The following is a 230,686-nucleotide window of genomic DNA, read 5'->3' as shown; positions in this document are numbered from 1 at the left end:
GCAACCATGATAAATAAGGGACTTGAAGTCATTGAAGCAAAATGGCTGTTTGATGTAAATGCAGACCAGATTCAGGTTGTAGTACAACCACAGAGTATCATACATTCTATGGTAGAGTATGAAGACGGTGCAGTCATTGCACAGCTTGGAACGGCAGATATGCGGCTTCCAATCCAGTATGCCCTGTATTATCCGAAACGGTTACACTTAAGTGGAGACCGGCTTGATTTCTGGAAAATGAAGGCAATTACATTGGAAGAGCCGGATATGGAGACTTTTTACGGATTGAAACTGGCTTATGAAGCCTGTAGAAAGGGCGGTAACATTCCGACTGCTTTTAATGCAGCAAATGAGAGAGCGGTAGCAATGTTCTTAGACGGAAAGATCCGTTTCTTGGAGATTCCGGAAATTGCACAGGCGTGTATGGAGCAGTGTACCTATATTGCCAGTCCGTCCGTAGAAGAAATCCTTGCAACAGAGCAGGCTGCGTATGAGTATATAGAGAGCAGGTGGTAGATTGAAAATAATCATTGCAATCTTAATGTTCAGTTTTATTATTATTTTTCATGAACTGGGACATTTTTTGCTGGCAAAGAAAAATAAAATCAAAGTAAATGAATTTTGCCTGGGACTTGGACCAACGCTATTTGGAATTACAAAGGGAGAGACAAAATATTCCATAAAACTGCTGCCTTTTGGTGGAGCATGTATGATGGAAGGCGAAGACGGAGAGTCGGAAAGTGAAGGCTCCTTTAACAGCAAGTCCGTATGGGCGAGAATAGCAGTTGTAGCGGCAGGACCGGTTTTTAACTTTATTCTGGCATTCTTTCTGGCACTGATTGTTATCGGGACAGCCGGATTTGACCGGCCGGAGGTAAAAGGTGTTATGGAAGGATATCCGGCAGAGGAAGCAGGACTTCAGGCTGGAGATATCATTAAAGAAATCAATGGAAAGAACATTCATATTTATCGTGAAGTAAGTGTTTACACGCTGTTTCATTCCAATGAGAATCTGGAAGTGACCTATGAAAGAGATGGAGAGGAATATACCTGTACTATCAGCCCGAAATATAATGAAGAAGCAGGAAGAAATCTCTTTGGAATCTATGGAAATACCATGCGTGAGCGGGGTAATATTTTTGAGACCATAAAATATAGCGTATATGAAGTGAAATACTGGATAGAAGTTACCATGGACAGCTTGAAGATGTTAGTGACCGGAAGAGTCAGTGTCAATGAACTTTCGGGACCGGTAGGTATTGTAAAGAATATTGGTGATACTTATGACGAGAGCAAGTCAGCGGGAACGCTATCGGTGGTATTGACATTAATTAATTATTCCATAATGCTGACTGCCAATCTTGGAATTATGAACCTGCTTCCATTACCGGCATTAGACGGAGGAAGACTGGTATTTCTGATTATAGAAGCCGTCAGAAAGAAACGAGTGGATCCGGACAAAGAGGGCATGGTTCATTTTGTCGGACTGATGCTGCTTCTGGCATTGATGGTGCTTGTTATGTTTAACGATATTCGAAAATTATTTTAAATAATCCTGCACAGGAGGAAAAGCAATCATGGAACGAAAAGATACGAAAGTGGTAAAAATAGGAGACCGTATCATCGGTGGAAAAAATCCAATCCTGATACAGTCAATGACCAATACAAAGACAGAGGATGTAAAAGCAACCGTAGAGCAGATTAACCGTCTGGCAGCGGCAGGCTGTGATATCATCCGCTGTGCGGTGCCGACAATGGAAGCCGCAGAAGCATTGACTGAGATTAAGAAGCAGATAGCAATACCACTGGTTGCAGATATTCATTTTGATTACCGGCTGGCTATTGCTGCCATGGAGCATGGTGCAGATAAAATCAGAATCAATCCGGGCAACATCGGAAGCGAAGAGCGTGTGCAGGCTGTGGTAGACGTAGCAAAGGAAAGAAATATTCCAATCCGTGTGGGAGTCAACAGCGGTTCACTGGAAAAGGATTTAGTAGAAAAATATCATGGTGTTACCGCAGAAGGCATTGTAGAAAGTGCTTTGGATAAAGTGCATCTTATTGAAGATATGGGATATGACAATCTCGTTATCAGTATCAAATCTTCAGATGTTATGATGTGTGTAAAAGCCCATGAACTGATTGCTGAGCAAACCGATCATCCACTGCATGTGGGAATTACAGAGGCAGGAACGATTATCAGCGGAAATATTAAATCCTCCATTGGACTGGGACTGATTTTAAATCAGGGGATTGGAGATACCATTCGTGTTTCATTAACCGGAGATCCGTTAGAAGAAATCAAATCAGCAAAACTGATTTTAAGAACTTTAGGGCTTCGTAAAGGTGGTATAGAAGTCGTATCCTGTCCGACCTGTGGAAGAACAAGAATCAACTTAATCGAACTGGCAAATCAGGTAGAGAATATGGTAGCGGATATTCCTTTAGACATCAAGGTTGCTGTTATGGGCTGTGTAGTCAACGGACCGGGAGAAGCCAAGGAAGCCGATATCGGAATTGCCGGTGGTGTGGGAGAAGGACTAATTATAAAGCATGGTCAGATAGACCGTAAAGTACCGGAGAATCAGCTCTTAAGTGAATTAAGAAAGGAACTTTTGAACTGGAATAAGGAGTAGGAAAAATTATGGCAAAACTGTTTTTTGAAGTTTTTCCGACATTAAAGATTACCGGAGAGATGAGTGCACTTTTGAAAGAAACAGAGATTACAAAAGTGGCATCGAATTCCGCACAGAATGCACTGCGGATTTATTTAGAGAGTACAAGGCTAATTCCCAAACCGGAAATCTATCATATTGAACAAGAAATCAGACAACAGCTATTTCCGCACAAGGAGATAGCTGTTAAAATCATAGAAAAATTTAATTTATCCAGCCAGTATACACCGGAAAAACTGATGGCGGTATACCGGGAGAGTATTTTAGAAGAGATTCGCAATTACAGCGTACTGCTCTATAATCTGATGCGCTGCAGCAAAATGGAATTTGACCGGGAAGACCATATGATTCTTACCTTAGAGGATACCATTGTTGCCACAGAGCGGAGCAATGAACTGATTGATATCTTAGAAAAAATCATCTGCGAACGTTGTGGATTAAAATTAATGATTGAGCCACAGTATGAGAAGCCGGCAGAAAATGATTATTTAAAGAGCGCAGACAGCCAGATTGAAACAGAGGTTGCCCATATCGTGGCACGAACCGCTGCTGCAAGAACGCAGAATGCGGATGGCATGGAACAGCCTGCTGCCAATGAAGCAAACGCACAGCCGGATGCTAGAGCGTCAGAAAAGGAAAAAACACCTGCTGCCCCGGAGAAAAAACAGACTACCGGCACAGAAGGTGCAGGAGCAGCACCTGCTGCTGGAAAGAATAACTTTTCCGGCGGAAAGGATTTTAAGGGAAAATCTTCCTTCCAGAGAAGAGATTTTGTTAAAAAATCAGACAATCCGGATGTTATTTATGGCCGTGATTTTGAAGAGGATGCAATTCCGATTGAGACCATCGTAGGTGAAATGGGAGAAGTTGTCATCCGTGGACAGATAATGACATTAGATACAAGAGAAATCCGTGGTGAAAAGACAATTATCATTATGTCGGTAACGGATTTTACGGATTCCATTGTGCTTAAAATCTTTACAAAAAATGAGAATCTACCGGAACTGATGGGAGATTTGAAAAAGGGAGCATTTCTTAAAATTAAAGGTGTAACGACCATTGATAAATTTGACAGTGAGCTGACCATCGGCTCCATTGTCGGAATTAAGAAAATCCCTGATTTTACTACAATAAGAATGGACAACAGCCCGTTAAAGAGAGTAGAGCTTCATTGCCATACCAAGATGAGTGACATGGATGGTGTTACTGATGTAGGAGATCTGGTAAAAAGGGCATATAAGTGGGGACATAAGGCACTGGCGATTACCGATCATGGAAATGTCCAGGCATTCCCGATTGCAAACCATGCACTGCCGGATGACCCGGACTTTAAGATTATCTATGGTGTGGAAGCTTATCTTGTGGATGACTTGAAGGACATTGTAGAAAATTCAAAGAATCAGTCTCTGCAGGATACCTATGTGGTATTCGATATAGAGACCACCGGATTTTCACCGCTGGTAAATAAAATTATTGAAATTGGTGCGGTAAAAGTAGAAAAAGGGAATATAACCGAGCGCTTTTCCACTTTTGTTAATCCGGAAGTGCCGATTCCGTTCCACATTGAAAATCTGACCGGAATCAAAGATGATATGGTAATTACGGCACCGGTGATTGCAGAAGTTATGCCGGAGTTCTTAGCCTTCTGTGATGGTGCTGTTATGGTAGCACACAATGCTGATTTTGATATGAGCTTTATCAAATATAACTGTGACCGTTTAAGCATTCCTTATGATTTTACCATTGCAGATACTGTTGCCATGGCACGAATGCTGTTGCCGAATCTGAACCGTTTTAAGCTGGATACCGTAGCAAGGGCATTAAATATTTCGCTGGAGAATCATCACCGTGCGGTAGACGATGCAGCATGTACCGCTGAAATATTTGAAAAGTTTGTAAAAATGCTTGCTGACCGTGGCATCAATACACTGGATGAATTAAATGCCGAGGGACATGTCAGCAAAGAGACCGTTATGAAGATGCCGACCCATCATGCTATTATTCTTGCAACGAATGATCTGGGTCGTGTGAATCTCTATAAGCTGATATCCTTATCCCACCTTGATTATTTCCATCAGAGGGCGAGAATTCCAAAGAGCGAATACTTAAAACACAAGGAAGGCTTACTGATTGGTTCTGCCTGTGAGGCGGGAGAACTTTATCAGGCAATTTTACAGGGACGGCCGCAGGAAGAGATTATCCGTCTGGTGAAGTTTTATGATTACCTTGAAATCCAGCCTCTTGGAAATAATGCATTTATGATAAAAGATGAAAAAGCACCGATTTCCACCATGGATGAATTAAAGGACATTAACCGCCGGATTGTAAAATTAGGAGAAGAATTCCATAAGCCGGTTGTGGCAACCTGTGATGTGCATTTTATGGACCCGGAGGATGAAGTATACCGTCGTATTATTCTGGCGGGTAAAGGCTTTAAGGATGCCGATGAGCAGGCTCCGCTATATCTTCGTACCACAGAAGAAATGTTGGAGGAATTCAGCTATTTAGGCAGTGAGAAAGCGAAAGAAGTTGTTATCGATAATACCAATAAGATCGCAGATATGTGCGAGCGCATTTCTCCGGTTCGCCCGGATAAGTGTCCGCCGGTAATTGAAAATTCCGATCAGATGCTGCGTGATATCTGCTATAACAAGGCACATGAGATGTATGGAGAGGATTTGCCGGAAATCGTATCGGAGCGGTTGGAGCGGGAGTTAAAATCCATTATCGGAAACGGTTATGCGGTAATGTATATCATTGCCCAGAAGCTGGTTTGGAAATCAAATGAGGATGGTTATCTGGTAGGTTCCCGTGGATCCGTAGGTTCTTCTTTTGCGGCAACCATGTCCGGAATCACGGAGGTAAATCCGCTGGCACCGCATTATTACTGTGCCCACTGTCATTACAGTGATTTTGATTCGCCGGAAGTAAAGAAATATGGCGGACAGTCCGGTTGTGACATGCCGGATAAGCGGTGTCCGAACTGTGGCAAGCCGTTAGTGAAAGCCGGTTTTGATATTCCGTTTGAAACATTCCTTGGATTTAAGGGGAATAAAGAGCCGGATATTGATCTTAACTTTTCCGGTGATTACCAGAGTAAATCCCATAAGTATACAGAAGTAATTTTCGGCGCGGGACAGACCTTCCGTGCCGGAACCATTGGTACGCTGGCAGATAAAACCGCATTCGGTTATGTAAAGAATTATTATGAAGAGCATGGTGTGCATAAGAGAAATTGTGAGATAGACCGGATTGTGCAGGGCTGCGTGGGAATCCACCGGACCACCGGACAGCATCCGGGAGGTATCGTAGTATTGCCGGTGGGGGAAGAGATTTATTCCTTTACACCGATTCAGCATCCTGCTAACGATATGACAACCGATATTATTACGACGCATTTTGAGTACCATTCCATTGATCACAACTTATTAAAGCTTGATATTCTCGGACACGACGATCCGACCATGATCCGTATGCTTGAGGACTTAACCGGAATTGATGCACAGAAGATTCCGTTGGATGATAAGTCCGTCATGTCCTTATTTAAGAATACCAGTGCACTGAGTATTACACCGGATATGTTGACAAACTGTACACTTGGAGCACTTGGAATTCCAGAGTTTGGAACAGACTTTGCGATGCAGATGTTAATTGACGCAGATCCGCAGTCCTTTTCCCATCTGATTCGAATTGCAGGTCTTTCACACGGTACGGATGTATGGTTAGGAAATGCCCAGACATTGATTGAAGAGGGAAAAGCAACCATTTCTACGGCAATCTGTACCCGTGATGATATTATGATTTATCTTATCAGTATGGGACTTGACAGTGAGGAATCCTTTACCATTATGGAGTCTGTCCGTAAGGGAAAGGGCTTAAAACCAGAGTGGGAGGAAGAAATGACTGCCCACGGCGTACCGGACTGGTATATCTGGTCCTGTAAGAAGATTAAGTATATGTTCCCGAAAGCCCATGCGGCGGCATACGTTATGATGGCATGGCGTATTGCTTACTGCAAGGTGTTTTATCCGCTGGCATATTATGCAGCATACTTTTCCATCCGTGCAACCGGATTCAGTTATGAGCTTATGTGTCAGGGAAAAGACAAGCTGAATTATTTCATGCGTGATTATGAGAAACGAAAGGATTCACTATCGAAGAAGGAGCAGGATACCTATAAGGATATGCGTATTGTGCAGGAAATGTATGCAAGAGGCTATGAGTTCTGGACCATTGATTTATATAAAGCCCAGGCATCCCGTTTCCAGATTATTGATGGCAAACTGATGCCTGCCTTAAGTACCATAGATGGTCTTGGCGAGAAGGCGGCAGAGGCAGTGGTAGAGGCTGCCAAGGATGGTCCGTTCCTTTCCAAGGATGATTTCAGACAGCGGACCAAAGTTAGTAAGACCGTAATTGATCTGATGGGAGACCTTGGATTATTTGGGGACTTGCCGGAATCAAACCAGCTTTCTTTATTTGATTTTTAATACATAGGAAGGTATAATTGTTAAAAGGAGTGAAGAGCATGAACGAAGTATATGAAAAGCTTTTAAAATGTTATGCGTGTTTTGAAGATAAGATTGATTTTAAACCACAGGCAGCATTGATTTTAGGCTCCGGATTAGGAGATTATGCTGACACGAATATGAAGGTGGAAGCAGTGCTTGATTATCACGATATTGAAGGGTTTCCGATATCAACGGTACCGGGGCATAAGGGGCGCTTCGTATTCGGTTATGTAGGGGATGTGCCGGTAGTATGTATGCAGGGACGTGTGCATTATTACGAAGGTTATTCCATGCAGGATGTTGTGCTACCAACAAGATTAATGAAAATGATGGGAGCAAAGGTACTCTTTCTTACCAATGCTGCAGGGGGAATACAGCAGGGAATGAAAGCCGGAGATCTGATGATGATTACCGGGCAGATTGGCTGCTTTGTACCATCTCCTTTAATCGGGGCAAATATCGATGAACTGGGGGAAAGGTTCCCGGATATGAGCCATATCTATGATGAGGATTTACAGAAAATAATCCGAAAAGCTGCCATTGAAGCAGATATTCCGCTTCGGGAAGGCACTTACCTGCAGTTATCAGGACCGAATTTTGAAACACCACAGGAGATTTCCATGTGCCGTGTACTGGGGGCAGATGCGGTAGGCATGAGTACAGCCTGTGAAGCCATTGCAGCAAATCATATGGGGATGAAAATCTGCGGTATTTCCTGTATTTCAAATCTTGCGGCAGGAATTTCACCATTTTCCCTGACACACCGTGAAGTTCAGGAGACAGCAGATCGTGTTGCACCATTGTTTAAAAAGCTGGTGACCGATTCTATTACCGGTATGAAAACACATCTGTAAGAAAAGAAAACGGTATAGCAGGAAGCAGCTATAGAAATTAAATGTAAGAGGCAGCCATCTATCAGGAGAAGGTAGAAGATAAGGAGGGGATTGCGTATGAATATACGTTTTTACAATGCCAGAATCTTAGTGTCGTCAGAGGGACATTCTTTTCAGGTGATAACCGGAGAATTGTGGGTAAAGAAAAATGAGATTATCTATATCGGGGATGGTCTTGATACGGAACGTGTTTTTGAAAAAGAGCCGGCAGGAATGATTCTTTGGGACAGAGAAATTGATGCAGAGAAAAACCTGCTGCTGCCAGGCTTTAAAAATGCCCATACCCATACAGCAATGACGTTTTTGCGTTCCTATGCAGATGACCTGCCATTACAGGACTGGCTGACAAAGCAGGTATTTCCGAAAGAGGCACTGCTTACGGCAGATGATATATACTGGCTCAGTATTCTTGGAATCATGGAATATCTGACCAGTGGCATCACTTCAAATTTTGATATGTATTTCTTTCCGGAGACAATTGCAAAGGCTTCCATAGACTGTGGATTCCGGACCATGCAGGTCAGCAGCTTCAATGATTTCACAAGCTCCATTGAAGAGATGGAAGAAATTTATCATAAAGTCAATGAAATGAGTGACTTAACCGGTTATGTGCCGGGATTTCATGCGGAATATACCACCTCAAAAGAGCACTTAAAACAGGTGGCAGCATTATCCGAAAAGCTGCATGCACCGGTATATTTCCATAATTCCGAGACTGCACTTGAAGTAGAACAGTGTAAGGAGCGTTATGGAATGACACCGACCCGGCTGATGGAAGAGCTTGGAATGTTTCAATATGGCGGCGGTGGTTATCACTGTGTATATTTTGAAGATGAGGATTTTGAAATTTTTCGAAAGAGAAATCTTACGGCAGTAACGAATCCTGCATCGAATCTGAAGCTGGCAAGCGGAATCGCACCGATTGACCGCTTTATAAAAGAGGAAATTAATCTTGCTATCGGAACAGATGGCCCGGCAAGTAATAACTGCCTTGATATGTTCCGGGAAATGTTTTTAACTACCGGTCTGGCAAAGGTCAGAGAAAAGGATGCAGCCTGTGTTGGCGCGGAAGAAGTACTTTATATGGCAACGACAGGAGGAGCTGTAGCCATGGGATTAAATGAATGCGATAGTCTGGCAGAAGGAAAGAAAGCAGATTTAATCATGCTTGATTTAAAACAGCCGAATATGCAGCCGGAAAATAATCTCGTCAGGAATATTGTATACAGCGGAAGCAAACAGAATGTAAAGCTTACTATGGTAAATGGACAAATTCTTTATGAAGATAACACATTTCAGATTGGATTTGAACCGGAAGAAATATACCGGAAAGCAAATGAAATTATTGGCAGAATGAAATGAGAGGAACGATATGAAAGTAATATTTGTACATCATAGCTGTTTTGTGGTGGAAATGGAAGATGTGGTTTTGATATTTGATTATTTTGAAGGAAACCGTGTAACCGGTTATACTTTTACCGGAGTGCTTCCGGTATTTGACAAAGACAAATCCATTTATTTCTTTGCAAGCCATAAGCATCAGGACCACTTTGATATGAATATTTTAAAACTGGCAGAGGATTATGAAGACATTCATTTTATTTTGTCAAAAGATACCAAAATGAGCCCGAATTTTATGAAAAAACACGGTATTCCGGAGCGGGCAAAGAAATGTATCGAATATGTCATTCCGGATAAGAAATATGAAATCGGAAAAGTGAAGGTAAGAACCCTTCGTTCCACGGATGCCGGTGTGGCGTTTTTGGTAAAGACCTGTGGCAAGACCATTTATCATGCAGGAGACCTTCATAACTGGAAGATGGAGCATGTGGGAGAGCTGATTAATGGCAAGATGGAGCGGGACTATAGACACCAGATACGCAAGTTAGAAGGTGAGCATATCAATGTGGCATTTGTGGTTTTAGACCCGAGACTTGGTGAGTATACTGACCTTGGTTTGGCTTATTTCATGAAAAATGTGGAAGCTGATTATGTATTCCCGATGCATATGTGGCAGGATTATTCTGCCATTGAAAAATACAAGCAAAAATGTGATAATCATTTGTATACGGACCGAATCATGGATATCGAAAAAGAAAATCAGGTATTTGATATGGACAATCTCAAATGAAATTCTTGAATTATGCCATTAATTGGTCTATACTTAATACGTTTCCTGCTTAGGGGAAGGAAACTATTTCGTTACACGGGAAATCGGTAAAAAGTGGTTCCCGTAGTTAAAAACAGGAGGAAGAATGTATGGATAATTTTCTCGCATTTGGAGGCAGTTTTTTACAGTATGTAGTTATTTTTGTGATTCTGGTTGCAATTGCAGTTCTCGGTGTGTTTACAGGTATTGCACTGCGGAAACGGAAAGATGCAAAGGAACTGGCATTACATGAAGATAAAAAGGAAGAAAAATAGTTTTTTGGAGGAATTATTGTGAAGAAATACGGAGTAAATGACTTAAGAAGAATGTATCTTGAATTCTTTGAGAGCAAAGGACATCTGGCAATGAAGAGCTTTTCTTTAGTACCACATAATGATAACAGTCTTCTGCTTATCAATGCTGGTATGGCTCCATTAAAGCCATATTTTACAGGACAGGAGATTCCGCCGAGAAGAAGAGTGACAACCTGTCAGAAATGTATTCGTACCGGAGACATTGAAAATGTAGGTAAGACAGCAAGACATCTTACCTTCTTTGAGATGCTTGGAAACTTCTCTTTTGGTGATTATTTCAAACATGAAGCAATTGCATGGTCATGGGAATTCCTGACAAAAGTGTTAGAGCTTGACCCGGAGCGCCTGTATCCGTCTATTTATGGAGAAGACGAAGAAGCATTTGAAATCTGGACCAAAGAAGTCGGTGTTCCGGCAGAGAAAATTACCAGATTCTATCGTGACCCGGAAACCGGAGAATGTGATAACTTCTGGGAGCATGGTGCAGGACCTTGCGGACCATGTTCTGAAATCTATTATGACCGTGGAGAAAAATATGGCTGTGGAAGTCCTGACTGTAAAGTAGGATGTGAGTGTGACCGTTTCATGGAAGTATGGAACAACGTATTTACACAGTTTGAAGGAGATGGCAAAGGTGGTTATACCGAGCTTTCCCAGAAAAATATTGATACCGGAATGGGATTAGAGCGTCTGGCAGTTGTTATGCAGGATGTAGACTCCGTATTTGATATTGATACTATGAAAGCAATCCGTGATAAGATTTGTGAATTATCAGGAAAGACTTATCAGCAGGATGCATTAGATGACGTTTCTATCCGTCTGATTACAGACCATATCCGCTCTGTAACCTTTATGGTATCCGACGGAATTATGCCAAGTAACGAAGGAAGAGGTTATGTTTTAAGAAGACTGATTCGTCGTGCTGCAAGACATGGCAGATTACTTGGAATTGATGGACTGTTTCTGGCAAAACTCAGTGATACTGTTATTCGTGAGAGCAAGGATGGTTATCCGGAATTAGAGGAGAAGAAAGATTTCATCTTCAAGGTATTATCCCAGGAAGAAGAAAAATTCAATAAAACAATTGACCAGGGACTTGCTATCTTAGCAGAGATGCAGGACAAGCTGGAAAAAGAAGGAAAGAAAGAATTATCCGGAGAGGATGCTTTCAAGCTTTATGATACTTATGGATTCCCTCTTGACCTGACACAGGAAATCTTAGAAGAAAAAGGATTTACCATTGATGAAGCCGGATTTAAGGCTGCAATGGAAGAGCAGAGAGAAAAAGCAAGAAAAGCAAGAAAAGTAACCAACTACATGGGTGCAGATGTTACCGTATATGAATCCATCGACCCAAGTATTACGACAGAATTTGTAGGATATGTGAACAATACTTATGCCTCTAAGATTACAGTAATGACTACCGAGACTGAAATCACAGAAGCTTTATCCGATGGCGAGATTGGAACTATTTTCGTAGAGAGAACTCCATTCTATGCAACCATGGGTGGACAGGTAGCAGATACCGGTGTTATCAGCAGCAAGGACGGAAGCTTTGTCTTTGAAGTAGAAGATACCGTAAAGATGCTTGGCGGCAAAGTCGGACATATTGGTAAAGTTACCAAGGGAATGATTAAGACCGGTGATGAAGTAGAACTTTCCATTGATGTAGACAGAAGACTTGCAATCGGAAAGAACCACAGTGCAACACATCTTCTTCAGGAAGCCTTAAGAGAAGTACTTGGTACCCATGTACAGCAGTCCGGTTCTTATGTAGACGAGCACAGATTAAGATTTGACTTTACACATTTCTCAGCAATGACAGCAGATGAGATTACCAAAGTGGAAGACATTGTAAACCAGAAAATTGCAGAAGCTCTTCCTGTTATAACAGAAGTAATGTCTTTAGAGGATGCAAAGAAGACCGGTGCAATGGCATTATTTGGTGAGAAATACGGTGATAACGTCCGTGTTGTAAAAATGGGAGATTTTTCTACCGAGCTTTGCGGTGGTACCCATGTAAGCAATACAAGTGCAGTCCAGGCATTTAAGATTATTTCCGAGGCTGGAATTCAGGCTGGAGTCAGAAGAATTGAAGCCCTGACATCCAAAGGTGTATTTGAATATTATGACCAGTTAGAAGAAACCTTAAAAGAGGCTGCAAAATTATTAAAAGCGACACCTGCAAATCTTGTTGAGCGTGTAAATCATGTATTAGGCGAAGTAAAAGCATTACAGTCTGAAAATGAATCCTTAAAGAGCAAAGTGGCAAAGGATGCATTAGGTGATGTTATGAATCAGGTGGAGGAAGTAGCTGGTGTGAAACTTTTAGCAACCAGCGTTTCCGGTGTAGATATGAATGGTTTAAGAGACTTAGGAGACCAGCTCAAAGAGAAGCTTGGCGAAGGTGTTATCGTATTAGCTTCTGATTGTGATGGCAAAGTAAATCTTGTTGCAATGGCAACTGAGGAAGCAATGGGCAAGGGTGCACATGCCGGTAACCTCATCAAGGGAATTGCTGCGAAGGTTGGCGGAGGCGGCGGTGGCCGTCCAAATATGGCTCAGGCCGGTGGTAAGAATCCGGCTGGCATCAAAGATGCTTTGACAGAAGCAAAGACTGTTCTTGCACAGCAGTTAGCATAAAATATACTGAATTAAAAATATTTTCCGGAAAATTGGAAAAACAGCAAAAAAACGGTTGACGTACGGGAAAATTATGCTATAATCTTTGGTAGTGCAATAAAATTACCCAAACAGTTGAATATGCACAATACGCAACTGGAGGGAGGTTAGGTGTGAGACAATGTCAAATGTAATCGTAAAAGAAAACGAGACGTTAGATAGCGCTTTACGCAGATTCAAAAGAAACTGTGCGAAAGCTGGTATCCAGCAGGAAATCCGTAAAAGAGAGCATTACGAGAAACCAAGTGTTAAACGTAAGAAAAAATCGGAAGCTGCAAGAAAACGTAAGTACAACTAATAAGATAGAAAGCTGTCACATTTGTGGCAGCTTTCACTTTTTTACTTTACAGGAAATTGCTTTCCTGTAAAGTAAAAAACGCTCCGCGAGGATGCACACTGCGGCGTATAAGGTAGATGTCGCAAGCGACCGCCGCAGGCGCGAGAATGTGCCAAGGCACATTCTCTGTTCTATTGCCAAGCTTATGGGTTGCCAAGCATTCGTAAGAAACTGCCGGTGGCAGGTTTTGTAGGAGGGAAACAAATTTTAGAGCATATTTTATAAGACAAGTCATATATTAGTCGTGAGGAGAAATCCTTGCGACTTTTTTACTTTACAGGAAATTGCTTTCCTGTAAAGTAAAAAATGCTCCGCGAGGATGCGCACTGCGGCGTATAAGGTAGATGTCGCAAGCGACCGCTGCAGGTGCGAGAATGTGCCAAGGCACATTCTTTTTTACGCATGTTTCTCGTAGTTACGCAAGTAGACTAGAAAGAATATATTGATAGACCGAAAGAAAGGAGTGACCCCGGAAACAATGTTAGAACAGGTACTTCAGATTTTCCCGGCAGAGCTTCGGAAAATGCTGCTTGCAAATAAAGATAAATTAAAGGAGACAGAGGAAATACGCATTCGTATAAACCAGCCGATGATTCTCTGGGATGGGAGAAAGGAATATTTTTTAGATAAGCTAAGTGGCAGATTAAGTGTGGAGGCGGAAGGAAGTTATTACATAAAGGAAAGTGATATTTCTGCGATGCTGACTTTTTTAAGCAGGTATTCCATTTATGCCTATGAAGAAGAGTTAAAGAGTGGATTCCTGACCTTAGAAGGTGGACACCGGGTAGGAGTAACCGGACAGATCCGGATGGAGGGAGAAAAGGTGGAACAGCTTGCTTATGTCGGATCATTGAACATAAGAATTGCACATCAGAAGATTGGATGTGCAAAGGAAATTCTGCCCTTTATCAGAACAGAACAGAGTGTGAGAAATACGCTTTTCGTATCTTCCGTTGGGATTGGAAAGACAACCCTGCTCCGGGACAGTATTCGTCTGATTTCCGGAGATGAGACAAGCAGAATACACTTTAAAGTAGGGGTGGTAGATGAACGTTCTGAGATAGCAGCCTGCTGCCATGGAATACCGCAGAATAATCTTGGCATACGTACAGATGTGATAGACCGGTGTAAAAAGGCTGTGGGAATGCGGATGCTTCTTCGTTCCATGTCGCCGGATGTAATTGCAGTGGATGAACTTGGTTCCATGGAAGATTTTCAGGCAGTGGATGAAGTATTGCATTGTGGCTGCAGTATTCTTGGAACCATTCACGCGGCTGATATGTTGGAGTTACAACAAAAGGAACAACTTCAAAAATGGCTAGAACAAAAGATTTTTGAGCGGTATGTCATCTTAAAAAAGGATGATGGTGGAAGAAGACATTTTATGATTTATGATGGGGCATGGGAAAAAATATGGTCCGATTGATAGGAGTTGTGCTGATACTTTTGGGGACAGTTGGGATTGGTTATGACAGGATGCAGCAGATAAAGCGGCATTATAAAGGGCTTTTAGACTGGCGGGAATGTATGCTGAAAATACAGGGAGATATGCAGAGCTTAAAGAAGCCGCTGCCGGATATTATTGCAGAATTGGGGCATCATGCACCGGAAGGCTTTCAGTCCTTTTTTATGCAGGTTCATAAGGAACTGATGCAGTATGAGAACAGCAGTCCGAAAAGCTGTTGGAAGGAGGCATGGAAGTCATGGGAGAACCGGGAAATATTTACGAAAGAGGAAGGACAGCTGTTTTTGGAGTGCGGAAGGCTTTTGGAACAGGGAAGCGGAGGGCTGTTTGAAAAAGAAGCAGAGATACTGATAGAGAGAATCAATATTTTGATTCAAAGGGAACAGACAGAGATGCGAGAGAGGATAAAAGTCAGCATGTACCTGTGTGCTACTGCAGGAATATTTCTGGTGCTGATTCTGGTTTAATGGAGGAGAAGATGAGCGTAAACCTGATATTTAAAATTGCGGCAGTCGGTATTTTGGTGACGGTAATCAGCCAGGTGCTAAAGCACAGTGGGCGAGAAGAACATGCATTTTTAACCAGTCTGGCAGGACTTTTGATTGTGCTGTTCTGGATTGTTCCATACATATATGATTTGTTTGAAACGATGAAGTCACTATTTTCGTTGTAGAGGAGAAATATGGATATTATTCAGGTTGGATTACTGGGAATCACTGCGGTTTTCCTTGCTCTTTTTATCAAAAATTACAAAAGCGAATACAGCATTTTAATCAGCATTGTGGCATGTATTTGCATCTTTATCTTTCTGATAGGAAAATTGGAGCTTGTATTGTCTTACATCAATAGTGTGGTGGAGCTGATTCCTGTAGATGGAAGGTATCTTGCCATGATTTTAAAAATGATTGGAATTACTTATGTAGCAGAATTTGCAACAGATATCTGCAGAGAATCCGGGTATCAGGCAATTGCCGGACAAATTGAAATCTTTGCCAAGCTGTCGATTCTTTTAATCAGTATGCCGGTGCTGATGGGATTTATTGAAACGTTAGGGGCTTTTTTATGAAGAAACAACCATTAAAAAATGCGTTTAAGATGTTTGTAAGAACGGCAGGATGTTTCATTATATTTTTCATGTTCTGGCTCATGCCAGAAGGACTTGTACAGGCATCTTCCGTATCAGCAGCATCAGATAACAGCAGGACAGGGACGGATAAGGATTATACGGATGATTTTATGGAACAGCTGGATTTATCAGAGATTGAGCAGTATTTAAAGGAACAGGATGCTACAGAAGAGATTAGTTTCTATGAACTGATTAAAGAGCTGGCAACCGGAAACTTTTCCTGTGACGGACAAAAGCTGACGCAGGCAGTGGGAAGGATTCTGTGGGGAGAATTGCAGGATAATAAGGCAATACTGGTAACCGTTCTTTTACTGGCAATCAGCTGTGCATTTCTTAAAAATTTCTCCGATATTTTTCATAATACTTATATATCGGAGGTCTGCTTTTTCCTGATTTATATGGAGATGATAGTCCTGCTGCTGCAGTCCTATCAGATGATGAGTGATATTGTGGTAACGGCAATGAATCAGATTGTAGATTTTATGAATATGCTGATTCCAGTATTTGGTATGTCTCTGGCATTTTCCATGGCAAATTTTACAGCGGCAGGATTTTACCAGATTGCTTTTATCGTGGTTTATATTGTTCAGTGGGGAATGCTTGCCTGTCTGGTGCCAATGACGAAAATCTTTATCATGATGGAATTTATGAATTATATGATAGAAGGGGAACGTTTTAGCAGAATGTGTGAACTGATGGAAGAAATAATCCGCTGGTGCTTAAAATGTGCGATTGCAGCAACCATTGGTCTGAATGTGGTACAGACCATGGTGGTTCCGGCCATTGACCGCTTGAAAATGAGTACCGTTACAAAGACACTTGGAATGATACCGGGAATGGGAAATATAACAGGAGCAGTCAGTGAACTGATGCTTGGAGCGGGTATGGTCATTAAGAACAGTGTTGGAACAGCCGGGGTATTGATTTTACTTTTGCTGGTGATGTTTCCACTATGCAAAATGTTTTTGCTGAGTCTTATGTATAAAGTGACAGCGGCAGTAACCGAACCGGTATCGGATAAGAGGATCGCAGGAAGCATGAACGGCATTTGTCTGGGCTGCCAGCTGCTTACAAGGATTTTACTTACTTCGCTTGTACTTTTCCTTGTGACGATTGCCATGATTACTGCAGTATCCGGATTCCTTATGGGATAGAGGAAAGAAGAGAAATAAGAAGGGGAAGAGAGAGCAATATAAAATGGATGCAATTTTAAACTGGATGAAGGGAATTCTGATCCTTTTTCTGATTGGACATGTGATGCTGTATCTGGTACAGAATAAAACTTATGAAAAATATGTGCATTTCTTTCTTAGGATTCTGATTCTGCTGGCGGTAATGGCACCCATTGCTTCTAGGTTAATTGATGAGGATACGCTGATACAGAATATGGAACAGGCACAGTTCTTTCAGGAACTTGAAAATGTACAAAATATAAATGCCATAAGCAGTGCGGAGACTGCAGATTATCGTTTACAATATGAAGAAGCCTGTGGCGGGCAGGTAGAGGATACCCTAAGGCAGAAAGGCTATGCGGTGGCATACAGCAGGGTAACATTAACTGAGACTTATGAAATAGAACGTATTACAATCGGGATTGAAAAGTCTGGGGATAACATTGAAAAAAATAGTTCCGTCCATGTTTCGGATATTGAGATACCGGCAATTGAGATAAAAGAAACAGAAGAGAAAAAGGAGCATACAAGTCAGGAATATGCAGAATTAGAAAAATTTGTATGTGAAAATTATCTGGTTGATAAGACGCAGATTCAGATAGAAGAGGTGAGAAGATGAAAATGCAGGATTTTATGCAAAAGATAAAAGAAAAGAAACTAAAACGGTCAGATTGGATGATTTTAGTCCTGGCAGGCATATTGATTCTGATTATCGCATTGCCCACAGATACAAAAGAAAAAAAACAGGCAGAGGAAGCAAAAGAAAATATTTCAAAGGAAAATAATACCATGGAGGCATCTAAGGATGAAATAGAGCGGAAATTAGAAGATATTTTAGAAAAAATCGACGGAGCCGGAGATGTAAAGGTGATGATTACTTATCAGGACAGTGGGACGCAGGTGGTGGAAAAGGATAAAAATACTTCTGAAAATTCTTTAGAGGAAAGTGACAGCACTGGTGGAGTAAGAAGCACAAAGGAACAGCAGCTACAGGAAAGTACGGTATATGAGGAAGCAGATGCCGGAAATACCCCCTTTGTTTCTAAGGAACTTCTTCCCAAAGTGGAGGGAATTTTAATTGTGGCATCCGGTGGTGATAACCAGAAGGTGAAACAGAATATTTCCGAGGCGGTTTTGGCATTATTTCAGGTAGAAGCACATAGAATAAAAATAGTAAAAATGAGCGGACTGGAGGACAGTAAATGAAGAAAGTATTTAAGAAAAATCAACTCATTATAACCGCATTGGCATTGATGATAGCAGTGGCTGGTTACTTAAGTTTTACCGACAAGAATGGCAAAGATGAAAAGGTGGCAATGGAGGCTTCTGCGGATACGGCAGATTTATCTTATGAGATATCGGCAGAGGATGACTTAGCGGAAGCAGATATTTTTACCGATACGGAAGATAACAGTAGTGAAGCTGTATCAGCGGCAGACAGTGTGGTTGAAGAGAGCCTTGAGAACCCGGGCGAAGCCGTCATGGCAAGCAGCAGCATGGATTATGCGTCAGAAATGAAACTGGGCCGGGAACAGGTACGTTCTAAAAACAAAGAGACTTTGCTGGAAATTATCAATAATACAAATATAGATGAAGCTGCAAAGCAGGATGCCTTAAATCAGATGGTGGCAATGACGGATATTGCAGAACGGGAAAATGCAGCCGAGATGTTGTTAGAGGCAAAAGGATTTACGGATGTAGTTGTCAGCATTACTGATAATACAGCGGATGTGGTACTTGATATGGGAGAAGTAACAGATGCCAAACGTGCCCAAATAGAGGATATTGTAAAGAGAAAAGCCGGCATTGAGGCAGAAAATATCATTATCACACCAATTCAGAAAAATACTGCACAGGAGAATACGGCAACAGAAACTACCGGAAATTCAGACACAACAGAACAGACAAATTAAAGGAAGCAGCCCCGCTCTTAGATACTTGAAAACGGGGCTGAAATTAGTATAATAATAGCATAAGAAAAAGAACCGACAGAACCATGAGAAGAGAGGGAATGCCTATGAAGAGAGTATTTTTAATTGTATTAGACAGCGTTGGGATCGGAGAAATGCCGGATGCGGCAGAGTATCATGATGAAGGAAGCAATACCTTACTTGCAGCCTCACGAAGTCCATATTTTTCCATGCCAAATATGCGCTCACTGGGCTATTTTAATATTGACGGAGTCCACATTGGAGGAAAAGAAGCAAATCCGAAAGGTGCATTTGCCAGACTGACAGAGGTGTCCAAAGGAAAAGATACCACCATCGGACACTGGGAGATTGCAGGCGTGATATCCAGTCATCCTCTGCCAACATTTCCAAATGGATTTCCACAGGAAATCATAGAAGAATTTGAGCAGAAAACCGGACGAGGGGTACTTTGCAACCGTCCATATTCCGGCACGGAGGTTATCCGGGATTATGGAAAAGAGCATATGGAAACTGGAAAACTGATTGTATACACATCAGCAGATTCTGTTTTCCAGGTGGCAGCTCATGAAGAGGTAGTGCCAATTGAAGAACTGTACCGGGATTGCCAGATTGCAAGAAATATGCTGACTGGGAAAAACGGAGTGGGAAGAGTCATCGCAAGACCGTTTATCGGAGAACCGGGGAATTTTACCCGTACTGCAGGAAGACATGACTTTTCCTTAGAACCGCCGGCAGTTACCATGTTAGATCAGCTGACGGAAAGTGGGAAAACAGTATTGTCTGTTGGAAAAATCATAGACATTTTTGCAGAGCGTGGAATTACAGATTTTGTACGAACAAACGGAAATGATGATGGAATTGACAAAACATCAGCCTATATGGACAAAGATTTTACTGGATTATGTTTTACAAATTTGGTAGACTATGATATGTTGTATGGACATAGGAATGATGTAGATGGTTATGCAAAAGCACTGACACACTTTGATGAGCGGCTGCCGGAGCTTTTGGAAAAGTTACGAGAGGATGATATTTTAATGATTACAGCCGACCATGGATGTGATCCGAGTACACCTTCTACTGACCATTCCAGAGAGTATACACCACTTCTTATGTATGGAGCACATATTACTCCGGGTAAGAACTATGGCACAAGAAGCAGCTTTGCAGACATTGCTGCAACCATATTATCTTACTTCGACATAAAGCAAAAATGTGCGGGTGAGCCGCTGGAATTATAGGAGGTCCCATTTTGGCTGATTTTAGAAAAGAGATAGAGAAACGAAGAACATTTGCGATTATTTCCCATCCGGATGCCGGTAAGACAACCCTGACAGAGAAATTTCTTCTGTATGGAGGAGCTATTAACCTGGCAGGTTCTGTAAAAGGAAAAGCAACTGCAAGACATGCAGTTTCCGACTGGATGGAAATAGAGAAGGAGAGAGGTATTTCCGTTACTTCTTCTGTATTGCAGTTTAATTATGGTGGATATTGCATCAATATTCTGGATACACCGGGACATCAGGACTTCTCGGAAGATACCTATCGTACCCTGATGGCTGCTGATTCTGCAGTTATGGTAATCGATGGTTCAAAAGGTGTAGAGGCACAGACCAGAAAACTGTTTAAAGTCTGTGTAATGCGTCACATTCCGATTTTTACATTTATCAATAAAATGGATCGTGATGCTAATGATACCTTTGATTTATTAGATGAAATCGAAAAAGAACTTGGCATTGCTACCTGTCCGGTTAACTGGCCGATTGGCTCCGGAAAGAATTTTAAGGGAGTTTATGACCGGAATACGAAAAAAGTCATGCTGTTCTCTGATACCTTGAAGGGAACCAAGGAAGGTGAAGAAAAAGATTTTGATATTAATGATCCGGCATTGACAACAGAAATCGGGCAGGAATACCGGGATAAATTGGATGAAGAAATTGAATTGTTAGATGGTGCAAGTGCAGAATTCGATATGGATCTTGTGTCCAGGGGAGAACTGTCACCGGTATTCTTTGGTTCTGCTTTAACGAACTTTGGTGTAGAAACTTTCTTAAAGCATTTCCTTTCCATGACTACATCACCGCTTCCGAGAAATTCGGACAAAGGGCTGATTGATCCGTTTGGTTCCGATTTCTCTGCTTTTGTCTTTAAAATTCAGGCAAATATGAATAAGAATCATCGTGACCGTATTGCATTTATGCGAATCTGTTCCGGAAAGTTTGAAGCCGGCATGGAAGTAAAACATATCCAGGGTGGAAAAACAATCCGTCTTTCCCAGCCGCAGCAGTTGATGGCACAGGAGAGAAAGATTATAGATGAAGCATATGCCGGAGATATTATCGGAGTCTTTGACCCGGGTATCTTTTCAATCGGTGATACTTTAACCACTGCGAAAGACAACTTCGAATTCGAAGGAATACCGACTTTTGCACCGGAGCATTTTGCAAGGGTACGTCAGGTAGATACCATGAAGAGAAAACAGTTCGTCAAAGGTGTCATGCAGATCGCACAGGAGGGCGCAATCCAGATTTTCCAGGAATATCAGGGTGGTATGGAAGAGATTATCGTAGGCGTAGTAGGTGTACTGCAGTTTGATGTATTAAAATACCGTCTGGAAAATGAATACAATGTGGAAATCCGCTTGGAGAAGCTTCCATATGAGCATATCCGCTGGATTGAAAATAAAGATATTGATATGGACAAGCTTACCGGAACTTCCGATATGAAGAAAATCCGTGACCTTAAGGGCAATCCATTGCTGTTATTTGTCAATGCATGGAGTGTCGGCATGACTCTTGACCGGAATGATGGTCTGGTATTATCGGAATTTGGTAAAAATTAAGCGGGTATAAACAAAATTAAGAAGAGACATACTTAAAAAAGAAAAAATAGAAGCTTTTCTATAAAAGTAAAGGAGGATAACGAAATGGTAGTAAAGATTACAAATGACAATTTTGAAGAAGAAGTATTAAAGTCAGATAAACCGGTACTTTTGGATTTCTGGGCAGACTGGTGCGGTCCGTGTAAAATGATGTCTCCGGTTGTAGAAGAACTGGCGGATGAATTAGAGGGACAGGTAAAGGTTGGAAAAGTGAATGTGGATGAAGAAGCAGCACTGGCTTTAAAATATCAGATTATGAGTATTCCGACCCTGGTTGTAATGAAAAAAGGTGTTTTTGAGGGAAAGAGCATCGGTGTGCAGGATAAAGACGAAGTATTAAGGCTTTTAGCTTTATGATTGCAGCTGATAAGAAAATCCGGATGGTATATCTTAATATACTGTCCGGATTTTATCATACAATTTTTATAGATGCGTAATAAATGCCTGATTCATATTGCTATAAAAATATATCATTGCATATAAAAAAATATAGAAGTTATTTTTCAGCAAGTTTCTGCTCTAACTGACCGATGATGCGTCCTTTGTCCATCGGAGAAAGTTTATGGAAAAGCTGGAGCAGTAAATGTTCATCCGGGTCGGATGGGAAAGCATGATATTCTGATTCTTCTGCAATCTGAAGGTTGGAAGCCGGCTGGTATTCACCGGTCAGAAGATAGCATACATCAACATCTAAAAATTCACTTATTTTTACAATTTTATCAGAAGAAGGATTTGTACCCTTGGATTTCCAGCTGCTGATAGCAGCGGGAGAGATTCCGGTGTATTCCGATAATTCTTTTTGTGAAAGCTTCTTTTCCCGTAATAATGCAAAGATACGTTGGCTGATTGTCATAGTGTACTCCTTTATCAGGTATTAAATAATATTGTATAGAAAATAAAAAATAAAAATAAAATACGCAAATATGAATTGACAAATTCATATTTATGAATTATAATGTAATTTGTGAAATTATTTTCATATTATACATCATTTTTTATATAAACACAAATGATAAAGAAGAAAAGGGGAGACTTTTATGGCAAAGACAAAACGGCAGATTACTCCAATGGGGAAAGAAATAAAGCGCAGGCTGGTAGAACTTGAGATGAGTCAGGAAGAACTTGCAACATCGGTTGGGTGCAGTCCGCAGTATATTAATCATATCATTTATGGAGAACGGTCTGGTGAGAAGTACTTAGAACAGATTTTCCTGATTCTTGGTATGGATCAATATCATGATTAAAAAGATGGAACGATTGCCAGAGGTTTCCATTGTTTATAGAAAATTAATTTGTAACCGGAATCTTATTATGTTAAGATAAGGATACCTTTCCATGAGAGACTTCAGAAAGAAGTCTTTTTTCTTTACATGAGAATATTTACAGTCTATAAAATATTTGGCTATTCTGCCGGGTATACCCACTTTACAGAATGTATAGGGACAGAAAAAAATATTTTCTAAAAATGCAGTTGACATTTGGAAGAAAGTATACTACTATAATATCAGAAAACGAACATAAGTTCGCATGAAGGAGAATTGACATGGCGAGAGATGTAAAAGATACGAGAAGAGACAGCAGTAAAGAAGATAAATTAAAGGCACTGGATGCTGCTATATCCCAGATTGAGAAACAGTACGGAAAAGGTTCTGTTATGAAACTGGGGGATGAGAGCAACCGGATGAATGTGGAGACTGTTCCGACAGGAGCATTAAGTCTTGATATTGCTTTGGGATTAGGCGGACTTCCTAAGGGAAGAATTATTGAGATATATGGACCGGAGTCCAGTGGTAAGACGACCGTTGCCCTGCATGCAGTCGCTGAGGTACAGAAGCGTGGAGGAATTGCCGGATTTATTGATGCTGAGCATGCATTAGACCCGGCATATGCGAAGAATATCGGAGTAGATATTGATAATCTTTATATTTCACAACCGGATAACGGAGAACAGGCACTTGAGATTACAGAGACTATGGTCAGATCCGGTGCAGTAGATATTGTAATCGTAGACTCTGTTGCAGCACTGGTGCCAAAGGCAGAGATTGATGGTGATATGGGAGATTCCCATGTGGGCTTACAGGCAAGACTAATGTCACAGGCACTTCGTAAGCTGACTGCAGCAATCAACCGTTCTAACTGTATTGTAATCTTTATTAACCAGTTGCGTGAAAAGGTTGGAGTTATGTTTGGTAATCCGGAGACAACAACCGGTGGCCGTGCATTGAAATTCTATTCTTCCGTACGTCTTGATGTACGTCGAATTGAATCCTTAAAACAGGGTGGAGAAATTGTCGGTAACCGTACCCGTATTAAAGTAGTGAAGAATAAAGTGGCACCGCCATTTAAAGAGGCTGAATTTGATATTATGTTCGGAGAAGGAATTTCAAAAGAAGGAGATATCCTTGATCTGGCTTCTGAACTTGGTATTGTAAATAAGTCCGGTGCATGGTATGCATATAATGGAGATAAGATTGGCCAGGGTCGTGAAAATGCCAAGACTTATCTGAAAGAGAATCCACAGGTCTGCCAGGAAATCGAAGAAAAAGTAAGAGCTCATTATGCAGTGGATAAGAGTGAAGAAGAAACAGAGACTTCAGCTGCAAATGGACCGGAAGTTCTTGATGCAGAGTAATGGACAGAATTGTTTCAGGGATAACAGAATATAAGAAAAACAAATATAAGGTGTGTATGGATGATGGTACACACCTTGTATTATATAAAGGTGAGGTGCACCGCTACAGATTACAGGAAGGGCAGACCGTAGACGAGGCACTGTATCAGGAACTCTTTTATGAAGTAGTAGGTAAGCGGGTGAAAAAACGGGCACTTGCACTTTTAGAGAAGATGGACCGGACAGAACAGGGGCTTTACCGGAAACTGGCTGAGAGTGAATATCCGGAAGAACTGATTCTTGATGCCATAGAGTATGTGAAGAAATATCATTATATTGATGACATGCGCTATGCAAGAAATTATATCAGTTACCGACAGGGCAGTAAGAGCCGCCGCCGGCTACAGCAGGAACTGATGCAGAAGGGAGTTCCCAAAGAAATTACAGAGCAGGCCTTAGAAGAAATCTATGAAAATAATGATACAGAAAAAATTGCTGAAATATTAAAAAAGAGACATTATAATCCGGAGCAGCCGGATGCAAAGGAAATGCAGAAACAGTATGGATATCTGATGCGGAGAGGATATAAAAGTGAAGACATTTTACGTGTAATGAAATGTCCGGACTACTTGACATAATATTAGAAAAAGTATAAAATTTATTTATTGTTATTTATGACAGATGAATGAATATTTATGTTATATGAACAATGAAAATTGAATAAAGGAGGTGCTCCTGTGCAGGCAGTAATTATAGCTGTTGTAATTACATTTATTGTCACATGTGCTATCACCTGGTTTGTTGCAAATGCATACCAGAAAAAGCAGACTGCTTCAAAGATTGGCAGTGCAGAAGATAAAGCCCGTGAGATAATAGATGAAGCTGTGAAGACCGCTGAGACGAAGAAGAGAGAATCTTTGCTTGAGATTAAAGAAGAGTCGATTCGTACGAAGAACGAATTGGACAAGGAAATCAAGGAAAGAAGAAACGAAATTCAGAGAAACGAGCGCAGAGTGGAACAGAAGGAATCCAATCTGGATAAGAAACTGGAAGCCATTGAGAAGCGCGAAGCAGGTTTTGCAGCAAAAGAAGAAGAGCTGAACAAACAGAAAGCTGAAATTACAAAGCTTCATGAAGAGCGTGTACGGGAACTAGAAAGAATCTCAGGACTTACCTCCGACCAGGCAAAAGAATATCTATTAAAAACTGTTGAAGAAGATGTAAAGCTTGATACTGCAAAATTAATCAAAGAGATGGAGCATCAGGCAAAAGAAGAAGCTGGAAAGAAGGCAAAAGAATATGTGGTTACTGCAATTCAGAAATGTGCTGCAGACCATGTGTCAGAGACAACCATCTCTGTAGTACAGCTTCCGAATGATGAGATGAAGGGAAGAATTATCGGACGTGAAGGAAGAAATATCCGTACGTTAGAGACGCTGACTGGTGTAGATTTAATTATCGATGATACACCGGAAGCAGTTATCCTTTCCGGATTTGATCCAATACGAAGAGAAGTTGCTCGTATTGCATTAGAGAAATTGATTGTAGACGGACGAATTCATCCGGCTAGAATTGAAGAAATGGTAGAGAAAGCGCAAAAAGAAGTTGAAACCATGATTCGTGAAGAGGGTGAAGCTGCTACTTTAGAAGTAGGTGTACATGGCATTCATCCGGAACTTGTGAAATTGTTAGGCCGAATGAAATTCAGAACCAGTTATGGTCAGAATGCATTAAAGCATTCTATAGAAGTAGCACAGCTTTGTGGCTTACTTGCGGCTGAAGTTGGTGTAGACGTAAGATTGGCAAAACGTGCAGGACTCCTGCATGATATTGGTAAATCAGTAGACCACGAAGTAGAAGGCTCACATATTCAGATTGGTGTGGATTTATGTAGAAAATACAAAGAATCTCCGCTTATTATCAATGCGGTAGAGGCACACCATGGCGACGTAGAGCCAGAGTCATTGATTGCTTGTCTGGTACAGGCAGCCGATACAATTAGCGCAGCAAGACCAGGTGCAAGACGCGAGACAATGGAAACATATTCCAACAGATTAAAGCAGTTAGAAGATATTACAAATGAATTTAAAGGTGTAGATAAATCTTTTGCAATTCAGGCGGGTAGAGAGATTCGTGTAATGGTAGTTCCTGAACAGATAAGTGATGCTGAAATGGTATTGCTTGCCCGTGATATTTCAAAGCAGATTGAATCTGAATTAGAATATCCAGGTCAGATTAAGGTAAACGTAATTCGTGAATCACGTGTAGTTGATTACGCAAAATAAGCAGGAAATAAGTGTCCGAAGAGTGAAAGCTTTTTGGACACTTATTTTTTTACTTTACAGGAAATTGCTTTCCTGCAAAGTAAAAAAGCTCTACGAGAAAAAACAAGTAATGAGGAATAATCTGTAAGAAAAAAGGAGAATACAATGGAACAGGATCATCAGGAAGAAAAAAGAATCAGAAGAGTTAACAGGGAGTTAAAATATCAGGGCGCAATCGTGGATGTTTATTCAGACACCATCGAGACACCGGATGGAAATATTGCATACTGGGATTATGTGGAACACAGAAAAGGAGCTGCGGCAGTTGTGCCGGTTACACCGGAGGGCAGAATCTTAATGGTACGCCAGTATCGGAATGCATTAGACCGTTATACTATTGAATTGCCGGCAGGATGCAGAGATTCCCTGACAGAGGATACGAAAATAAGTGCCATGCGGGAATTAGAGGAAGAGACGGGCTTTCAGTGCGGTCATATCGAAAAGATGCTTTCTTTAAAGACGACCGTAGCTTTCTGTAATGAGTTTATTGATGTATATCTGGCAACGGATTTAAAACCGGGAAAACAGCATCTTGATCCGGAAGAATTTATTGAAGTAAGAGCATATGACCCGGAAGAATTATTGGAAAAAATTTATGCCGGAATAATCCAGGACAGTAAAACCGTAGCTGGTATCTTGGCATATTGTTACCGTTACCGGAATAATATGAAATAAGAAAATTAAGACAAGTGAATACATGGAAAGAGTATCGGGGATAAGAAGAGAAAAGCATCTTCATCTGTTAGAGGTGTTATTTTTAGGCTGTTTTGTGATTGGCATTATAGCTGCTAATTTGTATGGAAGAAGCCGTCTGCAACAATATGGCATATTAAATGATTATTTCATACAGCAGTTAAAATATATTACGATAGAAAAACATGATTATTTTATTTATGTACTATCAGCAAGAGTGCCGGTTGTCCTTACATTAATCTTCTTTGGAATGACACCGTGGTACCGGGTTGTGAATAGTATATTTCTGATATGGAGCGGCTTTTCTTTTGGTTTCCTGTGCGTGATGGCAATCAGCAATATTGGCGCAGGTGCCATCTGGCTTATGATGATTGCGTTATGCCCACAATTTATTTTCTATGTGTCCGGATACCTGCTGTTATTAAAGTTAGAAGAAAAGTACCAGTGCGGAAAGGAACATGGAAAGCTTGGGGAATGGATCCTTTTGTGGGGGATTATATTATTATTGTTCTTTATCGGATTCTTAACAGAGGCATATCTGAATCCAGGTATGGTGCACTTCGTGTTGAAAAAAATATAAAAAATTTTACAAAATTTTTACAACATATTGTGGGTAGAAAAATAGAAATAAGATACATGTGGTAGATTTATGTAAATCAGCAAAAAACAGGCGAAAATATGAATTGCTTTTCCAAATTAGAATCATTATAATAGGGATTGTACTTGCCTTTTGGAAAAGAATAGAAGGGCATAAGAGAAAAAGAGTTAGGTGGTTACAGTTATGACACAGGAAATAGATGCTTTTATGAAGTATCTTCAGGAAGTAAAGAAAATATCGAAAAATACAGCGGTTTCTTATGAGACGGATTTGCGCAAAATGAAGGAATTTCTGTATTCTGAAGGTGTGCTTTCTGTTGAGGATGTCAGACAGGAACACTTAAAAATATATATGGAAAAGCAGGAGCAGGAAGGAAAGAAACCGGCAACGATTTCCAGAGGACTTGCATCCATGAAAGCCTTTTTTCAGTATCTTGTGGTACGGAATTATGTAAACCAAAATGTGACGGATGGATTAAAGGCACCCAAGATAGAGAAGAAAGCTCCGGTTATTCTTTCTATGGAAGAAACCAGCCGGCTTTTAGACCAGCCAAACGGAAATACACCGAAGGAATTAAGGGACCATGCGATGTTAGAATTGCTTTATGCGACGGGAATCCGTGTCTCTGAATTGATTTCTTTGAAGTTAAGCGATATGAATTTGAAACTGGAATATATTACCTGCAAAGATGCTCATAAAGAAAGAATTATTCCCTTTGGAGAAGTAGCAAAAGAGGCTCTGCAGCATTATCTGGAAGAGGGAAGATCATATCTTGTCAGTGAAGAGGGCAGTGAATATCTTTTCACCAACTGTTCCGGCAAAGAAATGAGCCGTCAGGGTTTCTGGAAATTAATTAAAGCCTATGGAAAGAAAGCCGGAATTGAGACAGAAATAACACCGCATATGCTGCGTCATTCTTTTGCAGCTCATCTGGTAAGCAATGGGGCAGATTTGAAAGCGGTTCAGGAAATGTTAGGACATGCAGATATTTCTACCACGCAAATCTATGCACAGATGAAACAGAGCAGAATCCGTGAAGTATATGCCAAGGCACATCCGAGAGGATAAAGAAGAAACTACGGGAAACACGCTTTGCGAGTTTCTTACTACTTGCATAAATAGAAAAAGGGGGCAGTCATTTCTTAAAAAATGGCTGCCTCCTTTTTTTACTTTACAGGAAATTGCTTTCCTGTAAAGTAAAAAAAGCTCCTGTAGATGAAATTATTATTTATTCATTTCTGCAATGTCATAGATAAGACGAGCGGAATCTTCCCAGCCTAAGCATGGGTCAGTAATGGATTTACCATAGATGTGTTCGCCGATTTTCTGATTGCCCGGTTCAATGTAGCTTTCAATCATAACACCCTTAATCATCTTGTGAATTTCAGGGGAGAGCAGGCGGTTATGCATCACTTCTTTGACGATACGAATCTGCTCGAAGTATTTTTTATTGGAGTTAGAGTGGTTTGCATCTACGATAGCAGCTGGATTCTTAAGGTCACGTTCATTATACATTTCAATCAGACGCATAATATCTTCATAGTGGTAGTTCTGTGTGCTGTTACCATGTTTGCTTACAGCACCACGGAGAACAACGTGAGTTAAGTCGTTACCAGGAGTCTCTACTTCATATCCGCGATATACGAAATGATGTGGATGCTGGGCAGCATATACGGAATTGAGCATAACGGAGAAGTCACCACTGGTCGGGTTCTTCATTCCGGATGCAACATCAAACCCACTGACTACAAGACGATGCTGCTGGTCTTCTACAGAACGTGCACCGATAGCAACGTAGGAGAGCAGGTCGTCAATGTAACTCCAGTTTTCCGGATAAAGCATTTCGTCGGCAGGGGTCAGACCACTTTCTTCAATGGTACGGATGTGCAGTTTACGCATTGCAATCAGTCCGGCAACCATATCAGGAGCTTTCTCAGGGTCAGGCTGGGTAGCAATACCTTTATAGCCTTCGCCGGTTGTTCTTGGCTTATTGGTGTAGACACGAGGGATAATAATCAGACGGTCTTTGACATCTTCTGCAATTTTGGTCAGGCGGCTGACGTAGTCGCAGACAGGTTCTTCGCTGTCAGCGGAACAAGGTCCGATGATAACTAAGAAACGGTCATCTTCGCCGGTTAAGACTTTACGAATTGCAGCATCCCGTTCTTTTTTTATCTGTGCCAGTTTCTCCGGAAGAGGATACTCTTTTTTGATTTCTTCCGGACTTGGTAATTGGTTTAAAAAATTAAAACTCATATTTTTAGTCTCCTTTAGTAAAAAAAACTTGCTTTTTTTATATTATAAGATTCGTTTTTAACTGTCAATGATATGATTTAATAATAATTTTATACTTTTTTAATTGACCTATTTTAATCATGGTGCTATTATTGTTTTCACATGTTAATAGTTAACAATGTTAAACAAATAGAAAATATAAAATGTAAAGAAAGGGAGGTGAAAATGATGCAGGGTTGTGGAAATGAAATATTTTCCATATTTAATCGTTTTCATCGTTTGAAAATCTCATCAATTCTGCCGGGGGTCTCATCCGTGGAAATGGGAACCTTAAAGACCATCGAGCATTGCCGCAAAGAAAAAGAGATGGCTGCCAAAACAGCAGATGCCAAAGAGCCGGATAGCAAATCGATAGATGCAAAGGTTACGGTATCGGAAGTGGCACGTTATATGCGTGTGGCAGCACCGGCGGTGTCCCGGACACTTCGTTCCCTGGAAGAGAAAAATTATGTCGAACGTATGGTGTGTGAGGGTGACCGGCGGAATGTTTATGTGAGAGTAACTGAGGAAGGAAAAGAGGTTTTAAATGAATGCAACCGGATTTTGAGTGAATTATTAAAGTCGGTTACGGAGAAAATGGGAGAAGAAGATATGAACCGGCTGATTGGCTATCTGAATAAATTAGAGCAGACAGCAGAGCTTGAGATTGAAAAGAGAAGACAGTTGAAACAGCAATTAAAATAGAAATATTTTATAAATAATATAGAAAAGGAAGGAACAGGAAAGATGCGGAAACTATTTAAAAATATGCTCCCGTACTGGCATATCATCGTGGTAATATTTCTCCTCCTTGGAGTGCAGGCTTATTGCGATTTGTCGTTGCCACAATATACATCCGATATCATCGATGTAGGAATCCAGAATAAGGGAATCAAACATATTTTGCCGGAAAAGATGCCGGAGGAAGAATATCAGCTGGCAGAACTTTTTATGACAGAGGATGAAAAGGATACTTTTGAAGCGGTCTATGAAAAAAAGGATGATACTTATGTATGTACTGCGGATAAAGAGACATTAGAAACATTGGATGATGAACTACTGACACCAATCGTACTGACTTACCGTATGGCAAATATGAGTGAAACGGATTTTAAGAATACGATTGCGGAAGCATTGGAACAGAATCCGCAGAACCAGATTACCAAAGAAAGCTTAGATGAGATGTCCATTGAAGAAATCGGACAGATGATGCAGATGGAACTGACCACATATGAAGCGGAAAATGATGATGGCGAAATGGTAACTTATGTGGATATGCGTCCGATGATGAAGCAGCTGATTGCAAGCGGTGCAATGACGCAGGATGGTATAGCACAGTCCAGAGAATATATGGAAAATATGATAGATTCTGTGGGAAGCAGTACCTTACATGCCATGGGAACAGCATATGCAGCATCCTGTGACGAAAAGGCAGGACTTGATGTGGAGCATATCCAGAAGAATTATCTCTGGTCAGAGGGTGGAAAGATGGCAGCTATGTCATTACTCATGCTGGCAGTTGCAGTGGTAGTCGGATATCTTGCATCCAGAGTCGGCGCAGGAGTCGGAAGAGACTTAAGAGAGAAAATCTTTGGTAAGGTAGTAGGCTTTTCCAATACTGAGATGGATAAATTCTCTACCGCTTCCTTAATTACAAGAAGCACCAATGATATTCAGCAGATTCAGTTTGTAACAGCAATTATGCTTCGAATGCTTTTATATGCACCAATCATCGGAATTGGTGGAATTTATAAAGTATTAAAGACCGGAGCACATATGGAATGGATTATCGTAATGGCAGTACTGGTAATTTCCGGACTGGTTATGGTGTTGATGTCCATTACACTTCCGAAGTTCAAAATAATGCAGAAGTTAGTGGATGCCCTGAACTTAGTATCCAGAGAGATTCTTACGGGACTTTCCGTAATCCGTGCTTTTGGAAGAGAAAAAAAGGAAGAAGAGCGGTTTGATGAAGCAAACCGGAATCTTACCAGAACACAGTTATTTACCAACCGTGTCATGACTTTTATGATGCCGGGCATGATGTTTATTATGTATGGAGTAACCATACTGATTGTCTGGGTATCGGCACATCGTATTGATGCCGGACAGCTTCAGGTAGGAGCAATGACCGCATTTATTACTTATACCATGCAGATTGTTATGGCATTCCTGATGCTTACCATGATGTCTATTATGCTGCCGCGTGCCGGTGTTGCAGCAGACCGGATTGATGAAGTTATTACTACAAATTCTTCTATTATAGAAAAGGCAGAAAAAGAAACAATTGAAAAACATACCGGAAAAGTGGAATTCCATCATGTAAACTTCCGTTATCCGGGTGCAGATGAAGATGTATTGGAAGATATTGATTTTACAGCAGAACCGGGAAAGACAACAGCGATTATCGGAAGTACCGGCTGTGGAAAGTCAACGCTGGTTAATCTGATTCCGAGATTCTATGATGTAACAGCCGGTAAGATTACCTTAGATGGTGTGGATATCCGGAATTTAAGCTTAGCTGAATTAAGAGATGAAATCGGATTCGTACCACAGAAGGGAATTCTATTTTCAGGAACCATTGCATCCAATCTGAAATTTGGCAGACCGGAAGCTACGGAAGCAGAAATGACAGAGGCTGCAGAGATTGCACAGGCAACAGAATTTATTAATGAAAAGCCGGAAAAATATGACAGCGGGATTGCACAGGGTGGAACGAATGTTTCCGGTGGACAGAAACAGAGATTATCCATCGCCAGAGCAATCGCAAAGAATCCGAATGTTTATATCTTTGATGACAGTTTCTCTGCACTTGATATGAAGACCGATGCGGCACTGCGTAAAGCATTGGAGTCAAAAACAAAAGAAAGCAGTGTAATTATCGTGGCACAGCGAATCAGTACCATTTTACATGCCGACCAGATTCTTGTATTGGATGAAGGTAAGATTGTCGGAAAAGGTACTCATGAAGAATTATTACGGGATTGTGAAGTATATCAGCAGATTGCACAGTCACAGTTATCCGCAAAGGAATTGGGATTAGAAGAGGGAAAGGAGGAAAAATAACATGAGTAATGAGCAAAGTTATCGTGCACCACGTCGTAGAGGTCCGAGAGGACCAATGGGCGGTGGAATGATGCCGGGTGAAAAAGCAAAAGATTTTAAGGGCTCTTTCCGGAAACTTCTTTCTTATATTGGAAAATATAAAATTGGAATTGTTGCAGTTATGATACTTGCAATCTGTTCTACCGTATTTTCTGTATTAGGACCAAAGGTAATGGGTAAAGCTACTACGGCATTGGCAGACGGTCTGATGAATAAAGTAGCAGGAACCGGCGGAATTGATTTTACACTGATTGGAAAGATATTATTATTTACTCTTGGCTTATATATTATCAGTGCGGTATTCAGCTTTTTTCAGGGGTTTATTATGACTGGAATCACACAGAAAATCTGCTATCGTATGCGTAAAGAGATTTCTGAAAAAATCAACCGTATGCCGATGAAATATTTTGAAAGCAGAACTTATGGGGAAGTTCTTTCCCGTATTACCAATGATGTGGATACTTTGGGACAGAGCTTAAACCAGAGTGTGACACAGATTATTACCAGCGTGGCAACCATTATCGGAGTGCTTGTGATGATGCTTTCTATTTCACCACTGATGACACTGATTGCATTAGTAATTCTTCCGATTTCAGCGTTGATGGTTTCGGCAATTGCAAAATTTTCACAGAAATATTTCCGTACCCAGCAGGAGTACTTGGGACATATTAATGGACAGGTGGAAGAGACTTATTCCGGACATTTAGTTATCCAGGCATTTAATAAAGAAAAGGAAACCATAAAACGGTTTAATGATACAAACCATGTATTATATGAGTCTGCCTGGAAATCCCAGTTTTTATCCGGAATGATGCAGCCGGTTATGGTATTTGTCGGTAACCTTGGCTATGCAGGCGTGGCAATTTCCGGTGGAATGCTTGCAATTAACGGAACAATCGGAATTGGTGATATTCAGGCATTTATCCAGTATGTAAAGAGCTTCACCCAGCCAATCCAGCAGATTGCACAGGTCATTAACCAGGTACAGTCCATGACCGCAGCTTCGGAACGTGTTTTTGAATTCTTAGGTGAAGAGGAAGAAGACCAGACCACAGAAAATGCAGTGGAATTAAAGGATGTTCGTGGAGAAGTAGAATTCTCCCATGTGCATTTCGGATACAATCCGGATCAGATTATCATTAATGATTTCTCAGCAAAGGTAGAACCGGGACAGAAGATTGCCATTGTAGGACCAACCGGAGCCGGTAAGACTACCATGGTGAAGCTGCTGATGCGTTTTTATGATGTCAACAGTGGAAGCATCAGATTAGATGGTAACGATATCAGAAACTATAACCGCCGGGAGCTAAGAGATGCCTTCGGCATGGTACTTCAGGATACCTGGTTATTTAAAGGTACTATTATGGAAAATATCCGTTACGGAAGACTGGATGCCACGGACGAAGAAGTTATTGCAGCAGCAAAAGCAGCCCATGCCCATCATTTCATCCAGACACTGCCGGGTGGTTATAATATGGAATTAAATGAGGACGCCAGCAATGTATCCCAGGGACAGAAACAGTTGCTTACCATAGCCCGTGCCATTTTAGCAGACAACCGGGTATTGATTTTAGATGAAGCAACTTCTTCTGTTGATACCAGAACAGAGCACAGAATCCAGAAGGCTATGGATAACCTGATGAAAGGAAGAACAAGTTTTATTATTGCCCATCGTCTGTCTACCATTCGTGATGCTGATCTGATTCTTGTTATGAAAGATGGTGATATTATTGAACAGGGAAATCATGAAGAACTGTTACAGAAGAATGGTTTCTATGCACAGCTTTATAATTCCCAGTTTGAAGAAGCTTCTTAAATAAAACCTTTGATTTTTTTATATAGATGTGTTAGTATAAATAAGCTGCAACCGTAGTCTAATGGATAGAACGTCAGACTCCGACTCTGATAATGCGGGTTCGATTCCCGCCGGGTGCATTTTATAATTTATATTAACACATTTTTTTGCGGGATTTATGTCCCGCAAAACTTATAAGAAACGTTTTTCATTATTTACACGGGCAGCTCACAAAGCATACTTTTTTGGGGGTTATGGGTAAGGTTAGGAGGACAGATATGAAAGCGTCAGAAATCAAAGAAAAAATGAGTAAGATATCAAAGAATGATATAAGTAGTTTCTTTCAGAAGAACTGGAAATATTTTACTGCAGTAATATTATTTGTTGTATTGGCAGTAGTAATGATAAAATTCAGCAGTGGAAATAAAGATAAAGATAATGGACTTTCTACGGAACAGGGTACCGAATCAGAGAGCTTTCAGGTAGATGCCGTTCCGGAAATCAATACCCTGATGCAGAATTATTACAATGCATATGCGGCAGGTGATCTGGCAACATTACAGACCTATGCAACACCTGTTTCCGAGAATGAACAGAGCCTGATTACCATGATGTCACAGTATGCAGAGAGTTATCAGAATATCAAATGTTATACTAAGTCAGGATTAGAAGCAGATTCTTATCTTGTCTGTGTAACGCTGGATTTGAAATTCGCAGGAGTAGATACTACAGCACCTGGTATGGAGTTCTTCTATGTAAAGAAGAATGAGCAGGGAGCACTTTATATTGATAACTTATACAGCAGCTTTAACCGTCATTATAAAGAACAGCCGACCGATAATAATGTGGAAAACTTAATCAGTAGTTTTGAAACACAGGAAGATGTCATTGCATTACAGGCAGAAGTACAGGCAAATTATGAAAAAGCAATTGCTTCAGATGAAAATCTTTCTAATATGGTAACGGTTACAATTGCTGATGCATATAATGCATGGGCAACAGCAATCGCACAGGCACAGGCACAGCAGCAGCCGGCAACAGAGGAGACACCGGCGGAACCAGAGACACCGGCGGAACCAGAGACACCGGCGGAACCAGAGGCACCGGTGGAACCAGAGACACCAGCTGAGCCGGAAGTGACAACGGAGACGGTATATACACTGGATAAAGTAAATGTCAGACAGGAACCGAATGAGTCCGGAGCATTGCTTGGAACAGTTGAAAAGGGAACTGCACTGACAAGAACCGGTACGACAGAAGATGGATGGAGCAGCATTGATTACAATGGCACACCGGCATATGTAAAGAGTGACTATGTTTCAACAGAAGCACCGGCACAGGAGCCGGCGGCAGACACCAGCGGAATCGCAGCTGGCACTAAGATTACATTAACCAATACGGTTAATATCCGTTCCTCTATGAGTGAGACCGCATCCAAGGTTGGAGTTGCTTATGCAGGAGATTCTGTTACTGTTCAGATGAGCTATGCAGAAGGGTGGACAAAAGTTACCTGGAAAGATAAAGAAGGATATGTTAAGACAGAGTTCTTAAAATAATAAATAGATGGAGGTCTTAGGACCTCCGTTATTTTTACTTTACAGGAAATTGCTTTCCTGTAAAGTAAAAAACGCTCCGCGAGGATGTACCAAGACACATTCTTTGTTCCGCGGGCAGCGAGAAAATTTACACAGGGTGAAAATATTGATGGAAGAAAACGGAATCAGAATCAATAAATTTTTAAGTGAAGCAGGATATTGTTCCAGGAGAGAAGCGGACCGTCTGATTGAGCAGGGACGTATTACGGTAGATGGAAAAGTTCTTTCTGTCGGCTGTAAGGTGATGCCGGGACAGCGGGTGTGTGTAGATGGAAAAACAATAAAAAAAGAAGAGGAAATGATTCTTCTTGCATTTAATAAGCCGGTGGGCATTGTCTGCACTGCTGCAAAAGACGAAAAAGACAATATTGTTGATTATATTCATTATCCGAAACGTATTTATCCGGTAGGAAGACTGGATAAAGATTCCCAGGGACTTATATTATTGACAAATAATGGGGATATTGTAAATAAGATGATGCGTGCCGGGAATATGCATGAAAAGGAATATGAAGTTACCGTAAATCATGACATAACGGAGACATTTTTAAAGAAAATGTCCGGGGGAGTTCCACTGGAAGAACTTGGTGTGGTTACAAGACCATGTGCAGTAGAAAAACTGGATGTGCGTAAATTCCGAATCATATTAACCCAGGGGTATAACCGGCAGATCCGCCGGATGTGTGAGTATTGCGGATATAAAGTAGTAAAATTAAAGAGAGTTCGCATTATGAATATAGAACTGGGCAGTCTCAAAAAAGGAAAGTACCGCAGAGTAACGGCGGAAGAGTGGACTGAGCTGAACCGGCGCATTTTAAATTCCAGCAATACAACAGTAATGCCAAAATAGATTGAGGGTAAGGAGCATATCCATGGATGAGAAGAAGAGAATCGAGGAACTGGTAAAAACGTTAAATGAGGCGTCCGAAGCATATTACAATGGACAGGATGAAATTATGTCAAACTATGAATGGGATGGCATGTTTGACGAACTGACCCGGTTAGAAGAAAAAACAGGATATATTCTGCCGGAAAGTCCGACACAGAATGCCGGATTTGAGGAAAGCAATGGTGAACGGGAAGCGCATGAATATCCGGCACTTTCCCTTGCCAAGACGAAACGGATTTCTGATTTACAGGTGTGGGCGGGAGAAAGACCGGTCTGGTTATCCTGGAAACTGGATGGATTAACATTGGTAGTAACTTATGATAACGGAAAACTTGTTAAGATTTTAACAAGAGGAAATGGAACCGTCGGCAGCAATATCACATTTATGAAGGATGCCATTGAAGGGATTCCAAAGACTGTAAAATATAAGGGACATCTGGTAGTCCGTGGCGAAGCGGCTATTACCTATACAGATTTTGAATTAATCAATGATACCATTGAAGATGATGATGAAAAATATGCCAACCCGAGAAATCTTGCATCCGGCACTTTAGGTCTGGATAAGAGCAATCTTGATAAAGTAAAGGAACGCCATATTCATTTTTATGCATTTACACTGGTGCATCTGGATGAAACAATGTCATCCTGGGGAGAACGGATGGATTATCTTGAGAAGCTTGGATTTACGACAGTAGCACATGAATTGACCGATGCGAAAGGGTTGGAGGAAGTTGTAGAACGCTGGACAAAGAAGGTAGAAGATGGTGAAATGGATATTCCGGTAGATGGACTGGTTATCTGTTATGAAGATAATGATTATGCCCAGACCGGTAATGTTACCGGACATCATGCGTCTAGAGCCGGTTATGCGTTTAAATGGCAGGATGTCTCTGCGGAGACCACATTAAAATATGTAGAGTGGTCCTGTGCGGCATCTACCATTTCTCCGGTAGCAGTATTTGAGCCGGTTGCACTGGAGGGAACCACCGTAAGCCGCGCCTCCCTTTGTAATATCAGTGAAATGGAACGTCTTGGAATCGGAGAAGATGGGAAGACAACACTTGATATTATTAAAGCAAATAAGATTATTCCAAAATGTATCGGCGTAAAGAAAAAGGAAGGAACTTTTACGATTCCGGAATTCTGTCCGGTATGCCATGCCAGAACGGAAATCAGAATCAGTGAACACAGCGGAACAAAGACTTTACATTGTACGAATCCGGACTGTACCGCAAAGCATGTAAAAAAATTCAGCCGCTTTGTCAGCAAGCCTGGCATGGACATTGACGGATTGTCCATACAGACCATGCTAAAGTTTATGAACTTAGGATATATCCATTATTTTGAAGATATTTATACTCTTAAAAATCATGCGGATGAAATCCGCTCTTTAGACGGATTTGGCGAGAAATCCTGTAACAATATGCTGCAGGCAATTGAAAAGAGCAAAAACGTTGATCCGGTACATTTTATTTATGCACTATGCATTCCGCAGATTGGCACCGATGCAGGAAAGAAAATGATTGCTGCCCTTGGCACAGGAGGTTTCTTTCAGAAACTGCATGCAGGGGAAGGATTTGAGGATATTGACGGAATCGGACCGGAGCGTTCGACTTCCATGCTGGACTGGTACAGACAGAATCAAAACCGTCATACGGTAGCTGCATTAGAAGAAATATTAAACATTGCGGAAGTAGAGCCGAAGGTGACAGAGGGAGGAACCTGTGAAGGACTTACCTTTGTCATTACCGGTGATGTCCATCAGTTTAAAAACCGTACCGAATTTAAAGAGTATGTGGAGAGCCAGAACGGCTCTGTTACCGGCAGTGTTTCTAAGAAAACAGATTATCTTGTGAATAATGATATTGAATCCACATCATCAAAGAATCAGAAAGCAAAGAGTCTTGGCATTCCGATTATTTCTGAAGATATGTTTGTGGAACGTTTCGGAAAGTGAATTGCATATTGAAGTATTCGTAAAATTAAGGTATTATGAAATGAGATATGTGTATATGATGAAAAGAGGTTAGATAATATGCCGATTAAGATAATGAGCGATTTACCGTCCAGAGAGATTCTGGAAAGGGAAAATGTGTTTGTTATGGATGAGGGAAGAGCAGAACATCAGGATATCCGCCCAATCCGGATTGGAATACTGAATCTGATGCCATTAAAAGAAGAAACGGAACTGCAGTTGCTGCGTTCACTTGCAAATACACCATTACAGGTTGATGTTACCTTTTTAACGGTATCATCCCATGAATCAAAGAATACATCCATGAGTCATCTGAATCATTTTTATCAGACAATGGATGAAATCTGGGATGAGAATCTGGACGGACTGATTATAACCGGTGCACCGGTAGAAACCATGGAATACGAAGAGGTGGATTACTGGAAGGAAGTCTGTGATATTATGGAGTGGTCTAAGACCCACGTAACATCAACCCTGCATTTATGCTGGGGCGCACAGGCTGCTCTCTATTATCACTATGGTATCCCAAAATATATGCTGGATGAGAAAATGTTTGGAATTTTCGAACATCAGGTAAAGAACCGCAAAGTACCACTGGTAAGGGGATTTGATGACCGCTTTATGGCACCGCATTCGAGACATTCCGGAATCCGTAAAGAGGATATTGAGAAGGTAAAGGATATTACCATTCTTGCAGAATCAGAAAAAGCAGGTGTATTTCTGGCAATTGCCAATGAGGGACGCAAAATTTTTGTGATGGGACATCCGGAATATGACCGTTATACATTGGATGAGGAATATAAGCGTGATCTGCAGAAAGGGATGGATATTGCCATGCCGGAGAATTATTATCCGGACAATGATATCAATGCAAAACCATTACTGCAGTGGCGTTCACACGGTAATATGTTATATGCAAACTGGCTGAATTATTATGTGTATCAGCAGACACCATATGATTATATCAATACCAGAAAAATTGTGGGAAAATAAGTAGATTTCTTTTTGGAAAAAGGCTTAAGAAAATACAGGGGGCACAATGAAAACGGAGAAAAAAGGTGTAGAGGGACAACTTGATATTTTCGAAGCAATGAATCGTGCAGCAGATGCCATAGACCGGATGGTGGAAGAAGACCAGAAGAAAAAGAAGGCATCCGGAAATAAAACGGAATCCGGAGAGAAGTCTGCAAAAGCTGTAACCGGGCAGAAGAAAAACAAAGGGGATAAAATCATCCGTGGCTGTGATATGCATGCATCCATGCAGAAGACATTTCTAAACCCCGAAGACGGCGATTTTGCCATGATTGCTTATATTGACTACAACAAGGTTTATATCAGGGAATGGAATTCCCCGGCAGCGTTATATACTTTCGAAGAGTCAAAGAAGGCTGTGGATTTTTATATCGACAAACTGACGAAGATAAAGGCGGCAGGAATGGCAGAAGAAACAACAGAGCAGGAACCGTTCAGTGATGTAAAATATCTTTCAGATAATATTTATGCAGAGTGTGAGGGATAAGAATGGAGCATTTAGTATACTACGATATTGCGGCTGCATTTGTTCTTCTGACTGCATTAGTTGCTTATCATTTAAGAAAATACAGTGACAATTTTCAAAGCAGGGTATACCGCGTAATGTTGTATGCTCTGCTTGTTGTGTCTACCAGCGACTTTTTACTGTTCTGGGAGGGAATTACTTTTGGAAAAACAGGAACTACAGTCCTGCTCTATATCTGTATTTTAGGACAGGTTGTGGCAGCGGCAGCTTATCTTTTGTATATTCTGTGCCTGACAGGAAGAGTGGAACGCTTTATCCGGAAGGAAAAGGGATGGTTGTTTGTACCAGCCTGGATTGTAATCGCATTGCTGGTAGTACAGTTATTTATACCATATCTTTTTAAAGTGGGAACGGATGGCAGCTATCAGAGACAGAATGGAATTATGTTATTCTACCTTTGTATGATTTATTTTTATCTGATGGGGGAAGTGTTTCTGGTTCGTTTCCGGAAAAGGCTCAGCTTTGAATTATTATTCTCTACGACTGTATTTGCAGTTGTAAGTGTATTTACACTGGTGCTTCATATTGCATTTCCGGGTTTCCGGTTTCAGTTTTTTGGAATGGCAATGTGTGTACTTTTATATCTGATTTCTTCGGAAAGACCACAGGAATATACGGTGCCGGAGCTTGAAATTATGAACCGGAGGGCATTTTTAAAAGAGTCAGAGGAACGCCTGTTAGGAAGTGAGCGTTTTCCGATGCTTGTCATTAAAGTGCATAATTTAAAGGTGATGCGGCAGACATTGGGAAATGATTCCGTCAATGAATTCCTGAAGGAAATGGCGGCATTTTTTCGTAAGCTTATCGACAATTCACGTATTTACCAGTTTTCACAGAGCGTATATGTGCTGGCGTTAGACCGGAAGAAGAAGGATATTGATTCTTCCTTACTGATCCGGCAGATTCTGAACCGGTTTGAACAGCCATGGCATTCCGGCAGTGTAGAGACAAAATTCCGGATTCATATCAGCAGTATTGTGTGTCCGCGTGATACGAATAATCTGAATGGATTAATTGACTATATCCAGTATATGCGTTCAATATCATCTGAAAATGGAAATGTAGTATTAAAGACTGCTGAGATGGATATTGACCGGCCAAAGAGGGAACTTCGTATCCGGAAACTTTTGAATGATGCAGTAGACCATAAAGGTTTCGAAGTCTTTTACCAGCCGATTTATTCGGTGACAGAAAACAGAATCGTATCTGCGGAAGCACTGGTCCGGCTGAAAGATCAGAGTATGGGCTACATTTCTCCGGAAGAATTTATTCCAATTGCAGAAAAGAGCGGAATGATTATGCAGATTGGAGAATTTGTATTTGAGACAGTCTGTCGTTTTATCCGGGAAAAGCAGCTTACAGACTATGGCTTACAGTATATAGAAATAAATCTGTCTGTGGTGCAGTGTATGCAGGAAAATCTTGCCGAGAGGTTGACGGAAATAATGAAGAAGTATCATGTAGCACCAGCCCAGATCAATCTTGAGATTACTGAGACAGCGGCAGCCCATAGTGATATGTTGGAAAACAATATCAAGATACTGCATAAGCAGGGCATTGAGTTTTCTTTGGATGATTATGGCTCGGGATATTCCAATACGGATTATCTGTTCCGGTTTCCATTCCGTATCGTAAAAATTGATAAAACCATTCTGTGGGAAGCATTTAAAAATGAAAAGGCAATGATTGCATTGCGTAATACTATCCGCATGATTAAAGAACTTGGGCTTGAGATTGTGGTAGAAGGAGTAGAAAACCAGGAATATGTAGATTATCTGACAGAACAGCACTGTGATTATCTGCAGGGATATTTTTATTCCAAGCCGATTCCGGACAGAGATTTCTTAGAACTTTTACGCAGGGAAAATGCACAATATTATGCGGAAAGGTTTTCAAAAAATGAATTATCTGATATAATAACCACATAATATTTTTGTAGGAGGCAAAACGATGGCAGATAATAGAAAAGTTGTTAAAATAAAAGAAGATAACCTTGGGGAAGTACATGTGGCAGATGAGGTCGTTGCTATTATTGCAGGACTTGCAGCAACAGAAGTAGAAGGAGTTGCATCCATGGCTGGCAATATTACCAATGAACTGGTGAGCAAACTTGGAATGAAGAATTTATCTAAGGGTGTTAAGGTAGAAGTGGCAGAGAAAACGGTCAGCGTAGAAGTAGCTTTAAATATTTCTTATGGTTATTCTATTCCGGAAGTATCTGAGAAGGTACAGGAGAAAGTAAAATCTGCAATTGAGACTATGACAGGATTATCCGTAGCAATTGTTAACGTCAGAATTGCAACGGTTGACATGAAAAATACGAAATAAAACTTTTGTGATAACCGCAGATGTAGTATAATAAAGAATGCTGTTAAAGCATTCTTTTTTATAGTTACATGGAAGACCAATAATGAAAGGATACAACATGAGCAGGAGAGAAATCAGAGAACAGATATTTAAAATGTTATTCCGTGTGGAATTTCATAGTGAGAAGGAATACGAAGAGCAGATGAATCTGTTTATCGAAGAGAATGAACCGATTGAGAAGCCGGATGAGAGTTATATTGAAGACAAATTTAATAAGATTATTGCTGTTTTAGAGGAAATCGATAAGATTATCAATGAATCATCCAAAGGCTGGAAAACAACCCGTATGGGCAAAGTTGATCTGACCCTGATTCGTCTTGCTGTATATGAGATGAAATATGAAGAGGATATTCCAACCGGAGTAGCCATCAATGAAGCAGTAGAACTGGCAAAAAAATATGGAACAGATGATTCACCGGCATTTATCAACGGAGTATTGGCAAAAATCGCATGATAAAGAAAGTATATGGGGTAACCCAGATTAACCGATACATCAGAAATATGTTTGCCCAGGATTTTGTCCTGCATCAGGTATGTGTGAAGGGTGAGGTATCGAATTGTAAATATCATTCCTCCGGTCATATTTATTTTACTTTAAAGGAAAATAACAGTGCCATCAGTGCAATTATGTTTGCCGGTAACCGGGGTGGTTTATCCTTTCGTATGAAGGATGGCGACAAAGTCGAGGTAACAGGTTCTATTGAAGTATTTGAACGTGATGGCAGATATCAGATATATGCAAAAGAAATTACACTTGCCGGTGCAGGGGATTTATATGCCAGATTTCTTCAATTGAAACAGGAACTTGAGGAAATGGGCATGTTTGCGGAAGAGTATAAAAAACCGATTCCGCAGTATGCCGGACGTATTGGAATTGTTACAGCACCTACCGGGGCTGCAATACAGGATATCCGTAATATTGCTGCACGAAGAAATCCTTATGTGCAGCTTATTCTATATCCGGCACTGGTACAGGGTGAGGGTGCCAAAGAAAGCATTGTAAATGGGATTCATGCATTGGATGCCATGCATTTGGACATTATCATTGTGGGGCGTGGTGGTGGCTCCATAGAGGATTTATGGGCATTCAACGAAGAAATTGTTGCAAGGGCAATTTTTGAATGTGAAACACCGGTTATTTCTGCAGTGGGACATGAAGTGGATTACACCATTGCGGATTATGTGGCAGACTTGCGGGCACCGACTCCGTCTGCAGCGGCAGAACTTGCGGTATATGACAGGAATCAGATGTTACAGCGGATACAGACTGACCGGGTACATCTGATGCGCAGCATGAAGAGTAAAATTGCTGTGATACAGGGACGCATGGAGACACTGAAGGCAAGATTAATGCAACAGAGTCCTGTATATCGTCTGAACAGTCAGAAACAGTATCTGGGGGAATTACAGCTTCGCTTAGAGCATGGCATGACACAGCAGTTAGATAAGAATAAGGCAAGACTTCGGATGTTAGCCCAGCATTTCGATGATATTTCGCCATTGAAACGATTGGGACAGGGATATGCATATGTTTCTGACAGCCGGCAGAATGGTTTAAAAAGTGTTTCACAGGTTTCAAAAGGAGAACAATTGCAGATCAGTGTAAAAGACGGAACCGTTAAGGCAAGAGTAGAAGAAATCATATGCCAGGAGGAAATCGGAAGATGACAGATTATACAATCAATGAAAATGAGACAGATAATATAACGGAAAAAAAAGAAAATGAGAATTTAGAGGATTTATTTGCAGAAGTGGAACAGCTGATTGCACATATGGAGGAAGACATTTCTCTGGATGAATCCTTTGTCTGCTATGAGCAGGGCATGAAGAAGCTGAAACACTGCAGTGAGCGGATAGATTCGATTGAAAAGAAAATGTTAGTGTTGAATGAACAGGGAATGCTGGAGGAATTTTAATGGATATGACAGCAGAGCTTACAAAGCGGACAGAACAGATTGAAAACATCATAAAAAAATATCTTCCGGAGGAAGAAGGCTATCAGAAGCAGGTAATTGAAGCCATGAATTATAGTTTTCTTGCAGGAGGAAAGCGGTTAAGACCAATGCTGATGTTGGAAACTTACCGCATGTTTGGTGGAAAATCAGAGGTAATTGAGCCATTCATGGCAGCCATTGAGATGATTCATACTTATTCTTTAATTCATGATGATCTGCCGGCAATGGATAATGATGAATACCGCCGCGGACGAAAGACAACGCATATTGTCTATGGAGAAGCTATGGCAATTCTTGCCGGGGATGGTCTTTTGAATTTTGCCTATGAGACAGCATTGACAGCATTACAGACGGAACAGACGCCTAATGTGGCAAAGTCATTGCTTGTATTATCACAGAAAGCCGGAATTTATGGTATGGTAGGGGGACAGACCGTAGATGTGGAAACGGATCAAACACAGTCTGTCACCAGAGACCAGTTAGATTTTATTTATAAATTAAAGACCAGTGCTTTGATTGAAGCGTCTATGTTAATCGGTGCAATTCTTGCAGGTGCCACGAAAAGCGAGCAGAAGATTATCGAAGAGGCGGCATCAGAGATTGGTCTGGCATTCCAGATACAGGATGATATTTTAGATGTTACCGGTAATCAGGAAGTGCTTGGAAAATCGGTTGGCAGTGATGCCAAAAACGAAAAGGCAACTTATGTTACATATGAGGGATTGAAAAAAGCACAGGAAGATGTGAAACGATATTCAAAACATGCAGTGAATTTATTAGAATCACTGGTGGTAAAAAATGAATTTCTGATTCATCTGGTAGAATATCTGATTCATAGGGAAAAATAAGAACTTCAGAAACCAAAGGAGTAAAGATACATGGTGCTGGAAAAGATTGAGCATGAAAATGATATAAAAAGGATAAATAAAAACGAACTTCCGATTCTGGCAGAGGAAATCCGCTCTTTTTTGATTGATAAAATATCAAAAACCGGTGGGCACCTTGCCTCCAATCTTGGCGTGGTAGAGCTTACCATGGCACTGCATCTTGCTTTTGATTTACCAGAGGATAAAATTATCTGGGATGTAGGACATCAGTCTTATACCCATAAATTACTGACAGGAAGAAAAGCCGGTTTTGATGAACTGAGAAAATACGGCGGCATGAGTGGATTCCCCAAACGTCATGAAAGTGATTGCGACTGCTTTGATACGGGACACAGTTCGACTTCCATATCCGCAGGATTAGGCTATGCTATGGCAAGGGAGATTACCGGAGAAAAGTACAAAGTCATCTCTGTTATCGGAGATGGTGCATTGACCGGCGGAATGGCTTATGAGGCATTGAATAATGCATCAAAATTAAAGTCAAATCTGATTATTGTTTTAAATGACAATAAGATGTCTATATCGGAAAATGTCGGCGGTGTATCCAGATATTTAAGCGGACTTCGTACCGCAGAATCTTATCAGGGATTAAAGAATGGTATTACGAATTCCCTGAACAGCATTCCGAAATATGGAGAACGTATTGTTGAGAAAATCCGTAAGACCAAAAATGGAATCAAGCAGCTTGTGATTCCGGGCATGCTCTTTGAAAATATGGGAATCCTTTATTTAGGACCGGTAGATGGTCATAATATTCCTGCCATGGTGAAATTATTCAAAGAAGCCTCTAAGGTGGAAGGACCGGTTCTGGTACATGTGATTACGGAAAAAGGAAAAGGATACCTTCCGGCAGAACGCCATCCGGCACGTTTTCATGGAACGGAAGCCTTTGATGTTGAGACAGGACTGCCTCTTGTGAAACGGGTAAAAGCCAATTATACCGATATTTTTTCTACGGTTATGCGTAAATTGGGCGACCGGGATGAAAAAGTGGTTGCCATTACAGCGGCAATGGCAGATGGAACCGGACTAAAAAGATTCCGGAATATGTTCCCGGAACGTTTCTTTGATGTGGGAATTGCAGAAGAACATGCAGTGACTTTTGCTGCAGGATTGGCAGCAGCCGGTTTAAAACCGATTGTAGCGGTTTATTCTTCTTTCCTGCAAAGAGCATATGACCAGATTCTGCATGATGTCTGTATACAGGAATTGCATGTAGTATTTGCCATTGACCGTGCAGGACTTGTGGGCAGTGATGGAGAGACTCATCAGGGAATCTTTGATTTATCTTATCTTTCCTGTCTGCCGAATATGACAATTTTAGCACCTAAGAATAAGTGGGAATTATCAGATATGATAAAATATGCGGTAGATTTTTCCGGACCGATTGCAGTACGATATCCGAGAGGCGAAGCCTTTGATGAATTAAAGGAATACCGGGCACCGTTAGAATATGGTAAGGCAGAAGTTCTTTTTGAAGAAAGTGAAATTTTACTTTTGGCAGTAGGAAGCATGGTAAAGACAGCACTTACCGTAAGGGAACAATTAAAAGAAAAAGGTTATTCCTGTTCTCTTGTCAATGCAAGATTTGTGAAGCCTTTTGATGAAGAACTGCTTCTTAAGCTGCAGAAGAATCATAAGCTTCTGGTTACGCTGGAAGAAAATGTGCAATCCGGAGGCTTTGGAGAGCATGTATTGGAATTTATGAATACAAATGGAGATGGTTCCATGGAGGTTTTAAATATTGCAATACCGGATGTTTATGTAGAGCATGGAAATGTAGAACTTCTCCGCAAAGAAACAGGAATTGATGCAGATGGAATTATCGGTAAGATTATAGACAGAAAGGCACAGTAAGAACGATGAAAGAAAGATTGGATGTTCTTTTGGTACAGAAGGGACTGGCAGAATCCAGGGAAAAAGCAAAGACTATGATTATGGAAGGAAATGTCTTTGTGGATGGACAGAGAGAGGATAAAGCAGGAACAAATTTTGATACAGAGGCAGAAATTGAAGTCCGGGGAAATACATTAAAATATGTCAGCCGTGGTGGACTGAAGTTAGAGAAAGCAATGAAGGAATTTGATATTTCTTTAGAGGGAATGGTCTGCATGGATATCGGCGCATCCACCGGCGGATTTACTGACTGTATGTTGCAAAATGGTGCAGTGAAGGTATATTCTGTAGATGTAGGATATGGACAGTTTGCCTGGAAATTAAGAAATGACCCAAGGGTTGTCTGCATGGAGAAAACCAATATCCGTTATGTGACGCCGGAAGATATTGCAGATGTCCTTGATTTTGCATCTGTTGATGTATCTTTTATTTCTCTTACCAAGGTACTGGTACCGGCAAGGGAGCTGCTGCGGGACGGCGGAAGAATGGTCTGCCTGATTAAGCCACAGTTTGAGGCCGGAAGGGAAAAGGTAGGAAAAAAAGGTGTTGTCCGTGACCCAAAGGTACATGAGGAAGTCATCCATAAGGTAATTGATTTTGCGTTGAAAAATGGATTTTCCGTTCATAATCTTTCCTATTCACCGATTAAGGGTCCGGAGGGAAATATTGAATATCTGGTATATATTGAGAAAAACAGCGAGAGCAAGAAGGAGGAGACCATTGATGTGGATGCCATCGTAGAGGAGGCACATACATCATTGTCCTAGATATATGAAGCATTTTTTCATAATTGTAAACGCACAAAAAGACAGTGAACTTATTTTTACCAATCAGATTATAGATTACATCAGGCGTAAGGGAGGAACCTGTGATTATTTTGCCAGCTTTGAGGAAGAAAAAGCGGAATCAGTGGAAAAAGAAATTCCAACAGAAACCGAGGCAGTGCTTGTTATTGGTGGAGATGGAACATTAATTCGTGCGGCACGCAATCTGGTAAAGAAAAATATTCCGCTGCTGGGAATTAATTTAGGAAAGCTTGGATATCTGTGTGAGGTAGAAGAGAATACGATATTCCCGGCAATTGATGAATTGATGGCTGACCGTTATACCATAGAGCAGAGAATGCTTTTAGATGGCTATACCGTACAAAGTGGCGGAGAGAAGATTCAGAGGGTTGCGTTAAATGATGTGGTCATCCATCGTACGGGAGCACTTCAGATTGTGAATCTGAATGTTTATGTAAATGGAGAGTATCTCTATAATTTTAAGGCGGATGGAATCATTGTGGCAACACCAACCGGTTCCACCGGTTACAGTATGTCGGCAGGTGGCCCTATTGTGGACCCGAAAGCCAACCTTTTGCTGTTGACACCGATCAATGCACATACGTTGAATTCCAAGAGCATTGTAATCGGACCGGAAGATGAAATTACCATTGAAGTAGGCATGCGGAGAAGCCAGCGGGATGAGCAGGTGGAAGTGAGCTTCGATGGAGATTCCGGAGTGGAACTTAAGGTTGGAGACAAAATTATAGTGCATAAGGCAGAAGAATCCGTAGGGATTATTCGTTTGAGTAAGATTAGTTTCCTTGAAATTTTGCGGAAAAAGATGCAGAATTATACATAACAGGAGGGACTGTAATGAAGATAGGACGACATGCAAAGATTCTGGAATTAATTCAGAAGAATGAGATAGGCACACAGGAAGAATTATCAGCAAAGTTGGAGCAGGAAGGATATCATGTGACACAGGCAACGGTTTCACGGGATATCAGAGAGTTAAAACTGACTAAGGTAGCATTGAGCAATGGCCGTCAGAAATATGTAGCTTTATCTGAAAATAAGGAAGACATGACAGAAAAGTATGTCCGTGTATTCCGGGATGGTTTTGTATCTATGGATATGGCACAGAATATTCTTGTGATTAAGACGGTATCCGGAATGGCAATGGCAGTTGCGGCAGCATTGGATGCCATGGATTGCCATGAAATAGTAGGAAGCATTGCTGGAGATGATACAATTATGTGCGCTGTCCGTACCGTAGAGGATACCACAGCGTTAATGGGACGTCTTCGCCGGATTATGGAAGATTAGAACGGAAGACGAGAGAGAGTAGAAGGAGAAAATATGTTAAGAAACCTGCATGTTAAGAACCTGGCACTCATTGATGAGGCGGAAGTTGATTTTGAAAAAGGGTTAAATATCCTGACCGGAGAGACGGGAGCCGGAAAATCAATTATTATTGGTTCCATTAATCTGGCTCTGGGAGAAAAGGTATCCAAAGAGATGTTAAGGGATAATGAGGAGAATGCCTTTGTGGAGCTGATTTTTGATGTAGAATCAGATGCTTTAAAGAAAGCACTTTCCGGGCTTGATGTTTATCCGGAGGATGATATGCTGATTTTAAGCAGAAAGATTTCCGGAGGAAGAAGCATCGCCAAAATCAATGGGGAAAGTGTTCCGGCATCAAAGATGAAAGCAGTTTCTGCGTTGCTGATTGATATTCATGGACAGCATGAACACCAGTCGCTGCTTAAGAAACAGAAGCATTTAGAAATCCTTGATGATTATGCAAGAAATGAACTGTCGGACATCAAAAGTGAGTTGAAAGAAACTTATAAAAAGTACCGTGAAGTTACGAAAGAGTTAGAAGAAGCTTCTCTGGATGAAGAGAGCCGGATGCGGGAATTATCTCTTTTAGAATATGAAATCCATGAAATTGAAGAAGCTGCATTAACAGCTGGCGAAGATGAAGTTTTAGAAACAAAATACCGGAAGCTTCTGAACGGAAAGAAAATCATGGAAGCAATTCATGCAGCCCATGGATTACTCAGCATGGAAGACGGCAGTGCATCGGAGCTGACCGGAAGAGCTCATAGAGAATTGTCATCTGTGGCAGATTATGATGATGCAATTCGTGGGATGGCAGATGAACTTTTGGAAATTGATAATCTTTTGAATGATTTGAACCGGGAAATTGCAGACTATATGGATGAGGCTGAATTTGATGATGAGACTTTTGCCGGGACAGAACAGCGTCTGGATGAAATCAATCATCTGAAGGCAAAATATGGTCATACGATAGATGAAATTTTAGCATCTTTAGAGGAAAAGCAGGAAAAGGCAGAAAAATTACAAAATTTTGATATGTATCATAAGAAGCTGCTGCAACAGGAAAATGCATTAAAAGAAACATTGCAGAAGCAGTCAGAAAAAGCATCTGCAATCCGCAAAAAATATGCGAAGGAACTGGCAGAAAAAATCAGGGAGCAGTTAGTAGATTTGAACTTCTTAGATGTTCGTTTTGAAATGAAATTTGAACAGAAAGAGACTTTTGGAGCAGATGGCTTTGATGAAGTGGAATTTGTCATTGCAACCAACCCGGGAGAGCCATTAAAACCACTTGGCAGCGTAGCATCCGGTGGAGAATTATCAAGAATTATGCTGGCATTAAAAACAGTGCTTGCTAAAAATGATGAAATAGAAACCTTGATTTTTGACGAAATTGATACAGGAATCAGCGGAAGGACGGCGCAGATGGTATCTGAAAAAATGCATATGATTGCAGAACATCATCAGGTAATCTGCATCACACATCTGCCGCAGATTGCTGCAATGGCAGATGCCCATTTCAGTATTGAAAAATCCGTAGAAAAAGAGACAACCATTTCTACCATACGAAGACTCACCGAGGATGAGCAGGTAACGGAATTAGCAAGAATGCTTGGTGGAGTGAGGATTACAGACACCGTATTGGAAAGTGCAAGAGAAATGCTTAACCTGGCACAAAATGCTAAAAAATAAACGATTGAATCAAACAATAATACACATAATAAAAACAGGATATTCAATGAATATCCTGTTTTTATTTTACGCGGGAAAGCTGTAAAGAGAGTTTCCTGTAGTTATTATGCCTGTAGTGAGGAAAATATAATGCGGATGAGATTAATAAGAAAAAGCATAAAAAATATATGGCAGATTATAGTGATTGTCTGGCTGGTATTTGCTTACCAGCTTATGTTAAATATGGTTCCGGATGAAGTAAAACTTATCGATGGTGATTTAAGTAAACTGGACATTTCCATGCCGGTGACCTTCGAATGCCGGGATTCCGGAAAGAGATTTATCGATACATCTGTAATGGAAAATCAGCATCTGCAAAGCAGCATGGACAAGGCTGGTGCCGAAAGAAATGAAATAGATATGGCTTCAGATACGGTTGTTTTACGAGCAAAGCTCTTTGGAATTATTCCCATAAAGGATGTGCAGGCAGATATTGTAGCGGAACAGGAGGTCTATGCCAGCGGGGAAAATATTGGTATTTATGTGCAGACGGATGGCATCTTTGTCATCGGAACGGGAAATTTTGAAGGGATGGATGGAGTGCTGTATGCACCGGCACAGAATGTTTTAAAGAGTGGAGATTATATCTGTGCAGTAGATGGTGTAGAACTTGAAAATAAGGAGGCGTTAATGGATGCTGTCGATAAATGTGAAGGAAAATCTTTAGTGCTTCGGATACGTCGAAATGGAGAAACATTAGAATTATATATACAGCCGAAATTGTCAAAAGAAGAAACGTATAAATTAGGAGTCTGGGTAAGGGATGATCTGGCAGGAATCGGAACACTTACCTATATCAGCCAGGATGGAAGCTATGGGGCACTGGGACATGCGGTAACAGACATGGATACCGGAAGTATGCTGGAAGTGGGGACGGGAAAACTTTATAACAGCAGGCTGGTGGGAATCGTAAAAGGAGAATCCGGTAAACCGGGTGAATTATCAGGAGTCATTAATTATGAAGAAAAATATTGTATGGGAGATATTGAGGAGAACTGCGAACGAGGAATCTATGGAATATTACATGAAAAAAATAATTTGCTGGAAAATGCCGTAGCTTATCCGGTTGGTTATAAGCAGGATATTGAACCTGGAGAAGCAGAAATTATCAGTGATATCGACGGAACGATAGCGCATTATAAGATAAGAATTACGGAAGTTAATTATCGGAAGAATAAGGAAAACAAAAGCATTTTATTTGAAGTAGAGGATGCGGCACTGTTAGAGAGCACCGGAGGTATTGTACAGGGAATGAGCGGCAGCCCGGTGATTCAGAACGGAAGGCTGATAGGTGCAGTTACCCATGTGTTCGTCGATGATGCGAAGAAGGGGTATGGTATTTTTATTGAGGATATGTTAGAAGTGGGGAAAACGTCGAATCCATAAGAAAAAACAGTTTATAATTTAACGACATGTTTCGACATAATTTATATCAGGATATAATTATGATACAAAATGTATAAGGGGAAGAAGGCAGCCGTTGTCTTCCGGGCAATATTGATGTCGAAATAAGATGAACGCTTTAGCTTGAAACGACAGAAAAGTTGTGTTTAAATACAAGTAGTTTCATCTTTGTACAAAAGAGTGGAAACGGCAGGAGGTTTGACATGGAAAAATTAAATGTAGCAATTGCAGATGATAACGAGAGAATGGTACAGCTTTTAGATGAAATCGTAGCCAGCGATAAGGATTTGCAGGTGGTTGGTACGGCAAAGAACGGGGTCGAAGCATATGAGATTATCAAACATAAACAGCCGGATGTTGTTTTATTGGATATAGTTATGCCAAAACTTGACGGACTTGCACTGTTAGAAAAAGTAAAAAAAGATAAATCCATAAGAAAATGTCCTAGTTTTATTATTATCAGTGCGGTAGGACAGGACCGGATTACAGAAGATGCATTTAATCTGGGGGCGGATTATTACATTATGAAGCCCTTCGATAATGATATGATTATCAATCGGATAAAAAGTACAAGAGTGCTCCGGGGAATGAATGCTGCGGAATCAAAAAAAGTCGGAGCATATGAGAAAAAGCCTTCGGCAAAACCGGAGGATCTGGAAAGTAAGGTGACAAATATTATACATGAAATAGGAGTTCCGGCACATATCAAAGGATATCAGTATTTGCGTGAAGCAATTATTATGTCGGTAAATGATATTGAAATGCTTAATTCCATTACAAAAATACTTTATCCGACAATCGCAAAAAAATATCAGACAACAGCCAGCCGCGTAGAACGTGCTATCCGACACGCAATAGAGGTGGCATGGAGCCGTGGCAAAATGGACACGATTGATGAGCTGTTTGGGTATACGATAAACAATGGAAAAGGTAAACCGACGAATTCAGAATTTATAGCACTGATTGCAGACAGAATCCGCCTGGAATATAAAGCGTATTAAAAGGGTGGTTTCTACAAAAACGGCAGCAAAATATGGTGTCTGAATCAGACATTTTAGGTATTTTCTGCTCCCCCATAACGTGGTATAATGAGCGTAAGCAATGAGCAGTGCAGCTGACAGAAATGCGCGATACTGTGCTTGCACAAAGTATCGCGTATTTCTGTCGGCTGATAGGGCGAATGCCCGTACATCGAGAAAACCAATGGTTTTCGAGATGCACTGCGAAAGAAAGCACAGCGTATTTGCGAGTGTGAGCGTAAATAGGGCGAATGCCCGTACATCGAGAAAGCTGTAGGCTTTCGAAGATGCACTGCGAAAGAAAGCGCAGCGGATTTGCGAGTGTGAGCGTAGATAGGGCGAATGCCCGTACATCGAGAAAGCCGTAGGCTTTCGAAGATGCGCAGCGTATTTGTAAAAAGGGTATCAGATTTGGGGGTAACAGAAATGAAGCGGGTATTATTTGTTACATCAGAGGCAGTTCCATTTATCAAAACAGGCGGCCTTGCAGACGTAGCAGGTTCACTGCCAAAATATTTTTCAAAAAATGAATATGAAGTCAGCGTCATGCTGCCGAAGTATATGTGTATCCGTGAGGATATGCGTAAGAAAATGCATCATATATTGCATTTTTATGTAGATTTGGGCTGGCGAAAACAATATGTAGGAATACTGGAGGCAAAGGAAGATGGAATCCAGTATTATTTTATTGATAATGAATTCTATTTTGCGGGAGACAGACCGTATAATAATATTTACGAAGATGTAGAAAAATTTGCATTTTTCTCAAAGGCAGTATTAGAAGCATTGCCGCATATGAATTACCAGCCGGATATTATTCATTGCCATGACTGGCAGACGGGACTGGTTCCGGTATATCTGGAGAATATCTATAAGAAAAATGTTTTTTACCAGAATATGAAAACGGTATTTACGATACACAATCTACAGTTCCAGGGGCGCTGGAATCTAAAAGCAGTAAAAGATATTACCGGATTGCCGGATGCTCTTTTTACACCGGATAAATTAGAATCCTATGGAGAGGGCAATTATCTGAAGGGTGGTATTGTATATGCAGATGCTGTAACAACGGTAAGTCCTACATATGCTTATGAGATAACAACTCCGGATGGTGGCGAAGGCTTGGATGGTCTCATTCGCAGTAACAGCTATAAATTAAGCGGTATTATTAATGGAATCGATTATAATGAATATAATCCGAAAGCGGATCCAAAGATTGCTTATTTATATGATGCCAATGATTTAGAAGAGGGCAAGCGGAAAAATAAGCAGGCACTTTTAAAGGATATGAATCTTCCGTATTCGGATGATGTGATGTTAGTTGGAATTGTTTCAAGAATGACAGAGCAGAAGGGATTTGCACTGGTAGATTATATGATGGATGAACTGCTTTCTTCCGGTAAATTTGAGATTGTTGCCTTAGGAACCGGAGAGGAACGTTATGAGAATATGTTCCGTTATTATGAGAGCAGGTATCCGGACAGACTGAAGGCAAATATTATGTATTCCGAAGAAGCAGCACATAGAATTTATGCAGCATCAGATGCTTTTTTGATGCCATCTTTATTTGAACCCTGTGGTCTGAGCCAGTTGATGTGCCTTCGTTATGGAACAGTACCGGTGGTTCGCGAGACCGGTGGCTTAAAGGATACCGTAGAGCCATATAATGAGTATCAGCATACCGGAACAGGTTTTACTTTTTCAAATTATAATGCTCATGAAATGCGTGACAGTCTTCTTTATGCATATCAGGTATTCCATGAGAACCGGACCGGGTGGCTGGATATCGCAAGACGTGGCATGGAGCAGAATTTCTCCTGGTCCAGTTCTGCAAAGGAATATGAAAAATTATATGCTAGATTGTAGTCCTTTCTTCTGGCATAGAAGTAAGAAGCTTTTCAGAGCGGGAATAGAAATAAGCGTGATCGGATAAGATTTCTTCTTCCTCAACCTGAGTGGAATTTACTTCATGAATCATAGCATTTAAATCCTGTATACAGGTTCCGGGCAGAACAGGAAGAATCAGAAATTCATGGATACTGCTTGGAATCAGATAGAAGTCACATGTGAGCTTATCTGCAATGGAATCTAAAAGATTTGGATAGAGAATGCAGGAAGCACCATAGAGTCTGGCTTTATTGGTTAATACATAAAGCGGTGTTTCGGATTCTTCTTCCATGCTATCTGCAGGAAAGGGCATTGGCATAAGCTTATTGAGTAATGGCATTAATGGTTCAAAATCAGCAGGAAGCTGTGCCGGCGTATTCTCTAAGGCATAAGAATATAACGCATCTGCGGAGACGTTCCAGTAGGAAAGATGAGTGGAACGAATCAGAATAGTGGCGTTTCCCTGACTTGAACTAGATAAAAGACAATAAAAAACAACTGCAAAATCAAGATAACGAAAATGAGGAATTTCTTTGAGGAGTTCCTCATTTTTCTGATAGTGAATCAGTTTAAAGAGGATGCGGTGCCGTACATTTTCAAAATTAGTAAAGAATGCTACATCGACAGAGCTGCTGGGACGGTAAGCCCGGTAAATTTCCCGGATATGTAAAATAATGTTATGTATGCTTTTTCCTGCCTGATATTCTTTGTAATAATCATTGAGATAAATAGTGGGAGAAATGTTGCAGCCCTTTTGCAGAATAGTGAGTCCATCCAAAGTAACGCCATTATTTTTTTGGATTTTATGCAGCTGAATCGTAACATCTGTATCAAACAGAGAATGAATTTGTAACTGGATTTCAGTAAGAAATTGTTGATATGTCATAAAGACCTCCTGGTTAGAAATGGTAAAAATGAATAAATAGAAAAGAAAGTCCATGGATTATTCCAATGGACTTTCAATATATCATCTTGTGTCTTGAATAACAAGAAACGTAATATGAAATTTTTCTAAAAAATTTCTAATCTTTTAGAGACCAGAATATTTTAGTAAGATTTTAATTTCTTCCAGAGATAGTCATAAGTTTCTGTAGCCGGGACATCAAGACTGTTAAAAATTTCACAGTTTTCTAAAGTTTCCTGATCAGAAAAAATAGTAGTACTTTCCTGAACCTCTTCATCCAGTTCGTCATAAACAGCGGTGTTTGGTGTAGCATACCAGACATAGTCAAAGTTTTCCATACCGATATCTTCACGACAGAGATAATTTAAAAACTGTTCTGCAGCATCCTTATGCTGGCAGGTTTTGGGAATGAACCAGGAGTCCATCCACATATTGGAACCTTCTTTCGGAACCACATAATCAAGATCATCATTATAATCCTGTGCATAGGCAGCCTCTCCGGAATAAATAAGAGCCATGGCAGCATTTCCGGCAATCATTTCATCGGCAGAAGAATCTACCAGATAGGAGTAGACTAAATCTTTCTGGTCACAAAGCATGGAAAGTGCTTCGTTTAATTCATCTTCATCCGTAGTATTGATGGAATAGTCCAAAAGCCGGAGTGCAGGAACGAAGGTATCGCGGACGGAATTTTCCATGATAATCTGTCCCTTATATTTCGGATTCCAGAGAACATTCCAGCTGTCCATATCAGCTTCATCTACCATGGTTTTATTGTAGAGAATACCCAGTGTGCCGAAGAAATAAGGTAGTGTGTATTTCGTTTCCGGGTCAAAGGCCTTGGAAAATTCCACATAGGTCGGGTCAATGTTTTCGTAAAGTGGAATATTATCATAATCCATTTCTAAGACTTCACCTTCATTGATAAGCTTCTGGATCATATAGTCGGAGGTACAGATTAAATCGTATTTGATGGAACCCGCTTTGTATTTGGTATACATTTCCTCCGGACTTTCATATTCTTCGTATTTGATGGTAATACCGGTTTCTTTTTCAAATTGCTGGATAACATCCGGCTCTATATATTTTCCATAATTTAAAATAACAAGTGCATTTTCATCCTCTTTCTGTCCACAGCCGGAAAGAGTAAGGAGACCAGCAATAAGCATAAATGAAAATAAGAATTTCTTCATTTCCTAAGACCTTCCTTTCGCATCCTTGACACTGCGGTAATTCATAATCAGAAGAAGTACCAGTGCAAGGAAGAATAAAATCGTAGACAGTGCATACATTTCCGGAATAATACCTTTACGCAGCTGGGTATAAATCATGGTGGACAATGTATTGACACCGGCACCCTTGGTAAAATAGGTGATGGAGAAATCGTCTAGGGACATTGTCACGGCCATCAGAAAACCGGAGAATACACCAGGCTTGATATCCGGCCATACAATTTTGAAAAATGCATAAAGTGGTGTTGCACCTAAGTCTCTGGCAGCCTCATAGGTATGGGAGGAGGTGTTGGAAAGCTTAGGCAGTACATTTAAAATGACATATGGAATGTCAAAGGTAATATGTGCAATCAATACGGTTGATGTTCCAAGCTCTGTAAAGCGGACAAAAAGCAGCATCAGGGAGATACCAGTAACAATATCTGCATTCAGAAGTGGAATGTTAGTTGCACCAAGCATAATCTGACGGTTCCTTTTCCGCATGGCACTGATTCCGATTGCTGCCATGGTTCCGATTATTGTAGCAATCACAGAAGATGCAACGGTAATCAGAATCGTGGTATAAAAGGCATTCATAATAGTCGGGTCAGAAACAAGATTACGATACCATTCTGTCGTAAATCCACCCCATTTTACACGGGAGAGGGAGTTGTTGAAGGAAAGTACAATCAGAACTCCAATCGGAAGATACAGAAACAGGAAAATAATTGCAAGATAAATTCTTGATAAACTTTTCTTTACCATACTGCATGCCCTCCTGATTCACCGGCACGATTCATGAATGCCATACTGATTAAAACAAAAATCATAAGTACAATGGAAAGTCCGGAACCTAAATTCCAGTAGGAACCCTGCATGAAGGACTGCTCAATAACATTTCCAATGAGAAGTACTTTACCTCCACCTAAAAGGTCTGAAATAACAAAGGAGGTAAGTGCCGGCACGAATACCATAATAATTCCGCTGACAATTCCAGGCAAAGTAAGCGGCAGAATGATACGGAAGAAGGTGATAAAACTGTTGGCACCTAAATCCCTTGCCGCATCTATGGTTTCTTTGCGGATACGTACTATGGAATTGTAAATCGGCATAATCATAAATGGAAGAAAATCATAAATCATGCCAAATACAACGGCTCCCTGAGTATTTAACATATGAAGCTTCGGAATGCCGAAAATGGAAAGAAATCCATTGATAATTCCATTATTGGAAAGTAACATCTGCCATGCTAAAATACGCAGCATAAAATTCATCCACATTGGCAGGACGAAGATAAATACCACAAAGCTCTGATGCTTGATATGAAGACTATTTAATATCATGGCAAGCGGGTAGGAGAGCAGGAGACAGACAATTGTACATAAGATACCAAGCTTTAAGGAAAGCAGGAGTGCTTTTATATGTACCGGGTCTGCAATTGCAGCAATATTTGCCCAGGTAAAACCACCGTCACTGTTGGTGAATGCGTAATATAATATCATCAGAATCGGAAGTACAGTAAATCCAATAATCCAGACCAGATAAGGTCCGGCTAAAAGTCTTTTTCTGGCATTATGCATCGAGTTCCACCGCCTTTTCGTCACTGGATTCCGGTTTATGCATAATCTGGATATTGAAAGGAATTACCTTCATTCCCACATGGCTTCCGGTTTCGAAATATTTGGTGGTATGAACAAGCCATTCATATCCGCCAGCCATAATTTCGATTTCGTAGTGGACACCCTTGAAGATAACAGAAGTAATATCACCATCCATAAAACCGGTGCCGGCTTCTACAATCTCAATATCTTCCGGGCGGATGACTACGTCTACCGGTTTATTATTACCAAAACCGGTGTCGACACATTCGTGTTTGATGCCTAAGAAGCTGACTAATTTATCCTCAATCATGATACCGTCAATGATATTGCTGTCTCCGATAAAGTCGGCAACGAATGCATTTTCCGGCTCATTATAAATATCTTCCGGAGTACCAATCTGCTGGATATAGCCCTGATTCATGACAGCAATGGTGTCTGACATGGTAAGGGCTTCTTCCTGGTCGTGGGTAACATAGATAAAAGTAATGCCAAGTTCATTTTTCAGACGAATCAGTTCGTACTGCATGTCCTGACGCATTTTTAAATCCAGTGCACCCAAAGGCTCGTCTAAAAGGAGCACCTTTGGTTCATTTACAATGGCACGGGCAATGGCAATACGCTGCTGCTGGCCACCGCTTAAGGAATCAATGCTGCGGTTTTCATAACCGTCTAAGTTTACAAGCTTTAAGGCATATTTGATTTTATCCTGAATATAAGCCTTGCTTTTCTTGCTGATTTTTAAACCAAAAGCAATATTTTCTGCAATGCTCATATGGGTAAAAAGTGCGTATTTCTGGAATACGGTATTTAATTTACGCTCATTTGGCGGAAGAGAAGTAATATCTTTTCCATCAAAAATAATACGTCCGGTGTCCGGTGTCTCAAAACCACCGATAAGACGCAGGGTAGTAGTCTTTCCACAGCCGGAAGGTCCCAGCAGTGTTAAGAATTCGTTTTCCTTTACATAAAGATTTAAGTCATCCAAAATCATATTTCCGTCATAAGTTTTGGTAATATTTTCTAATTGTATTAATTTCTTGCCCATCATAACCTCCTAAAAACTTGGCGGGTTTGTAACCCAGATAAGAACGGCATCTTTCCTGCCGGTATTTTCGATATGGTGCTTTTTATTGGACTTAAGATAAAAAGACTCCCCCTGTCTTGCAGTATAAGTACGGGTACCATATATGATTTTAATGGAGCCCTTAAGTACATAGCCGAATTCTTCTCCCTCATGTGGAAGATAGATGTCTGATGTGCCGCCGGGCTTCAGCGTCAGACGTACCGGTTCCATCATATCTTTCTGGGCACCGGGAACCATCCATTCGATTAAGCTCCTGTGTTCCGCATCTTCTTTTTCAAAATAATCTTCATTTTTAAAGACAAGCTGTGCAGGTTCATCATCTGCAAAAAATTCTGCCGGCGTAGTGCCGAGACACTGGATAATATCTAAAAGTGTACCCACGGAAGGAGATGTAAGATTACGCTCTAACTGGGAGATAAATCCTTTGGATAATTCCAGACGGTCAGCCAGTTCCTGCTGGGTGAGACCGTAGAGAATCCGCAGCTCCTTGATTTTATTTCCAATATCCATTTTGTACTTCCTTTCCATGAAAAGTGATTTTACATAGTTTTTACAAAATGAAGCTAATAATGTATTTGAAGTTTAATAATAATAAACTCACTAAGGAGTATTATGAGAAATTGAAAGAGAAATGTCAATACTATTTTTAGATTATTTTTAGACAACAAAAAAAGCTCCCGAGGGGACTCGAACCCCTGACCTACGCATTACGAATGCGCCGCTCTACCAACTGAGCCACGGAAGCAGAATAATCTGGTTATATGCGAAATAAAATATTTTCCTCAGACAACCCTTTATTTATTAAAATCATACTATAATATTATATATAGAAAAAAATAAATTTGCAATGTTTTTTTGAAAAAAGTTGTTCTTTCAAAGGTTACTTGGTATAATGGGCGTAGATGTGTAAGAACCGGAGAAAGATGAACCGGCTTATGAAAAGGGAAATCATTACAAGGAGGAAGTTTTTTTCATGGAAGTGAAGGAATTTGTTTCAGGGGGAAAGAAAACTGAGGACAGTAAGAAGAATATGAAGAAGAAAATCAACAGCGCAAAGAAAAATTATGCAAAGAAGAACAGTCAGTTTACGATTGCAGAATTAAAGGAAAACAGCGCGCTGATTATGTTATGTGTATTTGTGGTTTTTGCCGTATTGGAAATTGTACTGGGTATACTGGTATGGAAGATTCCGGTAGTGAGCGTATGTATTGTGGTGTTGATTGAAGCGGGACTTGCTGCATGTCTGCATAACCTTCCTGTCTGGCTGCATGGAATTGTTGCAGCAGCAGAGATTGTCGTTGGAATAATTTCCGGTAAAGTAATATTTATGCTGATTGGAATTTTATGCTATGGGGCAGCTTTGTTTGCCTTAAAATTCCAGAAGGAAAATAATCCGCTTTCTATATTAAAATAAGAAGAAATCATACCAGGAGATAAAACATGGATCCCTTACAATTAGTAGAGTTATTAAGAGGACACAGAACTTATATTCAGACACATAATTTTCCAGATCCGGATGCGATTGCCAGTGCCTTTGGCTTACAGCATTTTTTAAATTACCATGGGATTAATGCAGATATCTGTTATGATGGCAAGATTGAACGCCTGAGTACAAGAAAGATGTTTGACACATTTCAGATTGATATTTTGTCTAAAGAAGATTTGGATGATATGAAGAAAGAGGACTATATTGTTACCGTAGACTCCCAGAAATATAATGCGAATCTGACCGATTTTATCGGGGATGAGGTGGCATGTATTGACCATCATCCGACAGTAATTGCCTGTGAATATGCTTATAAAGATGTGCGCCGTGTAGGAGCCTGTGCCACAATGATTGCAGAGTATTTTTATCTTACCAATACACCAATGAGCCGGGATGTGGCGGCAGCACTGGCATATGGCATCAAGATGGATACGGATGACTTTGTCCGTGGTACAACAAAGCTTGATGTGGATATGTTTGCATACATCTATCCAATGGCAGATGTGGAAGAGTTAAAATCCATGTATGTAAATGTAATGGAGTTTTCTGATTTAAAGGCATATGGTGCGGCAATCGATAATATCCACATTTATGATGATGTGGGATTTGCATCGATTCCGTTTGATTGTCCGGATGCGCTGATTGCAATTATTTCAGATTTTATTTTATCTCTTGATGTAGTTAATATTTCCGTGATTTATGCAATCCGTTCTGACGGCATTAAGTTTTCTGTCCGTAGTGCATTAAATCATGTAGATGCCGGAAGAGTTGTAGCAAAGGCATTAGCAGATTATGGAAATGGTGGCGGACATCCGGCAATGGCTGGCGGTTTCATTCCAACGAAGAATATGGAAAAGTTGGAACCGGACCGGGATTATAAATTAGAAATGCTGTTCTTAGAGCAGATCAAGGCAGAAGAAGGAAGGTAAGATACCATGGCAGAAAATCAGGTGAAGATAACCTATCATATTTATCTTGAGGCAGAGGATGTATCCCAGTCGAGAATTTTATCCAGTACCTCTTATGTAAAGAACTTATTTAAAAATTGCGGCAATCATTATTTTCAGGGTGTAGACTTTGATGATGAAAGTGATTTGGATGATTTTACCCTGCGTCTCTTTGTGGAGCAGGAAATCTTAGAAGAAGAGTGCAGCGTAGAGGCAGATGCAAAAGACTTTCCGGCAGATATGGCAGAATTCTTGGATAATATAGCCCAGGCACATTCTTTCCTTGATATGGAAGGTGATTTTACCGTGGAATATCAGGGCGAGAAAGTAAGTTTTAAGTTTGCTTCTGAAGCAGGAGCAGATTACTGTGACTTTGAAGAAATCGAAGAAGCATAAAAATTCATAAGCAATTTCCTGTAAAGTAAGAAAGAGAAAGGCAGTATGAAGAGCAGGTGCAATTCATACCGCCTTTCTTTATTTCCTCTTTAAGCAGAGCTTCTCAAAACTTCCAATCAGCTGATAGAGCAGCATGGCAATGAGACAGAGAATCAGAATCGATAAGATGACCCAGTCTAATTTAAAAACCTGGCTGCCATAAATAATAAGATAGCCTAAGCCTTTTTTCGCTGCAATAAATTCACCGATGATAACACCAACCAGACAAAGACCAATGTTGACTTTCATAATAGAAAGCAGGGTGGGAATACAGCCCGGCAGCATAATTTTAAACATGACATCATTACGGGTGCCGCCTAATGTCTTTATCAGAAGAATCTTTTCTTTATCCATATCACAAAAAGCAGTGTAAAGACTCAGAATAGAGCCAAAGATAGCTACGGACATACCGGTGATGATAATGGTCTTGTAATTGCCGCCCAGCCATACAATCAGCAGTGGAGCCAGCGCGGATTTGGGCAGGGAATTTAAAACCACAAGATAAGGCTCTAAGGTTTCGGATAAGGTTTTGGAAAACCAGAGGATTGCAGCAATCAGTAATGTTAAAATAATAACAAAGAAAAAGCTGCTTAAGGTTTCAAACAGGGTGATTCCAATGTGATAAAGGAGCTTCTGACCGGTAATCATCTGGTAAAAGCAGATGATAAGTCTGGTGGGACTGCTGAAAATAAAGGGGTCGATTTTTCCATATTTCGCACAGAGTTCCCATTGCAATAAAAAGACAACAAGAATCAGAATGCGAAAGATTTTTATTTTAAGCTGATGCCTGCGGCATTGCCGTAAGTACATAAGCTGTGCAGAGGATGGGTTATTCATTTTGATTAAATTCCTTCCATATTAAGTTAAAATAGGATTTAAAATGGCTGTCATTCCGTTTCTCTAAAGGCGTAAGATCTGACTCAAAGGAAACGGGTATAATGGAGCGGATTGTGCCCGGCCGGTGGCTTAAGACAATGACACGGTCTCCCATGGAAATTGCTTCGGATAAATCATGGGTTACAAGAATGGCGGTTTTATGTTCCTGCCGCAGAATGGTACCGATGTCATTGCTGACATTAAGGCGGGTCTGATAATCTAATGCCGAGAAGGGTTCATCTAAGAGAAGCAGCTCCGGGCGAAGTACCAGGGTCCGAATCAGGGCAGCCCGCTGCCGCATGCCGCCGGAAAGCTCAGAAGGACGTTTTGCAGCAAAATCGGCAAGTCCATAAGTTTCTAACAGCCGGCTGGCATAAGCAAGATTTTCTGGTGTCATTTTGTGCTGGATTTCCAGCCCTAATTGGATATTGGATGCGATGGTACGCCACTCTAAGAGATGGTCTTTCTGGAGCATGTATCCCATATTTAAAATATCCTTTGACTGCAGGGGGTGACCCATGAAGGAAATGCTGCCGCCGGATGGGACAAGGAGACCGCAGATAAGGGATAAAAGTGTTGATTTGCCACATCCACTGGGACCTACAATAGCAACAAATTCTCCGTTGGATAAACTAAAACTGATATTGGACAGAGCCTTGGTTTCGCCGTCTTTCGTATGATAAATATAATCTATATTGGACAATTCAAGGATGGAGCACATGGTATTCACCTGATAGAAGTTTATAGGATAATATATGTGAAAAAATGAGATTGGTCACCCGGATTGACAGAAGAAAAGGATAGATTATAATAGGAACAGAATCGACAGAAATTTTGAATGGGAAAGGTAAATGCGATGAAAGAAAATTACCAGAAAATATTAGATGAAACGATTGCCGGATTAGAAGAAAGAGGAGAAGTTCCGAAACTTTTACTTCATAGCTGCTGTGCACCCTGCAGTTCTTATGTATTAGAGTATCTTTCCAACTATTTTTATATTACGGTGTTGTACTATAATCCCAATATTTATCCTGAGGATGAATACTATCACAGAGCAGCGGAGCAGAAACGCTTTATTAAAGAATTTCCAACGAAATATGCGGTCTCCTTTGTGGAAGGAAACTTTGAACCGGAGCGTTTTTATGAAACAGTAAAAGGTTATGAAAATATCCGGGAGGGTGGCGAACGGTGTTTCCGCTGTTATGAATTAAGACTGCGGGAAGCGGCAGAGTATGCGAAAAAATTAAATTGTGATTATTTTACGACAACGCTGTCTATCAGTCCCATGAAGAATGCTGTAAAGTTAAATGAGATTGGAGGAAGGCTGGCTGAAGAATATGGCATTCCCTATTTATATTCGGATTTTAAGAAACGGGATGGCTATAAGCGTTCTACCGTAATTTCGGCAGAGTATGGCATGTACCGGCAGGATTATTGTGGCTGTGTATTTTCGAAGCGGGAGCGGGAAGAACAGAAAAGAGAACGTGCGGCACAGGAAAGTGAGCAAGCAGTACAGGAGTGATTTCTTCTGGTTGTCATTTTATGAAAAATAAGGTATACTTTCAGAAGTTAGTTATGGATTTTTGTTTAGAATAAGTACGGACATCCGTATGGAAAGAGAGGATAAAAGAGTGGCACAGTTATGGGGCGGACGCTTTACCAAAGAGACAGACAAGCTCGTTTACAATTTTAATGCGTCTATATCATTTGATCAGAAATTCTATAAACAGGATATGGAAGGCAGCATTGCACATGTGAAAATGCTTGGAAAACAGGGCATTTTAACAGAGAAAGAAATGCAGGATATTGTAGACTGTTTAAAAGAAATCTTAAAAGAAGTAGAAGAAGGAAAGCTTATTATTACCGATGAATACGAAGACATTCACAGCTTTGTAGAGGCAAAGCTCATTGACCGTCTGGGAGATACCGGTAAGAAATTACATACCGGACGAAGCAGAAATGATCAGGTTGCACTGGACATGCGTCTTTATACCAGACAGGAAGTATTGCATACTGACAAGCTGGTAAAAGAACTTCTTGAGACCATTCTTAAGATTATGGAAGAAAATACCGAAACGATTATGCCGGGATTTACCCATCTTCAGAAAGCACAGCCGATTACACTGGCACATCATATGGGAGCTTATTTTGAGATGTTCCGCCGTGACAGACTACGCCTGCAGGATATTTTTAAGAGAATGAATTACTGTCCGTTAGGTTCCGGTGCCCTGGCAGGAACTACTTATCCATTAGACCGTGAATATACTGCAGAATTACTTGGTTTCTATGGACCAACCTTAAACAGTATGGATGGCGTATCAGACCGTGACTACTTAATCGAATTTTTATCTGCATTATCAACGATTATGATGCATTTAAGCCGTTTCTCAGAAGAAGTTATCATCTGGAATTCTAATGAATATCAGTTTGTAGAGATTGACGATGCATACAGCACCGGAAGCAGCATTATGCCACAGAAGAAAAATCCGGATATTGCAGAATTGGTACGTGGAAAGACCGGAAGAGTGTATGGTGCACTGATGTCATTGCTTACTACAATGAAGGGAATTCCCCTTGCGTATAATAAAGATATGCAGGAAGACAAGGAGCTTTCCTTTGATGCCATGGATACTGCAAAAGGCTGTCTGGCACTCTTTAACGGTATGCTCGCAACTATGAAATTCAATAAAGAAAAAATGCATGACAGTGCCAACAAGGGATTTACCAATGCGACAGATGCAGCAGATTATCTGGTAAATCATGGCGTTCCTTTCCGTGATGCCCACGGTATTGTAGGAAGAATCGTGCTTTATTGTCTGGATAAGAAGATTGCCATTGATGATATGTCATTGGATGAGTTAAAGGCAATCTGTCCGGTATTTGAAGAAGATATCTATGAAGCAATTTCCATGGAAACCTGTGTTAATAAACGTCTGACTGTTGGTGCGCCTGGTAAAGACGCAATGGAAAAAGTCATTGCATTGCATAAGGAATATCTGTCAAAGGACTGGCAGGATGAGTTGAATCTGCCGGAAGAGGCGTAGAAAATAAGTAGCTTATTTAAAAAAATTGGTACATATGTATAAGAAAAATGCAATTCACTTAGTAATTTTTGATAAATTGTGAATTGCATTTTTTGTATAAATAGGATAGTATATTTATCAGAAAGACAACTGTTCGCGATAGACGAACATAAAAACGTGAGGAGAAAAAGAAATGAGCAGCAAATTAAAAGTCGGTATTTTAGGTGGAACAGGAATGGTAGGTCAGAGATTTATCTCTCTTCTGGAGAATCATCCATGGTTTGAGGTAACTACAATTGCAGCAAGCCCAAGAAGTGCAGGAAAGACCTATGCAGAAGCAGTTGGAGATCGTTGGAAAATGGATACTCCAATGCCGGAAGCCGTTAAAAATATTGTAGTAAAGAATGTTAATGAAGTAGAAAATGTTGCAGCAGAAGTTGATTTCGTATTCAGTGCTGTAGATATGACTAAAGATGAAATCAAAGCAATTGAAGAAGCATATGCTAAGACAGAGACTCCTGTTGTTTCGAACAACAGTGCACACAGATGGACACCGGATGTTCCTATGGTAGTACCTGAAATCAATCCGGAACATATGAAAGTAATCGAATTCCAGCGTAAGAGACTGGGAACCAAGAGAGGATTTGTTGCAGTAAAACCAAACTGCTCCATCCAGAGTTATGCTCCTGTTCTTACAGCATGGAAAGAGTTTGAACCATATGAAGTTGTAGCAACTACCTATCAGGCAATTTCCGGTGCCGGAAAAACCTTTAAGGACTGGCCGGAAATGGTTGGAAATATTATCCCATACATCGGTGGAGAGGAAGAAAAATCCGAAAAAGAGCCACTTCGTATCTGGGGTGAAATCAAAGATGGTGTCATTGTACCTGCTACATCACCGGTTATTACCTGCCAGTGTATCCGTGTTCCGGTATTAAACGGACATACAGCAGCTGTATTTGTTAAGTTCAAAAAGAACCCTACAAAAGAGCAGTTAATCGAAAAATTAGTAAACTTCAAGGGAGTACCACAGGAATTAAATCTTCCAAGTGCACCAAAGCAGTTTATCCAGTACTTGGAAGAAGACAACAGACCACAGGTTTCTATGGATGTTAACTATGAAAACGGTATGGGAATCAGTGTTGGACGTCTTCGTGAGGACACCGTATATGATTGGAAATTCGTAGGATTATCCCACAATACCGTACGTGGTGCGGCTGGTGGAGCTGTTCTTTGTGCAGAACTTTTAAAAGCACAGGGTTACATTACCGCAAAATAAGCAGTAAAATATGTAACAAAATGAAGATAGAAAAGTCATATTGCAGGAAAGCAGTATGGCTTTTTTATCGTTTTGGCGTTGATAGAAAAATTAAAATGTGATATTATTTCTGTTAGAGTGACTTCTTAGAATTAGAAATTTTGGAGGATATTACCAATGATGATTCAGACATCCGAATTAAAAAAATTAGAAGAGGTATATGGACAGTCCGGCAATCAGATTGTTCTTTTATATGGAAGAGATAACTGCCAGAAAGAGCAGTTGATAAAAGAATTCTGTAAGGAGAAAAAGTTTTTTTACTATCGCGCCAGACAGGCATCCGAAAGGGAACAGGTTTTGCAGATGGGGCAGGAAGTGGAAACAAAATACGGAATTCGTCTGACACGCTATAGTTATGATGAATTCTTTAACCGCATCAAGAGTGGAGACCCGACCAAGCTTGTGGTTGTTATTGATGAATTCCAGTATATTGCCAGAAAAGATGTCGGCTTTATGAACAGCATTCTTAAACTGAAAGCAAAGAAATTATATCCGGGTCCTGTTATGATTATTCTGACCAGCTCTTCACTGGTATGGGTAGAGGAAGACTGCAGAGAAAAATATGGTGAATACTTAAAGAAGGTAGACGCAGCCATCCGCATGGAGGATGCGACATTTCTTGATGTGGTTCGACATTTCCCGGAATATGGAACCAGTCAGGCTGTGCAGGTCTATGGAATTATTGGAGGTGTGCCGGGTTATCTTACACGCTGGAACTCCCAAAAGAGTATTAAGGAAAATGTCTGTCGGCATATTTTGTCTCCGGATGGCTTCTTGTTCCATGAGGCAGAAAATTATATCAGCATTGAATTAAGAGAACTTTCTGTATATAATACAATACTTGCAGCATTGGCTTCGGGAAATAATAAGCTGAATGACCTTTTTTTAAAGACAGGCTTCTCCAGAGCAAAAATCAGTGTCTACATGAAGAATCTGATGGCATTTGATGTGGTAGAAAAGGTGGTTTCCTTTGATACCGGTGGCTGGGAGAATACGAAAAAGGGTGTTTACCGCATTGCCAATACTTATGTGAATTTCTGGTTCCGTTTTGTCTATCCACATTTATCGGACTTATATATGATGGCACCGGAAGAATTTTATGATACTTATATTGAAAAAGATTTAGATGACTATATGAACCGTTATTTTGTCAAGGTCTGCCGGGAATATCTGACTTTATTAAATCGTATTGGTAAACTTCCGATTGACATTCACCGGATTGGAACCTGGGTTGGAAAGAAGGGCAATATCGATATTGTCGCCCAGAACAGTGTCCGTGAGAGCATTGTCGGAATCTGTAACTGGTCAGAGCCTTATATGACCCGCTCGGCAGGAGAAGCATTGCTTGATAATCTGAAACAGGCAAAAATTTCCGCAAAATATCTTTATATGTTTTCCGCACAGGAATTTGCAGAGGATTTAAAACAGATGGCAGAAGAAGATAAAAGATTTGTCCTGATCGATATGAAGGAATTATAAAGTGCCGGAAAGCTAAAAATGACAGTAAAGTCAAATGATTGAAAAAGACAAAATAATAGAAATGGCACAGAAATTGGAGGAAATAACGGTTGGGTAAGTCGTTAATTATCACGGAGAAACCAAGTGTTGCCCGGGAATTTGCACGAATTCTTGGCGTATCCGGCAGAAATGACGGATATATCGAAGACAGTCACTATGCTATTACCTGGTGTGTTGGCCATCTGGTGGAAATGGTATATCCGGAAGAATATGATATAAAATATAAGAAGTGGAAGTTAGAAGATCTTCCATTTCTTCCAAAAGATTATAAATATAATGTTATACCATCTGTAAGCAAACAGTATGACATCGTACATAAGCTCTTACACAGGGAAGATATTGATACCGTTTACTGGGCAGGCGATGCCGGAAAAGAAGGGCAGACCATTGAAGAGAATATCCGGCGGTTCGGTGGAGTCCGTGAAGGTATGAAAGAGCTGCGGGTATGGATAGATTCGCAGACGGAGGAAGAAATTAAAAGAGGAATTGCTGAAGCAAGACCAATGGCGGATTATGATAATCTTGCTAATTCCGGGATTATGCGTACCATTGAAGACTATGCCATGGGAATTAATTTTTCCCGTGTCATGTCTGTAAAATATGGAAATCTTTTAAATGATGCTGCAGGAACCAAGTCCTATACTGCAATTGCAGTTGGCCGTGTCATGACCTGTGTACTTGGCATGGTTGTAATCCGGGAGCGGGAAATCCGTAATTTTGTAGAGACACCATTTTACCGGGTAGTGGGGAATTTTTTTGATGCAGAGATAGAAGGCGAATGGAAAGCAGTAGAAGGTTCTTCTTATTATGCGTCTCCGTTGCTCTATAAAGAGAATGGATTCAAAGAAAAAACACATGCAGAAAAGTTAATTGAAGATTTAACTAATAAAACAGCGGTTGTAAAAACAGTAGATAAAGGAATTACAAAGAAACGTGCACCACTGTTGTTTAACCTGGCGGAGCTGCAGGCAGAGTGCTCGAAAAGGTTTAAAATCAGCCCGGACGAGACGCTGCAGGTAGCACAGGACTTATATGAAAGAAAGCTGACTACTTATCCGAGAACAGATGCAAGAGTATTATCTTCTGCCGTTGCAAAAGAAATCAGTAAGAATATCAGAGGACTCCATTCCTTTGAGCCGGTTGCGCCTTTTGTACAAAGTATTATGGAGCATGGTTTATATAAAAATATCGGAAAGAGCAGTTATACCGATGACAGTAAGATTACAGACCATTATGCTATTATTCCAACCGGACAGGTCAATGAATATAAGTCGCTGACGGAATTGCAGAAGCGGGTCTATGAACTGATCGTGCGGCGTTTCTTAAGTATTTTCTATCCGCCGGCACAGTATCAGACGGTAAAGCTGACCATCGGAATTGAAAAGGAATCTTTCTTTGCCGGAGCAAAAGTATTAAAGGTTCCCGGATATCTTGAAATTGCCGGAAGACCGGATACCAAAGAAAAACGGGAAAAGGAAGATGGCGACGGAGAAGAAAACAATCCGAAGAACAGCGCAGCATTACTAAAACTTGCAGATAGTCTCAAAGAAGGAGATACCGCAGAAGTAAAAGAATTTCTGGTAAAAGAGGGAAAGACTTCTCCACCAAAGCGTTATACTTCAGGTTCCATGGTGCTTGCCATGGAAAATGCGGGACAGTTAATCGAGGAAGAGGAATTAAGAGAACAGATTAAAGGCTCCGGAATTGGAACCTCTGCTACAAGGGCAGAAATCATCAAGAAGCTGGTGCGTATCGGCTACCTTGCTTTGAATAAGAAAACACAGGTGCTGACGCCGGAAGCCTTAGGCGAGATGGTTTATGAAGTGGTGAATATGACTGTTCCGGCACTTTTGAATCCGAAGATGACCGCTTCCTGGGAAAAGGGCTTGGATGGCATTACCCAGGGAACGGTTCCGATGGAAGATTATCGGGAGAAGTTAGAGGAATTTATCCGGAAAGAAACAGTTTCCATGATAAATGAAAATCTCACCAGCCAGATTGCCGGTCAGATTCGTCCATTGGCTGGCAGCAATGCCAAAGATATGAAGGCAAGGGTTAAAATCGGAGCAACCTGTCCGGTCTGTGGCGGCGAGATTGAGACTACACCTTTTGGTTATGGTTGCTCAAATTATAATAAAGATGGCAGTGGATGCCGTTTTGCTATTGGTTCCATCGCCGGAAGAGAGCTTAACGATGAAGAAGTAAAGCAGTTATTAAGCGAAGGCAGAACCGGAGTCTTAAAGGGATTTACTTCGAAGAATAAGAAGAAGTTTTCTGCCTGCCTTGTGATGGCAAAGGATGAAGAAGGAAAACCGAATATAACCTTTGATTTTTCACAGAATGAGCCGGAGACCATAGAGGGCGTAAGTTGTCCGTTGTGTGGCGGAGCAATAGAAATAAAGCCATTTGGTTATGGCTGTGCCAATTATAAAGCGGAAGATGAGGCTGGCTGCCGGTTTGCCATTGGCAAAATAGCCGGGAAAGATTTAAACATTGCCCAGGTGAAGGAGCTTCTGACCAATGGAAGAACCGGAACGATTCGTGGATTTACTTCAAAGAATAAGAAGAAATTTGATGCCTGCCTGATGCTTGGAGAAGATGAGAATGGAAAGAAAGTCCTGAAATTTGATTTTGAGCATGTGGAAGCAAAGAAGGTAAAAGATGTAAAATGTCCACTGTGTCAGGGTGATATTGTGCAGACGCCATTTGGCTATGGCTGTGCCAATTATGACAGAAACAAAGAGGACAGCTGCCGTTTCTCAATCGGTAAAATAGCCGGAGTAAAATTAAAGGAAACTCAGGTAAAAGCACTTTTACTGACAGGAAAGACAGAAATTATAACAGGATTTAAATCTAAGAATGGCAAGAAATTTGATGCACCATTGAAGCTTACCGAGGATGGACGCATTGAATTTGACTTTCCGGAGCGTCCGAAACCGGAAGAGACAAAAGTAAAATGTCCAAAGTGTGGGGCATTGTTAAAGAAAAGCCAGTGGTACTATGAATGTGACTGCGGATTCCGGGTGAACCGTTATGTAGCAAAGGTGGAACTGGCTGAAGAAGTATTAGAAGAGCTTTTTGCAAAAGGATATACCGCTAAAAAAATAACCGGATTTACTTCGAAAGCAGGAAATGTATTTGATACCTGTCTGAAGTTTGAAGAGGATGAAATCCGTTTTGATTTTGACCGGAAACCGGAAGAAGAAAGAGAGGAAGAGAAAGATGGAACAGTGCAAAATCAGTAATATGTATACATTAGAGGAGACAATCGCAAAGGATTATCTTGCACAATTTACTTATCCGTGGGAGGCACTTGCCGGAATCGGAGATTATATCAAAGAACTGGGAAAAACATTGAATCCGGATGTTTATGAACAGAAGGGTGAGGATATCTGGGTGGCAAAATCCGCTGTCGTGGCACCGACAGCATGTTTAAATGGTCCTTTAATTATTGATGAAAATGCTGAAATACGACACTGCGCATTCATTCGTGGAAATGCAATTGTCGGAAAAGGAACGGTGGTAGGCAATTCTACCGAGTTAAAGAATGTCATTCTTTTTAATTCCGTGCAGGTACCACACTATAATTATGTGGGAGATTCTATTTTAGGATATAAGTCACACATGGGAGCAGGTTCCATCACATCCAATGTAAAATCCGATAAGACACTGGTGGTAGTAAAATCTGCTGATGAGAAGATGGAAACCGGACGTAAGAAATTTGGTGCCATGTTAGGAGATTTTGTAGAGGTCGGCTGTAATTCCGTATTGAATCCGGGAACGGTCATCGGACCACATACCAATATTTATCCGCTTTCCCCGGTACGTGGAGTAGTTCCGGCGCATTCTATTTATAAGAATAAGAATGAAATTGTAAGTAAAGCAGAAGACTAAACGGATGGAAATTTACCCGCAGAAGTTACCTGCGGTAGCTGCTTGCAGAAAAATGACAATAGAAAATTAAGAAATGAATGGTTGACAAAAACAGCTGTATGCATTACTGTATTAATTAAGTAATACATACGGCTGCTTTTTAGTTGGACAAGAACTTTAAAAAGAGTGTTTCTCGCAGTATATACGGGAAGCTTACAAAGAGTGTTTCTCGTGAATTTTGGAGGGTGAAAATGTTAGAAGTACAAGAGCTTACTAAGAAATATGGAAAGAATGTGGCAGTAGACCATGTCAGCTTTATGGTGCAGGATGGTCAGGTCGGTATCCTGCTTGGACCAAATGGTGCCGGAAAATCAACCATTATAAAGAGTATTGCAGGACTCCTTCGCTATGAAGGCGGTGTTGGTATTAATGGAATGAAGGCAAGAAGCCTGGAAGCAAAGAAAATATTTGGCTATGTACCGGAGATTCCGGCAATGTTTGAAGCGCTGACGGTGCGGGAGCATATCGAATATGTGAAGCGGGCATATAACAGTGACATTACAGAGGAAGAAATAGATGCACTGCTGACACGTTTTGAACTTCTGGATAAACAGGAGAAGCTGGGAAATGAATTATCCAAAGGAATGATGCAGAAGGTCAGTATCTGTTGTGCACTTGCTATTCATCCAAAGGTTGTGATGTTGGATGAGCCAATGGTTGGACTTGACCCGGCAGCCATAAAAGAACTGAAAGAAGTTGTGCTGGAGTTAAAAGAGAAAGGCTGTACCATTCTTATCAGTACCCATATGCTTGAAATGGTAAAAGATTTGTGGGATGTGATGTTTGTAATGGAACAAGGGAAAATTATAGCAACATTTAACAAAAATGAAATTGCGGATAAAGACATAGAAGAACTGTTCTTTGAAGTGACAGAACCAAAGACTGGTGGTGAAGAACATGAGTAGTCTTTCCTTTGTTTTTTTCCAGACCATTAAGAATAAAGTGAAGCGGAACCTGAAACGGCCACAGACTTTTCTTGCACTGGTATTTGTTGTTTTATATGCAGCATTGGTATTGTATGGACTTGGTTCCATGTCTGTCGATTTCGGATTAAACAGCCCGGAAGGAATTGCAACTGTTTTATCCGTACTGATGGTTATGATTGTTCCGGCAAATCTGATTTCCTATATCAAGAGAAAAGGACTGTTGTTCCGCCCGTCAGAAGTACATTTTGTATTTGCTGCACCGGAAGAACCGAAGAAAGTTATTCTTCATGCCGGAATGAAGCAGTTCTTAACCAATTTTATTGTTGAACTATTTGTACTGGTACTTGGAATTGGAGTATTTGGTGTTACACCATATAAGATGATTTTATATTTCCTTTATGCTGGTGTACTGGAAAATATTTTAGAGGGAGCGTTAATGATTATCTGCTATGGAAATGAAACACTTCCTAAACAGTTCTTTACCGTACTTACTTATATTATGTATGGAGTAATGGCAGCTTTTGCACTGGTGGCAATCTACTTTGTTTCGGTGAAAGGTATGCAGTTATCTGTGTTTGTGGACTTAATCCAGCTTCCGGTGGTACAGCTGATTCCGATTATAGGCTGGGAAATTGCATTGATTCAGCTTATTATCATAGGTCCTGCAGGAATCAATGTGGTGGCAACCGTACTTCTTTTAATCAGTACTGTTTTGCTGGTACTTTATGCGAAAAAGATGAAGTGTACCGGAGAATTCTATGAAGATGCTGCAAAATTTGCAGAAGATTATGATGACCGGATGAAACGCTCGAAAAAGGGCGAGGTTGTAGTGGGAAATGGCAAGAAAAAGTATTTACGGAATGTAAAGATGGCTTATAAGGGAACTTACGCTAAAGCAATTTTCTACCGGCAGGTATTAGAATACCGTAAAAACCGTTTCTTTATCTTTGGCTGGAATTCGGTGCTGTTTCTGGTTATAGGTGTGGCAATTGCGGTTGTCTCTTATTATAATAAAATTTCCAGCCAGCCTTTTAAAATGTTTGTAATTCCGGGCGTCATTGCCTATGTTATCTTTATTTTCAGCGGTTATAAGACGAAGTGGTCGAAGGAATTGGCAAATCCATACACCTATCTGATTCCGGACAGTAATTTTAAGAAAATGTGGTATGCCACCAAAATGGAGCATATCCGTGCGCTGATTGACGGACTTCTGATTACGCTGCCGGGCAGTATCGTAATGGGACTTCCGGTGTCTTACATGATTTTGACCGTCATTTTATATATGTGCCTGAATGCTAATAAGCTTTATATGAATATGCTGGCAGATGTCGTGATAGGGAAAATGTTTGGAGAACTGGGCAGAACGATTCTTCGGATGCTGTTCCAGGGACTGGTATTATGTGTCGGAATCATTGTGGCAGTAGCAACGGGAGCGTTCATTTCCGTGACTGCAGGATTTATTATGATGATAGTCGTTATATTCCTGCTGACACTGGTTGGAGCAATCGGAGCATCCTTTGCATTTGAGCGGATGGAGGCATTAGATTAACAAATTGAGAAAATTAAGGGGCATTTCCTGTAAAAAAGACTGGACTAATGTAAAAAAATGTGAGAAAATGAGGGCGGTGTGTTAAATGTATAACAAAGTTTAACATGATATATATTTCATATCGAAAGGAGTCTTATAATGATTTACACGAAGGAAGTCGAAAACATGTGTCCTGTTGCCAAGGGCGCAAAACATGAGCCAGCTCCAATTCCAGAAGAAGGAAAATGGGTTCATTCCAAAAAAATTGAAGATATTTCAGGATTTACACACGGTGTAGGCTGGTGTGCACCACAGCAGGGTGCCTGCAAGCTTTCATTAAATGTAAAAAATGGTGTGATTGAAGAAGCACTGGTTGAGACAATCGGATGCTCAGGTATGACACATTCAGCAGCAATGGCAGCAGAGGTTCTTCAGGGAAAAACAATTCTTGAAGCATTAAATACTGACCTTGTTTGTGACGCAATCAATACAGCAATGAGAGAGTTATTCTTACAGATCGTTTACGGACGTACTCAGAGTGCATTCTCTGATGACGGACTTGCAGTAGGTGCTGGTCTGGAAGATTTAGGAAAAGGACTTCGTTCCCAGGTTGGTACTATGTACGCAACAAAGGAGAAAGGTGTTCGTTACTTAGAGATGGCTGAAGGTTATGTAACAGGCATCGCTCTTGACGAGAACAACGAAGTTATCGGATATCAGTTCGTTTCTCTTGGAAAAATGACAGACTTTATCAAAAAAGGTGATGACCCTAACACTGCATGGGAAAAAGCAAAAGGCCAGTATGGTCGTGTAGCTGATGCTGTTAAGATCATTGACCCAAGAGAAGAGTAAGAAAGGAGAGACGAAGATAATGGCATTATTTGAAGGATATGAAAGAAGAATTGACCAGATTAACGCTGTATTAAACAGCTATGGTATCAGCTCTATTGAAGAAGCTGAAAAAATTACAAAAGCTGCTGGACTTGATGTATATGATCAGGTAAAGAAAATCCAGCCTATCTGTTTCGAGAACGCTTGCTGGGCTTACACTGTAGGTGCTGCAATCGCAATCAAAAAAGGATGCAAAAGAGCTGCTGATGCTGCCGCAGCAATCGGTGAAGGTCTTCAGGCATTCTGTATTCCAGGTTCTGTTGCTGACCACAGAAAAGTAGGTCTTGGACATGGTAACCTTGGAAAAATGTTATTAGAGGAAGAGACAGAGTGCTTCTGTTTCTTAGCTGGACACGAGTCTTTTGCAGCTGCTGAAGGTGCAATCGGAATCGCTGAGAAAGCAAACAAAGTACGTCAGAAACCACTTCGTGTTATCTTAAACGGACTTGGAAAAGACGCTGCACAGATTATCTCCCGTATCAACGGATTTACATTTGTTGAGACACAGTATGATTACAAAGCAGCTAAACTTAACGTTGTATATGAAAAAGCATATTCTAACGGACTTCGTGCAACTGTAAAATGTTACGGTGCTGATGATGTTCAGGAAGGTGTTGCAATCATGCATCATGAGAACGTAGGTGTTTCCATTACCGGTAACTCTACCAACCCAACACGTTTCCAGCATCCAGTAGCAGGTACATACAAGAAAGAATGTATCGAGCAGGGTAAGAAATACTTCTCCGTAGCATCCGGCGGTGGTACAGGACGTACACTTCACCCAGATAACATGGCTGCAGGTCCTGCATCTTATGGTATGACAGATACTATGGGACGTATGCATTCTGATGCACAGTTTGCAGGTTCTTCTTCCGTACCAGCTCACGTTGAGATGATGGGCTTAATCGGAATGGGTAATAACCCAATGGTTGGTGCTACAGTAGCAGTTGCCGTTTCCGTCGAGGAAGCAGCAAAAGCTGGTAAATTCTAAATAGAAAGCTTGATTTTATAGGCTTTTTGGAGAGTCTTTGGAGAAATCCGAAGACTCTCTTATTTTTTATAAAAGTACATGTGGACGAAAATAATATTGAAATGTCCACATCTCGTCCATGTAAATTTAAAATGTGGACGAGGTATGTTATACTCCTAATAAGAGGAACATCTGTTCTTGAAAGGAGTATGACTATGGGTGATGTATTGATTAAAGCAAGAACTCGTAACAGTGGTAAAGTAGTATATGAATATCGGTTTGAAGTTGCTTCTATAGATGGCAAACGTCAATGGAAATCTAAATCTGGCTTTGCTACAAAGAGAGAAGCCAAAGAAGCTGGCAAGATAGCACAGCAAGCATATGAACATGTGGGACAAGTCATTGAACCTTCAGATATGTCATATGCTGATTTCCTAGATATGTGGTTAGAAAAAGATTGTAAGCTCACTTGTAAACCTTCTACACTTGTAGGATATGAGAAAAAAATTAGATTATATATCAAACCTGAAATCGGCTCATATAAGCTAAAAACTATCACCAAAGATACTCTGCAAGATTTCATAACCAAAATGTACGATGAAGGCTACTCAATCAATACAGTAAACTCGGTTAAAGGATTATTAACAAAATCATTTACTTATGCTTTGGATAGACATTATATCATATCAACTCCTGCAATAAATTTAGTAGTTCCAACAAAGAAACAACCAAAGAAAGCAACGAGAAGTAAGAAACATGTATATATTCCTCAAGAAGTCATGCAAAAAATATTTGAAAGATTCCCAGAAGGTTCGTCGGCTTATATCCCTATTATGATTGGCTATCATACAGGATTACGCTTGGGAGAGATATATGGACTTGTATGGGAAGACATTGATTTCGAGAATAAAACACTCTCAGTTAATAGGCAAGTTCAATGGGAAGCTGGCGAAACAAGATCGGAAGAAGAGAAAAAGAAAGCTAATGGCACATCTAAATCTAATGGATACTGGTATTTCTCTAAGCCTAAATATAATTCTTTTAGAACGATAGAACTTGATGAAGTAATATTAAAAGCTTTGAAAAAAGAACACGATAAGCAGCTAAAAGCAAGAGAATATTTTGACAAATACTATAATCGTTATTATAGTGAAAATGAAATGACATATGCTAAAACTGATGACATATTACCAATGAATAAAGTATCTCAAGAAAAGTCACATTATGAAGTTGATTTTATTTGTAGACGAGAAGATGGCTCATATATTAGTGCAAGAACAACACAACATACGTCCTCTATAATTCATAAACAATTGCATTTTCCACAGTACGATACACATAGTTTAAGACATACTCATGGAACAATATTATATGAAAATGGAGCTAGTTTTATGTATATTAAGGAGAGGTTAGGACATAAAAATCTACAGACAACAATTGAGATATACACAAATCATTATACAGATACAATAAATAAAAATGGTAATATTGTTTTAAATAATGCTTTTAGTAAGGAGAATGTATGATATATTTAATTAATAATATTCGACAACATGAAAGACATTTTTGGAATTGCCTGCATAGTATTGCTTCACAAGAGCAAATTAAAAGAATATTAGAGGGATATAAGGTTATTATTAATGAATCTGAATATCAAATAATAGAAAAGGAAAAATCGTAAAAAATAGGGTATGTAGATTAATTTCTACATACCCTATAATTTTATTTCTATTTCTACTTGTGGTACAACAATATAGTTATGTTTTATATTGGATTCAATTGCAAGCCATTTTAATATATCAATAAGACTTTCAGCATCATCCATTGTATTAAGTGTTACATCTGATAAATTTTTTGTTATTCCATCGTATACTTTATATTTCATTGTAGCAAGATTCTTGATTTGTTCTTGATTCATGACAGCTTCGCCCTGTTTTAAGATTGCTGGTACTTCATATTTCTTAAGACCATATTTCTGAACAAGGTCAAAGTTGGAATCTTTCTTACTAAAATCAACAAGACCATTTTCAAGACCATCATGATAGTATTTTACTAAAAATTTTCCGGTAGGACTTAAATGTTTCTTGATATAATCGTCTGCCTCTGATTTGCTACCAAAGCTCAGATTTGAATAATCTTCTTCTTTGTAAACATACCATTTTCCATCTTTATACTTATAAACACCTTTACCATTAAAACTACTTATTTTCTGTTGATAATACTAGAAAAACATTAGCTTTATTTAATAAGGATTGGAACACTTATAAAACAAATTGGCAACAGGGATTTTCTCAAAATGGTGTTGCTGGTGGAATAAAATCTATATTCCAATCAAGTAATTCTAATTCCGTTATTTCAAAAGATCAACTTCAGATTTTAAGAAATTGGAACAATGCGGTAGCACATGGTTGCACAAATCAGGAAACCTTTAATAGAATAATTAAAGATGCTGACAGTAATACAAAACTGTATTTTTCTGGTTTAAATAAGGGTAAGGGTTCTGTTGAAGGACTAAAAAATGCTCAAAATGTTGCAAAACAATCTACTATTGGATTAACACTTGCTCAAACAGCATTAAATGCTGCTATATCTCTTGGATTTACAGCCGCCTTAATGTTAGCAGTTAAAGGACTAGACAAACTTATAAACTCTGCAAAACGAGCCTCGGAAGCCGCTGACGAAGCATTTTCTGATACAACCGAAAAAGTACAGAAAAATGAAGAAGAAGCAAAATCGTTAGATGAACTTATTTCTAAATATAAGGAATTAAAAGAGTCTGAAAATTTAGATGTTGATAGTAGAAAAGAAATAAAAGAAATTCAAAATGACATTGCTGATTTAGTTGGTGTACAAGCATCAAACCTTGATTTGGTAAATGGTAAGTTGGATGACGAAATCGCCAAATTAGATGAAATATCAGCAAAAGAAGCCAAAAATGCATATGAAACTGCAACGGCTAATTATAATAATTCTAAAAAAGCGACAGATAAAGCAGCAGGCGATGATTCATTTCTACTACAGCACAAAATTATCATGTTGTCCATTTGGTAAGTCCAGGTTATTCTACAAGTGGAGAAGCATCAAGTAACTGTCTATTGTTTTAAATATCATACTATTGTTAGCAAAGGTATTGTTTGAGGATACCATATCAATCATTTGTTTGAAGAATGATTGTTGCTTGTTTTAAAATTATGTGATAAAATAAAAAACACTAGATTATATAAATAGGAGAGTAGACCTATGAACAAAAAGAGAATAATAATTCATATTGTAGTACCAATTTTGCTTACAATATTATCATACTTCGCTTCGATTTCATTCATATTTAAGATACCAGATCCAAGTGGTATTGGATATACACCTGAAACATACTATTTCGCATTTAAGTTAGCATTTGGAGTATGCGCTGTTTCATCCATTATATCTGCAATATTATATGTTGGTAACAAAAAGAAATAAAAATATTAAACTAAACCAGTTTAATCACATCCTTTCTAAAATATGTGCATATTTTCATACACACAGAAAAGACCTGCTATATATAAAACAGGTCTTTTTTATATGTACGAAAACTATTTATGTATTAAATTTTAATGACTTTATACTTCGATGAAACACCGAACTTATCTACAATTGCTGAATACTCAGATTCTTTACAGTAGATTTCATCGAAAATCTGTGCGTAAACGCCAGATACATCAAGTGATGAAGTTCTCTCCATATTAGTCATCAGCTAAAAATGTTTAAAACTACTATGCTACAATAAAATCAGCATAAAGCACTAACTAGCTGATATTGGACTGTACACATCCAGTTATTCACTAATTAATCCATTTATAAAAATCAGAAAAGACAATTTGCCATTTCTTGCAAAACTCCGTGGATAGTTTTACTCATTTTGATGCCCTGTAGGCGCAGTTTTTGCAAGTGCTTTTCTTTCACGTTTTTCGCTACACTGTTTTAGGGTTAAGCATACCTCTGAAATACTCGAATAAACACTGGTAACAGTACAGCGTTTATTATCAACATATACTTACAACTCATGGATGTAAATGCGTATCACTTATCTTGCGTTGGTGATACTGATTTTAGACCACAGTCTTGAAAGACACTGTAGTACAAACTTGAAATAAAGATAAGCACTTCAATTCATAGGTTTCGCAAGTTTCTATGAGTAACAGTATGCTTTTTCATATCTCGCAAGATATTACTTACTGGTTAGCACGTCTGCTGACGGTTATATTATTCTCTGTTTGATCAAACCGCTATGGGTAAGAGTGATAGTAGTTTTTGATTGAATTCTATCAAAACCTGTATTATAACACTCGTTTTATTAGTCGGATAGACTAAATAACCGACACCACTTTGTTTGATTTTGATATATTATTCTTTATCTCGGAATATTTTGACATGAATTGTCATGATATGATATAATGTCTAAAAGATGCTACTAAAACAGTAGAATGGTTCTCTCCAATCTGGGAGTATAAGCCCGGCTTATATAGATGGTAAATTGTGCCGTAATCAGAAGGGAGAATTTATAGATGATAACTTTATCATATGAAGCATTAATTACACTTGTTGCATTGTGTGGTGGAGCAGGATATATACTCGGTCGAGATATACAGAAAGCAAAAAAGTAATCATCCAAGTCAAGAGAATAATAATTATTTTTGCTAAATCAAAATATTTTTATTAATTTCAGAGTAACCATTTTACTTTATGGTAGCATCTTTTACTAATAAAAATAATTCCACCTCACCACAATAGTGCAACATATACTTATTACATAATATATTGTAACATAGAAAATTTATGATTTCAAGCATTTTGTTACAATTAAAAATGATAGTTTCGATACTAGATATCAGTTAAAGAGCTTTGCTTGGCTTCCTTAACACCATCTTTATCAAAATATTTCCCAAATTCATCTTCAGCAGTTAAGTCATTATAGATACTAAGCATCTCTGCACTAGACCATGCGAAAAATTCCTGAATTACGTGAGCTGGTAAATTTAATCTATGTAAGCGTGTACATGTATAATGTCTAAACATATGGCAATACGCATCAACACCTAAAATGTCTTCCATCATTTGAATCCATGAACTTACATCTCTTCGCTGATGATATATTCTTTCTTTTGTTTCTTTATCAATAGAAACTGTCACAAATAACCATTCGCTTTCAATTCCCAATCTTTCACGTTCTTTTAACCATAAATCCAAATATGGTTTTGCACTATATAATATAAATTTATTAATTTGCTTACCGTTTTTTCCGAAGCCTTTTGCTCTTACTTTATCTGTCTTCCACATAGAATCATAAACAAAATGATCGTCATTAAAATATTCAACTTTCATTTGTAATAACTCTGCATGTCTCATTCCAGAAAAAGCAAGTACAGCTACTGCACAAGCTGCTTCATATTCTTTCCTTTCAACAAGTGTATTTAATAACAGTTCTACTTGTTCATCAGACAGTATTGTTTTTTCTCTTACAACTTCCTTAGCTGGATTTGCAATTTTTCTAATAATGGGTTTGTAGTTTTCAAATTCAGGTTCATCATCAAGAATATCTCTTATATAATTTGATAAAGAAGAGAGTGTTGATTTTACTCGTCTAATTCTATTTGAACTCCATCCCCATGTATTCAACGCATGATTTTGAAACTTTGCAACTTCACGCTTGGTTAAATCAGGAAAGAATTTGTTCCCATTGAACTCAAGATTCCATGTAAAGAATACCTTTAAGTCGTTTCGATAAGCGTGGAGCGTCTGGGGTGCTCTATCAATTGATTGCAAATATTCTATCCAATCATCCATTAAATCAATGCATACTATCATGGAGAATATAAGGACTATGCGAATCTGTTAGAACTCTCGGAAAAAGATGCAAAGAAAGAAATCGAAGAGGATTTTAATGAGAGCATCCAAAAGCAATTTGATGATTCCGATAACATTACGGATAAAGGAATTGCTGATTATACGGAAAAACTGACAGAAGTAAAGAAACTGGCAAAATACAAAGTACAGGATGTGAAAGAAGAGGATGGAGTTTATACAGTAAGTGTACAAGTTGAACCATCCAATGTATTTCAGACATTGCAACAAAGCTCTACAGAGGTAAACAATGAAAAAATAAAGCAGGGATTGGATGGAAATGATCCGGAAGTCTTTGCAGCCGTATTAACAGAAAGTGTCCAGAAGAGTCTTGAAAAGAACAGTTATGGAAAAACTGTTACTGTAAAAGTATCCGTGGAAAAAGATAATTCAGGAAAATATGGTCTTTCGGATACAGAGATGAATAAGCTGGAAGCAGCGATGTTCCCAACAGAACAAGAATGAATGGAAAGCTATCAGAGGAAAAACTGGTAGCTTTCTTTTATCTTCAAGACGAGAAAAGTTCTGGCGATAGTAACGTTTAATCATCGATATTCTTATTTTATTTTCTATTTTACCAACTAATCTGGCGATGCATTTTACGATATTGTCCGGGAGTTATACCAGTGTATCTCTTAAAAATAGAAATAAAATAACTTTGAGATGAAAAATTCAAGTAAGTACTGATTTCACCCAGACTATAGTCGGAATGTGCCAGTAAATTCTGTGCCTTTTCAATAAGAACTTTATGGATAAAAACAGTAAGCGTCTGTCCGGTTTCTTTATGGAACAGGGCAGACAGATATTTAGGTGTTAAATTAACTAAAGATGCCAGTTGATTTAAGGTTAAAGTTTTATTTTTACCATGATAGATATAATCAATGACGCGAGAAATAGCTGGTGAATAGTAGTTTTTTGGAGTCTTTTTTGCTTCAGCAACACGAAGCGTAAATTCAATAGCCATCTGTTCATTTAATTTCATTAAAGCGTCAACATCGGTACATTGTTCCATTTTTCGTATATATACATCACTTAAGGAAAAAGCAGTTTCCTCATTAAGTCCTCCTTCGATGGCATATCTGGTAACTAAAGTTGTATTAGCAATACTTGCATAAAAAAGTAATTTTAATTTGGAATTGGAAGAGGTCATCTTTCCGTAAACAGTTGTTGGGAGTGAATAATAGGTATTCTCCAATGCGTGAATATCTCCGTTTGAAACACATTCGAGAATTGCTTTTTCCTGTGCATAAGATGTATGTATCCGTTCATTTTCTGCATTTTCCAACATTTCATGTGTGAGTGAAAAATTGATGTCTGACTTCATTTTATACATAGGTAATTCCTCCTGTCAAAAACACGATAAATTGATATAAAACACGATAAATCAATATAATTATATGCCGGAAATAGATAAAATACAATTAAGAGATTAAGAGAGAGGAAAAGAGATGAACATTGATAAAATATGCGAACAGTTAACAATAGATGAAAAAATCCGGCTTTTAGGCGGTGTTGGTGACTGGCATACTTATGACTGTAATGGGAAAATCCCCTCTATTATGATGACAGACGGACCACATGGGATTCGAAAACTGGAACAGGAAAAGATTGGGGATATTGAAACCAGTAAGCCAGCAACCTGTTTTCCAACTGCAAGTGCAATAGCCTGCAGTTGGAATCCTGCTATTGTTAAAAAGATGGGTGAAGCGATTGCGAAAGAAGCAAAAAAAGAGCAGATATCTATTGTGCTAGGCTGCGGAATCAATATCAAGCGTTCTCCTTTATGCGGAAGAAATTTTGAATATTTCAGTGAAGATCCGTATTTGACAGGAAAGCTGGCAACGGGATATATCGAAGGTGTACAGAGCCTTGGAATAGGTACGAGTTTAAAGCATTATGCTGTTAATTCACAGGAAACAAGACGAATGACATCCAATAGCCAGATTGATGAAAGAACTCTTAGGGAAATATATCTGTCGGCTTTTGAAGAAGTTGTGAAAAAAGCAAAACCGACTTCTGTAATGGCTTCATACAACAGGATTAATGGCGAATTTGGAGCAAGAAATAAATACTTACTGACAGATGTTCTGAGAAAAGAATGGAAATATCAAGGTGGTGTGGTGTCGGATTGGGGAGCAGCAAATGATATTGTAAGCTGTATGAAAAATGGTCTGACACTGGAAATGCCAGATCCGAAAGGCTTCCACACAGATGTGTTAAAAGAAGCGTATAAGGATGGCCGGATTACGGATCAGGAACTGGATAACTGGACTAAGAATGTTCTGCAGAATTTTGTATCACTTCATAAAAATATAGAAGAAAATTATGAGGTAGATATGGAAGAACAGAATCAGGTGGCACGTAAACTGGAAAATGAAAGTGCAGTACTTTTGAAAAATAATAGTGTTTTGCCAATTGGAAAAGAGAAGAAGGTAATCATTATTGGAGAGCTTGCCAGGCAGATGCGGTTTCAGGGAGGTGGGAGCAGTCATATCCAGCCGACGAAGATGACAAATGCGATTGAAGCAATACGTGAAAAAGGATATCAGGTAACTTATATACAGGGATATCAGAATGAAACGGAGGAATTAGGAGAAAAGCAACTACAGGATACGATAGAAAAACTGAAACAGGAATATAGAAAAAAGGATTGTGTGATTCTATATTTTATCGGTCTTACAGAATCTTATGAAGGAGAAGGATACGACAGGAAAAATCTTAAAATCCCTCAAAATCAGGAAGAGCTGTTGGCTGAAATTGCAGAAACTGTCGGAAAAAATCATATTGCAGCAATTAGTTTCGGTGGTGCGCCTATGGATTTTAGTTTTGAAAAGAATGTAGGAGCAATTCTTCACATGTACCTCGGAGGACAGGCTGTAGGGGAATCTGTTGCTGACTTAATCAGTGGAGAGGTGAATCCATCCGGTAAATTGGCAGAGACAATTCCGCTTTCAGAAAAAGATACTCCGGCATGGAGATATTTTGCACCTCCGAATGATGATGTAGAATACAGGGAAAGCATTTTTGTAGGTTATCGTTACTATGAGACATTCCATGTTCCGGTAAAATATCCGTTTGGTTATGGACTTTCCTATACTTCTTTTTCCTATTCGGAATTGAATGTACCGGAAGTATATAGTGGTGGAAAGATACAAATTCGTTTTAAAATTAAAAATATCGGAAAAGTGAGTGGAGCAGAAATAGCACAGTTATATATCTGCCCGATTGAATCAGATGTTATCAGAAGCCATATAGAACTAAAGGGATTTCAAAAAATATATCTGCATCCGGGTGAAGAAAAAGAAGTTATACTAGAGCTGGATGAAAGAAGTTTTTCCGTCTATGATGTAGAGAAAAAAGCCTTTTCCATGTTAAGCGGCAAATATCAGATCTGTATCGGAGCATCGGTACATGATTTGCAATTAAAGGCGAATATGGAAGTAGTAGGAAATAGTTATTTTAGAAATGAAAGAGAACTGTTTCCGGATTATTTTAGAGAGCAGCCACATGGAATGGAAATCAGTGCAGAACAATTTTATCAGCTATTAGGCGGTGAACCGAAACATGACAAAGAAAAAAAGCGTGGAGAGTATACGGTTTACGATTCCTATCAGGATGTGGTAAATGTCTCAATGTTTGGAAAAATTGTTCGTGGAGTCGTACATATTGGACTTAAGATTATACTTCGGGGAAAATCAGAGCGGGACCCGGCCTTTAAAATGGTAAAAATGGGAGTCGAAGAAGGAAATCTGGAAGGACTGATTGCAACCAGTGGTGGAATTGCAACTCCGAAGTTAATCGATATGTTAGTTTACAATGCAAATAAAAAATATCTGCAGGCTTTAAAAAGACTGCTGAAGAAATAGAGAGAGGGGGAAGTCGTATATGGAAAACAATAAATTGGATAAACGCACAAAATGGAGCTATTGTATAGGAGCAACCGGAAGAGATATGGCGTATGCACTTGTCTCTATGTTTCTTCTTACATATATTCAATATACGATGAAACTGACAGTTGCCCAATATGCAGTAATATCAGCAATTATGGTAGTGTGTCTGCTGTGGGATGCCATTAATGATCCAATGATGGGAATTATTATTGAAAATTCGCATTTGAAAGCCGGAAAATTTAAACCTTGGATTTTTATAGGAGTAATTTTAAACAGCCTGATAATTATCTGCTTGTTTACAGTAAGGCCGGAAGGATGGGGATTTGTTGCATTTTTTGGAGTGGGATATCTTTTATGGGGAATGACTTACACAATGAATGATATTGCCTATTGGGGAATGCTGCCGAGTCTTACATCAGATCCGGGAGAACGGAACTGGCTGGTAACCGTACAGGGAATTTTTATCTGTATCGGACAGTTTTCTGTTGCAGGTCTGCTCCCTGATATGGTAGCTGGAAATGCGATTATGGCATATCGGACGGCTGCGATTGTGATTGCTTTTTGTTTTATTGGTTTCCAGCTACTTACAGTGTTTGGAGTAAAAGAGAGAAAACGACCGGAAAAGAAGAGAACACTGTCATTAAAAGATATGTTTCATATATTCCTGAGAAATGATCAGTTGATAGTGATTGGAATTGCATGTTTATTATTCCAAATCGGAAATGGTCTTCTGATTATGATTGGAATGAATTTCTTTTATTTTGAATTTGGATATTCTGTAGGTGGCAGTCTTGTATTTTGGTTTACAATTATGTATGGATTAGGAACGCTGATATCAGAGGCATCTTTTGCGTGGCTTTCCTCAAAATTCACACGAAATCAGATTATAACTGCAGCTACCAGCATTACAGTCATTGGGTATATGCTTTTTATGAGTGTAGGCTACATTGTACCAAAAAGTGTTGTTTTACTGAATATCATCGGTTTTCTAATCTTCTTTTCGCAGGGGGCATTCAATATGACGATGATTGTCATGTTAAATAATACCATAGAGTATGATGAAGTCCGGTTTCATGAACGACATGACAGTATTATCTCAGCAGTAAGATCTTTTGCAACAAAGCTGGCAAGTGCAGTTGATCAGGCGGTTGTTGCGTTAATACTGATTATAAGCAATATTTATGCAATCAGTCAGAAAATATCCGGATTAGAAATAAAAGCTGGTACAGGAGAACTTACTTCGGAAAATGTAATTGTACAGGCAGATAAATTTATTCAGACAGCAGATGCCGGACAAAGATTTATATTGCGTCTTGGAATTGTAGCTGTTCCGGTAATTTCTATAGGAGCTGCTTATATACTGATTAAACGGAAATATATTATTGACGAACGTAAGTATGAAGAACTGGTAGCGGAAATAAAAAGCACAAATAAAAAATGATTCAATTAGTTGTGATGACCTTATAATTGATGAGTTTAGAAAAAAGTGATATGAATGACAATTGATGATTTTATATATGAAAATAGTATTGTACGTGATAATGTTTCTGAATATACAGCAGATCATATAGATAGGGTGATAGAATCTGTTTGTAATAATTATGGATTAACTATAAAAATGATTTCTACAAATTATGTTTTTCCACGTATTATAAAAGCGAGTGAAGAAAAGGCTTTGATTTGGGATCAAACATATTGGGAATTGTTCAGTCTGTATTTAGCGTATTTCACAGATTTAAATGCTATTCAAAAGAAGATAATTGTGTATGATGAGAGTTCTGTACAGCCGAAAATATTGATTCCATTTGCATATTATTTAGCATTAATTGTTGAAGATAAAAAACTTGCTTTAAATTTCGCAAATTATTATAACTACAGAATACATCGTTGTCTTGTGTGTGATGAACACCAGTATAAAGAAAAATGAATGTAAGGAGCAAATAAAAAGAAATTGATACAGAATAGAACGAATAAACCTATTTATTTGACAATGCAGAATATTGATGAAATATTGGAACATGATATTATTGCTTGGACTTTTGCTCATCCTGGAGCAATGGGGAGCCCAGGTGAGATTACGATTATAACGATTCATGGGAACACTATGTGGCTATATAGATTCAGTTATATACAGAATGAAAACTTAGGGGTAGGTGTTGATTAATTCTTTCTGACATAGGTATCACCTCATTGAGAAAATAATATACAGAGAGGAAAAGTATGAATGCATGGCATGTGATAATCTTTTCCTGGTACATAATTTATCAAAAGAGTTTCAGAAAACAGATGAACATATTGAAAATATTCATCAGGATTTGAAGAAAACAATTGAAAATATCAATCTGACTGCTGCTGTTGCCAGAGGAAGTGGAAGAGATGGTCTGGATAACCGTTATAAAAATGCCATGACATTACTAAATCAGGGAAACATTTCGGCTGCAAAAGCAGAATTTACAGGAATCCGTAATGATTTTATGTGGAGCTGTAAGGGCTATTATGGACTGATTTTATGTGAAAAAAAGAAGAAACATATAAATTGGGGGGAGATAGGAGATTATATTCAGCAAATATATCACTGTGAGGATGTTACTCCAGAGATTCTTCAGGAGATGGAAGGCATTTTAAATGACGGCACATCTATACCGATGAGGAACTTTACAAAGTATTTAACTTACCACAAAAATACATAGCCATTATAGAAGCAGTCATCAAAGAACGAAAATAATCGAACATAATATAAGCAAATCATTCACAATCCTCTTGTCATGTGATAAAATATTATAAGATTTGCATAATGAGAATATTGGAGGTACAAACGAATGTACTCAGTAACCAAACGAATTAGCATGATAAAACAACCCCGTGGTGGATACATAAACAAAAAAGAACTTATGATAACCCAACTTGATGATGGAATTACATTGAATGAAAATGAGAATATGCATGCAAGTTTAGTTGGTCTTGCAGTTGATTATATGACCCGATTTATGATGGGTGCCCAAAAAGAGGAAGCCTTTTCAATATCATTAAAAGGTGCTATGGCGTTGGATTTATTTACAGGGAATAAAAAGCAATCGTCAATGAAAAATGCTACAAGTCTATTGGCAGATATAAAAGGACTTGATAAAAAATCCATAACAAATGCATGCAAATTGGTAGGATACGATGTTTGTTTTAGAGTTGGCGTAATAGGGTATAAGCCGGTAGAAGAAATTAACCCTGATAAAGATACAATTGAAAACATTGTAACAATGATTAATCGTAGTTTGTCTTTTTGGAAAGAATATGGACCTATAACAAAAGATGGATTTACATTTGAAGGCGGATACACAGACACTATCTCTACTGGTGATGGAGACTATTTAACAAAAGATACATTATGGGATTTTAAAGTGTCAAAGGATGAACCAAAGCCAAAATATACTTTGCAGTTGTTGGTATATTATATCATGGGTATGCACTCAATTCATAAAGAGTTTAAGAGCGTAAAGAATCTAGGTATATATAATCCTCGTATGAACAAAGTGTATACAGTAAGTATTGATATGATACCTCAATCAGTAATTAATGAAATATCAAAAGAAGTAATTGGTTATTAATAATACAGGGACAAATTGAAAAGGCTACCTCACCATCCAAGTGAAGTAGCCTTTCAAAAATTCCATTCTAATAAATCGCACGACAACTTATAAAAAAATAAGCTCCCCATTAGCAAAAAATGAATAGAAAATGTATAAAAGTGGTAAAAGCGAATAATTATAAGGGTTTATGCATTAGACACATTTTTGTAAAAAGGGAGTTTGGAAATAAGGGAGTACAGCAGGAGATACCGGAATATAGAATTGTAATTACAGATGTTGGTCCTAACCCGGTACAGATTATATCAATTATTCAAAAATATCTGCAGTCAGATTATACGGAGTTAAGCAATTTAATTAATGGCAATATTTTAGATGAACAGTCAACCGTGTGTACATTAGAGTCTTTAGAATTATTACAGCAGATGCAACAGGAATTGGATGAGGCAGGTGCATTTACCTATATTCAAAAGAATTGGCAAGATGAAGATGATGCAGAAATGAATACATCTATTGCAATTTTTTCATTAGGAGATCAGGGAGAAAAAGTAATCGAAGCATATCATCAGATACTTGGATTAGATAGAAAAGATTTGGAATTAAAACTTTTAAATGATTTGTCAGAAAATAATGGATTTCAAATTTCAGCCAGAAATGAAAGAGTAGAAGAGTTAATAAAAGTTTTGGATAATCTTGGAGCAGATTATGAAATGGATATGAATGAAAATGATTCAGATGTGGATGAAGATGATATGTATGTAGAAATGGACACAGAAGCAGCATTGATTATTACATCTACAGGAGACAAGAGGGTTCAGCTGATTAAATTGATTCGAGAATATACAGGATCAGATCTTAGGGAAGCAAAAGAATGTATTGATGAAATTGAAGCTGGAAATGGTTTCTTTATAAAAGGTTCTTTGGAAGTATTAGAAGAAATGAAACAGGAACTTGATGCAATTGGTGCAACAAGTAAAATGAAGTATAGAGATAAACAGGAACAAGGTGGTTGTTATTGCAATAATTGTGGTGCCGAACTTGCATCCGGCACAAAATTCTGTCCGAAATGCGGCACCAAAGTTGAGGAAGTTCAGAAGATGTTCTGCCCACAGTGTGGAAATGAAATTATGCCGGGTGCAAAATTCTGCACAAAGTGCGGAGCAAGATGCATGTAACAGATACAAAAATAGAAGTTGAAAGAAATTGAGATGGAAAACATCTGCTTATCCGATTAAGGGAGGGCAGATGCTTTCTTTTTTTACTGACATTTTCATTTCATCATGTTATAATGCAATCAAAGCTTGATATTTCTATATACATTTCAATGGCACATAGCCTGTCAGAAGTATACCGGTATTCTATCATTTCGCCGGGTTCACCACATAACCTGATATGATAACAGGAATTTTCAAAGCTTTTATTTCACATTAAATGAAGCGGAGAGAATTCTTTCAGACAAAGGTTGTTGCGGTTAAGTGACATTGCAAAAGTATACTCTCCAAGACAAAAGAAAGGAGAAGAAATGTCAGGAAAAGCAGAAAAATTACAATGGCATCCGGCGTTTTGTGCAGCAACAGAACTGGAACTGCGACAAGATCTGGATGTACTGGAATTAATTCCGGAGTATAATTTAAGTAAGAAACCACTTCAGATTGATCTTGTGATTATTAAAAAGATGGATTGGAAGCGGACGTTACAAAATGAAATTGGTCATATTATGAGGGGACACAATATTTTAGAGTATAAGGGACCGGGAGATGAATTGACGATAGATTCCTTCTTTAAGGTAATTGGATACGCCAGCTTATATAAGGCGCAGGGGATAGCAGTCAATAAAATTCCAGCATCTGAGGTGACCGTATCCTTTTTTCGGAATGCTTATCCGAAGGCACTTTTTCAGGAACTGAAAAAAGAAGGATATATCCTGAAAAAAATGTATCCTGGAATTTATTATGTAAGAGGAAAAGTTCCGTTCCCAGTACAAGTTGTAGTAACAAGTCAGTTGGAAAGAAAAGCTCATTGCAGCCTGCGGGTATTGACTACACAGGTAGAGATGCAGGATGCAGAACTATTTTTGGAACAGATACATTATTTGGAAAGTAAGAATGAACGGAGCAATATTGATTCGGTACTTCAAGTAAGTGTAAATGCAAATAAGCAGGTATATAGTCTGTTAAGGAGGCAAAATGAGATGTGTGAAGCATTGCGTGAATTAATGAAAGATGAAATTGAAAAAGAACTGGAAAATAAATTGGAGCAGGGTCGAAAACAAGGTCTGGAACAGGGTTTGGAAGAAGGCTTGGAGCAGGGTTTGGAGCAGGGCGAAAAACTGCAACTAATTCGTCAGGTAATCAAGAAACTGCAAAAAGGCAACTCCGTAGAAGAAACAGCTGATATGCTGGAAGAAGAGCCGGAAAATATCAGGAAGATATATGAAATTGCAGCAACTATGGCACCGGACTATGACGTAGAAAAAATATATAAAAAACTGTAGAAATTCAAATGGAAATAAACCCAAGTAAGACCCAAGTAAGTCCCTAAGAAAAATTGTAGGGAAACACTTGACAAACATATTTTTATAAGATATAGTATAAAAGTACTAGCTATTAAGCTAATATAATTTTTCATAACTCATGCCTCTCGGGCTCTTCGGAGTTCGGGAGGTACTCCCCGAAAATATAGTCAGGATTTTATCCTGGCTTTTTTGTTTTACAGGAAATTGCTTTCCTGCAAAATGTGTTTTCTATAGTTCCAAAATGCTTGTAAGAAGCTAGTTATGGTATGCCTGACAGGTTATGCAGCAAGGAGGATGTTTTTATGAAGTTACTCTATGCAGAAGACGAAGAAAGCATGGCAGAAGCTGTTACAGATATTCTTGTATTTCATAAGTACCAGGTTGATACGGTATATGATGGAGAAGAGGCATTGGAATATGCAAGAAAAGAAATAACCAGGACACTTATTATGCTCTCGGAAGGACAACAAAGTGTAAAGCAACAGAATGAACCGCCGGTGCAGCCGGATGGAAACACCAGACAATAAGGAAGAATTGCTTGAAAAAGAAAAAACGGTGGTGTACTATAATGCTATGAGAAAATCAACAGAAAGGGAATATGAGTATGGATTTAGAGCAATGCTACAAGGAACTGGAGGGAGATTATGCAGAGGTCATGCGCAGACTCCGGAAGGAAGAGCTGGTACACCGTTTTTTGATAAAATTCTTAGAAAGCGATGAAGTACAGCGGATTGATGAAGCTTTACAGGAAAGGGATTATGAGAAAGCCTTTGATCTGGTACATACCTTAAAGGGAGAGACCATGACGCTCGGGTTGGGACGGCTGAGCAAATCAAGTATAATTCTGTGCGAACAGCTCCGCTATAAAATATACGGAGAAGAGATGCTGCAGCAATTTAGGAAAGTCAGAATGGATTATCAGAAGACAATTGATATTATCCGGAAATACAGGGATTCACAGCCGTAATTTATGCAGGCAGCCTGCCAGATTGCAAAATGTGTTTCTTGTAGTTTTATGTTATTGTTATCAATGATATAACCATAGGTTATTGAATAAAAAAATATTATTACTTTAAGCCATTTTAGTATTGACAAACAGAACTGATATGCTAGAATAACTGTAATGTGAATGAAAGAAAAAGGATGGTTTTCGCATGAGAAAACAGGCATTATCTATTTTAGTAGAGAATACTTCTGGTGTATTAAGTCATATTTCAGGACTTTTCAGCCGGAGAGGATACAATATCGATAGTTTTTCTTCTGGTGTAACTGCAGATCCAAGATATACCAGAATTACGATAGTAGCAAGTGGTGACGAACAGATTTTAGAGCAGATTGAGAAGCAGTTGGCAAAGTTAGAAGATGTGCGCAATATTAAGAAATTAGAGCCGGGTACATCCGTTACAAGAGAACTGATTCTGGTTAAGATTAAAGCAAAGGATACAGAACGTCAGGCAATCTTAAGCGTTACCAATATTTTCCATGGCAAGGTGGTTGATGTCACCAACGATTCCATGGTAATTGAACTGACAGGGCATCAGGATAAATTAGATGCATTTATGGATCTGTTACAGGGCTATGAGATATTAGAGCTCGCTAGAACCGGTATCACAGGTTTGACCAGAGGGTCTGCCGATGTTACATATTTAGATTAATCATTAAAACAGGAGGCTGAAAAAATGGCAGCAAAAATTTATTATCAGGAAGATTGTAACCTTTCCTTACTGGATGGTAAGAAAATCGCCATCATTGGTTACGGTAGCCAGGGACATGCACATGCATTAAATTTAAAGGAATCAGGCTGTGATGTCATTATTGGACTTTACAATGGTAGCAAATCCTGGGCAAAAGCAGAAAAACAGGGATTCAAAGTATATACAGCAGCAGAAGCTGCAAAACAGGCTGATATTATTATGATTCTTATCAATGACGAGTTACAGGCAGATATGTATAAGAACGATATTGAGCCAAACCTTGAGCCAGGAAACATGTTAATGTTCGCTCACGGATTTAACATTCATTTCGGATGTATCAAACCTCCAAAGGATGTTGACGTAACAATGATCGCTCCTAAGGCACCAGGACATACTGTACGTTCTGAGTATCAGGCTGGAAAAGGAACTCCTTGTCTGGTAGCAGTAGAGCAGGATGCAACCGGTAAAGCACTTGACCTGGCATTAGCATATGGTCTTGGAATTGGTGGAGCAAGAGCAGGACTTCTTGAGACAACCTTCCGTACAGAGACAGAGACAGACCTCTTCGGTGAGCAGGCAGTTCTTTGTGGCGGTGTTTGTGCGCTTATGCAGGCTGGTTTCGAAACACTTTGCGAAGCTGGTTATGACCCAAGAAATGCATACTTCGAGTGTATCCATGAGATGAAACTGATTGTTGACTTAATCTACCAGTCAGGATTCGCTGGAATGAGATATTCTATCTCTAACACTGCTGAGTATGGTGATTATATCACAGGACCTAAGATTGTTACTGCTGAGACAAAGAAAGCAATGAAACAGATTTTAACAGATATTCAGGATGGTACTTTTGCAAAAGAATTCTTACTTGATATGTCACCGGCAGGACGCCAGGTACACTTCAAAGCTATGAGAAAGCTTGCTTCTGAGCATCCATCAGAGAAAGTCGGCGAAGAAATTCGTAAGCTGTATAGCTGGAACAACGAAGAAGATAAGCTGGTTAACAACTAATCTGATACTTCAAAAAGATGATAAAAAAGCTGTCGCGATTGCGGCAGCTTTTTTTGACGTGAGAAACGCTCAAAGTATGTTTCTCGTAGCTGACAGGCATTTGTAAGAAGCTGGCAGTGAGGCATCTTATTCGCCCGGATGAAAATTCTGGTAGAAATCAATAAATAATTCCAAGGATTTCGAAGGCTTTAGGGTGTTTTTATAAGCGAAGCCAATTTCACGCTTGTGAATTGGAAAACCAAGTGGAATCTCTAATAACTCTTTATTTGCAAGTTCGTTCTGGACAAATTGGCGGATGACGCAGGCAACACCCAGGTTGGTTTTTGCAAAGTCAATTAAGAGGTCCATCGTAGAGACTTCGATTAAATCTCTGGTCTCAATTTTATTTTCCTGTAAATAATCATCAATATACTGACGGGTCATGTTATGCTTATCGAGAAGCATCAGCGTAGAATTCTGTAAGATTTCATCGGAAGAAATGCCCCTTGCATTCAATACGTTTAAGTAAGCTTCCGTTGCAACAAAAATATCTTCAATTTCAGCCACATTGCTGAAATTTAAAGTTTTCTGGTTTTCCGGCCTTGCAATCAGACCGATATCAATTTTGTTTTCTTCTAACATCTGTAAGGATTCGTTGGTAGACTGGCATACGATAGAAATATTAATATGCGGATAGCGTTTTGTGAAATCCTTTAAATAAGGCAGAAGCATGTATTTGCAGAGTGTGGAACTGACACCGATTTTTAAGTGGCCAACACCAAGCTCTAAGGAGTTCTTTAATTTATCTTCCCCTAAAGTCAGGGTTTCGAAAGCGGAACTGACATGAGTAAAAAGAAGTTCGCCTTCTTCGGTCAGCAATACGCCGCGGGAACTTCGGCGGAATAGTTCGCAGCCCAGGCTTTCCTCTAGTTTCTGTATGGATTTACTGATGGCAGGCTGGCTGATATAAAGCTCTTTGGCTGCCTTTGATATATTCTGTGTTTTTGCTACGGTATAGAAAATACGGTAACTGGATAAACTCTGCAACATTTATAGATCCCTCCGTGTTTATAACTAAAAATCATAATAAATATGTTTAATATGTATTTCCATTATACCACTAGCTGTGCTATAATAGCAACAGTATAGAAAAAATGATTTAATTTCAGGAGGAATTTCAAATGGGAATGACAATGACACAGAAGATTCTTGCGGCACATGCGGGACTTGATTCTGTTCAGGCTGGCCAGTTGATTGAAGCAGATTTAGACTTGGTATTGGGAAATGATATCACTTCACCGGTGGCTATCCATGAGATAGAGAAAATGAAAGTAGACGGAGTGTTCCATAAGGATAAAATCGCACTGGTTATGGACCACTTTGTACCAAATAAAGACATCAAATCTGCACAGCATTGTAAATGTGTCAGAGAGTTTGCATGCAAAAACGAAATCACCAACTACTTTGATGTAGGAGAAATGGGTATCGAACATGCACTTCTTCCGGAAAAAGGACTGACTGTTGCAGGAGATGTTATTATCGGAGCAGATTCACATACCTGTACATATGGAGCATTGGGAGCATTTTCCACCGGTGTTGGAAGTACTGATATGGCGGCAGGAATGGCAACCGGAAAAGCATGGTTTAAAGTACCATCCGCGATTAAATTCAATATCACAGGAAAACCAGCACCATGGATTAGCGGTAAAGATGTTATTTTACATATCATCGGAATGATTGGTGTGGATGGAGCATTATATAAGTCTATGGAATTCGTAGGTGATGGTATCCGGTATCTTTCCATGGATGACCGTTTTACCATTGCAAATATGGCAATTGAAGCCGGCGGAAAGAACGGAATCTTCCCGGTAGACGAGAAAGCAGAATCATATATGAAAGAGCATTCCAAACGTCCTTATAAAGTATATGAAGCAGATGAGGATGCCGTATATGATGAGGAGTATACCATTGACCTTAGTACACTTCGTCCAACTGTAGCATTTCCTCATCTTCCGGAAAATACAAAGACCATTGATGAAGTAGGAGATATTGCTATTGATCAGGTAGTAATCGGTTCCTGTACGAATGGAAGATTAGATGACCTTAAGATTGCAGCTTCTATCCTGAAAGGAAAGAAAGTAAAGAAAGGTTTACGTGTCATCGTAATTCCTGCAACCCAGCAGATTTATCTGGATGCTATGGAAGCCGGATATATCAGAACCTTTATTGAAGCAGGTGCTATTGTCAGCACACCGACCTGCGGACCTTGCCTTGGTGGCTATATGGGAATTCTTGCTGAGAATGAAAGATGCGTATCTACAACCAACCGTAACTTTGTAGGACGTATGGGACATGTGGATTCAGAAATTTATCTGGCAAGCCCGGCAGTTGCAGCAGCAAGTGCAATTACAGGAAAGATTTCCAGCCCGGAAGAAGTATAGGAGGATTAGAACATGAAAGCAGCAGAAGGAAAAGTATTTAAATTCGGTGACAACGTAGACACGGATGTTATTATACCGGCAAGATATCTGAATTCTTCCGACCCTAAGGAACTTGCCTTACATTGTATGGAAGATATTGATAAGGAATTCGTAAATAAAGTATCTGCAGGAGATATTATTGTAGCGGAGAAGAACTTTGGATGCGGTTCATCCAGAGAGCATGCACCAATTGCAATTAAAGCCGCTGGTGTAAGCTGCGTCATAGCAGAGACTTTTGCACGTATTTTCTATCGTAATGCAATCAATATCGGACTTCCGATTATTGAATGTAAGGAAGCAGCTTTGGAAATCAAAGCAGGAGATGAGGTAGAGGTAAATTTTGATACTGGTGTCATTACCGACAAGACCACAGGAAAGAGTTTCCAGGGTCAGGCATTCCCACCATTTATGCAGAAGATTATCGATTGCGAGGGACTCGTAAATTACATCAATCAGAAATAGCAGAAAGTGTAGAAAGATAATTGATATATTTTGGAGAGATTTTAAGATTAGTATAAATTTCTGCATATTCTCTAGCGGATAGCTCTGTAATATAGTTTTCTTCAAAATTCTTATGAATACCGGCTGCCTTTGCCAGATCAACAGCTTTGTTGTAGGCAATGGCAGCTTTTTCTTCGGAAGAATAAGTGCCAATGGAATAATTGCCATTGATATGGATAAAAGCCTGATAACGGAGGAGTCCGTTGTATTCTGTTTGGGCAACTCCACGGTAGCGGTTAATGACAATAATATTGGCGTAGCTGTAATCGAAGGGGTTACCATTGGCGAAAGTGTAATCTACATCCAGTACCGCATGATTACGGACTCCATAGCGGGAGAGAATCCCGGTCTGCATGCCGTATTCATTTACAAAAAGCCGGCCACCACGCTGCATAATCTTGTGGCTGGAATAAAAGAATAAATCATCAATATCAAATTTATATTCCGTCTGTGGTGCGAGAAAATAGAGAAAATAATTCTGCTTCAGATAAATCGGATTCTTGATATAGACGCCGTTGTCACGGAAATTTAAAAGTGTAATGGCTTTGGCAAAATCTAAAAGTTTAATATATGCGGTATAATTTTCCAGTGTGATTTCAGACTCAGAAAGTAGAGAAGTCCCCTCTTTATAGGCAAGATGGGCTTCTTCTTCCGTTGGAAAGCTTCCAAGACTAATATGTTTTCTTTTATAGGTAAGGCTGGAACGGTAGTAGATGGTTCCGTCTTTTGTTTTGGCTGAAAAAGCACCGGAAAGCATGGTAAATCCTCACATTCTAAAATTCTTAGTTACAAATCATCTGTAAGAAGCTGCCGGTGGCGAGTTCTTACGGTAAGCGTCACTTTGAGTATAACATTTTTAGGAAAGCATGAAAACAGGAAAATATCTTAAGAAAATATCAAACTTTTGAAATGAAAAATATGCTATGATGCCAATATATATTGGAAATTGCAAGGATATAAAAATTCGTGGAAATATCAGGAATATTTGGCGGCGTTATTGGAATAGTGATATGATTGCAGGTGGAAAGGAGCAATTCGTTGAAGCAGGAAAATACAAGAAAGAAATATCAATTAAAAAACTGGCTAAAAGCAGGGATGATTCTGTTACTGGTATGCCTTGGAGGGTTATATTTTTTCAAGACATCCGAACGGTTTCAAAAAAGTGATGAAGTAAAGATAACATTAAAGCATGATAATTTCTTTGATGACAGTGTGGCAGGGATATTGGAGGATCTGGATAATGAAATCGGGCTTCCTAAGAAAATTTATCTGGTGAACCATTTTAATGTGACTTTCTATGCTACCGGAGAGATTGCTGCAATAGATACGTTTTTCTATGGTGAGGATGAGAATGGAGAAACCAGAACCTATCTTGTGGACTATAACCGGAAGAAAAGCAGCAAAATGACAGTTTACATCAATAATTATGCCAAGACAGATTATGAAGAAGATATGTGCCTGACACCGCTTTTTGAACTATTGGGAAATATAAAGGTGAAAGAACGTGTAGATAGTTGGGCAGAAGAAACAAAGAGCCATACCTTTGGAATAAGTTATTCTGGGAAAAGAGCCTTTTCCAGTGCAGATAGCCTACAGGTGATAAATGCAGAAAATGCAGATATAGATGAAAATGAAGATATAGATGGAAATGCAGATACAAATGAAAATTCAATTTTAAGCCAGTTGGAATATGGCGGAGAAGTTACAGGTTTTGCAGTTACATTTTCTACTGGTGGCGAAGAAAATACAGGTGAAATTATAACTTATATCATAAATCCAAAATATACCAGTGCTGCAGTGTTAGCCCAGCAAAACCGGCAGGAGCAGATTGATGAAGCAAAAAACGGTGCTGGAAATGACACAACGGATAACAACGGGAATGCAGACACCAATGCCGTAGCCGGCAATGATGGCAATGATGAGGAAGAGAGCGGAAATGGCACTCCGTGGACGGAAAACAGGGAAGATGGAAGCGTATACTTTTTCCTGGACAGCAATACCGGTTATCGTCTGTTGGTGGCGGATGCAGCTGCCGGCAGCCGTTTTTATGAGCTTGAAATGACAAAGGACGGCGGGCAGAGCTGGAATCAGCAAAATGCAGACCCGTTTGATGGAAATATTGGTGTGGCAGAAGGAATAGAATTCTATAATGAAAATCTGGGCGTTATCGGATTGGCTGGAGCGTCAGGTGATTATTCCACACTTTATCTGACACAGGATGGCGGGAAAACATTTTCCATGATTGAACTTTCCATGGATGAAGTGACAGAACTTCCGGACACGGCAGCAGAGTATGGATTTTCCATATCAGACTATGATTATTGCAAGATGCCACAGCAGAAAGATGGAAAACTTATAATAAAAGTAATATCTGCTATGGGTGAAAACGATGGAATTCTTTTTGAATCCATAGATAGTGGGAATACATGGAATTATTCTGGGATAAGTTATTGACAGTAAACTGCAGGTTCTTATATAATGAAAGACAGAACAAATTTTATGCAGAGAGCAAAAGAGGGACAAAAAATGGATTTGATTTACACAAGTACAAGAAACTCAGATGAAAAGGCAACAGCTTCACAGGCAATTTTAAAGGGTCTTGCAGGAGACGGTGGTTTATTTGTGCCGGATTCATTACCAAAGCTTGACGTTGATATGGATACCCTGTCAAAAATGAGCTATCAGGAGACTGCTTACGAGGTAATGAAGCTTTTCTTAACAGACTTTACAGAAGAAGAATTAAAGCATTGTATCAATAGTGCATATGATTCTAAATTTGATACAGAAGAGATTGCTCCGTTAGTAGATGCAGACGGTGCATATTATCTGGAGCTTTTTCATGGAGCTACGATAGCATTTAAGGATATGGCATTATCCATTCTGCCTTATCTTATGACAACTGCTGCAAAGAAAAATCATGTAAAGAATGAAATTGTTATTTTAACAGCAACTTCTGGTGATACCGGAAAAGCTGCTTTAGCAGGATTTGCAGACGTTCCTGGTACTAAGATTATTGTATTCTATCCAAAGAATGGTGTCAGCCCGATTCAGGAGAAGCAGATGGTTACCCAGAAAGGGGCAAATACACATGTAGTTGGTATTCATGGTAACTTTGACCAGGCACAGACCGGCGTTAAGAAAATGTTTTCTGATAAAGAACTGGCAGAATTGATGGACAAAGCCGGATATCAGTTTTCCTCTGCTAACTCCATTAATATCGGCCGTCTTGTTCCTCAGATTGTTTATTATGTATATGCATATGCAAAATTATATGAAAATGGTGCAATTGCAAAAGATGAAAAGATTAATGTTGTAGTTCCAACCGGTAACTTCGGAAATATCTTAGCAGCTTTCTATGCAAAGAACTTAGGGCTTCCGATTGCAAAATTAATCTGTGCTTCCAATGAGAACAAGGTATTATTTGACTTCTTCTCAACCGGAACCTATGACAGAAACCGTGAATTTGTACTAACTTCTTCTCCATCCATGGATATACTGATTTCCAGCAACTTAGAGCGTCTGATTTATCGTATTGCCGGAAATGATGCAGAGAAGAATGCAGAATTCATGCGTGCATTAACAGAAGAGGGCAGATATATGATTACCGATGAGATGCGTGCCCAGCTTGCTGACTTCTATGGCAATTACACCACAGAGGAAGAAACAGCAGAAGTAATCCGTGACCTCTATGAGAAGACCGGCTATGTGATTGATACACATACTGCTGTAGCAACCGGTGTATACCACAAATATGTAAAAGAGACCGGTGATAATACCAAGACTGTTATTGCATCAACAGCAAGTCCGTTCAAGTTTACCAGAAGCGTAATGGATGCCATTGATAAAGAAAAATATGATTCCATGACTGATTTTGAACTGGTAGATGAGTTAAGCAAGATTGCAAATGTAACAGTTCCACAGGCAATTGAAGACATCCGCAGTGCAGAAGTACTTCATAAGACAGAATGCGATGTAGAAGATATGCCTAAGACGGTAAAAGCATTTTTAAATATCTAAATGCTTATGTAAAACATAGAGAATCTGCTACCGGCAGTTTCTTATGGGTATAAGGTAACAAAACCCTGTCAGAGAAATCTGACAGGGTTTTGTTTATGTAAATAAAATGTAAAGGCTTAAGATTAGATTTCCATCAGGAAGTGAATGGTTCCAAATGGGAAAATAATTGGAAATACATAAATCTTAGTGGCATTTGTAAGTGTTTCTTCCTCATGAACTTCCGGAGGACATAAGTTTAATTCCAGGGAAAATTCATTAGACATATTTACATTAAATAATCCGTTGTGAAGATTTAAGAAATCTTCGATAGAAGCTTTTACATACTCATCGAATTCATGGAATTCTTCTTTGGCATAACGGGATGCAAAAGCAATTGCAACAGATTTACTCATGTCTACACCAGAATTGAAAGAAAGTAAACCTTCATCTTTCTGGGTAACACAATAGTTGGTCATATACTCGGATTTCATCAGTGGATTTAATGGTGTAAAATCCTTTCCGATGAAACGAACGATATCATTAAAGAGAAGATTAAGGTATGCAACAATCTTTCCTGACATATCAGAATTATCAAAATGGAAGAATTTATGAATCAGCTTTTCAACCATATCATTCTGTTCGTTAGCAACATTTAAATCATCAATTTCATTACTTGCCTGATATTCTGCAAGTAATTCCTCAAACTGACTGTTGGTAAGCAGTCCGTCTTCAATCAAAATCTGACCTAAAAGCAGGTAGTCTGGTTTCTGCGAGGAGAGTAATTTGTCAACCTGTTCCTTTGTAAGATATCCGCCTTCGATTGCAATTTCACCAAATTTCTTGTCTTCATGGGTCTGACGGCATACAATAGCGTCAACCTGGGAAGCATTTAATAATCCGGCATGAATTGCCAGAGTACCTAATTTCAGATAGGAAGAGGACTGCCTCTCTAATGCATCTACCAGTTTATCCGCAGGAACAGCACTTTTGCTTAAAAGAAAATTACCAAAAAACTGTGTATACATAATTATCTCCCTTCAAAATAATTCTTCAGTACCCGCTCAATCTGTTCAACATTCAACGGTTTCTGGATAAAGTCCTTTGCACCGGCTTCAATTGCATTCTTTAACTGAGCCTGTGTACCAACAGAAGATACGATAATAATAACCGCTTTCGGGTCAGATTCTCTAATTTCTTTTACAGCGGCAATACCATCTTTTACAGGCATAACAATATCAAGAAAAACGATATCAGGTTTATCGGATTTGAATTTGTCAATTGCTTCCTGACCATTTGCTGCCTCAACAAAAGTTGTACCACCATACTGCGCAATAATGTCTTTTAACTGTTTTCTTGCAAGAATGGAGTCATCTCCAATCAGGATTTTTGCTTCGTCTAATTTCATATATAATCCCTCCAAATACAACTAGAATAATTAGAACATATTAATATACTACAATAGTTGACCAAAAGTTTCAATGGCTTTTTCGATAAAATTCGTGGTTTTGCATAAAAAACAAATAAGAATAGAAGGTTATATGATAAATATGTTCACATAGCAATGTAAAGTGTGGTAAGATAAATCAGAGTCAGGAAAAAAGAGTAAAAGAGGTTACATATTATGAAAGTAAACTGGAATTTAGTAGTAGATGTTGTGGTAGCACTGGTAGGTGTCTATGTTCTTATGAATGGCATATGGATGAAAAGTACCGGAAAGACAAGCAGCCTTCTGGCAACGCCGGAGGAATTAAAGAAATGTAAACATCCGGAGAAGATAAGAGAAGAAGTAACACCGAAAATGCTTCTTTGCGGAGCACTGGCATTAGTATATGGCATTGTGACGGCATTGGGTGAGACCATCTTTAAACTGCCGATTATTATTAAATCAGGAATCCTTCTGCTGCTGGTGTTATCCTGTCTTTTTTTGGTCAGTACATTAAAGAATGCCAGAGAGAAGTATTTATAAAAAATATTTACTTATAATAATTTACAAAAAACTGTAGTTTATATCTGGAAAAGATACCGGATAAGAACTACAGTTTTTTGTGTCTAAGCATTCCGTAAGAAGCTGCAGGTGGCAGAAGCTTGCGGTTTAACGTTTGTCAATCGGAACATATTCTTTGCGTTCACCGATGTTACGATATGCAGGACGCATAATTTTTCCGTTCTGGGAAAGCTCCTCTAAGCGGTGGGCACTCCAGCCGGCAATTCTTGCAATTGCAAAAATTGGTGTATAGAGTTCTAACGGAAGGTCAAGCATATGATAAACAAATCCGCTGAAGAAGTCTACGTTTGGACTTACACCTTTATAGATTTTACGCTCTTTGGCGATGATTTCCGGTGCAAGACGTTCTACTAAAGAGTAGAGTGCAAATTCTTTTTCATATCCCTTTTCCTGGGAAAGCTTTTCCACAAAACCGCGGAAGATGACTGCTCTTGGGTCGGAAAGAGAATATACTGCATGACCCATTCCATAGATAAGACCGGCATGGTCAAAAGCTTTTTTATGAAGAAGTGCAGTAAGATATTTACCTACTTCGTCTTCGTCTGTCCAGTCTTTTACAGTGCGTTTCATATCTTCAAACATCTGAACTACTTTGATATTGGCACCACCATGTTTCGGCCCCTTCAGGGAACCAAGGGATGCTGCAATAACAGAATAAGTATCGGTTCCGGAAGAAGATACCAGATGGGTAGTAAAGGTAGAGTTATTTCCACCACCATGCTCCATATGTAAGATTAATGCGATATCTAAAAGCTTTGCCTCTAATGGGGTATATTTACTGTCTGGCCGCAGAATATGAAGAATTGTTTCTGCAGTAGATAATTCCGGCTGTGGGGTATGAATATAAAGGCTGGCACCATCATGATAATGGCGGTAAGCCTGATAACCATATACAGAAAGCAGTGGGAATAAGCTGATAAGCTGCAAACACTGTCTCAATACATTAGGAAGTGAAATATCATCGGCACGGTCATCATAGGAATAAAGTGTAAGCACACTTCGTGCCAGTGTATTCATCATATCTTTGCTTGGAGCTTTCATAATAATATCACGTACAAAGCTGGTTGGAAGTGTACGGTATTCGGAAAGCAGTCCACAGAAGTTTTTCAACTGTTCTTTGGTTGGAAGCTCACCAAACATCAGAAGATAAGCACATTCCTCAAATCCAAAATGGCTGTCCGGTGCAATTCCTTTTACTAAATCTTTTACATTATAGCCACGGTAATAAAGTTCGCCCTCAGATGGAATGTATTCTCCATTTACCAGCTTGGTAGAGCATACATCAGAAATGTGTGTAAGTCCTACCAGAACACCCTTTCCATTTAAATCACGAAGACCACGGTTAACATTATATTTCGTATATAATTCAGAAGGAATGATGGATGATGCGGAGCATTTATTCGCAAGTTCCATTATTTCCGGTGTGATTTCATAAAAACGTCCTGTCATATTGTTCCTCCTCTTTTAATTATTTTAATATGTTATCATATTTCGGTTGTAGAAAACAAGAAAAAAGCGTAAATTTTAAAGAAAGTTTAAAATTGTTTTCTAAAAAATTTAGAATTATAGGAAGATAGTACTAATGTAAAAATGTTCTCTGATAAAACGTTTTTTGCTGGATAAATTACAGAATATATATTACAATTAAAAAAAATACCGGAGGTACAAAATGGAAAAAGAAGAATTATATCGTTATGTGGATCATACTGCGTTAAAAGCCTTTACCACATGGAAGGACATAGAAAAATTATGTGAAGAAGCAATAAAATACCATACCGCATCGGTTTGTATCCCAAGTTGTTACATCAGCCGGGTAAAAGAAACTTACGGCGATAAAATCAAAATCTGTACCGTAGTAGGATTTCCGTTAGGATATGCGAACACTGAAGGAAAGCTGGCAGAGACAAAGAAAGCATTGGAAGACGGCGCAGACGAAATTGATATGGTAATTAATATCTGCGATGTAAAGAATGGGGCATATCATAAAGTAGAAGAGGAAATCCGTCTTTTAAAAGAGGTAACAGGAGGTAGGATCTTAAAGGTTATTATCGAAACCTGTTATCTTACAAAAGAAGAAAAGATTGCCATGTGCCATGCGGTAACCAATGCCGGAGCAGATTTTATCAAGACATCTACCGGATTTGGAACGGCAGGTGCTACCATGGAAGATGTATTATTAATGAAAGAACACATTGGAGCAGAGGTTAAGATTAAGGCGGCCGGAGGAATCCGTACCAAAGAAGATATGGAAAATTATATTAAGGCAGGCTGTTCACGGCTTGGCACAAGTTCTGCCGTTGATATTCTGGGATAGCAGATATTAAGAGCAATGAAGAATGATAAGATAATGAAAAAAATTTGTAAAACAGAAATAATTTAGAAAAGGTGAGTGTCATGGAGACGGACAAAAGACAATTATTAGAAGCGGCAAAAGAAGCCAAAAAATATTCCTATGCACCGTATTCCAATTTTCATGTAGGTGCAGCCCTTTATTGTAAGGATGGCAGTATCTATACCGGATGTAATATTGAAAATGCAGCCTTTACGCCCACGAACTGTGCGGAGCGAACAGCTGTCTTTAAGGCAGTATCCGAAGGGAAAAAAGAATTTTTAGCTATTGCTGTAGTGGGAGACAGGGAAGAACCGCTTACACCTTGCGGTGTCTGCCGGCAGGTGCTGACAGAATTTGTAGATGGAAGCACATTTGAGGTAATTATGGAAGATGGAGCTGGCGGTATCAAAGTTATGAAATTAGAAGAGCTTTTTCCGGCATCCTTTTCACCGAAAGATCTGCAATCATAAATTGTTCCACAATTTGACAGGAATTTTACATTGAAAAGCAACACATATTAGAGTATAATAACAATTACAAAAAGCAGATAGTTTTATGCCTGGGATGTTCGACACGCCTGTTATTTTGAACCTACATTTACTTTAAACGGGATTCCAATATCTCCAATAGGATGTCAGGCCTCCGTTTGCAGTGGAAGGCAGAGTATTGGTTGAGGTTACCCACCTAGCTTTGCTAGGAGTCAAAATACAGGAAACGGCATTTTGGGTATATTTGCTAAAGATAAGGTATGAATAGACGAAAGAATCTTTGTGTACAAAAGAATCATAAGGTACGGAAGATAAACATATAGTATACCAAAGAAGCATGTTTACAAAAGAACCGAAAATACAAAAGAGAAAAAAGAAGCTGCTGAAAAGCAGCTTCTTTTCTGCAACAGGCAATAAAGGAGTTATTATGCGAAAAGTGAAAAGTAAAAAAAGTAATTATCTGTTGCTGTTTTGTGGAGCACTTCTGGTTCTTATACTGGTGGTTCTGATAACGGATACAAAAGGGGAGAAAAATGGATATTCCGAACAATGTGTTTATCGGAATGAGATTCCCTCCCTGCTGCAGTTTACTTATTATTCCAAGGACGAATGGGCTGAGAAACTGCCGCAACAGGGAACACTTACCTATGATGATGTAAGTGGCATTCTGGAATTGCTTCATTTAAAAGAATATATTCCTTTGGATGATTCGAAAAAAAACATTGACCGGGCAGCCTGGTTTGCTATATATGATGAAATTTTAAGTTATCTTGATACCGATACGTCTGTCTTAAAAAAGGACATTCTTGTATTGAAAAAAGAAAAAAAGCAGCTTACCACACAGGATGGCATTTATGCCATTACATCCAATCTAAAGTGGTATCAGAAGCTTCACAGTTATGGTGTTTATCTGTTAGAGGATAAAGTAATCGGGGTCGCCGCAAAGGATAAAGAAGATGTGGCATTGAAAAATGCCTATCTCATTTCAAATATAGAAGGAAATCTTACATTTCTTTATCAGGGAACAGAATACCAGCTGCCGGTTGATACCGATGAAGAATTATCAAATGTCGTAGCAGATATTTTTTTCAGTGAAAAAGAGATACATAAAATCAGCCGGAAGGAAGATACCATTACCGGAAAGCTGATATCAAAAACAGATACCGCAATGGAGATTAAGGGATATGGACAAGTTGCGATAGATGAAGCCATGAAAATATATGCAACTTATGATGGAATCCGGGAAGTCTCCATGGATGCGCTGATGCTGGAAAATATGGAAATTACATTTGTAGTGGCAGAAAAACAGATCTGCGCCATTCTTTTGACAGAGCCTGCTAAAATAGAAAACATCCGTGTTTTGTTATTAGACAATGATAATATGTTCCGTTCTGATGTATCATTGGTATCGGATGTGCCGGTGCATCTTTATTATGGAGAAACGGAAACTGTATTAGAAGCAGGAAGCGTGATTACAGCATCCTGTTATGCCAATATACTGACAACATCGTCTGTTTCATTAGTCGCAGAGGATGGCACATCGCCATTCTATTTTACTGACAATCAGGGCAATCGCATATCTCCGGCTTATGCAGGCAGCATGGAGCTTCGTATGTATCCGGAAGGATATACCGTGGTAAATGTAGTGGATTTAGAATCCTATGTAAAGGGCGTTATCCCAAGTGAGGTTCCATCTTCTTATGGAATGGAAGCCTTAAAAGCACAGGCTGTCTGTGCCAGAAGCTATGCTTATATCCAGATGATGCACAATAAATATGAAGCTTATGGAGCACATGTAGATGACAGTGTGAATTTTCAGGTGTATAATAAGCAGAATCAGACGCCGGAAACGGTAGCTGCGGTAGATGAGACGAAAGGTCAGGTACTTTCTTATAAAGGTGATATTATAGAGACTTATTATTATTCCACATCCTATGGACATACCGGAGATTACGAAGCCTGGAATCTTGATAAAGATGCTTATGGTTATTTGCAGGGCGTCTGGGTGCGCAGTGAAGAAAATCCCATTGATTTATCGGATGAAAAAAGCTTCTTGGATTATATCAGTAACGTAGACAGTGCCTGCTATGAATCGGATTTGAAATATTTCCGTTGGAATACTGTGCTTGATTTCCAGGGAAAAGATGAGACATTGCTTCATACGATAGCCGATAGAAAAGAGCACCAGCCGGAGGCAATTAGTTATTATAAAGATGCATCTAAGACGGAAACAACAGACAGTTGCAGTAACTTTGGCTCATTGCAGGCAATAAATGTGGTAAAACGCAATCAGAGTGGTGTTATTTTAGAACTGGAACTTGAATTCCAGAATGGTGCAGTCAGCGTACAGTCCGAATATAATATGCGTGCAATTTTGGGCTGTGGTATTACGAATATTAACCTTTTGGATGGAAGCAGTGTGGAAATGAGTATTCTGCCCAGTGCTTATATCAGTATACAGGCAAAAGGGGATGGAACTTATGCAGTCCTTGGCGGTGGTTACGGTCATGGAATCGGCATGAGCCAGAATGGGGCACAAAAGCTTTGCGGGCAGGGCTTTGATTATAAAAGGATATTAAATTATTTTTATCAGGATACAGAATTGACTGAGTTATATCAGCCACAAAATACGACGAAGGAAGAAGGGGGTGCATAAGTTTGCTCTGGAAACTGATTGGAAATGTAAAATCATTTTTAGATAAATGTAAACGGGATAATATCAATGCATTTGCAGCACAGGCGGCATTTTTTATCCTCTTATCCAGCATCCCATTTCTTATGGTATTCAGTTCCCTTTTGCAGTACACGCCGGTAACGGAAGGGATGATTTTACAGATTGTAAATGAAACAATGCCTGAATATATTGCACCGTTCCTGGTAAATATTATCAATGAAGTCTATACCAAATCCTTTGGAATCGTATCGATTGCAGCCATCGCAGCAGTGTGGTCGGCAGCCAAGGGTGTGCAGTATATGGCAAATGGGTTGAATGTGGTAAATGATATTGTGGAGACCAGAAACTGGTTTGTTCTCCGTTTCTGGGCGATTATTTATACCATTGTATTTGTCATTGCTATTGTAATCTCGCTGGTATTACTGGTATTTGGCAAATCATTAGAACATCTTCTGGTGAAGCATATTCCGATAATGACACATATTGTAAGCCTCATATTTGAACGTGGAAGCCTTATTATGATACTGGTGTTAGTCATTCTCTTTGTAGTGATTTTTACATTGATACCAAACCGTAAGGCAACCTTTCGTTCCCAGCTTCCGGGTGCAGTACTTTGTGCCATTGCCTGGTGTGTGTTTTCTGCCGGATTATCTATCTATGTGAATTATTTTAATGGATTTTCCATGTATGGAAGCCTGACTACATTGGTATTAATTATGTTGTGGATGTATTTTTGCATGTATATCCTGATGTTATGTGCGGAATTCAATGTGGTATTCGACGAATATATTGCAGGATTCATACAGCAGAAGAAGGAGCGGAAACGGGATAAAAAATAACTTGAAGTTTTAGAAACACTGTGATATTATAACATTTAGTGAAAAAGTAAAAGGCAATGAAAGTGTTCAGTAGGTTATTGTACTTTTTAAAGAGAGAGGAAATCATCGGCTGAAAGTTTCCTTAAGGTAAGGCAGTAATTGAATTTCGCACGGAAGCTGCACAGGTGAATGTTAGTAGTCTGTGACGTGATACGCGTTAAGTATTTATAAGTGTCTAATGATTTAGAAATCAGGGTGGTACCGCGGAGTAATTTCGTCCCTATGGGAAGAAAATGCTTCGCGTTTTTTTTACGTGAAAAATTCGCAAAGCGTGTTTCTCGTAGTTTATTTATGAATGAAATAAAATGATAGAAGGAGATATTATTATGAAAGAAAAGCTGCAGAAAATCAGGGAAGAGGCAATTCATCAGATTGAATCATCCGGCGAACTTGGCAAACTGAATGATGTCAGAGTTGCATTTCTCGGAAAGAAAGGTGAACTCACCGCAGTATTAAAAGGAATGAAGGATGTTGCACCGGAGGACAGACCTCTGGTAGGACAGCTGGTAAACGAGACCAGGGAAGCTATTGAAAAGAAATTAGATGAGACAAAGCAGAAATTAGAAGCTGCCCAGATGGAACTGAAATTAAAACATGAAGTAATTGATGTTACACTTCCGGCTAAAAAGAACCGTGTCGGCCATCGTCATCCGAATACCATTGCATTGGAAGAAGTAGAGCGTATCTTTACCGGTATGGGCTATGAAGTAGTGGAAGGACCGGAAGTAGAATATGATTATTATAACTTTGAAGCGTTAAATATTCCTGCAAATCATCCTGCAAAAGACGAGCAGGATACGTTCTATATTAATGATAAAATCGTGCTTCGTACCCAGACTTCACCGGTACAGGTCCGTGTCATGGAAAAAGGCAAGCTGCCAATCCGCATGATTGCACCGGGAAGAGTATTCCGTGCAGATGAAGTAGATGCAACCCATTCACCTTCCTTCCATCAGATAGAAGGAATGGTAATTGATAAGAATATTACATTTGCAGATTTAAAGGGAACGCTGCAGGAGTTTGCAGCCCGTCTGTTCGGACCGGAAACCAAAGTAAAATTCCGTCCGCATCACTTCCCATTTACAGAGCCAAGTGCAGAGATGGATGTCACCTGCTTTAAATGTGGCGGTAAAGGATGCCGTTTCTGTAAGGGAGAAGGATGGATTGAAATCTTAGGCTGTGGAATGGTTCATCCGAAGGTGCTTCGTATGAGCGGTATTGATCCGGAAGAATATTCAGGATTTGCATTTGGAGTTGGTCTTGAGCGTATTGCTTTATTGAAATATGAAATTGATGATATGCGTCTCTTGTATGAGAATGATGACCGTTTCTTAAGACAGTTTTAATGAACAGGGAAGTTGAAGGGACATGCTTCCTGTAGTCGGAAAGAAAAGAACACAGTAGAGAGTTGATAGAAGGAGAAACAATATGAATACATCATTAAAATGGATAGAAGCTTTGGTTCCGGGACTTAATGTAGATGCACAGGAATATACCGATGCAATGATTCTGTCCGGTTCAAAAGTAGAATTTTACAAGAAAATGGATGCCGATTTAGAGAAAATCGTCGTTGGACAGATTAAGAAAATCGAGCCGCATCCGGATGCTGATAAGTTAATCATCTGTCAGGTAGATGTGGGAACAGGTGAGGACATCCAGATTGTAACCGGTGCTCCGAATGTAAAAGAAGGAGATAAAGTTCCGGTTGTATTAGATGGCGGACGTGTTGCCGGTGGACATGATGGAAAGATGACAGAAGGCGGCATCAAAATTAAAAAAGGTAAATTAAGAGGAATTGAGTCCAATGGAATGATGTGCTCCATTGAAGAACTTGGTTCTACCCGTGATATGTATCCGGAAGCTCCGGAATATGGTATCTACATCTTCGCAGAGGATGAGGTAAAACCGGGTGATGATGCAATTAAAGCATTAGGCCTTGACGATACTATTGTGGAATATGAGATTACAAATAACCGTGTAGACTGTTTTTCAATCCTTGGAATTGCCAGAGAAGCAGCAGCAACCTTTAAGAAAGAATTTGTACCGCCGGTTGTAACTGAGACCGGAAATGATGAGGATGTCAATGACTATATTAAAGTAAATGTAGTAGACAAAGAATTATGTCCTCGTTATACCGCCCGTGTGGTAAAGAATATTAAGATTGCTCCATCACCAAAGTGGATGCAGCGCAGACTTGCAGCCCAGGGAATCCGTCCAATCAATAACATTGTGGACATTACCAACTATGTTATGGAAGAATACGGACAGCCGATGCATGCATATGACTGGGATACCATCGAGGGAAAAGAGATTGTTGTAAGACGTGCCGGAAAAGGCGAATTATTTACAACTTTGGATGGTCAGGAGCGTACTTTGGATGAAAACGTTCTGATGATTTGTGATGGCAGGAAAGCAATCGGTATTGCAGGTATTATGGGTGGCGAGAATTCCATGATTACAGACAATGTAAAAACCATGCTTTTTGAAGCTGCATGCTTCGATGGAACCAATATCCGCCTTTCCGGTAAGAAAATCGGGCTTCGTACCGATGCGTCTTCCAAATTTGAAAAAGGTCTGGATCCGAACCTTGCTATGGAAGCTATGAATAGAGCCTGCCAGTTAATCGAAGAATTAGGTGCCGGTGAAGTAGTTGGCGGAGCCATTGATATTTACGAGAATAAGAAAGAAGGCAGACGGATTCCTTTTGAACCGGAGAAATACAATAAATTATTAGGAACCAATATTAAGCCGGAAGAAATGCTTTCCTATTTTAAACGTCTGGAATTAGGTTATGATAAAGAAAACAATGAAGTATTAGTTCCATCCTGGAGACAGGACTTAGAGTGTGATGCAGACCTTGCAGAGGAGGTAGCAAGATTCTTTGGTTATGCAAACATTCCAACAACCCTGCCGAGCGGAGAAGCTACTACCGGAATGTTATCCTATAAATTAAGAATCGAAGCAATTGCAAGAGAAATTGCAGAGTTCTGCGGTTTTTCACAGGGCATGAATTATTCCTTCGAAAGCCCGAAGGTATTTGATAAATTATTACTTCCGGAAGATTCACCATTACGCCAGACCGTAACAATTTCCAATCCTTTGGGAGAAGATTTCAGTATTATGCGTACCACATCCTTAAATGGAATGCTGACATCTTTATCAACCAACTACAACAGAAGAAATAAAGATGTACGCCTCTATGAATTAGGCAACATTTATCTGCCAAAGAGTGTACCGGTAACGGAACTTCCGGACGAGAGAATGCAGTTTACCCTTGGTATGTATGGTGAAGGTGATTTCTTTACCATGAAGGGCGTGGTAGAAGAATTCTTCTATAAAGTTGGAATGACGAAGAAAGCTGAATATGATCCGAAGTCCGGAAGACCTTATCTGCATCCGGGCCGTCAGGCAAACATTGTATATGATGGTAAAGTAATTGGTTACTTAGGAGAGGTTCATCCGATTGTAGCTGCTAATTACAATATCAAAGACAGAGTATACGTTGCAGTGATTGATATGCCATCTATTATGGATGAAACAACCTTTGACCGTAAATACAAAGGTATTGCCAAATTCCCGGCAGCAACCCGTGATATCAGTATGGTTGTTCCAAAAGAGATTCTTGCAGGAGATATCGAAAAAGTATTCGACAGCAAGGGCGGCGCTTACTTAGAAAGCTACACACTGTTCGATATTTATGAAGGAGCCCAGATTAAACCGGGTTATAAATCTATTGCTTATTCACTGACCTTCCGTGCAAAGGATAAGAACTTAGAGGAAGCAGATTTAAGCGGAGCAATGAACCGCATTGTAAAAGCATTAGAAGCAATGAAGATTGAACTGAGAGCTTAGAAATAGAGGAAAGAAACATGGATGTAAAAGCTTTTGATTACGATTTACCGGAGGAACTGATTGCACAGGATCCTCTGGAGGATCGTTCCAGTTCCAGACTTATGGTCTTAGATAAGAAAACAGGAGATATTGAACATAAAATATTCCGTGATGTAGTAGATTATCTGCAGCCGGGAGACTGTCTTGTATTAAATAATACCAAGGTAATTCCAGCAAGACTGTTTGGAGTCAAAGAGGGAACGGAAGCCAAAATAGAGATTCTTCTTTTAAAGAGAAAAGAAAATGATATCTGGGAAACACTGGTAAAACCGGGAAAGAAATGTAAGCCTGGTGTTAAGATTTCTTTTGGAGAGGGACTTTTGACCGGAGAAGTCTTAGAGGTCGTAGAAGATGGTAACCGGCTGATTCAGTTTCACTATGATGGAATCTTTGAAGAGATTTTAGACCAGCTTGGTCAGATGCCATTGCCGCCTTATATTACCCATCAGTTAAAGGATAAGAACCGTTATCAGACAGTATATGCCAAATATGATGGTTCTGCCGCTGCCCCAACAGCGGGCCTTCATTTTACACCGGAATTATTACAGCAGATTCGTGATATGGGCATAGATATAGCAGAAGTTACCCTTCATGTGGGACTTGGCACTTTCCGTCCGGTAAAAGTAGATACCATCGAAGAGCACCATATGCATTCGGAATTCTACCGGATTGAACAGTCGGAAGCCGATAAAATCAATCGTGCCAAAGCAAATGGCCACCGGGTAATTGCCGTAGGAACCACCAGTACAAGAACCTTAGAGTCCGCAGCAGAAGAAGATGGCACCTTACGGGAAAAGAGCGGATGGACGGATATCTTTATCTATCCGGGCTATAAGTTTAAAGTTATAGATGCTCTGATTACGAATTTCCACCTGCCACAGTCTACCCTTGTGATGTTGGTGTCTGCTCTTGCAGGCAGGGAACATATTCTGGCTGCCTATAAGAAAGCAGTAGAAGAAAAATACCGTTTCTTTAGTTTTGGGGATGCTATGCTGATAAAATAATTTCTTATTGTCAGAATTCAAAATATAGGATAAAATAATTTTATTAGCTTTAATCTTGATAGAAGGAGAGGACTATGGACGAGAGAAGAAAACATAAACGATTGGATTTAGATGTATCTGTTCAGCTGGAACGTCTGGATCAGGATGATATTACTACTTTAAAATTTATTCATGTGGTAGTTACCGATATTTCACGTTCCGGAATCGGATTTGTTTCTGACCAGAATTTGAAAGTTGGAACCTACTATGATACCAAGATTCAGATTTGGACGAAAGAGGTCATTGATGCGGTACTTGAGATTGTCAGATGTGACCCGAAGGGGGACGGAACCTATAAATATGGCTGTGTATTTGTTGGAATGTCAGATACCGATGCATTAAAAATTGATATTTATCAGATTTTCAATGATGTCTAAAAGATAAACTTAGATATAAAAACTATGTTATAAAAGAAAACCATGGAACTTTTTCCATGGTTTTTGATATTATCAAGCATTTGTAAAGAACTGCCAGTGATAGACACTGTATGTTTTAAACTGGTTTATATTTTAGATGTACAATTTCTGCAAATCTTTGTAGAAATCAGGGTAAGAAACCTCTGCAATTTCAGAATGCTCTAATTCGATACCACCATCAATATTTAACGCAGCAATGGCAAAGCTCATAGCAATCCGGTGGTCAAGTCCTGCATCTATGGCTGCGGTGTGTAAGGTCTTTCCGCCGTGAATAATCATGCCATCATCCGTTGGGGTAACATCACAGCCTAATAACTTTAAGTTTTCTGTTACCGTAAGAATACGGTCGGTTTCCTTTACCTTAAGTTCTGCAGCATCCCGGATAATAGTGATTCCTTCTGCAAAGGCTGCCATAACAGCAATCACAGGGATTTCATCGATTAAAGTCGGGATGAGTTCCCCTTCCACCACGGTACCATGAAGTGAACTGCCTTTTACCAGAAGGTCGCAGACCGGCTCACCGGATGCGGTTCTTGGATTCAGCCGTTCGATGGAGCCGCCCATTGCTTTGGCAACTTTTAAGATGCCGTCCCTTGTGGGATTGACTCCAACATTGCGGATTAAGACTTCGGAACCAGGAGTAAGTAACGCTGCCGCAATAAAATAGGCTGCTGAAGAAATATCTCCAGGAACTTCCACTTTCTGTCCGTTTAAAACAGGATCCGGTGCAATGGATGCAGTTGTTCCTTTAGAGATGACTTTAGCACCGAACGAGCGAAGCATTAGTTCTGTGTGGTTGCGGGAGAGTACCGGTTCCGTTATGCTGGTAATTCCGTCCGCATATAAGCCGGCTAAAAGGATACAGGATTTTACCTGGGCAGATGCAACCTTGGAAGTATAATCAATGGCATGTAATTCATGTCCGGTTATTTTTAAAGGAACACAGTTGTTATACTTTAAACTTTCGATATCTGCCTGCATGAGACGAAGCGGTTCCATGATACGCTTCATGGGACGGGTGCGAAGGGAATCATCCCCATCTAACTGGCTGACAAATGGATTACCGGCTAAGATACCAGAAATCAGTCGGGTAGTAGTTCCGCTGTTCCCCGCGTCTAAGATATGCTGTGGCTCCTTTAGACCGTGTAATCCTTTTCCATGGACAAGTACACGACTTTTTTTACGTTCAATTTCAATGCCCATTTCCTGAAAGCAGGAAATCGTAGAAAGACAGTCGGCACCCTCTAAGAAATTGGTGATTTCGGTTGTGCCGTTGGAAAGCGAACCAAACATAATTGCACGATGGGAAATGGATTTGTCTCCCGGAATATTTATTTCTCCATGTAAGGCATGGGCTTTTTTGATCTGCATAATAAAATCCTTTCTGGATGTATTCTGAAATATTGTCAATATTTTATCTAAATATTATCGTTCATAAACTGTATAATGATATTTGCGAAGCAGTGCAATGGCACAGTTAAGTGCTTCTTCTTCATATAATTCAATACGAAGTACACCGTTTTCAAATTCACGGTTATGGATAATTCCAATATTTTTAATACTGATATTGTTACTGGCAAGAATCGTAGCAATGGTTGCAATTCCACCGGCTTCATCAATCAGATCACAATAACATTCAAAGACTTTACGCAATGGACCGGAAGAAGTAATGGTGATAGAATCCCGGTAATCCTTGGCATGAGAGAAGAAATCATAGATTTCCTTTTCTTTTCTTTCAGCAATCAGACTACGCATGGTATTTAATTCTTCCGTATAGCGGTCAATGAGTGTTAAAATCTGCTCCCGGTTAGAGGCACAGATATGCTGCCACATTACAGGAGAAGAGGATGCAATTCTTGTAATGTCTTTAAATCCGCCTGCTGCAATCGTCTTCATCGTCTCATTTTCATCATCGGTTTCACGAATCAGATTCACAAGACTTGCTGCAATAATATGCGGCAGATGACTGATAGAAGCGGTTGCATAGTCATGGGTTTTCGCATCCATAATCATAGGAACTGAGCCTAAGGATGCAATATAATCCCGGAACGCATGAAGCACTGTGGTATCAGTTTTTGCAGTCGGGGTTAAAATATAATAAGCATTTTCCAATAAATAGGCGGTTGCAGCCTGATAGCCGGTCTTTTCAGAACCTGCCATAGGATGTCCGCCAATAAAAAAGGATTCTAAATCAAGGGCGGTAATACTTTCGTGAATATCCCCCTTGACACTTCCTACATCAGAAAGAATACAGCCCTTTTTCAAAAAGGGCTTTAATTCTTTTATGTATTCAATATTTTTCTGTACCGGACAGCAGAGAAAGATAATATCACAGTCGGAGAAATCTTTCATTGCAAGCAGCGTATCATTGGAAATAGTATGGTCCTCAAAAGCTGCAGTTATGGTAGAAAGATGACCGGATGTGGCAATCAGTTCTGTTTCCGGGTAAATGCGTTTTATGGTCTTAGCCATCGAACCGCCGATAAGACCAAGACCAATAAAACCGATTTTCTTAAAGTCCATGTTACATTAAGCTCCTTCCGCTTAAGGAAATATATGGTTTGATATGTTCCATAACAGAATCGAATTGTTCGAAGTTCAGAGACTGCGGACCATCGGAAAGTGCATGTGCAGGGTCATTATGTACTTCAATCATCAGACCATCGGCACCGCAGGCAATACCGGCTTTAGCAAGCGGCTCAACGAAAGAGCGGACACCGGTTGCATGGCTTGGGTCAACGATGACCGGAAGATGGGTACGTTCCTTTAAGACACATACTGCACTTAAATCCAAAGTGTTTCTGGTGGAAGTCTCAAAGGTACGGATACCACGTTCACATAAAGCAACGTTTGGACTTCCGGAAGAGATAATATATTCTGCTGCATTCAACCATTCATCAATCGTAGCAGACAGACCTCTTTTTAATAAGACAGGAAGACCGGCACGGCCAACTTCTTTTAATAATTCGAAGTTCTGCATATTTCTGGCACCGACCTGAAGCATGCTGACATATTTTACAGCAGATTCTACGGCATGTGCACTGGTTACTTCACAAATGGTTGCAAGACCTGTTTCATCAGAAGCGGTCTTCATATATTTTAAACCTTCTTCCTCAAGACCCTGGAAAGAGTATGGGGAAGTACGAGGTTTGTAAGCACCGCCACGAAGAATAGTTGCCCCTGCCTTCTTGACTGCACGGGCAATGCAAAGAAGCTGTTCTTCTGTTTCAACGGCACAGGGACCAGCCATAATTGTCATGGTATCAGGACCGATTACGGTATCCTTAACCTTGAAGCTGGTTGGCTGTGGGTGGAACTTCTTATTGGCAAGTTTGTAGCTTTCGGTAATCGGAACTACCTTTTCTACTTCAGGGCTGGCTTCAATGCGCTGAATATCTAATTTGGTTTTATCACCGACCACTCCGATAATGGTAACTTCTTCCCCATGCGAAAGATGTGTTTTTAAGCCTTCTTTTTCCACTGCATCTACAATTTTATCTACATCCTGTGGAAGAGCGGATGGTTTCATAACAATAATCATAATTTATAATCCTCACTTAAAAAATGTCACCTGACCGGACTATTATAATATGAGAAGAAACGGAATGCAACCGCATCTCTCCGGTGGTGCATGTATACTATAACGGAATCAGAATATAATGTCAATACTTTAAAGCGTTAAAGTTTAACGTGCGAAAATACAAAATTTCACAATAAAATGATCAAAAATAGTGCAAAATGTTTACTGCACATTTACAATTCATTCATAAATGTTGTGTATAATACATAATATGGTTGAAGAAAATAACTTGATTTAGTAAAATATATACATAAATCTATAGTACAGGAGGAATAACATATGGAAGTATTTACAACGGACAGAATCAGAAACGTCGTGCTTTTAGGACATGGTGGAGCGGGAAAGACCAGTCTGGTGGAAGCAATGGCATATTTATCCGGCATGACAACCCGTATGGGAAAGATTTCTGATGGAAATACTATCAGTGATTTTGATAAAGAAGAAATCAAAAGACAGTTTTCCATCCATACTTCGGTTGTTCCGGTTATCTGGGATAATACCAAGATTAATTTCTTAGATACTCCGGGATATTTCGACTTTGTCGGTGAAGTGGAAGAAGCAGTCAGTGCCGCAGATGCAGCAATTATCGTGGTATCCGGCAAGAACGGAATTGAAGTCGGTACGAAGAAAGCCTGGGACATCTGCGAGAAATACAATCTTCCGAGAATGATATTTGTTACGGAGATGGATATTGATAATGCAAGCTTCCGGCAGGTAGTAGAAGATTTACAGCAGTTATATGGCAAGCGGATTGCACCGTTTCATCTGCCGATTCGTGAAAACGAGAAATTTGTAGGCTATATCAATGTGGTTCGTAAGAGCGCCCAGAGATGGAATGATAAGAGCGAAGTAGTAGAATGTGAGATTCCGGAATACAGCCAGAATAACCTTGGAATCTGTACCGATGCCCTGATGGAAGCGGTAGCAGAAACCAGTGAAGAATTCATGGAGCGGTATTTTAATGGTGATGAATTCTCAGAAAACGAAATACGTCAGGCACTTCGCGTTAATGTGGCAGATGCCAGCATGGTTCCGGTTTCCATGGGTTCCAGCATTCTTGCACAGGGTATGTATACCTTGTTAGATGACATTATAAAATACTTCCCAAGCCCGGATAAACGTTCCTGTACCGGAATCAATGCCAAGAGCAATGAAGTATATTCCGCAGATTATGATTTCTCAAAGCCAAAATCAGCATATATTTTTAAAACAATTGTAGACCCTTTTATTGGAAAATATTCTCTGATAAAAGTAAATTCCGGTGTGTTAAAAACCGATGATTTGCTTTTTAATCATCATCGGGATACAGAAGGCAGGATTGGAAAGCTCTATGTAATGTGCGGCAGCAAACCACAGGAAGTACCGGAGCTTCATGCCGGAGATATCGGAGCATTAGCAAAGCTTTCCGGAGCTATGACAACCGATTCCCTGTCTACAAAAGCCAATCCGATACTCTTTATCCGGACAAGTATTTCAGAGCCATATACCGGCATGAGGTATAAAGCAAAGAATAAAGGTGATGAAGATAAAATTTCCCAGGCACTGCAGAAAATCATGCAGGAAGACTTAACCATTAAGACGGTAAATGACAGTGCTAATCACCAGACACTGATTTATGGTATCGGGGAACAGCAGTTGGAGGTTCTGGTAGAAACCTTAAAAAATAAATATAAAGTAGAGATTGAACTGAGCCGTCCGAAGGTTGCATTCCGTGAAACCATCCGAGGAACCTCAGATGTGGAATATAAATATAAGAAACAGTCTGGTGGACATGGCCAGTATGGACATGTAAAGATGCGTTTTTCACCATCGGGAAATCTTGAGGAAGCTTATGAGTTTTCGCAGGAAGTGGTTGGCGGAGCGGTTCCGAAGAATTTCTTTCCTGCAGTAGAAAAAGGGCTTCAGGAGGGCGTGCAGAAAGGACCTTTGGCGGCATATCCGGTACTTGGTATCAAGGCAGTGCTTTATGACGGTTCCTATCATGCAGTGGATTCTTCGGAAATGGCATTTAAGGTTGCAGCCAGAGAAGCTTTAAAGAAAGGAATCTTAGAAGCAAAACCGGTGCTTTTAGAACCGATTGCCAGCCTTAAGATTACATTACCGGACGTTTATACCGGAGATGTAATGGGAGATTTAAATAAGAAGCGGGCAAGAGTTCTGGGCATGACACCGGATAACAAAGGAACCACCGAGATTTTAGCGGATATTCCTTATGTTGAATTATATGGTTATGGCACAAGACTTCGTTCCATGACGCAGGGAAGCGGAGATTTCTCCTACCAGTTTGCCAGATACGAACAGGCACCGGAGGAAGTCGCAAGGGTACAGATGGAAGAACGGGCATCCAAGCTTGCTTCAGAAGAAGATAAATAGTGTAGTGAGATAAGTGTAATGAGAAAAAATATCTGTTAAGACAAACGGATGAGGAAAGAGAGGTGGTGGTGACATGGGAAAGAAAAGAACTTTTTTTGCAATTGTTTTGATTATTGCGCTGTTTTTCGATAATTCGCAGTTTTCAGAAGCAAAAGCACTTCGTTCTCTGCCAATCACTACCTCTCTTTATTACAGCATGGAGCCGGAAGATGCCAATGTATTAAAGGAAGATTATGATATCACCTATTACTTAAATGGTGGAATCCCTTCTTCTGATTTGACTTATAACTATATTATAGAAGAACTTCCTCTAACCCTTGATATACCGGAAAAACCGGGATATAATTTCGCTGGCTGGTATACCGAAAGCAGTTATCAGAATAAGATTACAGAGATAAACATTGATAATTTCGGAGACGTATCGTTATACGCAAAATGGACCAAGAAGATTGATTCTTCTTATAGCGTGGAAATGTATCCATATTCCACGGCATCACAGATGAGCGGAAATGACCGGATGTTAAAGGATTGTGGATTCAGCTTTGCCTATGATGTAAATATTCCGGGAATGCCATCCACCAGGGAACAGGATTATGCACAGAATATGACATCCACGGACAACCAGTGTCCGCAGGGAATCTGCATTACCGAAGATTATTATATGATTACAGCATATAATACGGATGATTCGGAAAGCCTTGGAGCCCTTTATATCTTTGACAAAGAGACCGGAGAATATATGGTTACTCTTGGCATGAAAAAGAACAGCCATCTTGGAGGACTTACCTACGATGGAAGAAATGTCTGGATCTGCCATTCGGATACGAGGTCTTTGGAGCGGCTTAGTTACAGTTATATAAAAAAGATTGCAGAGTCCAAACCGAAGATTTTTGTGGATGCCACCGGAATGTTTGAAGAATACCGTGTAGCGAATATGCCATCCTGCATTACCTGGCATGATGGAATTCTCTGGGTAGCAACACACAATGCCTTATTCAAATCCATTATGATTTCTTATAAATATCAGGATGGAGAACTGATGGAACAGCAGCGCTACCAGATACCGGAAAAGGTGCAGGGAATTGCTTTTGATGAACAGGACAGAGTGTATTTAAGCACATCCTATGGAAGAAGCAATTCATCCTATTTAAAGATTTACCAGAATGTAGATGCAATGGATACAAAGCCGCGGGCACCGGAACTTAAGGTGGAAATGCCACCATGTTCCGAAGAAATTAATTATGCAGACGGCAATATCTATGTGCTGTTTGAATCGGCAAGCTCGAAATATTTTGAAGGCACAGACGGAAAAGGGAAGAGCATTTGTCCGATAGACCGGATTCTTACAATTGATACAAATACCATTTTTCCTTGACAAATTGAGGGCATGTGATAGAATTTTATGAGTATAAGTCTCTAAAAAGGCATTCTATCAGCATGTCCTTATTTTATGGACGAAAGCTGTTTTAATTAGGAGGAATTGAAGATGTCACAAACAACAGTACCGTATAATCACAGAGCGGTAGAGCAGAAATGGCGTAAAGTCTGGGAAGATAAGCCAATTAACGTAAATGATGGCAAGAAGCCGAAATACTATTGTCTGGATATGTTTCCATACCCATCCGGAAACGGACTTCATGTAGGTCACTGGAGAGGCTATGTAATATCTGATGTATGGAGCCGCTATAAGCTTATGCATGGATATTATGTCATTCACCCGATGGGATGGGATGCATTTGGTCTTCCGGCAGAGAACTACGCAATTAAGATGGGTGTTCATCCGGAAAAATCTACCGCTGAAAATATCAGGAATATCAAGCGTCAGATTCAGGAAATTGCTGCAATCTATGACTGGGATATGGAAGTAAATACCACCGATCCTGAATTCTACAAATGGACACAGTGGATTTTTGTAAAAATGTTTAAAGCCGGACTTGCTTATGAGAAAGAGATGCCAATTAACTGGTGCCCATCCTGTAAGACTGGTCTTGCCAATGAAGAAGTTGTAAATGGTAAATGTGAGCGTTGTGGTGCTGATGTTACCAAGAAGAACTTAAAGCAGTGGATGCTTAAGATTACCAAATATGCTGACCGTCTTCTTGCAGACCTTGATAAACTTGACTGGCCGGAAAAGGTTAAGAAAATGCAGACTGACTGGATTGGTAAGAGTAATGGAGCAGAAGTCAACTTTAAGGTGGATGGAAGCGATAAAGAGATTACTGTTTATACCACAAGACCGGATACTCTTCACGGAGCAACCTTCATGGTACTTGCACCGGAGCATGCTTTGGCAAAAGAGCTTGCAACTGATGAGACAAGAGCTGCAGTAGAGGATTATATCTATCAGTCATCCCTGAAATCTTCTGTAGATCGTTTGCAGGATAAAGAAAAGACTGGTGTATTTACCGGTTCTTATGCAATCAATCCGCTAAATGGTGCAAAGGTTCCAATCTGGCTTTCTGATTATGTATTAGCTGATTATGGTACCGGAGCAATTATGTGTGTTCCTGCACATGATGACCGTGACTTTGAATTTGCAAAGAAATTCAATATTCCAATCATCCAGGTTATTGCCAAAGATGGTAAGGAAATTGAAAATATGACCGAAGCTTATACCGAAGCAAAAGGTATTATGATTAATTCTGGTGACTGGAATGGAATGGAGTCGTCCGTTCTTAAGAAAGAAGCTCCGGAAATGATTGAAAAGATGGGCTTTGGTAAGAAGACAACCAACTATAAATTAAGAGACTGGGTATTCTCCCGCCAGCGTTACTGGGGCGAGCCAATTCCAATCGTACATTGTCCGGATTGTGGAGCAGTTCCGGTTCCGGAAGAAGAGCTTCCATTACTGTTACCGGAGGTTGAATCTTATCAGCCGACAGGTACCGGAGAATCACCGTTGGCAGATATTACGGAGTGGGTAAATACCACATGTCCTTGCTGTGGTAAGCCTGCAAAACGTGAGACCAATACCATGCCACAGTGGGCAGGTTCATCCTGGTATTTCTTACGTTATGTAGATAACAAGAACAAAGATGAATTAGTAAGCCGCGAGAAAGCAGATAAATATCTTCCGGTTGATATGTATATCGGTGGAGTAGAGCATGCAGTACTGCATCTTCTGTATTCCCGTTTCTATACCAAATTCTTATATGATATCGGAGTAATTGATTTTGATGAGCCATTTACCAAACTGTTTAATCAGGGTATGATTACCGGTAAGAATGGTATCAAGATGAGTAAATCTAAAGGAAATGTCGTCTCACCGGATGATCTGGTTCGTGACTACGGCTGTGATTCCTTAAGATTATATGAGCTGTTTGTTGGACCACCGGAATTGGATTCTGAGTGGGATGATCGTGGAATCGATGGTGTATACCGTTTCATCACCAGATTCTGGAATCTTGTAATGAGCCAGAAGGATGCAGATGTTGCTGAGACTAAAGAACTGGTTAAGATTCGTCATAAACTGGTATATGATATCACCCAGAGACTGGAAAGCTTCAGCTTAAATACTGTAATTTCAGGATTCATGGAATACAACAACAAACTGATCGACCTTTCCAAGAAGGGCGGCGTAGATAAAAAGACACTGGAAACTTATGTGCTTCTTCTTGCTCCGTTTGCACCACATATTGCAGAAGAACTGTGGAGCGAGCTTGGTCATGATACTTCCGTATTTGCAGAAAGATGGCCGGAGTATGATAAAGATGCAATGGAAGATGATGAAGTTGAAATTGCAGTACAGATTAACGGCAAGACAAAGGGTGTTGTCAGCATTGCAAAAGATGCTTCCAAAGAGGATGCACTTGCTGCAGGAAAAGCTGCAATTGCAGATAAGCTTACCGGCAATGTAATCAAAGAGATTTATGTACCGGGTAAAATCATTAATATTGTAATGAAATAATTTGAGAAGAAAATCTCACAACAGAATAAAGTGCTTGGAAATATTGAAAAGTTCGCTGAAAATCAAGGTTTGCAGACATTTTTCTACAAAGAAAAGGTATCATAGAATACCGCATAATATCGTAACAGATTTTTAAAATGGAGTAAATTTGGAGTAAAAGTTGAAAGAAAATGGAGTAAATATTTCAAATAAACAAGGATATGCATTTTTGCATATCCTTGTTTGCTATAATCCTTTTATAGAAATGTGACTTTGCTTGTCAATTATGGTAAAATCTATTCAGATAGTTATATGTTTATGTAGGGAGATAAATTGTAATGGGAAATACAGAAAAATATCGGGGTACTACTTCGGAATTAGATTCGGAGGCAATACAGAAATTATATTACGAGTATCAGATGACAAATCAAGAAATAGCAGATATGACATGGAGTACAAAAGCAAATGTCAATAAAGTGTTAATTCATGGGATAAAGCATTATACATCTTGGTTTATGGAAATGTTATCAGAAGATGATGAGAAAATTTTTAGAAAAATGTTAATGTACCACAAATTCAGTTATTGGAATGAGAAACAGCAAAGACGGTATCTTATTAAAAATAGTAGGGATGGAAAAATATGTTTAATATATTTTGATGAAAAATGTGTTAAATGTATGTTTGATGAATTTGTTCCAGAGGATTTAAAAACTCTTTCAATAGTTGAAAAAATGAATATATATAATGAAATGGACTATGAGGTGCTGAAATGTAGTGAACGGGATAGCATTTTGAAAAAGGAATGTATTTTACTAAATGGAGATTCTAAACAGCTTTTTAAAAAAGCGGCTCATAAAAGAAATATGAAAGGAAAAGAATATGCTCAATTTCTTGGATTTGAAAGTTGTTTAACAGAAAAGGATTCAATTAGAGATTCTAGAATAATCAAATTTTTTGAGGAACATATGGTTGATGGTGTTGTACAATTAAGTTCATCACCAGAAAATCAATGGATTCGAAATTATGCACATCGTTGTGGAATGCATTTAGATGAATTTCTTGATTTTTATGGATATAAAAAATCAAGGCGTGCTGATGAGTATGTTTCTGAAAATAAGAATATAAAGTATAAGAAAGAGTTAAGTAAATACATTATAGAGCCACCCAATATCGTATATTTTTCTTCACAAGACAAAATTTATCAAACAATATATAATGTAGCAAAGTTGAATGAAATGTCAATAGATGAGTATATTTTGTCATTAGGGTATGTTCGTTCTAAAAAAAGTAATACGATAAAAGAACTAACAGAGGAAATTGATGAAATTATAGATTTGGAAGAGCAGGAAATCAGAAAAAAAGAAATATCAGAAAATAAGATAGAACGAAATCATAAGTTAATAGATAAACTAAAAAGAGCATATGATTATGAATGCCAATTATGTTCAAATGAGCAAAGAATGCCAATAGAAAAACAAGATGGAACAAAATACGTAGAAGTACATCATATAAAAAATCTGTCTGAAGAATATGATGAAGAAGGAACTTTGGATAGGCTTAATAATCTCATAGTTGTTTGTTCAAATCATCATAAGATGTTGCATTATCATAAAGGTGGTTATCGGAAGATTAAGATAGTAAATGAAGTTTTAGCGTTTGTAAATGATTCAGAAGAAGTTATTCCAATTATTACAAACAAACATTTAAAAAGTGATGAATAGTATGGAATGACAGAAGAACGGATTGTGCAAATGTAGTGAGGTCAAGGAACAAGGCGTAGCCGATACGCCGTAGGGCAGTCCTTGACGGAACGGACATGGCTAACAGTACCATGATATAGCAGAGGACTTGAAAGGTTAGAAACCTTGCAAGTCCTCTTGTTTGTTATTGGGCGTTATATTTTAAGTAAAGTGATTCTTTTATTTGCTCTTTTTCAAATGCTTTTATGTGAGCGTCTTGTATTCCGTTGTCGATATAAAAGCAATCGTCAGTTTTTGAGTAGGCAAGTTTGGTAACTTTCGGTTCATAGGTTTTTGTATCAATTCCATAATAGTAAATTGTGGCGGTTGTTAATACCATGTTAATACTTTCAAAATCTCTTGTAAAAATAGTATGCCTGTCGGAATAGAAGAAATCAGACGGACATGAGTATTGGATCAATTACCAGAAAGGCAAAGGAAGTGAAGAGTTCCAAAAGTATATGGAAGATCTGACAGACATGCAGAATCATGTGCTTCCGTATCTGCAGAGTTTTTGCAATCTGGAGGAAAAAGGTGTGAAGGAGAGACGAGAACAGCAGATAGCAGAAAGATATGAAGGAAGAGCAGATGAGAGGGTAACAAGTACCGAAGCGAATGAAGTTGTTAAGGATGTAGGAAAAACAGATAGAAAACCGGCACAGCAGAAGCAGGCGGTAGATGGAAAAGATAAGAAATTATCCATTCATGAACGGCTTGAGATCAATAAGAGGATTATTCAAGAAAAGCAGGGAAAAGATAAAACGGAGAGAGGAGTTGATTTGGGTGTAAGGACAGTGTAGAATAAGCAGAACGAGTCGGAGGTCATGGATGATAACGTGGCTTCCGGCTTTATTGCGTATTGTCGGAAGAATTATAAATGGTATAATGAATGTAAATGCGATAAAAGAATGTCGCCTGTTATGCGACTTCCAAATGAGAAAAGTGTGTTATTCTGAGATCAAACAAGAGGCTAATAGAGTCAGGAGGATGACATTATGAGTAAAAAAGGATATAGCAGACCAGGATTCTTTGGATCCATAAACCATTATGATGCAAACGGAAAAAAGTAGGCGAGAGCAGACCAGGATTCTTTGGTGGTATGAACGACTATGATGCAAATGGAAAGAAAATCGGACATAGTTCGCCTTCCTTTTTTGGTGGTATGAATCATTATGACAATAACGGGCATAAAGTAGGTGAGAGTCGACCAGGATTCTTTGGCGGTTTAAACCATTATGATGACAAGGGGCATAAGCGGGGGCATAGCAATCCAGGATTTTTAGGTGGATTCAATCATTACGGTTAAAACTGCACAGAGAGCAGCACAAGCGGCAAGGGCTGCGGCAAAAGCCGCCGTGGTTACGGTAAAGGCGATTGCCAAAGCGACCGCACTTGCCATTAAAGCGATTATTGCCGGAACGAAAGCCTTGATTGCCGCTATCGCCGCAGGCGGCTGGGTGGCGGTTTTGGTTATTATCGTGATTTGCCTGATTGGTATGATCCTCGGCTCAGTATTTGGCATTTTCTTCTCAGACGAAGATTCCGGCACTGGAATGAGTATGCAGACCGTTGTGCAGGAAATCAATACCGAATACGATACCAAGCTGCAAGAGGAAAAGAACTCGGTATCCTATGATGTTCTTGAAATGAGTGGCAGCAGAGCCGTTTGGAAAGAGGTGCTTGCCGTTTACTCTGTAAAAACGAATACGGATCAAGATAACCCCCAAGAGGTTGCCACAATGGACGATGGCAAAAAGCAACTCTTAAAAGACATCTTTTGGGAGATGAATCAAATATCTTCCCGAACAGAGAGCAAGACCGAAACAGTTATTACCGAAACCGATGACGGACACGGTAATATCGTGGAAACTGAAAGCACGGTCACACAAACCTATCTGTATATTACCGTCAGCCACAAGACTGCCGAGGAAATGGCGGCGCAATATGGTTTTAACGAAGAACAGAAAGGCTACCTCGCTGAACTGCTTGCAGATGAAAACAATTACCTTTGGTCACAGGTGCTTTACGGCATTACAGGCGGCGACGGACAGATTGTGACCGTTGCACTCTCTCTGGTTGGCAATGTGGGCGGTCAGCCGTATTGGTCGTGGTACGGTTTTAACTCCCGTGTAGAATGGTGTGCTTGCTTTGTATCTTGGTGTGCCAACGAGTGCGGCTATATCGACGCTGGAGTTATCCCAAAATATGCAGGCTGTGTCAACGGAGTACAATGGTTTAAGGATCGTGGACAATGGCTGGATGGCAGCGCCGAGCCTGCCCCCGGAATGATTATTTTCTTCGATTGGGCAGACGAAAGTGGTCAGGATGGATTATCCGACCATACGGGTATTGTTCAAAAGGTCGAAAACGGCAAGGTTTATACGGTCGAGGGCAACTCCGGCGACAGTTGCCGAGTCAATGAGTATTCTATCGGTTATTACGAGATTCTTGGCTACGGCGCACCTGCCTATTAAAATACACAAGCCGCCTGCATTTTGCAGGCGGTTGGATTACATATCAGAAAGATATTGTGCCGGTTTGAAAACTAAAAGTCTCAAAATACAGACTTAATAATTGCGATTTCACTCTCAAAGTGCTATAATACAAACTATATTTGGGTGGAGGTGCGGAAATGAAAGTACGGTACAACAAACTTTGGAAACTTCTGATTGACAAGGGAATGAAAAAGAGTCAATTACGAGAAGCGGTCGGGGCAAGCAAAAGTACATTTGCGAAACTCGGAAAAAATGAAAATGTTACCCTTCCCGTGCTGTTGAATATATGCGAATACTTAGAGTGTGATTTTGGCGACATAATGGAAGCCGTACCCGAAAATGAGGTGTAGGATCAATGAACAAGAAGATTTTAATTGTGGATGACGAAAAAGAAATCGTTGATCTGCTTGAAGTGTATTTGAGTAACGATGGTTATTCAGTATATAAATGTTATAATGGGTTAGAGGCGATGAAATGTATCAAACAGTCGCAGATTGATTTAGCGATACTTGATATTATGCTGCCGGATATTGATGGTTTTCGACTTTGCCAAAAAATTCGGGAAAAGTTTTACTTCCCTATTATTATGCTTACCGCCAAAATTGAGGATAGCGACAAGATTATGGGGCTTACGATTGGTGCGGATGATTATATAACGAAACCGTTTAATCCTTTAGAGGTTGTGGCAAGAGTAAAGACGCAATTAAGGCGTTATCAGAGCTATAACAGTCCTAATTTGAGCCAATCCGAAGAAAAAGACGAGTATGACATCAGAGGTCTACTGATAAACAGAGTCAGCCACAAGTGCTACTTGTATGGCAAAGAAATAGCCTTGACTCCGTTGGAGTTTTCTATTCTGTGGTATCTGTGCGAACATCAGGGTAAAGTTGTCGCCTCGGAGGAATTATTTGAAGCCGTGTGGAAAGAAAAGTATCTTCGCAACAGTAACAATACGGTAATGGCGCACATTGGGCGGCTTCGGGAAAAATTGAATGAACCTTCAAAAAATCCGAAGTTCATTAAAACTGTTTGGGGGGTAGGGTATGAAATTGAATAAAAAAGAAAAAAACTATCTGCTCTCTACCTTGTTCAAAGGGTATGTAATTCAATGTGCGATTTGCTCTGTGCTTATTTTTGGCGGTACTTTTCTTTTAGGAATTATGGCAGAGGAAATTCTCCGCAAGTATGTTTTGTATTATTACTTGTATTACAGAACAGTATATCTTTATATAGTGGCTGTAATCGTGTGGGGTGGCTGTATTATATACATGACATACCTACTTTTGAAAAAAGTAGTCGCCTATGTGTACGAGGTACAGGCTGCGACAGGAAAAATGTTCGATCAGAATGTCAGTTACATTGAAATGTCCCCGGAGTTGAGTGAAATCGCCGCTAACATCAATCAGTTAAAACAAGAGGCTGAAAGTAATGCAAGGCTTGCAAAAGAAAATGAGCAGCGAAAAAATGACCTGATTATGTATCTTGCACACGATTTGAAAACACCGCTTTCTTCTGTAATCGGGTATCTTACTTTACTGCGTGATGAGTCGCAAATCTCAAAGGAACTTCGAGAAAAGTACCTTTCAATCACTCTTGGTAAGGCAGAACGGTTAGAGGATCTGATTAACGAGTTTTTCGAGATAACACGATTCAATATATACGATATTACATTACAATACACGAAAATCAATTTAACTCGCCTGCTGGAGCAACTTGTATATGAATTTAAGCCTATGCTCAAATCAAAGAATTTGCAATGTAATCTTTGTGTTGATGATGATATAATGCTTCGATGTGACGCAGACAAAATTCAGCGTGTTTTTGATAACCTTTTGAGAAATGCGGTTATCTACAGTTTTGAAAATACGGATATCACGATCAGCGCACAATGTCAGGAAGATACGGTCAGCATTATTTTTTGTAACCACGGCGATACTCTGCCGGAAGAAAAGTTAAACAGGATTTTCGAGCAGTTTTATCGGCTTGACGCAGCGAGAAGTACAAGCAGTGGAGGAGCTGGATTAGGTTTGGCGATTGCAAAGCAGATTGTTGAACTACACAATGGTACAATCGTTGCAGAGAGCCAAGAGGATCAAAACAAGTTTTCAATTACTTTGCCGTTGGCGTAGGAAAATTGTAAGAATTTGCATAGAAAAAAAGAGGAATATCTTACGAGCAATCAAGAAAATACGGGCTTCTGTTTTGGTACAATAAAAGTATCAAGATAGAGGCTCGTATTTTTTGTGATACAGCATAAGGAGGAATGATGAAGTTGCTAAGAAAACAAATGCTGCTATGTTCTATTTTGTTTCTTGTATTTACGCTATCTGCCTGCTCTGCAATTGGGCAGACAGACGAAAACAATCTTACAGATAGCGCAACATCCGCAGAAAAAACGGTATCAGTTGTACGAGGGACAATTACTCCAACCGTTTCAACGCAAACGACTATTGTTCCGGCAGTACCGTTTATTATTTTCTCACCCGAAAATGGCATATTTAATACAGCGGTAGAATTAGAAGAAAAAATCACTGCCGGGCAAATTATTGGAACTGTGAACGGCAAAGAATTGAAATCTCCGGTGGATGGTACAATTACCTCTATTGCCCCATCCAATGAAAGCGTACCGAGTAATTATCCCGTAGCGATAGTGCATTATACAGGATTTGCCCTCAATGTAGAGGCAGATAATTTTTTGAGTACCTTACCGGAGTATGCAGAGTTGAAAGCAAAATTTCAAGTATATGATGGTGTAGGACCAACCGATATGATTGCCGTGGTGTCGCCTGCCGCAGATGAAAATGCGTTTACGGGAATCGTGCCGCAAGAGGGCATTCTGCAATGCTTGATCAGTCAAACAGTCGATGTGAAATCGGGGCAAAGTGCAACGGTAGTCATAACGGCGACAACGAGAAATGATGTCCTTATATTGCCGCTGTCGGTAATAGCGGGTAGACAAGGGACGGGATTGGTTACTGTAATTACTCCGAATGGAGAAAGAGTGGAAACAAAAGTGACATTGGGTGTGACAGACGGAGCCAATATAGAAATACTGTCCGGCTTAGAGGAGGGCGATGTAGTTTCTGCTACTCCGCCAAACCTTGATCCGAGGGGGATTTGATAAAATGAAAGGAATTTCCGAAAAGACTTTAATCAAAATAAAGGATTTGAAAGCAAGCGTCAAATTGAATAATGGCGATATGCTGACAACAGTAACCAACGCTAATATGGAATTGCAACGAGGGCGCAGTTATGCCATTGTCGGAAAGTCCGGCTCAGGCAAAACAAGCCTTATATCCATTATTGGCTTGTTAAATCGGGAATATGAGGGCGAGTACCTTTATGATGGTATATCTATTTCTGCTTTGAAAGACCGTGATCTGTCTATACTGCGAGCCAATAATATCGGATTTGTATTTCAGAACTACTCTCTGATTAAGCACTTGCGGGTATGGGAAAATATCGAATTACCCCTACTCTATGCCAAAAAGTCGTTTACCGCCAAACAGCGTCACGAGATAATTACAGGCTTGCTAAAAAGTGTCGGCTTAGAAAGCAAGGAAAATGATTACCCAATCAATTTGTCCGGCGGTGAACAACAAAGAGTTGCAATCGCAAGGGCGCTTGCAGTATCTCCGGAAGCCATTTTATGTGATGAGCCTACGGGTAGTGTCACATTAGTATAACACTACCCAAAAACAACACCCGTGATATTCTGGTCATTATCAATTCTAATTTCTTTAATGACAGAACGCCAAAGCGTGCGTTTTTCTTCACGGGTCAAATTCTCATAAATTGTTTTGAAATCATTATCAAGGAGCCTGCGGACGGCTGCGAAGTCTGGCGGCGGTTCAATGCTGGGTTCCGGTATCTGTTTAAGTGCAGCAGTATATATTTGATAGTCCCTTTTGTAGTCCTCAATGTCTATTAAGTCATTCACATATAATTCTTTTAACTTGGTCAGCTTCCGTTTCAGTGCTGCTTTATCAGTGCGGGCAACGGACGCTTTCTTTTTGGCTGCGGCAACTTCCCATTCCAGCTGGTAGCGTTCCAGTTCCTCTGCCAGATGTTCAAACAGCCACTTTTCCACGACGTCTTCACGGGCTGAATGATTATGAGAGCAGCGCCCACGCTGGAAATGCTGGTTGCAGCGGTAATAATAATAATCACTTGACTTGTACCCGACCAGTTTATGCCCACATTCAGCGCAAGTCAGAATGGAAGTGAAAATATATACCTTGCCAGACGGAACAGAACGTGCGTTGCGTTCCAGAAGCGCTTGCACACGGTCAAACTGCTGCTTGCTGATGATTGCCGGGCAGAAATGGTCATTGAACCTGCCGCCCCGGTCATACACCCCAGTATACAGCTTTTCTTTCAGCATACGCCGGAAAGTGGCGTCACACCAGTTCACGCCGTAGGTTTCCCGGATATAGCGGACAGTAGCACGCTGGGAAATCGAAGTTTCAAAGTAGTTGAAAGCGTCTTGCACAATGGCTGCGTCTTCTGGCACAACTTCCAGCCGCTTTCCCGCATTAACACGGAAGCCAAAGGGGGCAGAGCCGGAAACAACGGTGCCGTGGGCAATCTTACTGTCAAATACAACGTCTATTCGTTCCCCGTCAATGTCCGCTTCATTCTGGGCAATGGACAGCTTCACGTTAATATACAGACGCCCGTTTGCGGTTGTGGTGTCATATTCTTCATCAGTGGTTTTCCAGTCGCAGTTGTGCGCTTCCAGAACTTCCATGATTTTATAATAATCTGCCACGGAACGAAACCAGCGGTCAAGACGGCAGAAAAGCAGAATATCCACTTCATCACGCTTCACACTGTCCATCATGCGTTGAAAGTCGGTTCTTTTATGAATGTTCTTTCTGGCGGTCTTGGCAGCGTCAATGTAAATTCCAACAATGACCCAGCCACGTTCCCTTGCGTATGCTTCCAGTCGTTCTTGCTGGGCTTCCAGTGACAGACCTTTTATTTTCTGTTCTTCCCCGGAAACCCTTATATATAAAGCAACCCGGACAAGTTCCGGGCTTAAATCAATCTTTTTCACTATTGTATCACCTGCATTTCCTTTCATTTCCCGCCTGCTGGTGATATAATCAAAATTGCAGACGGTATTGTTGTATCTGGTATGACATATCTTTGCACGCCCCGGAAGTGTTCCCAGCACGACCGGGGCATTTTGTTTTATTAGTCTTTCAGAATGTCGTCTGTAAAGGCTGTTATTTTCTGACTTACAAAAGAAGAATAGTTTTCTAAATCCTGTTTAGGGTTATCACCTTGCAGCATGACAAATTCAGATAAAGCAACAATCTGATTTTGTACGTCAATCAAGGCTTGACCGTAGTATGAAACGTCTGGACCGAAGCCAACGGAAGAAACCTGCTCATAATGCCACGCAGCACGCTTCTTTAAATCCACCAGAACAGGAACGGACGCTTTTTGCAGCTGGGAAACGGTCTTTGCGTCGGAGTGTACCAGCTGCCCCCAGCGTGTCAGCTGTTCTTCCGTGATGTATCGTGGGTCTTCCGGGTGTCGCTTTATGTGTATAAAGCTATACAGACAGAAGATACCGAACAGGGCGGCAACAACTGAAAAAATAACATGAGAAGAAGCAAAGAGGAACACGGCACCAGCCAGAGCAACGACGCCGAACACAACAAAGCTGGCGTCTGGTCTTTCCTGCAAAACTGCCGTGGTCTTTGGCGGCTTCTCTTTTGGCTGCGCAGCTGCTTTCTGAACTTTAGCAGGAGCAGGAGCGGCAGCAGGAGAGGAAGCAGAGGAACTGGCGGCGGCAGCAGTGGAAGAAACACGGCTGCTGACTGCCTTTTTCTTTTTGCTTTTCAAATTCTCGGTCTTAACGTAAGAAACACCAGTGCCGGGAACCCCTATGCTGGTTGTGCCCCTGCCGCTGCTGTTTATACTTTTACGATACCCCTTGACGCCTGCACTTATACCAACGCTTTTCTTGCTGATGTTAAGACGGACGCCGGGAGCAATTTTCACGCTTTTTCTAAAACGTAAACCCATATAAAACCACCTTTCTTGCGAATATCCACAAAAACATAGAAATTATAATAGTGAGTGCGCCCAGCCTTGCCACGCTGGAAAGGTGGTCACACATGATAAAAAAATATATACACTGGTATGATTGCAGAGTGTACGCAATCTATTACAGCAGCATAAACACTATTTATTATAATTTAGATTTCAATGGAGCAACGCAACTTATAATTTGTAAATAGCGGGGGACGCTGGGTGCGTTATCACCCGGCGTCTGTCCCGGAAACACTGCCAGTGTCAACGGGCGGGCACTGGGCTTCTAAATCTTCTGGATTGTCTGGAACTAACAATGCAGGGTCCGCAGTAACAGCAGCAACAAGCCTGCGTTTGAAAAATTCCACGGCAGTTCTTCTAATTTCTGGGTCAAGTTCAAAGTACGTCTTTATGATTTCCAATTCAAGACCCGTGGCACCTTTAGACTTCACGAAGTCGTCAAGGCTGAATGTGTCCGGCTGTATATACATTTCACCAGAACCAGTGCGCAACCATTCTTCATTCACATTATAAAGAAGACAGATTGCCTTAATTGTCTGGTCAGTGACGGTTGAGCCGTCCCGTTCCATGTAGCTGACGCCAGTTTGCTTCATTCCCAGACTTACTGCAAATTCAGTCTGGCTGATGTGCAAAACATCTTTTCTAAAATGCTTCACACGTTCATTGATAGTCATTTGACTTCACCGCCTTTCTTTTATGTTTAAAGAATAGCAGTAACCGCTAAAAAAGTCAATATTAAAAACGGAAAAAGGGTTGACAAATAGCAGTAACCGCTATAATATATAGTTAAACAAGCAGTAACCGCTACAACAGAAGCGTTTACCGCTTGCGAAACCACACAGCATGAAAGGAGGAACAGACCATGACAGAAGTTAAAAACATGGAAACCATGATTGCAACTGAAAACCAGCAGGAAGCAACAGAGGTCATGGCTTTTCTGGGGGAACTTGAACCGCAGGAAAAGAAAGACTTTCTGGTGTTCATGCAGGGCATAAGATTTGCAAAGGGCATGGCACAGAAAATTGCGCCGCAGTCCGTATAAAGGAGGGCGCAGGAATGGAAGTACAAGGAACATTCAATGCCCAGCGCTTTTTTGAAACGCTGGCGCTGATTATATCCCAGCGGGAGGGCGTGAAAGTCACCGTGACAGTGACACAGCCAGAGCCGGAGAAGAAAGAAAAGCAGTCAGAGTGAGCGCCGGGCAGCAGCAGAAACAAAGGTTTTTCAAAAGTCAATAGCAGTGAATAGCAGCAAGGCTGTTCAAATAAAAATCATACCAGATACAAGGAGGAAAGCCACAAAATGAAAGAATTTGTGAAGAAAAAAGCAGTCATTGTCATGGACAGTGCAGGACTGCCAAACTACATGACCATGTTTTATATGGAGCCGGGGACCTATGAGCCGGAGGACGTGCCGGAACTGTTCAAAATCAGAAACAAGATTGTTCCTGCGGTTCTGGTGTCGCAGTTCACCAACACCATGATTAAGGGCGTCCCGGCGTCCTTACCTTACCAGCAGCCAAAACACACTATCAGTTATGATGAAGCGGCGGCAGCCTGCGGAAGAAAAGGCAAGGGCTGGCACCTTATGACAAATACAGAGTTTGTCTATCTACTGCATGAAGCAGAGGAACTGGGGCACACAATCGGCGGTAATACAAACTACGGCAGCAACTCGAAGAATGAGCAGGAAAGCGGCGTGAGATACGACAGCGCCGGACGCACGCTGACCGGGTGCGACCCCCTCACATGGTCCCATGACGGAACAGCAGACGGCGTGTTTGGTCTTTGCGGTAATTTCTGGGAATGGGTCACGGGCTTGCGTCTGCACAAAGGCGTTGTGGAATACACGCCGAACAACGACGCAGCAGTTGAGGGCTACACAGAGAAGCCAGACTGGACCGTTGCAGAGGTGAACGGCAGACCGTTGAAGCTGTACGGCAACAGTGCTGGTGATGTGGTAATGTCCGTTGCGGAAGAAATCGAAGAAAACTGGGAGGGCTGCCACATGGCAGACTTGCAGCTGGAAGAACTGGACGAAGTGCCGGAAATTGCGTACAAGCTGGGAATTGTACCGCATGACTGGAAGCATGAAACAGCTGGACTTTGGGCAGACAGCGAACTTGAAGAAAGCGTGCCTGTCCGGGGTTCGGGTTTCAACCACACTTCCAACGGTGGTGCTGGTGCGCTGTACTTGACCTACGCCCGTTCTCACGTCAACAACAGTGTGTCCTTGCGTTCCGCTTTGTTCTTGGAAGACTGGGAACTGGTAACTGAATTACTGAAAGCGGGTGCGACAGCGCACGCATAAAGAACAGATGTTCTGATATTTGACCCATGAAAAAGGGCAAGCAAAAAGCCTTTGAAGATGTGCCGGAAACACAAAATCAAAGGCTTTTCAAAAGTCAATATGTAATAATTCAATACACGTTTATTATACCATATTGGCGGCTACAAGTCAAACATTTTAGAGGGCGAAAGCCTTTGAAAATAGCGGGTTTCAAACCTGTTAAACGGGCTTGTATGGGGTATTAACATTCCTACGAAATATATAAATATATATACGCTGTATGGATAATGAACAGGAGGGATAAGAGGGAGAAGAAGAACCCCACCCAACTTCTGGTATACCCTTATACGCTTAAAACGGTATAGGACAGAAAAGGAAGTGCAGTGGTGTTCATAAGGGAGAAGAAGATAGACTGCGCAAAGTATAGAGAAGTGGATATAATACCACGAACAGAAGCAGCAGAGCAGGCAAGCAGAGGAAAGAGGGGTAAGAAAAGAAAGGTTAATGCCCCAAAGCAAAAGGACTTGAACGACAAGAACGCTAAACGCTATCTGGTACAGTTGGGAAATGGCAACTTCCACATAGGGGACCTGCATACAAGTTGCACATATAGCGCAGAGAACCTGCCGGGAACGGTAGAGGAAGCAGAAAACATTGTGACAAACTACCTGCGGAGAATAGCATACCGCAGAAAGAAGCTGGGGTTAGAACCCCTTAAATACATACTGGTAACAGAATACAAGTACAGCAAGGATGGTCAGTGTCTTAAAAGAATACATCACCATATCATTATGAACGGTGGTTTAGACCGTGACGACGTGGAATTGATGTGGACGAAAGACCGTATCAACTGGAAGAAGACAGACGACCCAGAGTATAGAGCCAGTATAAAGCAGCTGGGCTGGGTTAATGCAGACCGCCTGCAAATGAATGAGAACGGCATAGAGGGACTTTGCAAGTATATTGTGAAAGACCCGCAGGGAAAGAAACGCTATTCAAGCAGCAGGAACCTTGACCGCCCGGAAACAACCAGAGAGGACGGAGGGGAAAAGCAGCAGCGTGACCAGAACCACTGGAAGTATAGCCGAAATCTGACAGCACCGGAAGAAAAGTGCAATGATTTTAAATACAGCAAACGCAAAGTGGAACAGCTGGCAAAGTCACCAGACGGCGGGCTGGAAGAGTTCAAGAAGATATACAGCAATTACAATATCGTATCTTGCGAACCTGTCTACTATGAGCAGACCGGGTGGCATATTTACTTGAAGATGTGGAAAAAGGAAAAGCCAAAGGGCAGAACAGGAGGAAAGAAGCGTGAGAGGAAGAACACCGCAGATACGCCGCATATTAAGGCGAAAGAGGATAAAAAGGGCAATTAAGGCATACGGCAATTACATTGCAGCAGGACTGCTGGCAGTGGTTGTGATTGTGTTTACAGTAGGGGCAGCAGTCAAGCCAGCTGCAAACAGTCTGCCGGAAGATACCAAAGAGCCGGAACCGACACAGCCGACCATGGAAGCAGTGCAGCAGGAACCGTACCCGTTCAACCTTATGTCCCTTGACTGGTCTGGTGAGGAATTAGAGGGTTGGACACGCTATGAAGTGCCGGAGGACTACGCAGACAACGGCGGGTATTTGCCAGAATGTATGCAGCAGTACACATACATAATTTGCAAGCAATATGGCGTTGAATATACGCTGGTGCTGGCAATTATAGAGATAGAAAGCGGGTACAGATGGGACGCAAGCTGCAAAGAGGGTTCAACCGGATATATGCAGGTATTACCGAAGTGGCACGAAGAGCGTATGCACAGACTGAATGTGGACAATGTGGAAAACCCATATTTCAACGTGCTTGTCGGTGTAGATTATCTGGCAGAATTGCAAGAGAGGTTCGGCACAGAAGCAGAAGTGCTGACAGCCTACAACTACGGCGTGACGGGTGCATATCAGCACGTATGGAACAAAGGACTGACAGACACAGAGTATTCAAGAGAAGTGCAGCAGGCGAAAGAAAGAATTGAAAGAAGAATGAGGGGCGAATGGTAATGGAAAATGAAATCAGACTGGGCGACATTCTGGACAAGCTGACGCCCAGTGACAGACTGGTGATATACAACGCAGCCAGACAGGTTGTTTACCGTGGATATGCAGCAAACGCAGTGCATGGAACAGTGAACCCACAGCGACACATAAAGAAAATGGGGCTGGGCATGGAAACATACAGAGCAACAGAACAGATGTGGGACTGGGAAAAGACAGACAGACTGCCGGAACAGATACCAGTTGAGCAGTTCAGCAAATACCGGGTGGAAGACCTGCAACACATTCTGTATATCAGAATTGAACTGAAAAGCGAATTTGAACAGTGAGGGTCAGAACATGAAGTGTAAATTTTGCGGGGCAGAAGTAAAACTGGGCGAACGGTGCCAGTATTGCGGGTCAGTCGCAGAAGCGTTCTACTACAAGCCAGAGGAACCACCGGAGGTTGTAGGGAAAAACTTAACAGACCAGAAAGAATATACAGTGCAAAAGGGTGACAGTCTTTGGAGAATTGCGCAGAGGTTCTACGGAAACGGTGCCGCCTGCTACGCACTGGCACACAGAAACGGCATTAAGAACCCAGATTTAATATATCCGGGGCAGGTATTGAAGATTTAGGAGGAAAAGAGCATGAAGCAGCAATGGGAACCACCGGAACTGGAAGAAATGCAAGTGGTCATATTATCACTGCACCAGAAATGGTGGCAGAAAATGGCAGCAGGTGAAAAGGTTCTGGAACTGCGGAAGACAAAACCGCAATGCAAAGCACCGTTCCGGGTGCTGGTATACGTGACAGGCGGTGCCGGGGTGATGGGTGAATTTATTTGCCCGGAGGTTTTGGAAATCAAGAACTTTGAAGAAGCAGAGAAGAAAAGCAAGGTTCCTGCACATGATATTCACAATTATGCAGCAGGGAGCCGCAACAAGGTTTACGGCTGGGAAGTCGCAGACGTGAAAGAGTACCCACGGGCAGTGACGCTGGAAGAACTGGGAATTAAAAGAGCGCCGCAGTCGTGGCAGTATATGAGGTGAGAACATGGACCAGATACAACATGACAAAATCAAAGAAAAACTGGCAAAGATAAAAGCCCTTGCAGAACGTGGCGTAGGTGGAGAGAAAGAAACCGCAATGCGTATGTATGAGGAATTAAAAGCCAGATACGAAATTGAGGACGAAGAAATAACGCTGGACGAAGTGACGCTGCACTGGTTCAGCTACAAGAACGACTTAGAAGAAGACCTGCTGACGCAGATTTTCTACATGGTAACAGGAAGCGCCAGTTATCGCAGATACACCGGAAGTTATAGCCGCAGAAAAAAGCGTGGCTGCGATTGCACAGAGGTTGAAGCGGCAGAAATCACATTGTATTTCAATTTCTACAAAGAGGAACTAAAACGGGAAATGGAAGCGTTCATGGCAGGTTTTAAGTTCAAAAACAACCTATTCCCGGACGAAAACGCCCGTTGCTATCAAGAACATAAGGGCGAAGAACGGGAAAGAACAGACGAAGAAAACAGAATGTTGAAAAAGGCTGCTTTCTTTGCGGGCTTCATGGACGGCAACCAGCCGCCACGGGCACTGATAGGAGAACCGGAGGAAGAAGACTGATGGAAAATAGACAGAAAATCATTGAAAAGCTGGTGAAAATAAAAGCGCTGGCAGAACGTGGCATAGGCGGGGAGCAGCAGACGGCGCAGGTGATGTATGCCGCATTGAAAGAGAAATACAAAGTCACAGACGCAGAAATTGAAAAGGCGGCAGCAGTTCCGGTGGATATTTCAGAAATTGACTTGAAGAAATTCTGGGGCATAGCTTTTCAACTGGCAGCAGTCGCAAAGACGTTGCAGGAAGAAACAGATATTTGTACAGCCTGCCCGTATACATACACAGACGAACAATGCACGGGCTGCGGTACATACTGGAATATGCGGGACTTGCGGCTGGACTTTGAAGCAATACAGCAAAGATTGATAAAAGCGGCAACGGAGGGGTAAGGCATGGCAGAGGGAAGAAAAGCAATATCAAAGGCAATGCGGCAGCAGGTGTATGACAGCTTGAACGGTCACTGCGGGTATTGCGGCTGCAAAATCACAATCAAAGAAATGCAGGTTGACCACATAGAAGCCGTGTACTTGCACGAAAAGGAATTGAAAGCCGGAAAAGTGCCAGAGATAAACAGCATTGAAAATTATATGCCAGCGTGCCGGGCGTGCAATTTCTATAAGTCAACAATGAGCATTGAGAAATTCAGAAAGCAGCTGGAAACATTACCGGAACGGCTGGAAAAAGTATTCATATACAGACTGGCGAAAAAGTACGGAATTGTGAAAGAAAATTGCGAAAAAGTAAAGTTTTACTTTGAGAATATAAAGACAGGAGGTGAAAACGAAGCAAATGAGTAGAGCATATTACAGAAAGCGCAGTGAAGCCACAGAGCAGGAAAGAGTTATAAACTGGGCGACGTTCTACGCAAAGGACTTCCCAGAACTGGAATTGCTGCACCATATCCCAAACGGCGGCAGCAGGAACCAGCTTGAAGCGGCGAACCTTAAACGGCAGGGAGTAAAAGCAGGCGTGCCGGATTTGTGCTTGCCAGTAGCCAGAAACGGAAAACACGGGCTTTATGTTGAAATGAAGTGGGGAAAGAACAAAACAACAGACAAACAGGACTGGTGGCTGGAACAGCTGCGGCAGCAGGGATATGAAACGGCGGTTTGCTGGACGGCAGAAGAAGCAATGGACACAATAGCGGGTTATCTGGGAGTTATGGAGCAGACAGGAAGAAAGGTGGAAGAGTAAATGGGAGCAATGGACCACACATTGAAACAGACAGTGCCATATTACAGCACCATGAAGCGTGCAGGGGCGTTCAGACAGCCACAGAAGCCACAGAAGCGGCAGAAGAGAACGACGCTGACGGAATACAGCCAGAACGGGCAGAAAGCCATATTAAAACCACACGTCACAGTCAATCAAGCCGCAAAGAAACTGTATGACTATGAACAAACCGGATTGTCACCACATGAGGTTGCAAACCTTGTTGAGCAGGTGCAGAACTTGACAAGGCGTGTGAAGAAATACGAAAGCTGGGAAGAATGAACGACGTTGACCGCTGCTTGATATGCGGTGAAGTTATCCCGGAGGGTTCGCAGGTCTGCACCGCCTGCCGCAATAAATACGACATTGTGACCGGGGAAACAGAAGAAATGGCACAAGAACTGCGGGACATAGCAGACGTGCTGAAAATCACAGAGGGCACAGACACAAACATTAGAAAGTCAATGGAAAGCATATTGAGGATTGCAGACAGACTGGAAAGGACAAGCAATGGCAAGAAAAGAAGATAAACAGCCACAGTATTTGCCGTTAATCGTAAAAGCAAAGTTACATACTGGCGGCAGGGACTACGAGAAAATCAAAGAGGAATTAAAAGGGCAGGGCTTCACCTGCAAGCAAATGAAAGGCATGGTGCGTGAGGGTAACTACTTTGACGGAATAGTGCTGTATTTGTCAAAGTGGAACTGGGACAACCACGAAAGCTGGCACCTTTACAACTGGGACGCAAAGGACGACGAAACAGTTATGCTGGCACTGTACGAAGCGGAACAGTACCACCCATACGCAGCAAGCAGGTACAAAGAAGATTTTGAGAAATTCCAGAACGACTGGAAAAACGAGGAATACGACCCCGGCATGACATACACTTTCAAGGACGGTGAAGTTGAAGTGTTGGAAGTCCTGCAAGAAGAGGTGGACAACATAGACCATGAAGCAGTCAAAAGACAGGTGGCAGCAGCGGAAGACGCCCAGTACCAGAAGAGAAGAAAACAGCGCCAGCGACGCAAGCAGGCAAGCAAGGGCAGCAGATACCAGCGCAAATACTTTTAGGAGGAATAAAGATGGCGAAAAAGAAGCGGAAGTATTACAGCGGGAAAGAATTACTATGCCGCCGACAGCTGGAACGGCAGCAGGCAGAAGCGGAAGAAAAGACAAACAACATAAGAGTGCGCCAGCTACACCAGATAAACGCAAGCAGCCGGGCTATTGGCTGGGCAAAACAGAAAATGAGGGAGGGAAAGAACAATGATTGCATTTCTGATTGAGGTTGTAAAAGCACTGGTAACATTCTTTGCGGTCTGCGTAGGGCTGGGCATTTTATATCTGGTCTTTGTAGTGGTCAGAAAAGTTGGCTGGGAGGTAAGAAGACAGAACAGAGAGAAACACGAACAGGAGGACAAAGAGGAATGAAAGCAGAATTTTTCAAGGCAGTGTGTCCGTTAGAGATTGGGGACACAGTAGCAATCAAGACAACAAAGGACGGAGAAACAAAAGAAGCACTTTATTTGCCGCAGGGTTGCACAGTGATTACAACGGCAGCAGTTGCACTGCATAAGGTCACAGACATTGCAACGCTTCACTATCTGAAAAAAGGCGAAACACAGTTCTTGTATGAACTGGACGGCTGCGGAAAATATGAACCGTTGACCGTGAAAGTTCCGGTCAGAGAATTTGCGGAAGAACTGAAACGCCGGGGCAGATAACAATAAATACTTACGGAAGTATACAAGATATACAAATATACTTCCGTAAGATTGTGTAGAATGTCAATAGACTTTATACTTCCGTAAGTATATAATAAAGACAGTTAAAGAAGTAAAGCAAACGGAGGTAAAAAGACATGAGAACATTTGAAGTTGGCAAGAGATATGGAGAACACGCAGTTGTATTTGAGATTGTAAAGAGAACAGCAAAAACAATCACATACGCAGCAGTACAGCACGCCGGAAGATACAACGAGAGAAAAGAAGAGCCAAAGACAGTGAAAGTAAGAAACTGGGATGGCAGAGAAGTATTTTTCGCAGGAAGCCAGACGGTAGAAGCGTAAGACAAGCACGGGTGGCGCAATGGATAGCGCAGCAGCCACCGAAGCTGCCGGGTGCGGGTTCAAGTCCCGTCCCGTGCATTACTGGGAAAGCAACTATAAATTCATACCAGATACAAGGAGGAATACCACATGAAAGTATTATCAATTATCAATCTTAAAGGGGGAGTGGCAAAGACCATTTCCAGCGTAAATATGGCACATATTCTGGCAGCAGTAAAGGGCTTCAAAGTCCTGCTGATTGACAATGACAAGCAGGGCAACGCAAGCAAGATTATGAACCGCCACAGCTATGACCATAAGGGCACGGCAGAGGTAATGACACAGCGGGGCATTGACCCGGCAGAGGTTATCCAGCACACGGACTTTGACGGGCTGGACATTATCACAGCAAACATGAATTTGCTTACAGCCAACCTTGAAGTCATGTTGGACCAGTCAAGACCGCAACAGACACGCTTCAAAAAGTTTCTGGACGGCTTACAGCAGGAATATGACTACTGCATTATTGACAACGCCCCAGACATTAACATTTCAACCATAAATGCGCTGGTAGCTTCACAAGACGTCATGGTGCCTATAACCATTGATGATTTTGCAATAGACGGTCTGGCAGAACTGAAAGAACAGATTGACAACACCCGTGAGGATTTGAACCCACAGTTGCGCTTCTGCGGCTGCTTTGTCACACAGTACGACAGAACCAATGAAGCAGACACACAGGGCGAAGAGTTCTTGAAGACGCTTGAATATCCGGTGTTCGATACACATATCAGAAAGACACCGAAAATGAAACCCAGCACATTTGAAAGATTGCCAATCATTTTATATTCCCCACGCTGCGGCGCAAGTGCCGACTATAAAGCACTGGTGGAAGAATGGTTGAGAATGTGACCAATTCGGACACGTTAGGAGGGAAAGACAATGGCAGGAGCAGTAAAGAAATTCAACTTGACAGAGTTATTAAACCAGCGGTCAAAGGAAGCTGGGGAGCAGCAGAAAACAGAACAGCAGCAGGCGGCAGCAGGCGCAGAGGTTGTCACGTCCGAAGAGGGCGTGAGCAGCACCGCCGATATTTACGACCTTATACCGTCAAAGGGGAACTTTTACAGCGTAGAGGACGTGCAGGACTTGAAACGGTCCATTGAACTTCTGGGAGTGCTGCAACCGCTTCTGGTGACTGATGAAGAGGAAGACGGCAAGCGCCGTATCATTGCAGGACACAGAAGACGGCTGGCGGTCATGCAGCTGGTGGACGAGGGCAAAGAGCGTTTCAGACGGGTTCCAATCTTAATCAAGCCGAAGAAAAACGCCATACTGGACAGACTGGCGCTGATTATGGCAAACCGGTTCAGAGAGAAGACGGACTGGGAGAGAATGACAGAAGCGCTGGAAACAGAAAAACTGGTGCTGGAATTAAAAGAAAGCATGAACATTCCGGGCAGAACCCGTGATTTGCTGGCAGAGATTATAGAAACGTCCCCAGCGCAGGTGGGAAGATACAAGGCAATATATAACAATATCATTCCAGAACTGATGGCAGAATTTAAGGCAAACAGAATTGTTGTATCTGTCATTTATGAAGCGTCCGGGTTGCCGGAAGATTACCAGAAACAGGCGGCAGAAGTATTCCGGGAAAATGAAGTGCTGACATTATCAGACATTAAGCAGTTGAAGAAGAACTGGGAAGCGTCGCAGCAGATACCGGGACAGATGGACATTAGCCAGATGGAAGAGAAACAGGAAGCCGCAGGAACGGCAGAAAGTGCCACAGGCAATGAAACAGACCAGCAGCAGGAAGAAGCAGACACAGAGGGAGCAGGAGAAGCCACAGAGGGCACAGAGGACGCAACCGGGCAGCAGTCAGAATATGTTGACCCGCAGCCGGAGCAGATAACGTCACTTTGTTACAGCTGCACACACTATGAGGACTGCCACGACAAGACAGCAACCGTGACCAGCTGCAATGCTTATGAGAACCGCAGAGAAGCCCAGAAGACGGACGAAGAGAGATACAACGAAGAGCAGGCAGCTATTGACAGGGAAACACAAAAGAAACTGCGTGAAATGCAGCAGGAAGAGAAAATGCAGCATTTGCCGTCTGATGAAAGAAAAGAAAAAACAATCAGAGTATCACCGGACAAAATGAAAGCCGTTGCAATCGACCATACAAGACCATACATGATTTTGAAAAATGACGGTTACAGAGAGGGCGACACAGTGAAGCTGATTGAGTTTGCAGAGGGCAGAGCAACCGGGAACACGGCAGACATGAAAATTATCTGCATGGACGACGACACGACCAGCAGCGCACTTGAAGAGGGCTATTGTGTAATAGCGTTGCAGGAGGTGTAGACGTGGTACAGATTTTAGAACTATTTGGGGGAATTGGTTCCCCCAGATGTGCTTTGCGAAATTTGAACATTCCAACAAAAGCCATTGACTATGTGGAAATAGACGAAAACGCCGTAAGGTCATACAATGCAATGTTTGCGGAAGAATTAGAGTATAAAACACAATCAGTGGTGGGCTGGAACCTCAAACCAGATATTCTGATACACGGCAGCCCGTGTCAAGATATGAGCATTGCGGGACATCAAGGAAAAGCAACTGCGGAAGCAGGGAGGATAAACAGAGGAAAAGGGGCAGACAAAGGAAGCGGCACCCGGTCAAGTCTGATGTGGGAAACAATGCACATTATTCAAAATATGGGCGAATGGAAGCCAAAATATGTTATCTGGGAAAACGTGAAAAATGTATTAAACGGCTACAACAAGAAGAACTTTGAACAATACATAGCAGAAATGGAAAAGCTGGGATATACAAGCAATTATCAAATATTAGACGCAAGGGACTTTGGATTGCCACAGGCACGGGAAAGGGTTTTCACGGTATCGGTGCTGAATGGTGAAAAGTTCGACTTTTCAGACTTAATCAGAACGCCAATGAAAGACATATCAGAATTTCTTCTGAACAACGACGAAGTGCCGCCAGTGTATGACGTGACGCAACCGAGCGTGTACAGTGTGATTGGAGAAAAAGGCATAAGAAGAGCAACAGTAATAAAAGATTTTGCATACACAATCACGACCAGACAGGACAGAACACCAGCACAGGTGATTGACTGCGGAAACGGGCGTTATAGATATTTAACAGAACGGGAGTGCTGGCGCCTGCAAGGATATACAGACAAGGACTATGAAAGGGCAAAAGCAGTCCAGAAGCGTTCTGGAAGATACAGAATGGCGCTATACAAGCAGGCTGGAAACAGCATTGCAGTTCCGATATTTGAAAGTATGTTCAGAAAGATAATTTTACATGAAACAGCATAGGAGGTGCGGAAAATGCCAATAAACATGACAGATTATAGAATGATTATCAACGAAAGAGTATACAACGTATTGCAAATTATGATTGATTTTGCAGGACCGTTAGAAGAGGGGGAACCACCAAAGCCGAAGTTTATTGACGCAGTATACATTGACGAAGACGGAACAATAAAAACCATGCGTGATGAAGCGTGGTGCTTCCAGTTCGTGAGAAGAAACGGAGGTGCAGCAGATGGAAAGACCAATAATAATGCTTAATACAGACAATATGCCCGTATTTTGCCGAAACCAGTGCGCAAATACAAAATGCGCAAAGCACATTTCAAAAGCCTATGAGTGCGGCGGTTCATGTTCAATGCGGTTATTGAGAGGGGAACCGGAGTGCGCAGGGTACATATCACGGAGGAAGCACAAATGAAAGAAAATGTTTGCGTTGACTGCAAACACTATGAAAGCTGCAAAAAGCCGGAAAGATACATGAAGTGTATGGGGTACGAAGAGAAAGAACGGCAGCAGGCAGCAGGAGAAAACGCAGTTGACGTGCAAGACGGATAGAAGCCGGGAAAGACTGGCAAAAACAAAGAATGGAGGAAAAGCAAATGGCGCAGGCAATGGAAAAAGGCAGGGTTATTGAATTGCTGGAATATTACAAAGACATAGACGGGGAGGTGAGTATATACAGAAAGATAATAAGTGACTTAACGGACCAATACTACAATCCCATTGGCGCTATACAATGCGACGGTCTACCAAAAGGAAAAAATAATATATCACGACAAACAGAAAATATGGCGCTTAATATTCCAGATTATGTCAGCGGCGAAATCAGAGAGTATGAAGCAAAGGTGCAGCAGTTGCAAGCCTTAAAGGCGCAGATTTTGCAGGAAGTTTCAAGGCTGAAACTGAAAGAAAAGCGCATTATTTTTGATTTTTACATGCACAACCTCAAATGGGAACAAGTAGCGGTACGCAATTCATACAGTGAAAGACAGTGTAAGAATATCAGAGATACAGCACTTGAAACACTTTCACAGAGGTTTGAAAAGAACCAGATTATTTCACAATTTCAAAGGATTGCATAAGCAATCATTGCCCGCCATTGCCTGCGTTTTACTGGTATAATTTAAGCCAGTGAAGCAGGCTTTAAGTCGTTATATTTGCACGTTGGCAATAGTGGGCTTTGGTGATTTTTTGAATTTACAAAGCCCATAATTTTTTATACTTCCGTAAACTGGAAGAGTTGGAAAGAATGAAAACGAACGAAAAGAGGTGAGAAGATGGGAAGACCACGGAACCCGGAACGGGACAAGTCAATGCAACGCTATCTGGACGCAGACGGCAAGATTGAAACAGCGGAACTGGCGAAGCTGGCAGGAGTGCCAGAAGTGCGGATAAGAAAATGGAAGTCAGAAGACAGCTGGGACGAAGCACTGAAAAACAAGCCGAAAAAAAGAGGGGGTCAAAAAGGCAACAAAAATGCTGCCGGAAAAACCCCAGCAAAAAAGGGTAATAAAAACGCCGTAACACATGGGGCATTTGCGCAGGCGGGATATGAAGACATAGACCCGGAGCAGGCGGCAGCCATACAGAACATGGGCACACCGTCCGCAATGTCACAAATGATGGAGGAATTGCAGGCGCTATATCTGCGCAAAGCCTATCTGGAAAGCCTATTGAAAGAGTATGAAAGCCCAGAAGCAGGCGGCTTTTACACAGATAAAATAGTACACATGATTGTACCAAAGAGCATGGAGGAAAGACAGCAGGAAGAGGACTGCGGCATGGAACACCAGCAGTGCGCAGACCCAGAGGGAAGCAAGACAGAAACATATAAAACAGCCATGAAGTCTGTCATTAAGTCCAGCCCATTTGAACGGGCAATGAAAGTGGAAGCCGAACTAAACAAGCTGCACGGGCGTATCATCAAGCAGCTGGATAGTATCAAGGCGTATGAGTTGGAGGACAGACGCTTGCAGCTTGCAGAGAAGCAACTTGAATTGAATAAACAGAAGCTAACGGGCGAATTTGAGATTGACCCGGACGGAAGCACCGAAAACGACGAAATCACAGACGTTGTGGACGACGTTTAATAGGTTCTTCTGGCGGTCTGGAAGCACTGCGGGTACGGCGACGCCCAAAACCTGCCCAGATATAATTTTGAAAATTTCATTTCCGCTTCCGACCCGGTAAAAAAACAAATGGGTAGGGGCTAAAAAAAGAAAAAATGTGACCAATTCGGACACAAAAGAAAGGGGGTGCGGTTTTTGAAAGCGTACACTTCAAAGGCGGTTGCCGCTTGGCTGGATATTTCAGAACGCAGAGTGCGCCAGCTGCGTGACGAAAAGGTTATAACGGAAATCAGACCGGGGCTGTACGACTTGAAGACCGTAAACCACCAGTACATAAATTATTTGCGCAAAAACAACCCGGAAAGTGAAAGCGCAATAGATTACAACGCAGAACGTGCAAAGCTGGTCAGAGCAAAAAGAGAAGCACAAGAACTGGAATTGCAGCTGCGCAGAAATGAGGTACACACCACAGAGGACGTGGAACAGGTAATGACAGACACGCTTGTTAGGTTCAAAACAAGGCTTATGGCTATACCTGCAAAGTTAAGCCCCATTTTATCAAAGAAAAAGGACCAGACAGAAATATTTAAGCTGCTGAAAAGCGCCATTGATGAAGTGCTGGAAGAACTTTCAGACTTTCAGACAGTGTTTGGGTATGGTGTAGACAATGAAGAAAAACACAGTTGATATGTTTACACGGATTTTTAAAGTGCTGCAACCACCGCCGGAAATGACACTATCACAGTGGGCAGATAAGTTCCGCAGACTGTCTGCCGGGTCTTCCGCAGAGCCGGGACGCTGGAAGACGGCAAAGGCGCCGTATCAAAAAGAGATTATGGACGCCATAACAGATATTACAATAAAAAAAGTCGTGATTATGTCAGCAGCGCAGGTGGGAAAGACAGACGCAATGGTGTTGAACCCTATTGGATATTATGTGCATTATGACCCGTCACCGATTATGGTTATACAGCCGACAATAGACATGGCAGAGAAGTTTTCAAAAGAAAAGTTGTCACCTATGCTGCGTGATACACCCGTACTGGCTGACCGTATCAATGAGAAGAGCCGCAACAGCGGTAACACAATCATGCAAAAGATATTTCCGGGCGGCTTCATAACGATTGCAGGCGCAAACAGCCCAACAGGACTGCGAAGCCACACAATCAGAATATTGCTTGCAGACGAGATAGACGCATACCCAGCCAGCGCAGGAAAAGAGGGCGACCCACTTTTACTGGCTTCAAAGCGTCAGACTACATTCTGGAATAAAAAGCAGGTGGACATTTCAACACCGACAGTCAAAGGGGCTTCCAGAATAGAAGTGGAGTACGAAAACAGCAGCCGGGGAGAATGGAACGCACCGTGCCCGTGCTGCGGAGAACTGCAACCGCTGGTCTGGTCAAATGTTGTGTTCGACAAAAACGACCTATCAGAAATCAGATACGCTTGCAGCAAGTGCGGCGTCATATCAAGTGAAGCAGAATGGAAAGAACACTTTATTGATGGAACCTTTGTGCATGAAGACCCAGACAACCCCGTGCGTGGGTTCCACTTGAACACGCTTGCTTCCACATTGACCACATGGCAAGAAGTTGTTGAAAAGTTTCTGACGGCAAATGACCAGATGAAAAAAGGCAACGTGGAACTGATGAAAGTATGGACTAATACCGAAATGGGGCAAACGTGGGAAGAAGACGGGGAAACCATAGAAGACGACGAACTGATGAAACGCCGGGAGAAATACAAGTGTGAAGTGCCAGAAGATGTGCTGTACTTGACAGCTGGCGTAGATACGCAGGACGACAGATTTGAAATTGAAGTTGTGGGCTGGGGTCCAGAATATGAAAGCTGGGGCATTAGGTATGCGGCAATATACGGCGACAATTCAGACATCAACAATCAAGTCTGGCAAGACCTTGACACATTCTTATTGCAGACCTTTGAAAAACCAGACGGAACGAAAATGAAGCTGTCATGCGTCTGTATTGACAGTGGAGGACACAGAACCAATCAAGTATATAAATTCTGCAAAGCCCGGTTCAATCGTAGAGTATTTGCAATCAAAGGTTCAAACGATAGCGCCGCAGCGTATATCCAGAAGCCGTCAAAAAGCAACCGTGAGGGCGCATATCTTTTCACACTGGGAGTTGATACCGGAAAAAGCCTGCTTATGGACAGACTAAAGCTGGAGGAAGAGGGACCCGGCTTTTGCCATTTCCCAAAAGAAGAGGGCAAAGGATATGACGAAAAGTATTTCAAGGGCTTAACGTCAGAAAAAAAGGTAATGCGTTACAAGATGGGCAGACCATATTTCGCATGGGAACTGAAAGACAAAGGCGAACACAAACGAAATGAAGCGCTGGACTGCCGGAACTACGCAACGGCAGCCATTGAAATTATCAATGTACCATTGAAGAAACCGGACAAAAAGAAAGAAGCCACAGCAAAGAAAATTATTAAACGTGGCAGAAGAAGAAGTGGAGGAATTTTATAAATGGCAGGAATTACACTGGAAACAGCAAAAAGACACCTTGACGCATGGCTGGAAGCGGAACTGGCAGTGACAAACGCACAGTCTTATACAATAGGCAGCAGGACAATGACAAAAGCCAATCTGACCGAAATTAGAAAGTCTATTGAATATTGGCAAGGGAAAGTCGCTGCGCTTGAAAATGCGGCAAAATATGGCGGCAGGAACCGTGCAAAACGATTTGTACCACGGGATTTATAAAAAATTGCCCGTGATTGCCCGTTTTTGGGGTTTATTTCCCCCCATTGCCTGCAAAAATGGGGTAATATTATAGCGTGGAAAAGTAAGAAAAGACGAAAAGCAGCCGTGAAAAGCTGCTTTTTTCATGCAATAAAGGAGGTGAAAACGTGGGAATTGCAGCGGGAATTGACAAAGCAATAGCAGTTGTGGCGCCGCAAACGGCACTGAAACGTACTGCGGCAAGACAAAAATTGCAGATTTTGAACAGCGGGTACAGCAATTATGGTGCCAGCGTAGTGAAAAAATCACTTGCGGGGTGGCTTCATGCAGGCGGCAGCAGCCGTGAAGACATAGAAGACAATGTTTCGATACTGCGGCAGCGTACCCGTGATTTATACATGGGCGTGCCTATTGCAAATGGCGCTGTCAAAACCATGCGAACAAACATTGTTGGGCGTGGGCTACGTTTGAAGCCGAACATTGACGCAGAATTGCTGGGCGTATCACCAGAGGAAAGAAGAACACTTGAAAAGCAGATTGAACGTGAATGGAATATCTGGGCAGAAAGTACGGATTGCGACATGGCACGGATTGACAACTTTTATGAGTTGCAGCAGTTGGCTTTTTTGAACTGGCTTATTTCTGGGGACTGTCTGGCAGTGCTTCCGGTCAAGCCACGACTAAACCAGCCGTATGACCTGCGTGTGCAGCTGATAGAAGCAGACAGGCTTTGCAGCCCGGATAACTGCGACACAATAGACAACAAAATTGTTGGAGGTGTAGAGGTTGACCAGTCCGGGGAAGTTGTAGCGTATCACATAGCAGACCACCACCCGTTGTCCTACGCCTATGCAGATATTAGCTGGCAGAGGGTGGAAGCGTTCGGAAAAACAACCGGAAGAAGAAACGTGCTGCACCTTATGAACCGTGAACGAATAGGACAGCGCAGGGGTGTTCCGTTCCTTGCCCCGGTCATTGAAAGTCTGAAACAGCTTGGAAGATACACGGACGCCGAACTGGTGGCAGCGGTTGTGTCCGGTATGTTCACGGTGTTTATTGAAAAGGCAGACGCAAGCAGCGAAGACGCAATAGGAAGCATTATACCGGAAGAAGTGCAGGTGGACGCAGAGGACGAAACCACCATTGAACTTGCGCCGGGTGCCGTTATCGACTTAAACGAGGGCGAAAAGGCGCACGACATGAACCCCGGCAGACCAAACGCCAATTTTGGCGGCTTTGTGGAAGCTATATGCCAGCAGATAGGCGCAAGCCTTGAAATACCTTATGAATTGCTTATGAAGCGCTTTAATTCCAGCTACACAGCCAGCAAAGGCGCACTGGAAGAAGCGTGGAAAATGTTTAATATGTACCGGGACTGGTTAGCAACAGACTTTTGCCAGCCAGTATATGAAGAGTGGTTGACAGAAGCGGTTGCAAAAGGACGTATCAAGGCACCGGGCTTCTTTACTGACCCGGTGATTAGAAAAGCATATTGCGGGGCGAAATGGAACGGACCTGCAAAGGGCATGTTAGACCCGGTAAAAGAAGCAACAGCCGCAGAAAAGCGGGTGCAGAATGGCTTTAGCACACGAAGCGACGAAACAATGCAAATGACGGGTACAAGCTACTACAACAATATTGAACAGCTGAAACACGAAGAAAAAGAGTTAAGAGAGGTGAAGAAAATTGCCAATGCCAATGCAAACAAGTCAAAATCCCCAGCAGCCGCAGCAGGCACAGGGAATGAACCAGCAGCAGGACAACAGGACGCCGGGCAATCCATACGGAGTGACGACGAATAAATTCTGGAATTTTATTCCAGCAACAGGCGACAAGCCACCAGAACTACTTTTATATGGAGCAATTAGCAGTCAGCAGTCATGGTGGGAAGACAGAGTGACACCGCAACAGTTCAATCAAGAACTTGCGGCGCTGGGTGATGTGCCGGAAATTATCGTGCGTATTAACAGCGGCGGCGGCGACGTGTTCGCAGCCAATGCAATTTTTACAAGGCTGAAAGATTGTTCAGCGAAAGTGACAGTCAAAATTGATGGCTGGGCAGCTTCCGCAGCCACAATCATTGCTATGGCTGGCGACACAATCAAGATTGCCAGAAACGGTGTATTTATGATACATGACCCGGCAATGACAGTCTGGGACACTTTCAAAGCAGAAGACTTCTTAAAGATGGCTGATGAACTGAAAGTGATTAAGCAAAGCATAGTAAACACATACGCCAGCAAGACTGGCAGAAATACAGAGGACATAGAACAGCTTATGTCAAATGAAACATGGTGGACGGGTGACACAGCAGTTGAAAACGGCTTCTGTGACGAATTGATGTTTGAAGAAAGCAGCACAGTTGTTGAAAATTCTTCAAAAATTGTGGTTAATTCAGTACCCATTGACGTTTCCATGTTCAAGAGTATTCCAACCCAGTTATTAAACAGCCCGCACAATCAAAATCCGGGTAGTTTAGTAAATAGTGCAACAGAACCTATCAACAAGCCAAAAGAAAAGGAGGAACCAGAAATGGCAGCACCAGAAAACAAAATCACAACGGTTGACGCACTAAAAGCCGCATACCCGGATTTAGTAGCGACAATCCAGAACGAAGCCGCAGCCACAGAACGTGCCAGAATTAAAGGCATTGAAGACTTGGCAAACGGTAACTATGCAACACTTGCGACAGACGCAAAGTTTGAAAACCCTATTTCCGCACAGGAACTTGCGGTGAAAATCATTGCAGAGCAGAACAAAGCGGGCGGAACTTACATTCAGAACCGCCAGCAGGACGCACAGGACGGCGGGGCAAACGGCGTATCTGGCGTAACACCGGAAGACAACGCAGGCGGTGACGGAAAAGACCCGTTCAATGCCGCTATTGACAAGTTGTTTCCAGATACAAAATAAGGAGGTAGCGCAAAATGAGTGAATACGCAGTAGAGAAGAGAGAAACAGCACCGAAAAATTTCTTTGCTGGCGACTTCCCAACAGTACCGGAAACGGGAGTTGCGGGCGCAGAAATCAAAGAGTATGCACCAGTAATGGTTGACACAGAGAACGAAAACAAAATCATTCCGGTTGCTACAACAAAAGAAGCGAACGCAATCGGAATTTCTGCGGCAGCAGCAGGCAAGGGCGAACCAGTCACATATTATTTGACGGGTGAGTTTTTCGCTGACGCATTAAACCTTGAAGCAAGCGCAGATTTGACAAAAATCAAAGAAGCACTGCGAAAAGTATCAATCTTTTTGAAGTAAGGAGGATAAAACAATCATGGCAAATGAAGTATCTATTTACGAACCACGAACAATGGGCAGAGTGGTTCAGAAGTTACCGCCCGTGCGTACTTTTTTCAGAAGTACATTTTTCAGACATGAAGAAACATTCACCACAAAGGACGTTGACGTTGACTTTAGAAAGGGCAGCAGAAAGGTTGCACCGTTCGTCAGCAGATTAGTTGGTGGAAAGGTAGTGCCAAACACTGGCTATCAGACAAAGACGTATACACCGCCTTTAGTTGCACCGGAGAAAGTGACAACCGTTGATGATTTGTTAATCAGAAGACCGGGCGAAAGTCTTTATTCTGGCAGAACACCTGCGGAACGTGCCGTACTTAAAATGGCAGATGACTTCAAGGAGTTAAGAGAGCAGATTTTAAGACGCGAAGAACTGATGTGCGCACAGACAATCTTCACTGGTGCAATCCCTATCATTGGCGACGGAGTGAATGAAGTAATTGATTTTTCTTTTACAAACAAAGAAACTATTTCAGTTGCAAAAAACAAGTGGACTGCTGACACTTCCGACCCTATCGCAGACATTAAACGCTGGCACGAAACAGTACAGAAGAAAGGTTTTGTGAACTGCGACATTTGCGTAATGGGAAGTGACGTTGCAAATGCGTTTGTAAATCACCCAAAGGTGCAGAAAATGCTTGATGTGAAAAACTTCAATCTTGCAGTTATCCAGCCTAAACAGTTACCGAACGGCGTCACATACATTGGCACAATTCACGAACTGGGACTTGATATTTACAAGTACAATGAGTGGTATCTTGACGACTGGACAAACCCGGACGCACCGGAGGACAAGCCGCTTGTACCTGCGAACAGTTTAGCACTGTTAAGCACAAATGCCGATTATTCCATGTACTATGGAGCAATCACACTTATTAAGGAACCAGACGGCAACTTTGTGACCGTAGAGGGTAAATATGTACCGGACACATGGACAAAGCGCAAGCCTGCCCGCCGCTTCCTTAATCTGTCTTCTGCACCGTTATGCGTTCCGCATGATGTAGACAGCTGGTTTGTTGCAACACCTATCTAATGGACTTCAAAGCACAGCTTGCCAGTGACATGAAAGTGTTTCACAACTGCGGAGAAATGGCAACTATGACTGATATATGGTATCAAGGCAAGAAACACTATTTGCCCATAATCATTGACCACACGGCAGCCGACGAACGGCAGAGAGGAAACGGGGACAATGCAGAGGGCATAAACCGTGCTTCTTGTCTGGTCTATATGTCATTATATGATTTTGGTTGCGTTCCCAAAAAAGGACGCCAGCTTGAAATTGACGAAGCCGGGGCAATCAATCTATATAACATTTCAAAAGCAGACTGCGAGGACGGGGAAATAATTCTTGAATTGGAGATGTTGGAAGAATGATTGAAATAACATCTGACGCAATAGAAAGAGTGGGAACCCTGCTGGCAGACGTTCCAAAAGGTGCAGAAAGAGTATTTGCCAGCGCTATGAACCGTGGTATTTCCAGAGTGAAGACACAGGCAATAAAGCAGGTAAAAACCGTATATGCCGTAAATGGCGCAGCACTGACGAAAGCAACCAGAATAAATATAACCAAAGCCAGCACGGGAAACCTTGCAGGCTTTGTTTCATTTTCTGGCGTAAAAATACCGCTGTACAAATTCAAAGTCACACCGACGAAACCCGGAACCGGAAAGCAGGTGCGGGCAGCAGTCAAAAAAGGCGGCAGCGGGACACCATTTGAAGACGCTTTCATTGCAGAAATGAAAACAAATGGTCATACCGGAGTATTTGAGAGGACAGGGCGTAAGCGTTTTCCGATTGAAGAAAAAATGGGACTATCAGCAGCGCAGATGGTGGGAAACGAAGACATTATAGACGGACTGGAAAAGGAAGCACAAGAACTGGTAAACGAAAGAATTATACACGAAATGAACAGGATTTTGAATGGTTATGGAGGGTAAAACATGACACCAGTTTTTTTGTTGGAAGAATTGCAGAAATTCATTAGTTCCAAAACGTCTGACATTATTTTGCCAGTGCGAACCAGAACGGGAAGCAATGAAGAAAAAGAAAGAGCAGCAGCAGTTTATAAAATGGGGCTGCCGGAAGCAGACGACGTACAACAGAAAGTACCATACATTCTGTTAAAGTTCCTAACAGGGACGGACGACAAGAAAGCAGGCGAACCAGAGGAAGACAGCTGCAAAGTAAGAATAATATTTGCGGTGTATTCAGAAGATGGGCAGGACGGACCGCTGGCACTTCTCAATCTGATTTTGAGAGTGCGCAGCGAATTGAAGAAAGCCGGGACAATCGGCGGCGGTCAATTTGCTTTGGAACTGCCGCTGGAATATATCGTATATCAAGACACCACGCCGCCATACTACATGGGCGAAATGGTGACAAATTGGAGTATGCCAGTCACGCAACGTGATGTGGCAGAGATTTTGCACAATTTATAGACAGGAGGAAGACGAAATGGCAAAAGCGACCACAGCAAGCGCCACAGCAGCCGAAAAGGACGCTGAAAAGGTGCAGGCGGTAGAAAATACCACAACAGAAGAAAAAGCCGCAAAAACGGCAAATACGCAGTCGGAAACAGTAAAGCTGATTTACATTGGACCGAACCTGCCAAAAGCAATGCTGCCATGCAACAAGATTTTTGAGGGAACAGACAAAGAGATTGAAGAAGAACTTTCTTTCATTCTTGAAAAGTTCCCACTTGTAAGAAAAATGCTGGTTCCTATTTCCGAACTGGCAGACAAGAAAGACAAGGTGAAGACAACCGGGAATGTATACAACAAGTATTATTCAGACTTAAAGGCTGCCGCCCTTGCATACGCAGAACAGGAGGTATAACAAATGAGTGACGTATCACATGGAGTAAACGCCAGCAAGACAAGCAATGGCGCAATCACGCCCGTGTCCGTAGATACTGGCGTACATTTTGTGGTTGGAACAGCACCCGTGCAGATGGTAAACGGAAAAGTAAATGAAGTCATTATGGCTTCAAGTTACAAAGAAGCAGTGCAGGCGTTGGGATATTCCGACGACTGGAAGAAATACAGTCTTTGTGAAGAGATTTATACAGCGTTTACATTGTTCAATTCTGCGCAGGTATTCTTTGTAAATGTTCTTGACCCTAAGAAACACAAGAAAACAGTTGATGAAACACAGATGGACGTTGTAGACGGTCAGATTGTATTACCTGCGGAAGCAATCGCAGGCAGTGTGGAAATCACAGGAAAGACAGCCGGGGAAGATTACGAAGTATTTTACAGCGACACAAACTGCGTTGTGGAGTTCTTAAAAGAAACCACGGGCAAACTTACCGTGAAATATGACGCCGTGGACGCTTCACAGGTCACAAAAAGTGATATTATCGGCGGTTACAGCGTAAGCACACACAAGACAACCGGACTTGAACTGATTAACAATGTATTTCCACTTTATACAAAGGTTCCAGACCTTATTTTGTGTCCGAATTGGTCACATGACGCAGAGGTTGCAGCTGTAATGTCTGCAAAAGCAGAGAATATCAACGGACTGTTTGAGGGTGAAGCAATTCTGGACATTGACTGCACAGCAGAAACCGGGGCGACATACTACACGGAAGTGCCAGCATGGAAGAAACAGAAAAACTTCACAAAAAGAACAGAAGTTGTCTGCTTCCCTAAAGTTGCGCTGGGAGATAGAGTTTTCAATCTTTCAACACAGCTTGCAGCCAGTATGTCAGCCGTAGACAATGCGGAAGAGTACGGCGGCGGTACACCTTGCGAAAGTGCTTCAAACAAGGGCATACAGGCAGATAGAATGGTTACTGCGGACGGTTCGGAAGTAGTCATGGATATTCAGCAGGCAAACTACTTGAATGAAAACGGCGTTGTGACCGCACTTAATTTCTTTAATGGCTTTGTAAGCTGGGGAAATTATACGGCTTGTTATCCTGCCAACACAGACGTGACGGACTATTTCTACTGCATCAACCGTATGTTCAAGTGGGTTGCAAAGACACTTATTTTGACATACTGGAACTACATTGACAGAGGAATTAAAAGACGTCTGATTGACGCAGTTGTGCAGTCAATCAATGATTGGCTGGCAAGCCTTGCAACTGATGAAAAAATCATTGGTGGACGTGTGGAGTTCAACGAAAGCGAAAACAGCACAAGCCAGCTTGCAGCAGGAATTGTGCGTTTTCACATTTATATGACACCGCCATCACCAATGCAGAAAATGGACTTTGTACTTGAATATGACTTGTCATATCTTGCAGCACTGGTGGCAGCATAACAGGAGGTGAAACAGAATGTCAAAAGTTGACGAATTAGTTATTAACTATGCGATTTACGAAGACGCAGTAGAGTATCTGGGAACCACAGAAGTGACACTGCCAGACTTGGAGTACATGACGGAAGAGTTGAGTGGCGCAGGCATTGCGGGAAATATCGAAGAAATCATTATCGGTCACTTAAATGCAATGTCAACAACTTTCAATTTCCGAACTGTCACAGCAGCAGCAGTCAAGCTGATGGAACCACGGGTACACAGAATTGACCTGCGAGTTGCACAGCAGAGAATGAACCTGCGCACAAGCGCAAACGAAGTGTCCGGCGTAAAGCATATCATGAAAGTGAAGCCGAAGAAGACGGCACTTGGAAAAGTTGCGGCAGCTTCAACAGCTGATGTAAGCGGCGAATACGCCGTTTCATACTATGCAATGTATCTGGACGGTTCAAAGGTAACGGAAATTGACCCGTTAAACTTTGTGTGCATTATCAATGGCAAAGATTACTTAAAGGACGTCAGAAAAGCATTAGGAAAGTAAAAGAAGACAGCAGGAGCCAGCGGGAAGACCGCTGGTTTTTTCCTGCCTAAAATCAAAGATATGGAGGAATAAACAATGTCAGATACAACAAACACAACTGAAAACATGGAGCAGGTAACAGAGCAGGAAAAGGAAATGCAGGAAGCACAGGCAAGCGGCGTGGTCAATTTTGACGACAAGAAGAAAGACAAGGAAGAAGACGGCAGTTTGAATTATACACACACATTCAAAAAGCCCAGAGAGATTGAGGGAAAGAAGTATACAAAATTAACTTTCTATTTTGACAATTTAACTGGTGAAGATATTGAAGCAGTAGAACAGGAACTTGCAGACCAGAACAAATATGCACTTTCGCCGGAAATTTCTTCTGCGTTCCAGTGTATTCTTGCGGCAAAAGCTGCGGGGGTTGCTTCTGATGAAATCAGACGTCTTCCGGTAGGCGATTACATGAAGATTAAGAACAAAGCAAGGGATTTTTTAATTGCTGCGGGCTATTAAAAATTAAAGAACCCGCAAAGTTCATAAGAAAGCAGATATACAAAATGTCAAGGGCTTCACATACGCCCGTCCCGTTCTGGCTGCAAATGCCTATACGCAGACTTTTTGCATGGATTGAAACCATAAATGAAGTGGAAAAAGAAGAAGCGGAAGAGCAGAAACAGAACAGCAACAATGCGTAGGGAGGTGAAACAGCTTGGCAGGGTCACAAAAGGAATTTGAACTGCTTTTTAAGCTGAAAGCGTCGCTGGGTGGCAATTTTAACAGCACATTCAAAAGCGCAATTAACACCAATAACCAGTTACGGGACAGCTTAAAAAATGTCAATTCCCTGCAATCAAAGATTGACGGCTACACAAAGCAGTCTGCCGCTATTGATAAGAACAAAGAACGGCTGGCGCAGCTTAACGCAGAGCATGACCGATTACAGCAGGAATTGCAGCAGACAGGCGAACCCACAGAAGAACTGCGGAAGAAGCTTGAAAAGAATGAAAACCAGATACAACAGACCACTGCCAAAATTGAAGAACAGGAAAAACAATTAAACAGTTACGCCGACGAACTGAAAGCAGCCGGAGTAAATACGGATAATCTGGAAGAAGCCAACGGAAGACTGCAAAAGTCTTATGAAAAGCTGCAAACTTCACAGCAGACGTTGCAAAAATTGAATGACAAGCAACAGCAGGTAGAACAGAGCATTTCAAAGACAAAAGGGCAACTGCTGGGGACTATTGGCGCAATTAGTGCCGTAGCCGCCGCAGTGTATGCAGGACCCGTGCAGGCAGCGCAGCAGTACGAAAAAGCAATAGCAAAGGTGGGAACCATTGCAGATACGCAGGAAGTCCCACTGGGCACATTGTCACAACAGATAATGGAACTGTCAAACAAGACAGGAATTGCAGCCAATGCCATTGCTGATGATGTGTACAACGCTATATCTGCCGGACAGAAGACAGGTGACGCCGTAAACTTTGTTACAAACAGTACGAAGTTAGCAAAAGCCGGATTTGCGGAAAGTTCGCAAACGCTGGACGTATTAACAACCGTATTGAACGCATACGGCATGAGTGCGGACAAAGTAAGCACGGTATCAGATATGCTGGTACAGACGCAGAACAAAGGTAAAGTGACAGTAGGAGAACTGGCAAGCAGTATGGGTAAAATCATACCGACTGCAAACGCCAGCAATGTTTCACTGGAACAGTTATGCGCCGGATATGCAATAATGACCAGCAAAGGTATTGCAGCCGCAGAAACGACAACATACATGAACAGTATGTTGAATGAGCTGTCAAAGTCTGGAAGTACGACAGACAAGCTATTGCGGCAGAAGATGGGCGGCAGCTTTGCAGAATTGATGGCAAGTGGTAAATCACTTGGGGAAATTCTGGGAGGTATACAGGAAGAAGCTAACAAGTCCGGTCTTGCCCTATCTGATATGTTCAGCAGTTCAGAAGCCGGAAAAGCGGCAATGTCGCTTCTGTCAAACGGAGTTGACGGCTTCAATTCAAGCGTACAAGACATGGTAAACAGCGTTGGGGCAACAGACAGCGCATTTGCCAAAATGGAAGACACCACAGAAGCCAAAATGGAAAAGGCAAAGAACAGTATTGCAAACTTAGGCATTGTTCTTGGTCAAAATCTACTGCCGATTGTAGGAAATCTGGCAGACAAAGTGGCGGTTGTGGTCACTAAAGTTTCAGAATTTGCAGCAGCAAACCCAAAATTAGTGCAAACAGCCCTAAAGGTAGCAGCGGGGCTGGCAGCATTGAAAGTGGGAATGTTGACAACAAAGCTGGTTACATTATCAGCGCAAGACGGCATATTGTCACTGGTAAAAAAGCTGGTGGGACTGCGTGCCGGATTTATTGAAAACGCAGCAACAAGCGTAAGTTTTGCGGAAAAGCTGAAAACAGCTGGAAGCGGTATATTGTCATACTTTGGCAATGTAAAAGGCGCTATGGGTGGCGTAGGTTCTGCAATAGGTAATATATTCAGTGGCAACAGAGTTATTGGAGCAGTAACAGGCTTTATGGGCGGCGTGAAGCAGTCCATTGTCAGTGGCTTTTTAGGAATTGCAGGAAAAGCAAGCGGAGCATTGACAGGAGCCGGGACAAAAATGCTGGGACTTATGCTGAAACCATTTTCACTAATTGGCGGCAAGCTGGGTCCGATACTTGGAACGGTAGGCAGTGCGATTGCAAACAGCCCACTTGGAAAAGTAGGCGGCTTCATAACAAAGGGAATTACCGGAGCATTTAGCAAGGCAACAACACTGATTGCACCGCTGGGAAATGCGGTAAAAACGGTGCTGGGTCCTATTGGAAACCTTGCAAAAACAGCACTGGGACCGCTTGGAGGTATTGCAGGAAAGATACTGCCAGTTGTGGGCGTTATCACAACAATTATTACAGTAATACAGCTTGTAAAGAACCATCTTGAAGAGATAAGGGGATTTATACAGCGGACTTTTGGTGATGAAGCACTGGCAGTCTTTGACAAGATCGTTTCAGTCATTACCAACGTAGGCGACACCATAAAGAATGTGTTTTCTGATGGGAACATAGGTGCAGCCCGTGACAAGATACAAGAGTTGTTCGGAGATAAAGGCGCAGCAGTCTTTGACACGTTCGTAAATGTGCTGGGAACAGTCAAGAACGCAGTTTCAGAGGTTGTGGGCTTTATAACCACATACGTTGTGCCAGTTGCAGAACAGGTATTGCAGGTAATTGTTACACAGGTAATACCGGGGATTGTTAGTTTTATTCAAGCGGCAGCCCCAACCATTATGCAGATTATACAAAGCATTGCTGATTTTATCGGTGCAATTATTCCGGTGATAGGAAGTTTCATTGCTGGTCTTATGCCGATTATTTCAGAAATAATCACATTCATTTCAACTTATGTTTTGCCGATTATTTCAGAATTATTCAGCTTTATTTGTAGCACGGTGCTTCCGGCAATTTCCGCAGCAATTCAAGCAATTTTGCCAGTGGTGACAAACGTATTGCAAACGCTTTTACCTGCGATACAAACAGCACTGACGACAATCTGGAACATAGTTTCACCAATAATTCAAGGAATTTTAGCGGCAATACAATTTGTAATGCCAACAATCCAGTCTATCGTACAAAGCGGAGTTCAAGCAATTTCCGGTGTAATTTCTGGAATTGCAACCGTACTGAATGGAATTATCACTTTCATAACTGGTGTATTTTCCGGGAACTGGCGGCAGGCTTGGGAGGGCATAAAGCAAATATTTTCTGGAATTTGGCAGGGTATCAAGTCAGTGTGTACGGGAGTTATCAACGGCATTATATCTGCGGTCAACACGGTTATACGTGGATTGAACAAAGTAAAAGTGCCAGACTGGGTGCCGGGCGTAGGTGGAAAGGGTATAAACATATCTGAAATACCTATGCTGGCGAAAGGTTCCAAAAATACACCAGACACGTTCATTGCTGGTGAAGCGGGACCAGAGTTAATCACGAACGCACCGGGGCGCACGGTGTTTACAGCAGACCAGACAAGAAACATTCTGGCTGCACAGAATACGGCAGCCACAACAGCGGCAGCAGTAGCGCCAACAGCAGCACAGACCGCAACAACACCGCAGACGGTGAACAACTACAACACAGCGCCAGAGGTAACAGCGGGCGCAGGAAGCGGCGGTGGAAGTGCAAACAATGTAACTATCAACAACAGTCCGACAATCGTTATCAACGGGGACAAGCCGGAAGACTTGGACGCAAAACTGGAAGAGAACAACAGAAAGTTGCTGCGTGACGTTGAAGACCTGCTGGACGAAAAAGAAGACAAGGAGAAGCGGCAGAAATATGACTAAAAGCTACACAACCATATCTGGGGATATGTGGGACAAGATAGCATTTGAACAAATGGGAAGCGTCCTGCATACAGATAAGCTGATGAAAGCCAATGTCAAGTACGCCAGCACCTACGTTTTCCCTGCCGGGGTTGTATTAACAATCCCGGAAGTGGAAGACGAAGAAGACTTGGAACTGCCACCGTGGAAAAGGGGGCTGCTGACGTAGAATGAGCGCAAAAGACATGGCACGCCGGGTGGAACTGCGGTTGAAATTTCAAAACGTAAAAGTCCCGGCAGATATAAATAAATATTTAAGCAGCCTTACTTTCACTGACGAAGACGAAGACAACGCAGACGATTTGCAGCTTGCGTTTGATGATAGAGAAAGAAAGTGGCTGGGAAGCTGGCTGGAAGTAAAGCCGACTTTCATTAAGACCACAACGACGGTGCAAAAGCAGGTTGAAGCTGCAAGCGTTGTCAATTATGTGGTCAAAAAAGGTGATACGCTTTGGGCTATTGCTAAAAAGTATCTGGGAAGTGGCACAAAATACCCGCAGATTGCTTCTGAAAACAATATAAAAAACCCTAACTTGATATATCCGGGGCAGGTTTTCAAAATCACAACGGGAGGTACAGCAACACAGACGGTCACAGAAACGAAAGAAACAACAAAGAAAGTGTCTGACCCTAAACTGATAACGGCAACGATTGTCCAGAAGAACTGGCACGACAACGGAAAAGACGCCGTGCTGGACTGCGGGACATTTGAACTGGACAGCGTAGACGCCAGCGGACCGCCAACCAAAATCACACTAAAGGGCACGTCAATTCCTTATACTTCCAAAATGAGAGTAGAAAGAAAATCAAAGGCGTGGGAAAACACCAATTTGAAAGTGATTGCAGAACAGATAGCGTCTGAAAGCAGCTTGAAACTGATGTACATTGCGGACAATATACCGAAGTACAAAAGAAAAGAGCAGGTGCAGACGTCAGACATTGTGTTTTTACAGAAATTATGCAAAGCGGCAGGGCTTGCACTGAAAGTAACCACAATGAATGTGGTTATCTACGACGCCGCAGAGTATGACAGCAAGCCACCTATAAAAACCATAAAATATGGCAGCGGTGATTATATTTCATACAAGCTGGGAACCAGCCTGCATGATACAGCATACACCAGCTGCCATGTTTCATATACGGACCCGGACAGCAAAGAAACGATTGAAAGCACATACACGGCAGACAGCACAGAGGGAACCGGGCAAACGCTTGAAGTCAACGAAAAGGTCAGAAGCACAAATGAAGCATACGAACTGGCAAAAAAACGACTACGTGAAAAGAACACACAGCAGTTTACAGCAAGTTTCACAATGCTTGGTGATGTGCAGCTGGTGGCAGGTGCCACAGTCAAATTAAAAGGCTTCCAGAAGTTCGACAGAAAGTACAAGATTACCAAAGCAACCCACAAATTGACGGGAGGATATACAACACAGATTGAATTACAACAGGTATTGGAGGGCTACTAATGGCAGACATGACAGAGTTAAAAAACATAGTGCGGCTTGGCACCGTGCAGAGTGTGAACGCCAGCAAAATGACAGCCCGTGTGAAGTTCAAGGACAAAGGCGGTATCACTTCCGGTGATTTAAGAATTATAAAACGCCCCGTGTACGTTGTGCCAGCAATGGAAAGCGGGGCAGAGGGACAGACAGCAAAAACAACACTGAAATATGACTACAACGGGCAAATGTTAAAGGAAGTAAGTCACAACCATGAAGCATTTGTGACAGAGTGGACGCCGGGCGTCAACGATATGGTGCTTTGCATAATGGTTCCAGACGGCGACGGCGACGGCTTCATAATTGGGGAGGTGTAGAGCATGGCAAAAATAGGAAGTCTGGGAAGTCTGGTTTTTTCAGTTTCAGAAAATACCGTGCGCACCTTTGACGAATTAAGCTGGAAAGTGTCTGCAAAGTATGCGACGCACGACAGACACATTAAGCGTGACGTATTGGAGTTTTTAGGACCGGAACCCGGAACAATCAGTTTCAAAATGGCGTTCAGTATATTTCATGGAACAAACCCACTGAATGAAATTAAGAAATTGAACAAAATGTGCAACAAGGGCAATGTTTCAACGCTGGTTTTAGGTGGCAAGAAATACGGTTCTTATAAGTGGGTAATAACAGGCGTTAGCAGCACATTGAAACGCTATGACAACAAAGGCAACTGCTGGGCTGCGACAGCAGACGTGACACTAAAAGAATATCCAAAGAGGTGATGAAACATGGACGTGATAAGGGGCGACGGGTCACTATTGACAGAAATTGACCTTGCACCAGCAAATGACCATCAAGCAGTCATACAAAATATTGCGGTTATTCTGGACACGGTGCAGGGTTCCTGCCCTATGTTCCGTGATTTTGGTTTGCCCGGCAGCCTATACGGAAGACCGCAGCCAGTAGTTGAAAATATACTGGTGGGCTATCTGTACGACCAGATAGAAGAATTTGAACCACGGGCGCAGGTTGCAGACATTACATTTGAACATGACGCAGCCACAGGGCGCACAATACCTATTATTTATTTGGAGGAGGTGGAAACAGACAATGAGTGACAGAAAATACCCAGACATTGACTTTGTGGAAACCGACACGGAAACAATAGAAAGCAACTTGATTGCACTATATGAAAACTTTGTACAGCAGGTGCCGGGGCGTGAACGGTACAAAGTGTACCCAGCGTCACCGGAAAGGCTTTTCATATCATGGGTTGCAAATATCATTGTGCAACAGCGTGTCATTATCAATGAAACAGCAAAAAAGAACGTGCCACGTTATGCAGACGGTGAATACTTGGACAGCTTGGCAGAATTATTCAAGGACTTGGAAAGACTGCCAGCAAGCCCGGCGTCTGCAATGTTCCGTTTTTATATTTCAGAAGCACAGAAACAATCAGTGATTATTCCTGCGGGCACCAGAATTTCTTTTGATGGTGCAATTTTATTTGAAACAAAAGAAAATCTGGAAATAAAAGCCGGGCAGACATACGGGGACGTTGAGGGAATTTGTACCACAGCGGGCGACGTCGGAAATAATCTGGCAGCGGGGCAGGTCAAAGAACTGGTTGACCTATACGACTACTACCAGAAAGCAGAGAACATCACGGCGACCAGCGGCGGCGCAGAAGAAGAGGACGACGCCAGTTATTATGAGCGTATGCGTGAGAGCATGGAGAGTTTCAGCACGGCGGGTCCTATTAACGGGTACATATACTGGACAAAGAGCGTATCACCAGCCGTGGCAGACGTGGCAGTGACAAGCCCAGAACCTTGCGTTGTAGACGTCCGGGTGCTTTTGCAGAATGGACAGCAGGCAACGTCCGGGGTACTGAAAGAGATTGAAGACGCCTTGAACGCTTCTGACATTAGACCACTTACAGACAAAGTGACGGTATCTGCACCGGAAACGGTAGCATTTGACATTGATGTGACTTTTTATATTCCACAGCCAGACGCAGCCAGCGCCACAGTTATTGCGGCAGCGGCAACGCAGGCAGTAGAAGAGTACGTGACATGGCAAACAAGCAAAATGGGGCGGGATATTAACCCGTCATACCTAACAGCAAAGCTGATGGAAGCAGGCGTGAAACGTGTTGAAGTCAGAAAGCCAGTATTCACGGTTGTTGATGATATAAAGGTTGCAAAGCTGGGAAGTAAAAGCGTTCTGAATGGAGGTATTGAAAATGTCTAAAACAATTTACAATGCCGATTATTCAGAGTGCTTGCCGGAAGCACTAAAGAAAGACCCCAAAATGGTTGCACTGGCAAACGCCACGGCAGCAGCACTGCTGGACACTTCCGGGATAATTGACAATGTGCTGATATATTCCAGATTTGACGAACTGCCAGAAGAACTGGTGGACATTCTGGCATACGACCTGCACGTTGACTGGTACGACTACAATTACCCACTGGAAGCAAAGCGGGATTTAGTGAAAAACAGCGTCAAGGTTCATAAGAAGATGGGCACAAAATACGCCATTGAAACAGCACTGGGCAGTTTATTTCCAGAAAGTGAAGTGGAAGAGTGGTTCCAGTATGAGGGAGAACCCGGACACTTTCATATTGTGCTTGATGTGACTAACCAGAGAATAACGGCAGACTATGCAGCTATTATCCGGGCAGTGAAGCTGTATAAAAGATTATCTGCACACATGGACGAATTGACCTATCAAGGGCAGATACACGGCGTCATATACACCCACGGGGAGTATTTCAGATACAAAACACCGCTGACCGGAAGACTTAACGCCGGAACATACCCACAGAGGAATACAAAAGCCGGGATAGGTGCTGCAACCTATATTGTGGGGACAGAAGCAGCAGGCTTCATATTCACAGCGCCAGCAGCAGGCACGAAGCCATACAGAAACACGGTATTTTCACAGCAGGCGGCGCATATCGACGCAGACACGGCGTTGAATACGTTTGGCTATACAAATACACCAGCAGGACGGATAAAAGCCGGAGAACAGCCACAGAGGAACACCAGAGGGCAGACAAGCGGTGCCACAGTCCTGGCAAGTGACAGAATGGAAGCACACCGCTTCACAGTCCCGGCAGCAGGAACCGTCCCGGAAAGAAGCACGGTGCAGCAGACACAGGGCGGCGCCGTGGGGACAAGCACGCAGGCAATGGGGTTTTCATACGGCGTCAAGCCGTGCGGAAGCCACAGGAAGCTATAAAGGAGGTGAAAAGCCATGTTGACAACAGACGCAATCAATGATTTCAAAGATTTCATTGATAATATCATTGCCTATGCAAAAGTAACCGTCAACGGCGTTTCTGAAAAAAAGGTGATACACCGCCGGGAACGTCTGAAAGACGGCAGGGTTGCTGTATATGTACAGATTACCCCGCAGGTAAGTGGAAAAGCCACAGTGCAGAGGGTGCAGCTTTACAACAAGAACAACAAATTGTGGGCTGACAAAGCGGTAAATATTCCGCTTAACAATGTACAAGAGGGCGTTTTGTACCGCTTTACTTTTGATTTTACAGAAAAGGAGGTGTAACAGATGTACGAACAGAAGTTGTGGCAGGACCACGTAACAGAATTTGAAGACCGCTACACGGAAAGCAGAAATGATGATGGAACTATCACGCACACGCCAGTTGAGGGGGAAATCATTCAGCAGGGCACACCGCAGAACGCAACCAACTTCAACCACATGGAAAACGGTATTTCCAATGCAACAGAAACGGCGGCACTTATGGCACTTTCCACAATCCACCACCAGCAGGCAATAGCTGACTTGCAGGGAGAAACAGCAACGGTGACTTTGAAGAATACGCAGCAGTACCCGTTCAACAATTCTACACAGTCAGTTGCGCTGAAGACTGAAAGAAACCACATGGACTACACCGTGGAAACAGAAATTGTGGACTACACGGGCGGTTTTCCGGGCGACATTGTTATTACAGACAAGTTGCTGAATGGTTTTAAGATGGCACACACCGGAAGCGCAAAAAGCGTGACCGTAAAAATTTATGTGAAAGGCGGGTTTTACTAATGGCAGCAGGTGTGATTATTAAGACAGAGGAACGCAGACAGCATGAAGAAGCTGTAATGCGTTCTTTTGGCGTGCAGGGCAGCGGGACAGCAGCCCAGAGAGAAGCAGCGGAGGTTATCGCAGCAAGAAGCAGCGAAGTAGTAAGAAACCAGAATGGAGGTAGAAAGTATTATGGCTACTAATAAAATCAATGTAGTTGAAAAAACACCGGGCACACATATTGAATATGCACTGTCTGGCAGTAAAAAAATCACGTTCGGTGATGATGAATTAACAATCAATCTTGCCAGCCGTGAAAGAGATTTTGAAGTGTCACTGGACATTTGCATTGACGAAGAAGACGGTGTGGTGATTGGCACCGGAGGACGTGCGCAGAAGTACGCTGCGCAGATTGTTATTCCTGCCAGACGCTATGATGTTATCGAAGACGGAGAGGACGAAAACGGAGAACCGAAAGAAGTTCCAATGCCTATCCCGTTTGATATGTCACTTTGCACACTTATTCTTTGGGGATTGGAGGTATAAAGAATTATGTCTAATTTTGATGATTTAGCAATGGCGGTTGCTTCCTTTGGGGGCAACAATGCAGTAAAGTTTGATGATTTGGGTATGCCGTCAATTATGGTGGGTATTCCAAAAATGAAGTATTCCGACATTATCACCGGAGGAACACAGGAAACATTGCCGTGGTGGATTGTGGACGGAGTAGAAAAAGAAGTTATCTGGGTATCAAAGTATATTAACGTGGTAGTCAATGACCGTGCATATTCACTGCCAATGAAAGACCCTAAAGCATACATTGACTTTGACACAGCACTTGCAGTGTGCCGCAGAAAGGGTGAGGGCTGGCACCTTAACCAGAACGGCGTTTTTGCCGCTATCAATCTTTGGTGCATGAAGAATGGATTTACACCACGGGGCAATACAAACTGGGATAGAAGCTATGAAAAAGCGTATGAAAAGGGCGTAAATACATACGTTGACGGTTCACATGGCGGCGGCAGAACTGCAACGGGTTCCGGTCCGGTAACATGGAACCATGATGGAAGCCCGGCTGGAATTGCTGACCTTTGCGGCAACTGCTGGGAGTGGGTATCTGGTATGCGCATTGTTGATGGTGAAATTCAGATTATCCCATACGGAAACGCCATGAAGTCTGACTGCAACATGGGCGCAAATAGTACAGAGTGGAAAGCAATTAAGCCGGACGGCACACTTGTTGCACCGGGAACGGTTGGCACTTTGAAGATTGACAGAACCAGTGCGAGTGACGCAACGCTGCGTATCAACACAAGTGTCACAACACAGACAACAGACAGCAATGACACAAGCGTGCCATTCAAAGACACAAAGGCAGTAAGCGGCGTAACCATTCCGCAAATTTTGATTGCGTCGGGCTTATATCCAGACACAGGACAGACGACGCCGGGTAGATTTTGGGCAAGAAATAACGGCGAAAGACTGCCTGTCCGGGGTTCGAGTTTCGGCAACACTTCCGACGGTGGTGCTGGTGCGCTGAACTTGAGCAACGCCCGTTCGTACGTCAGCGGCAGTGTGTCCTTGCGTTCCGCTTTATATGAATAACTGGAAACTGGGAACTGATAAACTGCGGGGCTTACGGCAGTAAGCCCCATACTACAAAAATACAATAAAGGTGGTTTAAGAAATGCCGGAAAACACAACAGAAGAAAGACCGCCGCAGCTGGACAATGTGCGAGATAACGCCACACAGGAAGACTTCAAAATGAAAAATAAAGTGTGGGAAATGCTGGAATATGCAGGACCACAGCTTGAAGAATTTCCCAGAGCAAAAAGAGGGCTTGCACAGAAGATAGACGGAACCATGCTGGATATTTTGGAATTGGTCATAATGCTTGAAAACAAGCACTATAAGAAAACGACACTTGGAGAACTGGACACGAAAGTTGATGTGCTGCGGCATTTGATAAGACTTGCGGCGAGTACAAAATACACACGTAGCGGCAAACCGTGTCTGCCAATGAAGAAATATGAAATGATGGCAAGATATATCAATGAAATAGGCTGCATGGTGGGCGGCTATTATAAATCACTGAACGGCAGCACTTCCGGGAATGGGAGTGCTGCAAAATAAGACTGGTAAAAGGCAGGGTAACACCTGCTTTTTATATTATGGGAATAAGCCGTTAATAGAGGACTTGCCGTGCCTATCCGGGGTTCGAGTTTCAACAACACTTCCAACGGTGGTGCTGGTGCGCTGAACTTGAACAACGCCCGTTCTAACGTCAACAACAATGTGTCCTTGCGTTCCGCTTCACCCCATTTCTGCCAGCAGTCGTGCCCACAAGTGGACACGTCCAGTGCGTCTGGGTTAAAGGGGTTTATTTCCATTCCAAAGGCTGCCAGCCGGGAGCCGTAGGAAAAAGATTGAATAGCCGTAAAGATAGTTAGTAAGCCGCAGGGCTGAAAGTCAGAGCCGGGAAGACTGGCGCTGAATGTATATATCACGTTTGAGTTGCGGAAGAACCGCAATTTGATTTGTACGGCAGATTTTAACAACAGGAGGGAAAAGAAATTGCACAAAATCAAAAACATTTTCCCTATGATTTACGACTTTGAAAATCTTTTCAATGCGTACAAAGCCGGGATAAAGTGCAAACGGTACAGACCAGATGTAATGGCGTACACGGATAAGTTAGAAGAAAATCTGATTGAATTACAGAATGAATTTATCTGGCAGACATACACCGTGGGACGCTACAACATATTTTATGTTTATGAGCCGAAAAAGCGCATGATTATGTCACTAACATTCAAAGACCGTGTGGCGCAGCACGCTATATATAGCCAGCTGAATCCATATTTTGAAAAGCAGTTCATTTCTGACAGCTACGCTTGCAGAGTAGGCAGGGGAACACACAAAGCAGTCAACCGCCTGCATGATTGGTTGAAACAGACTGACCGGAAACCGCAGCGTTTCTATTATTTGAAACTGGATATTGCAAAGTATTTTTACAGAATAGACCATGAAGTATTGATGGACATTTTGCGGAAGAAGATTGCTGATGAAGATTTGTTGCACGTCTTGTCAGTAATAATAAACTGCGAAGACACAAACTTTGGTCTGCCGCTGGGTGCCGACATTGGCGACGTGGCGTTTGATGAATTGCTGGGAGAAGTTGGGCTGCCTATTGGCAATCTGACTTCACAAATGTTTGCGAATTTGTATTTGAACGAACTTGACCAGTTCTGCAAACACAAACTGCACCTGCATTATTACATACGCTATATGGACGACATTATAATTTTACACCCAGACAAAAAGTATCTGGAAAAGATAAAGAATAAGATTGCGGACTTTCTGGGAAACAAGCTGCATTTACAGCTTAACAAGAAAACCTGCATAAGACCAACCAGCATGGGTATTGAGTTTGTGGGCTTCCGTATTTGGTCAACACACGTAAAATTGCGCAAGAAGACGGCAAAGAAGCTGAAACGTAGATTGAAATATATGTTTGCAGCATATCACGCCGGAGAGATTGACAAAGATACACTGGATAGGTCCGTTGCTTCATACCGGGGCATATTGCAGCACTTCAACAGTTACGGTATGCGCCAGAGCCTAAACGAACTGTACTTGCGGGAAATGGGCAAGCCATATCCAGAACCGGAGAAGAAGCCAGCCAGCAAATGCGGTCTATTCTGCGGATATTACGGTAGCGCTGATGATTATATCAAGCAGCCAGAAGAAAAGGAGGTGACGGACAGTGGAAGCAATACAGACGCTTAACCCAGCGGACGTCTGGGAAATGGTACAGAAAGCTATTGTATGGCTTGCGGGAATTGGGATTGTTATTGACATAACGCCGGGAATTAAAGTACAGCCCGTGCGTTGGTTGATTAAACAGCTGGGAAATCTTATGAACCACGACATGAAAGAACAACTGGACCAGCTGCAAAAAGACTTTACAGACCACAAGGTTGACAGCTGGCGTATGGAAATTCTGGAATTTCAAAGCAGTTGCATAAATCACAGACGCCATACAAAAGAAGAGTTCGACCATATCATTGACATACTGGCAAAGTATGACAAGTACATCAAAGACCGCAAGTTGACAAACGGGCAAGTTGATGTTGCGCATGAATACATACTGGAAATATACAAAGAGTGTATGCGCACAAATGATTTTGCTTTGTCAAAGCCGGAAGAACCATAGGAGGTACAAAACAGCAATATGAAAAGTTTAATATTTTTTATCATTGGATTTGCACTGGCATTAGCAGTGCTTTTTTTATGGAATTTACAGTATTTCAGACAGCGCAGGAAGAAGAGAAAAGAAGAGTTGCAGGAACACCCGGAGCGAAAGACCAGCGCAACAAAAATCATTATCTTTTCAATTCTGGCGACTTACTACATAGCATTTGCCGTGGGCGTGTGGGTAGTGGTCACAAAGGATTTTTACCAGTTATCAGTCCTTTTGACGTTCGTTGGCGGGGTAACTGCTGCCGCAGTAGCGTTCTATTGCTGGAAAGCAAAGGCAGAAAACCTGCTGAAAATCAAAGCTGCATACCCGGAGTTGTCCGGCACACTGTCTGACTTTTCAAGTATGACGCAGTAGCGCCGGGGAGGTATAAGACATGGGACTAATAGGAAAAACAACACAAGAAAAGATTTGGAATTTTCTGAAATCAAAAGGGCTGTCCAGTTGTGGGGCAGCCGGATTGATGGGGAACTTATATGCAGAAAGCGGGCTGAACACGCAGAACTTGCAGAACAGCTATGAAAAGAAGCTGGGACACACTGACGCAAGCTACACAGCAGCCGTGGACAACGGCAGCTATGGAAACTTTGCAAGAGACGGCGCAGGCTATGGGCTGGCGCAGTGGACATACCACACCAGAAAAGCCGCTTTGCTGGAATATGCAAAAGCCGCCGGGAAGTCTATTGGCGACCTTGAAACACAGCTGGGGTTCCTTATGAAAGAATTGACAGAGGGCTACAAAGCCACACTGTCAGTATTAAAGAGCGCACAGACCGTCATTGCTGCTTCAAATGCAGTGCTGACACAGTTTGAGCGCCCGGCAGACCAGAGCGACACGGTAAAGACAAAGCGTGCAGGATATGGGCAGAAATACTATAACCAGTACGCAGCCGGAGCCGTTAGCAATAAAAAGAATGGAGGTACAAGCAATATGAACGTATCAGAAGTAAGAAAGAACTTTGCTGCGAAAGCAGCAGCACACATGGGAGCCAGAGAGGGCACAGCGGCGCATAAAGCAATCATTGACCGCTACAATGAACACAAGCCACTTGCGCAGGGGTACAAAGTGACCTATACGGACGCATGGTGCGCAACCTTTGCCAGTGAAATTGCCATTGAAGCAGGCTACACGGATATTATTCCTACTGAATGTAGCTGCAACCGCCAGATTAAGTTGTGGCAGCAGATGGGGCGCTGGTGTGAGAATGACGCAAAGGTGCCGGAACCGGGCGACTATATCTATTATGACTGGGACGACAACGGCGTTGGTGACTGCACAGGCAGCGCAGAACATGTGGGCATTGTAGAAAGCTGCAACGGTAACACTATCACAGTTATTGAGGGCAACAAGTCCAATGCCGTTGGAAGAAGAACGCTGGAAGTCAACGGGCGCTACATCAGAGGTTATGGCGTGCCGGATTTTGCAAAGAAAGCAACCAGCAGCGAACCTGCAAAGCCTGCAACACCTGCGCAGCCTGCAAGCGGTGAAGAGGTATACACAGTGCAGAGAGGTGACACACTTTCTGGCATTGCTGCAAAGTATGGCACTACATACCAGAAGTTAGCAAGCTACAACGGTATTGCAAACCCTAACGTCATTAGCGTTGGGCAGAAAATCAAAATTCCGGGAAGTGGCGTGCGTACATACACCGTGGAAGCTGGTGACAGCCTTTGGGCTATTGCTGCAAAGCAGCTGGGCGACGGTTCCAGATACAATGAGATTAAGACCATGAACGGTCTTTCAAGTAACACTATTTACGCTGGGCAGACATTGAAGCTGCCTGCATAATCAACGGGAGGAAAAACCATGAATGAAGTTATTTATGCAGCTGTATATTTTGCCGTAACACTGGGGGCGTTCCTGCTTGGCAAGTACGTTTTCCCAAACATTCCGAAGACAGTCACAGACAAGCTGGGTGAACTGTCAGAGTGGGCAGCAAAGTTTGTGGAATGGGCAAAAGAGTTCAAAAAGGACAAGACCGGAGAAGAGAAGATGGCAGCAGTTGTGGAGCAGTTGAAGAAGATTGCTGATGAAGCCGGGCTGAATGTGACAGAAGACCAGCTGAAAGCCATTGCGCAGACGGCATACAATGCCATGAAAGCCGGAGAAAAAGAAAGCACAGCAGAACCGCTGGAAGCACTCACAGCCACACCAGCTGCAACGGTAGTGATTAACACCACGGCGCCAGTGACAACCACAGAGAAAGTGGCTATTGCCACGGACAATGTGCCGGAGGGCGCCACGGAAACCAACGCAGACGGAACAGTGAACCTTTACGACGCAGTCGGGAACATTACCGGAAGCGTGACAAAGGAAGAAGCAGAGAAGATGGCGGCAGAAGTCACGAAGATTGTTGATGAAGAGGGAAACACACTGGCAGACCTTAAATAATACCGCTGACGCTTTGCAGAATAAGCCAGAATAAGAGAAAAAGACCGCAAGTGGAGAAATACACCACCTGCGGTCTTTTTACGTTTACGGGGCAAATACGGCGTTATATTGTTTTATATGTGTACTCAATCCCGCTTTCAGTTGCAGTGATTGTGTCCAACTGGTCTTTATAGCAGCCACGGGCGGCAGTCGCACGGGCTTTTCTGACGGCTTCATTTTGGCTTCTGGCGCTTATATGCAGCCAATCAATGCGGACGCCATCGTTGTTCATAATGGATATTGCAAAGGATTTGTGAGCAATGCGCTTCACAGAACCTTTGCCGTTGCACTGGTAGCAAGGACCAGTCATGCCGGATTTATAAATGAATTTGCCAGAACCATTGCACTTGCTGCAAATAACAATATCTGTTTTCATAGTCATTCACCATTCTTTCCGGGCGGCAGCAATGCCGCCCGTGTAGTATTATGCTTCCTTGGCTTGCAGTTCGTCCCAGCAGTGCTGTGCAAGTTCCGCCATAGCTTCTGGCGTTTCTTTCACGAACATTGCAAAAAGGAAAGTTAAAAACTGGCTTTTTGTGTCCTGCCATTCTTCCTGCGTCATGTTCGGATTTTCTGCCAGCTTCATTGCCAGCAGCTTTTCTGTTATTTCCTGCCCAAAAGGAGTGTTAAGCGCTTTGCGTTCTGCCTGCGTTATCTTTTCCACAAATTCATCAAAACTTCCAGCTATCATCATTTTTGCTTCCATCATTCATTCCACCTTTCTTTCTGACTGCTATGCAATAGCAACCAGTCTTTCTGCACCCATTTTTCTTTCACGGACAACACCATCTTGATTGCTTTTCAGAAGACAAGTGATTGTCTTCCCGGTCTTGCTTGGGATAAGGTCAACCACGGTGCTTGTATATCCGTAGTTCCACATGATAACGTCCCCGGTCTTTAATTCTTTTACTGCCTTTGCTTCCTGCTTGTTATATATTCCTCGAAGTTTTACTGTCATTGCTTTGCCCTCCGTGTTCTGTATTTCCTTAACTGTCTTTATTATATACTTACGGATGTATAAAAACAATAGACACAATGCACAAACTTACGGAAGTATAATTGTATAATATGTATACTTCCGTAAGATAAAAGCATTTTACATGGTGCCGATAAAATCAGAACTGGTCAGCGCCCAAAACTGCGCAGCGTGGATAGTTGGGAACTTTGGAATTTCCCATGTGATATTATCGTACACAATTTTGTATATGCCATTCTGGTTGACTGTCAGATAATATTTATCGGTATCAGTTTTACGGTCTGCCGGGTGCGTGTCCTGCACCATGAATGAAAGCCCATTCTTTCTAAAGCGTCTGTTATAAGATTTTGCCATATTATTTCACCTTTTCTTTCTGGGCGGCAGCAGCGCCGCCCGTGCAGTTATTAGTCAAGGCAACATTCCATTGAAATTGGATATTGCGCTTTTAATTTTTCAAAAGCCGCCTTTGTGACCCGGTAGCTGCGCCAGTTTTCAATTTTCTTCTGGCAACCATCAATCCAGTGGGCTTCAATTTCTGTAATGCCCCTGCCTTTTAATTCAAACGGGGTATCAACAAAATAATGTTTGCCATAATATGAAAGGCTGGCTTCCATCTTAACTTCTGGCTTACGCTGCCCCATTTCTGGGGTGTAGCAGTGCAGCCCATTTATTCTATCTTCCATGTAAATGATTTTTCCCATATCGTTTAACCTCCGTGTGTTTGATTTCCTTAACTGTCTTTATTATATACTTACGGAAGTATAAAAGCAATCGGCAAAATATACAAATATACTTCCGTAAGATTGTATAAAATGTATACTTCCGTAAGAAAACAAAGTGTGATATACTGATTAAAAACCATAGGAGGTGCAGAAAATGCCAGATATAACAGAAAAGAAGACCATACCCAGAGGACCAGCAGCAACGGCAGCAAAAAATAAATACCGTGACAGCAATTATGACCGCATGGAACTTGCAGTGCCAAAAGGAATGAAAGCACGCATAAAAGAGATTGCAAAGCAGCAGGGCTATTCCTCACAGAATAACTATGTTGTAGAAGCGGTAAAAGAGAAGTACCAGCGGGACACCGGGGAGGAATTAACGTGGCAGAAAGAGTAAAAGAACAGGAATTTGAAGAGGGCTTTCTGCATGGCTGGGACGGTTCGGAATGTATATATTATACAGACGAAAAGTGCTTATATTACAATGACGCAGAAGCACCGTGCCACCATTGCCACCACTACACAAGGAAGACACAACAGAAAGGGGGAATAGTCTATGGAATATAGAATGAAAGATATTATGAAACCACCAAAGACATTGGAGGAGCAGAAGAAAGAAGCCAGAGAAGCGGCAATGGCAGCAGGAGCAGAGGTGCTGGACGAAGAATGGAAGCCGGGAACACTGGAAAACGTGAAAAGACAGGTTGAAAACGCCTACACAGATTTAAAAGGGTGTGGACTATACAAAGAAGAAAAGCATTTCAGAAATGGAATGGACCTCATGTATAATAATGTGATTGACATTATAAATTCAGAACTGGGGAGGAAGTAGCGTGGAAGAAAAGCGGTGCTGCATAATTCATAATTACTATGTATGCCCGGTATGCAAAACGGGGTACTGCAAACCGTTTGGAGAGGTGAAAACAAGACCAATACAGAAATGCAGGAAGTGCAATAAAACTGTTAGAATGACAATAAATGGAAAATAATTAAAAAACTATTGACAATATACTTCCGTAAGTATATAATAAAGGCAGTTAAAGCAATAGTGCTTAACACAAAAAATTCAATACGGAGGAAATCAAAATGGCAGAAATGACAAAGAAAGCATTAAACAAAATCAAGGCAGCAGCGTTCACAGAATTTAAGCAGGGTTTTTCAGAGGAAGAATTTAGAAACCTGTTCGCAGGCGGCAAGAACGTAGTGACAGCGTGGAGAATTACAGAGGGAACAAAAAGCAAGATTGTGATTACACAGTATGACACGCAGATTAACACGAACACTTTACAGCAGGACGGCTTCACAGAAGCAGCAACAGCAGAAAAGCTGTTCTATGCTGACCGCCAGACAAAGACACTGGAATTTGTAGGCAGAATGTAAAAAGACATTCCCGGCAGGTGGTAGGCTTGCCGGGAGGAATGGGGCATTGAATGATAAACAAAGAAGCGGCGGCAGAATTTGCAAATAAAAACTGCGTGCGGTCAAATTGCTTCATGTGCAGAGAGGGTGACAAGTACGAAACATACAGAAAATGTCCGTTTTTGCCGTTGAAGCTGATTGCAAGAGAAAGAACGGTCACGGAAGAAGACGTGCCAGACAATATGGGAGAATAACAAAACCCCGGCAGGCAGCAGGCTTGCTGGGGTTCGTTGCAGAGGGGTACACAGTCAGTGTGTAGCCTTTTTATATTTGTACTAACTTAACACAGCCCACGGGAGCGTTGGATAAAAAGACGGGAACGCAGATTATGGAACTGTTGCACAGCGTCGTAAAAGAAAATGGAATTATGCTGCTGTTGGTTACGCACGATCCTGATATTGCAGATACCTGTGATACGATTTTTGAAATGGATGGAGGGAGGATAACTTGTGCTAAAAATGATACTTAAAGACCTTCGTCTGTCTCCACTTAGAAGTATTCTGACAAGTGTTTCAATGCTTGTAGGCATTATCGCAATGCTTGGATCGGTATTAGTTGGTACGCTTGGACGGGAGTATTTGATTTCCGTAAACGCACAGGTATATGGCTGGTCACCTACTTACTCATTCGTGATAACGGAATCCGATTTTCACGATAGAAATAAAATGGAACAATTATTCCAGAGATTTGAAGCCATTGATGATGTAGCCGCTGTTACTTTTTCTATGGGAGAAGATATTCGATTTGCACCAATGAAAGATTTAACGCCAATACCGCCGAATGATGTTTACCAAAACCTGATGGCTTTTGATTTAGTTTGCACCACGGAGGCATATAGTCAAGTCTATAATCTTCCAATGACATCCGGTAGATGGTTAGAGCCTTCGAGTGAGGGCGGATCGCTTGAAGTGGTCATAAACAAAGAAGCTAAAAACTATTTTAATGATTCGCCCTATGCTGCAGGAAATGTAAAAAGCACACTTTCGTTAACCCCATTCAATATTGTCGGAGTAGTAAACGATGGCAGGGATTTTCCGACTATCTATGCGGATTCTGCGGCGATCCTCAATTTCGCACCAGCAATGTGGCAAGTACAAAATGCAAATGTGTATTGGCATCCCACAACAGGACTGACAATCGAACAGATACATTCTGCCCTTGGCGACATTTTGACTGATACCATTGGCGGTTACTGGGAAAGTGCTGGGCGGAGTGATATTGGAGATACCTATGATTCGGTATTGTCCATACTGCAATTAGGGCTTTTGGTTACTTCGCTTTTGTTGCTGTTTGTTTCCGTATTAGGGCAGATCAATATCGGACTATCTTCATTGGAACAGCGCACACATGAGTTGCTGATCCGCAGAGCGATAGGTGCTTCACGAACAAATATTGTGGCATTGGTTTTAGGCTCACAGTTGATTTTATCAATATTCGTTTGCTTTGCAGCTATTTTGATTTCGCTGATTTTGGTGCATTGTATTGGAGCGTTGCTCCCTGTGGATTCCCCGGTGGGAACACCGAGTTATCCAATCAGCGTTGCTGTTGTTGCAGTTGCTGTGTCTGTGCTTACAGCATTATTGGGCGGATTATTACCAGCATTGAAAGCAGCAAAATTAGAGCCTGCATTGGCTCTTAGATAATAAAACTCAATTCAAGGAGGAAACAAAATGAAACGAACAATCTCAAAATCCGAAAGACCGTACAGACTGTTATTGTGTGTTATGATTTCTTTGCTGGTGATTATGCTGGCAGGCTGCTCCACTTCTTCGGACTCCGACACAAACACAAGAGGTTTCACGGACTTTGCTACCATTGAAGAAGAATACCTAACGACCATTGAGAGTTTGAATTGGCCGGAGGGCTTTACGCCGCCTGATGCTTTGGAAGGCGAAGATACGGGAGCGTCTTTTCAGATAGGATATGGCGATACAAGAGCATCTAACCTTTGGGAATATTCTTGGATGCAGGAATGGCTTGATACTTACAATACGGATTCGGAAAGGGCGGCAAAAGCCTTAGCTGAACTCGAAAAAGCCTTTGATATGCCTTATATGGGAACAGATCGCTGTGATGACGCCACACGCAAATATCTTCGTGATAATATTGATAAAGCTAAGTTGGGAGATCCGTCTGGATTTACAGAGTGTATTCAGGCAAATTATGCCGATTAAAAATGGCACATAGGAGTTTTGGTGTTGGGAGGTGAGCACATATATGCAGAGAAAACGCCGTAAGAAAAAACGATTTGGAGTATTTTTGTTTTTGCTTGTAGTTTGTATCGGCATAGGTATAATGTTTGTGCCGTGGGCAATGCAGCCGGAAAATTTCAGAGAGGTAAAGAATAAAATAAATGGTTTTCTCTACAAAGAAGATTTTCCTGACTCTTATAATGCAAAATCGCTGATTTTGGTGGATTGTTCTGATGATGAAATATTTGTTTCAAAAAACGAGAACGAGCCACAAATTCCTGCAAGTTTAGCCAAGCTGTTTGTTATTGAGTATGCGTCAACTTTAGCAGACCTTGATAGTATCGTTGTTGCAGACTATGGTGCTATTTCACTCACGAAACCTGGCTCGTCTGTTGCTCAAATCAAGGAAAAAGAATACTTTTTACACAATCTATTTGCGGCAATGTTAGTACCGTCAGGGAATGACGCAGCTTATGTGGTTGCTGATTATTGTGGAGGATTACTTTCGCCGCAAGCAGAAAGCTGTCAAGAGCGTGTGAGGATTTTCATGGAGAACTTAAACCTGCATTTGCAACAGCAGGGGTACTTAGACACAGTTTTATATGATCCGAGTGGTTTTGATATGGAGGCACTTACCACCACTTTAGATTTGAAAGAAGTAGTATATCGGTTGTTGGAATACTCGTGGTTTAGAGAAATTGTATCTCAAAACACTTATACGGCAACACTGCCTGATGGCAGTACACAAATATGGCAGAATACAAACGCCTTCCTTGATCCGACATCCGAATATTACAACGAAAATGTATGCGGAATTAAGACTGGCTCTCTGTCTGACGACTATAACTTGATTGTGCTTTATCAGCAGCACGGAAAAGAGTTTTTGATATGCAGTTTAGGCTCTCAGTCCGATTCCTCTCGTTATGACGATGTGAATTTTATTCTGAAAACGATTGATGAATCGTATTATCTCACGCAATAAATCTTATGTTGTCCAAGACAAAAAAACTAACCAAGGGGGGTGATAATATCGGACGAATCGTAATAATGGAGTTCAAAGCACAAGACTCAACAGCCTTTGACGATATGCTGGCTTTTGTAAAACAGCACCCTGATTTTGAAAAATTAGAGATTTCATATGAGCCGACATTATCCCTTTCCGGCTTAGAAATCAATTTGAGCCGGCGCAGAGTTATCAATAACGGTCAGGAAATTGAACTGACCGTCAAAGAGTACGATATACTCTGCTTGCTCGCAGCCAATAAAGGTCGTGTTCTTACATACGAGCAGATTTATGATAAGGTGTGGGGCGAAATATCAGCAGGCAATGAAAAGGATACCGTAGGCTTTCACATTCGGAATCTTCGTAAAAAACTTTGTGATACAAACTCTCACTTTTCCATAGATAGTGTTCGTGAGATCGGCTACCGCTTTAACAGTCAGTAAGCAGTCCCTCGTAGTTCATAATGAATTGCGAGGGATTATTCATTTTCTAAGACGGTATGTCGGAATTTGATAAATCCCTGCAAATGTTGATTTTATACGACTGTTAAGAGCAATATCGTGTCTAAACTTGCGACTGGACTTTGCATTTTCTACGAGTTATCTTCGTAATATCTCGGCATTATACTACTGGAATGTTTATCATAAACAGGGCATGATTTATGGCAGAATGGGCAGTCGTTCTCGTGCCATTTATTAGGTCTTGCTTGGATACGAATATGTTTAACTCCATTCTTATCAGAGTAAAGATTACAATTTTTTATAACTGTGTTCTTGACATTAAGGACACTTTTGCATAATGTATTAACTGAAGCCACTTGTGAATACTCCTTTTGTGTTTTTCTTCGCAGTTAATACATTAAAGGACACAAGTGTTTTTTCAATATGGTGTTGTTAATTTATGGTGTTAGGCTTCCACCATTATGCCAGAAGCCTCATATAAATTTATTGGGAAGAGTTACCGATCAAGTTTTCTCAGAATCCGAAGAATGGGATATTGATACGGTGTCAGAAACTATTGCATCGGAATATGAAAGAGCAACGAATCTTTCGATAAATAAAGAGAAGCAGAATTTGCCAATAGAAGAAAAACGAACGATAGATGTTAAAGAAATACGAGAATGGCTGAACTTTATTATTACGATTATATCAGTTGTTTTGGGAGTTACGAATTCTTCAGCAACAACGATAAATAATTACAATTATACACAACAAGTCAATAATTATTACATCGTTGGAATGGGATATGATGCGAAGGAGCTAAATACGACTAAATATAGAATCGTTAATAGAGAATCTATTGTACGACTGAAGCATGACTGCCATTCGATTGTAATTGAAAAGCTTGAGGAAGGGAAAGTTGTTAGAATTATAGATAAATATAAAAAGTGGCGACAGATAATTTGGGAGAATGAAGATGGTGAAGAATGTATGGGGTGGATTCAAAATTATAGATTAACTGAGTTTAAAGTGCCTAGAAATAAATGATGTATATTTGATGAAATAGAATCTATAAGTGAAGGAAGTATTATGTGTGGTAGATATTATATTGATTCTGATATGGCAGATGAAATCGAAAAAGTAGTGCATGATATAGACCAACGGATCCGGCAGGAACATTTTGCAGGAGATATCTTTCCAACCAATGTAGCACCGATCATTGAAAAATCAGAACATGGATTGAAACTGGATGTTTGCAAGTGGGGATATCCATTGTCACAAGGAAAGAATCTGGTTATAAATGCAAGAGCAGAATCTGTTATGGACAAACCTTCTTTTCGAAATGGAATCCTCTATCACCGCATTTTGATACCGGCAAGTGGGTTCTATGAATGGAATCGGTTAAAAGAGAAAAATACATTTTCCAGATATGATGCACCAGTATTGTATATGGCTGGCTTCTGTGATTGGTTTGAGAATGAACGACGATTTGTGATTATGACTACAGCAGCCAATGAATCTATGATAAAAGTACATGATCGTATGCCGCTGATATTGGAAAAAGGACAGCTGAAAGATTGGTTCGATGACAGGAAAATGGAGCAAATTCTGCATCAGGTACCGGTTCAGCTAAAACGAGAGGCAGAATACGAACAGCAGAGCTTATTCTTATAATGGTTCAGAGGAGAAATAGAAAGATGCAAATATTTGTTGATGCAGATGCCTGCCCAGTGGTTGCGATCATTGAAAAGATTGCAAAAGATAATAGTGTTCCGGTAATGTTGTTGTGTGATACAAACCATGTTCTGTCATCGACTTATAGTAAAGTTGTTGTTGTCGGTGCAGGAGCAGATGCAGTAGATTATAAACTGATTAGTATCTGCCATAAAGGAGATATTGTCGTATCACAGGACTATGGTGTGGCTGCAATGGCATTGGGAAAAGGTGCTTATGCTATTCATCAATCAGGTAAATGGTACACGGATGATAATATTGATCAGATGCTAATGGAACGTCACCTGAGTAAAAAAGCCAGAAGAAGTTCCCGTAAATGTCATGTCAAGGGACCGAAGAAGCGGACGGAGGAAGATGATGAAAGATTCGCTCAGTCTTTTGAAAAAATGCTTTTGATGGCACGGGAGAAAGAAGGCAGATGAGGAATTGTAGATGCAGAGGAACGACAGAAGCTATAAAGACTTAAAACAAAAACAGAAGAGTGCAATAGCAGATAAAACATACAAAATGCACTTGAAGTTTTATCTTGAGAATCAGCGAATACATACGCTACAAGGTGTTATGAAAATGGAGTAGACCAACAGGTAGTGCAGAAACTCTTAGGTCACTCAATATTGGCAATGACAACCGATTTATACACTCACGTTTCAGAAGAGAAGAAAAAAGAAGAAGTAGCTGAACTGAAAATATTGGCTTAAATTTGGAGTAAAAATAGAGTAAATCAGAAGATAAATAGCGAAAAACAGCGTAAAACCAACATTCTCAAGTAGATATAAATATTGTTCAGAAATAAATATTTCAAAAAACGAGGATGTGCATTTTGCATATCCTCGCTTGCGTTATAAGAGACTATTTTTTCTTTTTCTGTAACATCTGCATCATCTGCAGCATTTTATCTGCTTTTACACGTTCTGCTTCGGACATATTCTGCTTTAATAATTCAATTAATAAAGTTGTTTCAGTATTCGAAAATGTCATACCGTTTTGTTTGGCATTATTGGCGGCGTTCATGACCGTGGAAGCCATGGATTTGGCATCCTTTGTATCAGTATTATTAGAAGCAAAATCCATAAGAAACTGCAGCTTTTCCGGTGAAATATCATTTAAGGCAGGATTGCCTTTCAAAAAGTCTAAATTCATAAAATCCTCCGTTCTTAACAAGTTGACAGGGAACCATAAAATAACAAATGATAAAGTGATGAAATCAGGAAAACAGGGTATCATAAGCAGACAGCATCTGATACATATTTAAAAAGTTTTCAATATTTTCTTTCTCGCCGGGTGTACACTGTTCGCTGATATCGGTAAGCATCTGAAACATCCGCTCCTGGGGAGAATGGCTGCTGACTTCCTGAATCGTAAGCGTGTCATTGGAAAAAAGCTGGGCTGTTTTTTGTAGTTCCATATATTTGATGAGAAGCGCAAAGGGACGCTGCTGACCGGCGGAAAGATATGGAATCATGGTTTTCATAATCTGTAACTGGTGGTTTTGTAACTGCGAGTCAAAGAAGGTTGGTTTATACTCAGAATCCATAAAATAATCCTTTTTCTTTTAAATTATGATGGAACAGCGGAAAATATAACTTTGACGCATATAATAAAATGTAGAACCTTTTTATAGAAACAGGAAAGGATTTGATGCCAGCATGGGAAAATTAATCATTGACGGAAATGAAGTATATGAAATAGATGAAGAATGTATGAAGAAAAAAGAAACGGAAAAGAAGAAACTGACCGCACCGGAAAAAGGCGGTCAAAGATATGACAGAACAAAGAATGTGTCTTGACACATTCTTGTGCCTGCGGCGGTCGCTTGCGACATCTACCTTATACGTCGCAGTGCGCATCCTCGCGAAGCATTTTTCACTTTACAGGAAAGCGATTTCCTGTAAAGTGAAAAAGGGACCTCGTTGAGAGGCCCCCGCTTTGCAGATGAATTAGCATCCACAACCGTTGTTGTTAAATCCGAAGCTGTCACCACAGCCGCCGCAGAAGAGCAACAGTAAAATAATCCAGATACAGCTGTCGTTGCCGCATCCATTGCCACATCCTCCAAATCCATTGTTGCCGCAGCAGGAGAGCAACAGGATAATCCAGATTAAAGAACAGCAGTTATTTCCTTCGTTACATCCACATCCGCAGCCAGTAGCAGCTAAATCACTCATTTTCAAATCCTCCAAAATTTATCTTACACTTCATAATATGGAAGAAGTAAAAATGTGTGACTAAATTATTCTGAAATTTTTTCGATGCCGGAAATGTCCGGGTGAATTGTCAGGGAATAATTCGTATAGTAAATGACATAACCGGCAACAGCACCGTTTGGTTTTTTTACATTTTTACGCTGTAAATAATCGATTTCAATTTTTTCGTTATCCCGGCCGGAAGAATAGTAGCCTGCCAGTCTGCCGGCCTCTTCGAAAGTTCGATCAGGCAGTTCTCTACCTTCGGTTTTTACAATAACATGGGAGCCGGGCATTCCTTTGGCGTGGAACCACCAGTCATTTCCATTGGCAACCTTAAAAGTAAGTTCGTCATTCTGGAAATTGTTTTTTCCAACATAAATATCAAAGCCATCGCTGGAACGATAATGGAATGGCTTACTTTTCGATTTCTGTTTCTTTTTGCCATTCATTTTCCTGCGGATATAGCCATAGGTTTCCAGCTCGTCCCGGATCTGGGCAAGGTCATCTTCGGATTCTGCAATGGCAAGCGCAGCCTGAATGGTCTGTAAGTGTGCTATTTCTGTCCTGGTTTCTTCGGTCTGGGTATTTAATGCTTCAAAGGTACGCTTTAATTTATTGTACCGGGCAAAATATTTTTTTGCATTGTCCAGTGGAGAAAGTGTTTCATCCAGAGGAATGGTAAGCATTTCACCGGTATAGTAATTTGGCACCTCTACTGATTTGGCTCCTTCGGTAACCTGATAGCCGTAGGTATTTAATAATTCGCCGTATACTTTAAATTTATCACGTTTTTCCGTATCTTTTAACTGTTTTAACTGTAAATCCAGTTTTTTACTGCTTCGCTCTAAGTGAGTGGATACAATTTTACGCAAATCCACAGATTTCTGACGCATACGGGTGTAGAGGCTGCGGCTGGCATAAAATTGTTCTAATACGGCGGAAATAGAATCTGCCGGTTCAATGTGATAGCCTTCCGTATGTTCATAGCGGGTTGGTAAGATGGCAGCATATTCTGCCGGTTCTTCTCCTTTATAAAGAATACATGGCTTGAAGTTGGCGTTTCCGACATCCTCCATCAGCCAGCTGAAATTATGATAAAGGTGCAGCAGTGCGTCTTCTTCTAAGGTATTAATCGGTGTATCTGCATCTAAAGAAGCACGGTAACAGATTTCTGCTGCAACCTGTCCACTGATTCCGGTAAAAGCAGAAGTAAGTGCTTTGGCAAGTGGCAGTGGAAGAGAAGACGCTTTTTCACAGAACTGTTCATAGGAACAGTCAAGGGGATTCCGCTTGTCCTGGGTCTCCGGGATAAAATATTCTCTTCCCGGCAGAACTTCACGGACGGAACTCATCTGGGATGGAACCCGTTTGATGCTGTCAATGATGCGTTCGTTTTCATCACAGAAAATAATATTGCTGTATTTCCCCATTAATTCTATAATCAGGTTTTTCTTTTTCAGGTCACCCATTTCATCCAAATGCTCGACCGTAATCCGGATGATTCGTTCTAATCCGGGCTGACTGATGGCAATAATCCGGCCGTTGGCAATATGTTTTCGTAATACCATGCAGAAATTCGGTGCAGTCATGGGACTGACTTTATTCTGAGCTGTAAGATAGATATAAGGCAGGGAAGCACTGGCGCTTAAAGAAAGCCGGTACTGGCCGGATGGTGCCTTTATGGTAAGCAGCAGCTCGTCCGCCTCAGGCTGGGCTATTTTGCTGATTCGTCCATTTAAAATTGTCTGATTTAATTCTGCAGTAAGTGCAGCTACGGTAATTCCGTCTAGCGCCATATAATATGACCTCCTTTGGAAAGAATAGATTCTTTTACAGGATTTTATTATAAAGAAATCTTTCTAAAATTTCAATAAATACGGCATTTTGAATTTGACTAATAAAGAAAATTCTACTATAATACATATATCTATGCATTAGGAGGCAGCTATGATTAAAAGTATGACCGGCTTCGGCAGGTGTGAGATAGAGGAAGACAACCGTAAGATAACGGTAGAGATTAAATCAGTAAATCACCGCTATCTGGATGTAAATGTTAAGCTTCCTAAAAAATTAAGTTTCTTTGAAAGTGCCGTGCGTAACTTAATCAAAGAATACATACAGCGTGGAAAAGTAGATATCTTCATTACCTGTGAAGATTTCAACGAAGCCAACTTCTCACTGAAATACAACGAAGAACTTGCTGGCGAATATTTAAAATATTTACAGCAGATGGCAGAGCATTTCCAGCTGGAAAATGATATCCGTGTCAGCACATTGTCACGTTATCCGGATGTTTTTATAATGGAAGAACAGGATAATGACGAAGAAGAACTTTGGGCACTTCTTGAGAAGACATTGCGTAATGCATGTGAGGCATTTGTTGAAACCAGAGAAAAAGAAGGCGAGAATTTAAAAACTGACCTTCTGAATAAATTAGATGAAATGATTGGCTATGTGGACTTTATCGAAGAACGTTCTCCAATCGTTATGAAAGAATACCGTGAGCGATTAGAAACCAAGGTAAAAGAAATTTTAGAAGATAAGCAGATGGATGATGCAAGAATTGCAACGGAGGTTACAATATTTGCTGATAAAATATGTGTGGATGAAGAAACTGTCCGCTTAAAGAGCCATATTGAAGCGATGAAAGCTGCTTTAACAGGCGGTGGAACCGTTGGAAGGAAGCTTGACTTCATTGCCCAGGAGATGAACCGGGAAGCAAATACGATTCTTTCCAAGGCAAGTGATCTTGCAATTTCAGATACCGGTATTAATCTGAAAACGGATATTGAAAAAGTCCGCGAACAGATTCAGAATATTGAATAAATGATTTCCGTAAACCCTGTAGTAAGAATGGAATGGTGAAAAATGGCAGCACTTATGAATATTGGATTTGGAAATGTAGTAAATACAGATAAGATTGTTGCTGTGATTCAGCCGGATTCTGCACCTGCCAAGCGCATGATTCAGAAAGCCAAAGAAGAAGAGTGCGTGGTGGATGCAACCCAGGGAAGACGTACCCGTGCAGTGATTATTACAAATGCCGGATATATCGTTCTTTCTGCATTACAGCCGGATACACTGACTGGCAGATTTAACGAGATTAGTGGAAATAAACTGAGTGAGGAATAGTAAATGAAAAGAAAAGGTATATTAACCGTAGTATCCGGTTTCTCCGGTGCCGGAAAAGGCACTGTGATGAAAGCTCTGATGGCGGAGTACAAGGATACATATGCATTATCTGTTTCAGCTACCACGAGAAATCCGAGACCCGGAGAAGTGGATGGTGTTGATTATTTCTTTCGTACCAGAGAAGAATTTGAACAGATGATAGCAGACAATGCGTTAATTGAGCATGCCTGTTATGTGGGAAATTATTATGGTACACCAAAAGCCTATGTAGATGAACAGTTAGAGGCTGGAAAAGATGTAATTCTTGAGATAGAGATTCAGGGAGCACTTGACGTAAAGAAACGTTTTCCGGACACCATCTTAATCTTTGTAACACCACCGGATGCGGATGAATTAAAGAACCGCCTGGTGAACCGTGGAACTGAAGATATGGCAACCATCAATGCAAGATTAAACAGAGCATCCCAGGAAGCAGAGTTTATGAATCAGTATGATTACATTGTGGTGAACGATACCGTCCCTGCATGTGTGGAGAATATCCATAGCATCATTGAGAACGAGCATGATTGTGCATCACGTAATATAAATTTCATCAATAAAATCAGAGAAGAGCTGAAGTGCTTTTCGAAAGGAGAATAAATTATGATACATCCATCTTATGTTGAGTTAATGAAGGTCGTAAATAACGACGTTGAAATCGGAGAAGAACCGGTCGTAAACAGCAGATATTCTATTGTAATTGCTACTGCAAAGAGAGCAAGACAGATTATCGGTGGAGATGAACCATTGGTTGAAAATGCCAAAGGAAAGAAACCACTTTCTATCGCAGTAGAAGAGCTTTATACCGGAAAGGTAAAAATCATGGGAGAAGATGCTGTTTCAGAAGATAACGAGTAGCATAGCGGGGTTGCCAACATGGTTTGGTAACCCTTTCATCATGTAAGAGAAAAATATATACAGGACTTTTTCCTGTTACGGAGGAATGAATGAATATTTTCTTTGTATCACTGGGTTGTGATAAGAATCTGGTAGATTCAGAATATATGCTTGGTATGATCCGTGATGCCGGATATACCATTATTGATGATGAAACGCAGGCAGATGTGATAGTAATTAATACCTGTTGTTTTATCAATGATGCCAAAGAAGAGAGTATTAACACAATACTTGAAATGGCAGAATATAAGAAAACCGGACATGCAAAGGCATTGATTGTAACCGGGTGCCTTGCCCAGCGTTACCGGAATGAGATTGAGGAAGAAATACCGGAAGTAGATGCAATTCTTGGAACTAATTCCTATGATAATATTGTTTCTGCTGTGAAAGAGGTTATGGCAGGAAAACATTATACCAATTTAAATTCGCTGGAAGGGCTTCCAACCTTGCATACCAAACGATGTGTTACCACCGGCGGACATTATGCCCATTTAAAAATTGCAGAAGGCTGTAACAAGCGCTGTACTTACTGCATCATTCCATATATCAGAGGAAACTACCGCAGTATACCGATTGAAGAACTGATAGCAACAGCCAGAGAACTGGTAGCGGGCGGAGTAAAGGAACTGATTCTGGTAGCCCAGGAGACCACGCTTTACGGAATTGACCTCTATGGAAAAAAATCCCTGCACCGGCTTTTAGATGAATTAAATAAGATTCCGGGATTGTACTGGATTCGTATTCTTTACTGTTATCCGGAAGAAATTGATGATGAACTGATTGAAGCAATCAAACGAAATGATAAAGTCTGCCATTATCTGGATATTCCGATTCAGCATGCAAATTCAGACGTATTAAAGAGAATGGGAAGAAAGACCAATAAGGATGACCTTGTTCGTATTATTCATCATCTGCGGGAAGAAATTCCGGATATTACGCTCCGGACCACTTTGATCTGTGGCTTCCCGGGAGAGACAGAAGAGCAGCATAAAGAGCTGTTGGAATTCGTACAGGAAATGAAATTTGACCGTCTGGGTGCATTTACCTATTCTCCGGAAGAAGGAACGAAAGCAGCTGAGATGGAAAATCAGATTCCGGAAGAGACGAAGAAGCTGTGGCAACAGGAAGTCATGGAGCTTCAGGAAGAAATTATTTTTGAGAAAAATGAAGATATGGCTGACCGTGAACTTTACGCTTTTATCGAAGGAAAAGTTGCAGATGAGAATGCTTATGTAGGAAGAACCTACCGTGATGCACCATCTATTGACGGATATATTTTTGTAAATACAGAGGAAACCTTAATGACCGGAGACTTTGCCAAAGTGAAAGTAACCGGAGCTTATGAATATGATTTGATAGGAGAATTAGCATGAATTTACCAAACAAATTAACAATTTTCAGAGTAATTTTGATTCCGTTTTTTGTAGTGTTTATGTTGGCACCGATTTGTCCGGGTTATGCAAATTATATTGCTGTAGCAATCTTTATTGTAGCAAGTCTTACAGACCTTTTGGATGGGAAGATTGCAAGAAAGTATAATCTTGTGACAGATTTCGGCAAATTTATGGACCCGCTTGCGGATAAACTGCTGGTATGTGCCGCAATGATCTGCCTGATTGAAACCGGACAGCTTGCAGCCTGGATTGTAATCGTAATTATCAGCCGTGAGTTTATCATCAGTGGTTTCCGTCTGGTAGCAGCTGATAACGGCGTTGTAATTGCAGCCAGCTACTGGGGCAAATTTAAGACCACATTCCAGATGCTTATGGTCATTGTATTGATTCTTAATTTTGATAACTGTTACTTCCAGTTATTAGGAACCGTACTTACTTATATTGCACTGGTATTAACGGTTGTATCTCTAATTGATTATCTCTGGAAAAACAGAGCTGTTTTAAAAGAACAGAAATAAAGAGGATTCCCATGGAAAAAAGACAGGAAAATCTGGAAGATAAAATTGTAAAACGGCTGACGGAGAATCATTTATCCATTGCTACCGCAGAATCCTGTACCGGAGGACTTGTAGCCGCAACTTTGATTAATGTGCCGGGTGCTTCGGATGTGCTGGAAGAATCTTATATCACTTACTCGGATGCGGTAAAGCATAAAGTACTAGGTGTATCGGAAGAGACCTTGCAGAAACACACTGCAGTAAGTAAAGAAGTAGCAGAAGAAATGGTTCGTGGCGTAACAAAAGTTGCCGGTACGAATGTCGGAATCTCAGTAACCGGTATTGCAGGTCCCGGCGGTGGAAGTGAAAAGTTCCCGGTAGGACTGGTATACATTGGTTATAAAATAAATGATTTTGTGAAAGTTATACGTTATGTATTTCCCGGAGACCGTAGTGAAGTGCGTATGCATGCGGTGGAGACGGCATTGCAGGAACTGGATGATTTACTGATAAAAGAGGGATTTTAATGAGAATAATAGCCGGAAAAGGAAGAAGCCTTCCATTGAAAACAATTGAAGGAATAGACACAAGACCGACAACAGACCGTATTAAGGAAACGCTTTTTAATATGCTGCAATACGAGATTGCAGACTGCCGGTTCTTAGATTTGTTTGCAGGGAGCGGACAGATTGGATTGGAAGCTGTCAGCCGTGGAGCGAAAGAAACTGTTTTTGTGGAGAGTGGGAAAAAAGCAGCTGCGTGTATACAGGATAATATTAACTTTACCAGATTTAATGACCAGTGCCGTTTGCTGCAGATGGACGTCATGGCAGCTATCCGGAGTCTGGAAGGGAAAGGGGCATTCCAGATTATTTTCATGGATCCGCCTTACAATCAGGAGCTGGAAAAGGATGTGCTGATGCTGCTTTCTAAATCGTCCCTGGTAGATGAAAGTACGGTGATTATTGTAGAAGCGTCCCTAAAGACCGGTTTTGAGTATCTTGATGAGCTTGGTTTTACACTTGATAAATGCAAAAAATATAAGACAAATTTACATGCCTTTATATCCAGAAAGGAATAACCTATGATGAAAAAAGCAATCTATCCGGGCAGCTTTGACCCGGTCACAAATGGTCATGTTGACATGATTGAACGTGCTTCGAAAATAGTGGACGAGCTGGTTGTGGGAGTTTTAAATAACAGTGCAAAAAACTCGTTGTTTTCTTTAGATGAACGTGTTAGTATGTTAAAAGAGATAACAAAAGATATGCCGAATGTAACAGTTGCTTCTTTTGATGGTCTTTTAGTTGACTTTATGGAAAAAATTGATGCAACCATTATCGTCAGAGGATTGCGTGCGGTAACGGACTTTGAATATGAACTTCAGATTGCACAGTCGAACCATCGTGTAAATCCAAAGATAGATACGGTATTTCTTACAACGAATGTAAAATATTCCTATCTCAGCTCTACAATTGTAAAGGAATATGCTTCTTATGGTGGCGATATTTCGCATTTTGTCCCACCACAGTTTATAGAGCGGATTTATGATAAATATAATATCAAAAAATAAGGAGTGTGGACGATGAGTAGCAGAATGGAACAAATCATAGAAGAAATCGAAGAATATATTGATAATTGCAAATATCAGCCATTATCCAGTACGAAAATTGTTGTTAATAAGGATGAGTTAGAAGAACTTCTGACGGAATTAAAAATGAAAACGCCGGAAGAAATCAAGCGTTATCAGAAGATTATCAGCAACAAAGAAGCTATTCTGGCAGATGCCCAGGCAAAAGCAGATGCCATCATTGCTCAGGCACAGGTACAGACCAGCGAGCTTGTCAGTGAACACCAGATTATGCAACAGGCTTATGCCCAGGCAAATGAGGTTGTTATGATTGCTACCAAGCAGGCACAGGAGATTCTTGATAAAGCAACCAATGATGCCAATAATATCCGTATGGGTGCAATTCAGTATACGGACAGCAGTCTTAAGAATATTGAAGAAATTTTAAGTCATGCCATTGAAGGTTCACAGGCAAGATATGATAATCTGATTCACACCCTTCAGGGCTGTCTGGATGTTGTGACGGCAAACCGGAATGAACTGCTTCCAGAGGAAGAAGATGCTTCTTCCGGACAGGCAAAACAGGAAACAACAGCAGAGCCTGCCACACAGGAAGCTCCGGCAAATGAGACTCCGGAAGAGTAATATATATTTATCCTGCCGGATATATCATGTACCCCAGAAGGAAAGCACAGAATGCAAGACTGATTCGGACCAGCAGATAATATTTCATGGAGAGCTTCTGGCATGCAACCATGGAATAGGTCTGGGCGAAGCCACATAATCCGCCAAAAGCGGTAAGACTTAAAATCAACGCATAATCAAGCTGCGGCGAGAAAGCTTCTTCAGAAATCTGCCGGATTCCATTAGTAACTTCCAATGGAATACAAAGTGGTAATTGTAAGAGCTTTTGTGGCACATAAAAGGTAATCTGTTCTAACAGAATAGAAAAGAGCATGATATATCCACCGAGTTTACAAAGAATTTCAAAACCGTTCATGATACCGGCATCTATGATTGAAAAGTTTAATTTTAATCGTGGTGCCGTTTCTTTTTGCGTTAGACTTTTTCGTTGAAGGGCATAAAGAATGCGGCAGAGAATCAGGGGCGGCAGATAGAGAATCCCAAATGTTGGCAATAAAAGACTGTCCTGCCGAAGCGTGTCATGAACAATATAGCTTGCAATAAACATAGGACTGATATTGTTACAGATTGCAAAGAGAATGGTTGCTTCTTCCTTTGATAATTGATTTTCCTCTAACATTTGGGCACAGATACGGCTTCCCATAGGAAAACCAAATAGAAATCCTGACAGAAGTGGAAAACAGGCATTTCTGCTGCAGGGAATCAGGAGATGGATGAATGGATAGAGGATTCCTGAAATATGATAAAAAACCCCGGATGAAATCAGAATATTGGATAGAATGGCAAAAGGAAGCAATGCAGGCAGAATATTCTGGTACCAGAGCATTAGGCCATTTGCTGCGGCAGATACCGTAAGCATGGGATGCAAAAATAATAATATTAAGCACAAAAAAAGAATCAGAAGAGAAATAGTTTTTTTCATAGTTCAATATATTGTATAAAATAACTTTTATGCGAATTATTATGAAGAAGAAAATTTGTGTCATTATTCTCTTTTTTTTGCTGGTTGTCATAGACTGCAGCCTGTTACAGCAGATTCAAAAGCGGGCAGCCTTTTATATAGCATTTGAACAACAGGAGTTCTTCCAGAAACTTCGGAATCAGGAAGTCTCTCCGGAAACAGTGTTAAAATTCAGGGAATATGAGTCTGAAGATGGTGAGGCTCAGGACGATATGACATTTACCCGCTATCTTCTGGCATATTATGCTTCAGATTTAACAGAAAAAAACGAGCTGAAAGATGTATACAAAAGATTGCTGCATTTTCATAAAGAAGAAATTGAAAAGCAGGAAGCCTATTTAGACAGTATCTGGTCTGACATTGTCTATTTCCCGGTTCCGGATACCATCTGGGACGAAGAGAAAAAAGTAACTTTTGGAGACACCTGGATGCAGAGCCGTACTTATGGTGGAGACAGAGGACATGAAGGCTGTGATATTATGGCAGATATCAATGAGCGGGGAAATTACCCGGTAATCAGTGTCTGCGATGGAACCATAGAGCAGATGGGCTGGCTGGAACTTGGGGGTTACCGTATCGGAATCCGGAGTCCTCATGGAGCATATTTCTACTATGCACATCTGTCGGATTATGCAGAGGGACTTTCCATCGGAGACGAGGTTCATGCCGGAGAGCTGATTGCATTTATGGGAGATACCGGATATTCTAAGACAGAAGGAACCGCCGGTAATTTTGATGTGCATCTTCATTTTGGAATTTATTTAAATGATGAAAATAAACAGGAGTTTAGTGTAAATTCCTATTCCGTCCTGCAATATCTCTATCAGGAGAAGAAAATATTACATTATCAATATTAAGATTTAAATTAGGATTTGAATTATAAGAAACACACTTTGCGAGCTTCTCGAGTTATCGCGGTGTCTGCCAAATCAGAGTAGTAAAGGAACGTATCAGAATGAAAGATTTGAGATTAGATAAATTTTTAACAGAAATGGGCAAGGGAAGCAGAAGCCAGGTGAAAACATATATTTCCAAGGGACGTGTTACCGTAAATGGAGAAGTCATCAAACGTCCGGAATATAAGATTTCACCGGAAAAGGATATTGTTAACCTCGAAGGCGAAAAGGTTAATTATTCCCAGTGGGAATATTATATGCTAAATAAGCCTGCCGGCTGTGTCAGTGCCACGGAAGATAAGCATTTTCCAACTGTAGTTTCTTTCATAGAAGATGCTGTAAGAAAAGATTTGTTTCCGGTAGGCAGACTGGATAAGGATACGGAAGGGCTGCTCCTTATCACCAATGACGGTGCGTTGGCTCATGAGCTTTTATCTCCGAAGAAACATGTGGCAAAAACTTATTATGCCAGAATAGAAGGAAAAGTGACTGCTGAAGATGTTGCGGCTTTTCGGAAGGGTCTTGATATCGGAGAGAAAAACCTCACAAAGCCTGCTGAACTTGTGATTTTAAAAAGTGATTCAGAATCAGAAATTGAAGTTACTATTATCGAAGGAAAATATCATCAGATTAAGCGGATGTTTGAAAAAACAGGAAAAAAAGTCATTTATTTAAAACGGCTTTCCATGGGAAGCTTAAAGCTGGATGAAACTCTGGCAACAGGAGCGTATCGTCCGTTGACAGAGTCAGAATTACAGGCATTAAAGGAAGGATAAGAAGATGCAGAACGGTTTTTTACCAATTTCAAGAAAAGACATGGAAGAAGCAGGGATAAAGCAGTTGGATTTCGTCTATGTATGCGGAGATGCATATGTAGACCATCCTTCCTTTGGACATGCTATTATCAGCAGAATATTGCAGGCACATGGTTATACCGTGGGTATCATTGCACAGCCGGATTATCGTGACAAGGAAAGCGTAACCATATTGGGCGAGCCACGGCTTGGCTTTTTCGTTTCCGGTGGGAATATGGATTCCATGGTAAACCATTATTCTGTATCGAAAAAGAGACGTGCCCATGATGCATTTTCACCGGGTGGTGTTATGGGAAAACGCCCGGATTATGCAGTGGTAAGTTACTGCAATCTGATCCGTCAGACCTATAAACATAATCCAATCATTATCGGCGGTATTGAAGCAAGTCTTAGAAGACTTGGGCATTATGATTACTGGTCTAATAAGGTAAAACGTTCCATTCTTCTGGACTCCGGTGCTGATTTGATTTCTTATGGAATGGGCGAGCACAGCATTGTTGAAATTGCAGATGCGTTAGCTTCCGGTCTTGCGGTAAAGGATATTACTTATATCGATGGAACTGTTTTTAAGACCCGAAATAAAGAAGATATTTATGATGCCTTGGAATTGCCGTCTTTTAATAAAATCAAAGAGGACAAGACAGCGTATGCCAAGAGCTTTTACCTTCAGTATCAGAATACAGACCCTTTTACGGCAAGAAGAATTTATGAAACCTATGATGAGAAAATGTTTGTCGTACAGAATCCACCGGCAAAGCCATTGACCCAGATGGAAATGGATGATATCTACGCACTGCCATATATGAGAACCTATCATCCAATCTATGAAAAGGATGGTGGTGTACCGGCTATCGAAGAAGTAAAATTTTCCCTGGTCAGTAACCGTGGCTGCTTTGGTGGCTGCAGCTTCTGTGCCTTAACTTTTCATCAGGGCAGAATTATTCAGACCAGAAGTCATGAATCCATTCTTGCAGAAGCAAAGAAGATGACACAGGATAAGGATTTTAAAGGATATATCCATGATGTAGGTGGTCCGACTGCTAATTTCAGGGCACCGGCATGTACGAAGCAGCTCACAAAGGGAGTTTGCAAGAACCGGCAATGTCTGTTCCCGACACCATGTAAAAATCTTGTTGCTGACCATAGTGATTATATCAGTCTTCTTCGTAAATTACGGAATATCAAAGGCGTGAAAAAAGTATTTGTCCGTTCCGGTATCCGATTTGACTATCTTTTATGTGATACGAAAAATAATTTTCTGGAAGAACTTTGTAAATATCATGTCAGCGGACAGCTAAAGGTGGCGCCGGAGCATATTTCAGACCCGGTATTACAGAAAATGGGAAAACCTCCGGTTTCCGTTTATAATGAATTTGTCCGCAAGTATCATGATATGAATGAACGGTTAGGATTAAAACAGTATCTGGTACCATATCTGATGTCCTCCCATCCGGGTTCGACCCTGCAGGAGGCAGTAGATTTGGCTGAGTATTTAAGAGATTTAGGTTATATGCCTCAGCAGGTACAGGATTTCTATCCGACCCCATCCACCATATCGACCTGTATGTACTATACCGGTTTAGATCCGCGGACCATGGAGCCGGTATATGTAGCAACCAATCCGCATGAGAAAGCCATGCAGCGTGCACTGATACAGTATCGTAATCCGGAAAATTATGATTTGGTGCATGAAGCGTTAGTTAAGACGAACCGGACGGATTTAATCGGCTTTGATGCCCATTGCCTCATCCGTCCAAGAAAGCTTGCCAAAGAAGAAGCATTTTCGGATAAGAAAAAGACGAAGCGGACACTGAATCAAAATCAGACAAAGTATAAAACTGGAAATTCCAGAAATACAGAAAAATTTTCGGGAAAGACTTCCAGTCAGAATACGAAGAAGAAGCATACAATTCGAACCGTTCATAAAAAGAAATAGTAAGGATATGTTATGAAAACATTTATCATTAAAGAAAATGAAGCAGGACAACGATTTGATAAATATTTAAAAAAGCTTTTAAAAGAAGCACCGTCAAGCTTTGTCTATAAAATGCTTCGGAAGAAGAATATTGTATTAAATGGAAAAAAGGCAGATGGTTCTGAAAAACTGGAAGCCATGGATGAAGTAAAGCTGTTTTTAGCAGATGAAACTTATGATAAGTTTGCAGGAGCAGAGGTAAAAGAAAGTTTTCCAACCACAGCACTGGATATCGTTTATGAAGATGAAGATATTTTAATCATCAATAAACCTGCCGGAATGCTGTCACAGAAGGCACAGCCATCCGATATTTCTGCCAACGAATATATTATCGGATATCTTCTTCAAAGCAGAACCCTTAAGGAAACGGATTTGCGAACCTTCCGGCCGTCCGTCTGCAACCGTCTTGACCGCAATACTTCAGGACTTCTGACAGCCGGAAAGACGTTAAAGGGATTGCAGGATTTATCCGAGGCTTTGAAAAAAAGAACCGTAAAGAAATATTATCTCTGCCTGGTAGCCGGATGCATTACAGCACCGCAGCATTTAAAGGGGTATCTTATGAAGGATGAAAGGCAGAATCGTGTATTTATTTCAAAGGAAAAAACAGAGGATGCACTCTGTATCGAAACCGAGTATGAGCCACTGGAAGTATATCAGGATGTCACACTGCTGCAGGTGCATCTGATTACCGGACGCAGCCATCAGATCCGTGCCCATTTAGCATCCATTGGTCATCCGATTATCGGAGACAGTAAATATGGTAATGAAAAAATCAATCATTTTTACCGGGAACGCACCGGCGTAAAACATCAGCTTTTACATGCTTATCGTATGATATTTGCAGATGGCAGATGTGTAGAAGCAGCTCCACCGGATGATTTTAATAAGGCTATTTGTTACGCAAATCAGAATGCCACAGAGCAGTAATTGTTTTTAACGAAAGACTACTGATGTTACAGGAAGGATGAATAAGTAAGATGAAAGTATATCTGATGCGGCATGGAGAAACCGATTACAATAAAAAAGGACTGATACAGGGAACCCTTGACATTCCATTAAATGAATTCGGACTGGAATTAGCCGAAAAGACCAAAGAGGGATTCCAAAACGAAGGACTGACTTTTGACTACTGTTATTGCAGTCCGTTAATTCGTGCCAGACAGACGGCAGAGATTATTCTGCGAGGAACGGACACCCCGATTTCCTATGATGAACGTATCCGTGAAATGAACTTCGGAGAAGGGGAAGGACAGAAGCTTGCTGATCTCAGCTGGAATCCGGCCCTTAAAAATATTGATGCTTTATTTCATGCGCCGGAACAGTATCGTGCCACGGAACAGGGCGAAAGCTACGAAGCATTACTTGGCAGGGTGGAAGATTTTTTAAAGCATGAAATCCTTCCACTGGAAGAAAAAATGAAGCGTGTGCTCATCTGCTGTCATGGTGGAATCATCCGGGCATTTCTTGCATACATAAAAGGACTTGAAATCAAGGATTTCTGGAACAGCCACCAGCCAAACTGCAGTGTAAATATATTAGAAGTAAAGAATCAGAAAATAAGGATTCTCGAAGAACATAAAATTTATTACACACTGCCGGAAGAAAAGAAAGGAAGTATACTCTGATGCCAACTTGGAATTCCAGAGGATTAAGAGGTTCTACGTTAGAGGAATTTATCAACCGGACCAATGAAAAATATGCAGAGCATAATTTAGCAATGATACAGAAAATTCCGACACCGATTACACCAATTAATATTGATAAAGAAACAAGACATATTACCCTTGCCTATTTTGACCAGAAAAGTACCGTAGATTATATCGGGGCAGTACAGGGCATTCCGGTCTGCTTTGATGCCAAGGAATGTCACACCGATACGTTTCCTCTTGCCAATGTGCATGCTCACCAGATTCAGTTTATGCAGGATTTTGAAAATCAGCAGGGTATTTCTTTTATTCTGATATTTTATACCCAACGGGATGAATTTTACTATATGCCATTCCGACAGCTTTATGAATTCTGGGAGAGAGCCCAGAATGGCGGACGGAAGAGCTTCCGGCTAGAAGAATTAAATCCGGAATTTTTCCTGCCAAAGAAGTCGGGAATCCTGGTTCCCTATCTGGAAGGCTTGAAAAAAGATTTGGAGCTAAGGGATTGACAATTATTTCCAGGTAATATATACTAGGAAAAGCAATTCACCGTGGTAGCATGGTAGCACACTAAAGTGCTTTGAGAAAAACTGGAGGTTTATATGAAAAATCAATTGTTACATACACCAGAGGGTGTCCGGGATATTTATAATGAAGAGTGTGAAAAAAAATTAGAGCTGCAGGATCGGCTGCATAAGGCTTTAAAACGACACGGATACCACAGTATTCAGACACCAACCTTTGAATTTTTCGATATATTTGGAAAAGAAGTTGGAACCATTCCATCCAGCGAATTATATAAATTTTTTGACCGGGAAGGAAATACCCTTGTATTAAGACCGGATATTACACCATCTATTGCACGGTCTGCCGCAAAATATTTTATGGATGAGGATATGCCAATCCGCCTTTCTTATATGGGAAATACCTTTATTAATAACCATAGTTATCAGGGAAGATTAAAGGAATCCACCCAGCTTGGAGCAGAGTTAATCGGAGATGATACCGTAGATGCCGATGCAGAGATGATTGCCATGGCAATTGACGCATTAAAGAGCAGTGGTTTAAAGGATTTCCAGATTAGTGTGGGACATGTGGAATTTTTCCGTGGCTTAATGGAAGCGGCAGGACTTTCCGAAGAACAGGAAGAAGTTATCCGGGAACTGATTGCCAATAAGAATTTCTTTGGTGTAGAAGAAGAGATTTCCGACTGCTCCATGAACCAGAATTTAAAAGAATTATTCGGAATGCTTGGAACCATTTATGATAATGCATCTTCCTTTGAAGAAGCAAAGACCTATGCAGCTGATTATCCAAGGGTTTATAAAGCGATACGCAGACTGGAAGACTTAGATGCGGTGCTTAAAGTATATGACGTAGACAAATATGTGACCTATGAATTTGGTATGTTAAGCAGCTATCATTATTATACCGGAGTAATTTTTGCCGGTTATACTTACGGAAGCGGTGAACCGATTGTAAAGGGTGGCCGTTATGACAAGCTTCTTACTTATTTTGGAAAAGATGCAGCTTCCATTGGATTTGCGATAGTAGTAGACCAGTTAATGGCAGCAATTTCAAGACAGAAAATTGAGATTACCGTAAAACATGACAATCAGCTGATTGTATACAAACCGGAATACCGCAGGGAAGCAGTAAAGAAAGCCATTGCACTGAGGGCAAAGGACTGCAATGTGGAACTGATTGCCTGGGCAATGGATAAATCAAAAGCAGATTATGAAGCATATGCATTGCGAAATCAGATTGCAGAACTGACATTTATGGATGGAGAATAGAAATGGAAGATATGAGATATTTAACCTTTGCATTAGGTAAGGGAAGACTGGCAAATAAAACCTTAGAGACTTTTGAAAAAATCGGCATTACCTGTGAAGAAATGAAAGACAAGGATACCAGAAAACTTATTTTTGTCAATGAAGAATTAAAGCTTCGTTTCTTCCTTGCCAAGGGACCGGATGTACCAACTTATGTAGAATATGGTGCGGCAGATATCGGTATTGTGGGAAAGGATACAATTTTAGAGGAAGCAAGAAATATTTATGAAGTATTGGATTTGGGCTTTGGAAAATGCAGAATGTGTATCTGCGGTCCAAAAGAATCCAAAGAATTATTACAGCATCACGAACTGATCCGTGTGGCAACCAAATATCCGCGCATTGCAAAAGATTATTTTTATAATAAGAAACATCAGACTGTAGAAATTATCAAATTAAACGGTTCCATCGAACTTGCCCCGATTGTTGGACTTGCTGAGGTAATATGTGATATTGTAGAGACTGGCTCAACCTTACGTGAAAACGGACTTGAAGTATTAGAAGAAGTTTGTCCGCTTTCTGCCCGGATGGTCGTAAATCAGGTTAGTATGAAAATGGAACATGAGCGGATTACGAAATTAATTACAGATTTAAAATCGGTATTAAAGGAGGCATAAACATGCGTATTTTAGAGTTGACAGAAGAGACAAAGGGTAATATATTAGAGAATCTTTTAAAGAGAAGCCCCAACAGCTACGGCAAATTTGAAGCCAGCGTGCAGGAAATCATTGAAACGGTACGTGCCAACAGGGATGCTGCATTATTTGACTATACAGCGAGATTTGATGGCGCAACGATTAATAAAGATAATATTTTAGTAACAGAAGAAGAGATTAAGGAGGCTTATGATGCAGTAGATCCGAAGCTCCTTGAAGTCATCCGGAAATCTCTTGTAAATATCCGTACCTATCATGAAAAACAGCGTCAGAACAGCTGGTTTGACAGCCAGGATAAAGGTATTATCTTAGGTCAGAAGGTAACCGCATTAGCCCGTGTCGGTGTTTATGTACCGGGTGGAAAAGCCGTTTATCCTTCTTCCGTACTGATGAATATTGTTCCGGCCAAGGTTGCCGGAGTTGATGAAATTATTATGACAACACCGCCTGGAAAAGATGGTAAGGTAAATCCTTCTACCCTGGTTGCAGCAAGAGAAGCCGGTGCAGACCGCATCTATAAAGTAGGAGGCGCACAGGCAATTGCAGCTCTCGCCTTTGGTACCGAAAGCATTCCTAAAGTAGATAAAATTGTTGGCCCTGGAAATATTTATGTAGCTTTAGCGAAAAAAGCCGTATTCGGTTATGTCAGCATAGACTCCATCGCCGGACCAAGTGAGATTTTAGTATTAGCAGATGAAACAGCTAATCCAAGATATGTTGCAGCCGACCTTTTATCCCAGGCAGAGCATGATGAAATGGCTTCCGCAATTTTGATTACCACAAGCCGTGATCTGGCAGAGCGTGTTTCTGAGGAAGCGGCAAAATTTACTGCACAGCTTTCCAGAAAAGAAATCATCCAGAAATCCTTAGATAACTATGGATATATTTTAATTGCAGATAATATGGAGGAAGCCATTGCTGCAGTAAATGAAATTGCATCCGAACATATGGAAATTGTAACAAAGAATCCGTTTGAAGTTATGACCAAGGTAAGAAATGCCGGAGCAATTTTCATCGGTGAATACAGCAGTGAACCGCTTGGAGATTATTTTGCAGGACCAAACCACGTTCTTCCAACCAATGGAACCGCAAAATTCTTCTCTGCATTATCCGTAGATGATTTCATTAAGAAATCCAGCATTATTTCCTATTCCAGGGAAGCATTAGAGGAAGTATATAAAGATATTGCCCAGTTTGCAGAGTGCGAACAGTTGACGGCACATGCAAATTCCGTTAAAGTAAGATTTGAAGACGAAAACTAAACGGAGGTTTGTTTCATGGAACAAAGACGTATTGCAGAATATACAAGAAAAACAAAAGAAACCGATATTTACCTTTCCTTTGATTTGGACGGCAGAGGGGATGCAAAGGCAGATACCGGAATTGGATTTTTCGACCATATGTTAGATGGCTTTGCAAGACATGGATTATTTGATTTAAATGTCAAAGTGACCGGAGATCTGGTGGTGGACTGTCATCATACCATTGAAGATACCGGAATCGTCCTTGGCAATGCCATTAAAAAAGCAGTCGGTGACAAAAAGGGTATCAAACGTTTTGGAAGCTGTATGCTGCCAATGGATGAGACACTGGTGCTTTGTGCGGTAGATTTATCCGGAAGACCGTATCTATCCTTTGATGCAGAATTTACCACAGACCGCGTAGGTTATATGGATACCGAAATGGTAAAAGAATTCTTTTATGCCATTTCCTATAGCGCCGGAATGAATTTACATCTTAAGGTCATTACAGGCGGAAATAACCATCATATGATTGAAGCCATGTTTAAGGCATTTGCAAAGGCATTGGATGAGGCAACCATCATTGACCCGCGTATTACCGACATATTATCAACGAAAGGCAGTTTATAGGTGAGCATATGAAACACAAGAATATAGTAGCAACCATTTATCTGAAAAACGGAGAGGCAGTAAAGAGCCCGAGTGACCTTAGTTCTGCAGGAGATTTAAAAGAACTTACCAAGCTTTATAATGACAGTGGAATTGATAAGATTTTAATCTATGACTTATCAACCGGTGATGAAGAGCATGAGAAAAATATTCATACGGTAAAAGATATTTTCCGTACTGTAGAGATTCCGATTTATGCAGGTGGAAATATCAACCGTCTGGAAGACATTAAGAAATTTATCTATGCCGGATGTAAACAGGTTGTTTTAAACGGTGCCAAATCTGTCAGCATGTCTTTGGCGGAGGAAGGTGCAAAACGATTCGGAAAAGACCGTATGATAGTTTCTGTAAAGAACATTGATTTCTTATTCAAACACAAAGATGAACTGGATGAATATTTTCATGAAATGATTGTTCTTGATCCATCCATGATGGACGGAGTAGAAAATATTACAAATCTGCCATATGTCGTTCAGTATGATAATTATGACAAGGATGCACTGGTGGATGTATTAAACCGTGAAAATGTCAGAGGAATCTGTGGTGCATTTATTAATGATACCAGGACAGATATCATGAAATTAAAGACAGAATTTGCAGCCAGCGGAATCCGTATGGACAATTTTGCTCCGGCATTAAAATGGAGTGATTTCAAATTGAATTCGGATGGAATGGTACCTGTTGTAGTACAGGATTACCGTACCGATGAAGTACTTATGGTAGCTTATATGAATGAAGAAGCGTTCAATACCACCATTTCCAGCGGAAAGATGACTTATTACAGCCGTAGCCGTAAGGCGTTGTGGATGAAGGGTGAGACCAGTGGTCATATCCAGTATGTGAAATCTTTAACGGCAGACTGTGACTTTGATACCATTCTTGCAAAGGTATCCCAGATTGGCGTGGCATGTCATACCGGAGCACCAAGCTGCTTTTTTAATGAAATTGTCAAGAAAGAATATGCTGAGAAAAATCCACTGCAGGTATTTGAGGATGTCTACTCCATTATTGCGGATCGTAAGATTCATCCAAAGGAAGGCTCTTATACCAACTACCTTTTCGATAAGGGAATTGATAAGATTTTAAAGAAGGTCGGCGAAGAAGCAACCGAGATTGTCATTGCCGCAAAGAATCCGGAACCGGAAGAGATTATTTATGAAATTTCAGATTTCCTTTATCATGCAATGGTATTGATGGTAGAAAAAGGCGTAACATGGGAGGATGTTACCCAGGAACTTGCCCAGAGATAATATACATAGTTCCTGCACTTTCTGCATAGATTACAGCAGAATAACAATCAGGCAATGATATGCAGAAAGGTGCGATTTATTTGGAACAGGATTATATTGCAAACAGACGGGAATATATTCTTCGTGCCAGAAATTCTTTTTCGGAATCACGGAAAGACACGGACGAGGAGTTAATAAACACAGGAAAAGCAGCCATTTGGAAAGTAAAATGGCTGCTTTGTATTTGCCTTTTTGTGGTGTTTGTTTTATGTGATAAAGGAAAGCTTCCTTTTCCGGGAACTGCCGGTGAAAAAGATACCAAATGGATGTACCGACAATTAGAAGAAAACTATGATTATACAAAACTGCAAAAGTATGTTATGATGATTTCGGATTTTGCAAAAAATAAATAAGCGTTATTTTTTTACAAATCGGATTATGATATTTAAGAATGATTGAGGTACCAGATGAACACTTTAGCATTAAGTGATGAAATACTTTTAACAATTGATAAACCGGCCCGTTATATCGGAAACGAGCTGAATATGGTAAAGAAGAATCCGAAGGACGTTGACATCCGTTTTGCAATGTGCTTTCCGGATGTCTATGAAATCGGAATGTCTCACCTGGGCATTCAGATTTTATATGATATGTTTAATAAACGGGATGATGTATACTGCGAACGGGTTTATTCTCCGTGGCCGGATTTACACAAGATTATGAAAGAAAAAAATATTCCTTTATTTGCACTGGAAAGTCAGGAGCCGGTTAAGAATTTTGATTTCCTTGGTATTACCATCCAGTATGAGATGTGCTATACCAACATTTTACAGATTCTTGATTTATCCCAGATTGCCATGCTGTCTTCTGAGCGAAAAGAAGATGACCCGATTGTAATCGGTGGCGGTCCTTGCAGCTATAATCCGGAGCCGATTGCAGATTTCTTTGATTTGTTCTATATCGGAGAAGGCGAAATTTCTTATACGGAATTATTTACGCTGTATAAGCAGTGCAGGAAAGAAAAGGCCAGCAGAAAGGAATTCTTACGCCGTGCAGCGTCTATTCCTGGAATCTATGTGCCTTCCATGTATGAGGTGGCTTATAAAGAAGATGGAACGATTGCATCCTTTACACCAAAATATGAGGATGTGCCGGCAACGGTAAAGAAACAGATTCAGATGGATATGTCCCATTCTGTTTACCCGGAGAAACCGGTTGTTCCTTTTATTAAAGCAACCCAGGATCGTGTGGTATTAGAGATTCAGCGTGGCTGTATCCGCGGCTGCCGTTTCTGTCAGGCAGGAATGATTTACCGTCCGGTCCGTGAAAAAGATGTAGAAGTCTTAAAACATTATGCTTATGAAATGTTAAAGAATACCGGACATGAAGAGATTTCTTTAAGTTCTTTAAGTTCCAGTGATTATTCGCAACTGGAAGAACTGGTTAATTTTCTGATTGATAACTTTAAGGATAAAGGCGTAAATATTTCTCTGCCATCTCTTCGTATCGATGCATTTTCCTTAGACGTTATGGGAAAAGTGCAGGATATCAGAAAGAGCAGCCTTACCTTTGCTCCGGAAGCCGGTTCCCAGCGTCTTCGTAATGTTATTAATAAAGGACTGACGGAAGAGGTGATTTTAAATGGTGCCGGAATGGCGTTTGAAGGCGGCTGGAATAAAGTAAAGCTTTATTTCATGCTAGGACTTCCGACCGAGACGGAAGATGATATGCGTGCCATAGCAGAACTTGCCAATAAAATTGCAGTCCGTTATTATGAGATTCCAAAGGAAGAGCGGAATGGAAAATGTCAGATTACTATCAGTACCTCTTTCTTTGTACCAAAGCCATTTACTCCATTCCAGTGGGCGAGAATGTATGACAAGGACAGCTATCTTGGCAGAGCCAAGGTGGTAAATGATGCTGTAAAAGAACAGTTAAACCGCAAGAGCATCAAGTATAACTGGCATGAAGCAGATGTTACGGTATTAGAGGGTATTCTTGCAAGAGGAGACCGCCGGATTGCCCCTGTCTTGCTTAAGGTTTATGAAAAAGGTGGTATCTTTGATGCCTGGACGGAATTTTTTGATAATAACCGCTGGGTAGAGGCTTTTGCGGAATGTGGCATTGATACCGATTTCTATACCATGCGGGAACGTCCTCTGGATGAAATTTTTCCATGGGATTTTATTGATGATGGCGTTTCGAAAAAGTTCTTAATCCGCGAATGGGAACGTGCCAGAAAAGAAGAAGTAACTCCAAACTGCCGGATGCAGTGTCAGGGCTGTGGAGCTGCTCAGTTTAAGGGAGGTGTCTGCTTTGAAAATAAGAATTAAATTTCGAAAATATGGTGTAATGAAATTTATTGGACACCTTGATATGATGCGTTATTTCCAGAAAGCAATGCGTCGTGCTGAGATTGATATTGCATATTCCGAGGGATTTTCCCCGCATCAGATTATGTCTTTTGCGGCACCGCTGGGAGTTGGAATCACCAGTGATGGAGAATATCTTGATATTGAAGTACATTCTACCAGAAGTTCAATTGAATCCGTTAAGGCTTTAAATGATACCATGGTGGAAGGTGTTGAAATCGTATCTTACCGGATGCTGCCAGAGCATGCAAAAACAGCGATGTCCATTGTTGCAGCAGCAGACTATAACGTATTTTATAAGGATAAAGGAAATTGTCCATTCACTTTGGATGAACTAAAAGGTAAAGTAAAAGCATTTTATGAAGATGCTCCGGAGATTCTGGTTACGAAAAAGACAAAAAAAAGCGAAAAAGTCATGGACTTAAAGCAGCTGGTATATGATTTTCAGGTTGAGGAAGCAGATGGCTGTCCATTCTTTTATCTTAAAGTATCTACAGGAAGCGTAGATAATGTAAAACCAGAGCTTTTGTTAGAAGCCTTTTACCGGTATCTGGAACTTCCTTATAACGAAATGCAGTTTCAGATTCATCGTGTGGACGTATATGCCCGAAAAGAAGACGGCACTCTGATTGCATTGGATGAAATGGGAGATGACATTCTTGAATAAATTTATCATTACAAGGCAGCATTATGTAGGCGACTCCTATTTTACGGCACTGTTAGATGAAAAGGACAAGTTTAGGGAAATTGCATTTCATCCGTTATCCGAAGAAAATCAGGTTGTACCGGGAATAATTTGTATTGCCAGGGTAAAAAAGATTGCCGCGAACTTAGATGCCGCTTTTGTGGACATTGCAAAGGGAGTAACCTGTTATCTGGAAACAGCACATATAAAAGATGCCTGGTTTTCGAAGCAGTGCAGAAGCGGAAAGCTGACCGAAGGGGATGAACTTGTGGTGCAGATTACCAAAGAGGCAATCAAGACCAAGTATCCCATTGCGGATACCAAGCTTTCCCTTGCAGGAAAGTATTTTGTCCTGACAAATGAAAACCGTCCTCTTGCCATTTCTGCTAAATTAAGTGCTGATGAAAAAGAAAGACTAAGCAGTCAGGTACAGCTTTTCGAACAGATGCCGCTTTCCAGAAAAGAAACGGCTGCCGATACAACGCAGAATGCCGGGCAGAAAGAAAAAAGGAAGCCGCATAGTCTTATCGTAAGAACCAATGCGGCAGGTGCTTCTCAGAAAGAATTGGAAACAGAATACAAACAGCTTTTATCTGACTATCAGGAATTAGCTGCAACTTTTCTTTTCCGTACCTGTTACACTATCCTGCTTCCGCCAAAGAAATTTTATGAAAATGCCATCAATCACCTTTACCAGGAAGAGCTTGGTGAAATTATTACGGATGATAAGAATATCTATGAAGAGCTTCAACAGCTTTATGCCGGAAATCCTGATATTTTATCTAAGATACGGTTCTATGAAAATGATGCCATTTCATTAGGAACCCTTTATTCCTTTGAGACGCAGATACAGCGTGCAATATCGGAACGGGTCTGGATGAAGTCTGGTGCTTATCTTATCATTCAGCCAACGGAAGCTCTGACAGTTATCGATGTAAACAGTGGAAAGAATACTTCCGGAAAAAATGCAGAAGAATATTATTATAAGATTAATTTAGAAGCTGCTGCAGAGATTTCAAGACAGCTCCGGCTTCGTAATATTTCAGGAATTGTCATTGTGGATTTCATCAATATGGCAAAAGAAGAGCAAAGAAAAGAGCTGATGCACCAGTTCCGGTTATCCTTAAAAGAAGACCCGGTTCCGGTACGGCTTGTGGATATTACAAAGCTTGGCTTAGTGGAGCTGACCCGGAAGAAGGAGCGTAAGACCCTTTTGGAGCAGGTGGCTCAGCTAAGATGATAGCAGCTGCAAAAGCCACATCAAGGTATCTATCAAGATATGCAAAGAAATATCTGAATACAATACCCGGAAAATACCTGAAAAATAATTAAAATTATAGCGTGAAATAGTTGACGAATCGTAATTCGTGTGCTATGATACAACAGTATGCCGCACAGTGAGGTATAAGTCTATCGTAAGGATAGCACCACAACTGGCGAGTAATGATAATAGGAGGTGCCATATGTACGCAATTATAGCAACAGGTGGTAAACAGTACAAAGTATCTGAAGGCGATATCATTACCATTGAAAAGCTTGGTGTTGAGGCTGGTGAGAAAGTAACTTTCAATCAGGTTTTAGCAGTATCTGACAACGGATTAAAAGTTGGTGCAGACGCAGCTAACGCAACTGTAGAAGCTTCTGTAGTAAAAGAAGGCAGAGCTAAGAAAGTTATCGTTTACAAGTATAAGAGAAAAACCGGCTATCACAAGAAGAACGGTCATAGACAGGCGTTCACACAGGTGAAAATCGAAAAAATTAATGCGTAATCGATAGGAAATTGTTATGACAAAGATAACGATTTTTCGAAACCAGAAACAAGAGTATCTTGCTTTTTCCTGTGTCGGACATGCTGAATATGCAGATGCCGGAGAGGATATTGTATGTGCAGGAATTTCGGTTCTTGTGATTAATACAATCAATGCCCTTGGAATGTTCACAAAAGAACAGTTCAAGACCAATCAGGACGAAGAGACCGGATTGATTTCCGTATCTTTTGAGCAGCCGGCAGGACATGATGCAAAGTTACTTTTGGACACAATGGTTTTAGGCTTACAGGGAATACAAAACAATTATGGAAATGATTACATCATTTTAAACTTCAAGGAGGTGTAGAACATGTTGAATATGAACCTTCAGTTTTTTGCTCATAAAAAGGGAGTTGGTTCTACTAAGAACGGTAGAGATTCTGAATCCAAGAGATTAGGTGCAAAAAGAGCAGACGGACAGTTCGTTAAGGCTGGTAACATTTTATACAGACAGCGTGGAACAAAGATTCATCCAGGCGTTAACGTTGGTATCGGCGGAGATGATACTTTATTCGCATTAACAGACGGTGTTCTTAGATTTGAAAGAAAAGGCAGAGATAAGAAACAGGCTTCTGTTTATCCAGTAGCAACAAACGAATAAGATGCATGATAGACCCGACACGAAAGCGCCGGGTCTATTTTCACTTATAGGAAACTATATTTTAACTTGAAGTAATTTAGAAGCACTTAAAGTTATCATTCGATTACAGTAACTGATGTTTAATCACAATCAATAATGAGGTAGAAAATTATGTTTGCCGACAGTGCAAAAATTATTATAAAATCAGGAAAAGGCGGTAACGGTCATGTGAGCTTCCGCCGTGAAAAATATGTTCCGGATGGCGGTCCGGACGGTGGCGATGGTGGAAAAGGTGGCGATATCATCTTTGAAGTAGATGACAGCATGAATACCTTAAATGATTTCCGTCATAAGTACAAATGGGCTGCAGAAAACGGAGAAGAAGGAAAAAAACGAAACTGCCACGGAAAAAAGGGTGAAGACCTTGTCATTCATGTTCCGGCCGGAACCATTATCCGAGATGCAGCTACCGATAAGGTAATTGCAGATATGTCCGGTGAGAATAAAAGACAGATTATTTTAACCGGTGGGAAGGGTGGTCTTGGAAACCAGCATTTTGCAACCTCTTCTATGCAGGCACCGAAATATGCACAGCCAGGGCAGGAAGCATTGGAACTTGAAGTTCGACTGGAACTTAAAGTAATTGCTGACGTTGGTTTAGTCGGCTTCCCAAATGTGGGAAAATCAACTTTATTATCCAGTTCCACCAATGCAACACCAAAGATTGCAAATTATCATTTTACAACTTTAAATCCGATTCTTGGTGTCGTTGATTTAGGCGAAGGTGCCGGATTTGTCATGGCTGATATTCCGGGACTGATTGAAGGGGCATCCGAAGGAATCGGTCTTGGACATGAATTCTTAAAGCATATAGAGCGTACCAAGGTTATCATTCATGTCGTGGATGCTGCCGGAACAGAAGGCAGAGATCCGATTGCAGATATTCATGCCATCAATCAGGAGCTGGAATCCTTTAACCCTGAATTGTTAAAGAAACCTCAGGTTATTGCAGCCAATAAAATTGATGCTATTTATGAAGGCAATAATGAAATAATTGAGAAATTAAAAGAAACCTTTGAACCATCCGGCATTAAAGTGTTTCCAATTTCTGCGGTCAGCCGTCAGGGTGTCCGTGAGTTAATGTTTTATGTGAAGAGTCTTTTAGATGAAATGGACGATACTCCGGTCATCTATGAACAGGAATTCTTCCCGGATTCCAGAGCATTAGAGGGTGAACCTTATACCATTGAGGTTGATCCGGAAGATGGTGCTTATGTTGTAGAAGGTCCTAAAATCGATAAAATGCTGGGTTACACCAATATTGATTCGGAGAAAGGTTTCCTTTTCTTCCAGAAATTCTTAAAAGAACAGGGAATCTTAAAGGAATTAGAGGCTAAGGGTATTCAGGAAGGTGACACCGTCCGTATGTATGGACTTGAATTCGATTATTATAAGGAGTAAATCATTATGGAATTAACGAGTAAGCAGCGTTCCCATTTAAGAGGAATGGCAAGTACGATAAATCCAATTTTTCAGATTGGAAAGGCATCTCTTACACCGGAAATTATTTCAGCAGTAGATGATGCCATTGAAAAACGTGAATTAATCAAGATTTCTGTATTAAAAAACTGTGCTGATGACCCGCGTGAATTAGGTGAAATGATTGCTGAACGTACGCATGCACAGGTGGTTGCGGTAACCGGTAAAAAAATCGTTCTTTACCGTAAGTCCAAGAAACATCCAAAGATTGAATTGTTATAAACGAAAGCTTTTATACCTTGGAAGGGTGGTAGAAGATTGAAGAAAGTGCGTATTGGAATTATTGGCGGAACCTTTGATCCGATTCATATCGGGCATCTGATTATTGCACAGAATGCGGTAACACAATATCATTTAGACCAGATTCTTTTTATTCCAACGGGACATTCGCCTCATAAGGATGATAAAGAGATTGAACAGTCTGCCCACCGGCTGGAGATGATTCGCCTGTCGATTAAAAATAATCCGGATTTTTATTTTTCGGCCATGGAGATTAATGCAGCCCGCACCAGCTATACGTATCTGACGCTGCAGGAGCTTCACCGAACCTATCCAGACTGGGAACTCTATTTTATTATGGGAGCAGATTCCCTTGATTATCTGGATAAATGGATGGAGCCGGCAGAAATTTGCCGTCTTGCAACGCTCTTAGTTGCCATCAGAGACGATTTGGATATGAACCAGATAAAGAATAAGGCTGCGGAGTTAAAGCGGCTCTATGAGGCGGATATAAGGCCGATTATCACACCAAATGTTTCCGTTTCTTCTCATAATATCCGGGAACGTGTGGCAAAAGGGGAACCGATACGTTACCTTGTCACACCGGAAGTGGAAGAATATATTGCCCACCAGTGTTTATATCAGGAGGATGAAGGCCAGACACCAATGAACGAAAGATTTAATAAGATAAAAAAAGCATTAAAAAAAGAACTGGATAAAGACCGTTATGAGCATACTTTAGGGGTTATGTATACCTCGGCCTGTCTTGCCATGGCAAATGATTATGATATGGAAAAGGCTCAGCTTGCAGGTCTGCTCCACGATTGTGCCAAGTGTATTCCAAATGAAAAGAAATTAAAAATCTGTGCGAAGAATAACATTCCTGTCACGCAGGTGGAAAAGGATAATCCTTTTTTACTTCATGCTAAAGTCGGTGCATTTCTTGCCAGAGTATTATATGAAGTAGAGGACGAAGAGATTCTTCATGCAATTTCTGTTCATACCACCGGGGCACCGGCAATGAATACACTGGATAAAATCGTATTTATTGCTGATTATATCGAACCAAAACGGGATAAAGCAGCAAACCTAAAAGAAATCAGAAAAACAGCCTTTGAAGATTTAGATGAAGCACTGAAAATGATTTTAAGTGATACCATTCATTATCTCAATGGCAGTAAAAATGATAAAAATATCGATCCAATGACAATTGAAACATATCATTACTATACAGGAGGTTCTCATGAATAAACAGTCGAAAGAAATGGCGAAGCTTGCATATCAGGCTTTATCGGAAAAGAAGGCAGAAGATATCCGTATTATTGATATCAGTGAAATATCTGTTATCGCAGATTATTTTATTATCGCCAGTGGAAGTAATGCCAATCAGTTACAGGCTATGCAGGACAGCGTAGATGAACAGTTATATAAAGCCGGTTATCATGCAAAACAGATTGAAGGAAATCAGCGTTCCAGCTGGATTCTGATGGACTACAGTGATATTATCGTTCATATCTTCTCAAAAGAAGATCGTCTCTTCTACGATTTAGAGCGCATCTGGAGAGATGGAAAAGATATTGACCCGGAAGAACTTTAAAATACCAGAAGATTTTTACTGTAAGCAAAATCCATATTTATTACAGAAATTATCTGATTAATGGTAATTCTGACTTATTGCGCCATTTACTAAAGTAATATAAAATTATATAAAATAATTAACTTCAAAGGAGAAAGAAATGAAAAAGAGACTATTGATTTTAGGAATGATTTTTACAATGGCTGTGTCATCAGCAGGCTGTGGAAGTTCGTCATCAGACAATGCAGGTAAGACAGACCAAACAAAACAAACAGCAGATGTGCAGGACAGCCAGAAAGATGAATCAAGCGATAGTAAGTCAGATGATGATAAGAAAGATACGAAGTATAAATCAGCAGATGAAATCACAATGGATGATTTGATGAGCCATGATGAGACACCGGCAGAGGATTTTGAGTTAATTGACAACTCAGATGAAATAGTAATAGAGAAGTATGTTGGTAAGGATCCAATCGTGGTTATTCCAGATGAAATTGATGGAAAGAAAGTTGTTGGATTTAATAAAACATTTGCGAATGACAAAGATGTTGTAGCTGTTCGGATTGGGAATAATGTTACCGAAGTGGCAAAAACGGCATTTGGTAATTGTGAAAAACTTAAATATGTAGTTCTTGGAAATTCTGTAAAAACTATAGGTGGAGCTGCTTTTGTAAACACTAATCTTCAGAATTTAATACTAAATGAAGGATTAGAAAAAATCGGTGAAGATGATTTCTCAAATATGATTTATCCTCCGATGAACAATGAAGGAATGGATTTGAAAGTTCCAGAAAGTGTTACAGAGATGCATGTTATAGACTTCAATTTGATCGTTAAGGCTGGTTCATATGCTGAACAATATGCAAAAGAAAATAATCTTACATACACAGTAGAATAATTCTGTATGATTTACTTCTAGTTAACGATTAAGCTAAGGCCCCGGACTGTTTGATATAGTTTGCAACAAGGGGCATCATTATGTAAATTTTAAGGGCTTTCCATCATCATGGGAAGCTCTTTTTCTTTTATAGGAAATTTCTCAAATCGTCAGAAATAGTGTATAATAAACTGGAAATAAAAAATGACATGACAAAAGAGCGAATGTTGGATTCGCCATGACGTTGTTTATGAAGTTTTTTGTTTTGGTTTAGGGTAGCTGCACTATCTGACTATGGAGAAAGAATTATTATGAGCATGGATTTATCCATATTTCATAACCTTTCGATATTGTTCAAATAGTGCAGTTTTTTTTGTGGTAAACTTCTAAAACTAACATAGAAGTACCACATTCGGAACAACAGAGAGGGTCGTATCCGAAAGAGAGAAGGATGGAGTGCTGCCAATCCTGAATAGAACGCAGGAAACGTTGTTTAAGATTTCCACAGTGAAGACAGCCATACATGGCACCACCGTGAGAAGGATCACCACAATGAATCATCTTGTTGACATTTTCGATAACAGAAGGACGAGGATGAAGTTTGTAAATGATAGGTTCATAATAATCAGTAAAGATAGGTTGTAATATATTCATAATAGAATTTTACAATAAAGAAAGACAAAGGAAAACCCCTTCCCCTCATGAATGAGGGGTCAGGGGAGCTGAGAGTGTCGAAGACACTTTTTTACGCGAATAGCTTGCAAAGCGTATTTCTCGTAGTTTTATGGGTGTTAGTCTGTTGAGTGCATTCATAAGAGTCTACCGAAAGCAGGCTCTATAGTTAATACTTATAACTAAGCAAGGAAACGGAATACGCCGAATACCTTTCCGAGAATAGAACATTCTTTTACAATAATCGGATCCATGGAATCATTTTCCGGCTGCAGACGATAATAACCATCCTCCTTATAAAAGGTCTTAACCGTTGCAGAATCATCTACAAGAGCAACTACAATATCACCATTAGAGGCAGTAGACTGACGCTTTACAAGGACATTATCTCCGTCAAAAATACCTGCATTAATCATACTTTCTCCTTTAACACGAAGCATAAAGCTTTCTGCATTTGGCATAAACTCTGCCGGAATAGGAAAATAGCTGGTAATATTTTCTACTGCAAGAATCGGCTGTCCTGCAGCAACGCTTCCTACCATAGGAACATTAACAACCTCACGTCTGGTTAAATTAAAGCTGTCATCAATAATCTCAATTGCTCTTGGCTTCGTAGGGTCACGTCTGATATATCCATTTTTCTCAAGAGTTTCCAGATGAGAATGAACCGAAGAAGTTGATTTCAGATTAACTGCTTCACAAATTTCACGAACAGCAGGTGGGTATCCTTTATTTAAAATTTCCTGTTTAATATATTCAAGAATTTCCTTTTGTTTTGAACTGATTTTTCCGTATGCCATCTCATTACCTCCTTTTTATATTCTAAGTCTAACATATGTTCGTTGAAAAAGCAAACACATATTCCGAAAATTTGTTCGCTTTTCTTCTTGACAAACGAATGTTCCCTATATATAATGCACATATAAACAAATGTTCGCAACAGATGTTCGAAAGGAGACGAAACAATGAATCGTGATAATAGAGTATATGGATACAACGAATATAAAGAATACTACGGAAGGGGAAATAGAATGGACAACAGGCGCAGATATATGGATGGAACTCAGTATACATTGAATCGTACGATGGCAATTCGTGCAAACGGAAGAAGAAACAGAGCATATGTGTGCCAGATTCAAAGATATCTTATTATTTCTTTTCTGGCAGTGTTTTTAACCATCCTTGGTGTTATTTTAGGAAGCAACCTGCTTGCTTCTTCACAGAGCAAAGCTTCCAATGAGGTAAATACCTATAAATATTATACCAGCATTGAAGTACAGAAAGGGGATACTCTCTGGACTATTGCCCAGCAATATGCCGGTGATGACGCCGATTATGCATCCTATATCGAAGAAGTAAAAGAGATGAACCAGTTGACCAGTGATACCATCCATGCAGGAGAGTACCTTACTGTTTCTTATTCTTCCAGTGAATTTAAATAGGATTTCAGATATGACAGAACACAGACCGCTTTTAGATAAATTAGATACCTTTCTGGATAAATAAGATATACAAGAAGAGATTTTGTTTTAATGCTATTTTAAATATTATTTTTAATTATATATTGACTTTTTCATAGTAAGCATATTAATATAGTAGGAAATAAGAAAAATATTATTTTCAACTGCATATATCAAATTACATTATTTTAGACAAATGGAGGTTTACTATGAAAGAAATATTATGCTTTGGCGATTCAAATACTTACGGTTTAATTCCTGGCACAAAAGAAAGATATGGACGTGATACCAGATGGACAGGTCTTTTAGAACAACATTTATATGAAAAAGGTTATCGTATTATAGAAGAAGGTTTATGCGGTAGAACCACCGTCTTTGAAGATGAGCTAAGAGAGGGACGGAAGGGGGCTGCCTTACTTCCGACACTGTTAGAAAGTCACGCTCCAATTGACCGGGTTGTTCTTATGTTAGGAACGAATGACTGCAAAAGCTTATATCATGCATCAGCAGAAGCAATTGGACTTGGAATAGAACAATTATTAAAACAGATCCGGAAAATTGATTCAGATACCCGTATTTTGTTAATTTCTCCAATCCAATTGGGAGAAGGAGTTTGGGAGCCGGAGTTTGATCCTGAATTTAATCAGAAATCTGTTGAAGTATCTAAAAAATTGAAATTCGTTTATCAAAGAATTGCCCTAAAATACAACTGCGATTTTCTCGCTGCATCTGATATTGCAGCACCAAGCAGTGCTGATAGAGAACATTTAAATGAAGAGGGACATCAGAAGCTGGCAGAAGCAGTCCTTAAAGTGATTGCAGCATAATATGCTAAGAAATTTAAAATAAAAATTTATCAGAAAAGAAAGAATAGTTGTCGAATTTTCGGAATGTGGTATAATAGTTATGTATTATTTTACGCATAGTACAAGATTAAAATATCAAGGAGTTAGAAAATGTTACGTTTTATATATGTTATTCTAATGAATCTTTTTCGAGCCCCATATATTATACCGAAAATGAGAAAGTGGGCAGATCATCCGGAAAAATATTCGGAAGAAGAACGATATAAACTGGTTCGTCATGTCATTTATTTAATGAAGCGTTCCGGTAAAATCAAGACTGTAGCCTATGGCGAAGAAAATCTTCCAAAAGAAGGTGGATATGTTATGTATCCGAATCATCAGGGTAAATATGATGCTCTTGGTATCATAAGCACTCATAAGGAACCTTGTTCCCTTGTTATGGACGAAGCAAAATCCCATACCATTCTTGTAAGTGAATTTGTTGACTTACTTCAGGGTAAGCGTTTAATAAAAGATAATGTCCGTCAGGCTTTGAAAATTATTACCGAAGTTTCAGAAGATGTAAAGAACGGAAAGAAATACATTCTTTTTCCGGAAGGTGGTTACGAATTCAATAACCGTAATCGTGTCTGTGATTTTAAAGCGGGTAGTTTTAAATCTGCAATAAAAGCACATGTACCAATTGTACCAATTGCGCTGATTGATTCCTACAAAGTCTTTAACAGTTTTTATCTGTGGCCGATTACTACACAGGTTCATTATTTGGAGCCGATTTATTACGAAGAGTATAAAGATATGAAATCCAAAGAAATTGCCGAATTAGTAAAACAGCGGATTCAGGATAAGATATCAAGTATTTTATAAGATTTATTATTTAAAAACAGTTTCCAAGATGGTGGTTATAATATATACCTACTTTTATAATGCCAAAATGGAAACTGTTTTACTTTTTTATAATATATTACTTATTTTTCTATTTTTATTCATCCCGCAAATGAATATATTTTGGAGCAGTTCTTCGACGTTCATCCTCTAAGGCCGCATAATGCTTTTTCGTGGTATTTACATCTTTATGGCCTAAGACATCAGCCACCAGGTAAATATCGCCTGTTTCGCGATATAGTGACGTTCCATAGGTACTTCTTAATTTATGCGGTGTAATATTCTTCATGGTAGTAATTAATTTTGAGTATTTTTTTACCAGATTTTCTACTGCCCGGACACCGATTCGTTTCTTCTGCAGGGAAAGGAAGAGGGCATGGGTGCTTCCTTCCACAGCTTCAATGGTATTTCTTTCTTCCAGATAATTTAAAAGGGCTGTGCGAACCTCATCACCAAAGTATACAACAACTTCAGCTCCACCTTTTCGATGCACTTTGATTCCGTTGTTACGAAAGTCTACATCTGTGATATCAAGTCCCACACATTCAGAAACACGGATTCCTGTTCCTAAAAGCAATGTCATAATTGCAAGGTCACGACATTTGGTCTGTTCATGAAACTTTTGCTGGCGTTCGGTTAATTTTTCACCAGATTCAACTTCATCTAACAGCATAGCAACTTCATCTACATCAAGTCTCGTTATGGTTTTTTCGTGTTTTTTTGGCATCCGGACAAGCTGTGCAGGATTTTTTGTTATCATTTCTTTACAGAAATAGTAATTATAAAAGCTTCGTAAGCTTGCCAGTTTACGTGAAATGCCTCTTTCATCATTGGTATGCGCAACACCATCTTTTTCATAAACCCTTAAATAATCAAGATATTCCTCAATATCCATAGGCGAAATCTGGTCTAACAAATCGATGGTGAATTCATTTACCGGCTTTTTCGCACAAATGGGATTATTCTGATGTATAAAATCAAAAAATATACCTAAATCATATGCATAAGCCAATAGGGTCCGGGACGAAACAGACGCCTTCATTCCGATAAAAAACTCTCGGCAGAAGGGGGGCAGCTCCTTCTGAAGTTCACGTAACTTTAATTCATTTTTTGTATTTACTGATTCATAATATGCCTTTTCATTCATTGGATAATTGCCTCCAGTCTGGAATATTCCCATTTATAATTGCTGTAAATAAACGGTTCTTTACACCAGGATGATCTTTATTAAGCTGTTGTAATAAATCCTTGGCATACTGACGCTTTGTTTTTCCATCAAATGTACATGGATTTTTAACAACAGGAAGATTGTAATGATTTTTAAAACCAATTACATCGACTTCCGGAACATACATCAGTGGCCGGATAACATCGAGATTGCTACGGTCGAGATGTGTAACCGGTGGAAATGCATAAAATCTTCCTTCAAACATAAGAGAAAGCAGCATCGTTTCTATGATATCATCCTTATGATGCGCATAAGCAACCTTGTTGCACCCAAGTTCTATGATAGCCTGATTTAATGCTCCTTTTCGAAGCTTGGCGCAAAGGGAGCAGGGGCTATTCTTTTTGTTCTGCTCTTTTATAATTGCCCCAATCTGTGTTGGAATAATATGATATGGCACATCCAGCTTCTGACACAATGCTTTGATTTCTGTTAAATCAAAATCCGGATATCCCAAATCAACTGTTATGGCAGTAAGAGAGTAGTACACCGGATAAAATCTGCGTAGACCAGCCAGGGCATATAGCAGCGTAAGACTGTCTTTTCCTCCGGAAATACCAACCGCAATAGAATCATTTTCTTTAATCATCTGAAAATCATCCATCGCCTTTCTGGTATAACTATATAATTTTTGAAGTTTCATGAATAGCCTCCAAGTTTTGTGTTTTACGAATACATTATACATGAAAACTACTGGAAAATCTATGTCTTTACATATATAATAGGATAAGAATATGTAATGAAAGGAATTTTAGAAGAATGAAATTCGTAATACAGCGTGTTACACATGCCAAAGTTGAAGTTGAACAGAAAATTATTGGTTCCATTCAGAATGGCTACCTGGTATTAATCGGAATTGCTGAGGATGATAATGAAGAAATTGCAGATAAATTAGTTAAAAAGCTATTGGGATTAAGGATTTTTGCAGATGAGAATGGCAAGACAAATTTAAGTCTAAAGGATGTAAATGGATCCCTCTTGTTAGTTTCACAATTTACATTATATGCAGATTGCCGTAAGGGAAATCGACCGTCCTTTGTAAATGCAGGTAATCCAGAAAAAGCCAACGAATTATATGAATATATCATTGAAAAATGTCGTGACGAAGTTCCGGACGTACAAACTGGTTCCTTTGGAGCAGATATGAAGATAACTTTGCTGAATGACGGTCCATTTACAATTATATTAGATTCAAAAGACTTGATGTAAAATCTGCTTTGTGCGTTAATATGGTATATATAGGGTGTGAGTTATCTATTCGCAAAACACAGCTTTTACGAATAATTGCTGCCATTTTAAGCCGGTCAGCGCCGACGCACGCATAAATGCCTTTGACCTATGCAGGCATTCCCTTATGGTTGTTTCAGAGCTTTTTATCCCCCTTTGGCAGTTCTGCTTTATAGCAAATGAGGGAAAAATATGAATGAAAAATAAAAAGTGCATGAACTCTAAAGTTTCTTTTGAAATACTTTAAAAGTTCATGCGCTTTTTGGTTCTTATTTCATAAGATATAATGCACGATACTGTAAAATCATTTCTACACATTTATCAATGCCAAGAGCGCTGCTGTCTAAGGTCAGATGATAGCTTCTTGAGTCGCCCCATTTCTTGCTGGTATAGTAATTGTAGTAGCTGGCACGCTGTTTGTCCTTTTTCTGAATTGCATCCTTTGCTTTGGATTCATTTACCTGCAATTCCGCAGCTACACGTTTTGTCCGGAATTCCTTGTCAGCATGAATAAATACATTGATGCAGTTTGGATTTTCTGCCAGTGCATAGTCGGCGCAGCGACCAACAATGACACAGGATTCTTTTTCAGCAATTTTCTTAATGGTTTCAAACTGTGCTAAAAATACTTTGTGATTTAACGGCATATCTAAAAACGGTGCGGATGAATAGCCATTTATGGAATATGTATCCATAACTAAAGAATATAAGAAACTGTTCGTTGGCTTTTCGTCCTGATTTTCAAAAATTTCACGGCAGAAACCGCTTTCTTTTGCAGCTTCCTGTAAAAGCTCTTTATCATAAAACTTTATGCCGAGACGATCTGCAACTTTCTTGCCAATTTCTCTTCCGCCACTTCCAAATTCACGTCCGATGGTTATAACAACATTATTTCCCATAGTAATCACCTCTTTATGCAAAATATATAACTTGATAAATGAATTATAACATATTTAGTGCACTATTCCTAGTTTTTTCTGAAAATAAATAGAATTTTTTAAAATTGAAAACAGCCAAACACTAAATATTACCGAAAATAATACCGGAGAAAGCATAAAAAATTGAAGAAGAATCCTGAATTAATTCTTCCTCAATTTATTTAAAAGATCTTCAAAATATTCCGGAATCGGTGCTTTAAACTCAACATATTCTCCGGTTGCCGGATGCACAAATCCAATGATATAAGCATGAAGGGTCTGTCCTTGCAGATGATATGGATTCTTCAGACTGCCATATACGGTATCGCCCAGTAAGGGATGACCAATACTTGCCATGTGAACACGAATCTGATGGGTACGTCCCGTTTCCAGTTTGAATTCCATATAAGTTGCATCTTTTAGACGCTCTATAACACGGTAATGGGTAATTGCGGTTTTCCCATTTCGTTCATTAATTGCCATTTTCTTACGGTCTTTTGGATGACGTCCGATTGCGCCTTCAATGGTGCCGGAATCTTCTTTTACAATGCCTTTTACAATGCCACGATACAGCCGGTTAACGGAATGCACTTTAATCTGTTCTGCAATCAGACGATGGCTCTGGTCATTTTTGCATATAATCAGTGAACCGGTGGTATCCTTATCAATTCGATGAACGATGCCTGGCCGGATTTCACCATTGATTCCGGAAAGATTTTCCCTGCAATGGTACATGATTGCATTTACAAGCGTTCCGCTGTAATGTCCGGGACATGGATGTACAACCATATCTTTGGGTTTATTAACGATAATTACATCATCATCTTCATACAAGATGTCTAATGGAATAGCTTCTGGTAAAATGGTTGTCTTTACCGCATCTGGTATGGTCACAGAAACCATATCTTCTATATGCATCCGATAATTTGCTTTTGATTGTGGCACATCATTGACCAATACCAGCCCGTCTTTTATCAGCTTCTGAAAGAAACTTCTGGACTGTTCCGGGTAGATAGCAGCCAGAAACTTATCCAGACGTTCCTCTTCATATTCATCTGTAACTTCAAAAGTTTCCTTATGCATAAAAGAAATTTCCCCCTACTCTTCCGCTTTTTTGTTCTTCATAAATGGGAAAATCTGACCTAATTCCTCTTCCTTATAATAAAACAGCATCAGCAGAATAAAGAGAATACATGCTACTACCACATAAATATCTGCAACATTAAAAATTGGGAAATTAATTAGCTTAAAATAAAAGAAATCAATGACATACTGGTGTACAACACGGTCAATCATATTTCCAATAGCACCGGCAACAATCAGTACAGCAACAATGCGGATTGGTGTAAATCTTTTCGTCAGTGGAATATTATGATAAAGAATTATCACTATTACAAGGAAAATCAATGTCCCAATCACAAAAAAAGTTTTCTTTCCCTGCATAATACCAAAGGCTGCCCCCTGATTTTCAAGATACTGCAATTCAAAAACGTTCTTAATAATTGGAATTGCAGCCTGTCCTTTGAGATGAAGCACGGCTAAATATTTTGCTATCTGGTCGAGAAAAAGCAATACTGCTGTACTCAATATAGTAATTATATACATGATTTTCTTATTCATAAATCTATCGCCTTTCGTCTTTTTTATGAAACATACTGCCGGAAGTGGATTTTCATCATTAATCAAACATACTGCCGGAAACGGATTTTCATCTTACTTTTCTTTGTGGTGCCAATTTCCCCATCAAAAATGAATTTTCCGGTGCCCCGGATGGAAATCACATCTTTTTGTTTACATAAGTATGTGTTATGTAAACACTCTGCACCATTGATAAAAATTTTACCGGATTGTATCAGCACAACCGACTGGCTTCTTGATTTTCCACTCATGGCAGCTATCACACTATCTAAGCGATTCGATGCCACAATTTTTTCGAATTCTTTTAATTCTGGCTCCACTGCCATAGCTGATGGTTCTTCTAAAACACAATGTACTATAGTATGACATACCTGTTGAAGTTCCTCGGCTATGTAATCGGCAATTTCCCTTTTTACAAAAAGGTAAGCATTATTATCCTTTATCAGAATGTCTCCCAGCTTCTCTCTTGCAATGCCAAGATTCATCAATGCTCCCAATACATCACGGTGGGAAATTGTATCTGCAAATTTCGGATAAGCCGGTGCGATTTCAATACATTTAATTGGATAACTCCATTC

General features: G+C 40.9%; 257 protein-coding genes, 3 tRNA genes, 1 other RNA gene, 4 pseudogenes and 1 other annotated feature (2 of these 266 only partly in view). Of the genes and pseudogenes, 220 read left to right on the top strand and 45 right to left on the bottom strand.

Annotation, left to right across the window (positions count from 1 at the left end; all coding sequences use genetic code 11):
• The 21 genes from dxr to trxA all read left to right on the top strand — a co-directional run.
• A protein-coding gene (gene dxr / locus DV740_RS04305) for a 1-deoxy-D-xylulose-5-phosphate reductoisomerase (protein WP_117698708.1) crosses the window boundary here: on the top strand, positions 1 to 516 show its end. Its footprint begins 627 nt before the window's first position; the window shows 516 of its 1,143 coding nt (coding positions 628-1,143); its start codon lies off the left edge, out of view; its stop codon occupies positions 514 to 516.
• Between the two features lies 1 nt (position 517).
• Positions 518 to 1,549 (top strand): RIP metalloprotease RseP, encoded by a 1,032-nt coding sequence (rseP, locus tag DV740_RS04300; RefSeq protein WP_117698709.1) that lies wholly within the window; start codon positions 518 to 520, stop codon positions 1,547 to 1,549.
• Between the two features lie 28 nt (positions 1,550 to 1,577).
• Entirely contained in the window at positions 1,578 to 2,636 is a 1,059-nt protein-coding gene (gene ispG, locus DV740_RS04295; RefSeq protein ID WP_117698710.1) for a flavodoxin-dependent (E)-4-hydroxy-3-methylbut-2-enyl-diphosphate synthase, read from the top strand.
• 8 nt (positions 2,637 to 2,644) lie between these two features.
• A complete protein-coding gene (locus tag DV740_RS04290; protein WP_118087516.1) occupies positions 2,645 to 7,165 on the top strand; it encodes a PolC-type DNA polymerase III in 4,521 nt (1,506 codons plus the stop codon).
• Positions 7,166 to 7,203: 38 nt separating this feature from the next.
• Positions 7,204 to 8,040 (top strand): purine-nucleoside phosphorylase, encoded by an 837-nt coding sequence (locus DV740_RS04285; protein WP_118087515.1) that lies wholly within the window; start codon positions 7,204 to 7,206, stop codon positions 8,038 to 8,040.
• A gap of 96 nt (positions 8,041 to 8,136) precedes the next feature.
• Positions 8,137 to 9,441, top strand: coding sequence for an amidohydrolase (locus DV740_RS04280; RefSeq protein WP_118087514.1), 1,305 nt, complete (start codon positions 8,137 to 8,139; stop codon positions 9,439 to 9,441).
• Between the two features lie 10 nt (positions 9,442 to 9,451).
• On the top strand, positions 9,452 to 10,210 hold the full coding sequence (locus DV740_RS04275) for an MBL fold metallo-hydrolase (protein ID WP_118087513.1): 759 nt from the start codon (positions 9,452 to 9,454) through the stop codon (positions 10,208 to 10,210).
• 128 nt (positions 10,211 to 10,338) lie between these two features.
• Positions 10,339 to 10,503 carry a vanadium nitrogenase gene (locus DV740_RS04270; RefSeq protein WP_117698712.1) on the top strand — a complete coding sequence of 55 codons (165 nt, stop codon included), beginning with the start codon at positions 10,339 to 10,341 and terminating at the stop codon, positions 10,501 to 10,503.
• Between the two features lie 18 nt (positions 10,504 to 10,521).
• The gene (alaS, locus tag DV740_RS04265) at positions 10,522 to 13,185 is read left to right on the top strand and encodes an alanine--tRNA ligase (RefSeq protein WP_330415585.1); all 2,664 of its coding nucleotides are present in this window, start codon (positions 10,522 to 10,524) and stop codon (positions 13,183 to 13,185) included.
• Between the two features lie 160 nt (positions 13,186 to 13,345).
• Positions 13,346 to 13,522: a 30S ribosomal protein S21 gene (gene rpsU / locus DV740_RS04260; protein WP_021737899.1), complete on the top strand. Its 177-nt coding sequence runs from the start codon at positions 13,346 to 13,348 to the stop codon at positions 13,520 to 13,522.
• Between the two features lie 517 nt (positions 13,523 to 14,039).
• Positions 14,040 to 14,987 (top strand): stage III sporulation protein AA, encoded by a 948-nt coding sequence (spoIIIAA, locus tag DV740_RS04255; RefSeq protein ID WP_118087511.1) that lies wholly within the window; start codon positions 14,040 to 14,042, stop codon positions 14,985 to 14,987.
• The gene (locus tag DV740_RS04250; protein WP_158561511.1) at positions 14,975 to 15,493 is read left to right on the top strand and encodes a stage III sporulation protein AB; all 519 of its coding nucleotides are present in this window, start codon (positions 14,975 to 14,977) and stop codon (positions 15,491 to 15,493) included. The genes spoIIIAA and DV740_RS04250 overlap by 13 nt, the downstream gene beginning before the upstream one ends.
• 11 nt (positions 15,494 to 15,504) lie before the next feature.
• Positions 15,505 to 15,699: a stage III sporulation protein AC gene (gene spoIIIAC / locus DV740_RS04245; RefSeq protein ID WP_022243260.1), complete on the top strand. Its 195-nt coding sequence runs from the start codon at positions 15,505 to 15,507 to the stop codon at positions 15,697 to 15,699.
• Between the two features lie 9 nt (positions 15,700 to 15,708).
• A complete protein-coding gene (locus DV740_RS04240; protein WP_117947070.1) occupies positions 15,709 to 16,092 on the top strand; it encodes a SpoIIIAC/SpoIIIAD family protein in 384 nt (127 codons plus the stop codon).
• Positions 16,089 to 17,306, top strand: coding sequence for a stage III sporulation protein AE (locus tag DV740_RS04235; protein WP_118087510.1), 1,218 nt, complete (start codon positions 16,089 to 16,091; stop codon positions 17,304 to 17,306). The genes DV740_RS04240 and DV740_RS04235 overlap by 4 nt, the downstream gene beginning before the upstream one ends.
• A 43-nt stretch (positions 17,307 to 17,349) precedes the next feature.
• Positions 17,350 to 17,943 carry a stage III sporulation protein AF gene (locus tag DV740_RS04230; RefSeq protein WP_118087509.1) on the top strand — a complete coding sequence of 198 codons (594 nt, stop codon included), beginning with the start codon at positions 17,350 to 17,352 and terminating at the stop codon, positions 17,941 to 17,943.
• Positions 17,940 to 18,530 (top strand): stage III sporulation protein AG, encoded by a 591-nt coding sequence (locus tag DV740_RS04225; RefSeq protein WP_118057379.1) that lies wholly within the window; start codon positions 17,940 to 17,942, stop codon positions 18,528 to 18,530. Before DV740_RS04230 ends, DV740_RS04225 begins: the two co-directional genes overlap by 4 nt.
• Entirely contained in the window at positions 18,527 to 19,237 is a 711-nt protein-coding gene (locus DV740_RS04220) for a SpoIIIAH-like family protein (RefSeq protein WP_118087508.1), read from the top strand. Before DV740_RS04225 ends, DV740_RS04220 begins: the two co-directional genes overlap by 4 nt.
• Before the next feature lie 104 nt (positions 19,238 to 19,341).
• Positions 19,342 to 20,496 carry a phosphopentomutase gene (locus DV740_RS04215; RefSeq protein ID WP_118087507.1) on the top strand — a complete coding sequence of 385 codons (1,155 nt, stop codon included), beginning with the start codon at positions 19,342 to 19,344 and terminating at the stop codon, positions 20,494 to 20,496.
• An 11-nt stretch (positions 20,497 to 20,507) separates the two neighbouring features.
• Positions 20,508 to 22,097: a peptide chain release factor 3 gene (locus DV740_RS04210; protein WP_117698721.1), complete on the top strand. Its 1,590-nt coding sequence runs from the start codon at positions 20,508 to 20,510 to the stop codon at positions 22,095 to 22,097.
• Positions 22,098 to 22,181: 84 nt separating this feature from the next.
• The gene (gene trxA / locus DV740_RS04205) at positions 22,182 to 22,493 is read left to right on the top strand and encodes a thioredoxin (RefSeq protein WP_022243252.1); all 312 of its coding nucleotides are present in this window, start codon (positions 22,182 to 22,184) and stop codon (positions 22,491 to 22,493) included.
• 139 nt (positions 22,494 to 22,632) lie between these two features.
• Here trxA and DV740_RS04200 read toward each other — a convergent pair whose 3' ends face one another.
• Positions 22,633 to 22,989: a helix-turn-helix domain-containing protein gene (locus tag DV740_RS04200; RefSeq protein ID WP_118087506.1), complete on the bottom strand. Its 357-nt coding sequence runs from the start codon at positions 22,987 to 22,989 to the stop codon at positions 22,633 to 22,635.
• Between the two features lie 184 nt (positions 22,990 to 23,173).
• On the opposite strand from DV740_RS04200, the gene DV740_RS04195 reads away from it, so the two are divergent.
• The 7 genes from DV740_RS04195 to xerD all read left to right on the top strand — a co-directional run bounded on the left by DV740_RS04195 (position 23,174) and on the right by xerD (position 29,430).
• On the top strand, positions 23,174 to 23,380 hold the full coding sequence (locus tag DV740_RS04195) for a helix-turn-helix transcriptional regulator (protein ID WP_117698723.1): 207 nt from the start codon (positions 23,174 to 23,176) through the stop codon (positions 23,378 to 23,380).
• 299 nt (positions 23,381 to 23,679) lie between these two features.
• Entirely contained in the window at positions 23,680 to 24,768 is a 1,089-nt protein-coding gene (recA, locus tag DV740_RS04190) for a recombinase RecA (protein WP_117698724.1), read from the top strand.
• Positions 24,768 to 25,385 carry a regulatory protein RecX gene (locus tag DV740_RS04185; RefSeq protein WP_117698725.1) on the top strand — a complete coding sequence of 206 codons (618 nt, stop codon included), beginning with the start codon at positions 24,768 to 24,770 and terminating at the stop codon, positions 25,383 to 25,385. The genes recA and DV740_RS04185 overlap by 1 nt, the downstream gene beginning before the upstream one ends.
• A 126-nt stretch (positions 25,386 to 25,511) precedes the next feature.
• Positions 25,512 to 27,032, top strand: coding sequence for a ribonuclease Y (gene rny / locus DV740_RS04180; RefSeq protein ID WP_416390266.1), 1,521 nt, complete (start codon positions 25,512 to 25,514; stop codon positions 27,030 to 27,032).
• 144 nt (positions 27,033 to 27,176) lie between these two features.
• Positions 27,177 to 27,746, top strand: a complete 570-nt coding sequence (locus DV740_RS04175) for an NUDIX hydrolase (protein ID WP_118087505.1) — start codon at positions 27,177 to 27,179, stop codon at positions 27,744 to 27,746.
• A 22-nt stretch (positions 27,747 to 27,768) separates the two neighbouring features.
• The gene (locus DV740_RS04170; protein ID WP_117698727.1) at positions 27,769 to 28,344 is read left to right on the top strand and encodes a stage II sporulation protein M; all 576 of its coding nucleotides are present in this window, start codon (positions 27,769 to 27,771) and stop codon (positions 28,342 to 28,344) included.
• 201 nt (positions 28,345 to 28,545) lie between these two features.
• Positions 28,546 to 29,430, top strand: a complete 885-nt coding sequence (gene xerD, locus DV740_RS04165; protein ID WP_117698728.1) for a site-specific tyrosine recombinase XerD — start codon at positions 28,546 to 28,548, stop codon at positions 29,428 to 29,430.
• A 156-nt stretch (positions 29,431 to 29,586) separates the two neighbouring features.
• Here xerD and DV740_RS04160 read toward each other — a convergent pair whose 3' ends face one another.
• Positions 29,587 to 30,618, bottom strand: a complete 1,032-nt coding sequence (locus DV740_RS04160) for a 3-deoxy-7-phosphoheptulonate synthase (RefSeq protein ID WP_118087504.1) — start codon at positions 30,616 to 30,618, stop codon at positions 29,587 to 29,589.
• A gap of 204 nt (positions 30,619 to 30,822) precedes the next feature.
• Here DV740_RS04160 and DV740_RS04155 point away from each other — a divergent pair, with 204 nt between their 5' ends.
• From DV740_RS04155 to glgA, 23 genes are all read left to right on the top strand, one after another.
• A complete protein-coding gene (locus tag DV740_RS04155; protein ID WP_158561509.1) occupies positions 30,823 to 31,341 on the top strand; it encodes a MarR family winged helix-turn-helix transcriptional regulator in 519 nt (172 codons plus the stop codon).
• A 42-nt stretch (positions 31,342 to 31,383) separates the two neighbouring features.
• A complete protein-coding gene (locus DV740_RS04150; RefSeq protein WP_118087502.1) occupies positions 31,384 to 33,702 on the top strand; it encodes an ABC transporter ATP-binding protein in 2,319 nt (772 codons plus the stop codon).
• 1 nt (position 33,703) lies between these two features.
• On the top strand, positions 33,704 to 35,557 hold the full coding sequence (locus tag DV740_RS04145) for an ABC transporter ATP-binding protein (protein ID WP_022243240.1): 1,854 nt from the start codon (positions 33,704 to 33,706) through the stop codon (positions 35,555 to 35,557).
• A gap of 47 nt (positions 35,558 to 35,604) precedes the next feature.
• Positions 35,605 to 35,676: transfer RNA gene (locus tag DV740_RS04140), tRNA-Arg, on the top strand.
• Between the two features lie 138 nt (positions 35,677 to 35,814).
• Positions 35,815 to 37,092 (top strand): SH3 domain-containing protein, encoded by a 1,278-nt coding sequence (locus DV740_RS04135; protein ID WP_117841137.1) that lies wholly within the window; start codon positions 35,815 to 35,817, stop codon positions 37,090 to 37,092.
• A gap of 148 nt (positions 37,093 to 37,240) precedes the next feature.
• Positions 37,241 to 37,981 (top strand): pseudouridine synthase, encoded by a 741-nt coding sequence (locus tag DV740_RS04130; protein WP_117841136.1) that lies wholly within the window; start codon positions 37,241 to 37,243, stop codon positions 37,979 to 37,981.
• Positions 37,982 to 38,003: 22 nt separating this feature from the next.
• A complete protein-coding gene (ligA, locus tag DV740_RS04125; RefSeq protein ID WP_117841135.1) occupies positions 38,004 to 39,977 on the top strand; it encodes an NAD-dependent DNA ligase LigA in 1,974 nt (657 codons plus the stop codon).
• A gap of 78 nt (positions 39,978 to 40,055) precedes the next feature.
• Entirely contained in the window at positions 40,056 to 40,988 is a 933-nt protein-coding gene (gene metA, locus DV740_RS04120; RefSeq protein WP_022243236.1) for a homoserine O-acetyltransferase MetA, read from the top strand.
• A gap of 46 nt (positions 40,989 to 41,034) precedes the next feature.
• Complete coding sequence (locus DV740_RS04115; protein WP_118087501.1) at positions 41,035 to 41,514, top strand: hypothetical protein; 480 nt, start codon at positions 41,035 to 41,037, stop codon at positions 41,512 to 41,514.
• A gap of 2 nt (positions 41,515 to 41,516) precedes the next feature.
• A complete protein-coding gene (locus DV740_RS04110) occupies positions 41,517 to 43,481 on the top strand; it encodes an EAL domain-containing protein (protein ID WP_118087500.1) in 1,965 nt (654 codons plus the stop codon).
• 22 nt (positions 43,482 to 43,503) lie between these two features.
• Positions 43,504 to 43,881, top strand: coding sequence for an Asp23/Gls24 family envelope stress response protein (locus DV740_RS04105; protein WP_022243233.1), 378 nt, complete (start codon positions 43,504 to 43,506; stop codon positions 43,879 to 43,881).
• A gap of 97 nt (positions 43,882 to 43,978) precedes the next feature.
• Complete coding sequence (gene nusB / locus DV740_RS04100) at positions 43,979 to 44,374, top strand: transcription antitermination factor NusB (protein ID WP_197420811.1); 396 nt, start codon at positions 43,979 to 43,981, stop codon at positions 44,372 to 44,374.
• On the top strand, positions 44,371 to 45,588 hold the full coding sequence (gene xseA / locus DV740_RS04095; protein ID WP_117947083.1) for an exodeoxyribonuclease VII large subunit: 1,218 nt from the start codon (positions 44,371 to 44,373) through the stop codon (positions 45,586 to 45,588). Before nusB ends, xseA begins: the two co-directional genes overlap by 4 nt.
• Positions 45,585 to 45,836 carry an exodeoxyribonuclease VII small subunit gene (gene xseB / locus DV740_RS04090; protein WP_117698581.1) on the top strand — a complete coding sequence of 84 codons (252 nt, stop codon included), beginning with the start codon at positions 45,585 to 45,587 and terminating at the stop codon, positions 45,834 to 45,836. The genes xseA and xseB overlap by 4 nt, the downstream gene beginning before the upstream one ends.
• Positions 45,836 to 46,723 carry a polyprenyl synthetase family protein gene (locus DV740_RS04085; RefSeq protein WP_118087499.1) on the top strand — a complete coding sequence of 296 codons (888 nt, stop codon included), beginning with the start codon at positions 45,836 to 45,838 and terminating at the stop codon, positions 46,721 to 46,723. Before xseB ends, DV740_RS04085 begins: the two co-directional genes overlap by 1 nt.
• Positions 46,724 to 46,753: 30 nt before the next feature.
• Complete coding sequence (dxs, locus tag DV740_RS04080; protein ID WP_118057366.1) at positions 46,754 to 48,619, top strand: 1-deoxy-D-xylulose-5-phosphate synthase; 1,866 nt, start codon at positions 46,754 to 46,756, stop codon at positions 48,617 to 48,619.
• 5 nt (positions 48,620 to 48,624) lie between these two features.
• Positions 48,625 to 49,425, top strand: coding sequence for a TlyA family RNA methyltransferase (locus DV740_RS04075; RefSeq protein ID WP_118087498.1), 801 nt, complete (start codon positions 48,625 to 48,627; stop codon positions 49,423 to 49,425).
• Between the two features lie 4 nt (positions 49,426 to 49,429).
• Positions 49,430 to 50,284, top strand: coding sequence for an NAD(+)/NADH kinase (locus DV740_RS04070; RefSeq protein WP_118087497.1), 855 nt, complete (start codon positions 49,430 to 49,432; stop codon positions 50,282 to 50,284).
• 14 nt (positions 50,285 to 50,298) lie between these two features.
• Positions 50,299 to 50,751 (top strand): arginine repressor, encoded by a 453-nt coding sequence (gene argR, locus DV740_RS04065; protein ID WP_022243225.1) that lies wholly within the window; start codon positions 50,299 to 50,301, stop codon positions 50,749 to 50,751.
• Between the two features lie 33 nt (positions 50,752 to 50,784).
• On the top strand, positions 50,785 to 52,461 hold the full coding sequence (gene recN / locus DV740_RS04060) for a DNA repair protein RecN (RefSeq protein ID WP_118087496.1): 1,677 nt from the start codon (positions 50,785 to 50,787) through the stop codon (positions 52,459 to 52,461).
• Between the two features lie 135 nt (positions 52,462 to 52,596).
• Positions 52,597 to 53,886, top strand: a complete 1,290-nt coding sequence (gene spoIVB, locus DV740_RS04055; RefSeq protein ID WP_158561507.1) for a SpoIVB peptidase — start codon at positions 52,597 to 52,599, stop codon at positions 53,884 to 53,886.
• 221 nt (positions 53,887 to 54,107) lie between these two features.
• The gene (gene spo0A / locus DV740_RS04050) at positions 54,108 to 54,905 is read left to right on the top strand and encodes a sporulation transcription factor Spo0A (RefSeq protein ID WP_117698575.1); all 798 of its coding nucleotides are present in this window, start codon (positions 54,108 to 54,110) and stop codon (positions 54,903 to 54,905) included.
• Positions 54,906 to 55,349: 444 nt separating this feature from the next.
• A complete protein-coding gene (glgA, locus tag DV740_RS04045; RefSeq protein WP_117841123.1) occupies positions 55,350 to 56,789 on the top strand; it encodes a glycogen synthase GlgA in 1,440 nt (479 codons plus the stop codon).
• Here the strand turns inward: glgA and DV740_RS04040 are convergent.
• The 7 genes from DV740_RS04040 to DV740_RS04010 form a co-directional block, all read right to left on the bottom strand.
• Positions 56,779 to 57,696 (bottom strand): DUF5688 family protein, encoded by a 918-nt coding sequence (locus DV740_RS04040; protein ID WP_117841122.1) that lies wholly within the window; start codon positions 57,694 to 57,696, stop codon positions 56,779 to 56,781. The two genes, glgA and DV740_RS04040, sit on opposite strands and share 11 nt — an antisense overlap.
• A gap of 161 nt (positions 57,697 to 57,857) precedes the next feature.
• Entirely contained in the window at positions 57,858 to 58,907 is a 1,050-nt protein-coding gene (locus DV740_RS04035) for an ABC transporter substrate-binding protein (RefSeq protein ID WP_022243219.1), read from the bottom strand.
• A gap of 3 nt (positions 58,908 to 58,910) precedes the next feature.
• On the bottom strand, positions 58,911 to 59,690 hold the full coding sequence (locus tag DV740_RS04030; protein WP_117698573.1) for an ABC transporter permease: 780 nt from the start codon (positions 59,688 to 59,690) through the stop codon (positions 58,911 to 58,913).
• Positions 59,684 to 60,505 (bottom strand): ABC transporter permease, encoded by an 822-nt coding sequence (locus tag DV740_RS04025; protein ID WP_117841121.1) that lies wholly within the window; start codon positions 60,503 to 60,505, stop codon positions 59,684 to 59,686. Before DV740_RS04025 ends, DV740_RS04030 begins: the two co-directional genes overlap by 7 nt.
• The gene (potA, locus tag DV740_RS04020) at positions 60,498 to 61,571 is read right to left on the bottom strand and encodes a spermidine/putrescine ABC transporter ATP-binding protein (RefSeq protein ID WP_117698571.1); all 1,074 of its coding nucleotides are present in this window, start codon (positions 61,569 to 61,571) and stop codon (positions 60,498 to 60,500) included. The genes DV740_RS04025 and potA overlap by 8 nt, the downstream gene beginning before the upstream one ends.
• Before the next feature lie 9 nt (positions 61,572 to 61,580).
• Complete coding sequence (locus DV740_RS04015; protein WP_022243215.1) at positions 61,581 to 62,120, bottom strand: helix-turn-helix domain-containing protein; 540 nt, start codon at positions 62,118 to 62,120, stop codon at positions 61,581 to 61,583.
• 162 nt (positions 62,121 to 62,282) lie between these two features.
• Positions 62,283 to 62,355: transfer RNA gene (locus tag DV740_RS04010), tRNA-Thr, on the bottom strand.
• A 228-nt stretch (positions 62,356 to 62,583) separates the two neighbouring features.
• Between DV740_RS04010 and DV740_RS04005 the strand changes: the two genes are divergently transcribed.
• Genes DV740_RS04005 through DV740_RS03995 form a run of 3 tightly spaced genes read left to right on the top strand, consistent with a single transcriptional unit; the run spans position 62,584 to position 64,439 of the window.
• Positions 62,584 to 63,024 carry a hypothetical protein gene (locus tag DV740_RS04005; protein ID WP_117698570.1) on the top strand — a complete coding sequence of 147 codons (441 nt, stop codon included), beginning with the start codon at positions 62,584 to 62,586 and terminating at the stop codon, positions 63,022 to 63,024.
• A gap of 26 nt (positions 63,025 to 63,050) precedes the next feature.
• A complete protein-coding gene (locus DV740_RS04000) occupies positions 63,051 to 64,025 on the top strand; it encodes a DHH family phosphoesterase (RefSeq protein ID WP_118087494.1) in 975 nt (324 codons plus the stop codon).
• Positions 64,026 to 64,031: 6 nt separating this feature from the next.
• A complete protein-coding gene (locus DV740_RS03995; RefSeq protein WP_022243212.1) occupies positions 64,032 to 64,439 on the top strand; it encodes a hypothetical protein in 408 nt (135 codons plus the stop codon).
• Positions 64,440 to 64,517: 78 nt separating this feature from the next.
• Here the strand turns inward: DV740_RS03995 and DV740_RS03990 are convergent, their stop codons facing one another.
• Both DV740_RS03990 and DV740_RS03985 read right to left on the bottom strand, forming a co-directional pair.
• Entirely contained in the window at positions 64,518 to 65,315 is a 798-nt protein-coding gene (locus tag DV740_RS03990; protein WP_118087493.1) for an ABC transporter permease, read from the bottom strand.
• Positions 65,308 to 66,075 (bottom strand): ABC transporter ATP-binding protein, encoded by a 768-nt coding sequence (locus tag DV740_RS03985; RefSeq protein ID WP_118087492.1) that lies wholly within the window; start codon positions 66,073 to 66,075, stop codon positions 65,308 to 65,310. The genes DV740_RS03990 and DV740_RS03985 overlap by 8 nt, the downstream gene beginning before the upstream one ends.
• 117 nt (positions 66,076 to 66,192) lie before the next feature.
• On the opposite strand from DV740_RS03985, the gene DV740_RS03980 reads away from it, so the two are divergent.
• From DV740_RS03980 to DV740_RS14750, 12 genes are all read left to right on the top strand, one after another.
• Positions 66,193 to 66,876: an epoxyqueuosine reductase QueH gene (locus DV740_RS03980; RefSeq protein ID WP_118087491.1), complete on the top strand. Its 684-nt coding sequence runs from the start codon at positions 66,193 to 66,195 to the stop codon at positions 66,874 to 66,876.
• Positions 66,877 to 66,985: 109 nt separating this feature from the next.
• Positions 66,986 to 68,398: an argininosuccinate lyase gene (gene argH / locus DV740_RS03975; protein ID WP_117698565.1), complete on the top strand. Its 1,413-nt coding sequence runs from the start codon at positions 66,986 to 66,988 to the stop codon at positions 68,396 to 68,398.
• Positions 68,399 to 68,570: 172 nt separating this feature from the next.
• A complete protein-coding gene (asd, locus tag DV740_RS03970) occupies positions 68,571 to 69,656 on the top strand; it encodes an aspartate-semialdehyde dehydrogenase (RefSeq protein ID WP_117698564.1) in 1,086 nt (361 codons plus the stop codon).
• 156 nt (positions 69,657 to 69,812) lie between these two features.
• Entirely contained in the window at positions 69,813 to 71,174 is a 1,362-nt protein-coding gene (locus DV740_RS03965; protein WP_118087490.1) for an ATP-binding protein, read from the top strand.
• A gap of 89 nt (positions 71,175 to 71,263) precedes the next feature.
• Positions 71,264 to 74,458 (top strand): type IA DNA topoisomerase, encoded by a 3,195-nt coding sequence (locus tag DV740_RS03960; protein ID WP_118087489.1) that lies wholly within the window; start codon positions 71,264 to 71,266, stop codon positions 74,456 to 74,458.
• A complete protein-coding gene (locus DV740_RS03955; protein WP_118087488.1) occupies positions 74,436 to 75,107 on the top strand; it encodes a UDP-N-acetylglucosamine pyrophosphorylase in 672 nt (223 codons plus the stop codon). The genes DV740_RS03960 and DV740_RS03955 overlap by 23 nt, the downstream gene beginning before the upstream one ends.
• A 230-nt stretch (positions 75,108 to 75,337) precedes the next feature.
• Entirely contained in the window at positions 75,338 to 76,051 is a 714-nt protein-coding gene (locus DV740_RS03950; RefSeq protein WP_117698561.1) for an ABC transporter ATP-binding protein, read from the top strand.
• Positions 76,044 to 77,621, top strand: a complete 1,578-nt coding sequence (locus tag DV740_RS03945; RefSeq protein WP_118087487.1) for a putative ABC exporter domain-containing protein — start codon at positions 76,044 to 76,046, stop codon at positions 77,619 to 77,621. The genes DV740_RS03950 and DV740_RS03945 overlap by 8 nt, the downstream gene beginning before the upstream one ends.
• A gap of 138 nt (positions 77,622 to 77,759) precedes the next feature.
• Complete coding sequence (locus DV740_RS03940; RefSeq protein WP_022243201.1) at positions 77,760 to 78,452, top strand: iron-sulfur cluster assembly scaffold protein; 693 nt, start codon at positions 77,760 to 77,762, stop codon at positions 78,450 to 78,452.
• Positions 78,453 to 78,471: 19 nt separating this feature from the next.
• The gene (locus tag DV740_RS03935; protein ID WP_118087486.1) at positions 78,472 to 79,482 is read left to right on the top strand and encodes a GGGtGRT protein; all 1,011 of its coding nucleotides are present in this window, start codon (positions 78,472 to 78,474) and stop codon (positions 79,480 to 79,482) included.
• A 194-nt stretch (positions 79,483 to 79,676) separates the two neighbouring features.
• Entirely contained in the window at positions 79,677 to 80,987 is a 1,311-nt protein-coding gene (locus tag DV740_RS03930; RefSeq protein WP_158561505.1) for a site-specific integrase, read from the top strand.
• Positions 80,984 to 81,142: a hypothetical protein gene (locus DV740_RS14750; protein ID WP_158561503.1), complete on the top strand. Its 159-nt coding sequence runs from the start codon at positions 80,984 to 80,986 to the stop codon at positions 81,140 to 81,142. The genes DV740_RS03930 and DV740_RS14750 overlap by 4 nt, the downstream gene beginning before the upstream one ends.
• A gap of 33 nt (positions 81,143 to 81,175) precedes the next feature.
• On the opposite strand, the gene DV740_RS03925 is transcribed toward DV740_RS14750, so the two are convergent.
• Complete coding sequence (locus tag DV740_RS03925) at positions 81,176 to 81,379, bottom strand: hypothetical protein (RefSeq protein ID WP_118087484.1); 204 nt, start codon at positions 81,377 to 81,379, stop codon at positions 81,176 to 81,178.
• A 695-nt stretch (positions 81,380 to 82,074) separates the two neighbouring features.
• Here DV740_RS03925 and DV740_RS03920 point away from each other — a divergent pair.
• Together DV740_RS03920 and DV740_RS03915 are read left to right on the top strand one after the other, a co-directional pair.
• Entirely contained in the window at positions 82,075 to 82,512 is a 438-nt protein-coding gene (locus DV740_RS03920; RefSeq protein WP_118087483.1) for a hypothetical protein, read from the top strand.
• Positions 82,513 to 82,701: 189 nt separating this feature from the next.
• The gene (locus tag DV740_RS03915; RefSeq protein WP_118087482.1) at positions 82,702 to 82,920 is read left to right on the top strand and encodes a hypothetical protein; all 219 of its coding nucleotides are present in this window, start codon (positions 82,702 to 82,704) and stop codon (positions 82,918 to 82,920) included.
• A gap of 1,401 nt (positions 82,921 to 84,321) precedes the next feature.
• On the opposite strand, the gene DV740_RS03910 is transcribed toward DV740_RS03915, so the two are convergent.
• Positions 84,322 to 85,284, bottom strand: coding sequence for a tyrosine-type recombinase/integrase (locus tag DV740_RS03910; protein ID WP_242994215.1), 963 nt, complete (start codon positions 85,282 to 85,284; stop codon positions 84,322 to 84,324).
• A 213-nt stretch (positions 85,285 to 85,497) separates the two neighbouring features.
• On the opposite strand from DV740_RS03910, the gene DV740_RS15045 reads away from it, so the two are divergent.
• The gene (locus DV740_RS15045) at positions 85,498 to 85,806 is read left to right on the top strand and encodes a hypothetical protein (protein WP_242994214.1); all 309 of its coding nucleotides are present in this window, start codon (positions 85,498 to 85,500) and stop codon (positions 85,804 to 85,806) included.
• A 109-nt stretch (positions 85,807 to 85,915) separates the two neighbouring features.
• On the opposite strand, the gene DV740_RS03900 is transcribed toward DV740_RS15045, so the two are convergent.
• A complete protein-coding gene (locus DV740_RS03900) occupies positions 85,916 to 86,674 on the bottom strand; it encodes a helix-turn-helix domain-containing protein (protein WP_117699251.1) in 759 nt (252 codons plus the stop codon).
• Positions 86,675 to 86,789: 115 nt separating this feature from the next.
• On the opposite strand from DV740_RS03900, the gene DV740_RS03895 reads away from it, so the two are divergent.
• The 11 genes from DV740_RS03895 (at position 86,790) to ilvC (ending at position 98,026) form a co-directional block, all read left to right on the top strand.
• On the top strand, positions 86,790 to 89,207 hold the full coding sequence (locus tag DV740_RS03895; RefSeq protein WP_117699253.1) for a glycoside hydrolase family 3 C-terminal domain-containing protein: 2,418 nt from the start codon (positions 86,790 to 86,792) through the stop codon (positions 89,205 to 89,207).
• 19 nt (positions 89,208 to 89,226) lie between these two features.
• Complete coding sequence (locus DV740_RS03890) at positions 89,227 to 90,672, top strand: MFS transporter (protein WP_118087480.1); 1,446 nt, start codon at positions 89,227 to 89,229, stop codon at positions 90,670 to 90,672.
• A 54-nt stretch (positions 90,673 to 90,726) separates the two neighbouring features.
• Positions 90,727 to 91,158: a hypothetical protein gene (locus tag DV740_RS03885; protein ID WP_118087479.1), complete on the top strand. Its 432-nt coding sequence runs from the start codon at positions 90,727 to 90,729 to the stop codon at positions 91,156 to 91,158.
• A gap of 301 nt (positions 91,159 to 91,459) precedes the next feature.
• A complete protein-coding gene (locus tag DV740_RS03875) occupies positions 91,460 to 91,921 on the top strand; it encodes a hypothetical protein (RefSeq protein WP_117947102.1) in 462 nt (153 codons plus the stop codon).
• 129 nt (positions 91,922 to 92,050) lie between these two features.
• Positions 92,051 to 92,830, top strand: a complete 780-nt coding sequence (locus DV740_RS03870) for a hypothetical protein (protein WP_117947103.1) — start codon at positions 92,051 to 92,053, stop codon at positions 92,828 to 92,830.
• 140 nt (positions 92,831 to 92,970) lie between these two features.
• Positions 92,971 to 93,984, top strand: coding sequence for a ribosomal protein L7/L12 (locus DV740_RS14925; protein ID WP_199534931.1), 1,014 nt, complete (start codon positions 92,971 to 92,973; stop codon positions 93,982 to 93,984).
• Between the two features lie 347 nt (positions 93,985 to 94,331).
• Positions 94,332 to 95,303 carry a hypothetical protein gene (locus DV740_RS03860; RefSeq protein WP_118087477.1) on the top strand — a complete coding sequence of 324 codons (972 nt, stop codon included), beginning with the start codon at positions 94,332 to 94,334 and terminating at the stop codon, positions 95,301 to 95,303.
• A gap of 323 nt (positions 95,304 to 95,626) precedes the next feature.
• Positions 95,627 to 95,851, top strand: coding sequence for a hypothetical protein (locus DV740_RS15170; protein WP_278336385.1), 225 nt, complete (start codon positions 95,627 to 95,629; stop codon positions 95,849 to 95,851).
• A gap of 71 nt (positions 95,852 to 95,922) precedes the next feature.
• Complete coding sequence (locus DV740_RS03850; RefSeq protein WP_117698981.1) at positions 95,923 to 96,291, top strand: Hpt domain-containing protein; 369 nt, start codon at positions 95,923 to 95,925, stop codon at positions 96,289 to 96,291.
• Positions 96,292 to 96,478: 187 nt separating this feature from the next.
• On the top strand, positions 96,479 to 96,979 hold the full coding sequence (gene ilvN, locus DV740_RS03845) for an acetolactate synthase small subunit (protein ID WP_022242269.1): 501 nt from the start codon (positions 96,479 to 96,481) through the stop codon (positions 96,977 to 96,979).
• A gap of 24 nt (positions 96,980 to 97,003) precedes the next feature.
• On the top strand, positions 97,004 to 98,026 hold the full coding sequence (gene ilvC / locus DV740_RS03840; protein ID WP_117698982.1) for a ketol-acid reductoisomerase: 1,023 nt from the start codon (positions 97,004 to 97,006) through the stop codon (positions 98,024 to 98,026).
• A gap of 126 nt (positions 98,027 to 98,152) precedes the next feature.
• Here the strand turns inward: ilvC and DV740_RS03835 are convergent, their stop codons facing one another.
• Complete coding sequence (locus DV740_RS03835) at positions 98,153 to 99,055, bottom strand: LysR family transcriptional regulator (RefSeq protein ID WP_118057494.1); 903 nt, start codon at positions 99,053 to 99,055, stop codon at positions 98,153 to 98,155.
• Between the two features lie 131 nt (positions 99,056 to 99,186).
• On the opposite strand from DV740_RS03835, the gene leuC reads away from it, so the two are divergent.
• Both leuC and leuD read left to right on the top strand, forming a co-directional pair.
• Complete coding sequence (leuC, locus tag DV740_RS03830; RefSeq protein ID WP_118087476.1) at positions 99,187 to 100,446, top strand: 3-isopropylmalate dehydratase large subunit; 1,260 nt, start codon at positions 99,187 to 99,189, stop codon at positions 100,444 to 100,446.
• A gap of 12 nt (positions 100,447 to 100,458) precedes the next feature.
• Positions 100,459 to 100,947 (top strand): 3-isopropylmalate dehydratase small subunit, encoded by a 489-nt coding sequence (leuD, locus tag DV740_RS03825; protein WP_022243891.1) that lies wholly within the window; start codon positions 100,459 to 100,461, stop codon positions 100,945 to 100,947.
• Here leuD and DV740_RS03820 read toward each other — a convergent pair.
• A complete protein-coding gene (locus DV740_RS03820) occupies positions 100,934 to 101,743 on the bottom strand; it encodes a hypothetical protein (protein ID WP_118087475.1) in 810 nt (269 codons plus the stop codon). The genes leuD and DV740_RS03820 overlap by 14 nt on opposite strands.
• A gap of 281 nt (positions 101,744 to 102,024) precedes the next feature.
• Between DV740_RS03820 and DV740_RS03815 the strand changes: the two genes are divergently transcribed.
• Positions 102,025 to 103,440, top strand: a complete 1,416-nt coding sequence (locus DV740_RS03815) for a WD40/YVTN/BNR-like repeat-containing protein (protein WP_118087474.1) — start codon at positions 102,025 to 102,027, stop codon at positions 103,438 to 103,440.
• Between the two features lie 72 nt (positions 103,441 to 103,512).
• The gene (thrC, locus tag DV740_RS03810) at positions 103,513 to 105,003 is read left to right on the top strand and encodes a threonine synthase (RefSeq protein WP_117698989.1); all 1,491 of its coding nucleotides are present in this window, start codon (positions 103,513 to 103,515) and stop codon (positions 105,001 to 105,003) included.
• Positions 105,004 to 105,125: 122 nt separating this feature from the next.
• Here thrC and DV740_RS03805 read toward each other — a convergent pair whose 3' ends face one another.
• Both DV740_RS03805 and DV740_RS03800 read right to left on the bottom strand, forming a co-directional pair.
• Positions 105,126 to 106,007 carry a chemotaxis protein CheX gene (locus DV740_RS03805; RefSeq protein WP_117698986.1) on the bottom strand — a complete coding sequence of 294 codons (882 nt, stop codon included), beginning with the start codon at positions 106,005 to 106,007 and terminating at the stop codon, positions 105,126 to 105,128.
• A 2-nt stretch (positions 106,008 to 106,009) separates the two neighbouring features.
• Positions 106,010 to 106,387, bottom strand: a complete 378-nt coding sequence (locus tag DV740_RS03800) for a response regulator (protein ID WP_117698987.1) — start codon at positions 106,385 to 106,387, stop codon at positions 106,010 to 106,012.
• Between the two features lie 216 nt (positions 106,388 to 106,603).
• Here DV740_RS03800 and DV740_RS03795 point away from each other — a divergent pair, with 216 nt between their 5' ends.
• Positions 106,604 to 106,948 (top strand): hypothetical protein, encoded by a 345-nt coding sequence (locus DV740_RS03795; protein ID WP_022243885.1) that lies wholly within the window; start codon positions 106,604 to 106,606, stop codon positions 106,946 to 106,948.
• A gap of 126 nt (positions 106,949 to 107,074) precedes the next feature.
• Here the strand turns inward: DV740_RS03795 and DV740_RS03790 are convergent, their stop codons facing one another.
• A complete protein-coding gene (locus tag DV740_RS03790; protein ID WP_117946990.1) occupies positions 107,075 to 108,436 on the bottom strand; it encodes a citrate/2-methylcitrate synthase in 1,362 nt (453 codons plus the stop codon).
• 220 nt (positions 108,437 to 108,656) lie between these two features.
• Between DV740_RS03790 and deoC the strand changes: the two genes are divergently transcribed.
• From deoC to DV740_RS03745, 9 genes are all read left to right on the top strand, one after another.
• A complete protein-coding gene (gene deoC / locus DV740_RS03785) occupies positions 108,657 to 109,301 on the top strand; it encodes a deoxyribose-phosphate aldolase (RefSeq protein WP_117946989.1) in 645 nt (214 codons plus the stop codon).
• A gap of 80 nt (positions 109,302 to 109,381) precedes the next feature.
• Positions 109,382 to 109,789 carry a cytidine deaminase gene (locus DV740_RS03780; RefSeq protein ID WP_117946988.1) on the top strand — a complete coding sequence of 136 codons (408 nt, stop codon included), beginning with the start codon at positions 109,382 to 109,384 and terminating at the stop codon, positions 109,787 to 109,789.
• Between the two features lie 83 nt (positions 109,790 to 109,872).
• Positions 109,873 to 110,052: non-coding RNA, 6S RNA (gene ssrS, locus DV740_RS03775), on the top strand.
• A 182-nt stretch (positions 110,053 to 110,234) separates the two neighbouring features.
• Entirely contained in the window at positions 110,235 to 112,463 is a 2,229-nt protein-coding gene (locus tag DV740_RS03770; protein ID WP_158561502.1) for a SpoIID/LytB domain-containing protein, read from the top strand.
• A gap of 2 nt (positions 112,464 to 112,465) precedes the next feature.
• Positions 112,466 to 113,320 carry a YihY/virulence factor BrkB family protein gene (locus tag DV740_RS03765; protein ID WP_022243880.1) on the top strand — a complete coding sequence of 285 codons (855 nt, stop codon included), beginning with the start codon at positions 112,466 to 112,468 and terminating at the stop codon, positions 113,318 to 113,320.
• A 47-nt stretch (positions 113,321 to 113,367) separates the two neighbouring features.
• Positions 113,368 to 113,584: a binding site (T-box leader), on the top strand.
• A gap of 101 nt (positions 113,585 to 113,685) precedes the next feature.
• A complete protein-coding gene (pheS, locus tag DV740_RS03760; protein ID WP_117698997.1) occupies positions 113,686 to 114,705 on the top strand; it encodes a phenylalanine--tRNA ligase subunit alpha in 1,020 nt (339 codons plus the stop codon).
• 82 nt (positions 114,706 to 114,787) lie between these two features.
• Entirely contained in the window at positions 114,788 to 117,211 is a 2,424-nt protein-coding gene (gene pheT / locus DV740_RS03755; RefSeq protein ID WP_118087473.1) for a phenylalanine--tRNA ligase subunit beta, read from the top strand.
• Positions 117,212 to 117,228: 17 nt separating this feature from the next.
• Complete coding sequence (gene queA, locus DV740_RS03750) at positions 117,229 to 118,254, top strand: tRNA preQ1(34) S-adenosylmethionine ribosyltransferase-isomerase QueA (RefSeq protein WP_117841091.1); 1,026 nt, start codon at positions 117,229 to 117,231, stop codon at positions 118,252 to 118,254.
• A gap of 74 nt (positions 118,255 to 118,328) precedes the next feature.
• Positions 118,329 to 118,670, top strand: a complete 342-nt coding sequence (locus tag DV740_RS03745; protein WP_022243876.1) for a PilZ domain-containing protein — start codon at positions 118,329 to 118,331, stop codon at positions 118,668 to 118,670.
• Between the two features lie 132 nt (positions 118,671 to 118,802).
• Here the strand turns inward: DV740_RS03745 and aroA are convergent, their stop codons facing one another.
• The 3 genes from aroA to aroF are packed head-to-tail and all read right to left on the bottom strand — an operon-like array spanning position 118,803 to position 122,250.
• Positions 118,803 to 120,080 carry a 3-phosphoshikimate 1-carboxyvinyltransferase gene (aroA, locus tag DV740_RS03740; protein WP_118087472.1) on the bottom strand — a complete coding sequence of 426 codons (1,278 nt, stop codon included), beginning with the start codon at positions 120,078 to 120,080 and terminating at the stop codon, positions 118,803 to 118,805.
• 54 nt (positions 120,081 to 120,134) lie between these two features.
• The gene (locus tag DV740_RS03735) at positions 120,135 to 121,232 is read right to left on the bottom strand and encodes a prephenate dehydrogenase (RefSeq protein WP_118087471.1); all 1,098 of its coding nucleotides are present in this window, start codon (positions 121,230 to 121,232) and stop codon (positions 120,135 to 120,137) included.
• 1 nt (position 121,233) lies between these two features.
• Positions 121,234 to 122,250 carry a 3-deoxy-7-phosphoheptulonate synthase gene (gene aroF, locus DV740_RS03730; RefSeq protein WP_022243873.1) on the bottom strand — a complete coding sequence of 339 codons (1,017 nt, stop codon included), beginning with the start codon at positions 122,248 to 122,250 and terminating at the stop codon, positions 121,234 to 121,236.
• Positions 122,251 to 122,568: 318 nt separating this feature from the next.
• Between aroF and DV740_RS03725 the strand changes: the two genes are divergently transcribed.
• The 4 genes from DV740_RS03725 to DV740_RS03710 all read left to right on the top strand — a co-directional run bounded on the left by DV740_RS03725 (position 122,569) and on the right by DV740_RS03710 (position 130,269).
• Positions 122,569 to 124,662 (top strand): elongation factor G, encoded by a 2,094-nt coding sequence (locus tag DV740_RS03725; RefSeq protein WP_118087470.1) that lies wholly within the window; start codon positions 122,569 to 122,571, stop codon positions 124,660 to 124,662.
• A 73-nt stretch (positions 124,663 to 124,735) separates the two neighbouring features.
• The gene (locus tag DV740_RS03720; RefSeq protein ID WP_117698991.1) at positions 124,736 to 126,037 is read left to right on the top strand and encodes an InlB B-repeat-containing protein; all 1,302 of its coding nucleotides are present in this window, start codon (positions 124,736 to 124,738) and stop codon (positions 126,035 to 126,037) included.
• A gap of 111 nt (positions 126,038 to 126,148) precedes the next feature.
• Positions 126,149 to 128,569: a leucine--tRNA ligase gene (leuS, locus tag DV740_RS03715; RefSeq protein WP_117698990.1), complete on the top strand. Its 2,421-nt coding sequence runs from the start codon at positions 126,149 to 126,151 to the stop codon at positions 128,567 to 128,569.
• 317 nt (positions 128,570 to 128,886) lie between these two features.
• Positions 128,887 to 130,269: an HNH endonuclease gene (locus tag DV740_RS03710; RefSeq protein ID WP_117841087.1), complete on the top strand. Its 1,383-nt coding sequence runs from the start codon at positions 128,887 to 128,889 to the stop codon at positions 130,267 to 130,269.
• 163 nt (positions 130,270 to 130,432) lie between these two features.
• On the opposite strand, the gene DV740_RS03705 is transcribed toward DV740_RS03710, so the two are convergent.
• A complete protein-coding gene (locus DV740_RS03705; protein WP_242986196.1) occupies positions 130,433 to 130,627 on the bottom strand; it encodes a hypothetical protein in 195 nt (64 codons plus the stop codon).
• 67 nt (positions 130,628 to 130,694) lie between these two features.
• Here DV740_RS03705 and DV740_RS03700 point away from each other — a divergent pair.
• The 8 genes and pseudogenes from DV740_RS03700 to DV740_RS03665 form a co-directional block, all read left to right on the top strand.
• Positions 130,695 to 131,087, top strand: a pseudogene (locus DV740_RS03700) (YodL domain-containing protein); the annotation flags it as partial.
• A gap of 299 nt (positions 131,088 to 131,386) precedes the next feature.
• Positions 131,387 to 131,593, top strand: coding sequence for a hypothetical protein (locus tag DV740_RS03695; RefSeq protein WP_012744284.1), 207 nt, complete (start codon positions 131,387 to 131,389; stop codon positions 131,591 to 131,593).
• A complete protein-coding gene (locus DV740_RS03690) occupies positions 131,571 to 132,761 on the top strand; it encodes a CHAP domain-containing protein (protein WP_008703824.1) in 1,191 nt (396 codons plus the stop codon). Before DV740_RS03695 ends, DV740_RS03690 begins: the two co-directional genes overlap by 23 nt.
• Before the next feature lie 158 nt (positions 132,762 to 132,919).
• Entirely contained in the window at positions 132,920 to 133,132 is a 213-nt protein-coding gene (locus DV740_RS03685) for a helix-turn-helix domain-containing protein (RefSeq protein WP_008703822.1), read from the top strand.
• 5 nt (positions 133,133 to 133,137) lie between these two features.
• Positions 133,138 to 133,839: a VanR-ABDEGLN family response regulator transcription factor gene (gene vanR, locus DV740_RS03680; protein ID WP_004853366.1), complete on the top strand. Its 702-nt coding sequence runs from the start codon at positions 133,138 to 133,140 to the stop codon at positions 133,837 to 133,839.
• Entirely contained in the window at positions 133,826 to 134,911 is a 1,086-nt protein-coding gene (locus tag DV740_RS03675) for a sensor histidine kinase (RefSeq protein WP_008703821.1), read from the top strand. The genes vanR and DV740_RS03675 overlap by 14 nt, the downstream gene beginning before the upstream one ends.
• A gap of 137 nt (positions 134,912 to 135,048) precedes the next feature.
• Entirely contained in the window at positions 135,049 to 135,903 is an 855-nt protein-coding gene (locus DV740_RS03670) for a hypothetical protein (protein ID WP_226841040.1), read from the top strand.
• A gap of 4 nt (positions 135,904 to 135,907) precedes the next feature.
• Positions 135,908 to 136,468, top strand: a complete 561-nt coding sequence (locus tag DV740_RS03665; RefSeq protein ID WP_242994210.1) for an ABC transporter ATP-binding protein — start codon at positions 135,908 to 135,910, stop codon at positions 136,466 to 136,468.
• Between the two features lie 2 nt (positions 136,469 to 136,470).
• On the opposite strand, the gene DV740_RS03660 is transcribed toward DV740_RS03665, so the two are convergent.
• The 3 genes from DV740_RS03660 to DV740_RS03650 all read right to left on the bottom strand — a co-directional run bounded on the left by DV740_RS03660 (position 136,471) and on the right by DV740_RS03650 (position 139,522).
• A complete protein-coding gene (locus DV740_RS03660) occupies positions 136,471 to 137,868 on the bottom strand; it encodes a recombinase family protein (RefSeq protein WP_242994208.1) in 1,398 nt (465 codons plus the stop codon).
• A gap of 113 nt (positions 137,869 to 137,981) precedes the next feature.
• On the bottom strand, positions 137,982 to 138,821 hold the full coding sequence (locus DV740_RS03655; protein WP_117469220.1) for a DUF4236 domain-containing protein: 840 nt from the start codon (positions 138,819 to 138,821) through the stop codon (positions 137,982 to 137,984).
• Positions 138,822 to 139,057: 236 nt separating this feature from the next.
• On the bottom strand, positions 139,058 to 139,522 hold the full coding sequence (locus DV740_RS03650) for a helix-turn-helix domain-containing protein (RefSeq protein WP_055285962.1): 465 nt from the start codon (positions 139,520 to 139,522) through the stop codon (positions 139,058 to 139,060).
• Positions 139,523 to 139,710: 188 nt separating this feature from the next.
• Here DV740_RS03650 and DV740_RS03645 point away from each other — a divergent pair, with 188 nt between their 5' ends.
• From DV740_RS03645 to DV740_RS03355, 61 genes are all read left to right on the top strand, one after another.
• A complete protein-coding gene (locus DV740_RS03645; protein ID WP_055285960.1) occupies positions 139,711 to 139,890 on the top strand; it encodes a hypothetical protein in 180 nt (59 codons plus the stop codon).
• Between the two features lie 14 nt (positions 139,891 to 139,904).
• Entirely contained in the window at positions 139,905 to 140,042 is a 138-nt protein-coding gene (locus DV740_RS14920) for a hypothetical protein (protein ID WP_199534930.1), read from the top strand.
• 108 nt (positions 140,043 to 140,150) lie between these two features.
• Positions 140,151 to 141,158 (top strand): hypothetical protein, encoded by a 1,008-nt coding sequence (locus DV740_RS03640; protein ID WP_118087469.1) that lies wholly within the window; start codon positions 140,151 to 140,153, stop codon positions 141,156 to 141,158.
• Between the two features lie 365 nt (positions 141,159 to 141,523).
• Positions 141,524 to 142,516, top strand: coding sequence for a rolling circle replication-associated protein (locus DV740_RS03630; protein ID WP_199534929.1), 993 nt, complete (start codon positions 141,524 to 141,526; stop codon positions 142,514 to 142,516).
• Positions 142,452 to 143,186, top strand: coding sequence for a transglycosylase SLT domain-containing protein (locus DV740_RS03625; RefSeq protein ID WP_118087467.1), 735 nt, complete (start codon positions 142,452 to 142,454; stop codon positions 143,184 to 143,186). The genes DV740_RS03630 and DV740_RS03625 overlap by 65 nt, the downstream gene beginning before the upstream one ends.
• Complete coding sequence (locus DV740_RS03620; protein ID WP_117469223.1) at positions 143,180 to 143,509, top strand: hypothetical protein; 330 nt, start codon at positions 143,180 to 143,182, stop codon at positions 143,507 to 143,509. Before DV740_RS03625 ends, DV740_RS03620 begins: the two co-directional genes overlap by 7 nt.
• Positions 143,510 to 143,519: 10 nt before the next feature.
• Entirely contained in the window at positions 143,520 to 143,798 is a 279-nt protein-coding gene (locus DV740_RS03615; protein ID WP_055285948.1) for a LysM peptidoglycan-binding domain-containing protein, read from the top strand.
• 12 nt (positions 143,799 to 143,810) lie between these two features.
• Positions 143,811 to 144,212, top strand: coding sequence for a hypothetical protein (locus DV740_RS03610; RefSeq protein ID WP_117469224.1), 402 nt, complete (start codon positions 143,811 to 143,813; stop codon positions 144,210 to 144,212).
• 4 nt (positions 144,213 to 144,216) lie between these two features.
• Complete coding sequence (locus DV740_RS03605) at positions 144,217 to 144,789, top strand: DUF2786 domain-containing protein (protein ID WP_117469225.1); 573 nt, start codon at positions 144,217 to 144,219, stop codon at positions 144,787 to 144,789.
• Entirely contained in the window at positions 144,789 to 145,175 is a 387-nt protein-coding gene (locus DV740_RS03600) for a hypothetical protein (protein ID WP_117469226.1), read from the top strand. The genes DV740_RS03605 and DV740_RS03600 overlap by 1 nt, the downstream gene beginning before the upstream one ends.
• A 3-nt stretch (positions 145,176 to 145,178) precedes the next feature.
• A complete protein-coding gene (locus tag DV740_RS03595; RefSeq protein WP_117469227.1) occupies positions 145,179 to 145,583 on the top strand; it encodes an HNH endonuclease in 405 nt (134 codons plus the stop codon).
• The gene (locus DV740_RS03590; RefSeq protein ID WP_117469228.1) at positions 145,576 to 145,980 is read left to right on the top strand and encodes a VRR-NUC domain-containing protein; all 405 of its coding nucleotides are present in this window, start codon (positions 145,576 to 145,578) and stop codon (positions 145,978 to 145,980) included. The genes DV740_RS03595 and DV740_RS03590 overlap by 8 nt, the downstream gene beginning before the upstream one ends.
• Complete coding sequence (locus DV740_RS03585) at positions 145,981 to 146,280, top strand: hypothetical protein (RefSeq protein WP_117469229.1); 300 nt, start codon at positions 145,981 to 145,983, stop codon at positions 146,278 to 146,280.
• Positions 146,277 to 146,528 (top strand): hypothetical protein, encoded by a 252-nt coding sequence (locus DV740_RS03580; protein ID WP_117469230.1) that lies wholly within the window; start codon positions 146,277 to 146,279, stop codon positions 146,526 to 146,528. Before DV740_RS03585 ends, DV740_RS03580 begins: the two co-directional genes overlap by 4 nt.
• Positions 146,509 to 147,069 carry a hypothetical protein gene (locus tag DV740_RS03575; protein ID WP_117469231.1) on the top strand — a complete coding sequence of 187 codons (561 nt, stop codon included), beginning with the start codon at positions 146,509 to 146,511 and terminating at the stop codon, positions 147,067 to 147,069. Before DV740_RS03580 ends, DV740_RS03575 begins: the two co-directional genes overlap by 20 nt.
• 11 nt (positions 147,070 to 147,080) lie before the next feature.
• Positions 147,081 to 147,284, top strand: coding sequence for a hypothetical protein (locus tag DV740_RS03570; RefSeq protein ID WP_117469232.1), 204 nt, complete (start codon positions 147,081 to 147,083; stop codon positions 147,282 to 147,284).
• On the top strand, positions 147,265 to 147,429 hold the full coding sequence (locus DV740_RS14745; protein ID WP_158561501.1) for a hypothetical protein: 165 nt from the start codon (positions 147,265 to 147,267) through the stop codon (positions 147,427 to 147,429). Before DV740_RS03570 ends, DV740_RS14745 begins: the two co-directional genes overlap by 20 nt.
• Positions 147,426 to 147,722 (top strand): hypothetical protein, encoded by a 297-nt coding sequence (locus DV740_RS03565; protein WP_117469233.1) that lies wholly within the window; start codon positions 147,426 to 147,428, stop codon positions 147,720 to 147,722. The genes DV740_RS14745 and DV740_RS03565 overlap by 4 nt, the downstream gene beginning before the upstream one ends.
• Positions 147,723 to 147,859: 137 nt before the next feature.
• Positions 147,860 to 148,066, top strand: coding sequence for a hypothetical protein (locus DV740_RS03560; protein WP_117469234.1), 207 nt, complete (start codon positions 147,860 to 147,862; stop codon positions 148,064 to 148,066).
• 5 nt (positions 148,067 to 148,071) lie between these two features.
• Positions 148,072 to 148,144 (top strand) — tRNA-Arg (locus DV740_RS03555).
• A 51-nt stretch (positions 148,145 to 148,195) separates the two neighbouring features.
• Positions 148,196 to 148,957, top strand: coding sequence for a ParA family protein (locus DV740_RS03550; RefSeq protein ID WP_117469235.1), 762 nt, complete (start codon positions 148,196 to 148,198; stop codon positions 148,955 to 148,957).
• A gap of 30 nt (positions 148,958 to 148,987) precedes the next feature.
• Complete coding sequence (locus tag DV740_RS03545; RefSeq protein ID WP_117469236.1) at positions 148,988 to 150,418, top strand: ParB/RepB/Spo0J family partition protein; 1,431 nt, start codon at positions 148,988 to 148,990, stop codon at positions 150,416 to 150,418.
• Positions 150,419 to 150,420: 2 nt separating this feature from the next.
• Entirely contained in the window at positions 150,421 to 151,395 is a 975-nt protein-coding gene (locus DV740_RS03540) for a DNA cytosine methyltransferase (protein ID WP_117469237.1), read from the top strand.
• A 12-nt stretch (positions 151,396 to 151,407) separates the two neighbouring features.
• Positions 151,408 to 151,650 carry a hypothetical protein gene (locus DV740_RS03535; RefSeq protein WP_055285912.1) on the top strand — a complete coding sequence of 81 codons (243 nt, stop codon included), beginning with the start codon at positions 151,408 to 151,410 and terminating at the stop codon, positions 151,648 to 151,650.
• 156 nt (positions 151,651 to 151,806) lie between these two features.
• Positions 151,807 to 151,947 (top strand): hypothetical protein, encoded by a 141-nt coding sequence (locus tag DV740_RS14740; RefSeq protein WP_154300120.1) that lies wholly within the window; start codon positions 151,807 to 151,809, stop codon positions 151,945 to 151,947.
• A gap of 44 nt (positions 151,948 to 151,991) precedes the next feature.
• The gene (locus DV740_RS03525; RefSeq protein ID WP_117469238.1) at positions 151,992 to 152,474 is read left to right on the top strand and encodes a sigma-70 family RNA polymerase sigma factor; all 483 of its coding nucleotides are present in this window, start codon (positions 151,992 to 151,994) and stop codon (positions 152,472 to 152,474) included.
• Between the two features lie 195 nt (positions 152,475 to 152,669).
• Complete coding sequence (locus DV740_RS03520) at positions 152,670 to 153,482, top strand: phage terminase small subunit-related protein (protein ID WP_081338260.1); 813 nt, start codon at positions 152,670 to 152,672, stop codon at positions 153,480 to 153,482.
• Positions 153,483 to 153,656: 174 nt separating this feature from the next.
• Positions 153,657 to 154,148, top strand: a complete 492-nt coding sequence (locus DV740_RS03515; RefSeq protein ID WP_055285907.1) for a hypothetical protein — start codon at positions 153,657 to 153,659, stop codon at positions 154,146 to 154,148.
• On the top strand, positions 154,129 to 155,958 hold the full coding sequence (locus DV740_RS03510; RefSeq protein WP_117469239.1) for a phage terminase large subunit family protein: 1,830 nt from the start codon (positions 154,129 to 154,131) through the stop codon (positions 155,956 to 155,958). Before DV740_RS03515 ends, DV740_RS03510 begins: the two co-directional genes overlap by 20 nt.
• Positions 155,959 to 156,195 (top strand): DUF6148 family protein, encoded by a 237-nt coding sequence (locus tag DV740_RS03505; protein ID WP_117469240.1) that lies wholly within the window; start codon positions 155,959 to 155,961, stop codon positions 156,193 to 156,195.
• Between the two features lie 146 nt (positions 156,196 to 156,341).
• Complete coding sequence (locus DV740_RS03500) at positions 156,342 to 157,976, top strand: phage portal protein (RefSeq protein WP_117469241.1); 1,635 nt, start codon at positions 156,342 to 156,344, stop codon at positions 157,974 to 157,976.
• Positions 157,918 to 159,087: a head maturation protease, ClpP-related gene (locus DV740_RS03495; RefSeq protein ID WP_242994206.1), complete on the top strand. Its 1,170-nt coding sequence runs from the start codon at positions 157,918 to 157,920 to the stop codon at positions 159,085 to 159,087. The genes DV740_RS03500 and DV740_RS03495 overlap by 59 nt, the downstream gene beginning before the upstream one ends.
• 14 nt (positions 159,088 to 159,101) lie before the next feature.
• On the top strand, positions 159,102 to 159,437 hold the full coding sequence (locus DV740_RS03490) for a hypothetical protein (RefSeq protein WP_117469242.1): 336 nt from the start codon (positions 159,102 to 159,104) through the stop codon (positions 159,435 to 159,437).
• 16 nt (positions 159,438 to 159,453) lie between these two features.
• Positions 159,454 to 160,509: a major capsid protein gene (locus DV740_RS03485; RefSeq protein ID WP_117469243.1), complete on the top strand. Its 1,056-nt coding sequence runs from the start codon at positions 159,454 to 159,456 to the stop codon at positions 160,507 to 160,509.
• Positions 160,510 to 160,574: 65 nt separating this feature from the next.
• Complete coding sequence (locus DV740_RS03480; RefSeq protein WP_242878264.1) at positions 160,575 to 160,853, top strand: hypothetical protein; 279 nt, start codon at positions 160,575 to 160,577, stop codon at positions 160,851 to 160,853.
• Positions 160,850 to 161,416: a phage tail protein gene (locus DV740_RS03475; protein WP_117469244.1), complete on the top strand. Its 567-nt coding sequence runs from the start codon at positions 160,850 to 160,852 to the stop codon at positions 161,414 to 161,416. The genes DV740_RS03480 and DV740_RS03475 overlap by 4 nt, the downstream gene beginning before the upstream one ends.
• 3 nt (positions 161,417 to 161,419) lie before the next feature.
• A complete protein-coding gene (locus tag DV740_RS03470; protein ID WP_055285889.1) occupies positions 161,420 to 161,917 on the top strand; it encodes a hypothetical protein in 498 nt (165 codons plus the stop codon).
• A 16-nt stretch (positions 161,918 to 161,933) separates the two neighbouring features.
• Positions 161,934 to 162,314 carry a hypothetical protein gene (locus tag DV740_RS03465; protein ID WP_117469245.1) on the top strand — a complete coding sequence of 127 codons (381 nt, stop codon included), beginning with the start codon at positions 161,934 to 161,936 and terminating at the stop codon, positions 162,312 to 162,314.
• A gap of 3 nt (positions 162,315 to 162,317) precedes the next feature.
• Positions 162,318 to 163,748, top strand: a complete 1,431-nt coding sequence (locus DV740_RS03460; RefSeq protein WP_055285884.1) for a phage tail sheath family protein — start codon at positions 162,318 to 162,320, stop codon at positions 163,746 to 163,748.
• A gap of 16 nt (positions 163,749 to 163,764) precedes the next feature.
• On the top strand, positions 163,765 to 164,283 hold the full coding sequence (locus DV740_RS03455; RefSeq protein ID WP_117469246.1) for a phage major tail tube protein: 519 nt from the start codon (positions 163,765 to 163,767) through the stop codon (positions 164,281 to 164,283).
• 75 nt (positions 164,284 to 164,358) lie between these two features.
• Positions 164,359 to 164,781, top strand: a complete 423-nt coding sequence (locus DV740_RS03450) for a phage tail assembly protein (RefSeq protein WP_055285881.1) — start codon at positions 164,359 to 164,361, stop codon at positions 164,779 to 164,781.
• A gap of 44 nt (positions 164,782 to 164,825) precedes the next feature.
• Positions 164,826 to 164,963: a hypothetical protein gene (locus DV740_RS14735; protein WP_154300133.1), complete on the top strand. Its 138-nt coding sequence runs from the start codon at positions 164,826 to 164,828 to the stop codon at positions 164,961 to 164,963.
• Between the two features lie 14 nt (positions 164,964 to 164,977).
• Positions 164,978 to 168,625, top strand: coding sequence for a phage tail tape measure protein (locus tag DV740_RS03445; protein ID WP_117469247.1), 3,648 nt, complete (start codon positions 164,978 to 164,980; stop codon positions 168,623 to 168,625).
• A complete protein-coding gene (locus tag DV740_RS03440) occupies positions 168,618 to 168,833 on the top strand; it encodes a tail protein X (RefSeq protein ID WP_069431167.1) in 216 nt (71 codons plus the stop codon). The genes DV740_RS03445 and DV740_RS03440 overlap by 8 nt, the downstream gene beginning before the upstream one ends.
• 1 nt (position 168,834) lies before the next feature.
• Positions 168,835 to 170,133, top strand: coding sequence for a LysM peptidoglycan-binding domain-containing protein (locus DV740_RS03435; RefSeq protein WP_117469248.1), 1,299 nt, complete (start codon positions 168,835 to 168,837; stop codon positions 170,131 to 170,133).
• Positions 170,133 to 170,483 (top strand): hypothetical protein, encoded by a 351-nt coding sequence (locus tag DV740_RS03430; RefSeq protein ID WP_117469249.1) that lies wholly within the window; start codon positions 170,133 to 170,135, stop codon positions 170,481 to 170,483. Before DV740_RS03435 ends, DV740_RS03430 begins: the two co-directional genes overlap by 1 nt.
• Positions 170,484 to 170,486: 3 nt before the next feature.
• A complete protein-coding gene (locus DV740_RS03425) occupies positions 170,487 to 170,888 on the top strand; it encodes a phage tail protein (protein ID WP_117469250.1) in 402 nt (133 codons plus the stop codon).
• A 6-nt stretch (positions 170,889 to 170,894) separates the two neighbouring features.
• Positions 170,895 to 171,224 carry a hypothetical protein gene (locus DV740_RS03420; protein WP_055285869.1) on the top strand — a complete coding sequence of 110 codons (330 nt, stop codon included), beginning with the start codon at positions 170,895 to 170,897 and terminating at the stop codon, positions 171,222 to 171,224.
• Positions 171,217 to 172,359 (top strand): baseplate assembly protein, encoded by a 1,143-nt coding sequence (locus DV740_RS03415; RefSeq protein ID WP_117469251.1) that lies wholly within the window; start codon positions 171,217 to 171,219, stop codon positions 172,357 to 172,359. Before DV740_RS03420 ends, DV740_RS03415 begins: the two co-directional genes overlap by 8 nt.
• On the top strand, positions 172,352 to 173,353 hold the full coding sequence (locus DV740_RS03410) for a phage tail protein I (RefSeq protein WP_158561500.1): 1,002 nt from the start codon (positions 172,352 to 172,354) through the stop codon (positions 173,351 to 173,353). The genes DV740_RS03415 and DV740_RS03410 overlap by 8 nt, the downstream gene beginning before the upstream one ends.
• 15 nt (positions 173,354 to 173,368) lie before the next feature.
• Complete coding sequence (locus DV740_RS03405) at positions 173,369 to 173,680, top strand: hypothetical protein (protein WP_069431172.1); 312 nt, start codon at positions 173,369 to 173,371, stop codon at positions 173,678 to 173,680.
• A 3-nt stretch (positions 173,681 to 173,683) separates the two neighbouring features.
• Entirely contained in the window at positions 173,684 to 174,178 is a 495-nt protein-coding gene (locus DV740_RS03400; RefSeq protein ID WP_055285860.1) for a hypothetical protein, read from the top strand.
• A complete protein-coding gene (locus DV740_RS03395; protein ID WP_055285858.1) occupies positions 174,178 to 174,360 on the top strand; it encodes a hypothetical protein in 183 nt (60 codons plus the stop codon). Before DV740_RS03400 ends, DV740_RS03395 begins: the two co-directional genes overlap by 1 nt.
• On the top strand, positions 174,350 to 174,703 hold the full coding sequence (locus tag DV740_RS03390; RefSeq protein WP_117469253.1) for a hypothetical protein: 354 nt from the start codon (positions 174,350 to 174,352) through the stop codon (positions 174,701 to 174,703). Before DV740_RS03395 ends, DV740_RS03390 begins: the two co-directional genes overlap by 11 nt.
• Positions 174,704 to 174,709: 6 nt before the next feature.
• Positions 174,710 to 175,762 (top strand): hypothetical protein, encoded by a 1,053-nt coding sequence (locus tag DV740_RS03385; protein ID WP_118087465.1) that lies wholly within the window; start codon positions 174,710 to 174,712, stop codon positions 175,760 to 175,762.
• An 82-nt stretch (positions 175,763 to 175,844) separates the two neighbouring features.
• The gene (locus DV740_RS03380) at positions 175,845 to 176,291 is read left to right on the top strand and encodes a four helix bundle protein (protein WP_081338262.1); all 447 of its coding nucleotides are present in this window, start codon (positions 175,845 to 175,847) and stop codon (positions 176,289 to 176,291) included.
• A gap of 441 nt (positions 176,292 to 176,732) precedes the next feature.
• A complete protein-coding gene (locus DV740_RS03375; RefSeq protein WP_117469255.1) occupies positions 176,733 to 177,947 on the top strand; it encodes a reverse transcriptase/maturase family protein in 1,215 nt (404 codons plus the stop codon).
• Entirely contained in the window at positions 177,925 to 178,374 is a 450-nt protein-coding gene (locus tag DV740_RS03370) for a hypothetical protein (protein WP_117469256.1), read from the top strand. The genes DV740_RS03375 and DV740_RS03370 overlap by 23 nt, the downstream gene beginning before the upstream one ends.
• A gap of 18 nt (positions 178,375 to 178,392) precedes the next feature.
• Positions 178,393 to 178,776 carry a hypothetical protein gene (locus DV740_RS03365; RefSeq protein WP_069431176.1) on the top strand — a complete coding sequence of 128 codons (384 nt, stop codon included), beginning with the start codon at positions 178,393 to 178,395 and terminating at the stop codon, positions 178,774 to 178,776.
• A gap of 19 nt (positions 178,777 to 178,795) precedes the next feature.
• Complete coding sequence (locus tag DV740_RS03360) at positions 178,796 to 180,208, top strand: phage tail tip lysozyme (RefSeq protein ID WP_158561498.1); 1,413 nt, start codon at positions 178,796 to 178,798, stop codon at positions 180,206 to 180,208.
• A gap of 18 nt (positions 180,209 to 180,226) precedes the next feature.
• Entirely contained in the window at positions 180,227 to 180,811 is a 585-nt protein-coding gene (locus DV740_RS03355; protein ID WP_117469257.1) for a phage holin, LLH family, read from the top strand.
• 103 nt (positions 180,812 to 180,914) lie between these two features.
• Here the strand turns inward: DV740_RS03355 and DV740_RS03350 are convergent, their stop codons facing one another.
• The 5 genes from DV740_RS03350 to DV740_RS03330 form a co-directional block, all read right to left on the bottom strand.
• Positions 180,915 to 181,226, bottom strand: a complete 312-nt coding sequence (locus tag DV740_RS03350; RefSeq protein ID WP_147325208.1) for a hypothetical protein — start codon at positions 181,224 to 181,226, stop codon at positions 180,915 to 180,917.
• Between the two features lie 48 nt (positions 181,227 to 181,274).
• Positions 181,275 to 181,559: a hypothetical protein gene (locus DV740_RS03345; RefSeq protein ID WP_118087464.1), complete on the bottom strand. Its 285-nt coding sequence runs from the start codon at positions 181,557 to 181,559 to the stop codon at positions 181,275 to 181,277.
• 24 nt (positions 181,560 to 181,583) lie between these two features.
• Positions 181,584 to 181,808: a hypothetical protein gene (locus DV740_RS03340; protein ID WP_117469260.1), complete on the bottom strand. Its 225-nt coding sequence runs from the start codon at positions 181,806 to 181,808 to the stop codon at positions 181,584 to 181,586.
• Between the two features lie 138 nt (positions 181,809 to 181,946).
• Positions 181,947 to 182,180, bottom strand: a complete 234-nt coding sequence (locus DV740_RS03335; RefSeq protein WP_117469261.1) for a hypothetical protein — start codon at positions 182,178 to 182,180, stop codon at positions 181,947 to 181,949.
• Between the two features lie 50 nt (positions 182,181 to 182,230).
• Positions 182,231 to 182,527, bottom strand: a complete 297-nt coding sequence (locus DV740_RS03330) for a hypothetical protein (protein ID WP_117469262.1) — start codon at positions 182,525 to 182,527, stop codon at positions 182,231 to 182,233.
• A gap of 175 nt (positions 182,528 to 182,702) precedes the next feature.
• Here DV740_RS03330 and DV740_RS03325 point away from each other — a divergent pair, with 175 nt between their 5' ends.
• From DV740_RS03325 to DV740_RS15330, 14 genes and pseudogenes are all read left to right on the top strand, one after another.
• Positions 182,703 to 182,945 (top strand): hypothetical protein, encoded by a 243-nt coding sequence (locus tag DV740_RS03325; protein WP_117469263.1) that lies wholly within the window; start codon positions 182,703 to 182,705, stop codon positions 182,943 to 182,945.
• Positions 182,930 to 183,115 carry a hypothetical protein gene (locus tag DV740_RS03320; RefSeq protein WP_118087463.1) on the top strand — a complete coding sequence of 62 codons (186 nt, stop codon included), beginning with the start codon at positions 182,930 to 182,932 and terminating at the stop codon, positions 183,113 to 183,115. Before DV740_RS03325 ends, DV740_RS03320 begins: the two co-directional genes overlap by 16 nt.
• Positions 183,105 to 183,380 carry a hypothetical protein gene (locus DV740_RS03315; RefSeq protein WP_117469264.1) on the top strand — a complete coding sequence of 92 codons (276 nt, stop codon included), beginning with the start codon at positions 183,105 to 183,107 and terminating at the stop codon, positions 183,378 to 183,380. Before DV740_RS03320 ends, DV740_RS03315 begins: the two co-directional genes overlap by 11 nt.
• A 254-nt stretch (positions 183,381 to 183,634) precedes the next feature.
• Entirely contained in the window at positions 183,635 to 183,928 is a 294-nt protein-coding gene (locus DV740_RS03310; RefSeq protein WP_117469265.1) for a hypothetical protein, read from the top strand.
• A gap of 50 nt (positions 183,929 to 183,978) precedes the next feature.
• Entirely contained in the window at positions 183,979 to 184,161 is a 183-nt protein-coding gene (locus tag DV740_RS03305; protein WP_117469266.1) for a hypothetical protein, read from the top strand.
• A gap of 107 nt (positions 184,162 to 184,268) precedes the next feature.
• Positions 184,269 to 184,436: a hypothetical protein gene (locus DV740_RS03300; RefSeq protein ID WP_242994203.1), complete on the top strand. Its 168-nt coding sequence runs from the start codon at positions 184,269 to 184,271 to the stop codon at positions 184,434 to 184,436.
• Positions 184,426 to 185,610 carry an ABC transporter permease gene (locus DV740_RS03295; RefSeq protein ID WP_117456454.1) on the top strand — a complete coding sequence of 395 codons (1,185 nt, stop codon included), beginning with the start codon at positions 184,426 to 184,428 and terminating at the stop codon, positions 185,608 to 185,610. The genes DV740_RS03300 and DV740_RS03295 overlap by 11 nt, the downstream gene beginning before the upstream one ends.
• Positions 185,611 to 185,637: 27 nt before the next feature.
• Entirely contained in the window at positions 185,638 to 186,141 is a 504-nt protein-coding gene (locus DV740_RS03290; RefSeq protein ID WP_015514509.1) for a hypothetical protein, read from the top strand.
• A 43-nt stretch (positions 186,142 to 186,184) separates the two neighbouring features.
• Complete coding sequence (locus tag DV740_RS03285; protein WP_012744280.1) at positions 186,185 to 187,141, top strand: D-alanyl-D-alanine carboxypeptidase family protein; 957 nt, start codon at positions 186,185 to 186,187, stop codon at positions 187,139 to 187,141.
• Between the two features lie 5 nt (positions 187,142 to 187,146).
• Positions 187,147 to 187,605: a winged helix-turn-helix domain-containing protein gene (locus DV740_RS03280; RefSeq protein ID WP_012744279.1), complete on the top strand. Its 459-nt coding sequence runs from the start codon at positions 187,147 to 187,149 to the stop codon at positions 187,603 to 187,605.
• A 441-nt stretch (positions 187,606 to 188,046) separates the two neighbouring features.
• Positions 188,047 to 188,649 (top strand): hypothetical protein, encoded by a 603-nt coding sequence (locus DV740_RS03275; protein WP_015514507.1) that lies wholly within the window; start codon positions 188,047 to 188,049, stop codon positions 188,647 to 188,649.
• A gap of 42 nt (positions 188,650 to 188,691) precedes the next feature.
• Entirely contained in the window at positions 188,692 to 189,276 is a 585-nt protein-coding gene (locus tag DV740_RS03270) for an SOS response-associated peptidase (protein ID WP_012744277.1), read from the top strand.
• Between the two features lie 23 nt (positions 189,277 to 189,299).
• Positions 189,300 to 189,758, top strand: coding sequence for a YaiI/YqxD family protein (locus DV740_RS03265; protein WP_015514506.1), 459 nt, complete (start codon positions 189,300 to 189,302; stop codon positions 189,756 to 189,758).
• Positions 189,759 to 189,890: 132 nt separating this feature from the next.
• Positions 189,891 to 190,034 (top strand): annotated as a pseudogene (locus DV740_RS15330) (tyrosine-type recombinase/integrase); the annotation flags it as partial.
• Positions 190,035 to 190,185: 151 nt separating this feature from the next.
• On the opposite strand, the gene DV740_RS03255 reads toward DV740_RS15330, so the two are convergent.
• A complete protein-coding gene (locus tag DV740_RS03255) occupies positions 190,186 to 190,476 on the bottom strand; it encodes a hypothetical protein (RefSeq protein ID WP_117698642.1) in 291 nt (96 codons plus the stop codon).
• Positions 190,477 to 190,540: 64 nt separating this feature from the next.
• The gene (locus tag DV740_RS03250; protein WP_117841084.1) at positions 190,541 to 190,870 is read right to left on the bottom strand and encodes a hypothetical protein; all 330 of its coding nucleotides are present in this window, start codon (positions 190,868 to 190,870) and stop codon (positions 190,541 to 190,543) included.
• Positions 190,871 to 190,982: 112 nt separating this feature from the next.
• On the opposite strand from DV740_RS03250, the gene DV740_RS14915 reads away from it, so the two are divergent.
• On the top strand, positions 190,983 to 191,123 hold the full coding sequence (locus tag DV740_RS14915) for a hypothetical protein (RefSeq protein ID WP_197420807.1): 141 nt from the start codon (positions 190,983 to 190,985) through the stop codon (positions 191,121 to 191,123).
• A 150-nt stretch (positions 191,124 to 191,273) separates the two neighbouring features.
• Here the strand turns inward: DV740_RS14915 and DV740_RS03245 are convergent, their stop codons facing one another.
• On the bottom strand, positions 191,274 to 191,501 hold the full coding sequence (locus DV740_RS03245) for a hypothetical protein (RefSeq protein ID WP_022243866.1): 228 nt from the start codon (positions 191,499 to 191,501) through the stop codon (positions 191,274 to 191,276).
• Between the two features lie 65 nt (positions 191,502 to 191,566).
• Positions 191,567 to 193,318 carry an Rqc2 family fibronectin-binding protein gene (locus DV740_RS03240; RefSeq protein ID WP_118087462.1) on the bottom strand — a complete coding sequence of 584 codons (1,752 nt, stop codon included), beginning with the start codon at positions 193,316 to 193,318 and terminating at the stop codon, positions 191,567 to 191,569.
• Positions 193,319 to 193,469: 151 nt separating this feature from the next.
• Here DV740_RS03240 and DV740_RS03235 point away from each other — a divergent pair, with 151 nt between their 5' ends.
• The 10 genes from DV740_RS03235 to DV740_RS03190 all read left to right on the top strand — a co-directional run bounded on the left by DV740_RS03235 (position 193,470) and on the right by DV740_RS03190 (position 199,696).
• The gene (locus DV740_RS03235) at positions 193,470 to 194,348 is read left to right on the top strand and encodes a YicC/YloC family endoribonuclease (protein WP_117698640.1); all 879 of its coding nucleotides are present in this window, start codon (positions 193,470 to 193,472) and stop codon (positions 194,346 to 194,348) included.
• A gap of 42 nt (positions 194,349 to 194,390) precedes the next feature.
• Positions 194,391 to 194,654: a DUF370 domain-containing protein gene (locus tag DV740_RS03230; protein ID WP_117698639.1), complete on the top strand. Its 264-nt coding sequence runs from the start codon at positions 194,391 to 194,393 to the stop codon at positions 194,652 to 194,654.
• Positions 194,655 to 194,657: 3 nt separating this feature from the next.
• Entirely contained in the window at positions 194,658 to 195,293 is a 636-nt protein-coding gene (gene gmk / locus DV740_RS03225; protein ID WP_117946976.1) for a guanylate kinase, read from the top strand.
• Between the two features lie 3 nt (positions 195,294 to 195,296).
• The gene (gene rpoZ / locus DV740_RS03220) at positions 195,297 to 195,551 is read left to right on the top strand and encodes a DNA-directed RNA polymerase subunit omega (RefSeq protein ID WP_022243861.1); all 255 of its coding nucleotides are present in this window, start codon (positions 195,297 to 195,299) and stop codon (positions 195,549 to 195,551) included.
• An 89-nt stretch (positions 195,552 to 195,640) separates the two neighbouring features.
• Complete coding sequence (gene rimO / locus DV740_RS03215; protein ID WP_118057481.1) at positions 195,641 to 196,963, top strand: 30S ribosomal protein S12 methylthiotransferase RimO; 1,323 nt, start codon at positions 195,641 to 195,643, stop codon at positions 196,961 to 196,963.
• Positions 196,960 to 197,502 carry a CDP-diacylglycerol--glycerol-3-phosphate 3-phosphatidyltransferase gene (gene pgsA, locus DV740_RS03210; RefSeq protein WP_022243859.1) on the top strand — a complete coding sequence of 181 codons (543 nt, stop codon included), beginning with the start codon at positions 196,960 to 196,962 and terminating at the stop codon, positions 197,500 to 197,502. Before rimO ends, pgsA begins: the two co-directional genes overlap by 4 nt.
• Before the next feature lie 11 nt (positions 197,503 to 197,513).
• Positions 197,514 to 198,008, top strand: coding sequence for a CinA family protein (locus DV740_RS03205; protein WP_118057480.1), 495 nt, complete (start codon positions 197,514 to 197,516; stop codon positions 198,006 to 198,008).
• The gene (gene rsmD, locus DV740_RS03200; RefSeq protein ID WP_118087461.1) at positions 198,008 to 198,562 is read left to right on the top strand and encodes a 16S rRNA (guanine(966)-N(2))-methyltransferase RsmD; all 555 of its coding nucleotides are present in this window, start codon (positions 198,008 to 198,010) and stop codon (positions 198,560 to 198,562) included. The genes DV740_RS03205 and rsmD overlap by 1 nt, the downstream gene beginning before the upstream one ends.
• Before the next feature lie 6 nt (positions 198,563 to 198,568).
• Entirely contained in the window at positions 198,569 to 199,054 is a 486-nt protein-coding gene (gene coaD, locus DV740_RS03195; RefSeq protein ID WP_022243856.1) for a pantetheine-phosphate adenylyltransferase, read from the top strand.
• 12 nt (positions 199,055 to 199,066) lie between these two features.
• Positions 199,067 to 199,696, top strand: a complete 630-nt coding sequence (locus tag DV740_RS03190; RefSeq protein WP_117946972.1) for an ATPase — start codon at positions 199,067 to 199,069, stop codon at positions 199,694 to 199,696.
• A gap of 7 nt (positions 199,697 to 199,703) precedes the next feature.
• Here the strand turns inward: DV740_RS03190 and DV740_RS03185 are convergent, their stop codons facing one another.
• On the bottom strand, positions 199,704 to 200,459 hold the full coding sequence (locus DV740_RS03185) for a hypothetical protein (RefSeq protein ID WP_330415617.1): 756 nt from the start codon (positions 200,457 to 200,459) through the stop codon (positions 199,704 to 199,706).
• On the opposite strand from DV740_RS03185, the gene DV740_RS14725 reads away from it, so the two are divergent.
• The 24 genes from DV740_RS14725 (at position 200,414) to DV740_RS03070 (ending at position 221,302) form a co-directional block, all read left to right on the top strand.
• Entirely contained in the window at positions 200,414 to 200,551 is a 138-nt protein-coding gene (locus DV740_RS14725; protein ID WP_158561496.1) for a hypothetical protein, read from the top strand. The two genes, DV740_RS03185 and DV740_RS14725, sit on opposite strands and share 46 nt — an antisense overlap.
• Before the next feature lie 108 nt (positions 200,552 to 200,659).
• A complete protein-coding gene (locus tag DV740_RS03180; protein WP_242994201.1) occupies positions 200,660 to 201,514 on the top strand; it encodes a M23 family metallopeptidase in 855 nt (284 codons plus the stop codon).
• Between the two features lie 98 nt (positions 201,515 to 201,612).
• Positions 201,613 to 202,329: a pseudouridine synthase gene (locus tag DV740_RS03175; protein ID WP_118087460.1), complete on the top strand. Its 717-nt coding sequence runs from the start codon at positions 201,613 to 201,615 to the stop codon at positions 202,327 to 202,329.
• A gap of 4 nt (positions 202,330 to 202,333) precedes the next feature.
• Positions 202,334 to 204,304, top strand: a complete 1,971-nt coding sequence (locus tag DV740_RS03170) for a YgiQ family radical SAM protein (protein WP_118087459.1) — start codon at positions 202,334 to 202,336, stop codon at positions 204,302 to 204,304.
• Positions 204,305 to 204,316: 12 nt separating this feature from the next.
• Positions 204,317 to 205,273 carry an RluA family pseudouridine synthase gene (locus tag DV740_RS03165; protein ID WP_118087458.1) on the top strand — a complete coding sequence of 319 codons (957 nt, stop codon included), beginning with the start codon at positions 204,317 to 204,319 and terminating at the stop codon, positions 205,271 to 205,273.
• Between the two features lie 50 nt (positions 205,274 to 205,323).
• Complete coding sequence (locus DV740_RS03160; RefSeq protein ID WP_118087457.1) at positions 205,324 to 205,971, top strand: histidine phosphatase family protein; 648 nt, start codon at positions 205,324 to 205,326, stop codon at positions 205,969 to 205,971.
• The gene (locus DV740_RS03155) at positions 205,971 to 206,504 is read left to right on the top strand and encodes a Holliday junction resolvase RecU (protein WP_117698628.1); all 534 of its coding nucleotides are present in this window, start codon (positions 205,971 to 205,973) and stop codon (positions 206,502 to 206,504) included. The genes DV740_RS03160 and DV740_RS03155 overlap by 1 nt, the downstream gene beginning before the upstream one ends.
• 93 nt (positions 206,505 to 206,597) lie before the next feature.
• Positions 206,598 to 207,791, top strand: coding sequence for an ATP phosphoribosyltransferase regulatory subunit (gene hisZ, locus DV740_RS03150; RefSeq protein WP_117841073.1), 1,194 nt, complete (start codon positions 206,598 to 206,600; stop codon positions 207,789 to 207,791).
• Between the two features lie 2 nt (positions 207,792 to 207,793).
• Positions 207,794 to 208,447: an ATP phosphoribosyltransferase gene (gene hisG / locus DV740_RS03145; protein WP_117698626.1), complete on the top strand. Its 654-nt coding sequence runs from the start codon at positions 207,794 to 207,796 to the stop codon at positions 208,445 to 208,447.
• Between the two features lie 2 nt (positions 208,448 to 208,449).
• Positions 208,450 to 209,748 carry a histidinol dehydrogenase gene (hisD, locus tag DV740_RS03140; protein WP_118087456.1) on the top strand — a complete coding sequence of 433 codons (1,299 nt, stop codon included), beginning with the start codon at positions 208,450 to 208,452 and terminating at the stop codon, positions 209,746 to 209,748.
• A 15-nt stretch (positions 209,749 to 209,763) separates the two neighbouring features.
• A complete protein-coding gene (gene hisB, locus DV740_RS03135) occupies positions 209,764 to 210,357 on the top strand; it encodes an imidazoleglycerol-phosphate dehydratase HisB (RefSeq protein WP_117946965.1) in 594 nt (197 codons plus the stop codon).
• An 8-nt stretch (positions 210,358 to 210,365) separates the two neighbouring features.
• Entirely contained in the window at positions 210,366 to 211,646 is a 1,281-nt protein-coding gene (gene hisIE / locus DV740_RS03130) for a bifunctional phosphoribosyl-AMP cyclohydrolase/phosphoribosyl-ATP diphosphatase HisIE (protein WP_117841069.1), read from the top strand.
• Between the two features lie 59 nt (positions 211,647 to 211,705).
• Complete coding sequence (locus DV740_RS03125) at positions 211,706 to 212,038, top strand: hypothetical protein (protein WP_022243842.1); 333 nt, start codon at positions 211,706 to 211,708, stop codon at positions 212,036 to 212,038.
• A 54-nt stretch (positions 212,039 to 212,092) separates the two neighbouring features.
• Positions 212,093 to 213,958: a TIGR03960 family B12-binding radical SAM protein gene (locus tag DV740_RS03120; protein WP_118087455.1), complete on the top strand. Its 1,866-nt coding sequence runs from the start codon at positions 212,093 to 212,095 to the stop codon at positions 213,956 to 213,958.
• Positions 213,942 to 214,664: a TIGR03936 family radical SAM-associated protein gene (locus DV740_RS03115; protein ID WP_117698623.1), complete on the top strand. Its 723-nt coding sequence runs from the start codon at positions 213,942 to 213,944 to the stop codon at positions 214,662 to 214,664. Before DV740_RS03120 ends, DV740_RS03115 begins: the two co-directional genes overlap by 17 nt.
• Positions 214,657 to 215,922, top strand: a complete 1,266-nt coding sequence (locus DV740_RS03110) for a ribonuclease E/G (protein ID WP_158561495.1) — start codon at positions 214,657 to 214,659, stop codon at positions 215,920 to 215,922. The genes DV740_RS03115 and DV740_RS03110 overlap by 8 nt, the downstream gene beginning before the upstream one ends.
• A gap of 223 nt (positions 215,923 to 216,145) precedes the next feature.
• A complete protein-coding gene (rplU, locus tag DV740_RS03105) occupies positions 216,146 to 216,451 on the top strand; it encodes a 50S ribosomal protein L21 (protein WP_118087453.1) in 306 nt (101 codons plus the stop codon).
• 16 nt (positions 216,452 to 216,467) lie between these two features.
• Positions 216,468 to 216,797, top strand: a complete 330-nt coding sequence (locus DV740_RS03100; RefSeq protein ID WP_022243837.1) for a ribosomal-processing cysteine protease Prp — start codon at positions 216,468 to 216,470, stop codon at positions 216,795 to 216,797.
• 3 nt (positions 216,798 to 216,800) lie between these two features.
• The gene (rpmA, locus tag DV740_RS03095) at positions 216,801 to 217,091 is read left to right on the top strand and encodes a 50S ribosomal protein L27 (protein WP_022243836.1); all 291 of its coding nucleotides are present in this window, start codon (positions 216,801 to 216,803) and stop codon (positions 217,089 to 217,091) included.
• Between the two features lie 150 nt (positions 217,092 to 217,241).
• Positions 217,242 to 218,531: a GTPase ObgE gene (gene obgE / locus DV740_RS03090; protein WP_118087452.1), complete on the top strand. Its 1,290-nt coding sequence runs from the start codon at positions 217,242 to 217,244 to the stop codon at positions 218,529 to 218,531.
• A 6-nt stretch (positions 218,532 to 218,537) separates the two neighbouring features.
• On the top strand, positions 218,538 to 218,831 hold the full coding sequence (yhbY, locus tag DV740_RS03085; protein ID WP_022243834.1) for a ribosome assembly RNA-binding protein YhbY: 294 nt from the start codon (positions 218,538 to 218,540) through the stop codon (positions 218,829 to 218,831).
• Positions 218,832 to 218,876: 45 nt separating this feature from the next.
• The gene (gene nadD, locus DV740_RS15400; protein WP_330415616.1) at positions 218,877 to 220,079 is read left to right on the top strand and encodes a nicotinate-nucleotide adenylyltransferase; all 1,203 of its coding nucleotides are present in this window, start codon (positions 218,877 to 218,879) and stop codon (positions 220,077 to 220,079) included.
• Positions 220,072 to 220,425 carry a ribosome silencing factor gene (gene rsfS / locus DV740_RS03075; protein ID WP_022243832.1) on the top strand — a complete coding sequence of 118 codons (354 nt, stop codon included), beginning with the start codon at positions 220,072 to 220,074 and terminating at the stop codon, positions 220,423 to 220,425. The genes nadD and rsfS overlap by 8 nt, the downstream gene beginning before the upstream one ends.
• A 139-nt stretch (positions 220,426 to 220,564) precedes the next feature.
• Positions 220,565 to 221,302, top strand: coding sequence for a leucine-rich repeat domain-containing protein (locus DV740_RS03070; protein WP_118087450.1), 738 nt, complete (start codon positions 220,565 to 220,567; stop codon positions 221,300 to 221,302).
• A 302-nt stretch (positions 221,303 to 221,604) separates the two neighbouring features.
• On the opposite strand, the pseudogene DV740_RS15395 reads toward DV740_RS03070, so the two are convergent.
• From DV740_RS15395 to lexA, 3 genes and pseudogenes are all read right to left on the bottom strand, one after another.
• Positions 221,605 to 221,776, bottom strand: a pseudogene (locus DV740_RS15395) (IS91 family transposase); the annotation flags it as partial.
• Positions 221,774 to 221,935: pseudogene (locus DV740_RS15390) on the bottom strand (transposase zinc-binding domain-containing protein); the annotation flags it as partial. The pseudogenes DV740_RS15390 and DV740_RS15395, both read right to left, overlap by 3 nt.
• A gap of 200 nt (positions 221,936 to 222,135) precedes the next feature.
• Complete coding sequence (lexA, locus tag DV740_RS03060) at positions 222,136 to 222,753, bottom strand: transcriptional repressor LexA (RefSeq protein ID WP_022243831.1); 618 nt, start codon at positions 222,751 to 222,753, stop codon at positions 222,136 to 222,138.
• A gap of 165 nt (positions 222,754 to 222,918) precedes the next feature.
• Here lexA and DV740_RS03055 point away from each other — a divergent pair, with 165 nt between their 5' ends.
• From DV740_RS03055 to DV740_RS03045, 3 genes are all read left to right on the top strand, one after another.
• Complete coding sequence (locus DV740_RS03055) at positions 222,919 to 223,395, top strand: LysM peptidoglycan-binding domain-containing protein (RefSeq protein ID WP_118087449.1); 477 nt, start codon at positions 222,919 to 222,921, stop codon at positions 223,393 to 223,395.
• A gap of 227 nt (positions 223,396 to 223,622) precedes the next feature.
• Entirely contained in the window at positions 223,623 to 224,240 is a 618-nt protein-coding gene (locus DV740_RS03050; RefSeq protein WP_118087448.1) for an SGNH/GDSL hydrolase family protein, read from the top strand.
• Positions 224,241 to 224,369: 129 nt separating this feature from the next.
• Complete coding sequence (locus DV740_RS03045) at positions 224,370 to 225,083, top strand: lysophospholipid acyltransferase family protein (protein WP_022243828.1); 714 nt, start codon at positions 224,370 to 224,372, stop codon at positions 225,081 to 225,083.
• Between the two features lie 115 nt (positions 225,084 to 225,198).
• Here DV740_RS03045 and DV740_RS03040 read toward each other — a convergent pair whose 3' ends face one another.
• Together DV740_RS03040 and DV740_RS03035 are read right to left on the bottom strand one after the other, a co-directional pair.
• The gene (locus DV740_RS03040) at positions 225,199 to 226,248 is read right to left on the bottom strand and encodes a tyrosine-type recombinase/integrase (RefSeq protein WP_117841060.1); all 1,050 of its coding nucleotides are present in this window, start codon (positions 226,246 to 226,248) and stop codon (positions 225,199 to 225,201) included.
• Positions 226,241 to 226,969 (bottom strand): tRNA lysidine(34) synthetase, encoded by a 729-nt coding sequence (locus DV740_RS03035; protein ID WP_118087447.1) that lies wholly within the window; start codon positions 226,967 to 226,969, stop codon positions 226,241 to 226,243. The genes DV740_RS03040 and DV740_RS03035 overlap by 8 nt, the downstream gene beginning before the upstream one ends.
• Positions 226,970 to 227,085: 116 nt before the next feature.
• On the opposite strand from DV740_RS03035, the gene dtd reads away from it, so the two are divergent.
• On the top strand, positions 227,086 to 227,535 hold the full coding sequence (dtd, locus tag DV740_RS03030) for a D-aminoacyl-tRNA deacylase (RefSeq protein WP_117946959.1): 450 nt from the start codon (positions 227,086 to 227,088) through the stop codon (positions 227,533 to 227,535).
• Between the two features lie 287 nt (positions 227,536 to 227,822).
• Here dtd and DV740_RS03025 read toward each other — a convergent pair whose 3' ends face one another.
• The 4 genes from DV740_RS03025 to DV740_RS03010 all read right to left on the bottom strand — a co-directional run.
• Positions 227,823 to 228,452: a cytidylate kinase-like family protein gene (locus DV740_RS03025; protein ID WP_022243824.1), complete on the bottom strand. Its 630-nt coding sequence runs from the start codon at positions 228,450 to 228,452 to the stop codon at positions 227,823 to 227,825.
• 180 nt (positions 228,453 to 228,632) lie between these two features.
• Positions 228,633 to 229,553 carry an RluA family pseudouridine synthase gene (locus tag DV740_RS03020; RefSeq protein ID WP_118057459.1) on the bottom strand — a complete coding sequence of 307 codons (921 nt, stop codon included), beginning with the start codon at positions 229,551 to 229,553 and terminating at the stop codon, positions 228,633 to 228,635.
• Positions 229,554 to 229,568: 15 nt separating this feature from the next.
• Positions 229,569 to 230,090, bottom strand: coding sequence for a signal peptidase II (gene lspA, locus DV740_RS03015; protein WP_118057458.1), 522 nt, complete (start codon positions 230,088 to 230,090; stop codon positions 229,569 to 229,571).
• Between the two features lie 62 nt (positions 230,091 to 230,152).
• On the bottom strand, positions 230,153 to 230,686 hold the 3' portion of the coding sequence (locus tag DV740_RS03010; RefSeq protein WP_118057457.1) for a YlmH family RNA-binding protein. It continues 219 nt past the right edge of the window; the window shows 534 of its 753 coding nt (coding positions 220-753); its start codon lies off the right edge, out of view; it ends in the stop codon at positions 230,153 to 230,155.

Source organism: Roseburia sp. AF02-12 (assembly GCF_003461765.1).
Classification (GTDB): Bacteria; Bacillota; Clostridia; order Lachnospirales; family Lachnospiraceae; genus Roseburia_C; species Roseburia_C amylophila.
This window is presented reverse-complemented; position numbering and strand designations above follow the sequence as displayed.

Coding starts and splice junctions, on each gene's coding strand:
- ispG (WP_117698710.1), top strand. CDS start 1,578: ATGGAACGAAAAGATACGAAAGTGGTAAAAATAGGAGACCGTATCATC.
- DV740_RS04290 (WP_118087516.1), top strand. CDS start 2,645: ATGGCAAAACTGTTTTTTGAAGTTTTTCCGACATTAAAGATTACCGGA.
- DV740_RS04285 (WP_118087515.1), top strand. CDS start 7,204: ATGAACGAAGTATATGAAAAGCTTTTAAAATGTTATGCGTGTTTTGAA.
- DV740_RS04280 (WP_118087514.1), top strand. CDS start 8,137: ATGAATATACGTTTTTACAATGCCAGAATCTTAGTGTCGTCAGAGGGA.
- DV740_RS04275 (WP_118087513.1), top strand. CDS start 9,452: ATGAAAGTAATATTTGTACATCATAGCTGTTTTGTGGTGGAAATGGAA.
- DV740_RS04270 (WP_117698712.1), top strand. CDS start 10,339: ATGGATAATTTTCTCGCATTTGGAGGCAGTTTTTTACAGTATGTAGTT.
- rpsU (WP_021737899.1), top strand. CDS start 13,346: ATGTCAAATGTAATCGTAAAAGAAAACGAGACGTTAGATAGCGCTTTA.
- spoIIIAA (WP_118087511.1), top strand. CDS start 14,040: ATGTTAGAACAGGTACTTCAGATTTTCCCGGCAGAGCTTCGGAAAATG.
- DV740_RS04250 (WP_158561511.1), top strand. CDS start 14,975: ATGGTCCGATTGATAGGAGTTGTGCTGATACTTTTGGGGACAGTTGGG.
- spoIIIAC (WP_022243260.1), top strand. CDS start 15,505: ATGAGCGTAAACCTGATATTTAAAATTGCGGCAGTCGGTATTTTGGTG.
- DV740_RS04240 (WP_117947070.1), top strand. CDS start 15,709: ATGGATATTATTCAGGTTGGATTACTGGGAATCACTGCGGTTTTCCTT.
- DV740_RS04235 (WP_118087510.1), top strand. CDS start 16,089: ATGAAGAAACAACCATTAAAAAATGCGTTTAAGATGTTTGTAAGAACG.
- DV740_RS04230 (WP_118087509.1), top strand. CDS start 17,350: ATGGATGCAATTTTAAACTGGATGAAGGGAATTCTGATCCTTTTTCTG.
- DV740_RS04225 (WP_118057379.1), top strand. CDS start 17,940: ATGAAAATGCAGGATTTTATGCAAAAGATAAAAGAAAAGAAACTAAAA.
- DV740_RS04220 (WP_118087508.1), top strand. CDS start 18,527: ATGAAGAAAGTATTTAAGAAAAATCAACTCATTATAACCGCATTGGCA.
- DV740_RS04215 (WP_118087507.1), top strand. CDS start 19,342: ATGAAGAGAGTATTTTTAATTGTATTAGACAGCGTTGGGATCGGAGAA.
- trxA (WP_022243252.1), top strand. CDS start 22,182: ATGGTAGTAAAGATTACAAATGACAATTTTGAAGAAGAAGTATTAAAG.
- DV740_RS04200 (WP_118087506.1), bottom strand. CDS start 22,989: ATGACAATCAGCCAACGTATCTTTGCATTATTACGGGAAAAGAAGCTT.
- DV740_RS04195 (WP_117698723.1), top strand. CDS start 23,174: ATGGCAAAGACAAAACGGCAGATTACTCCAATGGGGAAAGAAATAAAG.
- recA (WP_117698724.1), top strand. CDS start 23,680: ATGGCGAGAGATGTAAAAGATACGAGAAGAGACAGCAGTAAAGAAGAT.
- DV740_RS04185 (WP_117698725.1), top strand. CDS start 24,768: ATGGACAGAATTGTTTCAGGGATAACAGAATATAAGAAAAACAAATAT.
- DV740_RS04175 (WP_118087505.1), top strand. CDS start 27,177: ATGGAACAGGATCATCAGGAAGAAAAAAGAATCAGAAGAGTTAACAGG.
- DV740_RS04170 (WP_117698727.1), top strand. CDS start 27,769: ATGGAAAGAGTATCGGGGATAAGAAGAGAAAAGCATCTTCATCTGTTA.
- xerD (WP_117698728.1), top strand. CDS start 28,546: ATGACACAGGAAATAGATGCTTTTATGAAGTATCTTCAGGAAGTAAAG.
- DV740_RS04160 (WP_118087504.1), bottom strand. CDS start 30,618: ATGAGTTTTAATTTTTTAAACCAATTACCAAGTCCGGAAGAAATCAAA.
- DV740_RS04155 (WP_158561509.1), top strand. CDS start 30,823: ATGATGCAGGGTTGTGGAAATGAAATATTTTCCATATTTAATCGTTTT.
- DV740_RS04150 (WP_118087502.1), top strand. CDS start 31,384: ATGCGGAAACTATTTAAAAATATGCTCCCGTACTGGCATATCATCGTG.
- DV740_RS04145 (WP_022243240.1), top strand. CDS start 33,704: ATGAGTAATGAGCAAAGTTATCGTGCACCACGTCGTAGAGGTCCGAGA.
- DV740_RS04135 (WP_117841137.1), top strand. CDS start 35,815: ATGAAAGCGTCAGAAATCAAAGAAAAAATGAGTAAGATATCAAAGAAT.
- DV740_RS04130 (WP_117841136.1), top strand. CDS start 37,241: ATGGAAGAAAACGGAATCAGAATCAATAAATTTTTAAGTGAAGCAGGA.
- ligA (WP_117841135.1), top strand. CDS start 38,004: ATGGATGAGAAGAAGAGAATCGAGGAACTGGTAAAAACGTTAAATGAG.
- metA (WP_022243236.1), top strand. CDS start 40,056: ATGCCGATTAAGATAATGAGCGATTTACCGTCCAGAGAGATTCTGGAA.
- DV740_RS04115 (WP_118087501.1), top strand. CDS start 41,035: ATGAAAACGGAGAAAAAAGGTGTAGAGGGACAACTTGATATTTTCGAA.
- DV740_RS04110 (WP_118087500.1), top strand. CDS start 41,517: ATGGAGCATTTAGTATACTACGATATTGCGGCTGCATTTGTTCTTCTG.
- DV740_RS04105 (WP_022243233.1), top strand. CDS start 43,504: ATGGCAGATAATAGAAAAGTTGTTAAAATAAAAGAAGATAACCTTGGG.
- nusB (WP_197420811.1), top strand. CDS start 43,979: ATGAGCAGGAGAGAAATCAGAGAACAGATATTTAAAATGTTATTCCGT.
- xseA (WP_117947083.1), top strand. CDS start 44,371: ATGATAAAGAAAGTATATGGGGTAACCCAGATTAACCGATACATCAGA.
- xseB (WP_117698581.1), top strand. CDS start 45,585: ATGACAGATTATACAATCAATGAAAATGAGACAGATAATATAACGGAA.
- DV740_RS04085 (WP_118087499.1), top strand. CDS start 45,836: ATGGATATGACAGCAGAGCTTACAAAGCGGACAGAACAGATTGAAAAC.
- dxs (WP_118057366.1), top strand. CDS start 46,754: ATGGTGCTGGAAAAGATTGAGCATGAAAATGATATAAAAAGGATAAAT.
- DV740_RS04075 (WP_118087498.1), top strand. CDS start 48,625: ATGAAAGAAAGATTGGATGTTCTTTTGGTACAGAAGGGACTGGCAGAA.
- DV740_RS04070 (WP_118087497.1), top strand. CDS start 49,430: ATGAAGCATTTTTTCATAATTGTAAACGCACAAAAAGACAGTGAACTT.
- argR (WP_022243225.1), top strand. CDS start 50,299: ATGAAGATAGGACGACATGCAAAGATTCTGGAATTAATTCAGAAGAAT.
- recN (WP_118087496.1), top strand. CDS start 50,785: ATGTTAAGAAACCTGCATGTTAAGAACCTGGCACTCATTGATGAGGCG.
- spoIVB (WP_158561507.1), top strand. CDS start 52,597: ATGAGATTAATAAGAAAAAGCATAAAAAATATATGGCAGATTATAGTG.
- spo0A (WP_117698575.1), top strand. CDS start 54,108: ATGGAAAAATTAAATGTAGCAATTGCAGATGATAACGAGAGAATGGTA.
- glgA (WP_117841123.1), top strand. CDS start 55,350: ATGAAGCGGGTATTATTTGTTACATCAGAGGCAGTTCCATTTATCAAA.
- DV740_RS04040 (WP_117841122.1), bottom strand. CDS start 57,696: ATGACATATCAACAATTTCTTACTGAAATCCAGTTACAAATTCATTCT.
- DV740_RS04035 (WP_022243219.1), bottom strand. CDS start 58,907: ATGAAGAAATTCTTATTTTCATTTATGCTTATTGCTGGTCTCCTTACT.
- DV740_RS04030 (WP_117698573.1), bottom strand. CDS start 59,690: ATGGTAAAGAAAAGTTTATCAAGAATTTATCTTGCAATTATTTTCCTG.
- DV740_RS04025 (WP_117841121.1), bottom strand. CDS start 60,505: ATGCATAATGCCAGAAAAAGACTTTTAGCCGGACCTTATCTGGTCTGG.
- potA (WP_117698571.1), bottom strand. CDS start 61,571: ATGGGCAAGAAATTAATACAATTAGAAAATATTACCAAAACTTATGAC.
- DV740_RS04015 (WP_022243215.1), bottom strand. CDS start 62,120: ATGGATATTGGAAATAAAATCAAGGAGCTGCGGATTCTCTACGGTCTC.
- DV740_RS04005 (WP_117698570.1), top strand. CDS start 62,584: ATGGAAGTGAAGGAATTTGTTTCAGGGGGAAAGAAAACTGAGGACAGT.
- DV740_RS04000 (WP_118087494.1), top strand. CDS start 63,051: ATGGATCCCTTACAATTAGTAGAGTTATTAAGAGGACACAGAACTTAT.
- DV740_RS03995 (WP_022243212.1), top strand. CDS start 64,032: ATGGCAGAAAATCAGGTGAAGATAACCTATCATATTTATCTTGAGGCA.
- DV740_RS03990 (WP_118087493.1), bottom strand. CDS start 65,315: ATGAATAACCCATCCTCTGCACAGCTTATGTACTTACGGCAATGCCGC.
- DV740_RS03985 (WP_118087492.1), bottom strand. CDS start 66,075: ATGTGCTCCATCCTTGAATTGTCCAATATAGATTATATTTATCATACG.
- DV740_RS03980 (WP_118087491.1), top strand. CDS start 66,193: ATGGGAAAGGTAAATGCGATGAAAGAAAATTACCAGAAAATATTAGAT.
- asd (WP_117698564.1), top strand. CDS start 68,571: ATGAGCAGCAAATTAAAAGTCGGTATTTTAGGTGGAACAGGAATGGTA.
- DV740_RS03965 (WP_118087490.1), top strand. CDS start 69,813: ATGATGATTCAGACATCCGAATTAAAAAAATTAGAAGAGGTATATGGA.
- DV740_RS03955 (WP_118087488.1), top strand. CDS start 74,436: ATGGAACAGTGCAAAATCAGTAATATGTATACATTAGAGGAGACAATC.
- DV740_RS03950 (WP_117698561.1), top strand. CDS start 75,338: ATGTTAGAAGTACAAGAGCTTACTAAGAAATATGGAAAGAATGTGGCA.
- DV740_RS03945 (WP_118087487.1), top strand. CDS start 76,044: ATGAGTAGTCTTTCCTTTGTTTTTTTCCAGACCATTAAGAATAAAGTG.
- DV740_RS03940 (WP_022243201.1), top strand. CDS start 77,760: ATGATTTACACGAAGGAAGTCGAAAACATGTGTCCTGTTGCCAAGGGC.
- DV740_RS03935 (WP_118087486.1), top strand. CDS start 78,472: ATGGCATTATTTGAAGGATATGAAAGAAGAATTGACCAGATTAACGCT.
- DV740_RS03930 (WP_158561505.1), top strand. CDS start 79,677: ATGGGTGATGTATTGATTAAAGCAAGAACTCGTAACAGTGGTAAAGTA.
- DV740_RS14750 (WP_158561503.1), top strand. CDS start 80,984: ATGATATATTTAATTAATAATATTCGACAACATGAAAGACATTTTTGG.
- DV740_RS03925 (WP_118087484.1), bottom strand. CDS start 81,379: ATGAATCAAGAACAAATCAAGAATCTTGCTACAATGAAATATAAAGTA.
- DV740_RS03920 (WP_118087483.1), top strand. CDS start 82,075: ATGTTAGCAGTTAAAGGACTAGACAAACTTATAAACTCTGCAAAACGA.
- DV740_RS03915 (WP_118087482.1), top strand. CDS start 82,702: ATGAACAAAAAGAGAATAATAATTCATATTGTAGTACCAATTTTGCTT.
- DV740_RS03910 (WP_242994215.1), bottom strand. CDS start 85,284: ATGGATGATTGGATAGAATATTTGCAATCAATTGATAGAGCACCCCAG.
- DV740_RS03900 (WP_117699251.1), bottom strand. CDS start 86,674: ATGTATAAAATGAAGTCAGACATCAATTTTTCACTCACACATGAAATG.
- DV740_RS03895 (WP_117699253.1), top strand. CDS start 86,790: ATGAACATTGATAAAATATGCGAACAGTTAACAATAGATGAAAAAATC.
- DV740_RS03890 (WP_118087480.1), top strand. CDS start 89,227: ATGGAAAACAATAAATTGGATAAACGCACAAAATGGAGCTATTGTATA.
- DV740_RS03885 (WP_118087479.1), top strand. CDS start 90,727: ATGACAATTGATGATTTTATATATGAAAATAGTATTGTACGTGATAAT.
- DV740_RS03875 (WP_117947102.1), top strand. CDS start 91,460: ATGGCATGTGATAATCTTTTCCTGGTACATAATTTATCAAAAGAGTTT.
- DV740_RS03870 (WP_117947103.1), top strand. CDS start 92,051: ATGTACTCAGTAACCAAACGAATTAGCATGATAAAACAACCCCGTGGT.
- DV740_RS03860 (WP_118087477.1), top strand. CDS start 94,332: ATGTCAGGAAAAGCAGAAAAATTACAATGGCATCCGGCGTTTTGTGCA.
- DV740_RS15170 (WP_278336385.1), top strand. CDS start 95,627: ATGAAGTTACTCTATGCAGAAGACGAAGAAAGCATGGCAGAAGCTGTT.
- DV740_RS03850 (WP_117698981.1), top strand. CDS start 95,923: ATGAGTATGGATTTAGAGCAATGCTACAAGGAACTGGAGGGAGATTAT.
- ilvN (WP_022242269.1), top strand. CDS start 96,479: ATGAGAAAACAGGCATTATCTATTTTAGTAGAGAATACTTCTGGTGTA.
- ilvC (WP_117698982.1), top strand. CDS start 97,004: ATGGCAGCAAAAATTTATTATCAGGAAGATTGTAACCTTTCCTTACTG.
- DV740_RS03835 (WP_118057494.1), bottom strand. CDS start 99,055: ATGTTGCAGAGTTTATCCAGTTACCGTATTTTCTATACCGTAGCAAAA.
- leuC (WP_118087476.1), top strand. CDS start 99,187: ATGGGAATGACAATGACACAGAAGATTCTTGCGGCACATGCGGGACTT.
- leuD (WP_022243891.1), top strand. CDS start 100,459: ATGAAAGCAGCAGAAGGAAAAGTATTTAAATTCGGTGACAACGTAGAC.
- DV740_RS03820 (WP_118087475.1), bottom strand. CDS start 101,743: ATGCTTTCCGGTGCTTTTTCAGCCAAAACAAAAGACGGAACCATCTAC.
- thrC (WP_117698989.1), top strand. CDS start 103,513: ATGGATTTGATTTACACAAGTACAAGAAACTCAGATGAAAAGGCAACA.
- DV740_RS03805 (WP_117698986.1), bottom strand. CDS start 106,007: ATGTATACACAGTTTTTTGGTAATTTTCTTTTAAGCAAAAGTGCTGTT.
- DV740_RS03800 (WP_117698987.1), bottom strand. CDS start 106,387: ATGAAATTAGACGAAGCAAAAATCCTGATTGGAGATGACTCCATTCTT.
- DV740_RS03795 (WP_022243885.1), top strand. CDS start 106,604: ATGAAAGTAAACTGGAATTTAGTAGTAGATGTTGTGGTAGCACTGGTA.
- DV740_RS03790 (WP_117946990.1), bottom strand. CDS start 108,436: ATGACAGGACGTTTTTATGAAATCACACCGGAAATAATGGAACTTGCG.
- deoC (WP_117946989.1), top strand. CDS start 108,657: ATGGAAAAAGAAGAATTATATCGTTATGTGGATCATACTGCGTTAAAA.
- DV740_RS03780 (WP_117946988.1), top strand. CDS start 109,382: ATGGAGACGGACAAAAGACAATTATTAGAAGCGGCAAAAGAAGCCAAA.
- DV740_RS03770 (WP_158561502.1), top strand. CDS start 110,235: ATGCGAAAAGTGAAAAGTAAAAAAAGTAATTATCTGTTGCTGTTTTGT.
- pheS (WP_117698997.1), top strand. CDS start 113,686: ATGAAAGAAAAGCTGCAGAAAATCAGGGAAGAGGCAATTCATCAGATT.
- pheT (WP_118087473.1), top strand. CDS start 114,788: ATGAATACATCATTAAAATGGATAGAAGCTTTGGTTCCGGGACTTAAT.
- queA (WP_117841091.1), top strand. CDS start 117,229: ATGGATGTAAAAGCTTTTGATTACGATTTACCGGAGGAACTGATTGCA.
- DV740_RS03745 (WP_022243876.1), top strand. CDS start 118,329: ATGGACGAGAGAAGAAAACATAAACGATTGGATTTAGATGTATCTGTT.
- aroA (WP_118087472.1), bottom strand. CDS start 120,080: ATGCAGATCAAAAAAGCCCATGCCTTACATGGAGAAATAAATATTCCG.
- DV740_RS03735 (WP_118087471.1), bottom strand. CDS start 121,232: ATGGACTTTAAGAAAATCGGTTTTATTGGTCTTGGTCTTATCGGCGGT.
- aroF (WP_022243873.1), bottom strand. CDS start 122,250: ATGATTATTGTTATGAAACCATCCGCTCTTCCACAGGATGTAGATAAA.
- DV740_RS03725 (WP_118087470.1), top strand. CDS start 122,569: ATGGAAGTATTTACAACGGACAGAATCAGAAACGTCGTGCTTTTAGGA.
- DV740_RS03720 (WP_117698991.1), top strand. CDS start 124,736: ATGGGAAAGAAAAGAACTTTTTTTGCAATTGTTTTGATTATTGCGCTG.
- leuS (WP_117698990.1), top strand. CDS start 126,149: ATGTCACAAACAACAGTACCGTATAATCACAGAGCGGTAGAGCAGAAA.
- DV740_RS03710 (WP_117841087.1), top strand. CDS start 128,887: ATGGGAAATACAGAAAAATATCGGGGTACTACTTCGGAATTAGATTCG.
- DV740_RS03705 (WP_242986196.1), bottom strand. CDS start 130,627: ATGGTATTAACAACCGCCACAATTTACTATTATGGAATTGATACAAAA.
- DV740_RS03695 (WP_012744284.1), top strand. CDS start 131,387: ATGAACGACTATGATGCAAATGGAAAGAAAATCGGACATAGTTCGCCT.
- DV740_RS03685 (WP_008703822.1), top strand. CDS start 132,920: ATGAAAGTACGGTACAACAAACTTTGGAAACTTCTGATTGACAAGGGA.
- vanR (WP_004853366.1), top strand. CDS start 133,138: ATGAACAAGAAGATTTTAATTGTGGATGACGAAAAAGAAATCGTTGAT.
- DV740_RS03675 (WP_008703821.1), top strand. CDS start 133,826: ATGAAATTGAATAAAAAAGAAAAAAACTATCTGCTCTCTACCTTGTTC.
- DV740_RS03670 (WP_226841040.1), top strand. CDS start 135,049: ATGAAGTTGCTAAGAAAACAAATGCTGCTATGTTCTATTTTGTTTCTT.
- DV740_RS03665 (WP_242994210.1), top strand. CDS start 135,908: ATGAAAGGAATTTCCGAAAAGACTTTAATCAAAATAAAGGATTTGAAA.
- DV740_RS03660 (WP_242994208.1), bottom strand. CDS start 137,868: ATGAAAGGAAATGCAGGTGATACAATAGTGAAAAAGATTGATTTAAGC.
- DV740_RS03655 (WP_117469220.1), bottom strand. CDS start 138,821: ATGGGTTTACGTTTTAGAAAAAGCGTGAAAATTGCTCCCGGCGTCCGT.
- DV740_RS03650 (WP_055285962.1), bottom strand. CDS start 139,522: ATGACTATCAATGAACGTGTGAAGCATTTTAGAAAAGATGTTTTGCAC.
- DV740_RS03645 (WP_055285960.1), top strand. CDS start 139,711: ATGACAGAAGTTAAAAACATGGAAACCATGATTGCAACTGAAAACCAG.
- DV740_RS14920 (WP_199534930.1), top strand. CDS start 139,905: ATGGAAGTACAAGGAACATTCAATGCCCAGCGCTTTTTTGAAACGCTG.
- DV740_RS03640 (WP_118087469.1), top strand. CDS start 140,151: ATGAAAGAATTTGTGAAGAAAAAAGCAGTCATTGTCATGGACAGTGCA.
- DV740_RS03620 (WP_117469223.1), top strand. CDS start 143,180: ATGGTAATGGAAAATGAAATCAGACTGGGCGACATTCTGGACAAGCTG.
- DV740_RS03615 (WP_055285948.1), top strand. CDS start 143,520: ATGAAGTGTAAATTTTGCGGGGCAGAAGTAAAACTGGGCGAACGGTGC.
- DV740_RS03610 (WP_117469224.1), top strand. CDS start 143,811: ATGAAGCAGCAATGGGAACCACCGGAACTGGAAGAAATGCAAGTGGTC.
- DV740_RS03605 (WP_117469225.1), top strand. CDS start 144,217: ATGGACCAGATACAACATGACAAAATCAAAGAAAAACTGGCAAAGATA.
- DV740_RS03600 (WP_117469226.1), top strand. CDS start 144,789: ATGGAAAATAGACAGAAAATCATTGAAAAGCTGGTGAAAATAAAAGCG.
- DV740_RS03595 (WP_117469227.1), top strand. CDS start 145,179: ATGGCAGAGGGAAGAAAAGCAATATCAAAGGCAATGCGGCAGCAGGTG.
- DV740_RS03590 (WP_117469228.1), top strand. CDS start 145,576: ATGAGTAGAGCATATTACAGAAAGCGCAGTGAAGCCACAGAGCAGGAA.
- DV740_RS03585 (WP_117469229.1), top strand. CDS start 145,981: ATGGGAGCAATGGACCACACATTGAAACAGACAGTGCCATATTACAGC.
- DV740_RS03580 (WP_117469230.1), top strand. CDS start 146,277: ATGAACGACGTTGACCGCTGCTTGATATGCGGTGAAGTTATCCCGGAG.
- DV740_RS03575 (WP_117469231.1), top strand. CDS start 146,509: ATGGCAAGAAAAGAAGATAAACAGCCACAGTATTTGCCGTTAATCGTA.
- DV740_RS03570 (WP_117469232.1), top strand. CDS start 147,081: ATGGCGAAAAAGAAGCGGAAGTATTACAGCGGGAAAGAATTACTATGC.
- DV740_RS14745 (WP_158561501.1), top strand. CDS start 147,265: ATGATTGCATTTCTGATTGAGGTTGTAAAAGCACTGGTAACATTCTTT.
- DV740_RS03565 (WP_117469233.1), top strand. CDS start 147,426: ATGAAAGCAGAATTTTTCAAGGCAGTGTGTCCGTTAGAGATTGGGGAC.
- DV740_RS03560 (WP_117469234.1), top strand. CDS start 147,860: ATGAGAACATTTGAAGTTGGCAAGAGATATGGAGAACACGCAGTTGTA.
- DV740_RS03550 (WP_117469235.1), top strand. CDS start 148,196: ATGAAAGTATTATCAATTATCAATCTTAAAGGGGGAGTGGCAAAGACC.
- DV740_RS03545 (WP_117469236.1), top strand. CDS start 148,988: ATGGCAGGAGCAGTAAAGAAATTCAACTTGACAGAGTTATTAAACCAG.
- DV740_RS03535 (WP_055285912.1), top strand. CDS start 151,408: ATGCCAATAAACATGACAGATTATAGAATGATTATCAACGAAAGAGTA.
- DV740_RS14740 (WP_154300120.1), top strand. CDS start 151,807: ATGAAAGAAAATGTTTGCGTTGACTGCAAACACTATGAAAGCTGCAAA.
- DV740_RS03525 (WP_117469238.1), top strand. CDS start 151,992: ATGGCGCAGGCAATGGAAAAAGGCAGGGTTATTGAATTGCTGGAATAT.
- DV740_RS03520 (WP_081338260.1), top strand. CDS start 152,670: ATGGGAAGACCACGGAACCCGGAACGGGACAAGTCAATGCAACGCTAT.
- DV740_RS03510 (WP_117469239.1), top strand. CDS start 154,129: ATGAAGAAAAACACAGTTGATATGTTTACACGGATTTTTAAAGTGCTG.
- DV740_RS03505 (WP_117469240.1), top strand. CDS start 155,959: ATGGCAGGAATTACACTGGAAACAGCAAAAAGACACCTTGACGCATGG.
- DV740_RS03495 (WP_242994206.1), top strand. CDS start 157,918: ATGAACCAGCAGCAGGACAACAGGACGCCGGGCAATCCATACGGAGTG.
- DV740_RS03490 (WP_117469242.1), top strand. CDS start 159,102: ATGAGTGAATACGCAGTAGAGAAGAGAGAAACAGCACCGAAAAATTTC.
- DV740_RS03485 (WP_117469243.1), top strand. CDS start 159,454: ATGGCAAATGAAGTATCTATTTACGAACCACGAACAATGGGCAGAGTG.
- DV740_RS03480 (WP_242878264.1), top strand. CDS start 160,575: ATGACTGATATATGGTATCAAGGCAAGAAACACTATTTGCCCATAATC.
- DV740_RS03475 (WP_117469244.1), top strand. CDS start 160,850: ATGATTGAAATAACATCTGACGCAATAGAAAGAGTGGGAACCCTGCTG.
- DV740_RS03470 (WP_055285889.1), top strand. CDS start 161,420: ATGACACCAGTTTTTTTGTTGGAAGAATTGCAGAAATTCATTAGTTCC.
- DV740_RS03465 (WP_117469245.1), top strand. CDS start 161,934: ATGGCAAAAGCGACCACAGCAAGCGCCACAGCAGCCGAAAAGGACGCT.
- DV740_RS03460 (WP_055285884.1), top strand. CDS start 162,318: ATGAGTGACGTATCACATGGAGTAAACGCCAGCAAGACAAGCAATGGC.
- DV740_RS03455 (WP_117469246.1), top strand. CDS start 163,765: ATGTCAAAAGTTGACGAATTAGTTATTAACTATGCGATTTACGAAGAC.
- DV740_RS03450 (WP_055285881.1), top strand. CDS start 164,359: ATGTCAGATACAACAAACACAACTGAAAACATGGAGCAGGTAACAGAG.
- DV740_RS14735 (WP_154300133.1), top strand. CDS start 164,826: ATGTCAAGGGCTTCACATACGCCCGTCCCGTTCTGGCTGCAAATGCCT.
- DV740_RS03440 (WP_069431167.1), top strand. CDS start 168,618: ATGACTAAAAGCTACACAACCATATCTGGGGATATGTGGGACAAGATA.
- DV740_RS03435 (WP_117469248.1), top strand. CDS start 168,835: ATGAGCGCAAAAGACATGGCACGCCGGGTGGAACTGCGGTTGAAATTT.
- DV740_RS03430 (WP_117469249.1), top strand. CDS start 170,133: ATGGCAGACATGACAGAGTTAAAAAACATAGTGCGGCTTGGCACCGTG.
- DV740_RS03425 (WP_117469250.1), top strand. CDS start 170,487: ATGGCAAAAATAGGAAGTCTGGGAAGTCTGGTTTTTTCAGTTTCAGAA.
- DV740_RS03420 (WP_055285869.1), top strand. CDS start 170,895: ATGGACGTGATAAGGGGCGACGGGTCACTATTGACAGAAATTGACCTT.
- DV740_RS03415 (WP_117469251.1), top strand. CDS start 171,217: ATGAGTGACAGAAAATACCCAGACATTGACTTTGTGGAAACCGACACG.
- DV740_RS03410 (WP_158561500.1), top strand. CDS start 172,352: ATGTCTAAAACAATTTACAATGCCGATTATTCAGAGTGCTTGCCGGAA.
- DV740_RS03405 (WP_069431172.1), top strand. CDS start 173,369: ATGTTGACAACAGACGCAATCAATGATTTCAAAGATTTCATTGATAAT.
- DV740_RS03400 (WP_055285860.1), top strand. CDS start 173,684: ATGTACGAACAGAAGTTGTGGCAGGACCACGTAACAGAATTTGAAGAC.
- DV740_RS03395 (WP_055285858.1), top strand. CDS start 174,178: ATGGCAGCAGGTGTGATTATTAAGACAGAGGAACGCAGACAGCATGAA.
- DV740_RS03390 (WP_117469253.1), top strand. CDS start 174,350: ATGGCTACTAATAAAATCAATGTAGTTGAAAAAACACCGGGCACACAT.
- DV740_RS03385 (WP_118087465.1), top strand. CDS start 174,710: ATGTCTAATTTTGATGATTTAGCAATGGCGGTTGCTTCCTTTGGGGGC.
- DV740_RS03380 (WP_081338262.1), top strand. CDS start 175,845: ATGCCGGAAAACACAACAGAAGAAAGACCGCCGCAGCTGGACAATGTG.
- DV740_RS03365 (WP_069431176.1), top strand. CDS start 178,393: ATGAAAAGTTTAATATTTTTTATCATTGGATTTGCACTGGCATTAGCA.
- DV740_RS03360 (WP_158561498.1), top strand. CDS start 178,796: ATGGGACTAATAGGAAAAACAACACAAGAAAAGATTTGGAATTTTCTG.
- DV740_RS03355 (WP_117469257.1), top strand. CDS start 180,227: ATGAATGAAGTTATTTATGCAGCTGTATATTTTGCCGTAACACTGGGG.
- DV740_RS03350 (WP_147325208.1), bottom strand. CDS start 181,226: ATGAAAACAGATATTGTTATTTGCAGCAAGTGCAATGGTTCTGGCAAA.
- DV740_RS03345 (WP_118087464.1), bottom strand. CDS start 181,559: ATGATGGAAGCAAAAATGATGATAGCTGGAAGTTTTGATGAATTTGTG.
- DV740_RS03340 (WP_117469260.1), bottom strand. CDS start 181,808: ATGACAGTAAAACTTCGAGGAATATATAACAAGCAGGAAGCAAAGGCA.
- DV740_RS03335 (WP_117469261.1), bottom strand. CDS start 182,180: ATGGCAAAATCTTATAACAGACGCTTTAGAAAGAATGGGCTTTCATTC.
- DV740_RS03330 (WP_117469262.1), bottom strand. CDS start 182,527: ATGGGAAAAATCATTTACATGGAAGATAGAATAAATGGGCTGCACTGC.
- DV740_RS03325 (WP_117469263.1), top strand. CDS start 182,703: ATGCCAGATATAACAGAAAAGAAGACCATACCCAGAGGACCAGCAGCA.
- DV740_RS03315 (WP_117469264.1), top strand. CDS start 183,105: ATGGAATATAGAATGAAAGATATTATGAAACCACCAAAGACATTGGAG.
- DV740_RS03310 (WP_117469265.1), top strand. CDS start 183,635: ATGGCAGAAATGACAAAGAAAGCATTAAACAAAATCAAGGCAGCAGCG.
- DV740_RS03305 (WP_117469266.1), top strand. CDS start 183,979: ATGATAAACAAAGAAGCGGCGGCAGAATTTGCAAATAAAAACTGCGTG.
- DV740_RS03295 (WP_117456454.1), top strand. CDS start 184,426: ATGATACTTAAAGACCTTCGTCTGTCTCCACTTAGAAGTATTCTGACA.
- DV740_RS03290 (WP_015514509.1), top strand. CDS start 185,638: ATGAAACGAACAATCTCAAAATCCGAAAGACCGTACAGACTGTTATTG.
- DV740_RS03285 (WP_012744280.1), top strand. CDS start 186,185: ATGCAGAGAAAACGCCGTAAGAAAAAACGATTTGGAGTATTTTTGTTT.
- DV740_RS03280 (WP_012744279.1), top strand. CDS start 187,147: ATGTTGTCCAAGACAAAAAAACTAACCAAGGGGGGTGATAATATCGGA.
- DV740_RS03275 (WP_015514507.1), top strand. CDS start 188,047: ATGGTGTTGTTAATTTATGGTGTTAGGCTTCCACCATTATGCCAGAAG.
- DV740_RS03270 (WP_012744277.1), top strand. CDS start 188,692: ATGTGTGGTAGATATTATATTGATTCTGATATGGCAGATGAAATCGAA.
- DV740_RS03265 (WP_015514506.1), top strand. CDS start 189,300: ATGCAAATATTTGTTGATGCAGATGCCTGCCCAGTGGTTGCGATCATT.
- DV740_RS03255 (WP_117698642.1), bottom strand. CDS start 190,476: ATGAATTTAGACTTTTTGAAAGGCAATCCTGCCTTAAATGATATTTCA.
- DV740_RS03250 (WP_117841084.1), bottom strand. CDS start 190,870: ATGGATTCTGAGTATAAACCAACCTTCTTTGACTCGCAGTTACAAAAC.
- DV740_RS14915 (WP_197420807.1), top strand. CDS start 190,983: ATGGGAAAATTAATCATTGACGGAAATGAAGTATATGAAATAGATGAA.
- DV740_RS03245 (WP_022243866.1), bottom strand. CDS start 191,501: ATGAGTGATTTAGCTGCTACTGGCTGCGGATGTGGATGTAACGAAGGA.
- DV740_RS03240 (WP_118087462.1), bottom strand. CDS start 193,318: ATGGCGCTAGACGGAATTACCGTAGCTGCACTTACTGCAGAATTAAAT.
- DV740_RS03235 (WP_117698640.1), top strand. CDS start 193,470: ATGATTAAAAGTATGACCGGCTTCGGCAGGTGTGAGATAGAGGAAGAC.
- DV740_RS03230 (WP_117698639.1), top strand. CDS start 194,391: ATGGCAGCACTTATGAATATTGGATTTGGAAATGTAGTAAATACAGAT.
- gmk (WP_117946976.1), top strand. CDS start 194,658: ATGAAAAGAAAAGGTATATTAACCGTAGTATCCGGTTTCTCCGGTGCC.
- rpoZ (WP_022243861.1), top strand. CDS start 195,297: ATGATACATCCATCTTATGTTGAGTTAATGAAGGTCGTAAATAACGAC.
- rimO (WP_118057481.1), top strand. CDS start 195,641: ATGAATATTTTCTTTGTATCACTGGGTTGTGATAAGAATCTGGTAGAT.
- pgsA (WP_022243859.1), top strand. CDS start 196,960: ATGAATTTACCAAACAAATTAACAATTTTCAGAGTAATTTTGATTCCG.
- DV740_RS03205 (WP_118057480.1), top strand. CDS start 197,514: ATGGAAAAAAGACAGGAAAATCTGGAAGATAAAATTGTAAAACGGCTG.
- rsmD (WP_118087461.1), top strand. CDS start 198,008: ATGAGAATAATAGCCGGAAAAGGAAGAAGCCTTCCATTGAAAACAATT.
- coaD (WP_022243856.1), top strand. CDS start 198,569: ATGAAAAAAGCAATCTATCCGGGCAGCTTTGACCCGGTCACAAATGGT.
- DV740_RS03190 (WP_117946972.1), top strand. CDS start 199,067: ATGAGTAGCAGAATGGAACAAATCATAGAAGAAATCGAAGAATATATT.
- DV740_RS14725 (WP_158561496.1), top strand. CDS start 200,414: ATGGATAGAGGATTCCTGAAATATGATAAAAAACCCCGGATGAAATCA.
- DV740_RS03180 (WP_242994201.1), top strand. CDS start 200,660: ATGAAGAAGAAAATTTGTGTCATTATTCTCTTTTTTTTGCTGGTTGTC.
- DV740_RS03175 (WP_118087460.1), top strand. CDS start 201,613: ATGAAAGATTTGAGATTAGATAAATTTTTAACAGAAATGGGCAAGGGA.
- DV740_RS03170 (WP_118087459.1), top strand. CDS start 202,334: ATGCAGAACGGTTTTTTACCAATTTCAAGAAAAGACATGGAAGAAGCA.
- DV740_RS03165 (WP_118087458.1), top strand. CDS start 204,317: ATGAAAACATTTATCATTAAAGAAAATGAAGCAGGACAACGATTTGAT.
- DV740_RS03160 (WP_118087457.1), top strand. CDS start 205,324: ATGAAAGTATATCTGATGCGGCATGGAGAAACCGATTACAATAAAAAA.
- DV740_RS03155 (WP_117698628.1), top strand. CDS start 205,971: ATGCCAACTTGGAATTCCAGAGGATTAAGAGGTTCTACGTTAGAGGAA.
- hisZ (WP_117841073.1), top strand. CDS start 206,598: ATGAAAAATCAATTGTTACATACACCAGAGGGTGTCCGGGATATTTAT.
- hisG (WP_117698626.1), top strand. CDS start 207,794: ATGGAAGATATGAGATATTTAACCTTTGCATTAGGTAAGGGAAGACTG.
- hisD (WP_118087456.1), top strand. CDS start 208,450: ATGCGTATTTTAGAGTTGACAGAAGAGACAAAGGGTAATATATTAGAG.
- hisB (WP_117946965.1), top strand. CDS start 209,764: ATGGAACAAAGACGTATTGCAGAATATACAAGAAAAACAAAAGAAACC.
- hisIE (WP_117841069.1), top strand. CDS start 210,366: ATGAAACACAAGAATATAGTAGCAACCATTTATCTGAAAAACGGAGAG.
- DV740_RS03125 (WP_022243842.1), top strand. CDS start 211,706: ATGCAGAAAGGTGCGATTTATTTGGAACAGGATTATATTGCAAACAGA.
- DV740_RS03120 (WP_118087455.1), top strand. CDS start 212,093: ATGAACACTTTAGCATTAAGTGATGAAATACTTTTAACAATTGATAAA.
- rplU (WP_118087453.1), top strand. CDS start 216,146: ATGTACGCAATTATAGCAACAGGTGGTAAACAGTACAAAGTATCTGAA.
- DV740_RS03100 (WP_022243837.1), top strand. CDS start 216,468: ATGACAAAGATAACGATTTTTCGAAACCAGAAACAAGAGTATCTTGCT.
- rpmA (WP_022243836.1), top strand. CDS start 216,801: ATGTTGAATATGAACCTTCAGTTTTTTGCTCATAAAAAGGGAGTTGGT.
- obgE (WP_118087452.1), top strand. CDS start 217,242: ATGTTTGCCGACAGTGCAAAAATTATTATAAAATCAGGAAAAGGCGGT.
- yhbY (WP_022243834.1), top strand. CDS start 218,538: ATGGAATTAACGAGTAAGCAGCGTTCCCATTTAAGAGGAATGGCAAGT.
- rsfS (WP_022243832.1), top strand. CDS start 220,072: ATGAATAAACAGTCGAAAGAAATGGCGAAGCTTGCATATCAGGCTTTA.
- DV740_RS03070 (WP_118087450.1), top strand. CDS start 220,565: ATGAAAAAGAGACTATTGATTTTAGGAATGATTTTTACAATGGCTGTG.
- lexA (WP_022243831.1), bottom strand. CDS start 222,753: ATGGCATACGGAAAAATCAGTTCAAAACAAAAGGAAATTCTTGAATAT.
- DV740_RS03055 (WP_118087449.1), top strand. CDS start 222,919: ATGAATCGTGATAATAGAGTATATGGATACAACGAATATAAAGAATAC.
- DV740_RS03050 (WP_118087448.1), top strand. CDS start 223,623: ATGAAAGAAATATTATGCTTTGGCGATTCAAATACTTACGGTTTAATT.
- DV740_RS03045 (WP_022243828.1), top strand. CDS start 224,370: ATGTTACGTTTTATATATGTTATTCTAATGAATCTTTTTCGAGCCCCA.
- DV740_RS03040 (WP_117841060.1), bottom strand. CDS start 226,248: ATGAATGAAAAGGCATATTATGAATCAGTAAATACAAAAAATGAATTA.
- DV740_RS03035 (WP_118087447.1), bottom strand. CDS start 226,969: ATGAAACTTCAAAAATTATATAGTTATACCAGAAAGGCGATGGATGAT.
- dtd (WP_117946959.1), top strand. CDS start 227,086: ATGAAATTCGTAATACAGCGTGTTACACATGCCAAAGTTGAAGTTGAA.
- DV740_RS03025 (WP_022243824.1), bottom strand. CDS start 228,452: ATGGGAAATAATGTTGTTATAACCATCGGACGTGAATTTGGAAGTGGC.
- DV740_RS03020 (WP_118057459.1), bottom strand. CDS start 229,553: ATGCATAAGGAAACTTTTGAAGTTACAGATGAATATGAAGAGGAACGT.
- lspA (WP_118057458.1), bottom strand. CDS start 230,090: ATGAATAAGAAAATCATGTATATAATTACTATATTGAGTACAGCAGTA.